At 73.3% G+C, this 230686-nt stretch carries 197 protein-coding genes, 1 tRNA gene, 3 pseudogenes and 2 riboswitches; of the genes and pseudogenes, 108 read left to right on the top strand and 93 right to left on the bottom strand.

Features of this window, described 5'->3' with window-relative positions; genetic code table 11:
- Positions 1-51 precede the first annotated feature (51 nt).
- Positions 52-588 carry a DUF4245 domain-containing protein gene (locus BLU95_RS16640; RefSeq protein WP_231978600.1) on the top strand — a complete coding sequence of 179 codons (537 nt, stop codon included), beginning with the start codon at positions 52-54 and terminating at the stop codon, positions 586-588.
- A gap of 196 nt (positions 589-784) precedes the next feature.
- Here BLU95_RS16640 and BLU95_RS16635 read toward each other — a convergent pair whose 3' ends face one another.
- The 4 genes from BLU95_RS16635 to BLU95_RS16620 form a co-directional block, all read right to left on the bottom strand.
- Entirely contained in the window at positions 785-1384 is a 600-nt protein-coding gene (locus BLU95_RS16635) for a malonic semialdehyde reductase (protein ID WP_093860714.1), read from the bottom strand.
- Between the two features lie 126 nt (positions 1385-1510).
- Positions 1511-1774, bottom strand: a complete 264-nt coding sequence (locus BLU95_RS16630; RefSeq protein WP_093860713.1) for an exodeoxyribonuclease VII small subunit — start codon at positions 1772-1774, stop codon at positions 1511-1513.
- 46 nt (positions 1775-1820) lie between these two features.
- Positions 1821-3098 (bottom strand): exodeoxyribonuclease VII large subunit, encoded by a 1278-nt coding sequence (gene xseA, locus BLU95_RS16625; RefSeq protein WP_093860712.1) that lies wholly within the window; start codon positions 3096-3098, stop codon positions 1821-1823.
- A gap of 10 nt (positions 3099-3108) precedes the next feature.
- Entirely contained in the window at positions 3109-4479 is a 1371-nt protein-coding gene (locus BLU95_RS16620) for an APC family permease (RefSeq protein ID WP_093860711.1), read from the bottom strand.
- 87 nt (positions 4480-4566) lie between these two features.
- On the opposite strand from BLU95_RS16620, the gene BLU95_RS16615 reads away from it, so the two are divergent.
- Together BLU95_RS16615 and ppgK are read left to right on the top strand one after the other, a co-directional pair.
- Positions 4567-5544 carry a 4-hydroxy-3-methylbut-2-enyl diphosphate reductase gene (locus tag BLU95_RS16615; protein WP_093860710.1) on the top strand — a complete coding sequence of 326 codons (978 nt, stop codon included), beginning with the start codon at positions 4567-4569 and terminating at the stop codon, positions 5542-5544.
- 146 nt (positions 5545-5690) lie between these two features.
- Entirely contained in the window at positions 5691-6437 is a 747-nt protein-coding gene (gene ppgK / locus BLU95_RS16610) for a polyphosphate--glucose phosphotransferase (protein ID WP_093860709.1), read from the top strand.
- 66 nt (positions 6438-6503) lie between these two features.
- Here the strand turns inward: ppgK and BLU95_RS42295 are convergent, their stop codons facing one another.
- Positions 6504-6947 carry a DUF6542 domain-containing protein gene (locus BLU95_RS42295; RefSeq protein WP_159424905.1) on the bottom strand — a complete coding sequence of 148 codons (444 nt, stop codon included), beginning with the start codon at positions 6945-6947 and terminating at the stop codon, positions 6504-6506.
- A gap of 341 nt (positions 6948-7288) precedes the next feature.
- On the opposite strand from BLU95_RS42295, the gene BLU95_RS16600 reads away from it, so the two are divergent.
- Both BLU95_RS16600 and ychF read left to right on the top strand, forming a co-directional pair.
- Entirely contained in the window at positions 7289-7681 is a 393-nt protein-coding gene (locus BLU95_RS16600) for a VOC family protein (RefSeq protein ID WP_093860707.1), read from the top strand.
- Between the two features lie 76 nt (positions 7682-7757).
- Positions 7758-8831: a redox-regulated ATPase YchF gene (ychF, locus tag BLU95_RS16595; RefSeq protein ID WP_093860706.1), complete on the top strand. Its 1074-nt coding sequence runs from the start codon at positions 7758-7760 to the stop codon at positions 8829-8831.
- 123 nt (positions 8832-8954) lie between these two features.
- On the opposite strand, the gene BLU95_RS16590 is transcribed toward ychF, so the two are convergent.
- From BLU95_RS16590 to BLU95_RS16575, 4 genes are all read right to left on the bottom strand, one after another.
- Positions 8955-9218 (bottom strand): type II toxin-antitoxin system RelE family toxin, encoded by a 264-nt coding sequence (locus BLU95_RS16590; protein WP_093860705.1) that lies wholly within the window; start codon positions 9216-9218, stop codon positions 8955-8957.
- Positions 9211-9480, bottom strand: coding sequence for a type II toxin-antitoxin system Phd/YefM family antitoxin (locus tag BLU95_RS16585; RefSeq protein ID WP_093860704.1), 270 nt, complete (start codon positions 9478-9480; stop codon positions 9211-9213). The genes BLU95_RS16590 and BLU95_RS16585 overlap by 8 nt, the downstream gene beginning before the upstream one ends.
- 383 nt (positions 9481-9863) lie before the next feature.
- Positions 9864-10124: a Txe/YoeB family addiction module toxin gene (locus BLU95_RS16580; RefSeq protein ID WP_093860703.1), complete on the bottom strand. Its 261-nt coding sequence runs from the start codon at positions 10122-10124 to the stop codon at positions 9864-9866.
- On the bottom strand, positions 10121-10378 hold the full coding sequence (locus BLU95_RS16575; RefSeq protein WP_093860702.1) for a type II toxin-antitoxin system Phd/YefM family antitoxin: 258 nt from the start codon (positions 10376-10378) through the stop codon (positions 10121-10123). Before BLU95_RS16575 ends, BLU95_RS16580 begins: the two co-directional genes overlap by 4 nt.
- Positions 10379-10549: 171 nt before the next feature.
- Between BLU95_RS16575 and BLU95_RS16570 the strand changes: the two genes are divergently transcribed.
- On the top strand, positions 10550-11893 hold the full coding sequence (locus BLU95_RS16570; protein WP_093860701.1) for a M20 metallopeptidase family protein: 1344 nt from the start codon (positions 10550-10552) through the stop codon (positions 11891-11893).
- A gap of 69 nt (positions 11894-11962) precedes the next feature.
- Here BLU95_RS16570 and BLU95_RS16565 read toward each other — a convergent pair whose 3' ends face one another.
- On the bottom strand, positions 11963-12577 hold the full coding sequence (locus BLU95_RS16565) for an HAD-IA family hydrolase (RefSeq protein WP_231978778.1): 615 nt from the start codon (positions 12575-12577) through the stop codon (positions 11963-11965).
- A 134-nt stretch (positions 12578-12711) separates the two neighbouring features.
- A pseudogene (locus BLU95_RS44110) lies at positions 12712-13934 on the bottom strand (dihydrofolate reductase family protein).
- A gap of 169 nt (positions 13935-14103) precedes the next feature.
- Between BLU95_RS44110 and BLU95_RS16550 the strand changes: the two are divergent.
- The 7 genes from BLU95_RS16550 to BLU95_RS16520 all read left to right on the top strand — a co-directional run bounded on the left by BLU95_RS16550 (position 14104) and on the right by BLU95_RS16520 (position 25114).
- Positions 14104-14919: a methyltransferase domain-containing protein gene (locus tag BLU95_RS16550; protein WP_093860697.1), complete on the top strand. Its 816-nt coding sequence runs from the start codon at positions 14104-14106 to the stop codon at positions 14917-14919.
- Positions 14920-15119: 200 nt separating this feature from the next.
- A complete protein-coding gene (locus BLU95_RS16545; protein WP_093860696.1) occupies positions 15120-16571 on the top strand; it encodes a DUF4190 domain-containing protein in 1452 nt (483 codons plus the stop codon).
- Between the two features lie 170 nt (positions 16572-16741).
- Positions 16742-16924 carry a hypothetical protein gene (locus BLU95_RS16540; protein ID WP_093860695.1) on the top strand — a complete coding sequence of 61 codons (183 nt, stop codon included), beginning with the start codon at positions 16742-16744 and terminating at the stop codon, positions 16922-16924.
- Positions 16925-16949: 25 nt separating this feature from the next.
- Positions 16950-17369, top strand: coding sequence for an NUDIX domain-containing protein (locus BLU95_RS16535; RefSeq protein ID WP_231978599.1), 420 nt, complete (start codon positions 16950-16952; stop codon positions 17367-17369).
- A gap of 261 nt (positions 17370-17630) precedes the next feature.
- The gene (locus BLU95_RS16530) at positions 17631-20387 is read left to right on the top strand and encodes a SpoIIE family protein phosphatase (RefSeq protein WP_231978598.1); all 2757 of its coding nucleotides are present in this window, start codon (positions 17631-17633) and stop codon (positions 20385-20387) included.
- A gap of 210 nt (positions 20388-20597) precedes the next feature.
- Positions 20598-23201, top strand: a complete 2604-nt coding sequence (locus tag BLU95_RS16525) for a SpoIIE family protein phosphatase (RefSeq protein WP_400745450.1) — start codon at positions 20598-20600, stop codon at positions 23199-23201.
- A 161-nt stretch (positions 23202-23362) separates the two neighbouring features.
- Entirely contained in the window at positions 23363-25114 is a 1752-nt protein-coding gene (locus BLU95_RS16520) for an ABC transporter family substrate-binding protein (protein ID WP_159424904.1), read from the top strand.
- Here BLU95_RS16520 and BLU95_RS16515 read toward each other — a convergent pair.
- Positions 25111-26247, bottom strand: a complete 1137-nt coding sequence (locus BLU95_RS16515; protein WP_093860692.1) for a hypothetical protein — start codon at positions 26245-26247, stop codon at positions 25111-25113. The two genes, BLU95_RS16520 and BLU95_RS16515, sit on opposite strands and share 4 nt — an antisense overlap.
- Before the next feature lie 254 nt (positions 26248-26501).
- On the opposite strand from BLU95_RS16515, the gene typA reads away from it, so the two are divergent.
- The 16 genes from typA (at position 26502) to BLU95_RS16435 (ending at position 46704) form a co-directional block, all read left to right on the top strand.
- Positions 26502-28370 (top strand): translational GTPase TypA, encoded by a 1869-nt coding sequence (typA, locus tag BLU95_RS16510; protein WP_093860691.1) that lies wholly within the window; start codon positions 26502-26504, stop codon positions 28368-28370.
- Positions 28371-28811: 441 nt separating this feature from the next.
- Positions 28812-30446 carry a peptide ABC transporter substrate-binding protein gene (locus BLU95_RS16505; protein WP_093860690.1) on the top strand — a complete coding sequence of 545 codons (1635 nt, stop codon included), beginning with the start codon at positions 28812-28814 and terminating at the stop codon, positions 30444-30446.
- Positions 30447-30536: 90 nt separating this feature from the next.
- A complete protein-coding gene (locus BLU95_RS16500; RefSeq protein WP_093860689.1) occupies positions 30537-31481 on the top strand; it encodes an ABC transporter permease in 945 nt (314 codons plus the stop codon).
- Positions 31474-32415 (top strand): ABC transporter permease, encoded by a 942-nt coding sequence (locus tag BLU95_RS16495; RefSeq protein WP_093860688.1) that lies wholly within the window; start codon positions 31474-31476, stop codon positions 32413-32415. The genes BLU95_RS16500 and BLU95_RS16495 overlap by 8 nt, the downstream gene beginning before the upstream one ends.
- Before the next feature lie 19 nt (positions 32416-32434).
- The gene (locus BLU95_RS16490; RefSeq protein ID WP_093860687.1) at positions 32435-33484 is read left to right on the top strand and encodes an ABC transporter ATP-binding protein; all 1050 of its coding nucleotides are present in this window, start codon (positions 32435-32437) and stop codon (positions 33482-33484) included.
- On the top strand, positions 33477-34493 hold the full coding sequence (locus BLU95_RS16485; RefSeq protein WP_093860686.1) for an ABC transporter ATP-binding protein: 1017 nt from the start codon (positions 33477-33479) through the stop codon (positions 34491-34493). Before BLU95_RS16490 ends, BLU95_RS16485 begins: the two co-directional genes overlap by 8 nt.
- Before the next feature lie 197 nt (positions 34494-34690).
- The gene (locus BLU95_RS16480; protein WP_093860685.1) at positions 34691-36313 is read left to right on the top strand and encodes a peptide ABC transporter substrate-binding protein; all 1623 of its coding nucleotides are present in this window, start codon (positions 34691-34693) and stop codon (positions 36311-36313) included.
- An 85-nt stretch (positions 36314-36398) separates the two neighbouring features.
- Positions 36399-37325, top strand: a complete 927-nt coding sequence (locus BLU95_RS16475) for an ABC transporter permease (protein ID WP_030397125.1) — start codon at positions 36399-36401, stop codon at positions 37323-37325.
- A 76-nt stretch (positions 37326-37401) separates the two neighbouring features.
- Entirely contained in the window at positions 37402-38316 is a 915-nt protein-coding gene (locus BLU95_RS16470) for an ABC transporter permease (RefSeq protein ID WP_030397126.1), read from the top strand.
- Positions 38317-38331: 15 nt separating this feature from the next.
- Entirely contained in the window at positions 38332-39384 is a 1053-nt protein-coding gene (locus BLU95_RS16465) for an ABC transporter ATP-binding protein (protein WP_093860684.1), read from the top strand.
- Positions 39374-40477, top strand: a complete 1104-nt coding sequence (locus tag BLU95_RS16460) for an ABC transporter ATP-binding protein (RefSeq protein ID WP_093860683.1) — start codon at positions 39374-39376, stop codon at positions 40475-40477. Before BLU95_RS16465 ends, BLU95_RS16460 begins: the two co-directional genes overlap by 11 nt.
- 432 nt (positions 40478-40909) lie before the next feature.
- A complete protein-coding gene (locus BLU95_RS16455) occupies positions 40910-42556 on the top strand; it encodes a peptide ABC transporter substrate-binding protein (protein WP_093860682.1) in 1647 nt (548 codons plus the stop codon).
- Positions 42557-42649: 93 nt separating this feature from the next.
- Positions 42650-43594 carry an ABC transporter permease gene (locus BLU95_RS16450; protein WP_093860681.1) on the top strand — a complete coding sequence of 315 codons (945 nt, stop codon included), beginning with the start codon at positions 42650-42652 and terminating at the stop codon, positions 43592-43594.
- Entirely contained in the window at positions 43587-44582 is a 996-nt protein-coding gene (locus tag BLU95_RS16445; RefSeq protein ID WP_093860680.1) for an ABC transporter permease, read from the top strand. Before BLU95_RS16450 ends, BLU95_RS16445 begins: the two co-directional genes overlap by 8 nt.
- Positions 44583-44597: 15 nt before the next feature.
- Positions 44598-45692 (top strand): ABC transporter ATP-binding protein, encoded by a 1095-nt coding sequence (locus BLU95_RS16440; protein WP_173862060.1) that lies wholly within the window; start codon positions 44598-44600, stop codon positions 45690-45692.
- Positions 45685-46704, top strand: a complete 1020-nt coding sequence (locus BLU95_RS16435) for an ABC transporter ATP-binding protein (RefSeq protein WP_093860678.1) — start codon at positions 45685-45687, stop codon at positions 46702-46704. The genes BLU95_RS16440 and BLU95_RS16435 overlap by 8 nt, the downstream gene beginning before the upstream one ends.
- A 72-nt stretch (positions 46705-46776) precedes the next feature.
- On the opposite strand, the gene BLU95_RS16430 is transcribed toward BLU95_RS16435, so the two are convergent.
- The 5 genes from BLU95_RS16430 to BLU95_RS16410 all read right to left on the bottom strand — a co-directional run bounded on the left by BLU95_RS16430 (position 46777) and on the right by BLU95_RS16410 (position 52829).
- The gene (locus tag BLU95_RS16430) at positions 46777-48495 is read right to left on the bottom strand and encodes an ABC transporter family substrate-binding protein (RefSeq protein ID WP_093860677.1); all 1719 of its coding nucleotides are present in this window, start codon (positions 48493-48495) and stop codon (positions 46777-46779) included.
- A 115-nt stretch (positions 48496-48610) separates the two neighbouring features.
- A complete protein-coding gene (locus BLU95_RS16425; RefSeq protein ID WP_093860676.1) occupies positions 48611-50959 on the bottom strand; it encodes a hypothetical protein in 2349 nt (782 codons plus the stop codon).
- A gap of 229 nt (positions 50960-51188) precedes the next feature.
- Positions 51189-51653 (bottom strand): DUF6113 family protein, encoded by a 465-nt coding sequence (locus tag BLU95_RS16420; RefSeq protein WP_231978597.1) that lies wholly within the window; start codon positions 51651-51653, stop codon positions 51189-51191.
- Positions 51650-52603, bottom strand: coding sequence for an N-acetyl-1-D-myo-inositol-2-amino-2-deoxy-alpha-D-glucopyranoside deacetylase (gene mshB / locus BLU95_RS16415; RefSeq protein ID WP_093860675.1), 954 nt, complete (start codon positions 52601-52603; stop codon positions 51650-51652). The genes BLU95_RS16420 and mshB overlap by 4 nt, the downstream gene beginning before the upstream one ends.
- A 31-nt stretch (positions 52604-52634) precedes the next feature.
- Positions 52635-52829 carry a DUF2304 family protein gene (locus BLU95_RS16410; RefSeq protein ID WP_030307746.1) on the bottom strand — a complete coding sequence of 65 codons (195 nt, stop codon included), beginning with the start codon at positions 52827-52829 and terminating at the stop codon, positions 52635-52637.
- Between the two features lie 301 nt (positions 52830-53130).
- Between BLU95_RS16410 and BLU95_RS16405 the strand changes: the two genes are divergently transcribed.
- The 6 genes and pseudogenes from BLU95_RS16405 to BLU95_RS16385 all read left to right on the top strand — a co-directional run bounded on the left by BLU95_RS16405 (position 53131) and on the right by BLU95_RS16385 (position 59469).
- Positions 53131-55284, top strand: a complete 2154-nt coding sequence (locus tag BLU95_RS16405; RefSeq protein WP_093860674.1) for a S9 family peptidase — start codon at positions 53131-53133, stop codon at positions 55282-55284.
- 386 nt (positions 55285-55670) lie between these two features.
- Positions 55671-56597 (top strand): annotated as a pseudogene (locus tag BLU95_RS16400) (ABC transporter ATP-binding protein); the annotation flags it as partial.
- Entirely contained in the window at positions 56594-57316 is a 723-nt protein-coding gene (locus BLU95_RS16395; RefSeq protein ID WP_231978596.1) for an ABC transporter permease, read from the top strand. The pseudogene BLU95_RS16400 and the gene BLU95_RS16395, both read left to right, overlap by 4 nt.
- Before the next feature lie 8 nt (positions 57317-57324).
- A complete protein-coding gene (locus tag BLU95_RS16390; protein ID WP_159424903.1) occupies positions 57325-58566 on the top strand; it encodes a sensor histidine kinase in 1242 nt (413 codons plus the stop codon).
- An 85-nt stretch (positions 58567-58651) separates the two neighbouring features.
- A complete protein-coding gene (locus BLU95_RS42290; RefSeq protein ID WP_159424902.1) occupies positions 58652-58792 on the top strand; it encodes a hypothetical protein in 141 nt (46 codons plus the stop codon).
- A gap of 44 nt (positions 58793-58836) precedes the next feature.
- Positions 58837-59469, top strand: a complete 633-nt coding sequence (locus BLU95_RS16385; protein WP_093860671.1) for a response regulator transcription factor — start codon at positions 58837-58839, stop codon at positions 59467-59469.
- Positions 59470-59499: 30 nt separating this feature from the next.
- Here the strand turns inward: BLU95_RS16385 and BLU95_RS16380 are convergent, their stop codons facing one another.
- A complete protein-coding gene (locus BLU95_RS16380) occupies positions 59500-60381 on the bottom strand; it encodes a transglutaminase family protein (protein WP_093860670.1) in 882 nt (293 codons plus the stop codon).
- Positions 60382-60449: 68 nt separating this feature from the next.
- Positions 60450-61436, bottom strand: a complete 987-nt coding sequence (locus tag BLU95_RS16375) for a GNAT family N-acetyltransferase (protein WP_231978595.1) — start codon at positions 61434-61436, stop codon at positions 60450-60452.
- A 172-nt stretch (positions 61437-61608) separates the two neighbouring features.
- On the opposite strand from BLU95_RS16375, the gene fdxA reads away from it, so the two are divergent.
- Together fdxA and dapC are read left to right on the top strand one after the other, a co-directional pair.
- Positions 61609-61935, top strand: a complete 327-nt coding sequence (gene fdxA / locus BLU95_RS16370; protein WP_030061559.1) for a ferredoxin — start codon at positions 61609-61611, stop codon at positions 61933-61935.
- Positions 61936-61957: 22 nt separating this feature from the next.
- Positions 61958-63109, top strand: coding sequence for a succinyldiaminopimelate transaminase (gene dapC, locus BLU95_RS16365; protein WP_093860668.1), 1152 nt, complete (start codon positions 61958-61960; stop codon positions 63107-63109).
- 124 nt (positions 63110-63233) lie between these two features.
- On the opposite strand, the gene BLU95_RS45850 is transcribed toward dapC, so the two are convergent.
- Together BLU95_RS45850 and BLU95_RS16355 are read right to left on the bottom strand one after the other, a co-directional pair.
- Entirely contained in the window at positions 63234-64019 is a 786-nt protein-coding gene (locus BLU95_RS45850; protein WP_052708937.1) for a hypothetical protein, read from the bottom strand.
- A gap of 304 nt (positions 64020-64323) precedes the next feature.
- The gene (locus BLU95_RS16355; protein WP_093860667.1) at positions 64324-65352 is read right to left on the bottom strand and encodes a VldE C-terminal domain-containing protein; all 1029 of its coding nucleotides are present in this window, start codon (positions 65350-65352) and stop codon (positions 64324-64326) included.
- 212 nt (positions 65353-65564) lie between these two features.
- On the opposite strand from BLU95_RS16355, the gene dapE reads away from it, so the two are divergent.
- Positions 65565-66638 (top strand): succinyl-diaminopimelate desuccinylase, encoded by a 1074-nt coding sequence (gene dapE, locus BLU95_RS16350; protein ID WP_093860666.1) that lies wholly within the window; start codon positions 65565-65567, stop codon positions 66636-66638.
- Between the two features lie 133 nt (positions 66639-66771).
- Complete coding sequence (locus BLU95_RS16345) at positions 66772-67581, top strand: LOG family protein (protein WP_093860665.1); 810 nt, start codon at positions 66772-66774, stop codon at positions 67579-67581.
- Between the two features lie 28 nt (positions 67582-67609).
- On the opposite strand, the gene folP is transcribed toward BLU95_RS16345, so the two are convergent.
- On the bottom strand, positions 67610-68422 hold the full coding sequence (gene folP / locus BLU95_RS16340) for a dihydropteroate synthase (RefSeq protein ID WP_093864917.1): 813 nt from the start codon (positions 68420-68422) through the stop codon (positions 67610-67612).
- A gap of 156 nt (positions 68423-68578) precedes the next feature.
- On the opposite strand from folP, the gene BLU95_RS16335 reads away from it, so the two are divergent.
- Positions 68579-69025, top strand: coding sequence for a DivIVA domain-containing protein (locus BLU95_RS16335; protein WP_093860664.1), 447 nt, complete (start codon positions 68579-68581; stop codon positions 69023-69025).
- Complete coding sequence (locus BLU95_RS16330) at positions 69022-69636, top strand: DNA-3-methyladenine glycosylase I (protein WP_093860663.1); 615 nt, start codon at positions 69022-69024, stop codon at positions 69634-69636. The genes BLU95_RS16335 and BLU95_RS16330 overlap by 4 nt, the downstream gene beginning before the upstream one ends.
- Before the next feature lie 37 nt (positions 69637-69673).
- Here BLU95_RS16330 and BLU95_RS16325 read toward each other — a convergent pair whose 3' ends face one another.
- Positions 69674-70474 carry an enoyl-CoA hydratase-related protein gene (locus BLU95_RS16325; protein ID WP_093860662.1) on the bottom strand — a complete coding sequence of 267 codons (801 nt, stop codon included), beginning with the start codon at positions 70472-70474 and terminating at the stop codon, positions 69674-69676.
- 289 nt (positions 70475-70763) lie between these two features.
- Between BLU95_RS16325 and BLU95_RS16320 the strand changes: the two genes are divergently transcribed.
- Entirely contained in the window at positions 70764-70931 is a 168-nt protein-coding gene (locus BLU95_RS16320) for a DUF3117 domain-containing protein (RefSeq protein ID WP_078880497.1), read from the top strand.
- A 127-nt stretch (positions 70932-71058) separates the two neighbouring features.
- Here the strand turns inward: BLU95_RS16320 and BLU95_RS16315 are convergent, their stop codons facing one another.
- The gene (locus BLU95_RS16315; protein ID WP_093864916.1) at positions 71059-71691 is read right to left on the bottom strand and encodes an O-methyltransferase; all 633 of its coding nucleotides are present in this window, start codon (positions 71689-71691) and stop codon (positions 71059-71061) included.
- 242 nt (positions 71692-71933) lie between these two features.
- On the opposite strand from BLU95_RS16315, the gene sigE reads away from it, so the two are divergent.
- The 4 genes from sigE (at position 71934) to BLU95_RS16295 (ending at position 75282) form a co-directional block, all read left to right on the top strand.
- Entirely contained in the window at positions 71934-72785 is an 852-nt protein-coding gene (gene sigE, locus BLU95_RS16310) for an RNA polymerase sigma factor SigE (protein WP_231978774.1), read from the top strand.
- A complete protein-coding gene (locus BLU95_RS43310) occupies positions 72782-73786 on the top strand; it encodes a zf-HC2 domain-containing protein (RefSeq protein ID WP_231978594.1) in 1005 nt (334 codons plus the stop codon). The genes sigE and BLU95_RS43310 overlap by 4 nt, the downstream gene beginning before the upstream one ends.
- 140 nt (positions 73787-73926) lie before the next feature.
- Positions 73927-74370 carry a sec-independent translocase gene (locus BLU95_RS16300; protein WP_093860661.1) on the top strand — a complete coding sequence of 148 codons (444 nt, stop codon included), beginning with the start codon at positions 73927-73929 and terminating at the stop codon, positions 74368-74370.
- 237 nt (positions 74371-74607) lie between these two features.
- The gene (locus tag BLU95_RS16295; protein ID WP_093860660.1) at positions 74608-75282 is read left to right on the top strand and encodes a hypothetical protein; all 675 of its coding nucleotides are present in this window, start codon (positions 74608-74610) and stop codon (positions 75280-75282) included.
- A gap of 97 nt (positions 75283-75379) precedes the next feature.
- Here the strand turns inward: BLU95_RS16295 and BLU95_RS16290 are convergent, their stop codons facing one another.
- The 4 genes from BLU95_RS16290 to BLU95_RS16275 all read right to left on the bottom strand — a co-directional run bounded on the left by BLU95_RS16290 (position 75380) and on the right by BLU95_RS16275 (position 79297).
- Positions 75380-76540 (bottom strand): Mrp/NBP35 family ATP-binding protein, encoded by a 1161-nt coding sequence (locus BLU95_RS16290; protein ID WP_093860659.1) that lies wholly within the window; start codon positions 76538-76540, stop codon positions 75380-75382.
- A 56-nt stretch (positions 76541-76596) separates the two neighbouring features.
- Positions 76597-77193, bottom strand: coding sequence for a DUF1003 domain-containing protein (locus BLU95_RS16285; RefSeq protein WP_400745479.1), 597 nt, complete (start codon positions 77191-77193; stop codon positions 76597-76599).
- Between the two features lie 49 nt (positions 77194-77242).
- Positions 77243-78550: a magnesium transporter MgtE N-terminal domain-containing protein gene (locus BLU95_RS16280; RefSeq protein ID WP_093860657.1), complete on the bottom strand. Its 1308-nt coding sequence runs from the start codon at positions 78548-78550 to the stop codon at positions 77243-77245.
- Between the two features lie 186 nt (positions 78551-78736).
- Positions 78737-79297, bottom strand: coding sequence for a hypothetical protein (locus tag BLU95_RS16275; RefSeq protein ID WP_093860656.1), 561 nt, complete (start codon positions 79295-79297; stop codon positions 78737-78739).
- Between the two features lie 125 nt (positions 79298-79422).
- Here BLU95_RS16275 and BLU95_RS16270 point away from each other — a divergent pair, with 125 nt between their 5' ends.
- A complete protein-coding gene (locus BLU95_RS16270) occupies positions 79423-80400 on the top strand; it encodes a DMT family transporter (RefSeq protein ID WP_093860655.1) in 978 nt (325 codons plus the stop codon).
- Between the two features lie 36 nt (positions 80401-80436).
- Here the strand turns inward: BLU95_RS16270 and corA are convergent, their stop codons facing one another.
- Complete coding sequence (gene corA, locus BLU95_RS16265) at positions 80437-81561, bottom strand: magnesium/cobalt transporter CorA (protein ID WP_093860654.1); 1125 nt, start codon at positions 81559-81561, stop codon at positions 80437-80439.
- 499 nt (positions 81562-82060) lie between these two features.
- Between corA and BLU95_RS16260 the strand changes: the two genes are divergently transcribed.
- The gene (locus BLU95_RS16260; RefSeq protein WP_093860653.1) at positions 82061-82702 is read left to right on the top strand and encodes a suppressor of fused domain protein; all 642 of its coding nucleotides are present in this window, start codon (positions 82061-82063) and stop codon (positions 82700-82702) included.
- 96 nt (positions 82703-82798) lie between these two features.
- Here BLU95_RS16260 and BLU95_RS16255 read toward each other — a convergent pair whose 3' ends face one another.
- From BLU95_RS16255 to BLU95_RS16235, 5 genes are all read right to left on the bottom strand, one after another.
- Positions 82799-83659, bottom strand: coding sequence for a PHP domain-containing protein (locus tag BLU95_RS16255; protein ID WP_093860652.1), 861 nt, complete (start codon positions 83657-83659; stop codon positions 82799-82801).
- Positions 83660-83782: 123 nt separating this feature from the next.
- Entirely contained in the window at positions 83783-84421 is a 639-nt protein-coding gene (locus BLU95_RS16250) for a DUF6758 family protein (protein WP_063764179.1), read from the bottom strand.
- Positions 84422-84807: 386 nt separating this feature from the next.
- On the bottom strand, positions 84808-84954 hold the full coding sequence (locus BLU95_RS43025; protein ID WP_093860651.1) for a DUF8834 family protein: 147 nt from the start codon (positions 84952-84954) through the stop codon (positions 84808-84810).
- A gap of 445 nt (positions 84955-85399) precedes the next feature.
- Positions 85400-86308, bottom strand: coding sequence for an alpha/beta fold hydrolase (locus BLU95_RS16240; protein ID WP_093860650.1), 909 nt, complete (start codon positions 86306-86308; stop codon positions 85400-85402).
- Positions 86309-86503: 195 nt separating this feature from the next.
- Positions 86504-88357, bottom strand: a complete 1854-nt coding sequence (locus tag BLU95_RS16235) for a DEAD/DEAH box helicase (protein ID WP_093860649.1) — start codon at positions 88355-88357, stop codon at positions 86504-86506.
- Between the two features lie 613 nt (positions 88358-88970).
- On the opposite strand from BLU95_RS16235, the gene BLU95_RS16230 reads away from it, so the two are divergent.
- Positions 88971-89702: a ferritin-like fold-containing protein gene (locus BLU95_RS16230; protein ID WP_093860648.1), complete on the top strand. Its 732-nt coding sequence runs from the start codon at positions 88971-88973 to the stop codon at positions 89700-89702.
- A gap of 45 nt (positions 89703-89747) precedes the next feature.
- Here BLU95_RS16230 and BLU95_RS16225 read toward each other — a convergent pair whose 3' ends face one another.
- From BLU95_RS16225 to BLU95_RS16215, 3 genes are all read right to left on the bottom strand, one after another.
- Positions 89748-90095 (bottom strand): hypothetical protein, encoded by a 348-nt coding sequence (locus tag BLU95_RS16225; RefSeq protein WP_093860647.1) that lies wholly within the window; start codon positions 90093-90095, stop codon positions 89748-89750.
- Positions 90096-90323: 228 nt separating this feature from the next.
- Positions 90324-90551, bottom strand: a complete 228-nt coding sequence (locus BLU95_RS16220; RefSeq protein WP_030392940.1) for a DUF3107 domain-containing protein — start codon at positions 90549-90551, stop codon at positions 90324-90326.
- A gap of 131 nt (positions 90552-90682) precedes the next feature.
- Positions 90683-91342: a TetR/AcrR family transcriptional regulator gene (locus BLU95_RS16215; protein WP_093860646.1), complete on the bottom strand. Its 660-nt coding sequence runs from the start codon at positions 91340-91342 to the stop codon at positions 90683-90685.
- Positions 91343-91575: 233 nt separating this feature from the next.
- On the opposite strand from BLU95_RS16215, the gene BLU95_RS16210 reads away from it, so the two are divergent.
- The 5 genes from BLU95_RS16210 (at position 91576) to moeZ (ending at position 98506) form a co-directional block, all read left to right on the top strand.
- Complete coding sequence (locus tag BLU95_RS16210) at positions 91576-92526, top strand: alpha/beta fold hydrolase (RefSeq protein WP_093860645.1); 951 nt, start codon at positions 91576-91578, stop codon at positions 92524-92526.
- A gap of 423 nt (positions 92527-92949) precedes the next feature.
- Complete coding sequence (locus BLU95_RS16205; RefSeq protein WP_231978593.1) at positions 92950-94800, top strand: DUF3492 domain-containing protein; 1851 nt, start codon at positions 92950-92952, stop codon at positions 94798-94800.
- Positions 94800-95933, top strand: coding sequence for a hypothetical protein (locus tag BLU95_RS16200; RefSeq protein ID WP_093860644.1), 1134 nt, complete (start codon positions 94800-94802; stop codon positions 95931-95933). The genes BLU95_RS16205 and BLU95_RS16200 overlap by 1 nt, the downstream gene beginning before the upstream one ends.
- 120 nt (positions 95934-96053) lie before the next feature.
- Positions 96054-97055 carry an NAD-dependent epimerase/dehydratase family protein gene (locus tag BLU95_RS16195; RefSeq protein WP_093860643.1) on the top strand — a complete coding sequence of 334 codons (1002 nt, stop codon included), beginning with the start codon at positions 96054-96056 and terminating at the stop codon, positions 97053-97055.
- Positions 97056-97327: 272 nt separating this feature from the next.
- Entirely contained in the window at positions 97328-98506 is a 1179-nt protein-coding gene (gene moeZ, locus BLU95_RS16190; protein ID WP_093860642.1) for an adenylyltransferase/sulfurtransferase MoeZ, read from the top strand.
- A 138-nt stretch (positions 98507-98644) separates the two neighbouring features.
- On the opposite strand, the gene BLU95_RS16185 is transcribed toward moeZ, so the two are convergent.
- A complete protein-coding gene (locus BLU95_RS16185) occupies positions 98645-101389 on the bottom strand; it encodes a lysylphosphatidylglycerol synthase transmembrane domain-containing protein (protein WP_231978592.1) in 2745 nt (914 codons plus the stop codon).
- 134 nt (positions 101390-101523) lie between these two features.
- Here BLU95_RS16185 and BLU95_RS16180 point away from each other — a divergent pair, with 134 nt between their 5' ends.
- From BLU95_RS16180 to BLU95_RS16165, 4 genes are all read left to right on the top strand, one after another.
- Positions 101524-101949 carry an MGMT family protein gene (locus BLU95_RS16180; RefSeq protein WP_093860641.1) on the top strand — a complete coding sequence of 142 codons (426 nt, stop codon included), beginning with the start codon at positions 101524-101526 and terminating at the stop codon, positions 101947-101949.
- 69 nt (positions 101950-102018) lie between these two features.
- Positions 102019-105498, top strand: a complete 3480-nt coding sequence (locus tag BLU95_RS16175) for an ATP-dependent helicase (RefSeq protein ID WP_093860640.1) — start codon at positions 102019-102021, stop codon at positions 105496-105498.
- 114 nt (positions 105499-105612) lie between these two features.
- Positions 105613-108861 carry an ATP-dependent helicase gene (locus BLU95_RS16170; RefSeq protein WP_093864912.1) on the top strand — a complete coding sequence of 1083 codons (3249 nt, stop codon included), beginning with the start codon at positions 105613-105615 and terminating at the stop codon, positions 108859-108861.
- A gap of 190 nt (positions 108862-109051) precedes the next feature.
- Entirely contained in the window at positions 109052-110332 is a 1281-nt protein-coding gene (locus BLU95_RS16165) for a PP2C family protein-serine/threonine phosphatase (protein WP_159424901.1), read from the top strand.
- 27 nt (positions 110333-110359) lie between these two features.
- On the opposite strand, the gene BLU95_RS16160 is transcribed toward BLU95_RS16165, so the two are convergent.
- The gene (locus tag BLU95_RS16160) at positions 110360-111331 is read right to left on the bottom strand and encodes an endonuclease/exonuclease/phosphatase family protein (protein ID WP_093860638.1); all 972 of its coding nucleotides are present in this window, start codon (positions 111329-111331) and stop codon (positions 110360-110362) included.
- A gap of 183 nt (positions 111332-111514) precedes the next feature.
- On the opposite strand from BLU95_RS16160, the gene BLU95_RS16155 reads away from it, so the two are divergent.
- The 6 genes from BLU95_RS16155 to BLU95_RS16130 all read left to right on the top strand — a co-directional run bounded on the left by BLU95_RS16155 (position 111515) and on the right by BLU95_RS16130 (position 119822).
- Positions 111515-112162 carry a PadR family transcriptional regulator gene (locus tag BLU95_RS16155; RefSeq protein WP_093860637.1) on the top strand — a complete coding sequence of 216 codons (648 nt, stop codon included), beginning with the start codon at positions 111515-111517 and terminating at the stop codon, positions 112160-112162.
- Between the two features lie 224 nt (positions 112163-112386).
- Positions 112387-113157, top strand: a complete 771-nt coding sequence (locus tag BLU95_RS16150; RefSeq protein WP_093860636.1) for an ABC transporter ATP-binding protein — start codon at positions 112387-112389, stop codon at positions 113155-113157.
- A 379-nt stretch (positions 113158-113536) separates the two neighbouring features.
- Positions 113537-116029, top strand: coding sequence for an FtsX-like permease family protein (locus tag BLU95_RS16145; protein ID WP_093860635.1), 2493 nt, complete (start codon positions 113537-113539; stop codon positions 116027-116029).
- A 173-nt stretch (positions 116030-116202) separates the two neighbouring features.
- A complete protein-coding gene (locus BLU95_RS16140; RefSeq protein ID WP_093860634.1) occupies positions 116203-117615 on the top strand; it encodes a dipeptidase in 1413 nt (470 codons plus the stop codon).
- Between the two features lie 90 nt (positions 117616-117705).
- Entirely contained in the window at positions 117706-118656 is a 951-nt protein-coding gene (gene nudC / locus BLU95_RS16135) for an NAD(+) diphosphatase (RefSeq protein ID WP_093860633.1), read from the top strand.
- Between the two features lie 311 nt (positions 118657-118967).
- Entirely contained in the window at positions 118968-119822 is an 855-nt protein-coding gene (locus BLU95_RS16130) for a GntR family transcriptional regulator (protein ID WP_093860632.1), read from the top strand.
- A gap of 147 nt (positions 119823-119969) precedes the next feature.
- Here BLU95_RS16130 and BLU95_RS16125 read toward each other — a convergent pair whose 3' ends face one another.
- Positions 119970-120227, bottom strand: coding sequence for a mycoredoxin (locus tag BLU95_RS16125; protein WP_030392921.1), 258 nt, complete (start codon positions 120225-120227; stop codon positions 119970-119972).
- Positions 120228-120497: 270 nt separating this feature from the next.
- Here BLU95_RS16125 and BLU95_RS16120 point away from each other — a divergent pair, with 270 nt between their 5' ends.
- The 4 genes from BLU95_RS16120 to BLU95_RS45565 all read left to right on the top strand — a co-directional run bounded on the left by BLU95_RS16120 (position 120498) and on the right by BLU95_RS45565 (position 124421).
- A complete protein-coding gene (locus BLU95_RS16120; protein WP_093860631.1) occupies positions 120498-122765 on the top strand; it encodes an ATP-dependent DNA helicase UvrD2 in 2268 nt (755 codons plus the stop codon).
- A 250-nt stretch (positions 122766-123015) separates the two neighbouring features.
- Positions 123016-123492: a hypothetical protein gene (locus BLU95_RS16115; RefSeq protein WP_093860630.1), complete on the top strand. Its 477-nt coding sequence runs from the start codon at positions 123016-123018 to the stop codon at positions 123490-123492.
- Between the two features lie 168 nt (positions 123493-123660).
- Complete coding sequence (locus tag BLU95_RS16110) at positions 123661-124026, top strand: WhiB family transcriptional regulator (protein ID WP_369826142.1); 366 nt, start codon at positions 123661-123663, stop codon at positions 124024-124026.
- Positions 124023-124421, top strand: coding sequence for a putative WhiB-interacting protein (locus BLU95_RS45565; RefSeq protein WP_353653569.1), 399 nt, complete (start codon positions 124023-124025; stop codon positions 124419-124421). Before BLU95_RS16110 ends, BLU95_RS45565 begins: the two co-directional genes overlap by 4 nt.
- A gap of 231 nt (positions 124422-124652) precedes the next feature.
- On the opposite strand, the gene BLU95_RS16100 is transcribed toward BLU95_RS45565, so the two are convergent.
- The 3 genes from BLU95_RS16100 to BLU95_RS16090 all read right to left on the bottom strand — a co-directional run bounded on the left by BLU95_RS16100 (position 124653) and on the right by BLU95_RS16090 (position 129129).
- A complete protein-coding gene (locus BLU95_RS16100; RefSeq protein ID WP_093860629.1) occupies positions 124653-126116 on the bottom strand; it encodes an ABC1 kinase family protein in 1464 nt (487 codons plus the stop codon).
- 222 nt (positions 126117-126338) lie between these two features.
- Positions 126339-127862, bottom strand: a complete 1524-nt coding sequence (locus tag BLU95_RS16095) for an FAD-binding oxidoreductase (protein ID WP_093860628.1) — start codon at positions 127860-127862, stop codon at positions 126339-126341.
- Positions 127863-128040: 178 nt separating this feature from the next.
- Positions 128041-129129 carry a ThiF family adenylyltransferase gene (locus BLU95_RS16090; RefSeq protein WP_159424900.1) on the bottom strand — a complete coding sequence of 363 codons (1089 nt, stop codon included), beginning with the start codon at positions 129127-129129 and terminating at the stop codon, positions 128041-128043.
- A gap of 255 nt (positions 129130-129384) precedes the next feature.
- Between BLU95_RS16090 and BLU95_RS16085 the strand changes: the two genes are divergently transcribed.
- The gene (locus BLU95_RS16085; protein ID WP_093864910.1) at positions 129385-130092 is read left to right on the top strand and encodes a M48 family metallopeptidase; all 708 of its coding nucleotides are present in this window, start codon (positions 129385-129387) and stop codon (positions 130090-130092) included.
- A 176-nt stretch (positions 130093-130268) separates the two neighbouring features.
- Here the strand turns inward: BLU95_RS16085 and BLU95_RS16080 are convergent, their stop codons facing one another.
- Both BLU95_RS16080 and BLU95_RS16075 read right to left on the bottom strand, forming a co-directional pair.
- A complete protein-coding gene (locus BLU95_RS16080; protein WP_093860626.1) occupies positions 130269-130883 on the bottom strand; it encodes an NUDIX hydrolase in 615 nt (204 codons plus the stop codon).
- Complete coding sequence (locus BLU95_RS16075; RefSeq protein ID WP_093864909.1) at positions 130880-132445, bottom strand: zinc-dependent metalloprotease; 1566 nt, start codon at positions 132443-132445, stop codon at positions 130880-130882. The genes BLU95_RS16080 and BLU95_RS16075 overlap by 4 nt, the downstream gene beginning before the upstream one ends.
- A 209-nt stretch (positions 132446-132654) precedes the next feature.
- Between BLU95_RS16075 and BLU95_RS16070 the strand changes: the two genes are divergently transcribed.
- The 4 genes from BLU95_RS16070 to BLU95_RS16055 all read left to right on the top strand — a co-directional run bounded on the left by BLU95_RS16070 (position 132655) and on the right by BLU95_RS16055 (position 135995).
- Positions 132655-133803: an NAD-dependent epimerase/dehydratase family protein gene (locus BLU95_RS16070; protein WP_502689848.1), complete on the top strand. Its 1149-nt coding sequence runs from the start codon at positions 132655-132657 to the stop codon at positions 133801-133803.
- 166 nt (positions 133804-133969) lie between these two features.
- Positions 133970-134410, top strand: a complete 441-nt coding sequence (locus BLU95_RS16065) for a molybdenum cofactor biosynthesis protein MoaE (RefSeq protein WP_231978589.1) — start codon at positions 133970-133972, stop codon at positions 134408-134410.
- 255 nt (positions 134411-134665) lie between these two features.
- Complete coding sequence (locus BLU95_RS16060) at positions 134666-134854, top strand: hypothetical protein (protein WP_093860624.1); 189 nt, start codon at positions 134666-134668, stop codon at positions 134852-134854.
- A gap of 64 nt (positions 134855-134918) precedes the next feature.
- The gene (locus tag BLU95_RS16055; RefSeq protein WP_093860623.1) at positions 134919-135995 is read left to right on the top strand and encodes a YlbL family protein; all 1077 of its coding nucleotides are present in this window, start codon (positions 134919-134921) and stop codon (positions 135993-135995) included.
- Positions 135996-136105: 110 nt separating this feature from the next.
- On the opposite strand, the gene BLU95_RS16050 is transcribed toward BLU95_RS16055, so the two are convergent.
- The gene (locus tag BLU95_RS16050; protein ID WP_093860622.1) at positions 136106-136669 is read right to left on the bottom strand and encodes a PPA1309 family protein; all 564 of its coding nucleotides are present in this window, start codon (positions 136667-136669) and stop codon (positions 136106-136108) included.
- 197 nt (positions 136670-136866) lie between these two features.
- On the opposite strand from BLU95_RS16050, the gene BLU95_RS16045 reads away from it, so the two are divergent.
- The 3 genes from BLU95_RS16045 to BLU95_RS16035 all read left to right on the top strand — a co-directional run bounded on the left by BLU95_RS16045 (position 136867) and on the right by BLU95_RS16035 (position 142305).
- Entirely contained in the window at positions 136867-139839 is a 2973-nt protein-coding gene (locus tag BLU95_RS16045) for a UPF0182 family membrane protein (RefSeq protein WP_093860621.1), read from the top strand.
- Between the two features lie 67 nt (positions 139840-139906).
- Positions 139907-139980: transfer RNA gene (locus tag BLU95_RS16040), tRNA-Met, on the top strand.
- Between the two features lie 357 nt (positions 139981-140337).
- Positions 140338-142305 (top strand): tetratricopeptide repeat protein, encoded by a 1968-nt coding sequence (locus BLU95_RS16035; protein WP_093860620.1) that lies wholly within the window; start codon positions 140338-140340, stop codon positions 142303-142305.
- Between the two features lie 27 nt (positions 142306-142332).
- Here BLU95_RS16035 and BLU95_RS16030 read toward each other — a convergent pair whose 3' ends face one another.
- Positions 142333-142752, bottom strand: a complete 420-nt coding sequence (locus BLU95_RS16030; RefSeq protein ID WP_093860619.1) for a Fur family transcriptional regulator — start codon at positions 142750-142752, stop codon at positions 142333-142335.
- 104 nt (positions 142753-142856) lie between these two features.
- Between BLU95_RS16030 and BLU95_RS16025 the strand changes: the two genes are divergently transcribed.
- Positions 142857-144335 carry a catalase gene (locus BLU95_RS16025; protein ID WP_093860618.1) on the top strand — a complete coding sequence of 493 codons (1479 nt, stop codon included), beginning with the start codon at positions 142857-142859 and terminating at the stop codon, positions 144333-144335.
- A 282-nt stretch (positions 144336-144617) separates the two neighbouring features.
- Here BLU95_RS16025 and hisN read toward each other — a convergent pair whose 3' ends face one another.
- From hisN to BLU95_RS16000, 5 genes are all read right to left on the bottom strand, one after another.
- A complete protein-coding gene (hisN, locus tag BLU95_RS16020; protein WP_093860617.1) occupies positions 144618-145415 on the bottom strand; it encodes a histidinol-phosphatase in 798 nt (265 codons plus the stop codon).
- Between the two features lie 60 nt (positions 145416-145475).
- Positions 145476-145799 (bottom strand): DMT family transporter, encoded by a 324-nt coding sequence (locus BLU95_RS16015; RefSeq protein WP_045939100.1) that lies wholly within the window; start codon positions 145797-145799, stop codon positions 145476-145478.
- Positions 145800-145969: 170 nt separating this feature from the next.
- Positions 145970-147025: a ribosome small subunit-dependent GTPase A gene (gene rsgA, locus BLU95_RS16010; protein WP_093860616.1), complete on the bottom strand. Its 1056-nt coding sequence runs from the start codon at positions 147023-147025 to the stop codon at positions 145970-145972.
- Positions 147026-147040: 15 nt separating this feature from the next.
- Positions 147041-148372 (bottom strand): 3-phosphoshikimate 1-carboxyvinyltransferase, encoded by a 1332-nt coding sequence (gene aroA, locus BLU95_RS16005; protein ID WP_093860615.1) that lies wholly within the window; start codon positions 148370-148372, stop codon positions 147041-147043.
- 112 nt (positions 148373-148484) lie between these two features.
- Complete coding sequence (locus BLU95_RS16000; protein ID WP_093860614.1) at positions 148485-149201, bottom strand: M50 family metallopeptidase; 717 nt, start codon at positions 149199-149201, stop codon at positions 148485-148487.
- 131 nt (positions 149202-149332) lie between these two features.
- Between BLU95_RS16000 and BLU95_RS15995 the strand changes: the two genes are divergently transcribed.
- From BLU95_RS15995 to def, 8 genes are all read left to right on the top strand, one after another.
- Positions 149333-150091, top strand: a complete 759-nt coding sequence (locus BLU95_RS15995) for an SOS response-associated peptidase (protein ID WP_093860613.1) — start codon at positions 149333-149335, stop codon at positions 150089-150091.
- Positions 150092-150190: 99 nt separating this feature from the next.
- On the top strand, positions 150191-150865 hold the full coding sequence (locus BLU95_RS15990) for an alpha/beta hydrolase family protein (protein WP_502689847.1): 675 nt from the start codon (positions 150191-150193) through the stop codon (positions 150863-150865).
- 310 nt (positions 150866-151175) lie between these two features.
- Positions 151176-151919 (top strand): sigma-70 family RNA polymerase sigma factor, encoded by a 744-nt coding sequence (locus BLU95_RS15985; protein ID WP_369826154.1) that lies wholly within the window; start codon positions 151176-151178, stop codon positions 151917-151919.
- A complete protein-coding gene (gene rsrA / locus BLU95_RS15980) occupies positions 151916-152296 on the top strand; it encodes a mycothiol system anti-sigma-R factor (RefSeq protein WP_093860611.1) in 381 nt (126 codons plus the stop codon). Before BLU95_RS15985 ends, rsrA begins: the two co-directional genes overlap by 4 nt.
- A gap of 323 nt (positions 152297-152619) precedes the next feature.
- Complete coding sequence (locus BLU95_RS15975) at positions 152620-154107, top strand: HD-GYP domain-containing protein (protein ID WP_231978588.1); 1488 nt, start codon at positions 152620-152622, stop codon at positions 154105-154107.
- A gap of 80 nt (positions 154108-154187) precedes the next feature.
- Positions 154188-155465, top strand: a complete 1278-nt coding sequence (locus BLU95_RS15970) for an HD domain-containing protein (protein WP_107452680.1) — start codon at positions 154188-154190, stop codon at positions 155463-155465.
- A 368-nt stretch (positions 155466-155833) separates the two neighbouring features.
- Complete coding sequence (locus BLU95_RS15965; RefSeq protein ID WP_093860609.1) at positions 155834-156823, top strand: tetratricopeptide repeat protein; 990 nt, start codon at positions 155834-155836, stop codon at positions 156821-156823.
- Positions 156824-156865: 42 nt separating this feature from the next.
- Entirely contained in the window at positions 156866-157504 is a 639-nt protein-coding gene (gene def / locus BLU95_RS15960) for a peptide deformylase (protein ID WP_093860608.1), read from the top strand.
- 76 nt (positions 157505-157580) lie between these two features.
- Here the strand turns inward: def and BLU95_RS15955 are convergent, their stop codons facing one another.
- Positions 157581-158636 carry a transcriptional regulator gene (locus tag BLU95_RS15955; protein ID WP_502689865.1) on the bottom strand — a complete coding sequence of 352 codons (1056 nt, stop codon included), beginning with the start codon at positions 158634-158636 and terminating at the stop codon, positions 157581-157583.
- 45 nt (positions 158637-158681) lie between these two features.
- Positions 158682-158861: pseudogene (locus tag BLU95_RS45845) on the bottom strand (helix-turn-helix domain-containing protein); the annotation flags it as partial.
- Positions 158862-159070: 209 nt separating this feature from the next.
- Here BLU95_RS45845 and BLU95_RS15950 point away from each other — a divergent pair.
- Positions 159071-159259: an eL43 family ribosomal protein gene (locus BLU95_RS15950; RefSeq protein ID WP_093860606.1), complete on the top strand. Its 189-nt coding sequence runs from the start codon at positions 159071-159073 to the stop codon at positions 159257-159259.
- Between the two features lie 330 nt (positions 159260-159589).
- On the opposite strand, the gene BLU95_RS45100 is transcribed toward BLU95_RS15950, so the two are convergent.
- The 3 genes from BLU95_RS45100 to BLU95_RS15935 form a co-directional block, all read right to left on the bottom strand.
- Positions 159590-159721, bottom strand: a complete 132-nt coding sequence (locus BLU95_RS45100; protein WP_286158634.1) for a hypothetical protein — start codon at positions 159719-159721, stop codon at positions 159590-159592.
- A gap of 94 nt (positions 159722-159815) precedes the next feature.
- On the bottom strand, positions 159816-160088 hold the full coding sequence (locus BLU95_RS15940) for a hypothetical protein (RefSeq protein ID WP_159424899.1): 273 nt from the start codon (positions 160086-160088) through the stop codon (positions 159816-159818).
- The gene (locus BLU95_RS15935) at positions 160085-160522 is read right to left on the bottom strand and encodes an ATP-binding protein (protein ID WP_093860603.1); all 438 of its coding nucleotides are present in this window, start codon (positions 160520-160522) and stop codon (positions 160085-160087) included. Before BLU95_RS15935 ends, BLU95_RS15940 begins: the two co-directional genes overlap by 4 nt.
- Before the next feature lie 276 nt (positions 160523-160798).
- On the opposite strand from BLU95_RS15935, the gene BLU95_RS15930 reads away from it, so the two are divergent.
- On the top strand, positions 160799-161611 hold the full coding sequence (locus tag BLU95_RS15930; RefSeq protein ID WP_093860602.1) for a DUF5753 domain-containing protein: 813 nt from the start codon (positions 160799-160801) through the stop codon (positions 161609-161611).
- Between the two features lie 3 nt (positions 161612-161614).
- Positions 161615-161818, top strand: a complete 204-nt coding sequence (locus BLU95_RS15925) for a DUF397 domain-containing protein (RefSeq protein WP_502689846.1) — start codon at positions 161615-161617, stop codon at positions 161816-161818.
- A 67-nt stretch (positions 161819-161885) separates the two neighbouring features.
- Here the strand turns inward: BLU95_RS15925 and BLU95_RS15920 are convergent, their stop codons facing one another.
- The 8 genes from BLU95_RS15920 to BLU95_RS42285 all read right to left on the bottom strand — a co-directional run bounded on the left by BLU95_RS15920 (position 161886) and on the right by BLU95_RS42285 (position 172725).
- The gene (locus BLU95_RS15920) at positions 161886-162902 is read right to left on the bottom strand and encodes a ribonucleotide-diphosphate reductase subunit beta (protein WP_093860600.1); all 1017 of its coding nucleotides are present in this window, start codon (positions 162900-162902) and stop codon (positions 161886-161888) included.
- Positions 162902-165331: a ribonucleoside-diphosphate reductase subunit alpha gene (locus BLU95_RS15915; protein ID WP_502689845.1), complete on the bottom strand. Its 2430-nt coding sequence runs from the start codon at positions 165329-165331 to the stop codon at positions 162902-162904. Before BLU95_RS15915 ends, BLU95_RS15920 begins: the two co-directional genes overlap by 1 nt.
- A 162-nt stretch (positions 165332-165493) precedes the next feature.
- A riboswitch (cobalamin riboswitch) is annotated at positions 165494-165655 on the bottom strand.
- 61 nt (positions 165656-165716) lie between these two features.
- The gene (locus tag BLU95_RS15910) at positions 165717-166964 is read right to left on the bottom strand and encodes a GH12 family glycosyl hydrolase domain-containing protein (protein WP_159424898.1); all 1248 of its coding nucleotides are present in this window, start codon (positions 166962-166964) and stop codon (positions 165717-165719) included.
- A gap of 140 nt (positions 166965-167104) precedes the next feature.
- Positions 167105-168535 carry a glycoside hydrolase family 26 protein gene (locus BLU95_RS43305; RefSeq protein WP_197698764.1) on the bottom strand — a complete coding sequence of 477 codons (1431 nt, stop codon included), beginning with the start codon at positions 168533-168535 and terminating at the stop codon, positions 167105-167107.
- Complete coding sequence (locus BLU95_RS45095; RefSeq protein WP_197698763.1) at positions 168535-170556, bottom strand: glycosyltransferase family 2 protein; 2022 nt, start codon at positions 170554-170556, stop codon at positions 168535-168537. Before BLU95_RS45095 ends, BLU95_RS43305 begins: the two co-directional genes overlap by 1 nt.
- 222 nt (positions 170557-170778) lie before the next feature.
- On the bottom strand, positions 170779-171798 hold the full coding sequence (locus BLU95_RS15895; protein ID WP_093860597.1) for a DUF2510 domain-containing protein: 1020 nt from the start codon (positions 171796-171798) through the stop codon (positions 170779-170781).
- Positions 171799-171895: 97 nt separating this feature from the next.
- A complete protein-coding gene (locus BLU95_RS15890) occupies positions 171896-172390 on the bottom strand; it encodes a GNAT family N-acetyltransferase (protein ID WP_093860596.1) in 495 nt (164 codons plus the stop codon).
- Positions 172333-172725, bottom strand: coding sequence for a hypothetical protein (locus tag BLU95_RS42285; protein ID WP_093860595.1), 393 nt, complete (start codon positions 172723-172725; stop codon positions 172333-172335). The genes BLU95_RS15890 and BLU95_RS42285 overlap by 58 nt, the downstream gene beginning before the upstream one ends.
- A gap of 93 nt (positions 172726-172818) precedes the next feature.
- Here BLU95_RS42285 and BLU95_RS15880 point away from each other — a divergent pair, with 93 nt between their 5' ends.
- Positions 172819-173790 (top strand): helix-turn-helix domain-containing protein, encoded by a 972-nt coding sequence (locus BLU95_RS15880; RefSeq protein WP_093860594.1) that lies wholly within the window; start codon positions 172819-172821, stop codon positions 173788-173790.
- 57 nt (positions 173791-173847) lie between these two features.
- Here the strand turns inward: BLU95_RS15880 and BLU95_RS15875 are convergent, their stop codons facing one another.
- From BLU95_RS15875 to BLU95_RS15860, 4 genes are all read right to left on the bottom strand, one after another.
- Positions 173848-174657 carry a histidine phosphatase family protein gene (locus tag BLU95_RS15875; protein ID WP_093860593.1) on the bottom strand — a complete coding sequence of 270 codons (810 nt, stop codon included), beginning with the start codon at positions 174655-174657 and terminating at the stop codon, positions 173848-173850.
- A gap of 168 nt (positions 174658-174825) precedes the next feature.
- Positions 174826-176439 carry a monocarboxylate uptake permease MctP gene (mctP, locus tag BLU95_RS15870; RefSeq protein ID WP_093860592.1) on the bottom strand — a complete coding sequence of 538 codons (1614 nt, stop codon included), beginning with the start codon at positions 176437-176439 and terminating at the stop codon, positions 174826-174828.
- On the bottom strand, positions 176436-176717 hold the full coding sequence (locus BLU95_RS15865) for a DUF3311 domain-containing protein (protein ID WP_093864904.1): 282 nt from the start codon (positions 176715-176717) through the stop codon (positions 176436-176438). The genes mctP and BLU95_RS15865 overlap by 4 nt, the downstream gene beginning before the upstream one ends.
- 314 nt (positions 176718-177031) lie before the next feature.
- Positions 177032-177829: a GntR family transcriptional regulator gene (locus tag BLU95_RS15860; RefSeq protein ID WP_231978587.1), complete on the bottom strand. Its 798-nt coding sequence runs from the start codon at positions 177827-177829 to the stop codon at positions 177032-177034.
- Positions 177830-178165: 336 nt separating this feature from the next.
- Here BLU95_RS15860 and BLU95_RS15855 point away from each other — a divergent pair, with 336 nt between their 5' ends.
- The 7 genes from BLU95_RS15855 (at position 178166) to BLU95_RS15825 (ending at position 187992) form a co-directional block, all read left to right on the top strand.
- Positions 178166-179464, top strand: coding sequence for an extracellular solute-binding protein (locus tag BLU95_RS15855; protein ID WP_093860591.1), 1299 nt, complete (start codon positions 178166-178168; stop codon positions 179462-179464).
- Between the two features lie 89 nt (positions 179465-179553).
- Positions 179554-180585: a carbohydrate ABC transporter permease gene (locus BLU95_RS15850; protein WP_093860590.1), complete on the top strand. Its 1032-nt coding sequence runs from the start codon at positions 179554-179556 to the stop codon at positions 180583-180585.
- Positions 180582-181409 (top strand): carbohydrate ABC transporter permease, encoded by an 828-nt coding sequence (locus tag BLU95_RS15845; protein ID WP_093860589.1) that lies wholly within the window; start codon positions 180582-180584, stop codon positions 181407-181409. Before BLU95_RS15850 ends, BLU95_RS15845 begins: the two co-directional genes overlap by 4 nt.
- 7 nt (positions 181410-181416) lie before the next feature.
- A complete protein-coding gene (locus BLU95_RS15840; protein ID WP_093860588.1) occupies positions 181417-182970 on the top strand; it encodes a glycoside hydrolase family 3 protein in 1554 nt (517 codons plus the stop codon).
- Between the two features lie 447 nt (positions 182971-183417).
- Positions 183418-184710 (top strand): extracellular solute-binding protein, encoded by a 1293-nt coding sequence (locus BLU95_RS15835; RefSeq protein WP_093860587.1) that lies wholly within the window; start codon positions 183418-183420, stop codon positions 184708-184710.
- A 246-nt stretch (positions 184711-184956) separates the two neighbouring features.
- The gene (locus BLU95_RS15830) at positions 184957-186009 is read left to right on the top strand and encodes an SIS domain-containing protein (RefSeq protein ID WP_093860586.1); all 1053 of its coding nucleotides are present in this window, start codon (positions 184957-184959) and stop codon (positions 186007-186009) included.
- A gap of 462 nt (positions 186010-186471) precedes the next feature.
- Positions 186472-187992 carry a sensor histidine kinase gene (locus tag BLU95_RS15825; protein ID WP_286158633.1) on the top strand — a complete coding sequence of 507 codons (1521 nt, stop codon included), beginning with the start codon at positions 186472-186474 and terminating at the stop codon, positions 187990-187992.
- A gap of 414 nt (positions 187993-188406) precedes the next feature.
- Here the strand turns inward: BLU95_RS15825 and BLU95_RS15820 are convergent, their stop codons facing one another.
- Both BLU95_RS15820 and BLU95_RS15815 read right to left on the bottom strand, forming a co-directional pair.
- A complete protein-coding gene (locus BLU95_RS15820) occupies positions 188407-188658 on the bottom strand; it encodes a WhiB family transcriptional regulator (RefSeq protein WP_014138019.1) in 252 nt (83 codons plus the stop codon).
- Between the two features lie 370 nt (positions 188659-189028).
- Complete coding sequence (locus tag BLU95_RS15815) at positions 189029-190000, bottom strand: diacylglycerol/lipid kinase family protein (protein ID WP_093860585.1); 972 nt, start codon at positions 189998-190000, stop codon at positions 189029-189031.
- A gap of 50 nt (positions 190001-190050) precedes the next feature.
- Between BLU95_RS15815 and BLU95_RS15810 the strand changes: the two genes are divergently transcribed.
- Positions 190051-190479 (top strand): hypothetical protein, encoded by a 429-nt coding sequence (locus tag BLU95_RS15810; RefSeq protein WP_093860584.1) that lies wholly within the window; start codon positions 190051-190053, stop codon positions 190477-190479.
- 79 nt (positions 190480-190558) lie between these two features.
- Here the strand turns inward: BLU95_RS15810 and BLU95_RS15805 are convergent, their stop codons facing one another.
- From BLU95_RS15805 to sodN, 7 genes are all read right to left on the bottom strand, one after another.
- Positions 190559-191626, bottom strand: coding sequence for an RNA polymerase sigma factor SigF (locus BLU95_RS15805; protein WP_231978586.1), 1068 nt, complete (start codon positions 191624-191626; stop codon positions 190559-190561).
- A 164-nt stretch (positions 191627-191790) separates the two neighbouring features.
- Entirely contained in the window at positions 191791-192201 is a 411-nt protein-coding gene (locus BLU95_RS15800) for an ATP-binding protein (RefSeq protein WP_093860582.1), read from the bottom strand.
- Positions 192202-192507: 306 nt separating this feature from the next.
- A complete protein-coding gene (locus tag BLU95_RS15795; protein WP_093860581.1) occupies positions 192508-192984 on the bottom strand; it encodes a GNAT family N-acetyltransferase in 477 nt (158 codons plus the stop codon).
- 81 nt (positions 192985-193065) lie between these two features.
- The gene (locus tag BLU95_RS15790; RefSeq protein ID WP_093860580.1) at positions 193066-194058 is read right to left on the bottom strand and encodes an ABC transporter substrate-binding protein; all 993 of its coding nucleotides are present in this window, start codon (positions 194056-194058) and stop codon (positions 193066-193068) included.
- A gap of 54 nt (positions 194059-194112) precedes the next feature.
- Positions 194113-194907 carry an ABC transporter ATP-binding protein gene (locus BLU95_RS15785; RefSeq protein ID WP_502689844.1) on the bottom strand — a complete coding sequence of 265 codons (795 nt, stop codon included), beginning with the start codon at positions 194905-194907 and terminating at the stop codon, positions 194113-194115.
- Complete coding sequence (locus BLU95_RS15780) at positions 194904-195995, bottom strand: iron ABC transporter permease (protein WP_093860579.1); 1092 nt, start codon at positions 195993-195995, stop codon at positions 194904-194906. The genes BLU95_RS15785 and BLU95_RS15780 overlap by 4 nt, the downstream gene beginning before the upstream one ends.
- A 125-nt stretch (positions 195996-196120) precedes the next feature.
- A riboswitch (cobalamin riboswitch) is annotated at positions 196121-196183 on the bottom strand.
- 177 nt (positions 196184-196360) lie between these two features.
- Positions 196361-196756, bottom strand: coding sequence for a superoxide dismutase, Ni (gene sodN, locus BLU95_RS15775; protein ID WP_093860578.1), 396 nt, complete (start codon positions 196754-196756; stop codon positions 196361-196363).
- Positions 196757-197072: 316 nt separating this feature from the next.
- On the opposite strand from sodN, the gene sodX reads away from it, so the two are divergent.
- On the top strand, positions 197073-197450 hold the full coding sequence (gene sodX / locus BLU95_RS15770) for a nickel-type superoxide dismutase maturation protease (RefSeq protein WP_093864900.1): 378 nt from the start codon (positions 197073-197075) through the stop codon (positions 197448-197450).
- Positions 197451-197517: 67 nt separating this feature from the next.
- Here the strand turns inward: sodX and BLU95_RS15765 are convergent, their stop codons facing one another.
- From BLU95_RS15765 to BLU95_RS15745, 5 genes are all read right to left on the bottom strand, one after another.
- A complete protein-coding gene (locus tag BLU95_RS15765; protein ID WP_093860577.1) occupies positions 197518-198105 on the bottom strand; it encodes a CGNR zinc finger domain-containing protein in 588 nt (195 codons plus the stop codon).
- 122 nt (positions 198106-198227) lie between these two features.
- Positions 198228-199028 carry an amino acid ABC transporter ATP-binding protein gene (locus tag BLU95_RS15760; protein WP_093860576.1) on the bottom strand — a complete coding sequence of 267 codons (801 nt, stop codon included), beginning with the start codon at positions 199026-199028 and terminating at the stop codon, positions 198228-198230.
- A complete protein-coding gene (locus tag BLU95_RS15755; RefSeq protein WP_231978585.1) occupies positions 199025-199975 on the bottom strand; it encodes an amino acid ABC transporter permease in 951 nt (316 codons plus the stop codon). Before BLU95_RS15755 ends, BLU95_RS15760 begins: the two co-directional genes overlap by 4 nt.
- 58 nt (positions 199976-200033) lie before the next feature.
- A complete protein-coding gene (locus tag BLU95_RS15750; RefSeq protein WP_093860574.1) occupies positions 200034-200969 on the bottom strand; it encodes an ABC transporter substrate-binding protein in 936 nt (311 codons plus the stop codon).
- A 429-nt stretch (positions 200970-201398) separates the two neighbouring features.
- Positions 201399-202322, bottom strand: a complete 924-nt coding sequence (locus BLU95_RS15745; RefSeq protein ID WP_093860573.1) for an ABC transporter substrate-binding protein — start codon at positions 202320-202322, stop codon at positions 201399-201401.
- Between the two features lie 622 nt (positions 202323-202944).
- Between BLU95_RS15745 and BLU95_RS15740 the strand changes: the two genes are divergently transcribed.
- Positions 202945-204141 carry an NAD(P)-dependent malic enzyme gene (locus tag BLU95_RS15740; protein WP_093860572.1) on the top strand — a complete coding sequence of 399 codons (1197 nt, stop codon included), beginning with the start codon at positions 202945-202947 and terminating at the stop codon, positions 204139-204141.
- Positions 204142-204400: 259 nt separating this feature from the next.
- Positions 204401-205363 (top strand): zinc-binding dehydrogenase, encoded by a 963-nt coding sequence (locus BLU95_RS15735; RefSeq protein WP_093860571.1) that lies wholly within the window; start codon positions 204401-204403, stop codon positions 205361-205363.
- 156 nt (positions 205364-205519) lie between these two features.
- On the opposite strand, the gene BLU95_RS15730 is transcribed toward BLU95_RS15735, so the two are convergent.
- The 7 genes from BLU95_RS15730 to BLU95_RS15700 all read right to left on the bottom strand — a co-directional run bounded on the left by BLU95_RS15730 (position 205520) and on the right by BLU95_RS15700 (position 216438).
- The gene (locus BLU95_RS15730; RefSeq protein WP_093860570.1) at positions 205520-206599 is read right to left on the bottom strand and encodes a PadR family transcriptional regulator; all 1080 of its coding nucleotides are present in this window, start codon (positions 206597-206599) and stop codon (positions 205520-205522) included.
- A gap of 1 nt (position 206600) precedes the next feature.
- A complete protein-coding gene (locus BLU95_RS15725; protein WP_093860569.1) occupies positions 206601-207530 on the bottom strand; it encodes a DUF4097 family beta strand repeat-containing protein in 930 nt (309 codons plus the stop codon).
- 197 nt (positions 207531-207727) lie between these two features.
- Positions 207728-207907 (bottom strand): DUF6104 family protein, encoded by a 180-nt coding sequence (locus BLU95_RS15720; RefSeq protein ID WP_030392846.1) that lies wholly within the window; start codon positions 207905-207907, stop codon positions 207728-207730.
- Positions 207908-207955: 48 nt separating this feature from the next.
- Positions 207956-210016 (bottom strand): serine/threonine-protein kinase, encoded by a 2061-nt coding sequence (locus BLU95_RS44095; protein ID WP_231978584.1) that lies wholly within the window; start codon positions 210014-210016, stop codon positions 207956-207958.
- A gap of 343 nt (positions 210017-210359) precedes the next feature.
- Positions 210360-214130, bottom strand: coding sequence for a multifunctional oxoglutarate decarboxylase/oxoglutarate dehydrogenase thiamine pyrophosphate-binding subunit/dihydrolipoyllysine-residue succinyltransferase subunit (locus BLU95_RS15710; RefSeq protein WP_093860568.1), 3771 nt, complete (start codon positions 214128-214130; stop codon positions 210360-210362).
- A 352-nt stretch (positions 214131-214482) separates the two neighbouring features.
- A complete protein-coding gene (locus tag BLU95_RS15705; RefSeq protein WP_093860567.1) occupies positions 214483-215613 on the bottom strand; it encodes a sensor histidine kinase in 1131 nt (376 codons plus the stop codon).
- 87 nt (positions 215614-215700) lie between these two features.
- Complete coding sequence (locus BLU95_RS15700) at positions 215701-216438, bottom strand: response regulator transcription factor (protein ID WP_093864899.1); 738 nt, start codon at positions 216436-216438, stop codon at positions 215701-215703.
- Positions 216439-216987: 549 nt separating this feature from the next.
- On the opposite strand from BLU95_RS15700, the gene BLU95_RS15695 reads away from it, so the two are divergent.
- The 4 genes from BLU95_RS15695 to BLU95_RS15680 all read left to right on the top strand — a co-directional run bounded on the left by BLU95_RS15695 (position 216988) and on the right by BLU95_RS15680 (position 222390).
- Positions 216988-217785: a rhomboid-like protein gene (locus BLU95_RS15695; protein ID WP_093860566.1), complete on the top strand. Its 798-nt coding sequence runs from the start codon at positions 216988-216990 to the stop codon at positions 217783-217785.
- A 245-nt stretch (positions 217786-218030) separates the two neighbouring features.
- A complete protein-coding gene (gene lon, locus BLU95_RS15690) occupies positions 218031-220499 on the top strand; it encodes an endopeptidase La (protein WP_093860565.1) in 2469 nt (822 codons plus the stop codon).
- 118 nt (positions 220500-220617) lie between these two features.
- Positions 220618-221151, top strand: coding sequence for a GtrA family protein (locus tag BLU95_RS15685; protein WP_093860564.1), 534 nt, complete (start codon positions 220618-220620; stop codon positions 221149-221151).
- Positions 221152-221175: 24 nt separating this feature from the next.
- Entirely contained in the window at positions 221176-222390 is a 1215-nt protein-coding gene (locus tag BLU95_RS15680; RefSeq protein WP_093860563.1) for an ROK family transcriptional regulator, read from the top strand.
- Between the two features lie 13 nt (positions 222391-222403).
- On the opposite strand, the gene BLU95_RS15675 is transcribed toward BLU95_RS15680, so the two are convergent.
- Positions 222404-223501, bottom strand: a complete 1098-nt coding sequence (locus BLU95_RS15675) for an ABC transporter permease (RefSeq protein WP_093860562.1) — start codon at positions 223499-223501, stop codon at positions 222404-222406.
- A 111-nt stretch (positions 223502-223612) separates the two neighbouring features.
- On the opposite strand from BLU95_RS15675, the gene BLU95_RS15670 reads away from it, so the two are divergent.
- Together BLU95_RS15670 and BLU95_RS15665 are read left to right on the top strand one after the other, a co-directional pair.
- Positions 223613-224086: a MarR family winged helix-turn-helix transcriptional regulator gene (locus BLU95_RS15670; RefSeq protein ID WP_231978583.1), complete on the top strand. Its 474-nt coding sequence runs from the start codon at positions 223613-223615 to the stop codon at positions 224084-224086.
- Between the two features lie 191 nt (positions 224087-224277).
- Positions 224278-225831 carry an MDR family MFS transporter gene (locus tag BLU95_RS15665; protein WP_231978582.1) on the top strand — a complete coding sequence of 518 codons (1554 nt, stop codon included), beginning with the start codon at positions 224278-224280 and terminating at the stop codon, positions 225829-225831.
- Between the two features lie 331 nt (positions 225832-226162).
- Here the strand turns inward: BLU95_RS15665 and BLU95_RS15660 are convergent, their stop codons facing one another.
- Complete coding sequence (locus BLU95_RS15660; protein WP_093860561.1) at positions 226163-226417, bottom strand: hypothetical protein; 255 nt, start codon at positions 226415-226417, stop codon at positions 226163-226165.
- Between the two features lie 29 nt (positions 226418-226446).
- Entirely contained in the window at positions 226447-227640 is a 1194-nt protein-coding gene (locus BLU95_RS15655; protein ID WP_093860560.1) for an inorganic phosphate transporter, read from the bottom strand.
- Positions 227641-227975: 335 nt separating this feature from the next.
- Between BLU95_RS15655 and BLU95_RS15650 the strand changes: the two genes are divergently transcribed.
- Both BLU95_RS15650 and BLU95_RS15645 read left to right on the top strand, forming a co-directional pair.
- Positions 227976-229721, top strand: coding sequence for a C40 family peptidase (locus BLU95_RS15650; RefSeq protein WP_231978581.1), 1746 nt, complete (start codon positions 227976-227978; stop codon positions 229719-229721).
- 86 nt (positions 229722-229807) lie between these two features.
- Positions 229808-230392 carry a hypothetical protein gene (locus BLU95_RS15645; protein ID WP_159424897.1) on the top strand — a complete coding sequence of 195 codons (585 nt, stop codon included), beginning with the start codon at positions 229808-229810 and terminating at the stop codon, positions 230390-230392.
- Positions 230393-230686 lie beyond the last annotated feature (294 nt).

Here is a 230686-nt window from a genome sequence, read left to right as displayed (position 1 = left end):
GCGGCCACCCCGGGTGCGGGCGATCGTGTCGGCATGAGTCACCATGTGGGGGTGGCTGGAGAGAGCAAGGGCATGAGGGGCCGGCAGACCGTACGGGACATGGTCCTGTCGATGCTGGCCGTCGGCGTCGTGGTCTGGGTCGGGTACCTGTTCCTGCCGCACGACGCGGACGGCGACGGGGTGCGCCCGGTCGACTACAGGGTGGCCGCGGCCAGCGCCAAGCGCGCCGCGCCGTACCCGCTGCTGGTCCCGGACGGCCTGTCGCCGAAGTGGCGGGCCACCTCGGTGACGTACAACGCGGCGGCGACCAACAACGGCAAGGGCAACGCCTGGCACCTGGGCTTCGTCACCCCCTCGGGCCAGTACGCGGCCGTGGAGCAGAGCGACATCGCGCGTGACGACGTGCTCAAGGCGACGGTGGCCGGCGGCAAGCCGGACGGCACCGAGGACATCGCCGGGCAGACCTGGGAGCGGGTGCAGGGCCCCAAGGCACGGGCGATCACGGTGCAGACCGGCGGCGCCACCACCGTACTGACCGGCACCGCCTCCTACGAGGAGCTGGCGGAGCTGGCACGGGCGCTGAAGTAGTCCGGTTCCCGCCCCCGGAGCGGAGTTCTCCGCTCCGGGGGCGGCCGGGCAGGGACGCCGAAGGGCCCCGCACGCGGTGCGTGCGGGGCCCTCGTGCCGTCCGGGCCCGGGCCGGCGGTGATCCGGGTGTGCCGGTTCGGGCGGTGCCGGCCCGGACGGCGGTGGCCCGGGCGGTGGTGGCCCGGGCGGTGCCGACTCAGACGGTGGTGACGACCTCGTCGTAGGCCAGTCGCGGCGAGCGCGGGTACCAGGCGTTCTCGCCCGGCTTGCCGATGTTCACCACGGCCAGCACCGAGTGCTCGCCGTCGGTGAAGAACTCCTTGTTGATGCCCTCGGCGTCGTAGCCGGTCATCGGGCCGGCGGCCAGGCCGGCGGCGCGCACGCCGATGATGAAGTAGCCGGCCTGCAGGGCGCCGTTCATCGCGGCCGAGGCCTCGCGGACCGGGCGCTCGGCGAAGTAGCTCTTGGCGGCCGGGAAGTGCGGGAAGACGGTCGGCAGCTCCTCGTGGAACTCGTTGTCCACGGCGAGGATCGCGGTCAGCGGGGCGGCGGCGGTCTTGGCCTTGTTGCCCTCGCCGAGGTGCTGGACCAGGCGCTCGCGGCCCTCGGCCGAGCGCACCAGGACGACGCGCAGCGGCTGCTGGTTCATCGCCGTCGGGCCGAACTTGACCAGCTCGTAGATGGCCTGGACCTGCTCGTCGGAGACCGGCTCGTCGGTGAAGGAGTTGGCCGTGCGGGCCTCGCGGAACAGCAGGTCCTGGGCGGCGGCGTCGAGAACCAGGGCGTCGGTGGTCATGTCAGTACACCTCGGGGGAGGAAGAAGCTGGGGGGTCGTCTTTGTTGCGGTGACCGGCCGCAGCCGGTCAGACGTTCCCAACATGGGTGAACATTCAACTGTTCCCCGTGCCGCACGTGACCTGCGTCACCCCTGCGGCGGAGCGCCCTCCTCGGCGGCCAGCGCGGCGTCCAGCCGGGCCCGCGCGCCGTCCAGCCAGCGCTGGCACACCTTCGCCAGCTGCTCGCCGCGCTCCCACAGGGCCAGCGACTCCTCCAGCGAGGTGCCGCCGTTCTCCAGCTGCCGGACCACCTCCAGCAGCGCGTCCCGGGCGTGCTCGTACCCCAGCGCGTCGTCCGCGGTCGGCGTCTCCACGGCCGCTGCCGCCGTGCTCTGCTCCTCGTCTGCCATGGGAGCCAGCGTAGGGGGCCGGACCGACAGCGCGCCCCGCCCGTCGCTACCGGCCCGCCGTGCCGCCGGCCGCCGCGCCGCCGTCGACCGGGCCGCCGGCCGCCGCTTCCCGTCCGCCGCCGTCCGCGGTGACGTCGAAGCCGCCGCCCGCCACCCGGGCGTGCAGCCCCTCGCCCGCCGCGACCTGCGCCGGATCGGTCACCACCGTGCCGTCCCGCCGCTGCAGCACCGCGTACCCGCGCTCCAGGGTGGCCGCCGGGGAGAGCGCGACCACCCGGGCCAGGGTGTGCCCGAGATCGCTCTGCGCGTGCTCCAGCCGGTGGTTCAGGGTGCGCCGGGAGCGCTCCAGCAGCCCGGCCACCTCCTGGCCCCGCCCGTCCAGCATCCGCTGCGGCGCGGCCAGCACCGGCCGGCTGCGCACCCCGTCCAGCCCGTGCCGCTCCCGCTCCACCCGGGCCAGCACGTACCGCCGCGCCCGGTCCCGCAGCTGCCGGACCTTCGCCAGCTCCTCCCCGACGTCCGGAACCACCCGTTTGGCGGCATCGGTGGGCGTGGAGGCGCGCAGATCGGCGACGAAGTCCAGCAGCGGCTGGTCCGGCTCGTGCCCGATCGCGCTCACCACCGGCGTCCGCGCGGCCGCGACCAGCCGGACCAGGCCCTCGTCCGAGAACGGCAGCAGGTCCTCGACGCTGCCGCCGCCCCGGGCCACCACGATCACGTCCACCTCGGGGTGCTCGTCCAGCTCCCGGACGGCCTCGCTCACCCGCTCCACCGCGCTGACGCCCTGCACCGGGACGTTGCGGATCTCGAAGCGGACGGCGGGCCAGCGCCGCCTGGCGTTCTCCAGGACGTCCCGCTCCGCCGCCGAGCCGCGCCCGGTGACCAGCCCGACGCACTGCGGCAGGAACGGCAGCGGCTTCTTGCGGTCCGCCGCGAACAGGCCCTCGCCCGCCAGCCGCCGCTTCAGCTGCTCCAGCCGGGCCAGCAGCTCGCCCAGGCCGACCAGCCGGATCTCCGAGGCCCGCAGCGAGAGCTGGCCGCGCGCCGCGTACCACTCCGGCTTCGCGTGCACGATCACCCGCGCGCCCTCCTGCACCGCGTCCGCGACCTGGTCGAAGACGGAGCGGAAGCACGTCACCGTCAGCGAGACGTCCGCCTGCGGGTCGCGCAGCGTCAGGAACACCACGCCCGCCCCCGGCCGCCGGCTGAGCTGGGTGATCTGTCCCTCCACCCAGATCGCGCCGAGCCGGTCGATCCAGCCGCCGATCAGCGCGGAGACCTTACCGACCGGGAGCGGCGCTTCGGGGGAGCTGGGGTTGGCCATGCCTACGAGACTAGCGACGCCCGCCGACAGCGGAACCGCTCCGGACGGCCACCACCAGCAGGCCGACCGCCAGCCAGACCAGCCCCACCACCTGCGCCGAACCGGCCGCCTCGGCCACCACCGCGCCGATCACCAGCACGCCCAGCACCGGCACCACCAGGTGTCGGCCCCAGTCGCGCGAGCCGTGCCGCACCACGTACCAGCCCACCACCGAGGCGTGCAGCAGGGTGAAGGCGGTGAGCGCGCCGATGTCCACCACCGAGGTCAGCCGGTCCAGCCCGTCGTCCCGGTCCGCCGCCCAGACCGCCGCCACCAGGGTGATCGCCGCCGACACCAGCAGCGCCCGGCGCGGCACCGCCGAACCGGGGTCGACCGCGCCGAGGAAGCGCGGCAGCCGCCCGTCCCGGCCCATCGCGAAGAGCAGCCGGCCGGCCGCCGCCTGCCCGGCCAGGGCGGCGAAGGCCGCGCCGACCGCCTTGCTCGCCGCGACCAGCACGTGCAGCCAGTGCCCGACCGAGTCCTCCACCGTGTCGTAGAACGCGGACCCCTGCGCCGCCGGGTCCGCCGCCAGCTGCCCCGGCGAGAGCGGTTCCAGCAGCGCCGCCAGCCAGGTCTGCGCCACGAACAGCAGACCGGACAGCACCAGGCACCACAGCACCGCCCGCGCCACCGCCGCCGAGGCGCCGACGGCCTCCTCGACGAAGGTGGCGATCGCGTCGAAGCCCAGGTAGGACAGCACCGCCACGGAGACCGCCGAGAGCACGGCGGACGCGGAGAAGCCGCCGACCGCCGTGAACGGCGTCGCCCAGCCGCGCTGCGCGCCGTCCCGCACCAGCACCACCACGGCCGCGACCACGAACACCGCCAGCACCGCGAGCTCCGCCACCAGCACCACGAGGCCCACCACCGCCGCCGTCCGCACCCCCGCCAGGTTCAGCGCCGTGGTCACCAGCACCGCGAGCGCCGTCCACACCCAGCGCGGGACGTCCGGCACCAGCGAGTGCAGCGCGATCCCGGAGAACAGGTAGGCCACCGCCGGGATCAGCAGGTAGTCCAGCAGCGCCATCCAGCCGGCCAGGAAGCCCGCCCCCTCGCCGAGCCCGGCCCGCGCGTAGGCGTACACCGAACCGGTCCGCGGCACCGCCCGCACCATCTGCGCGTACGAGAGCGCGGTGAAGCCCATCGCCGCGGTGGCCACCAGGTAGACCGCGGCGACCGCGCCGTGGCTCTTGGCGTCGAGCACCCCGAACACGCCGACCGGCGCCATCGGCGCGATGAACAGCAGCCCGTAGACCACCAGGTCGCGGACGCCGAGGCTGCGCCGCAGCTCGCCGCGGGGTCCGTCGTCGTCGGGCCCGTCCGGCCCGGCTCGCTCGCTCATAGCTTCCACATTTGAGCACCCGCGACCGGTTCCGACGGGAACGCGACTCCCGTCGGCGCGGCTCCGCTCCGCCCGTACGATGGAGCCATGTCCTCCAACACCGCGCAGCGCCGTGTCCTGCTCGCCGCCCCCCGGGGCTACTGCGCGGGCGTCGACCGCGCCGTGATCGCCGTTGAGAAGGCCCTGGAGCAGTACGGGGCGCCCATCTACGTCCGCAAGCAGATCGTCCACAACAAGTACGTGGTGCAGACCCTGGAGAAGAAGGGCGCGATCTTCGTCGACGAGACGGAGGAGGTGCCCGAGGGCTCGATCGTGGTCTTCTCGGCCCACGGCGTCGCGCCGTCGGTGCACGACGAGGCGCGGGCCGGCAAGCTCGCCACCGTCGACGCCACCTGCCCGCTGGTGACCAAGGTGCACAAGGAGGCCGTGCGCTTCGCCGACGAGGGCTACGACATCCTGCTGGTGGGCCACGAGGGCCACGAGGAGGTCATCGGGACCATGGGCGAGGCGCCGGACCGGATCCACCTGGTCGACGGCGCCGAGGACGTCGCCAAGGTGCAGGTGCGCGACGAGTCCAAGGTGGTCTGGCTCTCCCAGACCACCCTGTCGGTGGACGAGACCATGGCCACCGTCGGCGAGCTGAAGCAGCGCTTCCCGCTGCTGGTCAGCCCGCCCAGCGACGACATCTGCTACGCCACCCAGAACCGCCAGGTGGCGGTCAAGCAGATGGCCCCGGAGACGGACCTGCTGATCGTGGTCGGCTCCAAGAACTCCTCCAACTCCGTCCGCCTGGTCGAGGTCGGCCTGGAGTACGGCGCCAAGGCCGCCCACCTGGTGGACTTCGCCGACGAGATCCGCGAGGAGTGGCTGGCCGGCGTCACCACGGTCGGCCTGACCAGTGGCGCCTCGGTGCCGGAGGTCCTGGTCGACGGCGTGCTGGAGTGGCTGGCCGCCCGCGGCTACGACGAGGTCTCCACGGTCAAGACCGCCGAGGAGCACCTGACCTTCTCGCTGCCCAAGGAGCTCCGCCGCGACCTGCGCGCCGAGGCCGCGGGCAAGCTGTAACGCACCTGAGCCCGGGGGAGGGCCCGGTACCCGACGGGGTGCCGGGCCCTCCGCTGTGCGGGGCCCGGCGGGCTCTCGTAAGTTGTGGACAGTCAGGCACGGTCATGCACAGCCTGTGGACAACGTTCGGTCGGAGGGCGGTCGGGATGACGGCGGTATTCGGTGTGGACATCGGCGGATCGGGCATCAAGGGTGCCCCCGTCGACCTCGGCCGGGGTGTGCTCGCGCAGGAGCGGCACAAGGTCCTCACCCCGCAGCCCTCCGCGCCGGAGGCGGTGGTCGCCGCCGTCCGCGAGGTGGTCCGCCACTTCGACCACCGGGGGCCGGTGGGCCTGACCTTCCCCGGCGTGGTCGTCGACGGGCACACCAGGACCGCCGCCAATGTCGACAAGGGCTGGATCGGCCTGGACGCGGCAGGCCTGTTCCGGGAGGCACTCGACCTGCCCGCCGTCGTGCTCAACGACGCCGACGCGGCCGGCCTCGCCGAGACCGCCCACGGCGCCGGCCGGGGGCAGGAGGGCGTGGTGCTGGTGCTGACCTTCGGCACCGGCATCGGCAGCGCCCTGTTCGTGGACGGCACGCTGGTGCCCAACACCGAGCTGGGCCACCTGGAGCTGCGCGGCAAGGACGCCGAGCGGCGGGCCTCCTCGGCGGCCAAGGAGCGGCACGACCTGAGCTGGGGGCAGTGGGCGGGCCGGGTGGACGAGTACCTGGACCTGGTGGAGATGCTGTTCTCGCCGCAGCTGATCGTGATCGGCGGCGGGGTGAGCCGCAAGCACGAGAAGTTCCTGCCGCTGCTGCGCGAGCGCGGCGCCCGGGTGGTTCCGGCGGAGCTGCGCAACGACGCCGGCATCGTCGGCGCGGCCATGGCGGCGGCCCGGGCCGCGGGCTGAGCCCGTTCGCCGTCACACGCGCCGTCACGCGCGCCGGGGGGAGGCCACCGGGAACGGTGCCTCCCCTCAGCGCGCGCGGTGGATCCGGCGCTGGGCCACGAACCGGGCCAGCACGATCGCCGCGGCCAGCCCCGTGCCGGAGAACAGCCAGCCGGCCCGGGTGGCCAGGTTGGTCGCCAGCGCCACCACCTGGGCCGTCACCCCGGAGGAGGTGACCGGGCCGAACAGCAGCAGCGCCGCGGCGAAGGCGATCGGCCCGCTGATCGGCGCGGCCAGCAGGTCGGCGTACCGGACCCGGACCGCCAGCTGGAAGCAGATCAGCAGATAGCCGAGCCCGAACAGCAGCCCCAGCCCGCCGAAGACCAGCCGGTCCAGGCCGGCCACCGTGATCGTCGCCGCCAGCGCGGCCACCCCGGCGCCGACCGCGGTCAGCCGGGTCGGCCGTCCGCTGCGCCGCCGCCCGTACAGCCGCCCCGCCATCCGGGCCCGCAGCACGGGCGGGCCGGACACGGGGCGTAGCCGGGAACCGGGATCGGGGCCCCGGCCCGCCGACCGCCCGGAGGCCTTGCCGCCCGACTTCCCGGCGGCCTTGGCGGGCGCCTTCCCGGTGGGCCGGACGGCCGGTCCGCCGGTGCTTCCGGGGGCGCGGCCCGGCCCGGGGACGGCGGCCCCGGCCGCGCCGTTCGGCGGTCGGCGTCTGGGCCCTGGCGGCTGGGTACGGATGCTCTGCTCCACCCGCCCAACGTACGGTCCGATCATCGCCACACTGTGTAATGGGCTGTCGGGGCTTGTTCCGTGTCTTCGGACGGAGTATTGATGTGACCGACGTCCGATCACACTCGGGGGAGTGCATGACCAGCGGATTCGCCTTCGAACGGCTCCACCACGTCCAGCTCGACATCCCGGCGGGGGCCGAGGACGAGTGCCGCGCCTTCTGGCACGGGGTGCTCGGCATGACGGAGCTGGCGAAGCCCCCGGTGCTGGCCGCGCGCGGCGGCTGCTGGTTCCGCGGCGGCGGGGTGGAGGTGCACCTCGGGGTGGTGCCGGACTTCCGGCCGTCCCGCAAGGGGCACCCGGGTTTCCAGATCGGCGACCTGGACGCCCTCGCCGAGCGGCTGGCCGCCCACGGCCACGAGGTGGTCTGGGACGACAACCTGCCCGGGCACCGCAGGTTCCACTCCAGCGACCGGCTCGGCAACCGCCTGGAGTTCCTGGAGCCCTCGCCGGCGGCGGCGGACGCCTGAGCCGCTGCCCGTAGACTGGGGGATCGGTCCGGCGAGCGGGCCGGCCCAACTCCTCCAAGCCCCGGGACTGCGCTTCATGTCGCTCACGATCGGAATCGTCGGCCTGCCGAACGTCGGCAAGTCGACCCTGTTCAACGCCCTGACCAAGAACGACGTGCTGGCGGCCAACTACCCGTTCGCCACCATCGAGCCCAATGTCGGCGTCGTCGGCGTCCCGGACGCCCGGCTGAACAAGCTCGCCGAGATCTTCGGCTCGCAGCGCATCCTCCCGGCGACCGTGGACTTCGTGGACATCGCCGGCATCGTGCGCGGCGCCTCGGTCGGTGAGGGTCTGGGCAACAAGTTCCTGGCGAACATCCGTGAGTCGGACGCGATCTGCCAGGTCATCCGCGCCTTCGTCGACCCCGATGTGGTGCACGTCGACGGCAAGGTCTCGCCGAAGGACGACATCGAGACCATCAACACCGAGCTGATCCTCGCCGACCTCCAGTCGATCGAGAAGGTGCTGCCGCGGCTCCAGAAGGAGGCCCGCCTCAAGAAGGAGTCGGCCGCCACGCTGGCCGCCGCCGAGGCCGCCCAGAAGATCCTGGAGACCGGCAAGACCCTCTTCGAGGCGGGCTTCGACGCCTCCTCGGTGCGCGAGCTGCACCTGCTCACCACCAAGCCCTTCCTCTACGTGTTCAACGTCGACGAGGACGAGCTGGTCGACGAGGAGTTCAAGGAGGCCCAGCGCGCCCTGGTCGCCCCCGCCGAGGCGATCTTCCTGAACGCCAAGATCGAGTCCGAGCTGATCGGCATGGACGAGGACGAGGCGCTGGAGCTCCTCCAGTCCATGGGCCAGGAGGAGACCGGCATGGCCACTCTCGGCCGGGTCGGCTACGAGACCCTCGGCCTGCAGAGCTACCTCACCGCGGGCCCCAAGGAGACCAGGGCCTGGACCATCAAGAAGGGCGCGACCGCCCCCGAGGCCGCCGGTGTGATCCACACCGACTTCCAGAAGGGCTTCATCAAGGCGGAGATCATCTCCTTCGACGACCTGGTCGCCTGCGGCTCCATCGCCGAGGCCCGCAGCAAGGGCAAGGCCCGCATCGAGGGCAAGGAGTACGTCATGCAGGACGGCGACGTCGTGGAGTTCCGCTTCAACGTGTGAGCGGATGACACGGCGTCACGTCACTGACGTGGCGGACATGCAGTTCAGAAGGGGTTGGGCCCGACCGGGTCCGACCCCTTCGCCGTTGCTGTGCTGGATCCCCCGGCGTGCGGCCGGTGGTGATCAGGTGTCGTGGACAGTGGACCGGTGTCCCACGTGAACGACCCAGACCACCAGCTCTCCGTTGTCGATCGTGTAGACGACGCGGTAGTCGCCGACGCGCAGGCGGCGGCGCTCGGGCTGGGAGACGAGCGCGGTGGTGGTGAAGCCGAGGGGGTCGGCCTCCAGCCCGGTCAGCCTGGCCAGGATGCGCAGAGCCATGTCGCGAGGGATCTTCCGGAGTTCGGCCTGCGCCTCGGGGCGGAAGACGGTCCGGTACTCACTCACTGCGCGCCAGCGTTTCCCTCATGATGTCCTCGATCGGGACGCCGGGTGCGGGGTTGGCCATGCGCTCGTCGATGATCCGGTTGATCTCGCGCTCCTCCCATTCCTGGTACTTGCGCAGCACCTCGATGGAAACGACGGCGGCGACCTCCTTGCCTCGGCGTGTGATCACCGTGGGCACGTCGTCGCGATCCGCGCGCTCCACGACCTCGGCGAGGTGGGCACGCACGTCGCGGATGGACTCTATGGGCAGCGGTTGCATCATGCGCTCAAGAGTACCTAGTGTCCCATGTGTACACAATGCCGGGAGGGTCGGACTTCACGGGGTCCGGCCCCTCCTGCTTCCGCGTCGACTCGGTCCGGCCTCCGGGGCCTCGGTCTGCCGCCGATTCGGCCCGGGCTCCCGATCGAGCGATACGTTGTTCAGTACCACTCGTCGGTCGAAGGGGTACGTGCCGTGTCCATCACCGCGAGCGAGGCCCGCAGGGATCTCTATCCCGTTGATCAAGAAGGTCAATGAGGACCACGGCGCCATCGAGATCGTGAGGGCCGGGAGGACTTCACCGATTAAGGTTCTGGCGGCCCGGTACCGCTACTGATCGGCGGTCCCGGCCCGCTGTGCAAGCGGGCCGGGCGGCGTCGTTCGGGTCAGCTGTCGTAGTGGTAACGGCACTGGGCGACGAGGATCGCGTCCTCGGTGGCCTTGTAGATGAGCCGGTGCTCGTCGTTGATGCGGCGGGACCAGTAGCCCTGGAAGCCGTGTTTGAGCGGCTCGGGCTTCCCGATCCCCTCGTTGCCGTTGCGCGCGACATCGGCGATGAGAGTGTTGATGCGCTTGAGGATCTTGCGGTCCTGTGCCTGCCACCAGAGGTAGTCCTCCCAGGCCTGGGGGGCGAAGGTGATCTTCACTCCGGGTCCGCCAGCTCGCGCACCGTCCCGCCGCCGTTCTCCAGCTCGTCGATGGCGGCCAGCAGGCGGCGCGCATTGGCGGGGCTGCGCAGCAGGTAGGCGGTCTCCTTGAGGGACTGGTAGTCCTCCAGGGAGACGATGACGACGGGCTCGCGGCCGGCGCGGGTGATCACTATCTCCTCGCGGTCGTCGACCACCGCGTTGAGCACCTCGGCGTAGCGGGCGCGGGACTCCGAGTAGGTCATCGTCTTCATGGTTGCCTCCTCAGTCAGGTACAAGAAATTGTACGTTCGGACTTCAGGGCTGACAACGACACGTGATTCACCCGGTGGGTCCGGTGTTGTCAATGGGGCTGCCGGGTCTTGACCGGTGCATGTGGTCGGCTGATTGACTGACTGTCACATCGATCGGATCACGGGGGACTGATGGAGAACGTGACGGGTTACGGGCCGAGTCGGCGGGCGGTGCTCGGTGGGGCGGCGGCGGCCGGGGCCGGGGCCGTGGTGATGGCCTCCGGGGCGGCGGCCTCGGCGGAGCCGGTGGGGCGGCGGAACCCGGTCGACCAGGCGGCGGTGGACGCCGCGGCGGCACGGCTGGACGGTGAACTGGTCGCGCTGCGGCGGGCGCTGCACGCCAACCCGCAGACCACGGGCGCGGAGGCGTACGCCTCCGGGGAGGTCGCGCGGCGGCTGCGGGCGGCGGGGCTGGAGGTGACCACCGGCGTCGGCGGGGCCACCCTGCCGGACGGGACGGTGGCGCCCGGGTACGGCGTGGTCGCGGTGCTGCGCGGTGCGCGGCCGGGCCGGACGGTGGCCTACCGGGCGGACATGGACGCGGTGCCGGGCGACGGGATCATGCCGCCCAGGCCGGGGCGCCCGGCGGCGCACGCCTGCGGGCACGACATCCACACCGCGGTCGGGGTGGGTGTGGCGCTGACGCTGGCCCGGTTGCGGCAGCGGTTGAGCGGCACGGTGGTCTTCTTCTTCCAGCCGGGGGAGGAGGGCCTGGTGGGTGCCCGGGCGATGATCGCGCAGGGGTGGCTGGAGCGGACCGGGGTCGAGGAGATCCACGCGCTGCACACCGGCCCCTACCCGGTCGGCGGGTTCGCCGTGACGCCGGGCAGCGGGCTCCCGGGCCAGGACTGGGTGAACATCGCGCTCGGCGGGCCGGACGCGGCCGCGGCGGCGGCCCGGCTGGCGGGCGCGATCACCGCGCTCGGCACGGTGCCGCTGCCGCAGGACCCCGCGGCCCTGGAGGCCATGGTCCGGGACGTGCGGACGCCGGACGGACCGCTGGCCCGGTTCCTGGTGACCGGCGCGCGGGTGGCGCCGGCCCCGGACGCCGAGGGACGCCCGGTCGTCGAGGCGAAGTTCCGGTGCTGGCCGCCGGAGCGGGACGCCGAGGTGCGGGAGGAGATCCGCCGGCTGGCGCTGACGTACCCGGGGGCGGTGGTCACGTACCCGCGCGACCCGTTCCCGGCGCTGCTCTGCCCGGCGGACGCGGCGAACGCGCTGGCGCGGCGGCTGCGGTGCGAGTTCGGCGCCGGCGCGGTCACGGTGAACCGCACCGCGTTCCCGTTCAACGGGGAGGACTTCGCGCTGTTCCTGGAGCGGGTCCCGGGCACGTACACCTTCCTCGGGGTGCGCACCCCGGGGGCCGGGATCGAGACGAGCTACCCGCACTACGAGACCTTCGAGCCGGACGAGCGGGCGATCGGGGTCGGGGTGCGGGCGATGGCGGGCTGGCTGGCGGACCGCGCCCGCCGCTGAAGCGAGGGGCGAGGGGCGAGGGGCGGGTGGTGGGGCCGGTGCCGGGCGGCACCGGCCCCACCGCCGAGGTCAGGCGACGGTGACGGTGAGGGTGTCGTCCGGGCCCGCGGCGACGGTGACGGACTCCAGGGTGGCGGCGTGCGCCGCGGGGTGGTGGCCGACCGCGCGGGGCCCGACGCCGACGACCGGGACGCCGGCGGCCCGGGCGGCCGCGATGCCGGCCCCGGAGTCCTCGAAGGCGAGGCAGTCGCCGGGGGCGAAGCCGAGTGCGGCGGCGCCCTTGAGGAAGCCCTCGGGGTCGGGCTTGCTGGCGCCCACGGACTCGGCGGTGATCAGGACCCGCGGCAGTTCGAGGCCGGCGGCCGCCATCCGGACCCGGGCGAGCGGGGCGTCGGCGGAGGTCACCAGGGCGTGCGGCCGGCCGGCCAGGGCGGCGAGGAAGGCGGCGGCACCGGGGACCGGGACGACGCCCTCGGTGTCGGCCCGTTCGGCGGCGAGCATCCGCTCGTTGTCCGCGAGGTTGAGCTCCACCGGGCGGTCGGGCAGCAGGACGGCCATGGTGGCGTGGCCCTGGCGGCCGTGGGCGGTGCGCAGCACCTCGGCCGGGTCGAGGCCGTGCTCCCGGGCCCAGCCGCTCCAGCAGCGTTCGACCACGGCGTCCGAGTCGACCAGGGTGCCGTCCATGTCCAGCAGCAGGGCGCGGGGGGTGAAGGTCGTGGGCACGGGGCGGCTCCGTCCGGGGGTGAGGGGGCACGCGAAAACGCGAGCCGATTGTTCAACAAGGATACAAAAGATCCCCCGGAGACCGTCGCCGGGCCTCAGTCGAGCAGGTGCGCGTTGACCGCGCGGGCCTCCTCGGTCAGCTCCGGCAGCTCGACCACCTCGACGCCGGCCGTCTCCAGCAGCCCGGCGCCCCGGGTCTCGGCGACGAAGGTGGACGGCTCGCGCCAGGCCACCACCACCCGGGGGACGCCGGCCGCGATCAGCAGTTCGGCACACGGCACCGGACGGGAGGCGCGCTGCCCGCAGGGCTCCAGCGAGCTGTAGACGGTCGCGCCGCGCAGTCGGGGGTCGCCGGCCGGGAGCTTGGCGAGGGCGGCCTCCTCGGCGTGGTCGTGGCCGTCCACCTCGCGGCTGAAGCCCTCGGCCAGCACCGTGCCGTCGGCGGCGACCACCACCGCGCCGACCGAGAACGCCGTCCGCGAGGGCGGGCAGCGGCGGGAGAGCTCCACCGCCCGGCGCAGGAACGCGAGATCGGCGCCGGGCGCGGCTGCGGCGCCGGGCCCGGCGGCTGCGTCCGGCTCGGCTGCGGCGCCGGCCGCGGGGCCGGGCTCGGTGGCGTGGTGCGGCTCGGTCACGGGGCGGGCTCCTTCGGGGCGTACCTGAGCAGGACGACATCGCCCACCGTACGGGCCTCCAGCAGCCGCATCCGACGGCCGGGGCCGCCGGGGAAGTCCGCCGCCCCGACGAACCGGGGCGCGCCCGGCTGCCCGACCAGCAGCGGCGCCACCACCAGATGGAGCTCGTCCGCCAGCCCCTGGGACAGGAACTGGGTGTGCACCCCGCTGCCGCCCTCGACCATCAGCCGCCGCACCCCGCGCGCGCCGAGGTCGTCCAGCACCGCGCCCAGGTCCACGGCCGGACCGAGCGCGACCACCTCGGCCAGCCCGGCCAGCCCGGGGCGCAGCACGGCGGCGCCGGCGTCCGTGGTGTAGGCGAGCCGCTCGCCGCCGGTGTGCCAGAACCGCAGCGAACGGTCCAGCCGGCCGCTCGCGCTGAGGGTCACCTTCAGCGGGTACGCGGGCCGCCCGGCCGCCGTCCGGGCGGCCCGCCGCCCGGGGTCGTTGACCAGCAGTCGCGGGTTGTCCGCGCGCAGGGTGTTGCCGCCGACCAGGACGGCGTCGGCGGCGGCCCGCTCGGCGTCCACCCGGTCGAAGTCGGCCGCTCCGGAGAGCAGCAGCCGCTCGGGCGAGGCGTCGTCGAGGAAGCCGTCCAGGGACATGGCGGCGCTCAGCAGGACGAAGGGGCGGGGGCCGGTCATGGTGGCGAGCCCTTCACGGTGGGGCGGTTCGGGTGTGCCGTCCACGGTACGGGCCGGGGTGTCCCGGATCCGGCCACGCGACCGCTATGTGAGACGAATCTTCTCGAGATGCGGTACGAGGAGTAGCGTCGGAGACATCGAGGAACGGCAGATCCCGAGGGGGAGCACCATGACCGCACCGAAGAACGCCGTCTACACCCATGGCCACCAGGAGCCGGTGCTGCGCTCGCACCGCTCCCGGACGGTCGACAACTCCGCCGCCTACCTGCGCGGGCACCTGCGGCCCGGGCAGGTGGTGCTGGACATCGGCTGCGGACCGGGCACCATCACCGCCGACCTGGCCGAGCTGGTCGGCCCGACCGGCCGGGTGGTGGCCGCGGACGCCTCCGCCGACGTGCTGGCGGAGGCCGCCCGGTACGTGGCCGGCCGCGGTCTGTCCAACGTCGTGTTCGAGGTCGCCGACGTGCACCGGCTGTCGTACCCGGACGGGGAGTTCGACGTGGTGCACGCCCATCAGGTGCTGCAGCACGTGGCCGACCCGGTGGGGGCGCTGCGCGAGCTGCGCCGGGTCACCGCGGAGGGAGGCGTGGTCGCGGTCCGGGACGTCGACTACGCCAGCATGACCTGGTACCCGGAGGCGCCCGGGCTGGACCGCTGGCTGGAGCTGTACGAGCGGATCGCCCGGCACAACGGCGGCGAGCCGGACGCCGGGCGGCGGCTGCTGTCCTGGGCCCGGGAGGCCGGATTCACCGAGATCACCGCGACGTCGAGCACCTGGACGTACGCGACGCCCGAGCAGCGCGACTGGTGGGGCGGGATGTGGGCCGAGCGCATCACGGGCTCCGGCATCGCCCGGGCGGCGCTGGCCGAGGGCTTCGCGGACGAGGCCGAACTGGCCCGGATCGCGGCCGCCTGGCGGGAGTGGGCGGCGGCCGGGGACGGGTGGTTCGCGATGCTGCACGGGGAGGTGCTGGCCCGGCGCTGACGCCGGGTCCGCACCCGGCGCGGGCGGTGCGGTGCGGGGGTCGTTCGTGGGGCGGGAAATCGCGGGTGGGTGTTCCACCGGATCCGGTAGAGTCGCGCGCCTGTTCCCGTACCCGACGGGCCACCGGGCTTCGTCCGCGGGCACCTCGGGTCGTCCTGCCGAGTTGCCGCCCGCCGCCCGCGGGCCGGGGGAGTCCGCACGTGTCCAAGCCCGAGTCCGACGCTGCCGTCGTCCCGGCGCCCACGCCCACGCCCGAGCCGGGGCCGGTCGCCGCGCCGGAGCCGGCCTTCGCGGCCGAGCCTGTCGCCGCGCCCGCCCCCGCGGCCGAGCCCGCGCCCGAGCCCGCAGCCGAGCCCGCGCCCGAGCCCGCCCCCTGGACGGCCCCCGCCCCGGCGGCTCCGCCCGTCGCTCCCACTCCGGCCGACGCCCCCGTCCCCGCCGTCGGCCCGGTGCCGCCGTCCGCCGCCGACCCCTGGGCGGCCCCCGCCGACGTGCCGCCGCCCGTCCCCGGCCCGCCCGTCCCCGGCCCGGCCGCGCCGCAGCCGACCGGCTGGGCCGCCGTCACCCCCGCCGCCCAGAGCGGCTTCCAGCCCGGTTTCCCCTACCCGGCCGCCCCCACCCGCACCAACGGCTTCGCGATCGCCTCGCTGGTCACCGCCCTGTTCTGCCTGTGGCCGCTGGCGCTGGTCTTCGCGGTGGTCGCGCTGGTCCAGATCCCCCGGCGCAACGAGAAGGGCCGCGGCCTCGCGGTCTCCGGCCTGGTCGTCGGCGTCCTGTCGCTGATCGTCTCCCTGATCGCGTTCATCGGGCTGGCCGCGATCGGCTTCGACGAGGAGCGGTACGGCGACGCCCGGCACGGGCCGAAGGGCTCGGTGTCCGTCAACGACCTCCAGGTCGGCGACTGCTTCGACCAGCCGCCGCTGAGCGGGGACCCCGGGTCCACCGGCGTCTACTGGGTCCGGGTGGTGCCCTGCACCGCGCCGCACCACGCCGAGGTCGCGGGCACCGTCGTCCTTCCGACGGGCCGGGACGACCAGTACCCCAGCGGTGCCGAGATGGGCCGGAACGCCGAGAAGCTCTGCGGCCCGGTGCGCGACGACTACGCGTTCGACTCCTGGCTGGTCCCCGAGGGGGTGGACGGGTACTACTACTACCCGAGCGTCCGCGGCTGGATGACCGGCGACCGCCGGGTGACCTGCACCTTCCAGGACGAGCGGCAGGCGCACAGCGGCAGCGTCCGCACCGACCGGACCAAGCTCACCCAGGCCCAGCGCACCTACCTGGACGCGGTGCTCGGTTACAACAAGGCCCTGTACGCCGAGCCGGAGCAGGAGGTCGCCGAGGCGCCGGCCGACTACCACCAGTGGGTGAAGGCGATGGCCGCGGCCTGCCGCAAGGAGGTCGCCGAGCTGTCCGCCACCGGGATCGACTGGCCGGAGGGCGCCAGGAGCAAGCTGATCGAGCTGGGCGCGGTCACGCTGGACGCCGCCAACGCCTGGGACGCCGCGGCCAGGGCCGCGGACCCCGCCGAGCTGGAGCGCGAGGTGGGCAAGGCGCACGCGTTCTCCGTCAAGAGCGGCAGGCTGGCCGTGGACATCCGGCGCGCGCTGGGGCTGTCGACCGGCGAACGGGCCGCGGACATCCGGGTCTGATCCCGGGCCCGGTCGCGGCGCCGCCCCCGGCTAACCGGTTGTTAACAGCCCCCGTACCGGCCGGTAGCGAACGGGGCGTAGTGTCCCGTGCAGCCCCGCCCCGACCCGACCCCCACGCGGGCCGGGGCGGGGCCCGGCGTGCCCGCGCGGGCACGCCCTAGCCTGGGCCCATGGACACCTTTCGGGTGATGCGGCAGGACGACAACGGTCAGCGCTTCCGGGTCGTCGGGGGGATCGGGCGGGAGGCGGCCGAGAAGGTGGCGGCCGAGTTCGAGGCGCGCGGCCACAAACAGCTGTACTGGGTCGAGGCCGAGCCCGCCGGGGACTCCCGGGCACGTGGGCCGCACGACTGAACCGCACGTCGTAGGGTCGGGGCCCATGGACAAGGCCATGGACCCCGCGGGGGAGAACCGGATCGTCGTCGGCGGCGCGCTGATCCACCGGGGGCGGGTGCTCGCCGCGCGGCGCAGCAGGCCCGCCGAGGTGGCGGGGCGCTGGGAGTTCCCGGGGGGCAAGGCCGAACCCGGTGAGACCGAGACCGAGGCGCTGGAGCGCGAGCTGCTGGAGGAGCTGGGCGTCCGGGCCCGGGCGCTGACCCGGCTGCCCGGCGCGTGGCTGGTGCGGCCCGGTCTCGAGCTGCGGCTCTGGGCGGCCGAACTGCTCTCCGGCGAGCCGCTCCCGCTCCAGGAGCACGACGAGCTGCGCTGGCTCGGTGCCGCCGAGCTGGGCGAGGTCGACTGGCTGGAGCACGACCGCGAGGTCCTGCCGGAGGTCGCCCGTCTCCTCGCCACCTCCTGAGCCCCGCCGGCCGCACCGCGCCCCACCGTGCTCCGCCCCCGCCCGGCCCCGCTGTGCCCCCGCCCGGCCCCGCTGTGCCCCCGCCCGACCCGCCCCGCGACGCGACGCGTGGCGCGGTGCCCCGGTAATCGGAAAGGCCGACGCGCCGGGCGGGATAGCCTTGGTCCTGCTGGGTATGTCACTTTTCGGCACTATTCGTCACCATCGGTGAGCCGCCCCAGCCGGCGACGCCGATCCCGAGCAGAGCCGGAGGCCGCGTCGGTGTCGAAGAGCGGGAACGGCGGTGGGGGAGCACGCCGGGCGGGCGCCGGGGGGAGCGCCGCCGCCCGCGCCCGGCTGCGCCGCGGCGCGAACCGCGCGACGGAGGCCGCCCGGGCCGACACCGGGGGCGTGCTCCCGCCCGCGGCCCGGCCCGCGCAGCCCCCGGCGGCGCCCGACCCGGCGGCCCCGGCCGGCGTCCGGGGCCGCCCGGGCCGGCCGTTCCCCGGCGGGCCGAGCGCCCTCCCGGAGACCCCGGGGCGGGCCGGCCCCGGCTCCGCGCCCGGCCCCGGCGGGACGGCCGGCGGCAGCCTCTTCGACGTGGTCAAGGTGGCCATCGCGATCCTCGACACCGCGGGCCGGGTGGCGCTCTGGAGCCCGGCCGCCGAGGAACTGCTCGGCTGGCCCAACGAGCTGCTGGTCGGCCGCCGGATCGACGACCTGATCCCCGACCAGGACCAGGTGGACCGGATCCGGGCCGCGATCCGGGACACCCTGCGCCACGGCCGCTGGTCCGGCCCGGCCGAGCTGCGCGACCGGGACGGCGTCCCGGTGCTGGTGGACGCCCGGATCTCGCTCCTCGTCGACGGCGACGGCAACCCGTTCCTCCAGGTCAACCTGGCCGAGGCGGCGGCCGTCCGGGCGGTGGAGCGCGACCTCGCGGTGCGCGACGCGCTCTTCGAGCAGTCCCCGCTGGGCATCGCGATCCTCGACACCGAGCTGCGCTACACGGCCGTCAACCGGACCCTCGCCGAGATGAACGGCGCCGCCCCCGAGGACCACGTCGGCCGCACCACCGGCGAGACCCTGCCCGAGCGCGCCGCCGACGAGATCACCGCGATCCAGCGCCAGGTGCTGGCCACCGGCGAGCCGGTCATCGACGTCACGCTCGCCTCGCCGGTCACCGCCCGCTCCGGGTACCGCTCGATCTCCTACAGCCGGATGACCGACCGCTCCGGGCGGGTCCTCGGCATCTCCGGCACCGTGATGGACGTGACCGAGCGTTACCGCGCGGTGGCCAAGGTCGAGCACGCCCGCCGTCGGCTGTCACTGCTCAACGAGTTCGGCTCCCGGGTCGGTGACCTGCTGGACGCCTCCCGGATCGCGCAGGAGCTGGCCGGCGCGGTGGTGCCCAGGCTGACCGACCACGCGGCCGTGATCCTGCTCCAGGCCGTCGCGCACGGTGACGATCTGCCCCGGCACGGACACGACCGCCGCACCTCGCTGCTCCAGCTCGGCACGGCCTCCGTGCAGGACGGCCCCGAGGTCGAGGTGATGCTGCGGCGCGGTGCCCGGATCACCTTCGCCGAGGACTCCGCCTGCGGCCGGGTGCTGCGCACCGGCGTCCCCGAGCTGCTCTCGGGCGCCGACCAGCTGAGCGACATCACCTACGCCGGCGACCCGAAGATGCAGGCGGCGTACGACCTGGGCGTGCACTCGATGCTGGTGGTGCCGCTGCGGGCACGGGGCATCGTGATCGGACTGCTGCTGGTCAGCCGGGCCGGCTACCGCGAGGGCTTCGACCGGGACGACCTGGCGTTCACCGTCGAGCTGGCGGACCGGGCGGGCTCCTCGCTGGACAACGCCCGGCTCTACGCCCGGGAGCGCACCGCCGCCCTCACCCTCCAGCGCACCCTGCTGCCGCAGCAGGTGCCGCAGCCCACCGGTGTCGAGGTCGCCTACCGGTACGTGCCCGGCAGCAGCGGCACCGAGGTCGGCGGCGACTGGTTCGACGTCATCCCGCTGCCCGGCGACCGCACCGCGCTGGTGGTCGGCGACGTGATGGGGCACGGCCTGCGGGCCGCCGCGACCATGGGGCGGCTGCGCACCGCCGTCCGGGTGCTGGCCGCCCTGGACCTGCCGCCGGACGTGCTGCTGCGGCACGTCCACGAGCTGGCCGACGACCTCGCCCAGGGGCCGGACGAGGCCCTGCTCGCCACCTGCGTGTACGCGGTGTTCGACCCGGCCACCGCGACCCTGACCGTCGCCAAGGCCGGCCACATCCCGCCGGTGCTGGTGGTGCCGGGGGAGGAGTCGGACGGGCCGACCCGCACCGGCGGCCCGCTGCCCGGCGGGGCCGGCCGGATCCTGGAGCTGCCGTCGGGCGCCCCGCTCGGGGTCGGCGGGGTCCCGTTCGAGGCGGTCGAGCTGAAGATCCCCGAGGGCAGCCTGCTGGCGCTGTGCACCGACGGCCTGGTGGAGTCCCGGGACAAGGACCTGGACGTGGGCCTCGGCCGGCTGGTCACCGTGCTCCAGGAGCCGTACGCGTCGATCCAGGCGGCCTGCGAGGCGGTGCTGGGCACCATGGAGCAGGGCCGGGAGCCGGACGACGTGGCCCTGCTGCTGGCCCGGCTCGGCCACGGGCAGGCGGGCACCCCGACGGCGGGCTGGACCCTGCCCGCGGAGCCGACCGCCGTCTCCCGGGCCCGCCGGCTGGTCCGCGCGACGCTGGCCGAGTGGGGCGTCGAGCAGCTCACCGACACCGCCGAGCTGCTGGTGAGCGAGCTGGTCACGAACGCCGTCCGGTACGCGAGCGCGCCGATCGGGGTGCGGCTGACGCTCGGCGAGACGCTCCTGGTGGAGATCTCGGACCCGTTGCCGGACCCGCCCCGGGAGCGGCACGCGGCCGAGGCGGACGAGGGCGGGCGCGGGCTGGAGCTGGTCGCCCGGCTGGCCCTGCACTGGGGTGCCAGGGCCGAGGGGATGGGCAAGGTGGTCTGGTTCGAGCAGGCGCTGCCGGGCACTCCGGGCGCGGAGTAGAACTCCCTGCATATGCCACCGGAGGGCCTCGGGGGAGCGCGCGCCCCGGTAGGGGGCGCGAGCGTGGCATTGTGGTTGCGCGGGCGGTAGGACAAAAACCTTCGCCCGATCTGATGTTGTGATGTTGAGGGCGTGTGAACGTACCCCTCGATGATGAATACTCGGTCTTCTCGACATCCGGACGGTCGCGGGTTTGGAGGGGTCGGTCCGTTGAACAGCACCCCGGCGCGCAATGCGCCGAGCAGCAGCGGTCATGCCGCTGTACCCGGGCAGGCCGGCGCCCAACACGTGCCGGTCCCCGCCCACCAGTCGCCCGCCCCCGTCCGTGCCCCCCGGCCGGCCGCCGAGGGGCAGCGCTGGGGCGCCGGGGACCCGGGTTCGATCTACGACTACATCCGGGTCGCCACCTTCGCCATCGGCCCGGACGGCCGGATCAGCCAGTGGAGCGAGCGGGCGGCCGAGTTCTTCGGCGTCACCGCCGTCGAGGCGGTCGGCGCCGACCCGGTGACCACCTTCGTGCCGCGCGAGCTCTGGCGGCGCGGCCGGACCAGGCTGGAGCGCACCCTCGCGGGCGAGGAATGGGTCGGCACCGCCCCGTACCGGCACGCGGACGGCGGCGAGGGGCTCGCCGAGCTCTACCTGATGCCGGACAGCGCGCTGCCCACCGCCGGCGCCACCTGTCTCGCGGTCGACCTCGGCCGGCTCCGCCGGATCGAGACCGATCTGGCCGCATCGGAGGCGGTTTTCGGCCAGACTCCGACCGGCTTCGTCCTCTTCGACGACCGGCTCCGCCTCCAGCGGGTCAACGACGCCTTCGCCTCCGGAATGGGCCTGTCGCCCACCGACCTGGAGGGCCTCACCCCGCACGACATCTTCCCCGGCGCCGAGGCCGACCGCCTCACGGCCGCCCTGCGCAAGGTCCTCGCCAGCGGCGAGCCCGTCTTCGACCTGCGCTTCCACGCCGCCGTCCCGACCCGCGAGGGCAACCGGCTCTGGGCCGTCTCGCTCTACCGCCTCAACGGCGCGGCCGGCCAGCCGATGGGTGTCGCCGGCCAGGTCTCCGACGTCACCAGCCGGCACGTCGCCGAGCGCGAGGCCGACGGCGTCCGCCGCAACCTCGCGCTGCTCAACGAGGCCAGTGCCCACATCGGCTCCACCCTCGACCTGGAGACCACCGCCAAGGAGCTGCTGGACGTCGTCGTCCCGCCGTTCTGCGACCTCGCCACCGTCGACCTGTACACCGCGCTGCTCTCCGGCGAGACGGTGCCCAGCGCCGGCCGGCTCGGCGACACCGTGCTCACCGACGGCAGCGGCGAACTGCGCCGGGTCGCCGTCTCCAGCGTGGTCGGCGGCGCCTCCTCGGTGCTCGGCTCGGTCACCGGCCTGCCCATCGCCGAGGCCGGCGGCACCCTCTGCTACCCCCGCCGCTCCCCGCACGCCCGGGCCCTGCGCACCGGCCGCAGCGTCGTCCCCGAGCCCGGCCCCGACCCGCTGCTGCGCTCCACCCTGATCGTCCCGCTGGTCGCCCGCGACCAGGTGCTCGGCCTGGTCCAGCTCTCCCGGGCGATCGGCAGCGAGCCCTTCGACGCCCGCGACGTCGCCATCGCGGAGGAGCTCGTCGCCCGCGCCGCCGTCTGCATCGACAACGCCCGGCTCTACCGCCGCGAGCACGAACGCGCGCTGATCCTCCAGCGCAGCCTGCTGCCCCCGGGCAACCCGGCCGCCAGCGGCCTGGAGATCGCCTGCCGCTACCTTCCCAGCAACAACAACACCGAGGTCGGCGGCGACTGGTTCGACGTCATCCCGCTGCCCGGCAACCGCACCGCCCTGGTCATCGGCGACGTGATGGGCCGCGGCCTGCGCGCCGCCGTCGCCATGGGCCAGCTGCGCACCGCCGTCCGCACCCTCGCCATGCTCGACCTCGACCCGGCCGAGGTGCTCACCGCCCTGGACGAGATCGCCCGCGGCCTCGGCGACGACACCGCGCCGGCCGCCCGCTCCACCCCGTACGGACGGCTCACCTCCACCGCCGACGAGGAGGCCCGCGAGGTCTACCTGGCGACCTGCGTCTACGCGGTCTACGACGCCGTCACCCGGCGCTGCGTCTTCGCCAACGCCGGCCACCTCCCGCCGGTGCTGCTCAGCCCCGGCGAGAGCGCCCGGATGCTGGACGTGCCGCCGGGCCTGCCGCTCGGCGTCGGTGGCGAGCCCTTCGAGGAGGTCGAGCTGACCCTGCCGGACGGCGCCGTGCTCGGCCTCTACACCGACGGTCTGGTGGAGAGCCGCAAGCACCAGCTGGACGAGGGACTGAAGGCCTTCCGCACCGCGCTCTCCGCCGACGGCAAGAGCCTGGAGGACCTCTGCGACCACGTCCTCGGCGAGCTCAACCCGCACCACGGCGAGGACGACATCGCCCTGCTGATGGCCAGGGTGCACGCCTTCCCCGCGGACGCCGTCGGCCAGTGGTTCCTGCCGCCCGAGCCCACCTCGGTGGCCAAGGCCCGCGAGGCCGCCTGCAGCTGGCTGCTGGCCCGGGGCCTGGACGAGCTGGTCGACACCACCGAGCTGCTGGTCAGCGAACTGGTCACGAACGCGCTGCGGCACGGCCGGGGCGAGATCCGGCTGCGGCTGCTGCGCGACCGGACCATGGTGTGCGAGGTCTGGGACGACGGCTACGCCCAGCCCCGGCAGCGGCGCGCCCACGAGACCGACGAGGGCGGGCGCGGCCTGCAGCTGGTCAGCCTGCTCGCGGAGCGCTGGGGCAGCCGCCGCACCCCCAAGGGCAAGATCGTCTGGTTCGAGCTGGGCCTGTAGGGAACGGGGCCCCGGCCACCCCGGCCACCCCGGCCGCGCGGCCGCGCGGCCGTACGGCCGGACAGCCGGGTCACCCGGCCGTACCGCCGATCGGGTGCCGCACCCGGCCGGCCGCCGTGTCGCCGCCGCCGGGGGCCGGGCGGCGGCGTTCCATGGCCGCCATGCGCGCCCGCCTCCCCGTCGCAGCCGCCGCGCTGCTGCTCGCCCTCGGTGCCACCTCCGGCTGCCTCGGCGGCCCCGGCCCGGTCGCCCGCACCGCCCGGACCCCCGACCCCGCGCCGCCCGCGCCCGCGGTCGTCACCGGCGACGTCCGCCCGCCCGACCGGGCCGCCGTCCGCGACGGCGGCGCCCTGCGCTGGGCCGTCGACGCCGTACCGGCCACCCTGAACGTCTACCAGCCCGCCGCCACCGCCGACTCCGCGCTGCTGGCGCACGCCCTCTACCCGGCGCTGTTCCGGCCGGACGCGCACGGCGAGTGGACCCCCGACGAGGACTACCTGACCGCCGCCGAGGCCACCCCGCCCGGACAACTGCCCCAGGTGGTCACCTACCACCTCGCCCCGCGCGCGGTCTGGAGCGACGGCACCCCGCTCTCCGCCGCCGACTTCATCGCCCAGCGGGCCGCGCTGTCCGGCCTGGACCCCGCCTACGGCGCCGTCCGGCCCGCCGGGTACGCGGCCATCGACTCGATCGTCCAGGGCGCCGACCCGCACGAGGTCAAGGTCACCTTCCGGCAGCCCTACGGCGAGTGGCGCGCCCTGTTCGGCCCGCTCTACCCCGCCGCCGAGACCGGCACCGCCGCCGCCTTCGGCCGCCCGCTGCCCGGCGGCACCGCCCACCCGACGGCCGGCCCCTTCCTGGTCTCCGGCTACGACCCGGCCGGCGGACGGGCCACCCTGGTCCGCAACCCGTACTGGTGGGGCGAGCCGGCCAAGGCCGACCGGATCGACTTCCTGGCCACCCCCGCCGAGCAGCGCGGCCCCGGGCTGGCCGAGGGCCGGCTGGACCTCGCCCCGCTGACCACCGCCGTCGACCGCGCCGGAGCGGACGCCGCCGAGGCGGTCCGCCGGGCCGGGGCCCTGCCCGGCACCACCCTGCACCGGGCCGCCGGGACCGGCCTCACCCAGCTGACGCTCAACGCCGCCCGGGAGCCGCTCACCGACCCGGCGCTGCGCCGCGCCCTGGCCCGCGCCGTCGACCGGCGGCACGCCGCCGACGCCGCGCTCACCCCGCTCGGCCTGCCCGCCGCCCCCCTCGGCCACCACCTGCTGACCGGCGACCAGGCGGGCTACCGGGACAACGCCGACGCGCTGGGCACCGCCGACCCCGGGCGGATGCTGGACGCGGCCGGCTGGCGGCGGCCCGCCGAGGGCGGCACCCGGGCCAGGGACGGTCGTCCGCTGGCCCTGACCCTGCTGGTCCCGGCCGGCTCGGCAACCCTCCGGCGGGCGGCCGACGCGGTGGCGGCCGACCTCGGCACGGCCGGGGCGGCCGTCCGGGTGGCCGAGGCCCCGCAGGACGCCTTCGTCCGCGACCGCCTGGTCACCGGGGACTTCGACCTCGCCCTGTTCTCCTGGCCGGCCGGCCCCGGTCCGGCCGGGGAGCAGCGGCCCGTCTACGCCAAGCCCCGCCCCGGCCCGGACGGCACGCCGGTTCCCGGCAGCAACTACGCCCGGGCCGGCACGGAGGAGATCGACCGCCTCTTCGACCGGGCCGCCGCCGAGCCCGACCCGGACGCCCGCCGCGCCCTGATCCAGGAGACCGATGTGCGGATCTGGCAGCTCGGCCACTCGGTGCCGCTGTTCCAGCGCCCCGAACTGGTGGCCGTCCGCGAGGGCCTCACCGGCGCCGGCGTCTGGGGCTTCACCCGCCCGCGGCTGCGGGACATCGGCTGGTCGGGGCCCAGTTCCTAGCGGACCTCCACCGGGAGGGCGGCGGACCAGTCGTCCAGCTGCCGTGCGACCAAGGCGGTCCGGGCCAGCTCCGGGCATTCCCTCCGGGCCCGGGACAGCGCCTCGTGCGCCTCGTCGAGGCGGCCGACGGCGCCGAGCGCGGCGGCCAGGGCACAGCTCGACTCGGCCCGCCAGACACGGGACATGTGCAGTCCGCGCTGCTTGCGCCCGAGTGCCACCGCGTCGTCCGGTCGACCCTCCCAGCGGGCCAGGTCGATCGCGGCGGGGACGGTCACGTCCACGGAGCGCGGGTCGCCGTCGAACATGCCGACGGCGGCCATCAGCCGGGGCAGCGCGTTGGTCCGCGGCAGCTCGCCGGAGTCCCCGGCGCAGACGACCGCACTCGTGACCACCAGACCGATCTCCACCAGGAGGCCTGGCGACTGCTTCTCGGCCAGTTCCGTCCGGGCGAGCTGCTCCGCCTCCGCGTACCGGCCGGCACCGAGGGCGAGCTTGGCCCGGGTGATCCCGGGGTTGTCGGTGGGCCTCATGTGCGGGGCCGCGGCCCCCGCGTCGGAGAACCGGCCCTGGAAGAGCGCCGCCGTCGCCAGATGGCCCGACTCGGAGGCCGGCTGGACGGAGGAGGGCCGGAACGGGAGCCTCAGCAGCTGCGAGCCGAAGCAGTACGGATCGCGGAGTCCGGTGACGATCCGGCTCATGAGCGCCAGGGCGATGCCGGCGGCCGCGTGCCGTTGGCCGGAGTTCCAGAGCCACCAAGCGAGCGCGGCCGGTCCTGCCGTCAGGAGGACGGCCGAGAGCCACAGCCGCAGCCGTACCAGCCGACCGGACGCGATCGTCCAGAAGACGTGCAGCGCGGTCGGGAACGGGCGGAGCTGGACCAGCACCCCGCCGAGCACCGCTTCGGCGACCACCCGGCCGGTGCCGATGGTGACCAGCAGCTTGCGCTTGCCGCCGAGCCGTCCGGTCAGCAGGACCCAGATCTCCGCGGACACCCGGGGCACCGCGTAGCCGAGCGCGAACGCCAGCACGGGTCCGAGTATCCGGGACCGGACCGAGGCGTCGTCCTCGACGAGGAAGGCGACGAGCGCCGCGAGGAGGCCCAGCGGGCCCAGCAGGGGGAGCATCTTCTTCACAGCCGAGAACCCTGGAGTACGGCGCTGACCGGCGGAAGTAAAGTCACCGACCTGTGATCTTGCTCCCCCGGACGGCTCCCGTTTCGGCCGAGCTGGGCGGTTCCCCGTACGATAGGAGGAAGCCGTGGCATGTCGTGCCCGGCGGGTGGACCGGTAGTAGCAGGCGGAACGGGCGGCGGCGATCAACAGGGATCGCCGGTCGGCGTCACGCAGCCGGGCGCCGTAACCCACGATTCCGGGAGAATCCGCTCAGCATGCCCACGCGCAATGACATCCGCAACGTTGCCATCGTCGCCCACGTCGACCACGGCAAGACCACCCTGGTCGACGCCATGCTGAAGCAGGCCGGCGCCTTCGCCGCCCACCAGCACCTCGACGACCGGATGATGGACTCCAACGATCTGGAGCGCGAGAAGGGCATCACCATTCTCGCGAAGAACACCGCCGTCAAGTACCACCCCAAGGAGGGTGGCGCGCCGATCACGATCAACATCATCGACACCCCCGGCCACGCCGACTTCGGTGGTGAGGTCGAGCGCGGCCTGTCGATGGTCGACGCGGTCGTGCTGCTGGTCGACGCCTCCGAGGGCCCGCTGCCGCAGACCCGCTTCGTGCTCCGCAAGGCCCTGACGGCCAAGCTTCCGGTCATCCTCTGCATCAACAAGACCGACCGCCCGGACTCCCGGATCGACGAGGTCATCAACGAGACCTACGACCTCTTCCTGGACCTCGACGCCACCGAGGACCAGATCGAGTTCCCGATCGTCTACGCCTGTGCGCGTGACGGCGTCGCCTCGATGACCAAGCCGGAGAACGGCACCGTGCCGGCCGACAGCGACTCGCTGGAGCCGTTCTTCTCCACCATCCTGGAGCACGTGCCGGCCCCGACCTACGACGAGGACGCGCCGCTCCAGGCGCACGTCACCAACCTGGACGCCGACAACTTCCTCGGCCGTATCGCGCTCTGCCGGGTCGAGCAGGGCGAGCTGCGCAAGGGCCAGCAGGTCGCGTGGATGAAGCGGGACGGTTCGGTCCAGCAGGTCAAGATCACCGAGCTGCTGATGACCGAGGCGCTCACCCGCAAGCCGGCCGAGGTGGCCGGCCCCGGCGACATCTGCGCCGTCGCGGGCATCCCGGAGATCATGATCGGCGAGACCCTGGCCGACCTGGAGAACCCGGTCGCGCTGCCGCTCATCACCGTGGACGAGCCGGCCATCTCGATGGTCATCGGCACCAACACCTCGCCGCTGGTCGGCAAGGGCGGCAAGGGCCACAAGGTCACCGCCCGCATGGTGAAGGACCGCCTGGACCGCGAGCTGATCGGTAACGTCTCGCTCCGCGTGCTGCCGACCGAGCGTCCGGACGCCTGGGAGGTCCAGGGCCGCGGCGAGCTGGCGCTGGCCATCCTGGTCGAGACCATGCGCCGGGAGCTCTTCGAGCTGACCGTCGGCAAGCCGCAGGTCGTCACCAAGGTCATCAACGGCAAGACCCACGAGCCGGTCGAGCGGATGACCATCGACAGCCCCGAGGAGTACCTCGGCGCGATCACCCAGCTGATGGCGACCCGCAAGGGCCGCATGGAGACCATGACGAACCACGGCTCCGGCTGGGTCCGCATGGAGTTCATCGTCCCGTCGCGCGGCCTGATCGGCTTCCGGACCCAGTTCCTGACCGACACCCGCGGCACCGGCATCGCGCACAGCATCTTCGAGGGCCACGAGCCGTGGTTCGGCGAGCTGCGCATGCGCAACAACGGTTCGCTGGTGGCCGACCGCGCGGGCGTCGTGACGCCGTTCGCGATGATGGGCATCCAGGAGCGCGGCACGCTCTTCGTCGAGCCCACCACCGAGGTGTACGAGGGCATGATCGTCGGCGAGAACTCGCGCCAGGACGACATGGACATCAACATCACCAAGGAGAAGAAGCTCACCAACATGCGTGCGGCTTCCTCCGACACCACCGAGAACCTGGTGCCGCCGCGCAAGCTCTCGCTCGAGCAGTCGCTGGAGTTCTGCCGCGAGGACGAGTGCATCGAGGTGACCCCGGAGACCGTGCGTATCCGTAAGGTCGTCCTGGACCAGAAGGAGCGCGGGCGTACCGCTTCGCGCGCCAAGAAGGCCTGATTCCGGCCTTCTGAGCTTCTCCGGCCGTGCTTCGGCCGGAAACAGTCGCCCCCCTTTCCGATGGAGAGGGGGGCGAACTTTTTCAACTACTCGATGATGTCGGCGCAGGTATAAACCGAATAGCGCTTACCACGTCAAGGTGTCCGCTGAGCGAACGTGACAGTCCGTCATTCATGACGACTGTCCGTTTGATGCCTGTCTGAGTATGTCTCTTATGTCCGATTTTCGAAACTTACCGACCGTTCATGTGACCTAATTGAGATCGGCAGTGGTCACTTTCGTGTCCATGGGTGACACATAGTGGGTGCAGTCAGGCTCGGGTCAAGGGTTAACGCGCAGGGGTGCGCGCCGAAACCACGAGCGCGGACGGCACAGCGGAGCGGTGACAACCGACCGCGGTGCTCTCCTCGTTGGAAAGTCGAATTCAGGAGGCATCCCCCCATGCGTGGTGCAACCCAGACCAAGTGGCTCGTGGCAGCGACCGCGATCGCTCTCGCGGCGACCGCCTGCAGCACCAGCTCGAAGAGCAGCGACAAGGCTGCCTCCGGCGGCGGCACCATCGCCGTTCAGCTCGGTGAGCCGCAGCACGGCCTGATCCCGCAGAACACCGCGGAGTCCGAGGGTGCCGAGGTCCTGGGCGCGCTGTTCGCCGGCCTCATCGAGTACGACAGCAAGACCAACGAGCCGAAGCTCCGCGTCGCCGAGTCGATCGAGTCTCCCGACAGCAAGCTGTGGACGATCAAGCTGAAGGACGGCTACACCTTCCACAACGGCGAGAAGGTCACCGCGCAGTCCTTCGTGGACGCCTGGAACTGGGGCGCCAACCAGGACAACGCCGCCGAGGGCCTGCCGTTCTTCGCGAAGATCGAGGGCTCCGCGGACCTGGCCCCGGGCAAGGACAAGAAGCCGACCACCGACAAGCTCAAGGGCCTGACGGTCGTCGACGACAAGACCTTCACGGTCGCGCTGAGCGCCCCGTTCTCCCAGTTCAAGACCATGCTGGGCTACAACGCGTTCTACCCGCTGCCGAAGGCCTTCTTCCAGGACAAGAAGACCTTCGAAGAGGCCCCCATCGGCAACGGCCCGTTCCAGATGGACGGCAAGTGGGAGCACAACCAGCAGATCAAGGTCAAGCGCTACGACAACTTCCCGGCCTCCGACGGCAAGGCGAAGCTGCAGGGCGTCACCTTCAAGATCTACGACAAGCTGGAGACGGCGTACAACGACCTGCGCGCCGACAACATCCAGGCGACCGACAAGCTCCCGATCTCGGCCATGGGCACGGTCAAGGGCGAGTTCGGCGACCGCTACATCTACAAGCCGGAGTCCGGCGTCGGCTACATCGGCTTCCCGATCGCCACCAACCCGGCCACCTACGGCAAGCCCGAGGTCCGCAAGGCGATCTCGATGGCGATCGACCGCGAGGCGATCACCAAGACCATCTTCTCGGGCACCCGCGTCCCGGCCGACGACTTCGTCAACCCGCTGATCCCGGGCTACCGCAAGGGCGCCATGGGCGACGCGGCGAAGTACGACCCGGCCAAGGCCAAGGCGCTGTGGGACTCGGTCGGTGGCGTCCCGAACAACACCATCGAGCTGGGTTACAACGCCGATGGTGGCCACAAGGAGTGGATCGAGGCCGTCGCCAACCAGCTGAAGAAGAACCTGGGCGTCGAGGTCACCACCAAGCCGTTCGAGAAGTTCGGCAAGATCCTGGACGCGCTGGGCGAGAAGCAGTACTCCGGTGCCTTCCGCATGGCGTGGTCGATGGACTACCCGTCGATCGAGAACTACGAGCGTCCGATCTTCTCGAAGGTCGCGATCGAGAACGGCTCGAACTACGGCGGCTACGTCAACGAGAAGTTCGAGTCGCTGCTGGACCAGGCCGACCAGGCGAAGAGCCCGGAGGAGGGTCTGAAGCTGTACCAGCAGGCCGATGACGTCCTCATCGAGGACCTGCCGTACATCCCGGTCTACACCTACATGTCGTCCGCGGCGTACAGCAAGAAGATCAAGAACTTCGACACCGACGCCCAGGGTCGCATGAACCTGGACGAGGTCGAGCTCGCCGGCTGATCCGGTTAATCAGACGATCGGGGGCGGGCGGACCGGACTACAGTCCGAGTCCTCCCGCCTCCCTTCCTTGTCCGAAAGTGTGGAGGTCTGATGGGCCGCTATGTGATCCGCCGACTGATACAGGCGATCCCTGTTCTGATCGGCGCGACGTTCCTGATCTACTGGCTGTGCTTCAGCCTGCCCGGCGACCCGGTGCAGGCGCTGGCCGGTGAGAAGAAGGCCGACCCGATCGTGGCGGAGATGATCCGCCAGAAGTACCACCTGAACGACCCGTTCCTGCTCCAGTACTGGAACTACATCACGGGCGTCTTCCAGGGGAACCTGGGCGAGAGCCTGACGGGTCGCCAGGTGAGCGACATGATCAGCGAGGCGTTCCCGTTCACCGTCAACCTCGCCATCGTGGCTTTCGTCATCGAGGCGATCATCGGTGTGCTGGCGGGCGTCATGGCGGCCCTGCGCAAGGGCAAGTTCCTGGACCAGCTGGTCCTCATCAGCACGCTGTTCGTGATCTCGATCCCGGTCTTCGTCACCGGCTTCGTGCTCCAGCTCGTCCTCGGCGTCAAGCTGAAGAACGACTACGGCATCGAGATCTTCTCCGTCTCGTTCAACGAGGAGGACGGGCTGCGCGGCTACCTGCTGCCGGCCTTCGTCCTGGCCTCGACCTCGCTCGCGTACGTGGCCCGACTGACCCGCACCAGCCTGATGGAGACCATGCGCGCGGACTACGTCCGCACCGCGGTCGCCAAGGGTCTGAAGAAGCGCCGGGTCATCGGTCGGCACGCCCTGCGCAACGCCCTGATCCCGATCGTCACCTTCCTCGGTGCCGACCTCGGCGGTCTGATGGGCGGCGCGGTCATCACCGAGAAGATCTTCAACATCCACGGCATCGGCGGTCTGCTCGCCCAGGCCGTGTACCAGAAGCAGGGCACCATCATCGTCGGCGTCGTCACGCTGCTGGTGATGATCTACCTGGTCACCACCCTGCTCGTGGACATGCTGTACGCCGTGCTCGACCCGAGGATCCGCTATGAGTGAGACCATCACCAAGGGCGCCGAGGCCCCTTCCGGGGACAACACCCCCAAGTCCTCGCCGGAGAAGAAGCAGAAGCCGGAGCGCGTCGCCAGCCTCTGGTCGGACGCTCTGCGCGACCTGCGCCGCAACCCGGTCTTCATCATCGGCGCAGCGCTGGTGTCCTTCCTGATCATCCTGGCCGTCGTGCCGGGCTGGTTCACGGACGGGAGCCCGTTCGACAACAACGCCTGCGACCTGGCCGACTCGCTGAAGCGCCCGAGCGCCGAGCACTGGTTCGGCTTCGACGTCCAGGGCTGCGACATCTACACCCGCACGGTGTGGGGCGCCCGCAACTCGATCATCGTCGGCGTGCTGACCACCTCGATGGTCACGCTGGTCGGTGCCCTGCTCGGCCTGCTGGCCGGCTGGAAGGGCGGGATCGTCGACTCGATCCTGTCCCGCTTCACCGAGATCTTCTTCTCGATCCCGCTGCTGCTCGGCGGCATGCTGATCATGTCGATGCTCGGCAAGGGCAACGCCTGGACCGTCTCGGTCGTCATGACCGTGCTCGGCTGGCCGCAGATCTTCCGCATCATGCGCGCCTCGGTGCTGGCCAACAAGAACAACGACTACGTGATGGCCGCCCGCGCCCTCGGCGCCGGCGCCGGCCGGATCACCTTCCGGCACATCCTGCCGAACGCCATCGCGCCGGTGATCGTCGTGTCCGCGATCTCGCTGGGTGTCTACATCGGCGCCGAGGCCGCCCTGTCCTACCTGGGCATCGGCGTCCAGCCGCCGGAGATCTCCTGGGGCCTGATGATCAGTGACGCGTCGGTCCGCTTCCTCGACGCGCCGCACGTCCTGCTCTTCCCGTCGGCCGTACTGAGCGTCACCGTTCTGGCCTTCATCATGCTCGGCGACGCGGTCCGCGACGCCCTCGACCCGAAGCTCCGCTGAGAGAAGAGGTGACGACCCGATGACCACCGTGATCGAGAAGAACCAGAAGAACGGCCGCCTGGAGGTTGGCACCCCGCTGCTGGAGGTCAAGGACCTCCACGTGGAGTTCCACACTCGGGACGGCGTCGCGAAGGCCGTGAACGGAGTCAACTACTCCGTGGCCGCCGGTGAGACGCTGGCGGTGCTCGGCGAGTCCGGCTCCGGCAAGTCGGTGACCGCCCAGACCATCATGGGCATCCTCGACATGCCGCCGGGCAAGATCAGCCAGGGCCAGATCCTCTTCCGCGGGCAGGACATGCTCGCGATGAGCGAGGAGGACCGCCGGCAGATCCGCGGCCAGAAGATCGCGATGATCTTCCAGGACGCGCTGTCCTCGCTGAACCCGGTGATGACCGTCGGCGCCCAGCTCGGCGAGATGTTCCGGGTGCACCGCGGCGCCTCCAAGAAGGAGGCCCGGGAGAAGGCCATCGAGCTGATGGAGCGGGTCCGCATCCCCGCCGCCAGGCAGCGCGTCGGCGACTACCCGCACCAGTTCTCCGGCGGTATGCGCCAGCGCATCATGATCGCCATGGCGCTCTCCATGGAGCCCGACCTGATCATCGCGGACGAGCCGACCACCGCGCTGGACGTCACCGTCCAGGCCCAGGTGATGGACCTGCTCGCGGAGCTGCAGGCCGAGTACAACATGGGCCTGATCCTGATCACCCACGACCTCGGCGTGGTCGCCGACGTCGCGGACAAGATCGCCGTGATGTACGCCGGCCGGATCGTCGAGACCGCCCCCGTGCACGAGCTGTACGCCAACCCGGCGCACCCGTACACCAAGGGCCTGCTCCGCTCGATCCCGCGCCTGGACCAGAAGGGCCAGGAGCTGTACGCGATCAAGGGCCTGCCCCCGAACCTGCTCAAGGTCCCGGCCGGCTGCGCGTTCAACCCCCGCTGTGACGTCGCCACCGACGTGTGCCGCACGGACATCCCGAAGCTGCACCAGGTGACCGACAAGGACGGCAAGGAGCTCACCGGCCGCCGCAGCGCGTGCCACCTCTGGAAGGAGACCCTCCATGGCTGAGCCCATCCTGGAGGTCAAGGACCTGGTCAAGCACTACCCGCTGACCCAGGGCATCCTGTTCAAGAAGCAGGTCGGCGCCGTCAAGGCCGTCGACGGCGTCTCCTTCGACCTGGCGAGGGGCGAGACCCTCGGCATCGTCGGTGAGTCCGGCTGTGGCAAGTCCACGCTGGCCAAGGTGCTGATGAACCTGGAGCGGGCCACCTCCGGCCAGGTCCTGTTCAAGGGCGAGGACATCTCCAAGCTGTCCGGTGCCGGCCTGAAGGCCGTCCGCCGGAACATCCAGATGGTGTTCCAGGACCCGTACACCTCGCTGAACCCGCGGATGACGGTCGGCGACATCATCGGCGAGCCGTTCGAGATCCACCCCGAGGTGGCGCCGAAGGGCGACCGCCGCAAGGCGGTGCAGGACCTGCTCGACGTCGTCGGTCTGAACCCGGAGTACATCAACCGGTACCCGCACCAGTTCTCCGGCGGTCAGCGCCAGCGCATCGGCATCGCCCGCGGTCTGGCGCTCAAGCCCGAGATCATCATCTGCGACGAGCCGGTCTCGGCCCTCGACGTCTCGGTCCAGGCCCAGGTGATCAACCTGCTGGAGCAGCTGCAGAACGAGTTCGAGCTCTCCTACATGTTCATCGCCCACGACCTCTCCATCGTCCGGCACATCTCCGACCGCGTCGGCGTGATGTACCTCGGCAAGATGGTCGAGATCGGCACGGACGAGGAGATCTACGAGAACGCCACCCACCCGTACACCCAGGCGCTGCTGTCCGCGGTGCCGGTGCCGGACCCGACGGCCCGTGAGTCCCGCGACCGGATCATCCTGACCGGTGACATCCCCTCGCCGGCCAACCCGCCGTCCGGCTGCCGCTTCCGCACCCGCTGCTGGAAGGCGGAGGAGCGCTGCTCGACCGAGGTCCCGCTGCTGGCGGTGCCCGAGGTGCTGAGCGGTGCGGCCAAGCACGAGTCGGCCTGCCACTTCGCGGAGGTGCGGGAGCCGGCCGCGGCCTGATCCCGCGTCCGACCCCGCCCGGAGGGGCCCGTAGCCGTTCGCGGCACGGGCCCCTCCGGCGTTTCCCGGCCCGGTCGGGCGGGGCGTCAACCGGACGCGGCGGCCGTGCACCCGTCCGGGGGTACCCGACTCGCGCCGCCACGGTGCCGCGCTTCTCATGGGGTGTGATGCGTCACACACCTTGAGGAGGGACCTCCATGCCCGTGGCCACCCGTGCTCGATGGGTCCTCGCCGCAGCGACGTCCGTGGCCCTGGTGGCCAGCGGGTGCAGCAGCAGCAGCGACGGCAGCAGCGGCTCGTCGGACACCAGCAAGACCTTCAGTTACCAGAGCAGTGAGCCGCAGAACCCGCTGCAGCCGGCCAACGCCAACGAGACCGGCGGCGGACGCATCATCCAGAACCTCTTCAAGGGGCTGGTCGACTACGACCCCTCGAACGCGAAGATCCGGATGCAGGTCGCGGACAAGATCGACACCAGTGACTCGCAGACCTTCACCATCACGCTGAAGGACGGCTGGACCTTCCACGACGGCACCCCGGTGCACGCCAAGAACTTCGTGGACGCCTGGAACTGGGCCGCGACCACCGCGAACAACCAGATCAACAGCACCTGGTTCTCCGACATCGAGGGCTACCAGGACGTCCACCCGGCGAGCGGCCAGCCGGCCACCAACAAGATGTCCGGGCTCACCGTCGTCGACGACCTGCACTTCACGGTCAAGCTGAGCGGCAAGGTCTCGTACTTCGAGTACAAGCTCGGCTACATCGCCTTCTCCCCGCTGCCGGACGCCTTCTTCAACGACCCCGCCGGGTACGGGCAGAAGCCGGTCGGCAACGGCCCCTACCAGTTCGTCAGCTGGGACCACAACCAGCAGCTGGTCACCAAGGCGTACCCGGGCTACCAGGGCGTGGACAAGCCGAAGAACGGCGGCGTCGTCTTCAAGATGTACAGCACCGCCGAGGCCGCCTACGCCGACCTCCAGTCCAACAACCTGGACGTGATGGACCAGGTGCCGCCCTCCGCCCTGGCCACCTACAAGACCGACCTGGGGGACCGGGCGGTCGACTCGCCGCAGGGCGCCATCCAGAACATCGGCTTCACGCTCTACCAGGCGGACTGGGCCTCCCCGGACAAGGCGAAGGTCCGGCAGGGCCTGTCGATGGCGATCGACCGCGACACCATCACCAAGACGGTGCTCCAGGGCTCGCGCAAGCCGGCCACCGCCTGGGTGGCCGAGGGCGTCGAGGGCTACAAGGACGGCCAGTGCGGCCAGTTCTGCACCTTCAACGCGGCCCAGGCCAAGCAGCTGGTCACCGAGGGCGGCGGCGTCCCCGGCAACCGGCTGACCATCACCTACAACGCCGACGGCGGCCACAAGGAGTGGGTCGACGCGGTCTGCAACTCGATCCGGCAGAGCACCGGCGTGGACTGCGTGGGCGACCCCCGGCCCGACTTCAAGACCGCCCGCGCGGCGATCACCGGCCACCAGATCAACGGCGCCTTCCGCACCGGCTGGGTCCAGGACTACCCGCTGAACGCCAACTTCCTGGCCGACGTCTACCGCACCGGCGCCGCGTCCAACGACTTCGGCTACAGCAACCCGCAGTTCGACCAGCTCTCCACCCAGGCCGACCAGGCCGCCAGCGTGGCCGACTCGGTGACCGGCTACCAGCAGGCCGAGGCCGTGCTGGCCGGCGGCATGCCGGCCATCCCGCTCTGGTACTACCGCACCAACTCGGGCTACTCCACCAAGGTCCAGAACGTGAAGTTCGACTCCTTCGGCAACCCGGCCTGGACCCAGGTCGAGGTCAAGGGCTGACGAGCTCCCCCGCGCAGGCCCCGCCCTTCCCGCACGGAGGGCGGGGCCCCGGGCACTCGACCACATCCCTAGGAAGGAGGCTCGAATGGGCAGTTATGTGCTGCGGCGGGTGCTGCAGATGATCCCGGTGTTCTTCGGCACCACGCTGCTGATCTTCCTGATGGTCTACACGCTGCCGGGCGACCCGGTCTCGGCGCTGTTCGGGGACAAGGCAGCGGACCCCGCCGTGGTGGCCAGCATCAAGCACAAGTACTACCTGGACCAGCCGATCTGGAAGCAGTACCTGCACTACATGGGGAACCTCTTCCAGGGGGACTTCGGCACCAGCTTCACCGGCCGTCCGGTCAGCGACATCATGGCGGACGCCTTCCCGGTCACCATCCGGCTGGCCCTGATGGCCTTCGCCTTCGAGCTGGTCTTCGGCCTGCTGCTCGGCCTGGTCTCCGGCCTCAAGCGCGGCAGCATCCAGGACACCCTGGTGCTGGTGCTCACCCTGCTGGTGATCTCCATCCCGGTCTTCGTGCTGGCGTACATCGCCCAGACGGTCTTCGCCACCAATCTGGGCTGGGTCACCCCGACGGTGCAGAACTCCAAGGACCTCTCGCAGCTGATCCTGCCCGCCGTCGTGCTGGGCTCGCTCTCGCTCGCCTTCGTCGCCCGGCTCACCCGGACCTCGATCGGTGAGAACCTGCGGGCCGACTACATGCGCACCGCGGTCGCCAAGGGGCTGCCCCGGCGCACCATCGTCACCCGCCACCTGCTGCGCAACTCGCTGATCCCGGTGGTCACCTTCCTCGGCACCGACCTCGGCGCGCTGATGGGCGGCGCGATCGTGACCGAGGGGATCTTCAACGTGCAGGGCATCGGCAACGTCCTGTACCGGGCGATCAACCAGAAGGAGGGGCCCACCGTGGTCGGTATCGTCACCGTCCTGGTGATCGTCTACCTGGTGGCCTCCCTCGTCGTCGACCTGCTCTACGCGGTCCTGGACCCGAGGATCCGCTATGCCTGACATCCACGACGAGAGTTCCTTCGAGCGGCATCCCAAGCCGGGGGTGGACCACCTGGACTACGCCGGCGAACAGGGCATGGCGGTCGAGCAGGAGACCCTGGTCGAGCCGGACCCGGAGAAGCGGGAAGAGGCCCGCAGCCTCTGGGGCGACGCCTGGCGGGACCTCCGGCGGCGCCCGATCTTCCTGATCTCGGCGGTGCTGATCCTGCTGCTGATCGTGATGGCGATCTTCCCCGGGGCGTTCACCGACGCCGACCCGCGCAAGGCCGACCTGGTGAACGACTACCTGAAGCGGCCGGACTGGACGGACTTCTTCGGCGCGGGCTGGTTCGGCTACGACGGCCAGGGGCGCTCGATCTACGCCCGGGTCGTCTACGGCGCCCGGGCCTCGATCACGGTCGGCATCTTCGTGACCGCCATCGTCACCCTGCTCGGCGGGCTGTGCGGCATGGTGGCCGGCTACTTCGGCGGCCCGGTGGACGCGCTGCTCTCCCGGATCATCGACATCTTCTTCGGCATCCCGCTGCTGCTCGGCGCGCTGGTCCTGCTGAACGCCTTCTCCACCCGCACGGTGTGGACCGTGGTCGTCGCGCTGGGCGTGCTGGGCTGGACCCAGATCGCCCGGGTCATGCGCGGCGCGGTGCTGACCGTCAAACAGGCCGACTACGTGATGGCCGGGAGGGCGCTCGGCGCCGGCACCGGGCGGCTGATGTTCCGGCACATCCTGCCGAACGCGGTCGCGCCGGTGATCGTGGTGGCGACCATCGCGCTCGGCGGCTACATCGCCACCGAGGCGACGCTGAGCTTCCTCGGCATCGGCCTGCAGGACCCGACCATCTCCTGGGGCATCGACATCTCCTCGGCCCAGAAGGTGATCCGGACGGCGCCGTACGTGCTCTTCTTCCCGGCCGCGGCGCTCTCCATCACCGTCCTGGCCTTCATCATGCTGGGCGACGCGGTGCGCGACGCCCTCGACCCGAAGCTGCGCTGAGCGAGGGGACGCATCGTGACCACAGCAGTCGACACCGGTACCTCCCGCCGGGAGGCACCGTACGAGGGCCCGTTGCTCGACGTCCGCGACCTGCACGTCGAGTTCGTCACCCGGGACGGCGTGGCCAGGGCCGTCAACGGGGTGAGCTACTCGGTGGCGGCGGGGGAGACGCTGGCGGTGCTCGGCGAGTCCGGTTCGGGCAAGTCGGTGACCGCGCAGGCGATCATGGGCATCCTCGACATGCCGCCGGCCCGGATCCCCCGCGGCGAGATCCGCTTCCGCGGCGAGGACATGCTGGCGATGGACAAGGAGCGGCGGCGCCGGATCCGGGGCCAGAAGATCGCGATGATCTTCCAGGACGCGCTGTCCTCGCTCAACCCGGTGCTGACCGTGGGCTTCCAGCTCGGCGAGATGTTCCGCGCCCATCACAAGAGCTCGCGCAAGGAGGCCAAGGAGAAGGCCGTCGAGCTGATGGAGCGGGTGCGCATCCCCGCCGCCAAGGACCGGGTCAACGACTATCCGCACCAGTTCTCCGGGGGCATGCGCCAGCGCATCATGATCGCGATGGCGCTGGCGCTGGAGCCGGACCTGATCATCGCCGACGAGCCGACCACCGCGCTGGACGTCACCGTCCAGGCCCAGGTGATGGACCTGCTCGCGGAGCTGCAGGCCGAGTACCACATGGGGCTGATCCTGATCACGCACGACCTGGGCGTGGTCGCGGACGTCGCGGACAAGATCGCGGTGATGTACGCGGGCCGGATCGTGGAGACGGCACCCGTGCACGAGCTGTACGCCCGCCCCGCCCACCCGTACACCCGGGGCCTGCTGGACTCGATCCCGCGCCTGGACCAGAAGGGCCAGGAGCTGTACGCGATCAAGGGCCTGCCGCCGAACCTGCTGCGGATCCCGCCGGGCTGTGCCTTCAACCCGCGCTGCCCGCGGGCCCAGGACGTCTGCCGGCAGGAGGTGCCGGAGCTGTTCCCGGTCACCGCGGAGGACGGCACCGAACTGGCCGGGCGGGGCAGCGCCTGCTTCTTCTGGAAGGAGACCCTCCATGACCGATGACGGGGCCGGCGCACTCGACTCGCCGGCGGAGGCCGCCTTCGCCCAGGAGGTGGCGAGCGGCGAGCCGATCCTCGAAGTCCGTGACCTGATCAAGCACTTCCCGCTCACCAAGGGCGTGCTGTTCAAGAAGCAGATCGGTGCGGTGAAGGCGGTCGACGGGGTCTCCTTCGACCTCATGCAGGGCGAGACGCTGGGTGTCGTCGGTGAGTCCGGCTGCGGCAAGTCCACGCTGGCCAAGGTGCTGATGAACCTGGAGCCGGCCACCGGCGGCTCGGTGAAGTACAAGGGCGAGGAGATCTCCAAGCTGTCCGGCGCCGGGCTGAAGGCGGTGCGCCGGAACATCCAGATGGTGTTCCAGGACCCGTACACCTCGCTGAACCCGCGGATGACGGTCGGCGACATCATCGGCGAGCCGTTCGAGATCCACCCCGAGGTGGCGCCGAAGGGCGACCGCCGCAAGGCGGTGCAGGACCTGCTCGACGTCGTCGGTCTGAACCCGGAGTACATCAACCGGTACCCGCACCAGTTCTCCGGCGGTCAGCGCCAGCGCATCGGCATCGCCCGAGGTCTGGCGCTCAAGCCCGAGATCATCATCTGCGACGAGCCGGTCTCGGCCCTCGACGTCTCGGTCCAGGCCCAGGTGATCAACCTGCTGGAGCAGCTGCAGGGGGAGTTCAACCTCTCCTACATGTTCATCGCGCACGACCTCTCGATCGTGCGGCACATCTCCGACCGGGTCGGCGTGATGTACCTCGGCAAGATGGTCGAGGTCGGCAGCGATCTGGAGATCTACGAGCACGCCACCCACCCGTACACCCAGGCGCTGCTGTCCGCGGTGCCGGTGCCGGACCCGGCGGCGCGCGAGGTCAGGGACCGGATCGTGCTGACCGGCGACGTGCCCTCGCCGGCCAACCCGCCGTCCGGCTGCCGCTTCCGCACCCGCTGCTGGAAGGCCCAGGAGCGCTGCACCACCGAGGTGCCGCTGCTGGCGGTGCCGGGCGGACTGGCCGGGCTCGCCGCACACGAGTCGGCCTGCCACTTCGCGGCCGAGCGCGCGGGGACGACCCCGGGGGAGCCGTCGGAAAGCGGTTGACAGCGGGGCCCCGCCCCGTCGGACGAGCGCGTCCTCCTTTCGGAGGGCGCGCTCCCTTTTTGTCCACCCGCCGACCTGCGGGAATTCCGGCGGATGCCCGCGGGCGATCATCGAAATTGATCATTACGCTTCGTAAATATTCGAATACCGGTGTTATCGGTTCGCTATCCGGAAAGCGGAACCGACGACTCCGCGCGCGATATGGCGGAATTTGCCGAGTATTGTCACGGGTTGGTCCCGGCCTGTAATTGAAAAGAGATGTGACGGCGATTCCACCGAAGGGGTCGGGTGATCGATAGTTGCTCTGCGCGTATCAGTGGTCACCTCGCCGGCTGTGCGGATCGGCCCTGAGATGTCGACCCCCGCCGTGCGCGGCACACCGACTGGCGGGGCGCCGTTCGTTCCCAAGCCCCTAAATCGAGGAGCAGTTGAATGAGGCTCACCAAGACGATGCGCTGGACCGCGCTGGCCGCGTGCACCGCGCTCGCGATCTCCGCGTGCACCACCGGCAGCGGCAAGAAGTCCACGGACGGGGCGAACGCGTCGGGCAAGAAGGGCGGCTCGATCAGCATCGAGTCGGGTGAGCCGCAGCACGGTCTGATCCCGCAGAACACCGCGGAGTCCGAGGGCGCCCAGGTGCTGGCGCAGGTCTTCGCCGGCCTGGTCGAGTACGACCGGAAGACGAACGAGCCGGGGCTGCGCGTCGCCGAGTCGATCGAGACCCCCGACAGCAAGGTCTGGACGATCAAGCTGAAGGACGGCTACACCTTCCACAACGGCGAGAAGGTCACCGCGCAGTCCTTCGTCGACGCGTGGAACTGGGGCGCCAACCAGGACAACGCGGCCGAGGGCCTGCCCTTCTTCTCCAAGATCGAGGGCTCCGAGGAGCTGTCCCCGGGCAAGGACAAGAAGCCGACCACCGACAAGCTCAAGGGCCTGAAGGTCGTCGACGACAAGACCTTCACCGTCACGCTGAGCGCCCCGTTCTCGCAGTTCAAGGTCATGCTCGGTTACACCGCCTTCTACCCGCTGCCGAAGGCCTTCTTCCAGGACAAGAAGAGCTTCGAGGAGTCCCCGATCGGCAACGGCCCGTTCCAGATGGACGGGAAGTGGGAGCACAACCAGCAGATCAAGCTCAAGCGTTACGAGAACTTCCCGGAGGCGGACGGAAAGGCCAAGCTGGATTCCGTCACGTTCAAGATTTACGACAAGCTGGAAACAGCCTACAACGACCTCCGGGCCAACAACATCCAGATCACCAACAAGCTCCCGATCTCGGCGATGGCGACCGTCGCCCAGGAATTCGGTGACCGCTACATCTACAAGCCGGAGTCGGGCGTCGGCTTCATCGGCTTCCCGATCGCGACCAACCCGGCCGCGTACGGCAAGCCGGAGATCCGCAAGGCGATCTCGATGGCGATCGACCGCGAGGCGATCACCAAGACCATCTTCTCGGGCACCCGCGTCCCGGCCGACGACTTCATCAGCCCGATCATCCCGGGCTACCGCAAGGGCGCCATGGGTGACGCGGCGAAGTACGACCCGGCCAAGGCCAAGCAGGTGTGGGACGCCGCCGGCGGCGTCCCGAACAACACCATCGAGCTGGGCTACAACGCCGACGGCGGCCACAAGGAGTGGATCGAGGCGGTCGGCAACCAGCTGAAGAAGAACCTCGGCGTCGAGGTCACCTTCAAGCCGTTCGAGAAGTTCGGCAAGATCCTGGACGCGCTGGGCGCCAAGGAGTACTCCGGCGCCTTCCGGATGGCCTGGCAGATGGACTACCCGTCCATGGAGAACTACCTCCGCCCGATCTTCTCGAAGGTCGCGATCGAGAACGGCTCGAACTACGGCGGTTACGTCAACGAGCAGTTCGAGTCGCTGCTGGACCAGGCCGACCAGGCGAAGTCGGTGGAGGACGGCCAGAAGCTGTACCAGCAGGCCGACGACATCCTGATCAAGGACCTGCCGTACATCCCGGTCTACACCTACATGACCTCGGCGGCCTACACCAAGGGTGTCAAGAACGTGGTCGTGGACGCCCAGAACCGCATCGACCTGGCCAACGTCGAGCTGGCCTGACCTCCGTCCAGTCCGAACGGCACGCCGTGACGGGCGGCGCGGGCAACCTCCGCGCCGCCCGGTGCCGGCGTGCCCCGATCATGAGGAGACCGCATGGGCCGCTATGTGGTCCGCCGGATCATCCAGGCCATACCTGTGATCCTCGGCGCGACGTTCCTGATCTACGCACTGGTCTTCCTGCTGCCTGGTGACCCCATCGCCGCACTGGCCGGTGAGAAGAGGCAGGACCCCGCCGTCGTGGCCGTCCTGCGGGACCGGTACCACCTCGACGACCCGTTCTTCGTCCAGTACTGGGACTACCTGACCGGCCTGTTCAAGGGCGACTTCGGCGAGGACTACCGGGGCAACCAGGTCGTCGACGTGATGCAGCGGGCCTTCCCGTACACCATCAACCTGGCGTTCGTCGCCCTGGCCATCGAGATGGTGGTGGGTGTCACCGCCGGCGTGATCGCCGCCCTGCGGCGCGGCAAGTTCATCGACAACGTGGTGCTGATCTCGACCCTCATGGTCATCTCGATCCCGGTCTTCGTGATCGGCTTCGTGCTCCAACTGGTCATCGGGGTGAAGCTCAACACCGACTACGGCATCGACTTCTTCCCGGTCTCCTTCAACGAGGAGGCCGGTTTCCGTTCGTACCTGCTGCCGGGCTACGTCCTGGCCTCGACCTCGCTGGCGTACGTCGCCCGGCTCACCAGGACCAGCCTGATCGAGGTCATGCGGGCCGACTACGTCCGTACGGCGGTGGCCAAGGGGCTCAGCCCGCTGCGGGTGGTGGTCCGGCACGGCCTGCGCAACGCGCTGATCCCGATCGTCACCTTCCTGGGCATGGACCTCGGCGGCCTGATGGGCGGCGCGGTCATCACCGAGGGCATCTTCAACATCCCCGGCGTCGGACACCAGCTCTTCCAGTCCGTCTACCTGCGGGAACGCACCATCGTCGTGGGCATCGTGAGCGCCCTGGTGATGGTCTACCTGTTCGCCAACCTGGTGGTCGACCTGCTGTACGCCGTCCTGGACCCGAGGATCCGCTATGAGTGAGCCGACGAAGAGCGAGAACACGGGCGCGGCGATCCCGGGGCAGTCCGGCTCCGGGCCGGCCGCGGGAGGGCCGGCCGCGGCGGCGGCCCCGGCGACCGGCAGGGGTTCCGGCGCGCCGGACGCCGGCAGCGAACGGGTCGCCAGCCTCTGGACCGACGCCTGGACGGACCTGCGGCGCAGCCCGCTGTTCCTGATCGGCGGCTTCCTGGTGCTGTTCATGGTCGTCCTCGCGATCGCCCCGCAGCTGTTCACCGACGGGGACCCGCGGGCCGGCGGCTTCTGCAACCTGGCCGACTCGTTGAAGCGGCCCAGCGGTTCGCACTGGTTCGGCTTCGACGTCCAGGGCTGCGACATCTACACCCGCACCATCTGGGGCGCCCGCAACTCCATCATCGTCGGCATGGTGACCACCACGCTGGTGGTCCTGGTCGGCGGCAGCCTCGGTCTGTGGGCCGGCTGGATCGGCGGGATCGGGGACAGCGTGCTCTCCCGGGTCACCGAGATCTTCTTCGCGATCCCGCTGCTGCTCGGCGGCATGCTGATCATGTCCACCTGGGGCGAGGGCAACGCCTGGACCGTCTCCGCGGTGATGGCCGTGCTCGGCTGGCCGCAGATCTACCGGCTGATGCGCTCGGCGGTCCTGGCCAACAAGCACAACGACTACGTGGTGGCCGCCCGGGCGCTCGGGGCGGGCACCGGCCGGATCGTCGGCCGGCACATCCTGCCGAACGCCGTCGCGCCGGTGATCGTGGTCTCGACGATCAACCTGGGCGTGTACATCGGCGCCGAGGCCGCGCTGTCCTACCTGGGCATCGGCATCCAGTCCCCGGCGATCTCCTGGGGCCTGATGATCAGTGACGCCCAGGCCCGCTTCCTGAACGCCCCGCACGTGCTGCTCTTCCCGGCCGCGGTGCTGAGCGTCACCGTCCTGGCCTTCATCATGCTCGGCGACGCGGTGCGCGACGCCCTCGACCCGAAGCTGCGCTGAGGAGGGCCGCGGACCATGACTGACATGACGAAACCGGCGAGGGACGGCGCCGGGCCGGGCCCGGACGCGGTGCAGCTGCTCGGCAGGGGCCGGGAGAGCCTGGTGCCCGGAACGCCCCTGCTGGAGGTCGACGACCTGCACATCGAGTTCCACACCCGGGACGGCGTGGCCAAGGCCGTCAACGGGGTGAGCTACTCGGTGGCGGCGGGGGAGACACTGGCGGTGCTCGGCGAGTCCGGTTCGGGCAAGTCGGTGACCGCGCAGGCGATCATGGGCATCCTCGACATGCCGCCGGGGCGGATCACCAACGGCTCGATCCGGTTCCGGGGCGAGGACCTGCTCACCATGAGCCCCAAGGCGCGGCGGGCGGTGCGGGGCCGGAAGATCGCGATGATCTTCCAGGACGCGCTGTCCTCGCTCAATCCGGTGCTCAGCGTCGGCTACCAGCTCGGCGAGATGTTCCGGGTGCACCAGGGCGCAAGCCGCAAGGAGGCCAAGGAGAAGGCCGTCGAGCTGATGGAGCGGGTGCGCATCCCCGCCGCCAGGCAGCGCGTCGGCGACTATCCGCACCAGTTCTCCGGGGGCATGCGCCAGCGCATCATGATCGCGATGGCGCTGGCGCTGGAGCCGGACCTGATCATCGCGGACGAGCCGACCACCGCGCTGGACGTCACCGTCCAGGCCCAGGTGATGGACCTGCTCGCGGAGCTGCAGGCCGAGTTCAACATGGGGCTGATCCTGATCACGCACGACCTGGGCGTGGTCGCGGACGTCGCGGACAAGATCGCGGTGATGTACGCGGGCCGGATCGTGGAGACCGCCCCGGTGCACGAGCTGTACGCCCGCCCGGCGCACCCGTACACCAAGGGCCTGCTCAACTCGATCCCGCGGCTGGACCAGAAGGGCCAGAACCTCTACGCGATCCAGGGCCTGCCGCCGAGCCTGCTGCGGATCCCGTCGGGCTGCGCCTTCAACCCGCGCTGCGACCGGGCCCAGGACGTCTGCCACACCGAACTCCCGCGCCTGGTCCCGGTGCTGGACGCCGAGGGGGCCGACCTGCCGGGCCGCCGCAGCGCCTGCCACTTCTGGAAGGAGACCCTCCATGGCTGAGCCGATCCTGGAGGTCAGGGACCTGGTCAAGCACTACCCGCTGACCCAGGGCATCGTCCTCAAGAAGCAGGTCGGCGCGGTGCGGGCGGTGGACGGCGTCTCCTTCTCGCTGGTCAAGGGCGAGACGCTGGGCATCGTCGGCGAGTCCGGCTGCGGCAAGTCCACGCTGGCCAAGGTGCTGATGAACCTGGAGAAGGCGACGTCGGGCCAGGTGCTGTTCAAGGGCGAGGACATCACCCGGCTCACCGGCGCCGGGCTGAAGGCGGTGCGCCGGAACATCCAGATGGTGTTCCAGGACCCGTACACCTCGCTGAACCCGCGGATGACGGTCGGCGACATCATCGGCGAGCCGTTCGAGATCCACCCCGAGGTGGCGCCCAAGGGCGACCGCCGCCGGGCGGTGCAGGACCTGCTGGACGTGGTGGGTCTGAACCCGGAGTACATCAACCGGTACCCGCACCAGTTCTCCGGCGGTCAGCGCCAGCGCATCGGCATCGCCCGGGGCCTGGCGCTCAAGCCGGAGCTGATCATCTGCGACGAGCCGGTCTCGGCCCTCGACGTCTCGGTCCAGGCCCAGGTGATCAACCTGCTGGAGCAGCTGCAGAACGAGTTCCAGCTGTCGTACATGTTCATCGCGCACGACCTCTCGATCGTGCGGCACATCTCCGACCGGGTCGGTGTGATGTACCTCGGCAAGATGGTCGAGATCGGGACGGAGGAGGAGATCTACTCCCACCCGACCCACCCGTACACCCAGGCGCTGCTGTCCGCGGTGCCGGTGCCGGACCCGACCGGGCGCGAGCACCGCGAGCGGATCCTGCTCAGCGGTGACATCCCCTCGCCGGCCAACCCGCCGTCCGGCTGCCGCTTCCGCACCCGCTGCTGGAAGGCGGAGGAGCGCTGCTCGACCGAGATCCCGCTGCTGGCGGTGCCGTCGACGCTGCGCGGGCCGGCCGCGCACGAGTCGGCCTGCCACTTCGCGGAGGTGCGGGACGTGATCGGTTCGGGCTGACCGCGCCCGGCACCGCCCCCGGGGCCCCGGAGTCGACGCGACTCCGGGGCCCTTCCGGTGGCCGGACCGGCGTCACTTCTGGAAGCCGACGTTCTCCCAGACGATGTCGGACAGGCCCTGGGCGCCGATGTTGGCGAGGTCGGCGCGGCTCCCGTACAGCTGCGGGCGCTGGTAGAGCGGCAGCACTCCGGCCACCTTCCACAGTTCGGCGTCGGCCTGGTTGATGGCCTCGAAGGCGCCGGCCGCGTCGCCCGCGGCGGAGGCCCGGTCGAGTGCGGCGTCGACGGAGGGGCTGCCGGACTGGGAGTGGTTGGTGCCGCCGTTCTGGACGAAGTTGGCCCGGTTGCCGCTGGCCGGGAACGGCGTGCCGAGCAGCGAGTAGGCGGCGATGTCGAAGTCCCGCCGGTTGACGTACTTGTCGAAGTACTCGTTGGGGTTGGCGGTGACCGTGGTGACCTTCACCCCGACCTCCTTGAGCATGCCGGTCGCGACGGCGGCCTCGTTCTGCGCCTGGGTGACCCCGGCGGGGATGACCAGCCGCAGATTGAGCTCCTTGCCGTCCTTGCGGCGGACGTCGCCGTCGAGCTTCCAGCCGGCCGCGTCGAGCTTGCGCACGGCCTCGGCCGGGTCGTAGCGGCTGAGGCCGAGGGAGTTGTCCCGGTAGGCGTTCTGGTTGGCCACCAGCAGGTGGTTGTTGAGGGTGACGGTGGGCCAGTCGAGCCCGGCCAGGTCGGAGCGGGCGATGACGTCCCGGTTGATCGCCTGGAACACGGCCTGGCGGACGGAGGGATCGGTGAGCGCCGGGCTGCGGCCGTTCAGGGTGAACTGGCGGAAGTCGGGCCCGCCGGCCCGGCGGACGGCGGCCCCGGGGGTGCTGCGGATCAGCTGGTAGCCGGCCACGTCCGGGCCGTTGTTGAACAGGTCGATCTCGCCCTTGTTGAAGGCGGCGGCCATCGTGTTGGGCAGCATCGCGCGGAAGACGATCCGGTCCAGCAGCGGCTTGTCGCCCCACCAGGCCGGGTCGGCGACCAGGGTGACGGTCTGTGCCGCCCGGTCCATCCGCTCCACCTTGAACGGGCCCGCGGTGACCGGGATGGCCTCCAGGTAGGAGGTGTTGAAGAGCTCGGGGGTGGAGATCCGGCTCGCGGGCAGCAGCGGGGCGTTGGCGGCCCCGTTGAACATCGACTGCCACTCGGAGAACGGCCGCTCGAAGGTCATCACGGCCTGGAAGTCGTCCTTGCCGCGCTCGACCGCCGAGACCAGCTCGAAGCCGGTGCTGCTGGCCGACCGGTAGGCCGGGTCCTTGCCGTTCAGCGCCCGCCAGTTGGCCTCGATGTCGCGCCAGGTGATCGGGGCGCCGTCGGACCAGTGGGCCTTCGGGTTGAGCGTCCAGACCACCACCTGCCGGCCGTCCCGCTGCTCGCTGTGCGCGTCCTGGAGGTAGGCCGGGTTGGGGGTCTGGGTGCCGGCCGCGTCGGAGCGGAAGAAGGTCGGCAGCAGCGGCTTGGTGACGGCGATGGTGGACGACTCGCCGCCGTCGGTCTGGACCGGCGACCACTGGGTGGAGTACTGGGCCACCGCGACCCGCAGGGTGCCGCCCTGGCGCAGCTCGGCGCGTTCGTGCGGATTGATGTCGACGGCGGTGAGCTTGGGCGTCTCGAGCGAGCTGGGGAGGGCCCTGGCGTCGGCTCCGGAGCTGTTGCCGGGACCGCAGGAGCACAGCGTCAGCGAGAGCGAGACGGCGGTGAGACCGGCGAGCAGGGCCGTGCGGTGGTACAGGGGGCGGCCCATGGTGGTTCTCCCGGGACGGATGCGGCGGACGATAGGCGTCACATCTTGCTGACCGGGGACCGGAGTTGTCGAGGGGCGGGTCCGGATCCGGACCCGCCCCCGGGTAACGGTTCGATCAGACCGGGAACTTGAAGGTCCGGTCCTTGTCGCCGCTCTTCTCGAACAGCGCGGTCACCTGGTCCGCGACGTCCTGCGGGGTGATCGGGACGAGCTGGCCGTTCTTCTTCGTCTTCACCTTGTCGAAGGCGCCGGCGAGCTGGCGGTTCAGCGCGTCGAGGTCCCACTTCGGCACGAGCTTGCCGTTGGCGTCCGGCACGAGGGTGAGCGCCGCGGCGGCGGTCTTCGGGCCGAAGTCGAACTTCTTGGCGCCGGCCGTGATGTGGATCTGGCCGTTCGTCACCGACTTGCCGAGGGTGTCCGCCGCGCCCTGGAGGGCCTGCGGGGAGGTCTTCGGCTGGGCGGCCGTGACGGCGAGGGCGATGGGCTGCTCCGGCTTGCCCGCGGCGCGGTCGCGGTAGGCCGTGTCGACCAGGTCGACGGCGGCGGCGGAGTCCACGGCCTGGCCGGCCTTGCCCGGGACGACGACGGCGTCGCCGTTCTCGGCGAACTTGACGTAGCCCTCCTGGAGCCCCTGGCCGGATCCCCCGGCCAGCGCCTCCAGCGCGGACTTGAGCTTGGCCCGGTCGACCTTGACCTCCGGCGGGACGGCCTTCTCGCTGCCCTTGAGCGACTTGAGGACGTCCACCGGGTTGTAGGAGTGCTGGGTGAGCCGGTCGACGGTGGCCGTGGTGTCGAAGGCCAGCCCGGCGGCGGTCGGGTCGAGGTCCACGGTCTGCTCGCCGACCTTCAGCTTGACCGGCTGCTGGCCGGCCTTGCCGACGCTCTCGTCGAGCTGGTGGATGGCCTGGTCGCGGTTGCTGCCGCCGATGTCCGTGCCGAGCACCACGGTGCCCTTGGGGATGTCGGACTGGTTCAGCATCAGCCCGGTGCCGTAGGCGGCGGCGCCGAGGAAGGCCACGCCGACGACCGCGTAGGTGGTGAGCTTGACCAGCTTCTTGGCGGCGCTCGGCCGGGGCTTGGCGGCCGCGGCGGGCTTGGCGGCCGGCGCGGGCTTCGGGGCGGACGGGCCGTCCGCCGCCGGTGCGGCGGGCGGTGCGGAGTCCGCGCCGCCGGGGTGCGGGTGGGCCCGGGGGGCTCCGGGGTGCGGGCCGGCGGGCGCCCCCATGGCGTCGGGGACGCCGGGGAACAGGCTGCCCGGGGCGCCCTGCGGGCCGGCGGCCGGCGGGCGCTGGGCGGCGAACGGGTCGGCGCCGGCCGGGGCGGAGGCGAACAGGCCGGGCTGCGGGCCGCCGCCCGGAGCGGCCGGTCCGGCGGGGGCCCCGGGTATGGGGCCGGCCGGGGCGTTGCCGCGGACCGGGGCGAAACCGTCGACCGAGGTGTCCTCGGGGTCCGCGGTGCCGGGCCCGGCGGGGGCCTGGCGGCCCCGGCCCTGCGCGGCAGCGCCGGGCAGGCCCGGGCCGGGGTTGAACGGGTCGGCCCCGGGGTTGAACGGCTCGGGGCCGGGGCTGAACGGGTCGGCCGGGCCGCCGGTGGCGAAGGGATCGGCCGGGGCGCCCGGCGCGAACGGGTCGACCGGGCCGCCGGTGCCGAAGGGGTCGACCGGGGCACCGGGCGCGAACGGGTCGGCCGGGGCGTCCGCGTAGACGCCGGCCTCGTCGGCGGGCAGCTCGCCGCCGGCGCCGTACGGCGAGGCGGGCGCGCCGGTCGGGCGCGGACCGGGGGCCTGCGCCTGGGCCTGGGCGGGCACCGGGCGGCCGTTGGCACGGGCCGCGGCGGGGCGCTCGGTCTGCGGGCGGCCGCCCTCGGGACGGGCGCCGTTCGGCCGGGCGGTGCCGCGCTGGGCCCCGGCGGGCGCCGCGGCCGGGGCCACCGCGGCGGCGGGAGCGCCGGCCGGCACCGTGGCCGGGGCGGCACCCTCGCCGGGAGCGGCCTTCTTCTGCCGGGGGCGGAACCAGGCACCGGTGGACTCGGCCTCGGAGGTGGCCGGCGGGATCTGCCACTCCGGCGGCAGGTCCGGCGGGGTGGAGCGGCCGCCGCCGTCCATCACACCGAGCACCGGGGAGGCGGGCGCGGCGGACCGGTGGCGGGGGCCGGCCGGGTCGGCGGCGGGCGCGGGGGCCTCCTCGCCGGTGCCGTCCTCGTTCTTGACCGTGCTGCGCACCACCACCGGCGGGATCGGGCGCGAGCCGGGGATGTTGATCCGGACGCGGGTGGTGAGGGTGGTCTCGGTCTTCGGGCTCTCGTCCTCGGCCTCCGGAGCCGAGCCCTTGGCGGCGGCGCCGGCACCCGCGCGGTCGCCGCCGGGGAACCCCGGTGTGCCGTAGGGCGGGGTGCCCGACGGGTAGGCGTCCGGTCCCGTGCGCCGAGGCGTCGGGTGGGCGTTGTCAGATTCGCGGCTGCTCAATGCTGCTCTGCTCCGGGTTCGCGGGCCGGGCCGTGCGGCGCGACCGCGGTTGTCGGCGCCGGACCAGGCGGGCGGCGTCGGGTACGGCGTTCTGCGGCACCACCATACTGGGAAGAACCGGCCGGTGAACCGGTTCGGACAGATCCCGATACGTCCGGTTCCTCCGGTATGAGAGTACGACCGGACGGTATTGACTGCCCGTCGTACCGGCCACCGTACGCGGATCCACTCAGGGGCGGCGCGGCGGCCCCGGAACGCCGGGGAACCAGCCGGCGCGGGTCGGCAGGGTGGCGCAGATCACGCCGAGGATCGAGCCGACGAACAGCCAGCAGAGCGACGTGGCATTGGTCCAGAGCACGTTGTCCCCCTCCGGGCGGGGCACCATCACCAGCAGCAGGGCCAGGAACCAGCCGGCCGCCGGGACCCCCGCGCCGAGCCGGGTGCCGGTCACCCGCAGGCCGCCGTAGAAGGTGGCGGCGGTGGCGGCGAGTGCCAGCAGGACTCCCACGGGCGGCCACAAGGCCTGCACAAATGCTCCGCAGATCGACACCGCGATGCCCAGCAGGAAGAACAGGACATAAGCCGCGATCCGTGCGACGCGCGGGGGCTGGGGCTCCTTCAGCCGCTCGTCCCGGCTGCCGAGCAGCGCCGCCGGGATCGAACGGCGCGCGGGCCGGGCGTCGGTCGCGGTCATCGGGCGGGCTCCTCGGGGGTCGCGGTGGGGGTCGCGGTGGGGGCTTCGGGGCCGGGGCCGCCCGTGGTGGCGTCGGCGTCGGAACCGGCGAAGAGGTCCTCCTCCGGCAGTCGCGACCCGGCCCGGCCGCGCACCAACTGGTAGTACTCGGTGGCGAGCAGCGGCTGGCCGAGATCGTTGGAGAGCGCGAAGAAGGCGCCGTCCACGGTGATCTGGGTCGCGTGCGCGGCCATCGCGGCGGCCTTGCGGTCGGCGTACGCGGTGCCGTCCACCACGGTGGTGACCAGCTCGTCGGCCACCACGCCGGGGACGTCGGCGGCCTGCGCCACGCCCGGGAACGGCGCCTTCGCGGCGGTCTCGGCGAGGCCCCGCTCGATCACCGACCTGGGCACCCGGTTCCAGTAGACCTTGGCGATCCGCCAGGCCGGGCCGAGGTCGGGCCGGTGGGCGGGGTCGGCGGCCAGCTCGTACGCGCGCATCGCGACCCGGTGCGCCTGGATGTGGTCGGGGTGCCCGTAACCGCCGTCCTCGTCGTAGGTGACCAGTACCTGCGGGCGCACCTCCCGGACCACCGCGGCCAGCCGGTCGGCCGCCTCGTCCACGTCGGCCTGCCAGAAGCAGCCGGGCACGTCGTTGTCGGGCACGCCCATCATCCCGGAGTCGCGGTAGCGCCCCGGGCCGCCGAGGAAGCGGAAGTCGGTGACCCCGAGTTCGGCCATCGCCCGCGTCAGCTCGCCGATCCGGTGGGCGCCGAGGGCGTCCTCCCGGTCGGCCGTCAGCCGGGCCAGCTCGGGCGGGATCACCTCGCCGCCCTCGCCGAGGGTGCAGGTCACCAGGGTGACCCGGGCGCCCTCGGCGGCGTACCGCGCCATCGTGGCGCCGTTGTTGATCGACTCGTCGTCGGGGTGCGCGTGCACCAGGAGCAGGCGGCGTCCGGTAGTCGCGGTCATGGGGCGAAGCCTAACGACCGTACGGCGGGGGTCAGAGCTTCAGGCCGTTGATCATTCCGGCGAGGTTGCTGGTGACCTGGCTGATCGAGGGGGCGATGGAGCTGGACGCCAGGTAGAAGCCGAGCAGCGCGCAGACGATCGCGTGCGCGAGCTTCAGGCCGGAGCGGCGGATCAGCACCACCACGATGACCAGCATCAGCATGGCTGCGGAGATGGACAGGGCCATGGCTCACACCCCTTCCGGGTGCGCCGCTCCTCCCGGGGAGGGGCGGCGGTCGTACCGTGCGGGACTTGCGGTCGGGCGACCGGGGCCCGGGACGGAGCCTGACGATCACTCGTGGACCAGTCATACCCGATCAGTGAGGCGGGCATTACGTTGAGTGAGGCCGCGCACCCCGGGGCACAGTCGCACGCAAGGGGCGCATGGGCCGGTCGGAGGGGGTGCGACCCCCGTCCGGGCGTACTTGCGCACGATGCTCCGAACGAGTGATCACCACCGGTGCGGCGGCGTCATAGGGTCTGGTGCCATGACCACCCACACCCCAGCGGACACCTTCCCGAGGCAGTACGCGCGCACCCTGCGCTACACCGTCGGCGCTCCCCGGTCGTTCTCCGTCGCACCCGACGGCTCCCGGGTCGTCTTCCTGCGCTCGCCCTCCGGCGGCGACCGCGCCAACCTGCTCTGGACCCTCGACACCGCCACCGGCGAGGAGCGGATCGCCGCCGACCCGGCCGTCCTGCTCGGCGGTGGCGAGGAGGACCTCTCCCCGGCGGAGAAGGCCCGCCGCGAGCGCAGCCGCGAGGGCTCGGCCGGCATCGTCGGCTACGCCCTGGACGGCGCGGGCCGGCTCGCGGCCTTCGCCCTCTCCGGCCGGCTGTTCGTCGCCGACCTGGTCGCCGGCACCGCCACCGAGCTGCCCGCCGAAGGCCCGCTGGTCGACCCGCGGCTCTCCCCGGACGGCGTCCACGTCGCCTACGCCAATACGGCCGGCGAGCTGCGGCTCACCCGTACCGACGGCACCGGCGACCGCGCCCTCGCCTCGCCCGAGGGCCCGAACGTGACCTGGGGCCAGGCCGAGTTCATCGCCCAGGAGGAGATGGACCGCGACCGGGGCCACTGGTGGTCCCCCGACAGCGACCTGCTGCTGGTCGAGCGGGCCGACGACACCCCGGTGCGCCGCTGGTGGATCGCCGACCCGGCCAACCCGGACCGCGAGCCGGCCGAGGTCGCCTACCCGGCCGCCGGCACCCCGGACGCCGAGGTCGGCCTCTGGCTGCTCGGCCTGGACGGCAGCCGCACCGAGGTGGTCTGGGACCGCGCGGCCTTCCCCTACCTGGCCCGGGTGCACTGGTCCCGGGGCGGCGTGCCGCTGCTGCTGGTCCAGTCCCGCGACCAGCGGGTGCAGCGGATCCTCGGTCTGGACACCGCCACCGGCGCCACCGAGCCGCTGCACGAGGAGCGGGACGACATCTGGCTGGAGCTGTTCCCGGGCGTCCCGGCCTGGACCCCGGACGGCAAGCTGGTCCGGATCTCCGACGAGTCGGGCGCCCGCGCCCTGGTGATCGGCGGGAACACCGTCACCGGCCCCGACCTGCACCTGCGCTCGGTGCTCGCGGTCACCGCCGATGAGGTCCTCTTCACCGCTTCCGGCGGCGCCGCCGAGACCGACCCCGAGCCCGGCTGGGTCGCCGTCGGCCGGATCGGCCACGACGGCAAGCGGCTCTCCTGGGAGGCCGCCAACGGTCGCCCGTTCACCTCCGTCACCACCGCCGTGCACGCGGCGGGCATCACGGTGCGGGCCACCGCCGAGCCCGATCTGCCCGGCACCCTGGTGCGGGTCTCCCGGGACCTGCCCGAGGGCGTCGCGGTCGACGACATCGCCACCGTCGCCTCCTACGCGGAGACCCCGGTGATCACGGCCAGGCCGGTGTTCCGCTTCGCGGGCGAGCGCCGGATCCCGGCCGCGGTCTTCCTGCCCACCGGCTACGACCGGGAGCGGGACGGCCTGCTGCCCGTCCTGATGGACCCGTACGGTGGCCCGCACGGCCAGCGCGTCGTCCAGGCGCACAACCCGCACCTGAACTCCCAGTGGTTCGCCGACCAGGGCTTCGCGGTCGTCGTCGCCGATGGCCGGGGCACCCCCGGGCGCGGCCCGGCCTGGGAGAAGTCGATCGCCTTCGACTTCGCGGGGGCGACCCTGGACGACCAGGTGGACGCGCTGCGGGCGCTCGCCGCGGAGTTCCCGCTGGACCTCGACCGGGTCGCGATCCGCGGCTGGTCGTACGGCGGCTACCTGGCCGCGCTCGCCGTGCTGCGCCGCCCGGACGTGTTCCACGCGGCGGTCGCGGGCGCGCCCGTCACCGACTGGCGGCTCTACGACACCCACTACACCGAGCGCTACCTGGGCCACCCGGACGAGCGGCCCGAGGTGTACGAGGCCAATTCGCTGACCGGCCACGCGGCGGGCCTGGAGCGGCCGCTGATGATCATCCACGGCCTCGCCGACGACAACGTGGTGGCCGCGCACACCCTGCGGCTCTCCTCGGCGCTGCTCGCCGCCGGTCGCCCGCACACCGTGCTGCCGCTGTCGGGCGTCACCCACATGACGCCGCAGGAGGAGGTCGCGGAGAACCTGCTGCTGCTCCAGGTCGACTTCGTGAAGAAGTCGCTCGGCGGCTGAGTCAGGCCGCCGGTCCGGTGGGGGACGAGGGAGGGGGAGCGGAGCCGGAGCAGGGTGCCCGGGCCCGCGGACGAGCGGTGCCGGGGCGTACCCATCCCGCTCCCCCTGGGCCGCGTGTACCCGCACGGGGTCGATCTGTCCGGCCTCGACGTGGCCACACCGTAGCCCCGGCCACCGACAACCCCTCGGCCGCCGCCCGCTCCGTGCGTTCGGCATGACATCCGTCATGCCGAACGCACGACGGCGGTTACTGCCGCCGGACCCCGGTCGCGCGGGACTCTGAGGTGGTGCGAAGGACACCAGCCGCAGGGGAGAGGACCGGGACGATGGACACGGGAGAGGTCGCCGCCTTCAGGGGCGTCGGCAAGAACTACGGACGGGTACGGGCGGTGGACGGCCTGGACCTGGTGCTGCGGCCGGGCGAGACCGTCGCCCTGCTCGGCCCGAACGGCGCCGGCAAGTCCAGCAGCCTGGACCTGCTGCTCGGCCTGCGCGAGCCCGACCGGGGCAGCGTCACCCTGTTCGGCGGCACCCCGCGGGCCGCGATCGAGGCCGGCCGGGTCGGCGCGATGCTGCAGAGCGGCGGCCTGATGACCGACGTCAAGGTCCGCGAACTGGTGCGGCTCGCCTGCGAGGTCCACCCGCGCGGCCGGTCCGTCGCCGAGGTGCTCGAGGACGCGGGTGTCACCGAGCTCGCCGAGCGCCGGGTCGACAAGCTCTCCGGCGGCCAGGAGCAGCGGGTCCGGTTCGCCCTCGCCATCGCCGGGGCCAACGACCTGATCGTGCTGGACGAGCCCACCACCGGTATGGACGTCTCGGTCCGGCAGTCCTTCTGGGCGAGCATGCGGGCCCAGGCCGACGCCGGCCGCACGGTGCTGTTCGCCACCCACTACCTGGAGGAGGCCGACTCGATCGCCGACCGCGTCCTCGTCCTGCACCGGGGCCGGCTGATCGCCGACGGCAGCTCGGCCGAGATCAAGGCCCGGGCCGGTGCCCGCCGGATCACCTTCGAGCTGCACGAGGCGGACGGCCCGTTCGACGAGGCACCGCTGCGCCGGCTGCCCGGCACGCAGGGACTGGAGGTCACGGCCCGCGTCCCGGGCGTGCGGACGGTGCGGATCCGCACCGCCGACGCGGACGCGGCCGTCGCCGCCGTCTACCGGGCGGGCCTGTACCCGCGCGGTCTGGAGGTCACCGGACTGGGTCTGGAGCAGGCCTTCCTGACCATCACCGGCGAGCAGGACGCCGCCGGGGCCACCGAGTCCACCGGGACCGCCGGGTCCGCCGAGAACGTGCTGGAGCGTGCGCGATGACCACCCTGATCCGGCTGGAGATCCTGCGGACCTTCCGCAACCGGCGCTACCTGCTCTTCACGATCGCCTACCCGGCGCTGATGTACTTCTTCTTCATCCACGCCTACAGCGGGGACGAGCTGGCCGGCGGCCTCCCGGTGAAGACCTACTTCATGGTCTCGATGGCCACCTTCGGGGCGGTCGGCGCGGTACTGACCGGCAGCGCGCAGCGGATCTCGCTGGAGCGCAAGAGCGGCTGGGTGCGCCAGCTGCGGCTGACCGCGCTGCCCGGGCGGGCGTACACCGTCGGCAAGATCGCCGCCGCCGCGGTGACCACTCTGCCCGCGATCCTGGTGGTCTTCGCGGTCGGCGCGAGCCAGGGCGTCTCGCTGACGGCCGGGCAGTGGGCCGGTCTGGTGGTCGCCCTGTGGCTGGGCAGCTTCGTCTTCGCGGCACTCGGGGTGGCGCTCGGGTACGCGGCGGCGCCGGACTCGGTGCAGAGCATCGTCATGATCGCCTACATGGCGATGGCCCTGTTCGGCGGGACGTGGTTCCCGGTGAGCGGCTCGCTGGAGTCCTTCGCCCGGTTCGACCCGGTGTACCTGTACAACCGGCTGGCCGGCTTCACCCGGCCCGGACACTCCCTGGACACCGTCGCCGTCGCCGGGCTGGCGGCCTTCCTGGTGGTGTTCGTCGCCGCCGCGGCGGCCCTGTACCGACGCGACACCCGCCAGGCATGATGACCGACATGATCGAGCCGCGCCGGACCCACCGCACCGACGAACAGCCGGAGGCGGGGCCGGCGCGCTCGTCGTTCATGAACGTCCCCGGCGCCTCGGTGGAGACCGGACGGCAGCTGCTGGTGAAGGTCGCCTGGATGCTGCTGTGGATGATCTACCTCGCCTACCCGGTGGGCGACCTGCTGAACGGCGGTCACAGCGCCGGTGCCCGGGTGCTCGGCTGGATCTGCCTGGCGGTCTTCGTCGTCGGCTACGTCCTGCTGGTCGTCCTCCGCTCGATGCCCGGGATGCGGCCGCGGACCTGCCGGGTGATCGTCGCGACGATGGTGGCGCTCGCCGTGGCGTCCACCTTCGTGCTCGGCACCGCCTTCCTGTCCCTGTTCATCTACGCCTCGGTGTGCGTCGCGATCATCAGCCCGGCCCGCCACGCCCTGCGCGCGCTGCTCGCGATGGCGGTGCTCACCGCCGGGGTCGGCGTGCTGGCCCACGCCGACATGGACAACGTGTGGACCTTCACGCTCAGCGCGTTCCTCGCGGGCGCCGCGATGAGCGGCCTGCAACGTCTGGTCGGCACCATGAAGGAGCTGCGCGAGGCGAGGGCCGCCGTCGCGCACCTGGCCGCCTCCGAGGAGCGGCTGCGGCTCGCCCGCGACCTGCACGACCTGCTCGGGCACTCGCTGTCGCTGATCACCCTGAAGAGCGAGCTGGCCGGGCGGTTCATGGACGCCGGCAAGGACGAGGCGGCGCGGGCGCAGGTCGCCGACATCGAGAACGTCGCCCGGCAGTCGCTGATCGACGTCCGGGAGGCGGTCACCGGCTTCCGCCGGCCCACCCTGCCGGTCGAGCTGGCCGCCGCCCGCACCGCGCTGGCCGCCGCCCAGGTCACCCTGGAGACCGCGCCGGAACTGCTCGACGCCTGGCCGGGGCTGGCCGCCGAGGAGGCCGGCGCGCTCGCCTGGGCGCTGCGCGAGGCGGTCACCAACATCGTCCGGCACGGTGAGGGCGCCACCGTCTGCACCGTGCGGTCCGACGAGGCCTGGGAGGGGAACGGCGAGCGCTACGCCGTCCTGGAGGTCACCGACGACGGGCGCGGCCCCGGCAAGTCCCAGCCCGGCAACGGCCTCTCCGGGCTGGAGGAGCGGCTCGCCCTGGTCGGCGGCCGGCTGGAGACCGGTCCGGGCGAGCGGGGCCGGGGCTTCCGGCTGCGGGCCCTGGTGCCGCTGCGGACGACCTCCGTCGCCGCCCCGTAGCCGACTGGTCCGGGCGGCCGTACCCCGTCCCCCGGGTGCGTCGGCGCACGGGCGCCCGCCGCTGGCGGCGGGCAGCATGGCAGGCATGCCGAAGCCGGTCCTGGCGGTCCTCGTGGTCCTGTTCCTCTCCCTGCTGCTGTGCGCCGCGTTCACCGAGGCGGCCGGCCCGGCCCCGGGGGCGGCCCCCGGCGGCACCCGGACCGCGCCTCCCGGCCACCCCCGCTGACCTCCGCCCCCCGCCGGGGCGGGGACGCCGTAGGGTCGGGCGGCATGAGTGACAATCAGGGCGACCGGCCCACCGTGCGGGTGCTGTTGGCGGAGGACCAGGGGATGGTCCGGGAGGCGCTGGCCGCGCTGCTCGGGCTGGAGGGGGACATCGACGTCGTCGCCCAGGTCGGGCGCGGGGACGAGGTGGTGGACGCCGCGGTCGCGCACGACGTGCAGGTGGCGGTGCTGGACATCGAGATGCCGGGAATGACCGGGATCGAGGCCGCGGCACTGCTGCGGCAGCGGCGGCCGCAGACCAGGGTGGTGATCGCGACGACCTTCGGCCGCCCCGGCTACCTGCGGCGGGCGATGGAGTCCGGCGCGGACGCCTTCCTGGTGAAGGACGCGCCCGCCGCCGAGCTGGCCGAGGCCATCCGCCGGGTGCTGCGCGGCGAGCGGGTGATCGACCCGGTCCTGGCCGCGGCGGCGCTCGCGGAGGGGGCGAACCCGCTGACCGCCCGGGAGCGGGACGTGCTGGCGGCCGCGGCGGACGGCGCGGTGAACGCGGACATCGCCCGGCGGCTGCACCTGTCCGAGGGCACGGTGCGCAACTACCTGTCGATGGCGATCCAGAAGACCGAGGCCCGCAACCGCGCCGAGGCGGTCCGGATCGCCCGCGAGAAGGGCTGGCTCTGAGCCGACCGGCCGGCCGCCCCCGGCTCCGGCTCAGTTGAGCCGGTGCCGGGCGGCGCGGGCCTCCTGGCGGACCTTGGCGGCGGAGTCGGGGTCGAAGGCGTCCAGGATCGCGGCGTACTCGTCCATCTCCCCGGCCCCGCCCAGGAAGTCGCCGGTGCGCACCAGCAGTTCGGCGCGTTCGAGCCGCAGCTGGGCGGGGTGGCGGGGCAGCAGCAGCGCGAGTTCGGTGGCCCAGAGCTGGGTGCGGGCGTGCTCGGGCCGGTCGGCGGCCCAGCCGCGGATGTTGCCGAGCACCCGCAGCACGGTGTCCAGCGGCTGTGCGGGGGTGAGCAGTTCGGGCGTGAACTCGTGCCCGGCGGCGCGCACCAGCTCGGCCACCCCGTCGAGGTCGAGCAGCCGGCCGCCGTGGAAGGGGTCGGCAAGCACGTAGTCCTCGCCGCCCGCGGGCCCGCCGACCGCGACCACAAAGTGGCCGGGCAGGGCGATCCCGTGCACCGTGATCCCGGCCCGGCGGGCGACCGCCCACCAGACCAGCGACAGCATGATCGGCAGTCCGCGGCGGCGCCGCAGCACCTCCGGCAGCAGCGAGGACTCCAGCCGCCGGTAGTCGGACTTCCGCCCGTGGAAGCGCTCTCGGCCGCCGAGCACGGCGGCCAGCAGGGCCGCGGTCTCCTCCGGTCCGGCCGGGGCGCGTTCGGCGACGGCGCGCCGCACCGCGGCCGCGTGCCGTTCCAGCGCCGCCTCGCAGGCGGCGAGCAGGGCGTCGAGCGCGGGCGGTCCGTCGAGGCCGTCCGGGTCGGAGGGGTCGGGGGCGGGGGTGTGTTCGGCGGCCGCGAGCAGACAGAGCAGCACCGGATCGGGGTGCTCGGCCCTGGCCTCGGTCCGGAAGCGTGCTCTGCTCTGCTCGGTCACGGCGGTGGCGGCGGCTTTCGTACGGACGGGCGGGGAGGACGGGACGCGCGGGGGAGCGGCCGGGACTCCTACCCCTGCGGCAGGAGTGCGTACTGGTAAGTGTGACTGGTCGTGAAGCCCAGCTCGTCATAGAGCGCGATCGCCCCGGAGTTCTCCGCCCCGACCTGCAGGTACCCGCCGGTCGCGCTCTCCTCGGCGGCCCGGGCCGCGAGCACCGCCATGACCGCGGTGGCCAGTCCGGCCCGGCGCGCGTGCGGGGCGACCTCGACCGCGCCGAAGCCGGCCCACGGCCCGTCGACGACGCAGCGTCCGACGGCCTGCGGCGTCCGGTCGGGACCGGTGCCCGGCACGTCGGCGAACCAGACCGACGGCCCGCCGTTGACCACCCGCAGGGCGGCCTCCTCCTCCGCCGGGCCGCCGCCCGCCCGCCGGTACAGCGACAGCCGGGCCGCGTCGGCGGTCCGGGAGAGCCGCACCCGGTCGAGGGCGGCGGGCGCGCCGCCGCGGGCGAGTCCGGCCAGCGGCGCGACCCGGACCAGGGTGCGCGTCGTCCAGGTGGCGCCCCGGCGCTCCAGCTCCTCCCGCAGGCCCTCCGGCGAGCCCGGGGCGCTGACCTCCAGCAGGGCCGGCAGCCCGCGCGCCGCGTACCAGGTGCGGACGGCCGCCAGTGCCCGGTCGAGCGGCAGGCCGGGATCGCCGAGTGCCAGGGCGGAGTTGGCCCGCCGGGTGAAGCCGGCCGAGGCCCGCAGGGTCCATTCGCCCAGCTGCTCCTGCTCGACGGCCGGCCAGCCGCGGGCGGCGGTCCGCCGGAGCCCGACCGGGTCGACCGGCGGCAGCGGCGCGCGCCGGGCGGGGAAGAGCGGCACCGTCTTGCCCGCGACCAGCAGCCGCTCGTCGAAGGAGACCGGTCCGCCGGTCCGCGGCACCACCGTCAGGCCCTCGTCGTCCCAGGAGACCAGCACGCCGATCACGTCGCGGAAGACTGGCCGGTTGTTGTCGGCGAAGCCGGTCAGCCGTCGTACGGAGACCCTCCGGCCCACGTCGGAACGATCCATCCGGACCTCCGGACGGTCCTGAACCGGCCCTTCGACGGCCATCTGGGCACCTCCTGTGCATTTGCGGTCTCCGACCCGCGATACTAGGGGCGGGCATCGACGACACCGCGCTCACCCGCGCACGCGAGAAAACAGAATGGGCCTCCGAGCCCTTCCGAGGAGGAACGACAGCGTGACCTACGTCATCGCGCAGCCTTGTGTCGACGTCAAGGACAAGGCCTGCATCGAAGAGTGCCCGGTTGACTGCATCTACGAGGGCGAGCGATCGCTCTACATCCACCCGGATGAGTGTGTCGACTGTGGCGCTTGCGAGCCGGTCTGCCCGGTCGAGGCGATCTTCTACGAGGACGACACTCCGGAGGAGTGGAAGGACTACTACAAGGCGAACGTCGAGTTCTTCGACGACCTCGGTTCGCCCGGCGGTGCCTCGAAGCTCGGCCTGATCGAGCGCGACCACCCGTTCATCGCCGCTCTGCCGCCGCAGAACGCCGACCACTGACCGGATCGGTGGCAATTCAGCTGTGACTACCAAGAACAGCACGCTCGCGCCGTTCCCGGGCCACCCGGGGGCGGCGCGCCGCGTTTCCGACCTCCTGCCGGTGTTCCCCTGGGACAAGCTGGAGCCCTACAAGGCCACCGCGCTCGCCCACCCGGGCGGGCTCTGCGACTTCTCCGTGGGCACCCCGGTGGACCCGGTCCCCGAAGTGATCCAGAAGGCGCTCGCCGCCGCCACGGACACCCCCGGCTATCCGACCGTGTGGGGCCCGGCGGAGCTGCGCGGGGCCGTCGCCGGCTGGCTGCGGCGCCGGCTCGGCGCGGAGATCGGACCGGAGGCCGTCCTGCCGACCGTCGGCTCCAAGGAGCTGGTGGCCTGGCTGCCGACCCAGCTCGGCCTCGGCCCCGGCGACCAGGTCGCCTACCCGCGGCTGGCCTACCCGACGTACGAGGTGGGCGCCCGGCTGTGCGGTGCCGAGCCGGTCGAGTACGACTCGGTGGACGAGCTGGACGGCTCCCGGGTGCGCCTGCTGTGGGTCAACTCGCCGTCCAACCCGACCGGGCGGGTGCTCGGTGCCGAGGAGCTGCGCCGCACGGTGGCGTGGGCGCGCGAGCACCGGGCGCTGCTGGTCAGCGACGAGTGCTACTTCGAACTCGGCTGGGAGGCGGAGCCGGTCTCGGTGCTGCGCCCGGACGTCTGCGGGGAGGGCCACGAGGGCCTGCTCGCGGTGCACTCGCTGTCCAAGCGCTCCAACCTGGCCGGCTACCGCGCCTCCTTCGTGGCGGGCGACCCGGTGGTGGTCAGGGAGCTGCTGGAGGTGCGCAAGCACGGCGGCATGATCGTGCCGGCCCCGGTGCAGGCCGCGACGGTGGCCGCGCTCGGCGACGACGCGCACGTGGCCGAGCAGCGGGAGCGCTACGCGGCCCGGCGGGCGGCGCTGCGGGCGGCGCTGGAGGCGTACGGCTTCCGGATCGAGCACTCGGAGGCGAGCCTCTACCTCTGGGCGACCCAGGACCGGCCGTGCTGGGAGACCGTCGCCGAGCTCGCCGCACTGGGCGTCCTGGTGGCGCCCGGCGACTTCTACGGTCCGGCCGGGGACCGGTTCGTCCGGGTGGCGTTCACCGCGACCGACGAGCGGGTCGCGGCGGCGGTGGAGCGGCTGAACGCGGCGCGCTGACCGGCGGGAAGGCCGAAGGGGCCGGTGTTCCGAGGAGGAACACCGGCCCCTTCGCCGTCGTCGTACCGGGGTGCCGCCGACCCCGGGGGCACGCGAGCGGCGGGGGGAACGCGCCGGGGCCGGACTAGAGACCGAGGCCGCCGCCGTTGACGCCGCCCAGCAGGCCGCCGATCGGGCCGAGCGCGCCGGTGAGGCCGCCGAGGCCGTTCAGCGGGCTGTTCGGGCCGAGGTCGGCGCCGCCCAGGCGGTTGGCCGAACCGTGCTCGGCCAGGCCGAGCACGTCGGCGCCGGGCAGACCGGAGGTCAGGCCGCCGGGGACGGCGCGGCCTACGGCGCCGAGCGGCAGCGCGTCGGTGACGGCGTTGGTGCTGGGGACGGCCTGGGTCAGCCCGCCCGCGCCCGGGACGGCGTTGGCGACCGCACCGGCCTGGGAGAGCCCGCCGACCGGGTTCGCGCCGCTCTGCGCGCTGCGCTGCGGGCCGGCGGCGTGGCCGGTGACGGCCTCGCCGAGCTTGCCGGCCAGGGTCTTGGCGACCTTCGGGGTGACACCCGACAGCTGGCCGGTGGTGGCGGCGGTCTGGTCCACCGGGGCGGTCAGCGAGCTGGCCTTCTCGTTCGCCTCCGGGAGCTGCTGGGCGACGATGTTGCCGGTGGCGTCCGCGGTGGCGGGCACACCCGCGGCGACGGTCGCGGCGCCGGTGGTCCCGGCGGCCTGGCCCAGCTCGTGGGTGGTGTGCTGCAGGGTGGAACCCGTGTCGGTGTTGGTCAGCTGGCCCAGTGGGGCGGCCAGGTCGCTCTTCGGCAGCAGGGCGTCCGCGGCGGACGCGGAGCCGGCCGCGACCAGCGGGGTCGCGCCGGCCGCCACGAGCAGTGCGGCCTGGGCGATCCGGCGCGTGAGGGGGTGAGACATGGGGCTCCTCGAAAGGGGTCTGGGTCCGTTCCGTCCGCCGGGCGGACGACGGTGTTACCGCTTGAGAAGCCAGAAGGTTTCGGCCGGTGCAAGGAAAACGTCGTACCGACCATCCGACGGTATGACCGCGCGAGGAGCCGCTCCCGGGGCCGGGCCGGAGCCGCGGGCGCACGGCGGGCCAAGGGGAGTGACGGTTCTGCACCCCGTCCGGCCCGGCGGACCGTCCGTCCACCTGCGTTGACGCGAATCACTCGTACGGCGGCAACCCGGACACCAGTGCGTCAGCGGCCCGCAAGCCCCGGTCTCAGCCCTTCGCGGGAGCCGCCAGCGAGACCAGCACCAGCTTGGTCGACGTCCCGGTCGACTGCGGCTTCCAGCCGTCCTCGGACTTCGCCTTCCGCCAGATCCGGCCGTCGTAGGCGACCGTCTCGATGCCCAGCCGCTGCGCCTGCGTGACCGCCCAGTGCGCCACCGCCCAGCCGTTCTGCCGTTCGGCCTCCGGCCCGGAGTCGGTGGACGCGGTCGGGTCCGGGGTCAGCGAGACGGCGTTCTCGGCGCCCTTCACCGTGGAGGTGTAGCCGGCCGCCGGGGTCACCGTCCGGCCGAACTCGCGGCGCACCCGGTCGCTCAGCACCTGCGCCCGGTCCGGGCGGGCGGCCGCCGTCGCGTCGGAGGTCGGCGCGGCCCCGGCCGGGGCCGGCGGGAACTGCTCCTCGTCGGTGTCCGCGGCGGCGAAGTCGTGCACCACGCAGTTCAGCGAGGCCGCCTCCCGGCCGGTCAGGGCCGAGGCCAGCAGGGTGGCCTTGGTCTCGTGCTTGGCGTAGGCCTGCGGGTACCCGCTCTTCTGCACCTGCTGGGCCGCGTCGGTCAGCGGCAGCCGGGTGTAGCCGGGCACCTTCACCAGGCCGTCCAGGAACTTGTTGGTCGCGTAGACCGGGTCCATGATCTGCTGGACGGTGCCCCAGCCCTGCGAGGGCCGCTGCTGGAACAGGCCCACCGAGTCCCGGTCGCCGCCGGCCAGATTGCGGATCTTGGACTCCTGCATGGCGGTGGCCAGCGAGATGGTCACCGCCCGGTCCGGCAGGCCGCGGGCGTGCGCGACGGCGGCGATGGTGGCGGCGTTGGCGGCCTGCGGGACCTCCAGCGTCCCCTCGCCGGCCGGGGTCTTCACCGAGCAGCCCTCGGGGGTCAGCAGCTTCTGGTCGCGCAGCCAGTAGAGGCCCACCGCGACCACGGTCAGCACCAGCAGGACGATCAGCACCGCGCGCACCGGCCTCCGGCGCCGCGGCGGCGCCGCGTCCCCGTCCTCGCCGCCGCTCTTCCGCCTGGCCACCGCCGCCCCTCTCCACCGAGCACTCCGAACCGACACCGTACCCACTCGGACGGGTGTGCGGCGGCGGACGGTTGCCCCCGGACCGCACCGAAGGCGTCACGGCCCGGCCACGGCCCGGACCCGTCCGGGAGCGGGCGGGGCGCCGGTCAGGAGCGGGCCGGGAGCGGTGCGGGATCCGTCCGCGCCCCCGGACGGGACTACGCTGGACGACCATGAGCAGCTCGAAGACGCCCCTTGACCTCACCCTCGACGGCGGCGCGCTGACCGCCCAGCTGGTCGACTTCCCCTCCGTCAGCGGCGACGAGCAGGCGCTCGCCGACGCCGTGGAGGAGGCCCTGCGGGCCCTCCCGCACCTGACCGTCGACCGCTACGGCAACAACGTCGTCGCCCGGACGGACCTCGGCCGCGCCGAACGCGTCCTGCTCGCCGGCCACATCGACACCGTGCCGATCGCCGACAACCTGCCGTCCTGGGTCGAGGGCGACCTGCTCCACGGCTGCGGCACCTCGGACATGAAGTCCGGCGTCGCCGTCCAGCTCCGGCTCGCGGCCACCCTGCCCGAGCCCAACCGGGACCTCACCTTCGTGTTCTACGACTGCGAGGAGGTGGAGGCCCACCGCAACGGCCTCGGCCACCTCGCCCAGGCCCACCCGGACTGGCTGGCCGCCGACTTCGCGGTGCTCATGGAGCCCAGCGGGGCGGTCGTCGAGGGCGGCTGCCAGGGCACCCTGCGCGCCCAGGTCCGGCTCACCGGCGTCCGGGCCCACTCGGCCCGCAGCTGGCTCGGCGACAACGCCATCCACCACGCCGGCGAGGTGCTGCGCCGGCTCTCCGAGTACCGGGCGCGCAAGGTCGACATCGACGGCCTGGAGTACCACGAGGGCCTCAACGCGGTGCGGATCGACGGCGGAGTGGCCGGCAACGTGATCCCCGACGAGTGCGTGGTGACGGTCAACTTCCGTTTCGCGCCGGACCGCGACGAGGCCGAGGCCGAGAAGCACGTGCGCGAGGTCTTCGACGGCTTCGAGGTCACCGTCACCGACTTCGCCCCGGGCGCGCTGCCCGGCCTCAACCAGCCGGCCGCCAAGGCCTTCCTCGCCGCCACCGGCGGCACCGCCCGGGCCAAGTTCGGCTGGACCGACGTGGCCCGGTTCAGCGCGCTCGGCGTCCCGGCGGTCAACTACGGCCCGGGCGACCCGAACATGGCGCACAAGCGCGACGAGCACTGCTCGCTGAGCGCGATCGCCGAGACCGAGGAGCGGCTGCGCGCCTGGCTGACGGCCTGAACCCGGCGGACGGCCGGACCGGTCCCGCGGCCGGTCCGACCGTCCGACCATCGGCCGAACGCCATCTTCCGGTTGCCCAACCGACCTTCCACCGTTGCCTGAAAAAGGGGAGGCCGGGGCGTAGGGTTTCGTCATGACAGGCACTGGAGACGAAAAGCACTACGGCCACGGTCCTGAGCAGGTGGGCGAGCCGCGCCCGAAGAAGGCGTGGCCCGAGAAGCAGAAGGGCCCGGTGCTGGTGCGCCGGGACCAGGTCGGCGAGAGCACCACGGACCAGCGGCTGCTGGACACCACCGGCCCGACCGACTGGCTGCACACCGACCCCTGGCGGGTCCTGCGGATCACCTCGGAATTCGTCGAGGGCTTCGGCGCGCTCGCCGAACTCCCGCCCGCGATCAGTGTCTTCGGTTCCGCGCGGACCCCGGTCGACTCGCCCGAGTACGCCGCGGGCGTGGCGATCGGCCGGGCCCTGGTGGAGGCCGGCTTCGCGGTGATCACCGGTGGCGGCCCGGGCGCGATGGAGGCGGCCAACCGGGGCGCCTCGGACGCCGGCGGGCTCAGCGTCGGGCTCGGCATCGAGCTGCCCTTCGAGCAGGGGCTCAACGAGTTCGTCGACCTCGGGCTGAACTTCCGTTACTTCTTCGTCCGGAAGACGATGTTCGTGAAGTACTCGCAGGGCTTCGTCGTCCTGCCCGGCGGCCTCGGCACCCTGGACGAGCTGTTCGAGGCACTCACCCTGGTGCAGACGAAGAAGGTCACCCGCTTCCCGGTGATCCTCTTCGGCAGCGCGTACTGGGGCGGACTGGTCGACTGGCTGCGGAACACCCTGGTCGCCCAGGGCAAGGCGGCCCCGCACGACCTGGAGCTCTTCCACGTGACCGACGAGATCGACGAGGTCATGAAGATCCTCGCCGACGCCCGCCGGCCCGTGAACGAGATCTAGAGGCCGGAAGGGCGCCCCGGGAGGGCGCCTACGCCAGCCCCCGGCGGGCCACGGCCGGCGGACGGGTGCCGCGGATCGACGCGACCATGTCGAGCACCTGCCGGGTCTCCGCCACCTGGTGCACCCGGTACACCTGGGCGCCCAGCCAGGCGGAGACCGCCGTGGTCGCCAGGGTGCCGAGCAGCCGCTCGTCCACCGGCCGGTCCAGCGTCTCGCCGACGAAGTCCTTGTTGGACAGCGACACCAGCACCGGGAAGCCGGTCGCGGTCATCTCCGGCAGCCGCCGGGTCGCCTCCAGCGAGTGCCGGGTGTTCTTGCCGAAGTCGTGCCCCGGGTCGATCAGCACCGCGTCCCGCCGGACCCCCAGCCCCACCGCGCGCTCGGCCAGTCCGACGGTGACCCGCAGGATGTCCGCCATCACGTCCTGGTAGCCGGCCCGGTGCGGCCGGGTGCGCGGCTCCGCGCCGCCGGCGTGCGTGCAGACCAGCCCGACGTCGTGGCGGGCGGCCACCTCGGCCAGCCCCGGGTCCACCCCGCCCCAGGCGTCGTTCAGCAGGTCGGCGCCGACCTCGCAGACCGCCTCGCCGACCTCGTGCCGCCAGGTGTCCACACTGATCACGGCCCCGGGGTGGCGCTTGCGCAGCTCCGCCACGAACGGCACCGTGCGCCGCAGCTCCTCCTCGACGGTCACCTCGTCACCCGGCCCGGCCTTCACCCCGCCGATGTCGAGGATCGCCGCACCCTCCGCCATCGCGCGGTCGGCGGCCTCGAACGCGGCCTCGTCGGCGAAGGTCGATCCCTTGTCGAAGAACGAGTCCGGTGTGCGGTTGACGATCGCCATGATCACAAGCTCGTCGTCGCCGAATTCCCGTGGTCCCAGGCGCAGTGCCACCGATGTCTCCTCCACAGCTGCTGCGGGTGCGATGATGGCCCCCGGCCCATCGGGACCATGATCCCACTCCTGTCGGGGCCGGCCGGAGAATCGGGAGGACCGCTCGTGTTCTGGGTGATCGTGGTGGCCATGGCCGTAGTGGTCGGCGGCGCCGCGCTGGTGGCGCTGGGCGGCGGCGGTTCGCTGCCGGAGGCCGTGCAGGACCGGATCTCCGCCCGGCTGCCGCAGGACCGCCCGCTGGGCCGGGCCGACGTCGACGCGCTGCGCCTGCCGATGGCCCTGCGCGGCTACCGGATGGACGAGGTGGACGACGTCCTCGACCGGCTGGGCGCCGAACTCGCGCACCGGGACGACCGGATCGCCGAACTGGAGGCGCTGGCCGCCGTGCACGGCACCGTCGGGGCGACCGACCGCCCCGAGCCCGGCGCCGAGCCGCTGCCCGGCCTGGAGGAGTTCGCGCTGGTCGTCGAACCCGCCGTCGCCCTCACCAAGTCCGCCGCGGCCCCCGCGCCCGGCGGCCCCGAGGACGCCGTGCCGGACGGGGAGCGGTGAGCGCCGGCACCGGCGCCGTCCTGGGTGCGGACGGGCTGCGCCGCTGCGCCTGGGGCGATTCGGCGGACGACTACCGGGTCTACCACGACACCGAGTGGGGCCGCCCGGTCCGCGGCGACGACGCCCTGTTCGAGCGGGTCTGCCTGGAGGCCTTCCAGTCCGGCCTGTCCTGGATCACCATCCTGCGCCGCCGCGAGGGCTTCCGGGCCGCGTTCGCCGGCTTCTCGATCGCCGAGGTCGCCGGGTTCGGCCCCGCCGACGTCGAGCGGCTGCTCGCGGACACCGGCATCATCCGCAACCGGGCCAAGATCGAGGCCTCGATCGCCAACGCCCGGGTCGCCCGCGACCTCGACGGCGGACTGGACGCGCTGATCTGGGGGTTCGCCGGGGACCCGGACCGGCCGGCGCCCCGCACCCCGGACGAGGTGCCGGCCGTCACGCCCGAGTCGACGGCGCTCGCCAAGGCGCTGAAGAAGGCCGGCTTCCGGTTCGTCGGCCCGACCACCGCGTACGCGCTGATGCAGGCCTGCGGGCTGGTGGACGACCACCTCGCCGACTGCCACGTCCGTACCGCGCTCCGCACCGCGCCCACGGGCCCGGGCCGGGCCTGAACCGCTCCCGACCCCGGCCCTGGGCCCCGGGCCGGGGCTACCGGCCCAGGTAGGCCGGCTTCTCCTTGGCGATGAAGGCGCGGACCGCGATCCGGTGGTCCTCGCTCTCGCCGGCCAGCGTCTGCAGCTCGTCCTCCTTGTCGAGCAGCTCGCTCAGCGAGTGCGAGGCGCCGTACGCCAGCGACTCCTTGATCGCGCCGTAGGCCACCGTCGGGCCCTCGGCCAGCTCCTTGGCGAACACCCGGGCGGTGGCGGCCAGTTCGGCGGCCGGCACGACCTTGGTGGCCAGGCCCAGCTCCATCGCCTCGGCCGCCTTCACGGTGCGCGGCAGCATCAGCAGCTCGGTCGCCCGCGCGTGGCCGACCAGCCGCGGCAGGGTCCACGAGGCCCCGGAGTCGGCGGTCAGCGCGATGCCGGCGAACGCGGTGTTGAAGCCCGCGGTGTCCGCCACGATCCGGAAGTCGCAGGCGAAGGCCAGCGAGGCGCCCGCCCCGGCCGCCACCCCGCCGACCGCGGCCACCGTCGGCTTGCGCATCCCGGCCAGCGCCCGCAGCAGCGGGTTGTAGTGCTCGGCCACCGTCCGCAGCGCGCCCTCGCCGGTCTCCTCGGCCCGCTTCAGCAGACCCAGGTGCTCCTTGAGGTCCTGTCCGACGCAGAACGCCCGGTCGCCCGCACCGGTCAGCAGCACCGCGCGCACGGCCGGGTCCTCGGCGGCGGCCGTCACGGTGTCACGCAGCGCCACCTTGGTCGGGACGTCCAGCGCGTTCATCGCCCCGGGGCGGTTGATCGTGATGACGGCCAGGCCGCCGTCCAGCTCGTACAGCACCGAATCGGACATGGACGAGAGCTCCCTTGCTCGTGGTCGTGGGCTGCCAGGATGCCGGAGCGCCGGGCCGCCTGGGGAGTGTGAGGTATCGCACCTTCCGGTGGCGTACGGACGGGCGCCGCGCCGGGGCTTATGCCGGTTATTGGGATGGATTGCGGCGGTCCGGACGAGGTTGCACCGAGAGTGATGTTGGTCATCAGGCCGTGGCATGCGGGATAATGGCTTCCGATCAATGCGTTCGATACCGGCGGTGGACGGACTGCCGGTGCGTAGCTGAGCGGTTGCAGGAAGGGGAACGAGCATGGCGGCCATGAAGCCGCGGACGGGTGACGGCCCGCTCGAAGTCACCAAAGAGGGGCGGGGCATCATCATGCGCGTTCCGCTCGAAGGCGGCGGACGCCTCGTGGTGGAGCTCACGCCCGACGAGGCCCACGCCCTCGGCGAGGCCCTGAAGAAGGCCTGCGGCTGACCGCAGCAGGTGCTCGCCATCTCCTGGAGATGTGCCGCCGGGCCCGGGTACGACCATCGCGTCGTCCCGGGCCCGGTACGTTCCGCCGCCGGTCAGGGCCCCGTGTTCCCGCGGCCCCGTGCCGCCGCTACCGCTTCACGGCGCAGAGCAGCCCGTCCGACACCGGCAGCAGCGCGGGCAGCAGGGCGTCGCTCTCCCGGACGTCCCGGACGAGGTCGCGCACCGACCTGGTCCGCGGGTCCTGGAGCTCCGGTTCGGCCAGTCGGCCCTCCTGGAACACACCCTCGAAGCAGACCATCCCGCCCGGCCGCAGCAGCCGCAGCGACTCCTCCAGATAGGCGCCGGACTCCGCCGGGTCCCCGTCGCAGAACACCAGGTCGTACTGGCCGTCGGCGAGCCTCGGCAGCACCTCGAGGGCCCGGCCCGGTATGAACCGGGACCGGTTGGCCGCGAACCCGGCGGCCTGGTAGGCCTCCTTCGCCAACTGCTGGCGCACCGGCTCCGAGTCGACGGTGGTGAGCACGCCGTCCGACCGCATCCCGCGCAGCAGGTACACCCCGGAGACGCCCGTCCCGGTGCCGATCTCGGCCACCGCCTTGGCCCCCAGCGCGGCGGCCAGCAGCCGCAGACAGGCGCCGCCGCTCGGGCCGATCGCCCTGATCCCGGTGCGCGCGGACTGCGCCCGGGCGTAGGTCAGCACCGCGTCCTCGCCGACGAAGGTGTCGGCGAGCGCCGCACGCGCGGGCCCGAACTCGCTGATGGCTGCCTCTTTCGGAGCCCCGGGTGGCGGCCCGGCGCCGAGCGGATGTCGATATTTCCTGCCACAGATTACTGGCCGGGCGGGAACCGCGTACGGCGGCGGGCCGTTGAGGGAGCAGGGACCGGGTGAACAGGCCGTCCCGGGCACCTTCCGGGAGCCGCTTCGGCGGGCCGGACGGTGCCGCGGACGCCGGAGGCGGTCCCGGACACACTTCTTATCCGGGCTTGACGGGCGAGGTGGATATGGTGGTGGCCCTGCTGGGCAGAAGAGCCGACCGAGGAGGTGTGGCCGAGGGCGACGTCCCCGTGCGGCGGCACCCCCGCGGCACCGCGTCGGCCCGTACGCCGAAGCCCGTGATGAACCAGCCTGCGCACTCCACCCTGGACCAGCCGGCCGCCGCGCCCGAGGCGCCCGCCGGCACTGCCGAGGCCCCCGCCCTCGCGACCTTCGCCGAGGGCCCCGACGCGCAGACCTGGACTCCGCCCAGCTGGGAGGAGATCGTCGAGGCCCACAGTGCGCGCGTCTACCGCCTCGCCTACCGGCTGACCGGTAACCAGCACGACGCCGAGGACCTCACCCAGGAGGTCTTCGTCCGGGTCTTCCGTTCGCTGTCCACCTACACCCCCGGCACGTTCGAGGGCTGGCTGCACCGGATCACCACCAACCTCTTCCTGGACATGGTCCGCCGCCGTCAGCGCATCCGTTTCGACGCGCTCGGCGACGACGCGGCGGAGCGGCTCGCCTCCCGCGAGCCCAGCCCGGCCCAGCACTTCAGCGACACCCACTTCGACGCCGACGTCCAGCACGCCCTGGACACCCTGGCGCCCGAGTTCCGTGCCGCCGTGGTGCTCTGCGACATCGAGGGCCTCTCCTACGAGGAGATCGCGGCCACGCTCGGCGTCAAGCTCGGCACCGTCCGCAGCCGCATCCACCGCGGCCGCTCGCACCTGCGCGCCGCGCTCAAGCACCGCGCCCCCGGCTCGGCCCCCGGCCGTGAGCGCCGGGGCGGCGGCGAGGAGCAGCCGGTCCCGGTCGGCGCCGTCGCCGGCGAGGCCCCGGCCGCGCCGGGCGGGCGTGGCCGGAGGCGATCGTGAGCGGAACCGGTCGGTCCGGGCCGGGCCACTCGGACACCCCCGGCCGTACGGCCGCCCGCCGGGCCGGCTGGCCCGCGCTGGGCCGCCGGGGCCAGGACGGGCCGGGAGCGGCGGACGGGCCCGCGCTGCCGGCCGAGCCGGCCCTGCGCGCCGTCGCCGTCCGGTCGGCGGACCCCGCGGAGGAGCACCATCTCGGGGAGCGGCTGTCCGCCTTCGTCGACGGTGAGCTCGGCCACGACTCGCGCGAGCGCGTCCAGGCCCATCTGGCGACGTGTCCGCAGTGCCTCGCCGAGGCCGACGAGGGCCGCGCGGTCAAGCACCTGCTGACCCGGACCGGCACGCCCGGTCCGTCCTCCGGGCTGATGGCCCGGCTGATGGCCGTCGGGGCGCTCCCGGAGGACGAGCCGCAGCCGCGTGCCGACCGGCCGCGCCGGGACGACGACGACTTTCCCGGCGGCGGCGTGGCCGGCACCGGGACCCTCGGCGGCAGCCGGCTGAACGGCGGCTCCTTCGGCCGTGGCGCCGGCGCCTCCTTCGGCGGCGGCGCGCTCGGCGCCGACACCCCGGTGCCCGGGGTCGACCCGCGAGCCTTCGGCCGCGGCGGCGCGGTGCTGCGCCCGCTGATGGGACGCCGCACCGTCCGTCCGGAAGCCCCGGTCCAGCCGCTGGCCGCGGCCGCGGCCGCGATCACCCCGGTGGTCCGGCCCGTCCCGGCGCGCGGCCGGCGCTTCGTCTTCGCCGCCGCCGGTGCCTTCTCGGTGGCCGCGGTGACGCTCGGCGGGGTCGGCGGCGTGGCCGGTCCGGGCGACGACCAGCACGGCACCGTGATCAGCCCGGCCGGCGGCGGCCGGGGCGGAATGGTCCCGATGAACGCCCAGGTGCCGGCGGCGGACCTGCCGGTCCGCCCGGTGGCGGTCACCCGGGGCGCGATGCCGCCGCGCGACCTCCCCGAGCGCACTCCGAGCTCCGGTGTGGCCGGGCTGCACCACGAGAACAGATAGGCCTCACCGGGCCCTTCGGGTCCGCGGTCATCGGCGGGTCTTCACCACGGCTTCATCACACCGGGGGTCATGGACCCGCCGATGGCCATTACGCTGTGGGGAGCGTTTGTCCGATCCGACCGCGACCGTAGGGAGCTTTGGTGTTCAGTGACGTGGGCACACTGGAGGTCCTGACCCTGGCCATCATGGCCATCGTGATCTTCGGTCCGGACAAGCTGCCGAAGCTGATCCAGGACACCATGGGGTTCATCCGGAAGATCCGGTCCTTCGCGGACACCGCGAAGGAGGACATCCGCAGCGAGCTCGGTCCCGAGTTCAAGGACTTCGAGTTCGAGGACCTCAACCCGAAGACCTTCGTCCGCAAGCAGCTGATGGGCGGCGAGGAGGACCCGCTGGGCCTCAAGGACATGCGGGACTCCCTGGACATCCGCTCGGTGCTGGACGACAAGCCGGCCGCCCCGGTGAACGGGCACGGCCGCAGCGGCAGCGTCTCCTTCGACAAGTCCGCCGCCGCCCCGGCCGCCGCGGCGGCCGCCCCCCTCGCCCCGGGCGAGCGGCCCCCGTTCGACCCCGACGCGACCTGATCCGCCCGCCCGCTCGTCTCCTGGTCCCCGGCCTCCGGCTCCCGGGTCCTTCGCGCCCCGCCGAACCGCACGGCTGAGCGGGCCCCGGCGTGTGCGCCGCTATTGTGCTGATTGTTCCCGCTGTGCCGTCCGTCACTTCCGGGCCCGTCCGGGCCCGAGTCGGTCGGCGGGAGCGCCGGGGTGCGCCACGATGGGAGCGCACCACGGCAGGCAAACGTCGTTGAGGAGGCCCCGGGGATGGACGCGACGAGTCAGGCGGTGGGAACGGCCACGGCCGGCGGACCCATGGTCGGCGGACAGGCCGGCCCGGCGGACCCGCTGGTGCCGTACCTTTCCGCGGACTTCCCCTGGTACGGACTGGACGACGGCTGGTCCGGCCGCCGCTTCCTGCTGCCGAGCGGCTTCGGCGGCCCGCGTTCCGGCGCGCACGGCACCGTCGACTACGGCAGCCTGGGCCACGGCGAGGAGCCGGCCCGCCAGTACGAGCCGCGCGACATGCGCAAGTTCGCGGTGGTCGTCACCGTCGCCCGCCGGGACAGCCGGCGCAGCGCCGACAACACCGGCACCCTGGAGGCCACCTCCGCCGCCTCCGCGGCCTGGCTGGCCGGCTCCGGCCTGCTGGCCGCGACCTGGCCGGGCCAGCTGGACCGCGCGCTGCGCCAGGACTGGCTGGACCAGCAGTCCGCGCTCGCCTGGGATCTCGCCGACGACCTGGACGGCCCCGGCTGGTCCACCCTGAGCCTCCCGGTGAACGGTCTGCCGCAGCCCTTCCGCTACCGCGAGTCCGAGTACGGCTGGGTCCTGGCCGGCGAGGCTCCCGGCGTCCTGCTGGGCGCCTACGGCCGCGGCGTCAGCGCCTACGGCGCCGGTTTCGCCACCGTCCCCGACCTCACGGCCTACACCCGCCCGTAGGGCCGGGACGCACGACAGGGGCCCGCCGGTCCGGACCGGCGGGCCCCTGTCGTGCTCGCGCGCTGCTGCCGCGTCAGTTGTCGCGTCAGTTGTCGCGTCAGAACTTGTTCTTCGGGGTGAGGCCCAGGGAGAGGCCGGAGAGGCCGCGCTGGCGGCCGCCGAGCTTGCCGGCGACGGCGCGCAGGGCGGTGCCGGCCGGGGAGTCGGGGGCGGCCAGGACGACCGGGCGGCCGTCGTCGCCGCCCTCGCGCAGGCGGACGTCGATCGGGATCGAGCCGAGCACGGGGACGGTGGCGCCGACGGTGCGGGTCAGCGCGTCGGCGACGGTCTGGCCGCCGCCGGTGCCGAAGACGTCGATCATCTCGTCGCAGTGCGGACAGGGCATGCCGGACATGTTCTCGATCACGCCGACGATCTTCTGGTGGGTCTGCACCGCGATGGTGCCGGCCCGCTCGGCGACCTCCGCCGCGGCCATCTGCGGGGTGGTGACGATCAGGATCTCCGCGTTGGGGACCAGCTGGGCGACCGAGATGGCGATGTCACCGGTGCCGGGCGGCAGGTCCAGCAGCAGGACGTCGAGGTCGCCCCAGTAGACGTCGGCCAGGAACTGCTGCAGCGCGCGGTGCAGCATCGGGCCGCGCCAGACCACCGGCGCGTTGCCCGGGGTGAACATGCCGATCGAGATGACCTTCACGCCGTTCGCCTGCGGCGGCATGATCATGTCCTGGACCTGGGTGGGCCGGCCCTCGACGCCCAGCATGCGGGGCACGCTGTGGCCGTAGATGTCGGCGTCCACGACGGCGACCTTCAGGCCGTCGGCGGCCATCGCGGCCGCGAGGTTGACGGTCACCGAGGACTTGCCGACGCCGCCCTTGCCGGAGGCGACGGCGTAGACACGGGTGAGGGTGCCGGGCTTGGCGAACGGGATCTCGCGCTCGGGGGCGCCGCCGCGCAGCAGCTGGGAGAGCTCCTTGCGCTGCTCGTCGCTCATCACGTCGAGCTCGACCTCGACCCCGGTCACGCCGGGGACGCGGCCGACGGCCTCGCGGACCCGGGCGGTGATGGTGTCGCGCATCGGACAGCCGGAGACGGTCAGGTAGACCGCGACCCGTACGGCGCCGTCCTCGCCGATCCCGACCGATTTCACCATGCCGATCTCGGTGATCGGGCGGTTGATCTCCGGGTCGTTGACGGTCGACAGCGCCTGGCGTACGGACTCTTCCGTGACGCCGGCCGCGACCTCTGTCTCGTTGGCCATGACTTGATGGTACGGCGCCGCGCGGGGGCCTCGTCCGGTCGGTGGCGTGCCGCCGGTCACAGCGTCCTGGGGGCCTCCTGCCGCTCGTCGATCTCCTTGAGCAGCGACTGGATCTCGGAGCGGACGCTGCCCAGCTCGGAGGCGATGAAGGCCCGGGTGGCGACCTCGCCGAGGCCCTGGCGCAGGGCGGCGACCTCGCGGGTGAGGTACTCGGTGTCGGCGATGTTGCGGTCGCTGCGGGCCCGGTCCTGCTCCATGTTGACGCGGTCCCGGTTGTCCTGGCGGTTCTGCGCGAGCAGGATCAGCGGCGCCGCGTAGGAGGCCTGGAGCGAGAGCATCAGGGTGAGGAAGATGAAGGGGTAGTCGTCGAACCGGACCACGTCGGGCAGCAGGGTGTTCCAGGCGACCCAGAGGATGATCACCACGGTCATCCAGACGATGAACCGTCCGGTGCCGAGGAAGCGGGCGATCCGTTCGGAGAGCTTGCCGAAGGCCTCCGGGTCGTAGGCCGGCAGGTTGATCAGACCGGTGCGGGCGGTGCGCGGCTGGTCCAGCCGGCTGCGGGCGGACGACCCCGAGGGGGCGGGCTCGGTCCGGCGGTCCCTGGCGCCCTCGCGGGCGCGCAGTTCGCGCAGCTGGCGCAGTTCCCGCAGCTCGCCCTGGAGCCGCTGGCGCGGGGTCTCCTCGCGCCGGCCCTTGCGGTCAGCGTCCACCGGTCACCTCCCTCTCGTCCCGTCCGTCGGCGCCGTCCTCGGCCGGACCGCCGTGCAGCGCGGCCTCCCGCCAGTCCTCCGGCAGCAGGTGGTCGAGCACGTCGTCCACGGTGACGGCGCCGACCAGGTGGTCCGCCTCGTCGACGACCGGCGCGGCGACCATGTTGTACGTGGCCAGGTAGCTGGTGATCAGCGACAGCGGGGTGTCCGGCGGCAGCGGGTCGAGGTCGTCGTCGACCAGCGAGCCGACCAGGGTGTACGGGGGCTCGCGCAGCAGCCGCTGGAAGTGCACGGTGCCCAGGTACTTGCCGGTCGGGGTCTCGTTCGGCGGGCGGCAGACGAAGACCTGCGCGGCCAGCGCCGGCTTGTGGTCGGAGACCCGGACCCGGGCCAGCGCCTCGGCCACGGTGGCGTCCGGCTCCAGCACGATCGGCTCGGTGGTCATCAGGCCGCCGGCGGTGTTCTCCTCGTAGCTCAGCAGACGGCGGACCGGCTCGGCCTCGTCCGGCTCCATCAGCTGGAGCAGCCGCTCGGCCTCGTCGCCGGGCAGTTCGGAGAGCAGGTCGGCGGCGTCGTCCGGGTCCATCGCCTCCAGGACGTCGGCGGCCCGTTCGTCCTTCAGCTTGCCGATGATCTCGACCTGGTCGTCCTCGGGCAGCTCCTCCAGGACGTCGGCGAGCCGTTCGTCGTCGAGCGCGGCGGCGACCTCGGCGCGGCGCTTGGCGGAGAGGTGGTGCATCACGCTGGCGAGGTCGGCGGCGCGCAGCTGGTCGAAGGTGGCGAGCAGGTTGGCGGCGCCCTGGTCCTCCTCGGGCAGGGTGAAGCCGGTGACGTCCTGCCAGTCCAGGGTGACGGTCTCGCCGCGGGCCTTGCGCAGCCGGCCGACCCGGCCGACCTGGACGAAGACCTTGCCGATCTCCCACTCGCGGAGCCGGGTCTGGGTCATCGCGACGTCCAGGACGGTGACCTCCTGGCCGGTCTTGGTCCAGGTGACGGTGCGGTCGAGCAGTTCGGCGAGCACGAGGGTCTCGGCGGGGCGCTGCTCGAAGCGGCGCATGTTGATCACGCCGGTGGTGATGACCTGGCCGGACTCCAGGCTGGTCACCCGGGTCATCGGGAGGAAGATCCGGCGCCGGGCGACCACCTCGACGAGCAGGCCGAGCACCCGGGGCTGGCGGCCGCCGGTCCGCAGGGCGACCACGACGTCCCGGACCCGGCCGACCTGGTCGCCGTTCGGGTCGAAGACGGCGATGCCGGACAGGTGCGAGATGAAGACGCGGCTGCCTGGTCCTGCCATGGACTCCGGTCTCCCTCGCCTCGCTCGACGCGCCTCGTTCGACGCCCGGCCGGGCGCGGCCACGCCCCGCGGCCAAGGCTACTCGGGCATCTCCGCCCGGGCTCGGTGAAAACGGGCGAACCGGGCGACCGGGGGAGGCGGTCCCGGGGCGGGCCGCGGTGCGGGCTGAGCCGCGGTGAGGGCGCGTCAGCCCCTGCGGCGCTTCAGCAGCAGCTTCGGGAGTCCGGCGGGGACGGGCCGGCGGGTGGTGGCCGGGGTGGGCATCGGCGCCGCCGCGTGCGGCTCCTCCGGCATCGCCCCGGGCCGTTCGGTGAGCTCGGCGCCCGCCGTCCCGGCCGGCTCCAGCCGCAGCACCCGGCACTCGCGGGCCCAGCGGTCGGTGATGGCGTCGGTGTCCGGCGCGTTCAGCCGCTTGCCCTTCAGCTCCTCGACGGCGCCCTGCCAGGCCTCGCTCCGCGGGGCCAGTTCGACCACCCGGGCCGGCCATCCGGTCAGCCGGCCGCCCTTGTCCTTGCTGCGGACGGTGACGGTCGCGCCCGCCCCGCCGGTGAGCCCGTGCAGCGGCTGCTCGGCGCCGTCGCCGACCACCACCACGGCGCCGTCGTGCCAGGCGTGCCAGAGGGCCCGCCCGTGCTCCTGGCCGTCCGCCCGGACCCAGAGCAGGCCGGACTTCTTCGCCGCCTCCTCCAGCAGAGCCCGGTCGAGGAAGTCGTCGGCGGTCGCGGCTGCGGCAGGCGTACGGTCCATGGCGCACAGCGTACGGCCTGCGTCACAGGGGCGATGTCTCGCGGTTCGGGCGACAGTTCCATGAGTGCCGCACGGGCCTTACGGTAGGAGCCGCCCGTACCGCCGACCGGATCCAGAGGAGCGCCGTGCCCGCCGCCCGGCCCGAGAGCGACGCCGCCGCCGTCCCTGTCGCCACCGTCCCCGTCCCCGCTGCCGCTGCCGCCGGCGCTGCCGTCCCCGACACCGCCGCGACCGCGCGCCCGCTCCCCAGGACCGACCTGCTGCTGCTGGCCGTCTCGGTCGGCGCGATCTCGCTCTCCGCCCCGCTGATCAGTGCCACCGCCGCACCCGCCCTGGCCATCGCCTTCTGGCGCAACCTCATGTCGGTCGGCGTGCTCGGCCCCTACGCGCTGCTGCGCCACCGGGCCGAACTGCGTGCCGTCCCCAGGCGCGCGCTGCTGCTGGCCGCGGCGGCCGGGGTGCTGCTCGCCGTCCACTTCGCGCTGTGGATGCCCAGCCTTCGGATGACCTCGGTGGCCTCCGCGACCGCGCTGGTCACCACCACCCCGCTGTGGACGATCGTGCTGATGCGGCTGCTCGGGGTGCGGGCGCCCCGGATGGTGTGGCTCGGCACGGTGACCGCCTTCGCCGGTGTCCTGGTGCTCACCGGCGTGGACCTGTCGCTCTCGCCGCGGGCCCTGGCCGGTGACGCCCTGGCGCTCGGCGCGGGTCTCGCCGCGGCCGGCTACATGCTGCTCGGGGCCGAGGTCCGGCGGACCGTCAGCACCACCGCGTACACCCTGGTCTGCTACGCCACCACGGCGGCCGTACTGCTCGTGGTCTGCCTGGTCGCCGGGACGCCGCTGTCCGGCTGGTCCGCCGGCGCGTGGTGGCAGATCGTGCTGCTGATGGCCACCGCCCAGCTGCTCGGCCACTCGCTCAGCAACCGGGTGCTGCGCACCCTGGGCCCCTCGGTGACCTCCACCGCGATCCTGCTGGAGACCCCGGGGGCCGCGCTGATCGCCGCGTTCTGGCTGGGCCAGTGGCCGCCGGCCGCCGCCTACCCGGCGGTGGTGCTGATCCTGCTCGGTCTGGTCGTGGTCGCCCGGGCCGACCGGAAGTAGTCCGGGGCGGCCGGGCAGCCGGGGGGACGCCCCCGGCTACAGCCAGCCGTTGCGGCGGAAGCCCCGGTACATGCCGATGCAGATCAGCACCACGCTGCCGAGCACCATCGGGTAGCCGTAGCGGTGGTGCAGCTCGGGCATGTAGTCGAAGTTCATCCCGTACACGCCGGTGATCATGGTGGGCACCGCGAAGATCGCCGCCCAGGCGGTGATCTTGCGCATGTCCTCGTTCTGCGCCACCGAGACCTGCGCCAGATTGGCCTGGAGCAGCGAGTTCAGCAGCTCGTCGAAGCCGTGCACCTGCTCGGTGACCCGGGCCAGGTGGTCCGCGACGTCCCGGAAGTACTTCTGGATCTCCGGGTCGACCAGTCGCTGCAGCGGCTCGGACAGCTGCTGCATCGGCCGCAGCAGCGGTGCCACCGCCCGCTTGAACTCCAGCACCTCGCGCTTGAGCTGGTAGACCCGCCCGACGTCCGCGCCCCGGCCGCCCCGGTTGGAGAACACCTCGAACTCGATCTCGTCCACGTCGGTCTGCAACTGGTCCGCGACCAGCATGTAGTTGTCCACCACGTGGTCGGCGATCGCGTGCAGCACCGCCGACGGGCCCTTGGCCAGCAGTCCGGTGCCGTCCGCGTCGGCCTCCAGCCGGTGCCGCAGCTCCTTGAGCGAGCTGTGCCCGCCGTGCCGCACGGTGATCACGAAGTCCCGCCCGGCGAACACCATCAGCTCACCGGTCTCGACCACCTCGCTGGTCGGGGTCAGCTGGTCGTGGTCGACGTACCGGATCGTCTTGAACACCGCGAACAGCACGTCGTCGTACCGCTCGACCTTCGGCCGCTGGTGCGCGTGCACCGCGTCCTCCACCGCCAGCGGGTGCAGCCCGAAGCGCTGGGCGATGCCCTCGAACTCCGCCTCGGTCGGCTCGTGCAGCCCGATCCAGCTGAACGAGCCCTCGCCCTCCGGCAGTTGCTTCGAGGCCTTGACCAGCCGGGCGGCATCGCGCGGGCTGCAGGTCTCGCCGTGCCGGCGGCCGTGCTGGTAGACCGCGCAGTCCACCACCGCCGACGGGGTCTCACCCGGGTGGATGGAGTCGAACAGGCCGGCCGCGGAGCGGCGGCGGTTGGTGCGGACGGCTGCGCGCAGGCTGTTGATCATCGACATGGCAGGCTCCCTGGGGCAGGAACCGCCGCACGACGGCGTGGTGACGAACGGCCGCGGTGCGACGGCGGAGGAACACCGATGGAATCCGGCGCCTGCGGTCGCTCCCGGGCCTTGCTGGGGCACACGGAACGGAGCGACCGGACGTCGGTGGGGTGCTCTCCCGGCCGGAGCGGAGGACCGCCGTGCCGTCCGCACGGGACGGACGGAACCAGGGTGCCGGTGGGGAGGCCGGTCGGCTGTCGCCGAGGCTCCCGGGGGTCCGCTGTTTCAGTCCGCGTGGCGAGGGGTACGGGGAAGGCGTCCGGGCCGGGTAGAGCTGCCGGTACTGCATGGTCGGCTGGTATCCACCGCAACCACCTCCTTCGCGCCGCTGCCCCGGAGGAGGGGAAACTCCCCGGTGGCCAGTCGCTCACACTAACATCCGATCGGCCTCCGTCGCGCCCGCGTTCACGTAAAGGCCGTGCCAACGGCCCGGGGAGCGCGGGTTACGCTCACCGGCATGGCCCACGACTTCCCGCTCTTCGGCGACCTTTCCGGCGGCAGCGCGCACGGCCCCTCCCGGACGGCGGTCCTGGCCGCCGTCGAGGCCCGGCTGCTCACCACCTTCGGCGAGCCGGGCGGCCGCGCCGCCGTGACCTTCCTCGGTGCCGACCGGATCGAGGTGCTGCGCTTCGGCCCCGACGCCGAGGGACTGGTCCGGTACGCCACGCTCGGCATGTCCGCCGCGCCGATGGCCGACCCGGGCGCCGCGGTCGCCGACCAGGTCCGCGGCCCGCGGGCGGAACTCGTGCTGACGATCCGGGGCGGGCGCGACGGCGTGCTCCGCCCGCTGGCCACCTTCGCGGCGACGCCGCAGGTGGAGGGACTGGTGGTGGCCCCCGGCGGCTCGCTGGACCTCGGGGCTCCGCTGTGGGACGGCGCGCCCTTCACCTCCGTCCTGGCGGCCGAGCCCGGCGGGCTGGTGGAGGACCTGGAGCTGGACGAGCCGGCCGACCCGGTCCACTTCCTGCCGCTGCTGCCGATGACCCCCAACGAGGCGGGCTGGAAGCGGGTGCACGGGGCGGCGGCGCTCCAGGAGCGCTGGCTCCAGCACGGGACCGATCTGCGCGACCCGGAGCGGCGGGGCGTCGCCCTGGACTGACGCCCGGGCACGGGCGGGCGGGCACGCGACGGGCGGACGGGGCCGCGAGGAACGGGACCGCCCGCCCGGACCGCCCGCCCGGGGCGCCCGCCGGGATCAGCCGCCGATCGGCTTGGCCCCGGTCGCCTGGTCCACGAGCGCCTCGTACACCTGGGGGTCGGTGGTGTGCTCGCCCAGCCGGACCGTCTTGCGGCCGCCGTGGTAGTCGCTGGACCCGGTGGTGAGCAGCCCCAACTCGGCGGCGAGGCCGCGCAGGTGGGCCCGGGTCGGCTCGTCGTGGTCGATGTGGTCGACCTCCAGTGCGGCCAGCCCGGCCGCCGCGAGGTCGGCGATCACCTGGTCGGAGACGGTCTGCCCGCGCTTCACCGCCCCCGGGTGGGCGAAGACCGGCACCCCGCCGGCCGCCCGGACCAGCCGGACCGCCGTGACCGGGTCGGTCTCGTGCTTGCGGACGTCCGCCCGCCCGCCGTTGGCCAGCCAGTCGGCGGTGAACGCGTCCGACACCGAGGCCACCACGCCCGCCTCGACCAGCGCGCTGGCGATGTGCGGACGGCCCACCGAACCTTCTCCGGCGATCCGCTCCACCTGCTCCCAGCTGATGTCCGCGCCCAGCTCGCGGCAGCGCTCGACGATCGCCCGGCCCCGGCGGAACCGGTCGGTGCGCACCAGCTCGCGCTCCGCCGCGAAGGCGGGCTCGGCCGGGTCGAAGAGGTAGGCCAGCAGGTGCATCGAGATGTCACCGGCCACGCAGGAGAGCTCCGCGCCCGGGACGAGCGTCAGCCGGGTGCCGGCGGGCAGGGCGTGCACCGCGTCCGCCGCCTCGGTGTGCCCGGCCACCGTGTCGTGGTCGGTCAGCGCCACCACGTCCAGCCCGGCCCCGACGGCCGCCGCGACCAGTTCGGCCGGGGTGTCCGTGCCGTCGGAGGCGTTGCTGTGGGCGTGGAGGTCGATGCGCACGGACGGTGCTCCTCGGAGTCGGCGCGGCGCGGGCCGGCGCTCGGGGCCGGCGCGGCGGGCCGGCGGGGTGCCGCCCAGGATAGTGCGGCCGCGGTGGTCGGCCCGCCCGGCGCGGACGGCGCGTCAGCCGAGCAGGTGCGGGGAGAGGGCGCCGCAGGGCAGCAGGTCCAGCTCCGCGCCGGCCTCCCGCAGGTCCGTCAGGACCAGTTCGTCGTACATCACCAGCGCGGACTGCTCGGGCCAGGCGACGGCCCAGAGCCAGAGTCCGCGGGCCTCGCCGACGAACACCGCGCGGTCCGCCGGGGCGTCCGGCACGTGGAACATCGGGGTCGGCCGGCCGGCCGCCATCAGCTTGGCGTCGGCGGGCTTGTAGAGGGCCACCGACTCGCCCGGGTCGGGGCCGGACAGCCCGGCGTACCGGGCACCCAGGCCGACGCCCAGTTCCTCGGCCACCAGCACGAGTTCGCCGAAGCCGCCCAGCGGCGCCGGTCCCGAACAGGCGACGGCGGTGGCCCGGGCGCCGGAGATGTCGTCGCCGACGTGCGCGATGCCGGTGTAGAGCCAGCCCACCGGGAGCGGCCAGGGCAGCCAGACGGGGACCTGGGAGCGGGCGACGGCGACGCCGAGTGCCTCGATGCTCGGGGGCAGTACCGGCTGCATCGGGTGCACGGCTCCGTGCCGGTCGCACTGCCAGGTGTCTGAGAACAGACCGGGAGCGCGGACCCGACCGGCGCACCTCGGGCAGCTTGGCTCGCCCCTCATAGCCGACAACGCTCCTCCCTCCGGGCCGCCGCGTCAAGGACGATCACCCGTACGGAGGGCGGCTCGGCGGCACCTGTCGGTGGCGGCTGCCCGTCCGGCGCGGGTGGGCGTGGTGCCGGCGGCTCCCGTTGGGAAATGTCCAGCGGGGGGCGGCGGCAAACGTCGGGGGTGTGCGCCGGGGTGCGCCCCGGCCGAGTTCGAGTCGTGTTCGATCCGCGGCCGCGTCGAGGGGCGGGAGCGGGGGCGGGGCCGAGGGGCCGGAACGCGCTGACGCCCCGTGCTCGCTGCGGCGATGACGGGGCGTCAGTCGGGTATCGGGACGTCCGGATCGGACGGGTCGGGCTCGGCGGCGGGGGAGTCCGGGGACTCCGCGGCGGCCGGCCCGGTCAGACGGCCGGGCACGGGCGGATGAGCAGGCGTTCGCCGGTGCGGGCGGCGGCCTGGACGAGCTCGCGGACGGTTTCGGCGTCGGCGATCAGGCGGTCGGTGGCGGTGCCGTGGGCGTCGTCCAGTCGGAGGATCTCGAAGCGCATGGGCGTCTCCTTTCCTGGCCCCGCGGTGCGGGGCGGTCGTGGCTGAGTGGGTATCAGCCCTTTCGGGGTCTGTCGGGTCGAGTCGTCGACCGGCTGCTGTCGCGGCAAAGAGGGCTCCCCCCTGATTGCCAAGGGCGCCGATGGCCCTCGTGAACCACACTGCGGTGGCGCTGCTACCGGGCCGTTGCCCGTCCGTAACGTCCTGGTTTCGGATGGATCGTGTCGACCGCGTGCCGACGTCGATGTCGACGATGTTTCCAGGACCGAATCAAATATTACCGCAACTAACGAATTTTGTCGCCCCCTTGTACCAGGGGGCCGCGGGAGCCGGTGGATCGGGGTCCCGCTCCGGGCCGGTCCGGGGTGCTGCCGGGCGGGCGGGCGGGAGCCGGGTGCCGGGCGGTACGGAGCGGTGGGGGAGGCGGCGGTGGCCGGGGCGGGCGTGTCAGCCCCAGTGCGCCAGCAGTGCCTCGGCGGTGGCGGCCGGCTGCTCGGCGTTGGGGGAGTGCCCGGCGTCCGCGACGACCACCCGGCGGGCCCCCAGCCGCTCGGCCATCGCGGTCTGCTCCGGGACGGGCCAGGCGTAGTCCTGGACGCCGGAGAGCACCAGGGAGGGCAGTCCGGCGGTGACCGCGGCGGCCAGCTCGGCCACCCGGTCCGGCGCGGCGACCAGGTGGCCGCCGGTGGTGATCAGCGCCTGCGGCACGTTCGCCAGCCAGCGGCGGTGCAGGAACGCGGCCACCTCGGGGGACGGCAGGCGGCGCGCCCGCGTCCCGTCGGCCTCCTCCATCTGCTGCATCACCTGCCAGATCTCCTCCAGGCCCATCGTGGGCAGGACCTCGACCAGCAGCCGGGTCCGCTCCGCCTCGGCCGGATCGATCGGGCCGGGGCCGGTGGACATCAGCGTCAGCGAGGCCCACGGCAGCGGAGCGCCGCCGGGGGCCGCCGCCCCGGTCGCCGCGGCCAGGACGGCCTCGCGCACCACCTGGCCGCCGAAGGAGTGGCCCAGCAGGTGCAGCGGGCCGGTGCCGCCCTCGGCCGCCAGGGCCCCGGTCAGGGCCCGGACGTCCGCACCCAGGGCGGCCACCGTGTAGGCGGCCGGGTCGTCGTGCGGCCCGCCGGTCTCGTACTGGCCGCGCTGGTCGACCGCGGTCACCCGGTAGCCGGCCGCCGCGAGCGGCTCCAGCAGCGCGATGAAGTCCTCCTTGCTGCCGGTGAAGCCGGGCACCAGCAGGGCCGAGCCCCGCACCGCCCCGGCGGGCTCGGCCCGCAGCGCCGCGAACCGCCCGCGTGCCGTCGCCACCCGCAGGGCACGGGCCGAGGGCGGCAGGGTGAGGAACGGCGGCGTGCTCATGGACGGACCTCCGGCGACCGGTGCGAACTCGTGGGTGACCCGAGCATAGGGGCGTCCGGCCGGTCGTTCCGGGGCCCGGCGTGCCGCCGCCCGGCGTGCCGGGACGTCGCGCGGCCGCCGGGCGTTCCCCCGGGCGCGCGCGGGACGCCGAAGGGGCGGTCCGGAGGTCCGGACCGCCCCTTCGGGGAGCGCGGGTCAGCTCTCCGGGGTCGCCTCGGCGGCGGCCGGACGGCGGGCCCGGGTGCGGCGGCGCGGGGCCGGGGCCTCGACGTCGGCGGCACCTTCGGCCGGAGCCGGTGCGGTGCCCGCCTCGGCGGCGGCCTCGGCCGGAGCCGCGGCCTTGGCCCGCGAGCGGGTGCGGGTGCGCTTCGGCTTCTCCTCGGCGGCCGGGGCCTCGGCGACGGCCGGAGCGGCGGTGGCCGGCTCGACCGCGGCGGCCTCGGCGACGACGGCGGCGGCCTCGGTGGCCGTGCCCTCGCCGGACGCCGGACCGCGCGAGCGGCGGCGACGGCGGCGCGGGGCGGCGCCGTCCTCGGTGCCCTCGACGGCCGGGGCCTGCGGTGCCGCGGGCGCCGCGGTGGCGTCCGCGGCCTCGTCGACGAGGCCGCCCTCGACCGAGCTGCCCCGGCGGGTCCGCCGGCGCTCACGGGTCTTGCGGGAGGCCTTCTCCTCGGCCGCGGCCGGCTCGGCGGCCTCGGGCCGGGCGGAGCCGCCCCGCCCGGCGGGGCGGGCGCCCCGTCCGCCGGAACGCGAACCGCGCCCGCCGGTCTCGCCGAGGTCCTCGACCTCCTCCGCGCCGAGCCCGGCCCGGGTCCGCTCCGAGCGGGGCAGGATGCCCTTGGTGCCCGGCGCGATCTTCAGCAGCTCGTAGAGGTGCGGCGAGGTGGAGTAGGTCTCCTCCGGCTCGTTGAAGGACAGCTCCAGCGCCTTGTTGATCAGCTGCCAGCGCGGGATGTCGTCCCAGTCGACCAGGGTGACCGCGGTGCCCGAGGCGCCGGCCCGGCCGGTGCGGCCGATCCGGTGCAGGTAGGTCTTCTCGTCCTCGGGGCACTGGTAGTTGATCACGTGCGTGACGCCCTCGACGTCGATGCCGCGGGCCGCGACGTCGGTGCAGACCAGCACGTCGACCTTGCCGTTGCGGAACGCCCGCAGCGCCTGCTCGCGGGCGCCCTGCCCGAGGTCGCCGTGCACCGCGCCGGCCGCGAAGCCGCGCTGGGTGAGCTGGTCGGCGACATCGGCGGCGGTCCGCTTGGTCCGGCAGAAGATCATCGCCAGCCCGCGGCCGTCGGCCTGCAGGATGCGCGCGACCATCTCCACCTTGTCCAGCGAGTGCGCACGGAAGATGTGCTGCTCGGTGTTGGCGACGGTGGTGCCGGTGTCGTCCGGCGCGGCGGCCCGGATGTGGGTCGGCTGGCTCATGTAGCGGCGGGCGAGGCTGATGACCTGGCCCGGCATGGTCGCCGAGAACAGCAGGGTCTGCCGCTTCGCCGGCAGCATGGTGATGATCTTCTCGACGTCCGGCAGGAAGCCGAGGTCGAGCATCTCGTCGGCCTCGTCCAGCACCAGCGAGCGGACCTTGGAGAGGTCCAGCTTCTTCTGGCCGGCCAGGTCGAGCAGACGGCCCGGGGTGCCGACGACGATGTCGACGCCCTTGCGCAGCGCCTCGACCTGCGGCTCGTAGGCACGGCCGCCGTAGACGGCCAGGACGCGGACGTCACGGACCTTGCCGGCGGTCTGCAGGTCGTTGGTGACCTGGGTGCACAGCTCGCGGGTCGGGACCACGATGAGCGCCTGCGGCGACTCGGTGAGCTGCTCCTCGGTGGCGCGGCCGGCGTCGACGTCGGCGCGCACGACGACCCGCTCGATCAGCGGCAGGCCGAAGCCGAGCGTCTTGCCGGTGCCGGTCTTGGCCTGGCCGATGACGTCGTGGCCGGTCAGCGCGACCGGGAGGGTCATCTCCTGGATGGGGAAGGGGTGGACGATGCCGACGGACTCGAGGGCCTCGGCGGTCTCCGGGAGGATCCCCAGGTCCCGGAACGTCGTCTTCATGGGTTCAGCGGTGGTGGACAGGGTGCTGCCTCTTCCGTGTGGAGGGGCCGAGAGCGAGCGACGGGCGGGCAGTCCGCGCGACTGTGTACGGGCCTGGACGGCCTCGAATACAGCTGCGCGGACGCACAACCGCGCCGGTCCCTGCGGCCGGCCGGTGCGCGCGGCCCGGTGAAGGGGCGCGTCGCCGGCGGCGTCGGGGAGGATTCCCGTGAGGGACCTGCGCGGGACCTGCGCCGACCGGCGCGGTCTCGGCGGCCCTCGCTCGGCCACTGATGCGGTGCCAAGGCTTGAAGTCCAAGCCCTGGTCGGAGCCGATCGGCTCTCCGACCGGGCATCCGCGTACGTTGAGGTCCCGGCTTCCGTACGACGCGTCCGGAGGGACGGCGGCGTTCCGGAGCGGGCTCGCCCGGCACACCGAGACGGCGGTGACACCGTGCGAGCACGACGGGCCTCCGTACCACCATACAGTCACCCGACGACTCGAACACGTGACGCGGGCGACATCGCAGGTCGGAGAGGTGGGTGAGGTGCCCGGGGACGGACCGGGAGCGGGAGCCGCCCCCGGTGCGGTCGCCTGGCCCCACCGTGGAGACAGCGCCTAAGGTGGCGGGTCATGGAGAACCGTGGTGAGACGCAGGACGACGTGGCGGCCGGCTCGATCGGCGACTGGGCGACCTGCTCGGCCGAACCCGGCTACCGGGCCGCCGTACTGGACCTGCTCGGTGCCCTCGCGTACGGCGAGCTGAGCGCCTTCGAGCGGCTGGCCGAGGACGCCAAGCTCGCGCCCGGCCTCGCGGACAAGGCGGAGCTGGCCCGGATGGCCTCCGCCGAGTTCCAGCACTACCAGCGGCTGCACGACCGGCTCGCCGAGATCGGGGCCGAGCCGGAGGAGGCGATGCGCCCGTTCGTCGAGCCGCTGGAGCTGTTCCACCGGATGACCGCGCCCTCGGACTGGCTGGAGGGCCTGGTCAAGGCCTACGTCGGCGACGCGATCGCGACCGACTTCTACCGCGAGGTGGCCGTCCGGCTGGACGACGACACCCGTGAGCTCGTCCTCGGTGTGATGTCCGACACCGGCCACGCCCAGTTCGCGGTCGACAAGGTCCGGCAGGCCATCGAGGCCGATCCGCGCTCCGGCGGCCGGCTCGCCCTGTGGGGCCGGCGGCTGATGGGCGAGGCGCTCAGCCAGGCCCAGCGGGTGGTCGCCGAGCGGGACGCGCTGTCCAACCTGCTGGTCGGCGGCGTCCAGGTGCAGGGCTTCGACCTGGTCGAGGTCGGCAAGATGTTCAACCGGATCACCGAGGCGCACACCCGGCGGATGGCCGCCCTGGGCCTGGCCTCCTGATCCGCCGACCGCACCGGGGCGGCCCGTCCGCCCGGGCCGGGACGCTCAGGCGGGCCGGTGGCGCCGGTGCGCACCCGTGCGGTGCCCGCCGGCCCGGTGCCCGCCCGTCCGGTGCTGGCGGTGCCGGTGCGCCGGTGCCCGCCCGGCCGCGAGGTCGGGCCGGGCCAGTACCGAGGTGAGCAGGGCCGAGGCCACCGCCGAGACCGCGATGCTCGCCGCCGGGTACCGGCCGTCCATGGTGAAGTGCGCGATCACGCCGGTCAGCAGCGCCGACCCGAGGGCGGTGCCCAGGGTCAGTGCCCGGGGGGCCGGGAAGTACGCGGGCAGCGACAGCAGGGCGGCGGCGCCGACGATCAGGCCGACGAGGGCGAAGGCGACGGTCTCGACCAGCAAGGATGCCTCCCCGGGGTACCGGTGCGCGGCCTGCGGTCGGCCGCACTGTCGCCGTACCCCGGGTGTCCCGCCGCTACACCCCGTGCGCACCGCCCGCCCCGGGAACGCGCTCCGGGAACGCGCTCCGGGTACGCGCTCCAGGTACGGGCCCCGGGAACGGGCCCCGGGAACGACGGTGCCCCGCCCCCTCGACCGAGGGGACGGGGCACCGGGCGAGGCCCGTCGGGCTCAGAGCGTGCCGAAGCCGACCTTGCGCACGGCCGGCTCGCCGATCTCCACGTACGCCAGGCGGTCCGCCGGGACGATGACGCGACGCCCGTGCTCGTCGGCCAGGGTGAAGAGCTTCTCGGTGCCCTCCAGCGCCTTGGCGATCGCGTTCTGGATCTCCTCGGCAGTCTGCGAGCTCTCGATCACGATCTCGCGCGGCGCGTTCTGCACGCCGATCTTGACCTCCACGGCTTCCGTCCCTCCGGGGTTGCAGCCATCCACGCGCGGCACCGGACCGCCTGGGACAAGCGTTCACGTCTACCGCGCCGTACGGCTTCACCATAGAGCACCGGATCGGTGCCCAGACGAAGGTCAGTGGATCACCGGTCGGAGGACCCGTCCGCGGACTCCGCGTGGGGGTGCATCGGGAAGCCCTTGAGTCCGCGCCAGGCCAGGCTGGCGACCAGCCGGACCGCCTCGTCGCGCGGGATCTCCAGACCCTGCGACAGCCAGTACCGGGCGGTGATCTGGGCCAGGCCGCAGACACCTGCGGCGAGCAGCTTGGACTCCGCCTCCGGGAGGTCGGTGTCCTCCTGGATCACCGTGCTGACCAGCGTCGCACTGGCCTCGGCGGCCCGCTCGACGCGCTCGCGCACGGCCGGTTCGTTGGTCAGGTCCGACTCGAAGACCAGCCGGAACGCACCGGACTCGCTGGAGACGTAGTTGAAGTACGCCTCCATCGTCGCCGCCACCCGGAGCTTGTTGTCGGTGGTGGTCTCCAGCGCCTCGCGGGTCGAGTCGACCAGCGCGTCGCAGTGCTTGTCCAGCAGCGCCAGGTAGAGCTCCAGCTTCCCGGGGAAGTGCTGGTAGAGGACCGGCTTGCTCACCCCGGCACGATCGGCGATGTCGTCCATGGCGGCCGCGTGGTAACCCTGCGCGACGAACACCTCCTGGGCGGCACCGAGCAGTTGTTCACGGCGGGCGCTTCGCGGCAGGCGGGCACCGCGCGGGCGCTCCTGCGCCTCCTGGATGGCCGTCACGGCGCTCCTCACTTCACGGGTCGTACGGGGTCGGCGGGATGGCCGATTCTACTTTCGGGTAACCGCGTCCGCGCTTGCCAGGCGCGAGAAAAGCGGCCGTCCCCCTTGTCAGGAGCCCACAATACGGCGCGCACCACGGCCGTCGGCAGTGCTGCGGACCGCTGAATGGGACACCTTCCGGCCCCGGGCGGTCGAGGGGCCGCGACCGCACCGGCTCACTACCATCGTCCACCATGAGCGGTGCTGAGCAGCAGATACTTCCGGAACCGGTCTCCCCGGCGCCCTTCCGGGCCGTCGAAGTGCCCGGAGCGGTCCTGGCCGTGCACCGGCCCGCGACCGGCTCCGGCGCCGTTCCGGCCGCTCCCGCCCCGGCCGGCGGACGGGCTCCGGCCCTGTTCGTGCACGGGCTCGGGGGCTCCGCCGCGAACTGGAACGCGCTGATGGCCCGGCTCGGCGGGGAGCTCGACGGCGAGGCCGTGGACCTCCCCGGCTTCGGCGAATCCGCCCCGCCCGCCGACGGCGACCTCGGCCTCTCCGGCCACGTCCGGGCCGTCGTCGGCTACCTGGAGGCCGCCGGCCGGGGGCCTGTCCACCTCTTCGGCAACTCGCTCGGCGGAGCGGTCTCCGTCCGGCTCGCGGCGCTCCGCCCGGACCTGGTCCGCAGCCTGACCCTGGTCTCGCCGGCCCTGCCCGAACTGCCCCCGCAGCGCTCCGCCTGGCCGACCGCGCTGCTCGCCGTCCCCGGCGTCCCCGGGCTGCTGCGCCGGCTGCCGAGCGGTGCGCGCGAGCCCGAGCGGGCCGCCGACAGGCTGCTCCGGCTCGTCTACGGGGACCCGGACAGCCTGAGCCCGGCCGCCCGGGCCGAGGCGGTGGCCCAGTACCGCCGGCGGACCGAGCTGCCCTGGGCGGCGGGGGCCCTGGTGGGCTCGGCGCGCGGGATCGTCTCCGCGTACACCGAGCGCGGCGAGCAGGCGCTGTGGCGGCAGGCGGCCCGGGTGACCGCGCCCGTCCTGCTGGTGTACGGGCTGCGGGACAAACTCGTCTCCTACCGCTCCGCCCGCCGGGCCTGCGCGGCCTTCGTGGACTCCCGGCTGCTGGTGCTGCCGGACTCGGGGCACGTCGCGATGATGGAGCACCCCGACGCCGTCGCCAGGGCGGTCAAGGAGCTGCTGGGCCGGGTCTGACGCCCGCCCCCGTCATGGTGGGGGCGGGGGATACCCCGTGCGGGGCCGCCGTTAACGCCATGATCGGGAAGAGGTCACTCCGGTTCACTCGTTCAGGTGGCAACCAGGCATGTGACCGATGGATTGCCCCGGGCCGGTCCTACCTTTCTGCTGTCGGACCGAACAGGTGTGGGGGAGCCGCGGCCGCCGGAGAACCCGGAGGGCGGTCGCGCGAGGGACGCCGACGGCCGGTGGCGGCCTGCGGCGGCCACCGGTCCGGGCCGCCGTGTCTGCGGCGGAACGCCTCCTCCGCCCCGGGCCGCCACCACGTCGCACGCGCCGCACGCGTCGCCGTGGGGCGGCCGGGCGCCGACCGGCCCGCTCGGCCGGCACCGCCCGCTCGGCCCGGCCATCCGTCGATCCGTTCTGTCCTGGAGGTCTCCCGTGCGCGTAGCACTGCTCACCGAGGGTGTGCGCCCGCGCTCCCCGCGTGGCGCCGGCGGCTGGTGCGACCGGTTGGTGGACGGCCTGCGCGAGCACGACTTCGCGTGGTACGTCCTCGCCGGGACGGCGGGGTCCGCGGGGCCCGCGCGGCCGACGGGGCCCGGCGGATCGTCCCGGCCGGCCGGGGGAGCGGGCGCGGCCGACGCGGAGGGCACGGCCGGGCCCGCGATCCACGAGCTCGCCCTCTGGGGACGCCGCCCGGCCGGCCGCGCGCCCGGTGCCCTGCGCGGCCGGCAGTACGCCGCCGCCTACGACCGGCTGGTCCGGTCCCTGCTGCGCCCCGGCGAGCGGTCCGGCTTCGGTCCCGGCCTCTACCGGCTCGCCGAACTCGCCCGGGCCGACGGCGCGCTGCCCGCCTTCCTGGTCTCCGACCGGGCCCGGCGGGTGCTGGAGCGGGTCTGGCGCTCGCCCGGCGCCGACACCTCCGCCGGGCAGCCGCTGGTCTGCGACGTCCTGGTCGCCGCCGACCTGCTCGAACAGTGCCTGCGGCCGCTCTCCGCCCCCTGGTACGGCACCGCGCCCGGCGGCCTCGGCTCCGCCGACCTCTGCCACGTCGTGGGCGGCGGCCCGGCCGCGCTGCCCGCGCTGGTCGCCAAACAGCTGCACGGTGTGCCGTTCGTGGTCACCGAGCACGGACTGCACCTGCGCGAGCAGTACCTCGGCTACCGCGAGGCCCCCTACCGCTGGCCGGTCCGGGCCCTGCTGCTCGCCTTCTTCCGGGCGCTCACCGAGGAGACCTACCGGCAGGCCGCGATACTCACCCCGGGCAGCGCCCACGACCAGCAGTGGCAGCGCCGCTGCGGGGCCGACCCGGCGCGGACCCGGGTCGTGTACGAGGGCACCCCGGCCGTGGAGCGGCCCGCGGCCGGCCCCGAACCGGCGGCCCCCACCCTGGTCTGGGCCGGCGCGCTGGAGCCGGGCCGCGACCCCGAACTCGCGCTGCACGCCTTCGCCCGGGTCCGCGCCGAACTGCCCGCCGCGCGCCTCGTCCTGCACGGGGAGGAGGCCGTCCCCGGCTACCGCGCGCACTGCGCGGCCGTCGCCGAACGGCTCGGGGTGGCGGACGCGGTCGAGTTCGCCGGGCGGCCCCGCTCGGCCGCCGATGCCTGGGCGGACGGCACCGTCGTGGTCTTCTCCGCCCTCTCCCAGCGCCGCCCCCGCCTGCTGGCCGACGCGATGCTGAGCGGCCGGGCGGTGGTCAGCACCGATGTCGGGGTGGCTCGCGAGGTGGTCGGCCCGACCGGGCTGCTGGTGCCGCCGCGGGACCCGCAGGCCCTGGCCGGCGCCTGTCTCGCCCTGCTGCGCGACGGCGAGCGCCGGGCCCGGCTCGGGCTGGCCGGCCGCCTGCGGGCGCAGGAACGCTTCGCCGTCGAGCCGGTGACCGGTGCCTTCCGGGAGATCTACCTGGAGCTGGTCTCCCAGTGGCCGGCCTTCCCGGCCGCCGCGCCCGACGCCGGTGCCGGCCCGCGGCCCCGCCCGTTCGCCCGGCCCGCCGAGTACTGGATCACCGACCGCCGTCGCACCGGGCCGGGGGAGTCCGCCGCGGAGTCCGCCGCCCCGGGGACGGCGGACCGGGCGACGGCGGAGCCGGCGGCGGCCGAGGGCGAGGACACCGGCGGCACCGACACCGGCGGCACCGGCACCGGAGGCGGCTCGCCCGCCGGCACCGGCACTGCCGGCAGCGCGGACCCGGGTGACGGGGCCGGCGCCGTGCTGGCGCTGGCGCGGGGGCGGCTGCCGGTGACGGGCGAGGCGCCGGACCGGGCCGGGTCGTTCGCGGAGGCGGTCTGATGGCGGGCGGCGGGCGAGCGGCGGCCGTGGGGCTCGCGGACGGGTCCGGTGATCCGGTCCGGGAGGTGATGGCCGAGCACCGGGTGCTGTGCGAACGGGCCGTGGACCCGCTGGAGATCGCCGCCGGGCTGGCGGAGGCCGGGCTCGGACCGGACGCCGCCGCCCGGTGCCGGCACGCCGACCTGTTCTCGCTCGCCGAGGAGCTGTACGCCCGGGTGCCGCGCCGGCCGCCCTCGGCGGAGCCGGCCGAGCCCGCCCGGAGCCGTCGGCGGCGGCGCGGGGCGGCGGTGCGGACGGCGGGGCTGGCCGTGCTCCCGTGCGCGGCGGCGGCCGCGCTCGGCGCCGGCCGGCCCGTCCTGCTGGCGGCGGCCGTTCCGCTGGCCCTGGTCCCGGCCGCCGCCGGGACCGCCGGCGCGGGCGGTCCGGCGGCCGCGCCCTGGGTCGGCCCGGGCCCCGGGGAGGGGCCGGAGGCGGAGCTGGGCCCGCCCGGACCGGAGCGGCGGCCGCCGGGCCCGCCCGCCGGGGCCCGCCGCTGGTGGGACCCGGCCGCGCGGGGGGCCGGGCTGGCCGCCCTGCTGCTGGTGCCGCTGGCCGTCGCGGCCGACGGGCCGGAGCAGCGGCGGGTGACGGCCGCGCTGGTGCTGGCGGCGGCGATCTCCACCGGGTCCGCGGAGTGGGCGGCCCGGTGGTACCGGCATGTCGGCCGGGGGCACCTGGGGGCGGCGGCGACGCTGGCCGAGTTCAGGTCCCGGATGCGGCCGGTGCTCCCGGTGGCGCTGGCGCTGCACCTGGCGGTGCTGGCCGTGCTGAGTTTCGCGGCGCTGGCCGTGCTGACCGCGCTCGCCCCGCGCCCCGGCCCGGCACCCGGCGGTGGGCTGCTGCACCTGGCGGCCGAGCGCGCCGGGCCCGAGCAGTGGGCGGCGCAGGGCGTGCTCGGCCTGCTGCTGGTGCTGCCCGTGCTGCTGGCGCGCTGCGGCCGTCCCGCGCCGGCCGCGCTGGGCGCGCTGGCCGGAGCGGCGGCCACGGCGGCGCCGCCCGCACCGTACGCCGGGCCGCTCGCCGGCGGCGCGGTGGCGCTGGCCCTGCTGCTGTACGCCTGGCCGGTGCTGGGCCGCCCCGATGCGCACCGCTGACCGCCGTCCGGGCCGGACGGCGCCCAGGGGCCGTCCGGCCCCTCGAACTCCCGCTTTCCCGTTGTTCACTCGGACCCGCCAGACCGTGCCCGGTCTGGCTTCGTGGAAGGACGCCCCCCGATGAGGGTGCTGCTGCTGGGCGCCGACGGCTTCATCGGCCGTCGGGTCACCGATCGCCTGCTCGTGGATCCGGAACTGCAGGTGACGGTACTCGGCCGGCGTGACTCCGCCGACATCCGTTTCGACCTGACCACGGGCAGCCCCGGGGCGCTGGCCCGGTTCCTGGACGCGGTCGCGCCGCAGGTGGTGATCAACTGCGCGGGTGCCACCTACGGCAGTTCGCGCACGCTGATCCGGGCCAACACGCTCGCCGTGGCGACCGTCTGCGAGGGGATCCGGCGCAGCCGGGAACCGGCCCGGCTGGTGCACGTCGGTTCGGCGGCCGAGTACGGGCCGGTCCCGGGCGGGGTGCCGGTGTCGGAGAGCGCCGAGCCCCGGCCGGTGGGCCCGTACGGGGTGTCGAAGCTGGCCGGGACGGAGCTGGTGCTGGCCTCCGGGCTGGACGCCGCGGTGCTGCGGGTGTTCGACGTGGTCGGGCCGGGGGCGCCGACGGCCTCGCTGTTCGGGCGGTTGGCGGAGGGGCTGCGGCGGGCGCTGGAGCGCGAGGAGTCCCAGGTGCGGATGCCGGACCTGTCCGGATACCGGGATTTCGTGGATGTCAGGGACGTCGCGCGGGCGATCCAGGCGGCCGCGGTCTCGGCCGCCACCGGGGTGATCAACGTCGGCAGCGGGCATGCCGTCCGGGCCCGGGAGGCGGCCCAGCTGCTGGTCCGGGCGTCCGGCTTCGAGGGGTCGGTGGTCGAGGAGAACCGGCAGGTCGTCCTGCCCGCGCAGGCCGGCGGGCCGGTCGAGCACGTGCCGGGGCACGTGCCCGCGCACCACCTGCCCGGCCACCGTCCGGCGGAGCCGCGCCCGGGCGAGGGGCGGGCGTCGGCGGGGGAGCCGGTGCCGTGGCGGCAGGCCGACGTGCGGACCGCCCGGGACCGTCTCGGCTGGCGGACACAGGTGCCGCTGGAGGAGTCACTGGGGGACGTCTGGCTGGAGACGGCCTGCCGGGTCTGAGCCGGCGCCGCCGCCGCGGTCCGGACCGGTCCGGACCGCGGCGGCGGCGGGAACCCGCTGTTTCCGGGCCCCGGGACGGCCCGCGGCGACCGTTCCGGGGCCCGGTGCGTGGTCCCACCATCCGGCGCGGCCCGTCTCGTCCTTCGGACGGGCTGTCTCGGAATACCGGGGCGGCGTGACACTGTTGGCCTAGCAGAGCCACCGCGGTGGCGGAGCAACAAGCCCCAAGAGGTTGGCCCCGGCCACCCGAACCGACGAGCAACGGAGAACCCGTGTCGCTGCCACCCCTGGTCGAGCCGGCCGACGAGCTCACCGTCGACGAGGTCCGCAGGTACTCCCGCCACCTGATCATCCCCGACGTGGGCATGGCCGGGCAGAAGCGGCTGAAGAACGCCAAGGTGCTGTGCGTCGGCGCCGGCGGTCTGGGCTCGCCCGCGCTGATGTACCTGGCCGCGGCCGGCGTCGGGACGCTGGGGATCGTCGAGTTCGACGTCGTCGACGAGTCGAACCTGCAGCGGCAGATCATCCACGGCCAGTCGGACATCGGCCGCTCGAAGGGCGAGTCGGCGCGGGACTCGGTCAAGGAGATCAACCCCTACGTCGAGGTGATCCTGCACGACGAGCGCCTCGACAACTCCAATGTCATGGAGATCTTCTCCGGCTACGACCTGATCGTGGACGGCACCGACAACTTCGCCACCCGTTACCTGGTGAACGACGCCGCGGTGCTGCTCGGCAAGCCGTACGTGTGGGGCTCGATCTACCGCTTCGACGGCCAGGCGAGCGTGTTCTGGGCCGAGCACGGCCCCTGCTACCGCTGCCTCTACCCGGAGGCGCCGCCGCCGGGCATGGTCCCGTCCTGCGCCGAGGGCGGCGTGCTGGGCGTGCTGTGCGCGTCGATCGGCTCGATCCAGGTCACCGAGGCGATCAAGCTGCTGGCCGGGGTCGGCGACCCGCTGGTCGGCCGGCTGATGATCTACGACGCCCTGGAGATGAACTACCGCCAGGTGAAGGTCCGCAAGGACCCGAACTGCGCGCTCTGCGGCGAGAACCCGACCGTCACCGAGCTCATCGACTACGAGGCCTTCTGCGGCGTCGTGTCGGAGGAGGCGCAGGCCGCGGCCGCCGGTTCGACGATCACCTCGAAGCAGCTCAAGCAGTGGCAGGACGAGGAGGAGGACATCTTCCTGATCGACGTCCGCGAGCCCGGCGAGTACGAGATCGTCAGCATCCCCGGCGCGGTGCTGATCCCGAAGAACGAGTTCCTGATGGGCAACGCGCTGGAGCAGCTGCCCCAGGACCGGAAGATCGTGCTGCACTGCAAGTCGGGCGTCCGCTCGGCCGAGGTGCTGGCCGTGGTCAAGTCGGCGGGCTTCTCCAACGCCGTCCACCTGGGCGGCGGCGTGCTCGGCTGGGTGAACCAGATCGAGCCGCACAAGCCGGTGTACTGACCGCACCGCGCGGTACCGACCACCGTGAAGGGCCCGCTCCGGCGGGCCCTTTCCGCGTTCCGGGCTGCCGCGTTCCGGCTGCCGCGTTCCCGGCTCCTTCGTTCCGGGCTTCCTCCCGAAGGGGACCGGAACGAGGGGCTAGAGCGCGCCCTTGCGCTGGAGCACGTTGTAGGAGATCCAGCCGGGCACCACCGGCAGCCAGAAGGTGAGCGCCCGGTAGAGGAAGACCGCCGGGGTGGCGACGGCGGCCGGCACGTCGGCGACGGTGAGCGCGCCGATCAGGGCGACCTCGACCGGGCCGATGCCGCCCGGGGTGGGGATGGCGGAGCCGGCCGCGTTGGCGGTCAGGAAGACCACGGCGACCGCCGAGAAGGAGATCGAGCCGCCGAACGCCTGCACCGAGGCGTCCAGGCAGGCGGTGAACGACAGGGTCAGCAGCAGGATGCCGCCGAAGCCGGTGACGAGCTTGCTGGGCGTCTGCATGAGGTCGAGCATCCGCGGCACCACGCCGAAGAACAGCGAGCGCAGCCGGTTCAGCACGAACCGCCGCAGCGGGGCGACCGCCGCCACCACCAGCGCCAGCACGGCCGCGCTCAGCACGCCGATGATCACCGCGCGGGAGGCGGAGAGGTCGCCGTTGGTCTGGCTGCCGGTGATCAGACCGAAGCTGAACAGCAGCAGCAGGTGCCCGGTCAGGCCGGCCAGCTGGGAGGCGCCGACCGAGGCGACCGCCTGGCCGGAGCGGATGCCCGCCTTCTGCAGGTAGCGGGTGTTCAGCGCGATGCCGCCGATCGCGGCCGGGGCGACCAGCTTCACGAACGAGCCGGCGATCTGGGCGGCCACGGTCCGGCGGAACGGCAGTTTCTCCGGGACGAAGCCGGTCAGGCTCATCGCCGCGGCCACGTAGGAGAAGCAGGCCGCGGCGAGCGCCACCGCTGCCCAGGCCCAGTCCATCTGGGAGAGCTTGAGCTGGGCCGGCTTGACGGTGGTCAGCGTCAGATAGGCCGCGAAGGTCAGCGCGATCACCATGATCAGCGTCTTCGGCTTGAGCCGCTCCAGCCTGGCCGGCTCCATCGGCGCCTCGGGCGCGATCTGCAGGATCTGGCCGCGGATCCGGCTGAGCAGGTCCTCACCGGCGACCGCGATGTCCTCCTCGGCCTGTTCCTGGGTGCGCTCGCCCGCGGCGACCTGCTCCAGCGCCTTGGCCTGGGCGGCGGCCTTTCGCTCCTTGCCGAGCTTCTTCAGGTCGACCCGGGTCGAGCGGCTCATCCCGACCGGCTGGAGCAGCGGCAGCGCCTGGGCGACCCGCTCGGCGCCGAGCACCGCGTTGGCGGTGGCGACCGTGCGCTCCGGGCCGATCCGCAGCGCGAAGGTGGTGAGCAGCTGGGCGACGTCGATGCGCAGCGTGAGGTCGGTGGCCGCGATGTCGCCGCCGGAGAGGTTGACCAGGCAGGCCGTCTTCCCGTCGACGACCAGCAGCGACTCGCCGGTGAGCCGGCGGTGCGCGATCCGGCGCTCGTGCAGGGCGGCGACCGACTCCCACAGCGAGGCCATCACCCGGTCGGTCACCTCCTCGTCGGCGAGGTCGTCCAGGGTGCGGCCCTCGACGTTCTCGTAGACCAGGATCGCGGCGTCCGGGCCCAGCTCGGAGGTGGCGACCAGTTGCGGGGCGCGGGCGCCGGAGGCGGCGGCCGCGTACGCGATCAGCGCCTCCTGCTCCAGGGCCTGGCGCAGTGACTGCGGGCTGCGCCGCACGGCCACCGAACGCAGCCGCAGCCGGCGCCAGGCCCGGTAGAAGAAGCCGGAGGCCTGCTGCTCGCGGTCGACGATGTGGACGTCCAGCGGCGGGCCGCTCTGCTGGGCGACCAGGTAGCGGCGGGTGCCGCCGGGGGCGTCGGGGGCGCGGTGGGCGCTGGCCGGGGTGAAGCCGACCTTGCGCAGGCCGATCATCAGGTGCTGCCCGGTGGGCCGGATGTTCGGCGAGCCGATCGCGTAGAGGGTGCCGTAGGCGACGGACCAGCCGATCAGCACGGTGAGCAGCAGGGACAGCGGGGTGGTGTAGCCGCCGAGCAGTTCGGTGATGCCGCTGAAGACCACCACCACCCACAGCGCGACCCGCCAGCGCGGTCTGCTCGACATCCCGACCGCCGTCATGTAGGCGATCACCGGGGCGAGGTAGCCGTGCACCGGGTCGGTCAGGGTGCCGACGGAGTCCAGCGGGAAGCGGGTCAGCGCGTCCCGGATGTGGTCGGAGGCGCCCTCGGCCACCCACCAGTCGATGCCGAGCGAGACGCCGTAGGCGAGGACCGAGGCGAGGACGCCGTCGGCGACCCGCAGCCCGTCGCGCTTGATCAGCCGCTCGACCGCGAAGGCGAGCGGCACGGCCAGCACCGCGACGTTGGAGACCAGGCCGGTGATGGTGGACAGCACCGGGGAGAAGCGCGGCGCGTTCTCGGCGATGTCGATCTCGATGCCGGTGGTGGTCGAGGTCGCCACGCCGGCGAGCACGAACACCGCGACGATGCCGAAGACGCCGGCCAGGAAGCGGATGAGGTCCGAGGGGCGGTGCGCGCGGGCGGCGAGCAGCGGTTCGTCGACATCCAGGTGCGGGGCGTCGTCCAGGGGGTCGTGCGCGAGCTGCGGGGCCGGGGCCCCGTCGGTCACGGTGCCCGGTCCGGGGTCGGCCGCGGTCGGTTGGCCGGGTACGGCGGCGGGCGCCCCGGTCGCGGGGCCGGTCGGCTGGGGGCTCTTGATCGTCCGGTCCTTGATCAGGGAGACTTCCGGTGACGGCGCGGCGGCGGGCTGTCCGCCGCGACCTGCGGGCATGCTGTCGGAGGACTCGTCGGAGCCCTCGTCCACGCCCACGTCAGCCGTCCCGGTCATCTGGTCTTGTCCTCGTATCACCACTCACCGCCCCGAAGATGGTGGCATGCCTCGGCGCCCCGCGCTGGACAGGGGCCGGATCGGGCGCGGCGGATCGTTCGCACGGGCCCCGTCGTCCGGCCGGATGCGGAAGAATGCCGCAGGTGACGGACGCCCCCGAGGAGGCAGGCCGCGGCGAGCTGCCTCCCTTCGCCGAACTCGTGCTCGACCTGACCGAGCGGATTCCACCCGGCCGGGTGATGACCTACGGGGACATCGCCGAGTACCTCGGGCAGGGCGGGCCCCGGCAGGTCGGCCGGGTGATGGCCCTCTACGGCGGCGCCGTCCCGTGGTGGCGGGTGGTCCGCGCCGACGGCCGCCTGCTGCCCGGCCACGAGCACCGCGCCCTGGGTCACTACGGCGACGAGGGCACCCCGCTGCGGGAGCTCGCCGACCCGCCCCGGGTCGACCTGCGGCGCGCCCGCTGGGACGGCGGAGCCGACGGGGAGCAGCGCGGGGCGCCGGGGCCCGGATCGGGCGGAATCACGTGCGCGGACGGGAATGACGGGGCAGGATCGTAGGCTCGATGTACGGCGGGCCCCTCGGCGGGGCCCGCCCGCAGTTGCCCGAGCACGACCCCCAGGACGTCCGTGAGCTCCCCCTACCGTCTGGTGCGCAGCCCCCTCGTACCGCCCGTACCGCCCGAACTCGACGCCTACCAGCGCGCCGTGGTCGAGCACACGGGCGGTCCGCTGCTGGTGCTCGCCGGTCCGGGCACGGGCAAGACCACGACGCTGGTCGAGGCCGTCGCCCGGCGGATCGAGAACGGCACCGACCCCGAGCGGATCCTCGTCCTCACCTTCAGCCGCAAGGCCGCGGTGGAACTGCGGGACCGGATGGCCGGCCGGCTCTCCGCCACCCCCGCCGGCGCCCGCGCCGCCGCCCCGCAGGCCACCACCTTCCACTCCTTCTGCTACGCCCTGCTCCGCGCCCACCAGGACCCGGCCGACTACGCCGAGCCGCTGCGGCTGCTCTCCGGGCCCGAGCAGGACGTCATGGTCCGCGAGCTGCTCGCCGGCGGCGCCGAGGACGCCCGGCGCGGCCGTTCCCGGATCGCCTGGCCGCTCGACCTGCGCGCCTGCCTGACCACCCGCGGCTTCGCCGACGAGGTCCGGGCCGTCCTCGCCCGCAGCCGGGAGCTCGGGCTGGGCGAGGCCGAGCTGGCCCGCTTCGCCGAGGGCGTGCGGCGCCCGGACTGGGCCGCCGCCGCGCACTTCCTCGCCGACTACCTCGACGTGCTCGACCTGCGCGGCGTCCTCGACTACGCCGAGCTGGTGCACCGCGCCGTGCTGCTCGCCGAGCGCCCCGAGGTCGAGCGGAGCCTGCGCGAGCGCTACGACGCGGTCTTCGTCGACGAGTACCAGGACACCGACCCGGCCCAGGTCCGGCTGCTCCGGCGGCTGGCCGGCGGCGGGCGCGAGCTGGTCGCCGTCGGGGACCCGGACCAGTCCATCTACGCGTTCCGCGGTGCCGACATCAACGGCATCCTGGAGTTCCCGCAGACCTTCCGGCACGCCGACGGCCGTCCCGCCGAGGTCAAGGTGCTGCGGGTGTCCCGCCGCTCGGGCGCCGTGCTGCTCGCCGCCGCCCGCGAACTCACCCGGCGGATGCCGATGGGCCGGCTGCCCAGCGACAAGCTCGCCCAGCACCGCGCCCCGCTGCCCGCCCGGGAGGGCGGCCGGGTCGAGGTCCGCACCTACCCGACCCCGGGCGCCGAGCTGGACTCGGTCGCCGACCTGCTGCGCCGGGCCCATCTGGAGGACGGCGTGCCGTGGGGCGAGATGGCGGTGCTGGTCCGGGCCGGCGCCCGGTCCATCCCCGGGGTGCGGCGGGCGCTCGGCGCGGCCGGGGTGCCGCTGGAGATCGACGGCGACGACCTGCCGCTGCGCGAGGAGCCGGCCGTCGCCCAGCTGCTGCTGGCGCTGCGGGTCTGTGCCGAGCAGGCCGTCCGCGACCGCCGGGACGACGCCGAGGACGGCGGCCCCGGCCCCGGCGGGCCCGACCCGCTCACCACCGAGCTCGCGCACGCCCTGCTCACCGGTCCGCTCGGCGGCCTGGACGGCGCCGACCTGCGCCGCCTCGGCCGGACCCTGCGCGAGGAGGAACGCGCCGCGCTGCGCGCCGAGGCCGCGGACCGGGCCCGTGCGGCCGGGCGGGCCCGCACCGCCGCCGGGACGGACGCCGAGCCGGACGGCGACGAGCACGGCGACGAGCGCGGCGACGAGGACGGCGAGGGGAACGGCGGGGCCGCCCCGGTGGCCACCGTCCCCCGCCCGGCCGGCGAACTGGTGCGCGAGGCCCTCGCCGAACCCGAGCGCCTCGCCGTCCTGGACACCCCCTACGCCCGCCGCGCGCACGCCCTCGGCAGCCTGCTGCGCAAGGTCCGCGAGGCCCTCGCCGGCGGCTGCACCGCCGAGGACGCCCTCTGGCAGCTGTGGGAGGGCTCCCGCCGCTGGCGCGAACGCCTGGAACGCGCCGCCCTGCGCGGCGGCGCCGCCGGCCGCAACGCCGACCGGGACCTCGACGCCGTCTGCGCCCTCTTCGAGACCGCGGCCCGCGCCGAGGAGCAGGTCACCGGCCACCGCGGCGCCCTCGACCTGCTCGCCGAGCTGGAGGCCCAGGACATCGCGGCCGACACCCTCACCGTGCGGGCCGTGCGCCCCGAGGCGGTCCGGCTGATGACCGCCCACCGCGCCAAGGGCCTGGAGTGGCGGCTCGTCGTCGTCGCCGGTGTCCAGGACGGCCTCTGGCCCGACCTGCGCCGCCGCGGCTCCCTGCTGGAGGCCGACCGGATCGGCCGCGACGGCCTCGCCGAACCCCTCACCCCCGCCGCGCTGCTCGCCGAGGAACGCCGCCTCTTCTACGTCGCCGCCACCCGGGCCAAGGACCGGCTGGTCGTCACCGCCGTCAAGGCCCCCGCCGACGACGGCGACCAGCCGTCCCGCTTCCTGCGCGAGCTCTACCGCGAGGACGTCGATCCCAGGACCGGCCGGGTGCTGAGCCGCACCCCGGCCGTCACCGTCGAGGACGTCACCCACCGCCCGCGCCGCCCGCTCGCCGTGCCCGCGCTGGTCGCCGAGCTGCGCGCGGTCACCGTCGACCCCACCCGCTCGCCCGAGCTGCGCCGCGCCGCCGCCGAACGGCTCGCCACGCTCGCCCTCGCCACCGACGACGAGGACCGCCCGCTCGTCCCCGCCGCCCGCCCCGAGGCCTGGTGGGGCCTGGACGACCCCACCGCCGCCCCCGCCCCGCTGCGCGACGCCGCGCTGCCGGTGCGGCTGTCCGGCAGCGGCCTGGAACAGCTGGAGAGCTGCTCGCTCCAGTGGTTCCTGGACAAGGAGGTCAAGGCCCGCGGCACCTCCTCCGCCGCGCAGGGCTTCGGGAACGTCGTGCACGCCCTCGCCGACGAGGTCGGCTCCGGCCGCACCCCCGCCGACCTCGCCGTCCTGATGGAACGCCTGGACACCGTGTGGGACGCGCTCGCCTTCGACGCGCCCTGGAAGTCCCAGCAGGAGAAGTCCGAGGCCCGCGACGCCCTGGAGCGCTTCCTCACCTGGCACGTCATGGCCCGCGGCCGCGACGTCGTCGCCACCGAGCACGGCTTCGACGTCACCCTCGACGCCGGCGGCGTCCAGGTGCGGATCCGCGGTTCGATGGACCGGGTCGAGCAGGACGAGGCCGGCCGCGCCTACGTGGTCGACTTCAAGACCGGCAAGCAGGCGCCCACCGACAAGTCCCTGCCCGACCACAAGCAGCTCGCCGTGTACCAGCTCGCCGTCCGCTCCGGCGCGCTCAACGGGCTGCCCGGCTTCGACGCGGCCACCGCCGCCGAGTCCGGCGGCGCCGAACTCGTCCAGCTCCGCAAGCCCGACAAGGCCGTGCCCGAGGCGCCCAAGGTGCAGCGGCAGGACCCGCCCGACGGCGAGCCGTGGATCGAGAACCTGCTCGCCGACGCCGCCGGGCGGATCCTCGCCGAACGCTTCGTCCCGCAGACCGGCGGCGGCTGCGACCGCTGCACCTTCCGGCGCAGCTGCTCCGCCCAGCGCGAGGGCGTCCAGGTGGTCGAGTAGCCCGCCCCTCCACCTCCGTGACCCGGGCGGCGGCAGCGCGGCGTGGCCCTCGCAACACGTGGCCGTCGCCACAGCGGCGCCCGGGCTGTCGGCGGGCCCCGTTACCGTTGCGTGGTGACCGCCGTGCTCAGCCATCCCGATCAGCTCAAGGAGCTGCTGGGCATCCCCTTCAACCGGGAGCAGATCGCGGCGATCGGCGCCCCGTTGCGGCCCGCCGTCATCGTCGCCGGCGCCGGCTCCGGCAAGACCACCGTGATGGCCGCCCGGGTGGTCTGGCTGGTCGGCTCCGGCGCCGTCCGCCCCGAGCAGGTCCTCGGCCTCACCTTCACCAACAAGGCCGCCGGCGAACTCGCCGAGCGCGTCCGCGCGGCCCTGCGCCAGGCCGGGGTCGGGCAGCCCCCGGCGGACGACGACCGGTACGCCGCCCCCGCCGACGAGGCCCTCGGCGAACCCGAGATCTCCACCTACCACGCCTTCGCCGGTCGCCTCCTCAAGGAGCACGGCCTGCGCATCGGCATCGAGCCGGACGTCCGGCTGCTCGCCGACGCCACCCGCTTCCAGCTCGCCGCCAAGGTGCTGCGCTCCGCCCGGGGCCCCTTCCCCGCCCTCACCGGCACCTTCACCGGCCTGGTCGCCGACCTCACCGCCCTCGACGGCGAACTCGCCGAGCACCTCGTCACGCCCGAGCGGCTGCGCGCCCACGACGAGGAGCTGCTCGACACCCTGGCCGGCGTCCGGCTGAGCAACGAGGACCTGCGGGCGGTGCCCGCCGGCGCCCGGGCCCGGCTGGAGCTGCTGCGCCTGGTCGAGGACTACCGGCGCCGCAAGAGCGCGGCCGGTCTGATGGACTTCGGCGACCAGATCGCCGCCGCCGCCCGGCTCGCCCAGCAGCGGCCGGAGGTCGGCGCCCTGCTGCGGGACCAGTACCGGGTGGTGCTGCTCGACGAGTACCAGGACACCTCCGTCGCCCAGCGCCTGATGCTGGCCGGTCTGTTCGGCGCCGGCCCGGACGGCCCCGCCCCCGGCCACCCGGTCACCGCCGTCGGCGACCCCTGCCAGGCCATCTACGGCTGGCGCGGCGCCTCCGTCGCCAACCTCGACGACTTCCCGCACCATTTCCCCGCCGCCGACGGCACCCCCGCCGACCGGTACGCGCTCAGCGAGAACCGGCGCAGCGGCGGCCGGCTGCTCGCCCTCGCCAACGGGCTCGCCGCGCCGCTGCGCGCCATGCACGAGGGCGTCGAGGCGCTGCGCCCCGCCCCCGGCGCCGAACTCGACGGCCGGGTGCTGGCCGCGCTGCTGCCCACCCACGCCGAGGAGATCGACTGGCTCGCCGACCGGATCGCCCACCTGGTGCGCACCGGCACCGCCCCCGGCCGGATCGCCGTGCTGTGCCGGGGCGGCGCGGCCTTCCCCGACGTGCACGCCGCGCTGGTCGCCCGCGAGGTACCGGTCGAGGTGGTCGGCCTCGGCGGGCTGCTCCACCTGCCCGAGGTCGCCGACCTGGTGGCGGTGTGCGAGGTGCTCCAGGACCCGACCGCCAACGCCGCGCTGGTCCGGCTGCTGATCGGCCCGCGCTGGCGGATCGGCCCGCGCGACCTCGCGCTGCTCGGCCGGCGCGCCGCCGAACTGGTCCGCACCGCGCGCCCCGAGGGCGTGGAGCCGCTCGCCGCCGCCGTCGCCGAGACCGACCCGACCGAGGTGGTCTCGCTCGCCGACGCCCTGGAGAGCTTCCTGGACGGCGAGGAGCCCGAGGAGCCGGACGCCCCGCAGTTCTCCGCCGAGGCCCGGATCCGCTTCGCCCGGCTCGCCCGCGAACTGCGGGAGCTGCGCCGCTCGCTCGCCGAACCGCTGATGGACGTGCTGCACCGGGTGCTCGCCGTCACCGGCCTGGAGGTCGAACTCGCCGCCTCCCCGCACGCGCTCGCAGCCCGCCGCCGGGAGACCCTGCACGCCTTCCTCGACGTCGCCGCCTCCTTCTCCGACCTCGACGGCGACCCGGGCCTCGCCGCCTTCCTCGGCTTCCTGCGGGCCGCCCAGGAGCACGACCGGGGCCTGGACGCCGGTCTGCCCGGCGGCGAGGACACCGTCAAGGTCCTCACCGCGCACAAGTCCAAGGGCCTGGAGTGGGACGTCGTGGCGGTGCCCGGTCTGGTCCGGGGCGCCTTCCCGTCCTCGACCCCGCGCGAGCGGTGGACCAGCGCCAAGCGGGTCCTGCCGCACGCCCTGCGCGGCGACGCGGCCACCCTGCCCGATGTGCGGGGCGGCTGGAACGCGAAGGCCATGAAGGAGTTCAAGGCCGCCCTGGCCGAGCACTCCGCCACCGAGGAACTGCGCCTCGGCTACGTCGCCTTCACCCGCCCCCGGTCCCTGCTGCTCGCCTCCGGCCACTGGTGGGGGCCCAGCCAGAAGACCCCGCGCGGCCCCTCGGCCTTCCTGGAGCAGCTGCGCGAGCACGCCGAGCTGCCGGGCAACGGCGAGGTCGACCACTGGGCCGAGCCGCCCGCGGAGGACGCCGAGAACCCGGCGCTCGCCGCACCCGTCGAACGCCCCTGGCCGCTGCCGCTGGACCCGGCCGCCCAGCACGCCCGCCGCCGGGTCGCCGAGGTCGTGCACCGGCGCCTGGCCGGGCAGCCCGCCCCCGAGCCCGGGCCGATGGCGCCCGAGGACCGCCGGCTGGTCGAGTCCTGGGACCGCGACCTGACCGCGCTGATCGGCGAGTTGGAGCGCTCCCGCGGCCGGGTGCGGGAGGTGCCGCTGCCGGCCTCGCTCTCCGCCACCCAGCTGCTGCGGCTGGCCGCCGACCCGGACGGCTTCGCGCACGACCTCGCCCGCCCGATGCCCCGCCCGCCGCAGCCCGCGGCCCGGCGCGGCACCCGCTTCCACGCCTGGGTGCAGTCGCGGATCGAACCGCTGATGCTGATCGGCCCGGGCGCGCTGCCCGGTGCCGACGACGACGGAATCGAGGACGAGCAGGACCTGGAGCGCCTCAAGGAGGCGTTCCTGCGCACCCCGTACGCGGACCGGGCCCCGCTGCGGGTCGAGGCACCGTTCCAGCTGGTGCTGGCGGGCCGGGTGGTGCGCGGCCGGATCGACGCGGTCTACCGTGACGGTGACGGCGGGTCAGAAATCGGCGGCGCGTCACGCTACGAAGTGGTGGACTGGAAGACGCACCGCGAGGAGACCGCCGACCCGCTCCAACTCGCCGTGTACCGACTGGCGTGGGCCGAACAGGCCGGCGTTCCGCCGGAGCAGGTCACGGCCTCGTTCCTGTACGTCCGGAGCGGCCGGATCGAACAACCCGCAGGACTTCCCGACCGAAAAGAGTTGGAACGGCTCCTGATCGGGAACAGTGAAGAATGAGTCACAGAGAGCATTCAAGTCATCACGGCATCGGGCGAAACCTGTGCGTAGTGCACGTTTCGCGCCTATTGTGGGGTCGGTAACCGGTCAACCCCCGTGCTCCGGCCGCCAGCGAGGCCCGTATTCCCTAACCCTCAGTCATCACCGCAGGTGCCCCCGGGCATCCGCGTCTTCTGCTGGAGAACCGAAGTTGAGCGCGACCGGATGGATCAGAGAACGGTTCGCCGGGCCGACCCCGGGAACCGCACCCGGCGCGACCGGCACCTGGCCGAGGACGGCGTTGTCGCTGCCGTTCATCGGTATGGCGCTGGTTGTCGTCCTCGACTACTTCACCGACGCCGCGGTGACCGTCGAACCGGCGCTCACCGCCGTCCCCGCGCTGGCCGCCGTGGTCAGCCGCCGCACCTGGTACCCCCTCGCCATCGGCGCCTGCACCGAGCTCGCGGCCTTCGCCATGGCCGTGCGCAACGACGTGCTCGCCGAGTCCGTGCACAGCGCCACCGTCTTCGCCATCGTCCTCGTCGCCGTGATCAGCTGGGTCAGTGCCACCCTGAGGCTGCGCCAGGAGCGCCTCCTCGCCGACGCCCAGCTGGTCGCCTCCATCGCCCGGCGCGTCCTGCTGCGCCCCGTCCCCGACCGGGTCGGGACCGTCCGCGCCGCCGTCCACTACGCGGCCGCCGCCGCCCACGCCCGCATCGGCGGCGACCTCTACGAAGTCGTCAACACCCGGCACGGTGTGCGTGCCGTCGTCGGCGACGTGCGCGGCAAGGGTCTCGGCGCGGTCGAGACCGCCGCCGCCGTGCTCGGCGCCTTCCGCGAGGCGGCCCACCAGGAGGCCGCCCTCGACAAGGTCGCCGGCTGGCTCGCCGACAGCCTCGACCGCGCCCTGCACGAGAACGACCACCCCGGCGTCGAGGAGGAGTTCGTCACCCTCGTCCTGATCGGCGTCGGCCCCGACGGCACCGCCGAGATCGTCAACTGCGGCCACCCCGCCCCGCTGCTGCTGCGCGGCGGCGAGGCCGTCCGTCCGCTCGAACTCGCCGAGACGGTGCCCCCGCTCGGCGTCCTCGACCCCCTCGACGTCCGGCCCCCGGTCCACCGGGTCCCGCTCCGCCCCGGAGACCGGGTCCTGCTCTTCACCGACGGCGTCATCGAGGCCCGCGACCGGGCCGGCGTCTTCTACCCGCTCGCCGAACGCTTCCCCCGGCACGCCGACGGCGGACCGGTGGAGGTGCTGCGCCGCCTGCACGAGGACGTCGTGCGCCACGTCGGACGCCAGCTCGGCGACGACGCGGCCATGCTGCTGCTCCAGTACGACCCGCCGCCGGTCACCGACCGGCCCGTCACCGCCACCGCCGTCGCGGCCGCGCCGGCCCCGGCCGATCCCGGCGGGCAGCCCGCCCCGCCGGCCCCGCGCGCGCCGTCCGTCCCGCACGTCCCGCAGCAGAACGCGCACCTGACCCGGCAGTAGCGCGCCCTCTCCCGGCGGCGGGATCCGCTACAGCGAGACCCGGACCACCAGCGGGCGGTGGTCCGACACCGCCGTGCGCGGCGCCGTCGCCGGGCCCACCGCCGTCCGCGGCACCCCCACCGCCAGCACGTGGTCGAACTGCACCGCCGGCCGGTGCGAGGGGTAGGTGGGCGTGCGCGCCAGGTCGTACCAGCCCTGGAGCCGCGCCCGCGGCTCCCGAACCCGCCGCCGGCGCGGCTCCACCAGCGCGGGCCGGGCCCGCCGGGCCGCCCGCAGCTCCCGCACCCGCGCCCGGGGGGCCGAGCGCTCCAGCGCGCTCGCCCCGCCCAGCACCGTGCGCGGCACCGCGCCCACCAGGTTGAAGTCCCCCAGCACCAGGTACGGCTGCGGCAGGTCGGCGATCCACCGGCGGATCGCCGCCAGCTGCGCCATGTTCCAGCCCGGCACGAAGGACAGGTGCGCCGCGACCACCGTGAACGGCCCCTGCCCGCCCTCCAGCACCGCCGCGAGTGCCGCGCGCGGCTCGTCCGGAACGGGCGTCAGCCCGCGCCGGCCGGCCACCCGCAGCGGGAGTCCGAACGGCGCCGGCGCGAACCGGCGGGCCCGCCAGTGCAGCACCGGCAGCCGGGTCAGCAGCGCGGTGCCGTAGGCGGGCGGTGCCTGCCCGTCGAGGTCGGCCGGTCCGTACACCTGGATCCCGGGCGGCGCCGAGGGCTCCGGCAGCCAGCCGGCCACCGGCGCGGGGCGGCCGTGCAGGGCCGCGGCGAAGCGCCAGTCGGTGGCGCCCATCGCGGCGGCGGCGACGGCCGCCTGGTCGGTTCCGCCCGAGCGGGCCTGGTGCCGGTCCACCTCCTGGAGGGCCAGTACGTCGGCGTCCAGCGCGGCCACCGCCTCCGCGAGCGGTGCCGCGGGGTCGGGCGGGAAGGGCCGCGGGGCGCCGTCGGGGGCCAGCGGTCGGCCGTGCAGCAGGTTGAAGGTGGCGATGCGCAACTGGCTCACGCGGTACGACGTTACCGGTCGCCGTCGGCCCGCCCGCGTCGGCTCCCGCTCCGGGGGTCCGGGCGGAGGTCTCCGCTGGGTCCCGGCAGGTCCTCGGCGGGGCGTCCCGGCAGGGCTTCTCGGCACGGCGCCCCTCGGGGTCCCGGCTTGACCCGTCGAGCATACCGGGTATACATACTCGGTATGTCCATTCGCCACGGCCTGCTCGCCCTGCTCGACCAGGGGCCGCGCTACGGCTACCAGCTGAGAACCGAGTTCGAGGCGCGCACCGGCGCCACCTGGCCGCTCAACGTCGGCCAGGTCTACACCACCCTGGCCAGACTGGAGCGCGACGGACTGGTCGTCCCCGCCGGCGAGGACGAGGAGGGCCACCAGTTCTACGAGGCCACCGAGGCCGGCCGGGCCGAACTGCGGACCTGGTTCGACACCCCGGTGCCGCGCACCAACCCGCCCCGGGACGAACTCGCCATCAAGCTCGCCATGGCCGTCACCGTCCCGGGCGTCGACGTCCCCGCCGTGGTCCAGGGCCAGCGCCGGCACAGCATCAAGGCGCTCCAGGACTACACCCGGCTCAAGGCCCGCGCCCTGGCCGGGGAGAGCCGGCCCGGCGGGCCCGGGCAGCCCGGCGCCGACCTCGCCTGGCTGCTCGTGCTCGAACAGCTGATCTTCCAGACCGAGGCCGAGGTCCGCTGGCTCGACCACTGCGAGTCCCGGCTCGCCCAGCACGCGGAGACGGAGCAGGCCCGCGCGGCCGAGCAGCGCGCCGCGGGGGCGGGTGACGGCGCTGCGGCCGCGCCCGCCCGCTTCGGCCGCCGCCGCAGCAAGGCCTGACACCCGGCCCGCCGCGTCACCGGCGGGCCGGACCCGAACCGGCCCGAACGACCGGCCGGCCCGAACCGAAGCACCGGCCGAACCGGCCCGAACGCGAACCACCGGTCCGAACGACCGGCCGGCCCGAACCCGAACCACCGGCCCGAACGACCGGCCGGCCCGAACCGAAGCACCGGCCCGACCGCCGCCACCGCGCGACGGGCCCCACCACAGCAGGGGGAACCGTGTCCCACACCGATCCGACCAGCAGCGGCGCCGCCGTCCTGCACCTGGACAACGTCACCCGTGTCCACGGCCAGGGCGCCGCCGAGGTCCAGGCACTGCGGGGTGTCGACCTCAAGGTCCGCCCCGGCGAGTTCGTCGCCGTCATGGGCCCGTCCGGCTCCGGCAAGTCCACCCTGCTCACCCTCGCCGGCGGCCTCGACACCCCCAGTACCGGCCAGGTCCTGGTCGAGGGCGTCGCGCTCGGCGGCCTCAACCGCAAGAAGCTCGCCGAGGTCCGCCGCCGCTCCGTCGGCTACGTCTTCCAGGACTACAACCTGATACCGGCCCTCACCGCCGCCGAGAACATCTCGCTGCCGCGCGAACTCGACGGCGTGTCCGCCCGCGCCGCCCGCCGGGAGGCCCTCGTCGCCCTGGAGGAGCTCGGCATCCCCGAACTCGCCGACCGCTTCCCCGACGACATGTCCGGCGGCCAGCAGCAGCGCGTCGCCATCGCCCGCGCCCTCATCGGCGACCGCCGTCTCGTCCTCGCCGACGAGCCCACCGGTGCCCTCGACTCCACCACCGGCGAGTCCGTGCTCGCCGTGCTGCGCGCCCGCTGCGACGCCGGCGCCGCCGCCATGATGGTCACCCACGAGGCCCGGCACGCCGCCTGGGCCGACCGCGTGGTCTTCCTCCGCGACGGCCGCATGGTCGACGAGAGCGCCAGCCAGGACGCCGGCAGCCTGCTCGTCGCCGCCGCCACCAACGCGAAGGGCCCGGTGGCGGAGTGAAGCTCAGCTCCTGGCGGGTCGCCCTGCGCATCGCCCGCCGCGACGCCCTGCGCGCCAAGGGCCGCAGCGCCCTCGTCGTCGCCATGGTCGCCCTGCCCGTGCTCGGCGTCGCCGGCGCCGACGTCGTCTTCCGCAGCGCCGAACTCGACCCGGTCGAGAAGGTCGTCCGCACCATGGGCCAGTCCTCCGCCGACCTGCGGATCCTCGACCGCGGCGCCGTCGTGCTCCAGGCCCCCGACCCCGAGGAGGACTTCCGGGTCACCGACGCCGGGGAGACCAAGAAGGAGAACGGGCAGCCCGCCTACACCCCGAACAGCGGATCAGCCTCGACACCGAGCCCGCCGACCTCGCCCGTCGGCTGCTGCCCGGCGCCACCCTGGTGCCGTACCGCGAGGGTCCCTTCACCGCCACCAGCACCGCCGAGGGCCTCACCAACGTCCGGATCACCGAGGCCGACCTCGCCGACCCCGTCTGGCGCGGCCGCTACAACATCGTCAAGGGCCGTGCCCCCAGCGCCGACCACGAGGTGGCCGTCAGCCAGGAGTTCCTGAACACCTCCGGGCTGAGGATCGGCGACCGCACCGCGCCCCGCGGCCTCCAGGCCACCCCGTACACCATCACCGGCGTCGCCGAGTACCCCGGCGAGCTGCGCTCCGCCGTGCTGTTCGCCCGCCCGGGCGCCCTGATCGACAAGCTCGAGAACCCGTCCGGCGCGCCCCGCGGCACCACCTCGGTGAGCGAGGGGGTCAGCCATTGGCTGGTCAAGCTCCCGGCCGGGGCCGGTCTCGACTGGTCCAAGGTGATGGAGCTCAACAAGTACGGCTTCATCGCCTCCTCGCGCGCCGTGCTGCTCGACCCGCCGGCCCGCTCCGAGGTGCCCTTCTACGCCTACCTGGACAGCCGCGGCAGCGGCAGTCCCACCCCCTTCTTCGACCGGACCGCGGTCGTCATTCTCGGCACCGTGGTCGGCATGGCCCTGCTGGAGATCGTCCTGCTGGCCGGTCCCGCCTTCGCCGTCGGCGCCCGCCGCTCCCGCCGCCAGCTCGGTCTGCTCGCCGCCGGCGGCGGTGACCGTGCCCAGGTGCGGGCCGTCGTCCTCGGCGGCGGTGTCGTGCTCGGCCTCACCGGCGCCGTCGTCGGCCTGGTCGGCGGCATCGGCCTCGTCGCGCTGTTCCGCACCCGCGCCGAGGCGGCCGCCGGCGAGCGCTTCGGCCACTTCGACCTGCAGCCGCTCGACCTGCTCGGCATCCTGCTGATCGGTCTCGTCACCGGTCTGCTCGCCGCCGTCGTGCCCGCCGTCCAGGCCTCCCGGCAGGACGTCGTCGCCGCCCTCACCGGGCGCGACACGCTCAAGCCGCCCAGCCGCAAGCTCGCCCTGCTCGGCCTGCTGATGCTCGGCGGCGGCTCCGCCCTCGCCCTGCTCGGCTCCACCGGCGGCTTCGGCGGCCGCTCCCTCTCCGTGCTCGGCGGCTCCGTGGTCGCCGAACTCGGCATGGTCGCCCTCACCCCCTACCTGGTCGGCCTGTTCGGCCGGATCGGCCGCTGGCTGCCGCTCGGCCCCCGCCTCGCCCTGCGCGACTCCGTCCGCCACCGCGGCCGCACCGCCCCCGCCGTCGCCGCCGTCATGGCCGCCGTCGCCGGCAGCGTCGCCGTCGGTGTCTACGTCGCCAGCAGCGACGAGCAGCACCGCCGCGAGTACGTGGCCGCCGGACCGGCCAACGCCGTCATCCTGGCCAGCGGCTGGGGCGCCTCCGCCGACGGTTCGATGCTGGCCCAGCAGCGCGGCGCCGTGCAGAACTCCGTCCCCGGCCTCGGCGCCCGCGCCGACGTCCAGCGGGTCACCTACCTCGGCGACTGCCGGGCCGGCGGCAACAGCTGCGGCAGCGTCTCGGTGGCCCTGCCCGAGGAGCGGCAGTGCCCGATCTGGGGCAAGAACCGGCGCAGCCTCACCGCGGAGGACATCGACCGGCTCGGCCGTGAGGACCCGCGCTGCAAGGAGGACCGGATCAGCCGGGGCAACAGCTTCGGCTCCGTCCAGGTCGGCGACGCGAACCTGCTGCGCAACCTCTACGGCATCGCCGACCCGGCCTTCGGGCAGGCGGTCGCCGCCGGCAAGGCCGTCGTCTTCGACGAGCGGTACCTCAAGGACGGCAAGGTCTCCATCGACCTCACCGAGCCCTACCCGGCCGGGCCGATGGACGCGAACTTCGAGCCCGCCGTGCGCACCGTCACCGTCGACGCCGTGCTCGCGGCCGGAGACGCCGCCCTCGGCGGAACCGCCGTGGTCGGCGCCGACACCGTCCGCCGCCTCGGCCTCACCAGCACCGACGCCGGCTCCGTCTGGCTGCCCGACACCGCGCCCACCGACGGCAGCGAGCAGCGGGCCCGCGCGGCCCTGGCCAAGCTGTCCGACGGCATCGACTTCGAGGTCGAGCGCGGCTACCGGTCCCCGGGCGACCTGATCAGCCTCGGGCTCACCGCGTTCGCCGGCCTCGTGGCCCTCGGCGCCGCCGGGATCGCCACCGGCCTCGCGGCCGCCGACTCCCAGCGCGACCTCACCACCCTCGCCGCCGTCGGGGCCGCGCCCCGGATCCGGCGCACCCTCTCCGGGTTCCAGTGCGGGGTCATCGCCGCCATGGGCGCCCTGCTCGGAGCGGTCGCGGGCGTGGTGCCCGCGGTCGCCCTGCGCAAGGTCGAGGCGGCCTCGGCGGCCTACCCCGGGATGAGCCTCCAGGAGGAGGCGGCCAAGGGCGCCCTGGTGTTCCCCTGGTTCACCATCGCCGGCACCGTGATCCTGCTGCCGCTGCTCGCGGTCGGGCTGGCCGCGCTGCTCACCCGCTCGCGGATCTCGCTGCTGCGCCGCTCCGGCTGATCCGGAAGGTCCGTCCCGTCGTCCCGTCGTCCCGTCGACCTCTCCGTCGACCCGTCGCCCCCGGCGCCGCTCCCCGCGCGCGTCCGGGGGTGACGGACGTTACAGGCCCCGCGACGGCCACCGGGTGGGACCGGGGCCGCTGCGGGGTGCCCGGGCGAACTAAAGTCGTCGGTATGACGAGAACCCCGGACAGCGTCGTCCGCTCCTTCATCGACCAGCACCAGACCGCCTTCCTCGCGGACCTCGCCGACTGGCTGCGCATCCCCTCGGTGTCCGCCGACCCCGGCCGGGCCGGGGACGTGCGGCGCTCCGCCGAGTGGCTGGCCGCCAAGCTGCGCGACACCGGCTTCCCGGTGGCCGAGGTGTGGGAGACGGACGGCCTGCCGGCGGTCTTCGCCGAGTGGCCGTCCGGGGACGCGTCCGCGCCGACCGTGCTCGTCTACGGGCACCACGACGTGCAGCCCGCCGCCCGTGAGGACGGCTGGGCGACCGACCCGTTCGAGCCGACCGTGGTCGGCAACCGGCTGTACGCCCGGGGCGCCGCCGACGACAAGGGCCAGGTCTTCTTCCACACCCTCGGGGTGCGGGCCCACCTGGCCGCCACCGGCCGCACCGCGCCGGCCGTCAACCTCAAGCTGCTGGTCGAGGGCGAGGAGGAGTCCGGCTCGCCGCACTTCGCCGAGCTGGTCCGCCGCGAGGCCGAGCGGCTGGCCGCCGATGTCGTCATCATCTCGGACACCGGCATGTGGTCCGAGACCACGCCGACCGTCTGCACCGGCATGCGCGGTCTCGCGGACGCCCAGATCGACCTGTTCGGCCCGGACACCGACATCCACTCCGGCTCCTTCGGCGGCGCCGTGCCCAACCCGGCCGCCGTCGCCGCCGAGCTGGCCGCCGGCCTGCACGACGCCGACCACCGGGTCGCCGTGCCCGGTTTCTACGACGGCGTGGTCGAGCTGACCGACCGCGAGCGCGAGCTCTTCGCCGAGCTGCCCTTCGACGAGGCCGCCTGGCTGAAGGTCGCCAAGTCGTACGGCACCCGCGGCGAGGCCGGCTACTCCACCCTGGAGCGGATCTGGGCCCGCCCGACCGCCGAGGTCAACGGCATCTGGGGCGGCTACACCGGCCCCGGCGGCAAGACCATCGTGCCCGCCTCGGCCCATCTGAAGCTGTCCTTCCGGCTGGTCGCCGGGCAGGAGGTGGAGAAGGTCCGCGAGGCCGTCCGCTCCTGGGTGGCCGACCGGGTGCCCGAGGGCATCAGGTACGAGCTGGTCTTCCCGGGCGCCACCAGGCCCTGCCTGACCCCGCTGGACCACCCGGCCCTGCAGTCCACCGTCCGGGCGATGGGACGGGCCTTCGAGCAGCGGATCCTGTTCACCCGTGAGGGCGGTTCCGGCCCCGCCGCCGACCTGCAGGACGTGCTCGGCGCGCCGGTGCTGTTCCTCGGCATCTCGGTGCCCTCGGACGGCTGGCACTCGGTGGACGAGAAGGTCGAGCTGGACCTGCTGGCCAAGGGCGTCGAGACTGCCGCCTACCTGTGGGCCGACCTCGCCGAGAACTGGCGGCCCGGCGGCGGGCAAGAGTGAATCGGCAGCGCGCGGCCGGGGCGCCGGGGGACGCCCGTCGCCCCGCCCGCGCGGCGCACCCGACCCGTCCGGAAGACTCATCACGTGGGGATGGAACAGTTGAGCACCGTGCCTGAGACCGAACACCCGCTGCACCTGGCGCTGGCCCGGGCCGGGGTGGACCGGGCGGCCCAGCACCGGTTCGACGAGCCCTGGCTGGCGGCCGCGTGGAGCCACCCGTCCACCAAGGTGCTGCCGATCGCCGGCGGCGAGGCGTTCGTGGTGGACAGCGGGCAGGGGACCGAACTGGTCCTGCTGCCCTCCTTCGAGGCACCGCAGACCGGCGACCGGTACTTCCTCGGGACCGACGAGGACGGCGTCTCCTACTTCGCGCTGGCGGGCGAGAGCCTGCCGGGCCGGCTGGACGGCGACGCCCGTCCGGCCGGGCTGCGCGAGGTCGGGGCGCTGCTCTCCGACCGGGACGCCGGGCTGCTGGTGCACGCCGTCGCCCTGGAGCACTGGCACCGGCTGCACAGCTTCTGCTCGCGCTGCGGCCACCCGACCGAGAAGGCCGGTGCCGGGCACGTGCGGCGCTGCACCTCCTGCGCGGCCGAGCACTACCCGCGCACCGACCCGGCCGTGATCATGATGATCACCGACGAGCAGGACCGCTGCCTGCTCGGCCGCCAGGCGCTCTGGCCCGAGGGCCGCTGGTCGACGCTGGCCGGTTTCGTCGAGCCGGGGGAGTCGATCGAGCAGGCGGTCGTGCGCGAGGTGTTCGAGGAGGCCGGGGTGAAGGTCGCCGAGGTCTCCTACGTGGCCAGCCAGCCGTGGCCGTTCCCGTCCAGCCTGATGCTGGGCTTCCTGGGCAAGGCGCACCCGGACGGCACCGCGATCACCGTGGACGGGGAGGAGCTGGCCGAGGCGCGCTGGTTCTCCCGGGAGGAGCTGCGGGCGGGCATGGCGGCGGGGGAGATCCTGCCGCCGTCCGGGATCTCGATCGCCCGGCACCTGGTCGAGCTCTGGTACGGCGAGCCGCTGCCGTCGGCGGCCCGCTGGTAGTTCCGGCGGCGGTCCAGCGGGGCCGGTCCGGATCCGGGGTTCCGGGTCCGGATGTTCGGAACTGTTCGGGGCCGGGGCCCGGATCCGGGGTTCCGGTCCGGGGTTTCGGAGCGTTCCAGGGATTGGGGGCGCGCAGAGTTGATTCGCGCGCCCCCAATTTCCATTCCGAACCCGTCTCCCCAGGATGTTCGTAACCGGAGCGGCCCTGCCCGGAAGGGGCGGGGGGCGCCGACCGGACACCGTCACCGATCCCGGGCGACTTTGCGGCAAACGCCTGAAAGCCGCTCACCCGTCTCGCTACATTCACTCGGGTGACAATCCCCCGGGGCACCGCCCAATCCCCCAAATACCAGCGCCTCGCCGCGGACCTGCGCCGCCGGATCGCGGAGGGCGAGTTCACCACCGCCGCCGCCCTCCCGGTCGAGAGCGAGCTGGAGCGCCAGTACGGCGTCGCCCGCAACACCGTCCGCCTCGCCGTCGACGTCCTCGTCAACGAGGGCCGGCTCGTCCGGCTCCAGGGCAAGGGCACCTATCTGCGCGAGCACCCGGTGCTCGATCACCGCGCCTACGGGCCCGCCCCCCGCCTCGAACCGCAGGGCCCCGCCGCGCTGGACTGCCTGGCCACCCCCAGCGAGGTCTACCGGGGCGAGGCCGACGACAGTGGCCGCGAGCTCACCGTCGACTTCGAGATGATGATCGTCCGGGCCCGCGTCGACATCGCCGAGCGGCTCGGACTGCGTCCCGGCGAGGCGATCGTGGTCCGCCGCCAGCTGCGGCTGCTCGACCGCGAGCCGTACTCCATCGAGGAGAGCCACTACCGGGCCGGTCTCGCGGCCGGCACCCCGCTGATGGAACCCGACCAGATCGACGGCGGCGACGAGGCCGTGCTCGCCGCCCTCGGGCGCACCGAGGTCGGCGCCGTCGACCACCTGGTGGCCAGGATGCCCGGCCCCGAGGAGGCCCAGTGGTTCCAGGGCGGCCCCGGGGTGCCGCTGGTGGTCCAGACCCGGGTCACCTACGACCGGCGCGGGCCGGTCCGGGTGATCGAGACCCGCTACTCGGCCGACCGCAGCCGGCTGGTCTACGGGGTCGGCGACCTCGCCGCCCGGACCACGCTGCCCGCGCCGGCCGCCCCCGTCGACCCGGCCCGGGCCGACGCGCAGTGACCCGCGGTGCGGGCGCGCGCCGGCCGGGACCGCCCGGGGCCGGGCCGCCGGGGCCCTGCCGTCGGGGCCCTGCCGTCGGGCGTCGGGGCCGTACCGCCGGGTGTCGGGCCGCCGGGGCCGTACCGCCGGGTGTCGGACCGTCCGGCGTCAGGACGCCAGGGCCTTCTTCACCTGGAGCAGGCTCGGGTTGGTCATCACGACCCGCTCGCCACCGGCGGTCGGCGTCACCAGCACGGTCGGCACGGTCTGGTTGCCGTTGTTCACCGACTCCACGAAGGACGCCGACGCCGGGTCCTCCTCGATGTTGATCTCGGTGTAGCCGATGCCCTCGCGCTCCAGCTGGCTCTTGAGCCGGTTGCAGTAGCCGCACCAGGTCGTGCTGTACATCGTCACGCTGCCGGACATCGAGGGGACTCCTTCGGATAGCGAATCGGGTGGAGAGGGCGTGCGGACGCCAACGCGCGCGCGTACCGGTACCGCGTGCGTTCCACGGCTCCGGGGGGAGAACGTCCACCGCCCGGCGGTCATTCCACGGCGTCGGCCCCGCCGTACCGGCGCATGCCCGGGGGCACGCGCCCCGAGTGTGCCACCACCCGCCGTCCGCGCCGCGATCATCCGGCGATCGCACCGGGCTTGTGGACAACCCCGCCCGGGATGTCCGCCCGGGCTGAGAGGATGGAACGCATGCAGGAAGACCTCTTGAGCGGCAGCCCGTTCGACGGACACCAGGACGCCCACCGGACCGGTCACCCCGCCGCCGGCGGCCCCGACGCCGTCCTCGCCGGACTCGACCCCGAGCAGCGGGCCGTCGCCACCGCCCTGCACGGTCCCGTCTGCGTCCTCGCCGGCGCCGGCACCGGCAAGACCCGGGCCATCACCCACCGCATCGCCTACGGCGTGCGCAGCGGTGTCTACCAGCCCCAGCAGGTGCTCGCCGTCACCTTCACCGCCCGCGCCGCCGGCGAGATGCGCGGCCGCCTGCGCCAGCTCGGCGCCGAGGGCGTCCAGGCCCGCACCTTCCACGCCGCCGCGCTGCGCCAGCTCCACTACTTCTGGCCCCGCGCCATCGGCGGCCCCGTCCCGCAGCTGCTCGAGCGCAAGGTCCAGCTGGTCGCCGAGTCCGCCGGCCGCTGCGGCCTGCGCGTCCAGCGCACCGAGCTCCGCGACCTCACCGCCGAGATCGAATGGGCCAAGGTCACCCAGACCGGCCCGGACGACTACCCCGCCGCCGTCGCCAAGTCCGGCCGCGACGCCCCCCGCGACCCCGCCGAGACCGCCCAGGTCTACCGCGTCTACGAGGAGACCAAGAGCCGCCGCGGCAACATCGACTTCGAGGACGTGCTGCTGCTCACCGCCGCCATCCTGGAGGACCGGCCGGACATCGCCGACCAGGTCCGCGCCCAGTACCGGCACTTCACCGTCGACGAGTACCAGGACGTCTCCCCGCTCCAGCAGCGCCTCCTGGACCAGTGGACCGGCCCCGGCGGCGGCACCAGCCTCTGCGTCGTCGGCGACGCCAGCCAGACCATCTACTCCTTCACCGGCGCCACCCCGGACTACCTGCTCGGCTTCCGCGCCCGCCACCCCGAGGCCACCGTCGTCAAGCTGGTCCGCGACTACCGCTCCACCCCCCAGGTGGTCCACCTCGCCAACGGGCTGCTCGCCCAGGCCCGGGGCGAGGCCGCCCGTCACCGCCTCGAACTCGTCTCCCAGCGCGAGGCCGGCCCCGAGCCCCTCTACACCGAGTACGAGGACGAGCCCACCGAGGCCGAGACGACCGCCCGGCGGATCAAGGACCTCATCGCCGCCGGGGTGCGCGCCAGCGAGATCGCCGTCCTGTTCCGCACCAACGGCCAGTCCGAGGTCTACGAGCAGGCCCTCTCCGACCTCGCCGTCCCCTACCAGCTCAAGGGCGCCGAGCGGTTCTTCGAACGCCCCGAGGTCCGGGACGCCGGCGTCCTGCTCCGCGGCGCGGCCCGGGCCGGTTCCGACCCCGTCACCGACGGCGCCCCCGACCTCGCGGGGCAGGTCCGAGCCGTCCTCGCCGCCCGCGGCTTCACCCCCGAACCCCCCGCCGGTTCCGGCGCGGTCCGGGACCGCTGGGAGTCCCTCGCCGCCCTGGTCCGGCTGGCCGAGGAGTTCGAGCGGGGCCGCGCGGCCGAGGGCCTGACCACCGACCTCGCCGCCTACGTCGCCGAACTCGACGCCCGCGCCGCCGCCCAGCACGCCCCCGCGGTCGAGGGCGTCACCCTGGCCTCCCTGCACGCCGCCAAGGGCCTCGAGTGGGACGCCGTCTTCCTCGTCGGCCTCACCGAGGGCACCATGCCGATCATCTACGCCAAGACGGACGAGCAGGTCGAGGAGGAGCGCCGCCTCCTCTACGTCGGCGTCACCCGTGCCCGCAAGCACCTCACCCTCTCCTGGGCGCTCTCCCGCTCCCCGGGCGGCCGGGCCTCCCGCAAGCCCACCCGCTTCCTGGACGGGCTGCGGCCCGGCTCCAGCGCCCCCGGCAGTCGCCCCGCGAGCCGCGGCGGACGCGGCGGGGCCGAGGGCGGCGAGCGCTCCGCCGGGCGCCGGGTCCGCGGCCCGGTCACCTGCCGGGTCTGCGAGCGCGTCCTCACCGAGGCCGTCGAGCGCAAGCTCCGCCGCTGCGAGACCTGCCCCTCGACCATGGACGAGGCGCTCTACGAGCGGCTGCGCGAGTGGCGTGCCGCCCAGGCCAGGGAACAGGGCGCGCCCGCCTACGTCGTCTTCACCGACGCCACCCTGATGGCCATCGCCGAGGACGTCCCCGCCAACCGCCAGGAGCTGGCCTCGATCTCCGGGGTCGGGGCCATGAAGCTGGACAAATACGGGGCGGCCGTGCTCTCGTTGTGTGCGGGGGAGGAGCCCGAGGGGGATCCGGCGGACGTCATGGACGGTCGGTCGGACGAACCGGCCTGAGCCGGTCCGGGGCGATCACAGCCGGCGCCGGGGAGCGCCGAGGAGACCGTCGGGAAACTCGCCGGAAAAATAGTTTGCGCGCCGTACCGGGAGCGCAATAGCCTGCCGGAGCGGTCAAGGGGACGCGGTCGCACGGGGTGAAACCTGTCGCTGTGCCCCCCTGCCCCACCAGCTTCACCGAGACAGACATCCGAACAGTTCGGAGCCCGGGAGACCAGGCTCCGCGAGACGCCGAGAGGAGGCGAAGACAGTGGACATCATGAACACCAAAGTGACTGGCCAGACCGTCGACGCTGCCTCCCTGCGTGCCGCCAGCCTGCGGATCACCGCCGAGCTGTGCGGAACCGGTCTGGGTCTCGACGCCACCCGTGTCGCAGTCGCTCCCGTCTTCGCCGCCTCCGTTGTCAGTGGTCTTGGACACACTGGCCTCGGCAGCAATGGCAATGAGGGCGGCAGCTTCGACGGCACCCGTGTCGAGACTGGTCTGTCCCGTGACTGGGCCTCGGTCGATGCGTCGCGCTCCCCGCGTGACGAGCGACCGACCCAGGCACCGAAGGCGGCCGTAGCCGCCGCCATGCATGGCGGCTATGCGCAGGTCATCGGTGCCGGAAACGCCCAGAAGCAGAACGAGCAGCAGATCAAGCAGGCCATGGCCGTCTTTACGGACGCCACGGCCGTCCGGATGCGGGCCTTCCGCGGGCCTGAACCCTGGAGAGAACGAACCTGAGCAACCTCAGGTCGGCGCCTCCAGGGCCGCGGAACCCCGTCACACCGGGATCCGCGGCCCTTCTGTTTTGTCCGGTACGCAAGACCACCCAGGCCCTCCGGGGCCTCCGGCCCAGCCCCACCAGTCAGCTGAGCCGGACCCACTGAGAAGACGAGGAAGACGCACACAGTGTCCACGGTCATCACACCGCCCACCCCGTCCGTACCGCCGACAAGCCAGATCAAGGCCGACCAGGCCGACCCCCCGGAGGTTCTCCCCATGCAGTTCACCTCGATCGACCAGGCCGAGCAGCTCGGTCTCCCCATCCCGTGCCGCGCCTTCGACCCCGAGGTCTTCTTCGCCGAGACGCCCGCCGACGTCGAGTACGCGAAGTCCCTCTGCGGCACCTGCCCGGTCAAGGACGCGTGTCTCACCGGTGCGGTCGAGCGCCGCGAGCCGTGGGGCGTCTGGGGTGGCGAGCTCTTCGTCCAGGGTGTCGTCGTGGCCCGCAAGCGGCCCCGCGGCCGCCCGCGCAAGACCGAGGTCGCGGCGTGAACCCCGCGTCCGGGGCCGAGGCCGTCCGCCGGGGAGAGCAGCCCCTGCCGGACAACTCCCTCCGGCGCTCCGTACGCCTCGCGGCCGCCAAGGCCGACGCCGCCCGCATCCACCCCTTCCCGACGACGCACCCCGAGCAGGACCACCACATGACCGCCGCCGCCATCGATCCGACCGTCCGCGCTGAGCAGACCACCGAACTTCAGATCCAGAACAGGACCCTCGAAATGCAACTTCTCCACGAATCCCTGGCCCGGGCCCATATGCAAGAGCGCCTCCAGGAGGCCGAGCACCAACGGCTCGTCGGCCGGGTCGCCCGGGCCCACCGGCTCAAGCAGAAGGCCGAGCGCGCCTCGCTGCGTGCCCGCAAGGCCATCGCCGTCGCCCTGATGTGACATCGCCCCGAGGTCGGACCGCCGAAAGGTGGGGACGACCCGAGGCGATGTCGCCATGCCCGGGCAGTGCCGCCGGGTGACCGGGACGCCGGCACCCGCCCGGCCCCGCCGGACCCCCGTCGCGCCGCAGGCCGCCCCCCGACATCGGGGGGCGGCCTGCGGCCGTTGCCGCCGCGCCGCGCGGCGGGGCGAACGGTGGGGCGAGTGGTGGGGCGGCGGACGACGGCGCGGTCAGCCCTCGGCCGAAGGGCCCCGGCGCCGCGGGGCCGTCGACCGCTTCGCCGCCGCGGCCTTCCGGGTCGGGGCCTTCGGGGCCGTGCCCTTCGGGGCCGCCGCCTTCGCGGTCGGTCGGCCGGCCGCCGAGCCCGGCGCCGCGAACTCCGGCAGCCACTCCAGCATCTCGACCCGGAACGGCGCCTTCGCACCCAACTGGCACAGCACCCCGATGGTGCTCAGCGTCACCCGATGGATCAACAGGTACGACGGCGGCAGGTTCAACTGCTTGCCCAGGTTGTACGCGGGGGAGCGCGGATCCGCGATCCGCGCCGCCTGGGCCCGCATCCACGCCCGCGTGAAGTGGAACGACTCCACCGCCGCCGGCTCGATGATCGGCACCAGGTAGTCCAGTACCGCGTCCGGGTCCAGCTCGATCGAGGGCTTCACGAAGCCCTCCTCGCGCAGCATCGCCAGCACCCCCGCCGCGTCGCCGGCCAGTGCCATCCGCAGGGACGCCCCGATCGGCGCCGGCAGCCCGCCCGGCAGCCGGTCGACCGTGCCGAAGTCCAGCACCCCCAGCCGCCAGCCCTCCACCGGGCCGTCGTCCTTCAGCAGCCGGAAGTTGCCCGGATGCGGATCCGCGTGCAGCAGCCCCGTCCGCGACGGACCGGCGAACAGGAACCGCGCCAGCAGCTTTCCCGCCCGGTCCCGCTCCTCCTGCGTCCCCGAGGCGATCACCTCGGCCAGGGGCGTGCCGTCCATCCACTCCGACACCAGGACCTGGTCGGCCTGGGCGACCACCCCGGGCACCGCGATCTCCGGATCGTCCGCGAACTCCTCGGCATGACGGCGCTGGGCCTGGGCCTCCAGCTCGTAGTCGAGCTCCTCGGCGACCCGCTCCCGCAGCTCGGTGATCAGCGGCTTGATGTCCAGGCCCGGAATCAGCGGTCCCAGCAGCCATGCCACCCGGCTCAGCTGCGACAGGTCCGCCAGCAGCGCGTCGCCGGCTCCCGGGTACTGGACCTTGACCGCGACGGTGCGGCCGTCGTGCCACACCGCCCGGTGCACCTGGCCGATCGACGCGGCCGCCGACGGGCGGTCCTCGAACTCCAGGAACAGGCTCCGCCAGTCCGCGCCCAGCCGCTCCGCCAGCGCCGCGTGCACCTTCGCGGCCGGCATCGGCGGCGCGGCGTCCTGCAGCTTGGTCAGCGCCGCCCGGTACGGTCCGGCCACCTCCTCGGGCAGCGCGGCCTCGAAGACGGACAGCACCTGTCCGAACTTCATCGCCCCGCCCTTGAGCTCGCCCAGGACCTTGAACAGCTGGTCGGCGGTCGCCTGTTGCAGTTCGGCGGTCACCACCTCGGCCGACCGGCCGCCGATCCGCTTCCCCAGCCCCAGGGTGGCCCGGCCGGCTATCCCCAGCGGCAGGGCGGCGAGTCTTGCCGTGCGGGTCATTGCCTTGCGCGGAAGATCGCTCACCCGGGCCTCCAAGTCGACATGCCCCAGGCCCCCGCGGCGGGGGCCGACCGTCATACGCCATTGTGCCCGCTCGACGGTGCGGCCCCGGCCGGAATCGGCCGCCCCGCCGGGGCGGTGCCGGTCGCGGTCGGGCCCGGACCTCGAGCCCGAACCTCGGGCCCGAAGATCCGAGTCCGGAGATCCGGTCCGGCCGTGGGGCGCGGGCCCCACGGCCGGGCCGGATCAGGCGCCGACGGCCTGGGCGAAGGAGAACAGCCGGTGCGGGTCGTACCGGCGCTTCACCGCGACCAGTCGGGGATAGTTCTCCCCGTAGTAGGCGTGCCGCCAGTCCGGCAGCCCGGGATCGACGAAGTTCTGGTAGGTCTCGCCGGAGGAGTGCGGGTCGAGCACTGCGAAACCGGCGTCCGCCCAGCTCCGGGCCGCCGCGATCGCCGTCGCGTCCACCGGCCCGGAGGCGATCACCGCGCCGAGGCTCGCGTTGAACAGCGCGTTCCGGTGGACGTAGGCGGTGGCCGTGCGCGCCGGATCGTTGGCGGCGCCGCCGAGCGCGTTCAGCTGCACCATTCGCTGCTGCCCGGCCAGCCGGTCCCGGTCCAGCAGGCCGACCGCGGCCTCCCAGACCGAGCGCGGCGGCGGGGCGTCGAACAGCCGGCCCCGGTCCACGGCCGCGGTCGGCCGGGGCAGCACGGCGGCCGGCCCGGTACCCGTCCGGTGGCACTGGTCCTGGGTGTAGGAGCCGCAGCCGTAGAAGCCCATCATGACGGACAGGTAGGGGGCGGTGTAGCCGCTCCGGGAGGCCGGCACCGCGCCCACCAGGTCGACCAGTCGGCCTGTCTGGGTGTTGAGTTCGGCCTCGGTGCCGATCGAGCCGACCAGTACCGAGACGAACGGGGTGGCGCCGGGCGCGGCGTCCCGAAGGCCGACCACCGCCCCGCCGCCCAGGGTCCGCGGGGCGTCGGGGAGCCAGTGCGTCCAGGCGTCCAGCACATCCACCGCGCGGTCGAAGGACCAGCTGAGGCTGGCCATGGTCAGGGTGGTCACCGGCACCGGGGTCACCGTGTAGGAGGTGACGACACCGAAGTTGCCGCCGCCACCGCCGCGCAGCGCCCAGTACAGGTCGTCGTGCTCCTCGGCCGAGGCGGTGACGGTCCGGCCGTTCGCCAGCACCACCCGGGCCGAGGTCACCTTGTCGCTGGAGATGCCGGCATGGCGGGTCAGCAGGCCGATTCCGCCGCCCTGGAGGAAGCCGCCGAGGGACACGGTGGGGCAGAAGCCGCCGGAGACGGCCAGGCCGTGCGGGGCGACCGCGTTGGTCACGTCGACGAGCTGGGTGCCGCCGCCGAAGGTCGCGGACCCGGGCGTCACCGCGGCGCTGTTCAGCCGGGAGACGTCGACCACCAGGCCGGTGCCGGTGGACCAGCCGCCACCGCTGTGCCCGCCGGCGCGGACGGCGATCGGCAGGTCGTGGTCCTGGGCGTAGCGGAGGCAGAGCGAGACGTCGGCCTCGTCGGCGCAGTAGGCGACGGCGGCCGGTTCGACCGAGTCGAAGCGGGCCTGGCCGATCTGCTTGGCGACGCCGTAGGTCGGGTCACCGGGGAGGACCAGCGTGCCGTGCAGACGGTCGGACAGCCTGGACCATCGTCGCCGCCGGGCCTCGGCCGCGGTGGCGACGGCGGGCAGGGCCGGGACGGCGGCCAGCGGGACGGCCAGGGCCCCGGCGCCGATGAGCGATCTGCGAGTGATCATGTCGATACCTCTCGGTGAGGTCGTGCACGAGCGTTGCGATCGTTGCGCGGGCCACTCTCGGCGTCCGCCGGGCGGCCGACGCCACAGTAGTAGCTCCGGGGCCTCGCGGTGCCCTCTTTCCCCGTGCGACTGACGAATGATCAAGACTCCACCCCTGTCACCCGGTTGGCGCTCCGTCCTAGTGCGGCGCGGTCGGTTGCCAGAGGCATCCGCACTCCGGGTGGCCCTTGAGCCGCAGGCGGCGGGACGTCCCGTCGACGGCCGAGATCTCGCACCAGCCGTCCAGGCTGGGCGGGCGCCCGCCGTCCAGGAACACCTGGGCGTGCAGCGCGGCCAGCCCGGCGACCGAGGTGGCGAGCGCGATGTCGCAGGCCGGCGTCGGGGCCCGCCCCGGGCCGCCGTCGGCGAGTTGGGCGAGGATCCTCGGCCAGGCGGCGTCCTGGTCCTCCCGGGTCAGGACCAGGCAGTGACCGCAGGCCGACACTCCCGGCGCGACCAGGGGGCCGACCACCCCGTACTCCTCGACCACACCGACGTAGAGGTGCGGGACGCCGGCCCGCAGCAGCTCCCGGGCCAGTGGTGTGCCGCCGGCGAAGGCCGCGCTGCCGTCGCGGGGCGTGAGCACCACCAGGTCGGGCGGCCCGGGCCTCGGGCGCCGCTTGCGCCGGGCCGGGCTCCGGGCCGCCGCCCGGTCGACGGCCTCGCGGGCGGCGGTGGCACGGACCCGGCCGACGTCGGCCGGCGGGAGCCCGGCGGGGGAGCAGTCGCCCGGTGCGACCCGGCCGGAGTCGACCACGGTGACCGTGCCGACGCCGCCCGCGGCGAGCACGGCGCCGACGGCCGCCCCGATCCGGCCGGCGCCGCGGACCTCGACGGCCTGCTCGGGCCGCCGGGCCAGGACGGCGGGTGCGGCACCGGGTCCGGGGTGGATCAGCGACAGCGAGGCGAGGTCCGGGCCGAGCAGCTCGCGGTGGGGCTGCGGGAAGAGGGCGAGGGCGCCGGCCGCGGCCTCGGCGTCGTCGAGCACTCCGGCCTCCTCCAGGAGGTCGAGGAGGGAGTCGGCCGGGTCGCGCCCGAAACCGATCCGCTCGCTCTCGGCCAGGAGGGCGGGCCGGTCGCGAGTGCCGTCGACGAGGTCGAGGAACTCGCGCAGCATCGTGCCGGAGGCGCGGGCGAGTACGCCCGCGTGCTGCGGGACGGTGCCGAACTGCAGGGTGTCCGAGTCCCGCCAGCTGCGGGAGAGGGCGGGCTTGAGGGCGAGGCGCACGGTGGTCTTCCTCCCGATCGTTTCCGGACGGCCGACGGCAGCATGCCCGATCGGGGAGCCGCGGTGCGGCGGGTTGTCCACAGGTGCGGGGCTATGACCGGATGATCTGTTCGCATGCCCTGTGGATAACTTTCCGTCCGGACCGATGTCCGATTCCGGACACCTTCCGTCGGCCTTTCGTTCCCGATCGCTCCACGAAAGATTTCGGCCACGGCAGCGGACTTCTGTCAGGGGTAACGGGTAACGTCGTGTGCCATGGCAGCCGAACGGGACTCCCATCCCTCGGCGTCGCCTCGGCGTGCCCGTGCAGCGTCCGGGTCGCAAGTGGCGGCGCCGAGCACGCGTGGGCGTCCGGAACAGCAGTGTCCGGAGCAGCAGCCGTCGCCCGCACGGGAGCCCTTCGACCGCTCCCGGGTGGAGGTGCGGCGCAGTGCCCGCCGCAGCCGGACGGTGTCCGCGTACCGCGAGGGCGATCGCACGATCGTGCTGATCCCGGCCCGGATGTCGCACGCGGAGGAGCAGCGCTGGGTCGCGCAGATGCTGGAGAAGCTGGCGGCCCAGGAGAGCCGCCGGGTGCTCGGCGACGATGCGCTGGTGGCCCGGGCGCGGGAGCTCTCGGTGGCCTATCTGGGCGGTCGGGCCCAGCCCGCCCAGGTCCGCTGGGTGACCAACCAGAACTCGCGCTGGGGTTCGTGCACCCCCAGTGAGCGGACGATCCGGCTCTCGCACCGCCTGCAGGGGATGCCGGAGTACGTGGTCGACTACGTGCTGCTGCACGAGCTGGCGCACCTGCTGGTGCCGGACCACGGCCCGGACTTCTGGGCGCTGCTGGAGGCGTACCCGCGGACGGAGCGGGCGCGGGGCTATCTGGAGGGTGTGGTGTCGGCGGCCAGGTTGCCGCACATCCCGGGGGCCCGGCACGAGGATCCGGCGGAGCCCGGTCCGGCGGAGTCCTGCGGCTGAGTCCTTCGGCCGGGTGTCCTGAGGCCGGGTGCCTCCCGGGGCCCGGCGGGAGGCGGACGGGAGACGGCCCGGGGACGGCCCGGGGACGGCCCGGGAGACCGAGGAGCGCGACGGCAGGAGGGGCGCGGGCCACAGTGGCCCGCGCCCCTCCTGCCGTGCTCGCGCTCCTGAACGCCTCAGCCGGTGAGGTCGCGCGCGCGGGCGACGAGGTCGCGCACCGACTGGTCCGTGAGCTCCGGCAGCCGGTCGTAGTCGAACCAGCGCAGGTCGAGCGACTCCTCGCTGATCAGCGCCTGGGCGCCGGGCGGCGCCACCGCGATGTACTGGACGTCGAGGTGGGTGTTCTCCGGCCGGTCCTTGCCGGTGCAGCGGACCTGGTGGCGGTCGAGCTTGACCGGGACCGGCGCGCCGTCGCGGGTGAGCAGCGCGAGGTCCGGGATGCCGGACTCCTCGGTGGCCTCGCGCAGGGCGGCCGCGGCGAGGTCGGGATCGCCGGGTTCGCAGTGGCCGCCCATCTGCAGCCAGCGGCCGACCTTGGGATGCAGCGTGAGCAGCACCCGCCCGGCGGCCGGGTCGACGACGGCGGCGCTGGCGGTGATGTGGGCGGGCAGGCAGGAGCGGTACATGCCCCCGGGCTGCTCGGCGAGGTGGCGCAGGTAGTCGAGGCGGAGCCGGTCCTGCTCGGGCTCGGCGGGCCGCCAGTCGGTCAGCGCGCGGACCGCGTCGGCGTGCAGCCCGCCCGGGGCGTCCGGTCGGAGGGTGTCGGCGCGGTCCGTGTCGGTGGTCGTCACGCGGTGGGCTCGCCCTTCCCCTGGTTGCCGTTGCCGTCGTCGTCGCCGTCGGCGTCGTTCTTCGTCAGGTCGGGCCGGGCGGTGCCGGTGGCCCCGCCCGCGGCGGCTTCGCCGAGCAGCTTGTCGAGGGCGTCGAAGTCGATGCCGCCCTCCAGGTCGTCGGCGCTGCCGCGGTGCACGAAGGCGTCCGGGTCGTCGAGGTCGGCGGCGGTGGGGAGCATGTCGGGGTGCTGCCAGAGGTCGTCCCGGCCCTCGGTGCCGCGGGCGTCGGCGAGCAGCGCCCAGAGGCGGGCGGCGTCGCGCAGGCGGCGGGGGCGCAGTTCGAGGCCGACCAGGGTGGCGAAGGTCTGCTCGGCGGGCCCGCCGGCGGCGCGGCGGCGCCGGACGGTCTCGCGCAGGGCGCCGGCCTGCGGCAGGTGGGGCTCGGCGGCGGCGTGCACGACGGCGTCGACCCAGCCCTCGACGAGCGCGAGGGCGGTCTCCAGGCGGGCCAGGGCGGCCTTCTGGGCGGGGGTGTCCTCGGGCTGGAGCAGACCGCCGGCGAGGGCTTCCTGGAGGGCCTCGGGGTTGCCCGGGTCGAGCTGGCCGACCAGCTCCTCCATCCGGGAGGTGTCGACCTTGATGCCCCGGGCGTACGCCTCGACGGCGCCGAGGAGGTGGGCGCGCAGCCACGGCACATGCGCGAACAGCCGCTGGTGGGCGGCTTCGCGCAGGGCGAGGTAGAGGCGGACCTCGTCGGCCGGCACGCTGAGGCCCTCGCCGAACTCGGCGACGTTCTGGGGCAGCAGCGCGGCCTTGCCGGCGGGGGCGAGCGGCAGTCCGACGTCGGTGGAGCCGACCACCTCGCCGGCGAGGGCGCCGAGGGCCTGGCCGATCTGGGTGCCGAACATGGCGCCGCCCATGGACCGCATCATGCCCATCAGCGGGCCGGCCATGGCCTGCATCTCCTCGGGGAGGACGCCGCCCATGGCGTTGCCGACGCGTTCGGCGACGGGGTCGACGAGGTCCTTCCAGACCGGGAGGGTGGCCTCGATCCACTCGGCGCGGCTCCAGGCCACGGCGGCGGCGGCGCCGGAGGGGAAGGTGGTGACACCGTCGAGCCACAGGTCGGCGAGGCGGACGGCCTCGACGACGGCGGAACGTTCGGCGTCGCCGACGGAGCGGTCCTTGCTCTTGCCCTCGGCGGGCTCGGCGACCACGGTCTGCCGGGCGATGTCCTTGGCGAGGTCCCAGTTCACCGGGCCGCCCTCGAACGAGAGCATCTGGCCGAGCTGCTGGAAGGCGGCGCCGAGGTCGTTGGGGTTGAGGCCGCCGAACATCGCCGCGAAGGGGTTGTCGCCCGCGCCGGGAGCGCCGGGGCCACCCGCGCCGGGGCCGCCGGGCATGCCGGGCAGGCCCATGCCGAACAGGGCGCCCAGCGGGTTGTTCCCGCTGAAGCCGAAGGGCTGCGGACCGGCGGGCTCGTCGCCCTGGTCCTTCTTCTTCCGGTCGTCGTCGGGCTTGGCCTTGCCGTCCTCGGGCTCCTCGGGCGGAACGCCGAATCCGAAGGGAAGGTCGCTCACGGGGTCCTCGATCCGGTCGGCCGTCATACGGGTGGTGGCGGTGTTTCCTGCTGCCCGGGGCGGTCGGCGGAGCTGGGGGACTCCCCGCCGGCGGGCGGCTCCCGGACGGCTGGCCCGCGCCGGGTGCACCGCCGGGCCTCAGCCTCGGGCAGGATGGACGTACGTGACACACGTACGTACGCACATAAGCTAACCGTGGAGGATGGCCGGTGAGTTCCCCGCCTTCGGACGTTCGCTCTGGGCTGACCGGAGGAGAGGACGCCCCGGACACCACGGCGTCGCCGCCTCCAGCCTATGCCGGAAGACCCCTCACCGTGGCGGTCACAGGTGCCGCCGGGGTGTTCGGCGAACGGGTCGCGGCCCGGCTGGTGGCCTCGCCGGGGGTCCGGAAGGTGCTGGCCGTCGACGACCGGCGCGGTGAGGTGCCCGGTGTGCAGTGGCGGGTGCTGGACGTCCGCGACCCGGCCGTGGCCGAGCGCCTGGCCGGGGTCGACGTGGTGGTCCACCTCGCGATGGACCTGGGCATGGAGTCCGACCCGAGGGCGCGCAGCGCCTACAACGTGCGGGGCGCGCAGACGGTGCTGACGGCGGCCGCGGCGGCCGGGGTGCACCGGGTGGTGCTGTGCACGTCGGCGATGGTCTACGGCGCGCTGCCGGACAACGAGGTGCCGCTGGCGGAGGACTCGGAGCTGCGGGCGACCGAGGAGGCCTCGCTGGTCGGCGACCTGCTGGAGATCGAGCGGCTGGCGCGCCGCGCGCCGAGGGCGCACCCGGGGCTGCAGGTGACGGTGCTGCGGCCGGCCGTGGTGGTGGGCCCCGGGGTGGACACCGTGCTGACCCGGCACTTCGAGGCGCCGAGGCTGCTGGTGGTGGCCGGGTCCCGGCCGTGCTGGCAGTTCTGCCACGTCGACGACCTGGCGGCGGCACTGGAGTACGCGGCGCTCGGCCTGGTCGAGGGCGAGGTGACGGTCGGCTGCGACGGCTGGCTGGAGCAGGAGGACGTGGAGCGGCTGTCGGGGATCCGGCGGATGGAGCTGCCGGCCTCGCTGGCGCTGGGGACGGCGGCGCGGCTGCACCGGCTGGGGCTGACCCCGGCGCCGGCGGGGGACCTGGCGTACACGATGTACCCGTGGGTGGTGTCGGGGAGCCGGCTGCACGAGGCGGGCTGGCGTCCGACGCACACCAACGAGGAGGTGCTGGCGGAGCTGCTGGCGCAGGTGTCGGGCAAGCACGCGGTGGCGGGTCGGCGGCTGGGCGGCAAGGAGGCGGCGACGAGTCTGGGCGCGGCCGGCGCGACGGTGGCGCTGGTGGGCACGGCGGCGCTGGTGCGGCGGGCGCGCAAGCGGCGCCGGTTCTGAGCGGCCCGGTCCCGGGCTCCGCGGCCCGGGCCCGGCTCCGGTCCCGGTCCGGGGGCCGCGGCCGGACCCGCGCTCTTGAGCTCGTCGTTCTCACGATGCGAAATTTCGCAATCGTGATGCGGAAGGTACTTGCCCCGGCCCGCCCGGCATGGGCAATCATGGGGGCATGTCCGAGAACCACGACCCGATCCGCCTGCTCGCGATCCGCGACACCCCGCTCTCCCTCGACGAGGTGTACGAGGCGGTGGGTGACGACGCGGCCGGCGGGACGACCGTCTTCGTCGGGACGGTCCGCGACCACGACGGCGGCAAGCACGTCACGGCGCTGGAGTACAGCTGCCACCCGACGGCGGAGCGGGAGATGCGCCGGGTGGCCGAGAAGGTCGTCGCCGACTTCCCGGTCCGCGCGCTGGCCGCGGTGCACCGGGTGGGCCGGCTGGGGATCACCGACAAGGCCGTGATCGTCGCCGTCTCCTGCGCCCACCGGGGCGAGGCGTTCGCCGCCGCCCGGCGGCTGATCGACGACCTCAAGCACGAGGTGCCGATCTGGAAGCACCAGGTCTTCGCCGACGGCGAGGAGGAGTGGGTGGGCGCGGGGAGCTGCTGAGCAGCCGTCCGCACAGTCGTCCGCACAGCCGTTCGTACGATCATCCGCACGGTCGCCCGCGAGTCCACCTGTGCACCGCTCGCGCCCCGCGACGCGCAGGCGCGCCGGTCGCTCACTCGAACGGGTGCGGGCCGCTGCGCCGGATACTCCCTGGCAGTGAGCCGATCGGCCGTGCCGTAACCCGGACGGCGCCCGCAGCGTTGTCCGTCGGGATGGTTAATCTGCTCATAGACACGACGAGCTGGGAGTACTGAGATGGCTGTGCTCGCCTGGTTGATCATTCCCTGCGTCGCCGCGGTGCTGGCCACCGTGTGGGCGGGTTGGGCCCAGCGGTCCCCGAGAGCGACGGGGGACCCGGCCTCGCTGGCGGAGCACCAGCGGTTCATGGCCGCGATGCAACGCACCACCGCCGGCGGCGGCTCCGAGGAGCGCTCCGGCCGCTGACCCCGCCCGGCGGTCCCGACGACCCGCCGGGCGCACGGTCACCCGCGTCCCGTACTGTCGAGGCATGCCACGCCGCTCTGCGACGATGCTCGCCGCCACCCTGCTGCTCATAGCGCTGCTCTGTGCCTCGGTGCTGATGAAGGTGCCGTACACCGAGATGAGCCCGGGCCCGACGTACAACACGCTCGGGGTGCAGGAGAAGACGGGCACACCGGTGATCACCATCACCGGCCACGAGTCGTACCCGGCGAGCGGTCACCTCAACATGACCACCGTCCAGGTCACCGGCGCCAAGTACGAGCCGAGCCTGGTCAACGCGGTGGTGGGCTGGCTGCGCGACGACGTGCTGGTGGTGCCGCACGACAACGTCTACCCGAAGGGCCAGTCCGACGCCGACGCCAAGCGGCAGAACGCCGAGGAGTTCGCGCTCTCCGAGGACCACGCCCGCACCGCCGCGCTGACCCAGCTCGGGATCCCGATGGGCAGCGAGCTGATCGTCCAGGCCGTCACCGCCGGTGCCCCGGCGGAGGGCCGGCTGCACGCCGGGGACCAGATCGTCGCGGTCGACGGCACCCCGGTGGCCGACGCGGACGCGGTCGCCAAGGCGGTCACCAAGCACCAGCCCGGCGAGCCGGCGGTCTTCACCGTGGTGCCCCGGGTCAAGGAGGGCTCGGCCGAGCCCGGGACCCGCACCGACGTCAGCGTGCCGACCGTGAAGTCCCCGGACACCGGCGCCGCGATGGTCGGCATCCGTCCGGGCCTGCGGCACACCTACCCGTTCCGGATCGACATCGGGCTCCAGGACGTCGGCGGGCCCAGCGCGGGCCTGATGTTCTCGCTCGGCATCATCGACAAGCTGACCCCCGGCGACCTGACCGCCGGACGGTTCGTGGCCGGCACGGGCACCATCGAGGACACGGGCCAGGTCGGGCCGATCGGCGGCATCTCGATGAAGCTGATCGCGGCCCGGGAGGCCGGCGCCGAGTTCTTCCTCACGCCGGCGGCGAACTGCGCCGAGGCCGCCAAGAACACCCCGTCCGGGCTGCGGCTGGTCAAGGTGGAGACGCTGGACGGCGCGCTCAAGGCGCTGGAGCAGGTCCGGGACGGGCAGAACTCCGCCCTGCCGTCCTGCGCCTCCTAGTACCTGCTCACGCCCACCTGCTCACGCCCACCTGCTCACGCCCACCGGCTTCCGCAGACCGGCTTCCGCCCACCGGGTCCGGCCGTGACCGGACCCGGCCGGGAAGTACATCAGGAGAAGGTCGCCAGCAGCGCCTCGGTGAGGCCCGGCACCAGGTCGGGGCCGGTGAGCACCTCGCGCGCGACGTCCTTGGAGCGCAGCCGCAGCGCGATCTCCCGGCTGCCGTCGCGCAGCACGGCGGCGGTGATCCGCACCTCCTCGCGCTTGGGGTGGTTGGCCACCCACTCGGCGAGCTGGGCGTCGTTCGCGTTGCGCGGGCGGGACTGCTCGGCGCCCGGCGGCAGCATCAGGCGCTCGACGACCAGCGCGCAGCCGACCACCGCGGCGGGCCAGGCGATGGTGCCGAGGAACTTGTCCAGCTCCATGCCGGCGGGCAGCTCGTCCTGCTCGACCGGGGTGAGGCCGGGCTGGTCGCCGTCGGCGAGGCCGAGCTGATCGGCGATGCGGGGGTCGGCCTTGCGCAGCGCGGCGCTGTCGACCAGGGCGAAGAGGCGGGCCGGGAGGTCCCAGCCGAGGGTGGCGGCGTACTCGTCGATCTCCAGCGCGGCCCGGGTCAGCGGGCTGCCGGCCGGGAGGGTGGAGACGTCGTCGGGGAGGTTGGATCCATCGGACATGTCTCAATCCTCACACGCCGGACGGTGCGCGCGGCGCGGCGCCGGGCCGCGGCCGGGGCCCCGGGGGAGGGCCCGTGCCGGGCGGGGTTGTCGTAACCGTCTGCTAACGGTGGGAACTCGACCAAAGACTGGTTAAGTTGCACTGAGGACCGACCGACTCCAGACGACACAACTGAGGTGCCACCGTGGTATTCCAGATGCCGGAACGCTCAGGGCCGGGGTTCCGGCGCAGGGTAGGCCCGCCCTCCCGGCGGGCGCGGGTGCTCCTGCTGACCCTGGGCGTACTCGCGGTGCTCTTCCTGCTGTTCGTCATGTTCGCGGGGTTCTGGACGGACTGGCTCTGGTTCAGGTCCGTCCACTACTCCTCGGTGTTCACCACCCAGCTGTGGACGAAGATCGGCCTGTTCGCGGTCTTCGGCCTGCTGATGGCGGTGATCGTCGGCTTCAACGTGTGGCTGGCGCACCGGCTGCGGCCGCCGCTGTCGGCGATGTCGGTCGAGCAGCAGAGCCTGGACCGGTACCGCTCGGGGCTGGCGCCGTTCAAGCGCTGGGCGCTGCTCGGGGTGTCGCTGGTGATCGGGCTGGTGGCCGGTGCCGCGGCCTCGGGCCAGTGGCGGACCTGGCTGCTGTGGACGAACGGGACCTCCTTCGGCGAGAAGGACGCGCAGTTCGGCAAGGACGTCTCGTTCTACGCCTTCGACCTTCCGTTCTACGAGTTCCTGCTGGGCTTCGCGTTCAGCGCGGTGATCGTCTCGCTGCTGACCTCGGCGCTGGTGCACTACCTCTACGGCGGACTGCGGCTGCAGGGCCCCGGCCGGCGGGCGAGCACGGGCGCGCAGGGGCACCTGGCGGTGCTGCTGGGTGTCTTCGTGCTGCTGAAGGCGGTCGCGTACTGGCTGGACCGGTACGCGCTGGCGGTGAAGACCGGCGCCTACCGCGAGGTCTCCGGCTGGACCGGCCTGCGGTACGTGGACGCCAACGCGTTCCTCCCGGCGAAGACGATCCTGTTCTTCGTCGCGGTCATCTGCGCGGTGCTGTTCTTCCTGACCCCGGTGCGGCGCACCTGGGCGCCGGCCCTGATCGGGCTGGGCCTGATGGTGCTGTCGGCGGTGCTGATCGGCGGGGTGTACCCGGCGATCGTGCAGCAGTTCCAGGTCAAGCCGAACGAGCAGGCCAAGGAGACGCCCTACATCCAGAAGAACATCGACGCGACGCGCCGGGCCTACGGGATCGCGGACAGCCAGACGACTCCGTACACCCCGAAGGGCAGCACCGACGCCGAGTCGCTGAAGCCGGACGCGCAGACCATCGCGGACATCAGGCTGATCGACCCCAACGTCGTCTCGCCGACCTTCCAGTCGATCGAGCAGCAGCGGTCGTACTACGCGTTCCCGCAGACCCTGGACGTGGACCGGTACGGCAAGGGCGAGGGCGCCCAGGACACCGTGATCGGCCTGCGCGAGCTGGACCTCAACGGTGTGCAGCGGAACTGGATCAACGACCACTTCAAGTACACCCACGGTTACGGCGCGGTCGTGGCCAAGGGCAACCAGGTCAACGACAAGGGCCAGCCGGTCTTCACCGAGTCCGGCCTGCCGGCGACGGGTTCGCTGGGCGACTACCAGCAGCGGATCTACTACGGCGAGAAGACCTCGACGTACTCGATCGTGGGCGGCTCCAACCAGGAGATCGACTACACCACCGACTCCGGTGAGAACAAGCAGTACAAGTACACCGGCGGCAGCGGCGTCTCGCTGGACAACCCGCTGACCCGGGCCGCGTACGCGGTGAAGTTCGCCGAGCCGCAGATCCTGTACGCGGGGGCGATCACCGACGGCGCCAAGGTGATCTACGACCGGACGCCCAAGGAGCGGGTGGAGAAGGTCGCGCCGTGGCTGTCGATCGACGCCGACCCGTACCCGGTGGTGGAGAACGGCCGGGTGGTCTGGGTGCTGGACGGCTACACCACCTCGGACGGCTACCCCTTCTCGTCCAAGACGACGCTGGGCACGGCCACCAAGGACTCGCTGACCAACCAGCGCGGTGAGCTGCTGACCGTCGCCAACCAGGTCAACTACATCCGCAACTCGGTCAAGGCCACCGTGGACGCGTACACCGGCGAGGTGACGCTGTACCAGTGGGACGAGAACGACCCGGTGCTGAAGACCTGGATGAAGGCGTTCCCGGACACCGTGAAGGCCAAGGCGGAGATCCCGGGCACGCTGCTGTCGCACCTGCGGTACCCGCAGGACATGTTCAAGGTGCAGCGCGACCTGCTGGGCCAGTACCACGTGACGGACGCCGACTCGTTCTTCAACGGCAGCGACATCTGGCAGGTCCCGGTGGACCCGACCAGTGACACCAAGCAGTTCCAGCCGCCGTACTACCTGACGGTCCGGATGCCGGACCCGGCGGTCACGTCGGCGAGCTTCTCGCTGACCACCACCTTCGTGCCGCGCGGCCGGGACAACCTGGCGGCGTTCATGGCCGTCAGCGCGGACCCGGGGCCGGACTACGGCAAGATCCGGATCCTCAAGGTGCCGGGGGACTCCAAGACGCTCGGCCCCAACCTGGTGCAGTCGCAGTTCAACTCGCGGCAGGAGGTCGCGCAGCAGATCACCCTGCTGAAGAGCGGCGGCGACTCGGAACTGGAGTACGGCAACCTGCTGACGCTTCCCGTCGGCGGCGGGCTGCTGAACGTGGAGCCCGTGTACGTCCGCGGGCGGGGTGCCAAGTACCCGACGCTGCAGAAGGTGCTGGCGGTCTACGGCAACGACAACGTGGCGTTCGAGAACACGCTGGAGGAGGCGCTGCGGAAGGTGTTCGCGGGCGCGGCTCCGGCGACCACGCCGACCGCGCCCACCGCGCCGGGGACGCCGACGACGCCGACCACGCCGACCACCCCGACGCCGGGGGTCACCCTGACGCCGGAGCTGCAGAAGGCGATCACGGACGTGCTGAAGGCGCAGACCGACGCGGACGCCGCCGCCAAGGCCGGCGACTGGGTGGCCCTGGGTCAGGCGCAGAAGGCGCAGAGCGAGGCCGCCAAGGAGCTGGCGGCGGCCCAGCAGAAGGCCGGGATCACCCCGGCCCCGACGCCGTCGGGCACGGCACCGGCCACCCCGCCGGCCACCCCGCCGGCCTCGCCCGCACCGACCGGCGGCCCCTGAGCTGCGCTGATCCCGCGGTAACCGATTTCGGCCCCACCTCGCGCCCGTGCTATGGTTCAACTACCGACGCGGGGTGGAGCAGCTCGGTAGCTCGCTGGGCTCATAACCCAGAGGTCGCAGGTTCAAATCCTGTCCCCGCTACTCAGTAGCAACGAAGGCCCGGAGGACTCGTCCTCCGGGCCTTCGTCGTTCGTCCGCACGGGTGGCCGGGAACGCTCCGGTACCATCGAGCGTCGCCAAGGACGACGGCAACGGGGTTTGTGAGGGGCGAGTGTCGGGAAATCGACAAAGCGCCGAAGCAATCTCGTCGGCTCAGGTCCGCCTCGCCGAATTCGGCCGGGGCAGGTGTACGCGGGTTGCGGGTGATGCGACGATGGGACACATGGGGGACGTTGCACGGCCGCTGACCGGCCGTCGGGTCGATGCGGCCCCCGTGGAGCTCCCCCGGCCCAGAGCCGGAGGACGACGCCGCGACACTCAGGGGGAGCGGGAGTCGGCATGAGGCTGATCGGCAGGAACGGGACGGGAGCGGGGCCGGCGGCGACCACCGAGGCGGACACCGAGACCTGGGCGGAGAGCCCCGAACGGCGGCCCGGCGCCCTGCCCGCGCAGCGCACCAGCGGTCTGGCCGAGCGCCGGCCCGCGGGCGGCTACGGCCCGGACTCCCTGGTGCACGTCCCGGCCGGCGGCCTCGCCGCCGCGCTCGGCGCCCACGGCGCGTCCGACGGCCCGGCCGGCCCGGACGTGGAGGGCGACCCCGGCTTCGACTCGGCCAGCTTCGAGACCGCGCTCGCCGCCCGCGAGCAGGCCGCCCTGGAGGCCCGGCACCGGCGCGCCGCCGACGACGGCGACCCGGACGCGGCCGCCCGGCTCGGCACCCTGCTGCTGCGCCGCGGGGACCTGGCGGACGCCGAGCCCTATCTGCGGGCCGCCGCCGCGGCGGGCCTGCGCGCGGCCGCCAACAACCTGGGCGTGCTGCTGCACCAGCGCGGCCACCGGGCCGAGGCGGCCCAGTGGTGGCGCCAGGCTGCGGTGGCCGGCAGCGCGCCGGCCGCGCACGCGCTCGGCCTGCAGCTGCGCGACCAGGGCGAGGAGGAGGCGGCCGAGTACTGGCTGCACTTCGCCGCCGACCACGGCCACCCGCTGGGCGCCTACGCGCTGGGCGACCTCATGGAGCACCGCCGGGACGTCCGCGCCGAGCGCTGGTTCAAGGTGTCCGCGGACGCCGGGCACCGGGAGGGCGCCTACCGGCTGGCCCGGATGCGTGAGGCGGCGGGGGACAAGGAGACCGCCGAGGCCTGGTACCGGATCGCCGCCGCCCGCAGCCACGCCCGGGCCGCGCTGCGGCTGGGCGTGCTGCTGGAGGACCGGTCCGGCGGGGAGGCGCCGCTGCTGGACGAGGCCGCCCGGTGGTACCGGCAGTCGGCGCAGAACGGCGAGCCCCGGGCCGCGTGCGCGCTGGGCTACCTGCTCCGCGACTCCGGGGACCTCGGCGCGGCCGCCGAGTGGTGGCAGGAGGCCGCCGAGGCGGGTGACGGCAATGCCGCGAACGCGCTGGGCGCCCTGCACGCCTCGCGCGGAGCGGCCGCCGAGGCGGAGCGCTGGTACCGCAGCGCGCTGGAGGCCGGGGACCACAACGGGGCGTTCAACCTGGGGCTGCTGTGCGCCGGGGCGGGCCGTGACCAGCAGGCCGAGCAGTGGTACCGCCGGGCCGCGTACGCCGGGCACCGGGAGGCCTGCAACGCGCTGGCCGTGGTGCTGCTGCAGCGCGGCGACGAGTCGGGTGCCGAGCCGTGGTTCTCCAAGGCCGCCGAGGCGGGCAGTGTGGACGGCGCGTTCAACCTGGGCGTGCTGCACGCCGGGCGCGGTGAGCAGCGGCAGGCGCAGGAGTGGTACGCGCGGGCCGCGGCGGAGGGGCACGGCGAGGCCGCGCTGCAACTGGCGGTCGTGCAGGAGCAGCGGGGCAACGCGGCGGGCGCGCTGGAGCGCTACCGGCAGGCGGCGGCGGGCGGTTCGGCGGAGGGAGCGTTCCGGCTGGCCTCGGTGCTGGACCGGCGCGGGGACGCGGACGCGGAGGCCGAGCACTGGTACGCGTCGGCGGCGGACGCGGGGCACCGGCGGGCGCAGGTCCGGATGGGGGTGCGGGCGGCCGAGCGGGGGGCGCTGGAGATCGCGGAGAGCTGGTACCGGCGGGCGGCGGAGGCGGGCAGCCGCAGCGCGGCCTTCAACCTGGGACTGCTGCTGGCGCGGCAGGACAGCGAGGCCGAGGCGATGCTCTGGTACACCCGGGCGGCGGACGCCGGGCACGGGCGGGCGGCGCTGCGGCTGGCCCTGCTGGCGCTGCGCCGGGGGGAGCCGGTGCAGGCGGAGGGCTGGTGCCGGCGGGCCGCGGACTACGGTCCGGCGGAGGTCGCCGAGCGGGCGGGCCGACTGCTCGGCGCGCTGCACGCGGAACTCAGCGCGTAGCAGTTCCCCGTCGGAGGTCCGCGCGGCTCAGGGTCTGTTCGCACACTGCGGACACAGCCCGCGGTAGGTGATCTCGGCGCCGGAGACGGTGAAGCCGAACCGCTCGGCCTCGGGCAGCGCGGCCAGCGGGTCCCCGAGCGGGTGGACGTCGCGGATGGCGCCGCAGCCCGAGCAGATCAGGTGCTGGTGCGCGTGGTGCGCGTTGGGGTCGTAGCGCTTGGCGCGGCCGTCGGTGGCCACCTCCAGCACCTCGCCGATGCAGACGAGTTCGCCGAGCGTGTTGTAGACGGTGGCGCGGCTGATCTCGGGCAGCCGTTCCACCGCGCGGGCGTGCACCTCGTCGGCGGTCAGGTGCACGTGCTCGCCGTCGAGCACCTCGGCCACGACCCGGCGCTGCGCGGTCAGCCGCCATCCACGTCCACGAAGTCGTTCCAGCAGGTCACTCATGGACCAAGGGTAAGTGAGACTCCGAGTTTGGTTCCAGTGTTGACTTGGACAAAGTCCAAGTTAGGATCGGTTCGTCACGACCGGATCACGCGGAGGCCCCTCACATGACTACCCAGGACGAGCTGCGCCCCACCCTCACGACGGAGGCGGGTGCCCCCGTCGCCGACAACCAGAACACCGAGACCGCCGGTGTCGGCGGTCCGGCGCTGATCCAGGACCAGCTGCTGTTCGAGAAGCTCGCGCACTTCAACCGCGAGCGCATCCCGGAGCGCGTGGTGCACGCCCGCGGCGCCGCCGCCTACGGCACCTTCACGCTGACGGCCGACGTCTCGCGCTGGACCCGGGCGGCCTTCCTGTCCGAGGTCGGCAAGCAGACCGAGACCTTCCTGCGGTTCTCCACCGTGGCGGGCAACCTCGGCTCGGCGGACGCGGTGCGCGACCCGCGCGGATTCGCGCTGAAGTTCTACACCGAGGAGGGCAACTACGACCTCGTCGGCAACAACACCCCGGTGTTCTTCATCAAGGACGCCATCAAGTTCCCGGACTTCATCCACACCCAGAAGCGGGACCCGTACACCGGCTCGCAGGAGGCGGACAACGTCTGGGACTTCTGGGGCCTGTCGCCCGAGTCCACCCACCAGGTGACCTGGCTGTTCGGCGACCGCGGCATCCCCGCGTCCTACCGCCACCTGAACGGCTACGGCTCGCACACCTACCAGTGGCAGAACGAGGCCGGCGAGTACTTCTGGGTGAAGTACCACTTCAAGACCGACCAGGGCATCAAGAACCTCACCGCGGACGAGGCCAACCGGCTCGCCGGCGAGGACCCGGACAGCCACCAGCGCGACCTGCGCGAGGCCATCGAGCGCGGCGAGTTCCCGACCTGGACGGTGCAGGTCCAGATCATGCCGGCCGAGGACGCGGCGAACTACCGCTTCAACCCGTTCGACCTGACCAAGGTCTGGCCGCACGAGGACTACCCGCCGATCGAGATCGGCAAGCTGGAGCTCAACCGCAACCCCGACAACGTCTTCGCCGAGGTCGAGCAGTCGATCTTCTCCCCGGGGCACTTCGTGCCCGGCATCGGTCCGTCCCCGGACAAGATGCTCCAGGGCCGGCTGTTCGCCTACGCGGACGCCCACCGCTACCGCGTCGGCATCAACGCCGACCACCTGCCGGTGAACCGCCCGCACGCCACCGAGGCGCTCACCAACAGCCGGGACGGCCACCTCTACGACGGCCGCCACGGCCGCCGCAAGAACTACGAGCCGAACAGCTTCGGCGGCCCGGTGCAGACCGGCCGCCCGCTGTGGGCCCCGACCCCGGTCACCGGGGCCACCGGCAACCACGAGGCGCCCTCGCACGCCGAGGACGACGACTTCGTGCAGGCGGGCAACCTCTACCGGCTGTTCTCCGAGGAGGAGAAGCAGCGGCTGGTCGCCAACCTGGCCGGCTTCATCGCCAAGGTCTCGGCCGACCGCGACGACATCGTCGAGCGGGCGGTCGAGAACTTCCGCAAGGCCGACGCCGACTACGGTCGGCGTCTCGAGACCGCGGTGCGGGAACTGCGCAAGCAGGGCTGACGCACCGCGAGGCGGGGCCCGGTGAGGGGCTCCGCCGAGCAGCGGGCCCCGGATGCCGAGGAGAACCGGCATCCGGGGCTGTGTTGTCGCCCGCTCGCCTCCGGGGCGCTCTGCGCCGGTGCCGACGGTCGCGCTCCGAGGCCCCTTCGTTCCTCAGGGGCCTCCTCGCTGCTCCCTTTCGGCACCGGCGCGCCCCTTCGGCTCGGGGCGGGAGTCGCCCGCTCGCCTCCGGGGCGGGATCTTCGCCCGCTCGGCTCCGGGGCGCTTCGGTCCGGGAGGTTGTCAGACGCTCAGCCGGTCCAGGGCCTCCTGGTGGAGCAGGCCGTTGGAGGCGACGGCGTCGGCGCCGCCCGGGCCCGGGACGCCGTCCAGGCCGGTGAAGCGGCCGCCGGCCTCCTCGACGATGACGCTGTTCGCGGCCATGTCCCACAGCGACAGCTCCGGCTCGGCGGCGATGTCCACCGCGCCCTCGGCGACCATCATGTAGGACCAGAAGTCCCCGTAGGCGCGGGTGCGCCAGCAGGCCCGGGTGAGGTCCAGGAACGGCTCCAGCCGTCCGCGCTCCTCCCAGCCGGACAGCGAGGAGTAGGAGAACGAGGCGTCCTCGATCCGGGAGACCCCGGACACGTGGATCCGGGACGCCTTGGCGAGGCTGCGGCCCGCGTACGCGCCGAGGCCCTTGGCGGCCCACCAGCGGCGCTGCAGCGCGGGCGCGGAGACGATGCCGACGACGGGGCGCTCCACGCCGTCCGGGCCGTCCTCCAGCAGCGCGATCAGGGTGGCCCAGACCGGGACACCGCGGATGTAGTTCTTGGTGCCGTCGATCGGGTCGATCACCCACCGGCGCGGGCCGGAGCCCTGCAGCCCGAACTCCTCGCCGAGCACCGCGTCGCGCGGGCGGGCCCGCTGCAGGATGCTGCGCACCAGCTCCTCGGCGGCCTTGTCGGCGTCGCTGACGGGCGTCAGGTCGGGCTTGGTCTCGATCCGCAGGTCGAGTGCGCGGAAACGCTCCAGGGTGACCGAGTCGGCCGAGTCGGCGAGGACATGGGCGAGTCGGAGATCGTCGTGGTAGTCGGCCATGCCGGAAACCCTAGCGCGGACCCGCCCCCGGACCCGGGCTCCGGCCCCGTCGGGTGTCCGTCAGTGGGCCGAGCCGCTGAGCTGGAGACCGATCACCCCGGCGATGACCAGGGAGATCGAGACCAGCTTGAGCACCGAGGTGGTCTCCTCCAGGAAGAGCATGCCGTAGATCGCCGTGCCGGCGGCCCCGATCCCGGTCCACACCGCGTAGGCGGGGCCCACCGGGAGGGTCTTCAGCGAGATGGTCAGCAGGCCGAAGCTGCCCAGGGCGAAGACGCAGAAGCTGACGGTGGGCCAGAGCTTGGTGAAGCCGTCGCTGAGCTTGAGGTTGATCGCGAAGCCGGTCTCCAGCAGTCCGGCCAGGATCACCAGGGCCCATGCCATCGCGTGCTCTCCCTGTCGGTCGGGGATCGGTCGTGATCGGTGGGAACGGTCGGGACCGGTGGGCGGGCCCGGGTGCCGGGCGGACCGTGATCCGGCCCGACTTTCCTATGATCACCACGAGCGGGCCGTCCGACACCTCGAACACCGGAACCGGTCCGCCGCACCGGCCGTCAGTCGCCCTCCCGGGCCTCCTTGCTGGCGAGCAGCCGGCGCAGCGAGTAGAGCCGGGCCTGCTCGGCGTGGCCGTCGGCGACCCAGGCGTCCAGCGCGCAGTCCGGCTCGTCGTGGCTGCACGCGCGCGGGCACTCGACGGTGCCGGGCTCCAGGTCGGGGAAGGCCAGGATGACCCGGGACGGGTCGATGTGGGAGAGCCCGAAGGAGCGGAAGCCGGGGGTGTCGATCACCCAGCCGGTGTCCAGCGCCTTCTTCGAACCGGGCTTGGCACCGGGCGGCGGCGGCAGCCGCAGCGCGAGCGCCGACACCGTGGTGTGCCGGCCCCGGCCGGTGACGGCGTTGACGTGGCCGGTGACCCGCTGCCGCTCCGGGACGAGCGCGTTGACCAGGGTGGTCTTGCCGACGCCGGAGTGGCCGATGAACACCGTACGCAGCCCGCGCAGGTGCTCCCGGACGGCCTCGGCGCCGGCGCCCTCCAGCTCGTCCCGGCGGGTGACCACGTACTCGATGCCGAGCGGGGCGTAGGCCTCCAGCAGCGGTTCGGCCGGGGCCAGGTCGGCCTTGGTCAGGACGAGCAGCGGCTCCATCCCGGCGTCGTAGGCGGCGACCAGGCAGCGGTCGATCAGCCGGGGCCGGGGCTCCGGGTCGGCCAGCGCGGTGACGATGGCGAGCTGCTCGGCGTTGGCGACGACGATCCGCTCGTAGGGGTCGTCGTCGTCCGCGGTGCGCCGCAGCACCGAGGTGCGCTCCTCGACCCGGACGATCCGGGCCAGGGTGTCGGCGTCCCCGGAGAGATCGCCGACCAGGGAGACGATGTCGCCCACGACCACGCCCTTGCGGCCCAGCTCACGGGCCTTCATGGCGGTGACCTGGCGCTCCTGCTTGGTGCCCGGGTCCACCAGGCAGGTCACCCGGCCGCGGTCGACCGTGAGCACCATCGCCTCGTCGGCGTCCTCGTGCTTGGGCCGGATCCGGGTCCGCGGCCGGGAACCCCGGCGGGCGGGGCGGTTGCGGATGTCGTCCTCGTCGGCGTCCTTGCCGTAGCGGCGCATGTGCCCAGTCCCCGCTCAGCCGCCCGCCACCGGTCCGGTGAGCAGCTCGTCCCACATGGCGGTGAAGTCCGGCAGGGTCTTGGCGGTGGTGGCCACGTTCTCGACCTGGACGCCGGGCACGGCGAGGCCGAGCACGGCGGCGGCGGTCGCCAGCCGGTGGTCCTCGTAGGTGTGGAAGACACCGCCGGTCAGCTTGCGCGGGCGGATCCGCAGGCCGTCCTCGGTCTCGCTGACGTCGCCGCCGAGGCCGTTGATCTCCTTGGCGAGCGCCGCCAGCCGGTCGGTCTCGTGCAGTCGCAGGTGGGCGATGCCGTAGAGGTGGGACTCGGAGTCGGCGAGGGCGGCGACGGCGGCGATCACCGGGGTGAGCTCGCCGACGTCGTGCAGGTCGGCCTCGATGCCGTGGATCCGGTCGCCGCCGGTGAAGCGCAGGCCCTCGTCGGTGAACTCGCAGCTGCCGCCCATCCGGGTGTACAGCTCGCGCAGCTGGTCGCCCGGCTGGGTGGTGTGCCGGGGCCAGTCGCGGACGGTGACCCGGCCGCCGGTGACCAGGGCGGCGGCGAAGAACGGCGCGGCGTTGGAGAGGTCGGGCTCGACCACCAGGTCGCGGCCGAGCAGGGCGCCGGGGGTGACCCGCCAGACGTCCTTCTCGCCGCCGTCCTCGGGGGCGTCGACCTGGACGCCGGCCAGCCGCAGCATGTCGACGGTCATCCGGATGTGCGGCAGCGACGGGACGGGGCCGCCGACGTGCCGGACCTCGACACCGTTGTTGTAGCGGGCGCCGGAGAGCAGCAGGGCGGAGACGAACTGGGAGGAGGCGGAGGCGTCGAGCTGGACGGTGCCGCCGTCCAGGGCGCCGGTGCCGTGCACGGTCAGCGGGAAGCTGCCGCGGCCGCCGTCCTCGATCCGGGCGCCGAGCGCGCGCAGGGCGTCGATCACGCCGTGCTGCGGGCGCTCGTGGCTGCGCGGGTCGCCGTCGAAGTGGACCGGGCCGTCGGCGAGGACGGCCAGCGGGGGCAGGAAGCGCATGACCGTGCCGGCGTTGCCGACGTCGACCGAGGCGGGGCCGCGCAGCACGGGGGCGGGGATGACCCGCCAGGCCTCGCCGCCGCCGGTGCCGCCGGTGTCGTTGTTGACCTGCTCCTCGATGGTGACGCCGAGGGCGCGCAGGCCGTCGGCCATCAGCTGGGAGTCGCGGCTGCGCAGCGGGCGGCGCACCCAGCCCGGCCCGTCGGCGAGCGCGGCCAGCACCAGGGCCCGGTTGGTGACCGACTTGGAGCCGGGGATGGTGACGGTGGCGTCCACGGGGGTGGTCGCGACGGGGGCGGGCCACAGGGTCTCGGTCATGCGGCCAGTCTAGGGGCCGTGGTGGGGCTCGCCCGTTCGCCTCCGATGCGCGGACCGGGGCGGGCGGCGCCGGCCGGTGCGCGGGCGCCGGGGCGGGGGCCCGGAGCGGGGATCAGAGCGGGCGCAGCAGCCAGTCGGCGCCGAGGGCGAGGGCGGCGAGGGCGGTGACGAGGAAGAGCGCGACCCAGGCGAGGCCGGGGACGCCGGTGAGCCGGGCGAGCTGGTCGGCGTCGGAGTCGTCGGCCCGGCCCTGCCCGCGCTGCCGCTGGAGTTCGAGCACCGGCCGGACGGCGCCGAACAGCAGGAACCAGGTGCCGAGGTAGGCGAAGCCGGCCTGGACCTCGGCCGAGCCGAACCAGCTGACCAGGAAGAACGCGCCGCCGGTGAGCAGCACGCTGAGGAAGCCGAAGGCGTTGCGGATCCGCACCAGCAGGGCCAGCAGCAGGGCGATGGCCAGCCACAGCAGCAGGGTGATCCGGTCGGCGGCGAGCAGGGCGGCGCAGCCGAGGCCGAGCAGGGCGGGAGTGAGGTAGCCGGCCGCGGCGGTCAGGACCATGCCGGGGCCGGTGGGGCGTCCGTAGGACAGGGTGAGGCCGGAGGTGTCCGAGTGCAGCCGGATGCCGGCCAGCTTGCGGTTGGTGGTGAGGGCGGCGAGGCCGTGGCCGCCCTCGTGGGCGATGGTGACGGCGTTGCGGGCGATCCGCCACAGCGGGCGGGCGAGCACGGTGAGCAGCGCGACACCGCCGGCGGCGAGGACGAGCCAGCCGGGCGGGTCGGGCTGGGTGCCGGTGACGGCGGTCCACAGCTCGTCGAGGGTCCTGGCGTCCATGGGTCTCCTCCGCCTCGGTTCGGCCGCTCCTTCGGTACGGCAGCCTGTCATGGAGGGGACGGCGGTCCCGGGGCGGGTGGTTCTGGGCGGGTGGTTCCGGGGGTCGGCCGGGACCGTGGCAAGCTGACGGCATGTGTGGTCGCTTCGCCGCGAGTAACAGGCCCGAGGACATCGTCGAGCTGTTCGGCGTGCAGCAGTGGGACCCGGCCGAGACGCTGGACCCGAGCTGGAACGTCGCCCCCACCCAGAGCGCCCTGGTGGTGCTGGAGCGGCTGCCGAAGGGGGCGGCGCGGCCGGTGCGGCAGCTGCGGGCGCTGCGCTGGGGGCTGGTGCCGCAGTGGGCGAAGTCGCCGGAGACGGCGGTGAAGATGATCAACGCCCGCTCGGACACGGTGCACGAGAAGCCCTCCTACCGGCAGGCGTTCGCGTCCCGCCGGTGCATCCTGCCGGTGGACGGCTACTACGAGTGGCAGACGGTGCCGGCGGAGCGGGGCCGGCCGAAGAAGAAGCCGTTCTTCGTGTCCCGAGCGGACGGTGCGCCGCTGGCGCTGGCGGGGCTGTACGAGTTCTGGCGCAACCGGACGGTGCCCTCGGACCACCCGGAGGGCTGGCTGGTGACGTTCACCGTGGTGACGACGGAGGCGGAGGAGCTGTTGGCGCCGATCCACGAGCGGATGCCGCTGTTTCTGGACCCGGGGTCGTTCGACGACTGGCTGGACCCGGGGCTGGCCGACGGGGAGGCGCCGGAGCTGCGGCGGCTGCTGATACCCCCGCCGCCGGGCGCGCTGCGGGCGACGCCGGTGTCGCCGGACGTCGGCAGCATCCGCAACAACCACGCCGGGCTGACCGAGCCCTGGGTCGAGGTCGAGTACGAGACCACGCTGTTCTGAGGCCCGACGCTGTTCCGAGCCCCGCCCGCACCCATCCTGTGCACCCCTTCGTGCGCGCTCCTTGCTGCGCGCCGCCGAGCCGAGAGGACCGCGACCGCCGTGACCGCCGACCCCGACCCCGTCACCGACCCCGTCACCGTCACCCGGGAGCTCGTGCCCACCCCCGCCGGGGACGCCCGGATCACCCTGCACCCGGCGGCCGGGCCGCGGGCGGTGCTGGCGCTGGGCCACGGCGCCGGGGGCGGCATCGAGGCGCGGGACCTGGCGGTGCTGGCCGCCGCGCTGCCGCCCCGGGGGGTGTCGGTGGCGCTGGTCGAGCAGCCGTGGCGGGTGGCGGGGAAGAAGGTGGCGCCCGCGCCGCGCACCCTGGACACCGGGTGGACACCGGTCGCCGAGCGGCTGGCGGAGGCCGGTCCGCCGCTGGTGGTGGGCGGCCGCAGCGCGGGCGCGCGGGTGGCCTGCCGGACCGGGCTGGCGACCGGGGCGGCGGGGGTGCTGGCACTGGCGTTCCCGCTGCACCCGCCGGGGAGGCCGGAGCGCAGCCGGGCGGAGGAGCTGCTCGGCACGGGGCTGCCGACGCTGGTGGTGCAGGGGGCGGCGGACCCGTTCGGCGGTCCGGCCGAGTTCCCGGAGCTGCCGACCTCGCACGAGCTGCTCGCGCTGGAGTACGGCAACCACGGCTTCGAGGTGCCGAAGCGCGCACCGGTGGAGCGGGAGGAGCTGCTGGAGCTGATCGCGGCCGCGGTGGGGGACTGGGTGCTGCGGCTGGTGTGAGGCGGCCCCCGGCGGACCCGGCGGACCCGGCGGACCCGGCGGACCCGCGCGCAGGGGGCGCGGATCCGCCCGTGGGGGCCGGGAATGCGCGCGGGGCCGACGTGGTTGACGCCCTTGTCAGCATGAGTCCCGGTGGAAGGCAGGGCAGATGGGTTCGATCGCGTGCCCCGAGCGGCTTGAGGAGCGCGAGGCCGAGTCGGCGTTCGTCCCCTCCTGGTCCGACTGGATCGCCGCGGGCGAGAAGCCCGTCGGCCCGATATCCTCGCTTTCGGGGCGGCCCGCCGTGGGCCGTGTCCGTCATGCCGAGGAGGTGGGTCCGGTCGTCGGGACCGAGCACGAGGCCGAGCCGGGCCGGGGCCCGGACGAGAGCCTGCCCGCGGGCGAGGCGCTCACCGGTGAGGAGCTGGCCGAGGCGATCGGTGAGGACACCTTCCGGGTGTCGGCCGAGGAGACCGAGGAGGCCCGGCGGGAGCGCTTCGAGCGCGACGCCCTGGGCTACCTGGACCCGATGTACTCGGCGGCGCTGCGGATGACCCGCAACCCGGCCGATGCGGAGGACCTCCTCCAGGAGGCGTTCGCGAAGGCGTACGCGTCCTTCCACCAGTTCCGCGAGGGCACCAACCTCAAGGCCTGGCTGTACCGCATCCTCACCAACACGTTCATCAACTCGTACCGCAAGAAGCAGCGGGAGCCCCAGCGCACCGCCGCCGAGGAGATCGAGGACTGGCAGCTGGCCCGGGCCGAGTCGCACATGTCGACCGGTCTGCGCTCGGCCGAGACCCAGGCCCTGGACCACCTTCCGGACAGCGATGTGAAGGACGCCCTCCAGGCCATTCCGGAGGAGTTCCGCATCGCGGTCTATCTCGCGGACGTCGAGGGCTTTGCGTACAAGGAGATCGCGGACATCATGGGTACTCCCATCGGTACGGTGATGTCCCGACTGCACCGCGGCCGCCGTCAGTTGCGCGGCATGCTGGAGGACTACGCCCGTGAGCGCGGGCTGGTCCCGGCCGGCAGCGGGGCAGGGCAGGAAGCGAAGGGCTCGGGTTCATGAGCTGCGGCGATCCGCACGACACCGAGTGTGGCGAGGTCCTCGACCACCTCTACGAATTCCTCGACAACGAGATGGCCGAGGGCGACTGCGACAAGCTGCGCGTGCACTTCGAGGAGTGCTCGCCCTGCCTGAAGCAGTACGGGCTGGAGCAGGCGATCAAGGCGCTGATCAAGCGTTCCTGCGGCTGCGACGACACCCCGGCCGATCTGCGCGGCAAGGTGCTGGCCAGGATCGATTCGATCCGGGCCGGGCAACGGACGGGCGAGGCGCTGGTGGTCTCGGTCGAGACGACCATCGAGGTGCACGCCGAACCGGTCCCGGAACCGGCGGCGGACCCGGACCGCGCCGCACAGGCGGCGGCCGGCACCCAGCGGTAGGCCCTCGGCGGTAGGCCCTGCCGCGCCCGCCGTGCCCGTCGTGCGGCGAACGGCTCACACCGGACGGCCCCGGGAGCACCCGCTCCCGGGGCCGCTCCGTGTCCGCGCCCCTTCCACTCGGATGCGCCGTCACTCGTTCGAGTGAGTTGGTGGTGTGCCAGCAGCGGCATTGCGCGATCATGCGTCCCCGTGCCGGAGCGGCGCCCTATCCTCCTGACGGACGCTCACCGTCACCCGACCGCCGCCTCTCCGGCGTGCGACCGGCCGACGGGCCAGGACGGCGCGGGCCAGGACGCGGGGAGGTCGAGATCGCTACCGACAGCGTGGACGCGGACCTGCCGCGGGGCGCCGCGGGCTACCTCGTGGCGGTGCCGGTCGCGGCGCTCTGCTGTCTGCTGCCGCTGCTGCCGTTCCCCGCGCCGCCGGCCGGGCCGCACTGGCTGGGTGCCCCGGTGGACTGGCCGAAGGTCGGACTGCTGGCCTTCCTGCACGGCTGCTGGGAGTCGCTGGCCCAGGGGCTGCCCAGCCCCTGCCTGCGTCTGGTCCGGCTGCTGCTGCGCCGTCCGCAGCCGGCCGGCCGCCCGCCGGCCCGGCCCGACGTCAACGCCTTCTTCCCGGTGCTGTTCGCCGGGGTGCTGATGCTGCCGCCGGCCGCCGCCGCACTGGTCGCGGCCCCGGCCGCCCTGCTCGGCGCCGCCGAGCCGACCTGCCGCCGCCGGCAGGTGTGGAACGGCTCGCAGCTCGCGCTGTCGGCCTTCGCGGCCTCGGTGGTGTTCCACCTGCTGGCCGGTCCGCAGCTGCTGCTCGGTTCCCGGTTCCCCGCCGCGCTGCTGCCCGGGTGTGCCGCGCTCGCCGCGTTCTGCCTGGTCAACGGGGTTCTGGTGGGCGTCATGCGGCTGCTGGCCGAGGGCCCCCGGCGGCCCTCGGCGCACCGCCCCCCGGCCCACCGCCGGGCGGCCGCCGTCCCCGGTCTGCCGGTGCTGGTGCACGCGGCCGGCGGGCTGATGGTGGCGGTGCTCTGGCAGGGGCCGTACGGTGCGTTCGCGGCGTTGCTGGCCCTGCTGCCGCTGTCCATCTCGGCCTGGGTGTTCGCCCAGGGGCACCGGGAGCGCGACGCCCACCAGGCCACCGTCCAGGCCCTGGTCCAGGCGGTGGAGATCAAGGACGCCTACACCCGGGGCCACAGCGAACGGGTCGGCCGGGCCTCGGTGCTGATCGCCGGTCAGCTCGGCATGGAGGCCGAGCGGCTGCGGACGCTGCGGTACGCGGGCGTCCTGCACGACGTCGGCAAGCTCGGCGTCGCCACCGAACTGCTGCGCAGAAACGGTCCCCTCACCGAGGCCGAGCGGCGGGCGGTCGAGGTGCACCCGGTGCACGGCTACGAGCTGGTGCGCGGGATCGCCTTCCTCGGCGAGGCGCACGCGGGGATCCTGCACCACCACGAGCGGATGGACGGCCGCGGCTACCCGAGCGGGCTGGCGGGGGAGCAGATCCCGGAGTTCGCCCGGATCATCTCGGTCGCCGACGCCTTCGACTCGATGACCTCCACCCGCTCCTACCGGCGCGGTCGGCCGGTCACCGAGGCGGTCGCCGAGCTGGAGCGCTGCTCGGGCAGCCAGTTCGACCCGGTGATGGTGCGCGCGCTGGTCGACGCGCTGGCCGTGCACGACTGGCAGCCGGTGCTGCCGCCGCCCGACACGATCGGGGCGGTGCCGGACATCCCGCTGGGCGTTCCCGAGCCGGCCCGGGCCGCGCCGCGCGGAGTGCCCGCCCAGGGCGGCGGCTCCGTGCCGACGGCCGGACCGTCGTGAGCGCGCGACGGGGCGCGGAGCCGACGGCGGTCGCCGGGCGCGGCGGGGACTCCGAGGGATGCGCCGGGGTGGTGTGCGCGGTGCACGGCGCGGCGCTCGCGCTGCTGGCCGCGTCCCTCGGCGCGGTCGCGGTGCGGGGGCTGTCCGCGCCGGGGGTGGCGCTGGCGTTCCTGACGCTGATCACGCTCGGCGAGTGCGTCCGGATCACCCTTCCGGGCGATCGTGAACAGGCGCCGATCGGGGCTGCGGGGGCGCTGGCCTACGCGCTGCTCGGTCCGCTGCGCGGGCTGCCGACCGGGCACGGGGTGCTCCAGGTGGTGGCGGTGACCGGCGCGGGCCTGCTGCTGGCGCTGCTGCCCGGGGCGCTGGCGCCGCTGCTGGGGCCCAGGCACGGGGTCCGCCGACGGGTGCGGGCGCCGTGGCGGGAGCGGGCCCGCCGGGACGGCGCGGCGCGGCGGCTGCTCGGGGCGGCGTTCGCGGCCGCCGTGTTCCAGCCGCTCTACAACAGCGGGGTGGTGGACCGGTTCTCCGCCGACGGCCCGGCCTACGGGGCCTTCCTGACCGCCGTGGCCGCGCTCGCCGCACTGTGCGACGCGGTGCTGGCGGCGGTGCTGCGGCGGGCCCGCAGCGGGCTGCGGTTCCCGGCCGGGCTGGAGGACGAGATGCGCTCGCTGTTCGGGATCGGCTCGGCGATCGCCGCCACCGGGATGCTGGTCAGCCTGGCCGCCGGGGAGGTGGGCCTGTGGGCGCTGCCGCTGTTCTGCGCGCCGCTGCTGCTGGCACAGGTGTCGTTCCGGCGGGCAGCGGCGGTCCGGGCCACCACCGGGCAGACCATCGCCAGCCTGGCCAAGGCCACCGAGGTGGCGGGCTACACCCCGCCGGGGCACGCCCGCCGGGTGGCCGACACGGCCTGCGCGGTCGGCCGCGAGCTGGGCCTGGGCACCCGGGAGCTGGCCCTGCTGGAGTACGCGGCGCTGATGCACGACGTGGGGCAGCTGTCGCTGGTGGAGCCGGTGCCCGGCGGGGCGACGGCGCTGCTGCCGGACGCGGAGCAGCAGCGGATCGCCCGGCTGGGCAGTGAGGTGATCCGGCGCACCGGGGTGCCCCGGCAGGTGGCCGAACAGGTCGCCCGGCTGGCCGATCCGCACCCCGGGCCGGAGGGCGGCGGGCGGGCGGTGCCGCTGGCGGCGCGGATCATCCGGGTGGCGAACGCGCACGACGACCTGCTGACGGCGGCGCGGGGGCGCGGGCTGGGGGAGGCCGTGGGCCGGCTGGAGGTGCTGGAGGCGCTGCGGCTGGGGCGGGGGCGGCTGTACGACGCCCGGGTGGTGGACGCGCTGGTCCGGGTGCGCGGCTGAGGACCCGGCGGCCGGTGGCGGGCGTCGCGGGGGCGCTCGTGGGCGTCCGCGCGCGCCCGTCCGGCGTCGTCACGGCGGGCTCGCGGTGTGCGTGGGGAGGGCGCGGGGCGTGCACAGGGAGGGCGCGGGGCGGGCCGGAGCCCGGGCCCGACCGGTGCGGCCCGGGGTTGAGGAGCCGGGGCGCGGCGGGCAGGCTGGGGTGGGGGTCGGTTACGGGCAACCTCGGCGGTGGGGAGCGCGGGCAGTGGCCGTCGTGGTTGGATGCGGTCGTAGCGTGGAAAACCGACCCGGGACACCGGGCCCGTGGCGCGGGAGCGGACACGGGAACGGACACCGGACTTGAGCGGACGACGACGGCAGGGACGAACGTGAGGATCTTCCACCGGGCACGGCACCGGCCGTCCGCCACCTGGCGGCAGACGACCGACCGGGCATTCACGCTGATCGGCGACGGGCGCTACGAGGACGCCGGCGCGCTGCTGGTCATGGCGGCCGACCTGGAACCGTGGCTCTCCGACTCGTGGTTCAACCTGGCGCTGCTGCACAAGTTCCGCCGCGACTGGGAGCAGGCCCGGGCGGCCGGCCTCCGGGCGGTGGCGCTGCTCGACCGCGAACAGGGCGCACCCGACTGGTGGAACCTCGGCATCACCGCGACCGCGCTCCAGGACTGGCCGCTGGCCCGCCGGTCCTGGCAGGCGTACGGGCTGAAGCTGCCGGGCGGCCAGGGCACCCACGGCGACGGCCCGGTCAGCCTGGACCTGGGCACCACCCCGGTGCGGCTCTCCCCGGAGGGCGAGTCCGAGGTGGTGTGGGGCCGGCGGCTGGACCCGGCCCGGATCGAGGTGCTGTCGATCCCGCTGCCCTCCTCCGGCAGACGCTGGGGCGAGGTCGTGCTGCACGACGGCGCCCCGCACGGGGAGCGGGTCACCGACGGGGTGGCGTACCCGGTGTTCGACGAGATCGAGCTGTGGGCGCCGTCGCCGGTGCCGACCTACGTGGTGCTGCTCCAGGCGGCGACCGAGGCGGACCGGGACGCGCTGGAGCGGCTGGTCGCGGACGCCGGCTACGCGGCCGAGGACTGGACGTCCTCGGTGCGGCTGCTCTGCCGGGCCTGTTCGGAGAGCCGGATGGCCACCGACGACGGGCACACCGCCCACCACGACCCGCACGACGACGGCGACGCCGCGCACCCGGGCCACCTCAGCCACCTGACCCCGGGCGCGGGCGGGATGTCCTGGCTGGCCGAACGCGAGTGCGGGATCGCAGCGCCGGCGCACCTGGTGCGCACCCTGCTGGACCGCTGGGCGGCGGCCGCCCCCGGGACCCGGGCTTACCGGGATCTCGAAGAGGTGTGCTGAGTACCCTGGTGAGGTACGCGTAGACCTATGGAAGCGGAAGACATGGCCGAGCAGCACGACCACGAGCACGAGCACGACGTGGAGGGGGCGGCGCCCGAGGCGCCCGCGAAGGTGGTCGGAGCGGAGCCGGACCTGACCAAGGGCACCGCGCGCCCGATCACGGTCTTCGGCAACCCGGTGCTGCACCGCGAGGTCAAGGACGTGACGGCGTTCGACGCCGAGCTGTCCGCGCTGATCGACGACATGTTCCAGTCGATGTACGCGGCGGAGGGCGTGGGCCTGGCCGCCAACCAGATCGGTGTGGACCTCAAGGTCTTCGTCTACGACTGCCCGGACGACGAGGGCGTGCGCCACATCGGGCACGTGATCAACCCGGTGCTGGAGGAGTTCCCCAAGGACCGCCAGCGGGTCCTGGACGACGGCAACGAGGGCTGCCTGTCGGTGCCGACCGCCTACGCCGAGCTGCCGCGCCCCGAGTACGCCGCGGTGACGGGCCAGGACAAGGACGGCAACCCGATCCGCGTCGAGGGCACCGGCTTCTTCGCCCGCTGCCTCCAGCACGAGACCGACCACCTGTACGGCTTCCTCTACATCGACAAGCTGTCGAAGCGCGACCGCAAGGACGCGCTCAAGCAGATGGGCGAGGGCACGCCGCGCTACGCGACCGTCCCGAACAACTAGGGGCCCGAAGGTTGTTGGACGGAGGCCGGTGCGGGAGCGATCCCGCACCGGCCTCCGTGTTGTCCGGGGCGCCTCGCTACTGCGGCGGCGCCCCAGTGCGCTCGGCGAACTCCCGTACGCCGGCCACCGTCACGGGCGCGTAGAGGAGTTCGGCCGTCAGCGCTCGCAGCGCCGGTCGGCGAAGCTCCTCCGGTGCCACCTGCTCGGTGAACCGCAGCGCTTCCAAGGTGCGTCGATGGTCGCCGAGACGCTGCCACATACGGGCACAGTCCGTTCCGTACCTGGCTCGGCGTTCGACGGTCGGTAGTTGGCCCGGGACGATCCGCGCCGCGTACGGGACGGCCTCGTCGGGAGTGCCCAAGGCCGTGTGTACCCCGATCCAGTACAGATCTGCCTGTGCCGCAGTGGCATCGACTGTGAACAGTCGTTCTCGGGGCTGCGTGCTGGTTCCCGAGAGACGGGCCACGGCGTCCGCCGCACCAGTCATGAGGTCAAGGGCATCGCTGCGTCGCCGACCGCACGCGGCGGTGTATGCGGCTGTCATCAGGAGCGTCGCCCCTACGGCCCGGGACACGGTGTCCCTATTCTGCGCCAGCGAGCCGGCGGTGCGGCGCAGGAGATCGACTCCGGCGGCTGGTCTCCCTGCGCGCCGCATGGTGATTGCCAGCACCCGTGCTGCCTCACCCTCCACAACCGGGTCGCCGCTCGCCTGGGCCGCCGCCAGGGCGCGGTCTGCCGCAGGCCAGGCGACATCCGAATGCTGCTTGAGCGCCAACTCTGTCGCCAGGATCCACGCTCTGGCCACCTGTGCCTGGGCTTCCTCCCGGGACCGGCCGGACATGGCATCGCGCGTTGCCTGGGCCGTTCCCAGCAACCCGGGCAGGGCCTCGCCGAGGTCCTGGTACTGGGCTGCGGTGAACTGCGAATGGGCCTCGGCGAGGAACTGCCGGAGCTGTCGAAGCGAGATGGAAGCGCTGCTCTCGGGCTCGTACAGAGCCCGGACGATCTGGGTCGAGGAGTCTGGGCGGGTGGCAGCGAAAGCGGATGATGGAATCATCGATGCTCCGGTCGCCGCCATGCCTGCCAGGAGCAGCTGCCTGCGCCGCATCGCATCCTCCTGATCCAGAGTCATATCTGGCGCCAGGGTAGCGGGTCGGCTGGCTCTGATCGCGTCGACGGGGATTCCGAGGGTGCGGGTCATCAGTAGGAGTGACTGCTCTGAGAGGCGAAGTGTTCCACCTTCGACCCGGCTGATCGCGGATGCCGAGTAACCGCAGGTTCGGCCGAGTTGGGCCTGGGTCATTCGTTGGGCGCATCGGGCCGCCCTGATGATCGCCCCGATGTCGCGTGGGTTCATTGACACAGTGCTGCCCTTCGACTGCACGGAGTAGCCACGGTATCGGTCGAGTCGCCGGTGACAGCAGGGGCGTGCATGGCGTGTGCGGGGCACGCACAGGGCGTGCGGGAGCGCCGCGAAGCTCTCCACGGCCAGGGCCGTGCGGGGTTTCCTGGCACTGCCCCGGCCGGGCGCATCCCAGTGTTGATCCTCACTCGGAGGAGTGCGTCATGAGCGAGACCCTGCTCGATCGGCCTGCTATCTCGATCCCGCCTCACCCCGGCCGGTTGCCCGGTAGCCTGCTGGAGCGCGACTCGGAGGCGGGGGCCCGCGTTTGCCCGGTCTGCGGGTCGAGCGCCACCTACCAGACTTTGGAGGGCCGTTGGGGCTGCACGTCGTGCGGCTCCACCTGGTCCTGAGACGGCGAGGAGGGCCGGCGGTATGCCGATCTGCGCGGAGTGCCGGACAGCTGAAGCGGTCATCGAGGACCTGGATGTGGACCCGCCCCGACCGTGGTGCGGTGAATGTGCGACCGCCCTGGTGACGGCGGGCGATCCCGTGCTCAACTACCGCGCTCTGGGTAGCGAAGCGCTTGCATACTCGCGCGCCCTGGCCGGGCGCAGCACGGCGGTCCTTCCGTTTGGGTGATTGAACCGATGTGCCCCGCCCGGCGGTCCGGGCGGGGCACATCAGGCTGACTGTGTAATCGGGCAGCGCGACGACGGCAACGTCTCAGATGATTCGGTAGCTCACTCGCGCTCCAGGCCCAGGATGGAGCGGACATCCTCGTGCGGCACCTCGATCGCAATTCCGGCAGCCTGGCGGGACCGATGGCGGGCGAGCGCGACTTCGTCCTCCAGCTCGGGCAGTTCCTCACTCATGACGGAAGTGTGCACTTCACGGTGGTTCGGGGGGCGTGGTGACGCTGAACGTGCTGGCCGCTCCGCCCGGCGGGGCGCCGGGCGGAGCGGCGGTTCAGGGCTGGTGGGTGGTGATGGTGATCGGGTGGGCGGTCCAGGTGGCCATCTCGCCGATGTAGAGGGTGGTGCGCCAGAGGCCGCCCCGGGCCAGGCAGCGGGCGACGCCCTCGCCGCCGCCCGGGCCGATGCAGATCCTGATGAAGTCCCGGTGGGCCTCGCGGACCGGGAGTTCCCGGACGCGCTCCCAGAGAACGGGCAGCGCGTGGTCGAGGCTCGGGAAGTCGGCGGGCAGCATGACGCCCGAGATCCCGGCCCGGACGGGACTCACGCGGCGGCCGCGTCGGGGGAGAGGTGGCACCAGACGAACTTCCCGATGCCGCCGACGCGGGGGCAGCAGCCCCACTGGGTCGCCAACTCCTGGATGAGGAGCAGTCCTCGGCCGCTCTCGTCGGCGCTGGTGGCGGGGCGGAGCGAGGGCTTCTCGCTGTCGGCGTCGTGGACCTCGATCCGGAGGGTGTCGTCCAGGCTGAGGAGGAAGCGGACGAAGATCAGGCGCCCGCGCGGGGCACGGGCGTGCTGGACGGCGTTGGTGACCAGCTCGCTGACGAGCAACTCGCCGACGGGGAGGAGGGGTTCGCCGGCGGGGTGGGGGAGGAGGAACTCGCGGAGCTCCCGGCGGGCGGCCCGGGGGGACTTGTGGTGCCGGGGCAGCCAGCAGGTCTGCTCGCTGGGAGTGGGGGAGGGGGAGTGGGTTTCAGGCATGGCGGAGCCACCTCCGGAGGGTGCGGGGTGAAGACGGCTGAAGAAGGCATGGGGATGCCCGGGTGGCGAGCCGCAATGATCACGGTGTGTCGAGCATCGGGCTACGTTAAGTAGCATGCTCCTGTGAACTTGCAAAGTGCAAGTCCCTACTTTGGAAGCGGGCAAAGATTGTTGTCAGTGCGGTGGGGAGGCAGACTGACAGCTCACAGAAGTGGGGAGGTCGCGACGGTGCCCGTGAACAGGAACCCGACGGTTCGGCAGCGGAGGCTGTCCCGAATGCTCAAGGAGTTGCGGGTAGATGCCAATCTGACGCTTGCCCAGTCAGCTCGGCATCTGGCGTGCGCCGAGAGCAAGATCAGTCGAATCGAGGCTGCCCAGTCGGGGATTCGATTGGTGGATCTTCGGCTCTTGCTCGACCTGTACGGGGTGACGGACCCGGACTCCAGAGGTCGGATGGAGACCCTGTCGCGTGAAGGCCGTCTGCGCGGATGGTGGGACCGCTACTCGGAGGCGTTGTCGCCTCTCTATGCCGACTACATCGCGCTGGAGTCCGACGCGTCGGACATGTACAGCATCCAAACCCTTCTGGTGCCGGGGATTTTGCAGACCGAGGACTACACCAGGGCTGTTGTGAGGGCGCAGATAGAGGACGCGACGCCGGATCAGATCGAGATCTTGACGAAGGTCCGCCAGGAGCGCCGGTCGGTTCTGGCCAGAGAAGCACCGATGAGGGTCTGGGCCGTGCTCTCGGAATCAGCACTCAGACATCATGTCGGTGGTCGATCGGTGATGCGAGAGCAGCTTCGTTCTCTCGCCGAGTCTGCCGGGAGTCCGAACATCAACGTACAGATTTTGCCGGAGGCGTCGGAGATCCACGCCGCTCTGTTCGGACCGGTCACCATCCTCAGCTTTCCCGAGGAGGCCGAGACGGACGTTGTGTATGTCGACAGTCTCCTCAGCACTCTGTACATCGAGGAGCCGGACGAGGTGTTCAAGTACGCCAACCTGTTCCGCCGCGCACTGGCGGAGTCGCTGCCCCGCAATGAATCGATCGCGCTCATCGAGCGCATCGCGAGTGAGAAGGTCTAGATCGTGAGCGAGTTCTCAGGAGTCGAGTGGCGCAAGTCTTCGTATTCGGGTGCGCAGAGTGAGTGCGTTGAGGTGGCGGTCGGCTCGGCAGGGGGTGTGCCGGTCCGTGACTCGAAGGACCCAGAGGGGCCGGCGCTGGTGTTCGGAGCCGCTGCCTGGTCCTCGTTCCTCTCCGGGGTCAAGGGTGGGGAGTTTCCGACCGGCTGACACAACAGGGGTGCCCCGCCCGGCTTCGCGCCGGGCGGGGCACCCCTGTCTGTTCCTGCCGTCTCTTCTAGAAGTCGTCGTCGAAGGCGACCGAGCCCTCGACCGCGACCTGGTACGCCGACACCCGGCGCTCGAAGAAGTTGGTCAGCTCCTGGACGTTCTGCAGCTCCATGAAGCCGAACGGGTTCGTCGATCCGTAGCGGATCGGCATCCCCAGCCGCGCCAGACGCTGGTCGGCCACCGCCTGCAGGTACTCCCGCATCGACGCGGTGTTCATGCCGGGCAGACCGTCGCCGCACAGGTCCTGGGCGAACTGGAGCTCGGCCTCGACGGCCTCCTCCAGCATCTCCGTGACCTGCTGCGCCATCTTCTCGTCGAAGAGGTCCGGCTCCTCCTCGCGCACGGTGTCGACCACCGACATCGCGAAGTCCATGTGCATGGACTCGTCGCGGAACACCCAGTTGGTCCCGGTCGCGAGACCGTGCAGCAGGCCCCGGCTCCGGAACCAGTACACGTACGCGAACGCGCCGTAGAAGAACAGACCCTCCACGCACGCCGCGAAGCAGATCAGGTTCAGCAGGAACGCCCGCCGGTCGTCCTTGGTCTGCAGCGAGTCGATGTGGTCGACCGCGTTCATGTACTTGAAGCAGAACTGCGCCTTCTGGTGGATGGAGGGGATGTTCTCCACCGCGGCGAAGGCCGCATTGCGGTCCTCCGGGTCCGGAAGGTAGGTGTCCAGCAGCGTCAGGTAGAACTGGACGTGCACGGCCTCCTCGAACAGCTGACGGCTCAGGTAGAGCCGCGCCTCCGGGGAGTTGATGTGCTTGTACAGGCTCAGCACCACGTTGTTCGACACGATCGAGTCACCGGTCGCGAAGAACGCCACCAGCCGGCCGATCATGTGCCGCTCGCCCTCACTCAGCTTCGCCAGGTCGGCGACGTCCGAGTGCAGGTCCACCTCCTCCACCGTCCAGGTGTTCTTGATGGCGTCGCGGTACCGGTCGTAGAACGACGGGTAGCGCATCGGGCGCAGGGTCAGCTCGAACCCGGGGTCGAGCAGCATCTTCTCGCGGTCGTCGGACATTACTGGCAGGCCTCGCAGGACTCGGGGTTCTCCAGGGAGCAGGCCAGTGCGGCCTCCTCCTCCGGGGTCATGGTCGGGGTGTTCACCGGCACCGGCGCGGCGGCGCGGGCGGCGCCCGACGCGGCCTGGGCGATCCGGGTGGCCGGACGCGAGCGCAGGTAGTAGGTGGTCTTCAGACCGACCTTCCACGCGTAGGCGTACATCGAGCTGAGCTTGCCGATGGTCGGCGCGGCCATGAACAGGTTCAGCGACTGGCTCTGGTCGATGTACGGCATCCGGGCGGCCGCCAGGTCGATCAGCGCGCGCTGCGGCAGCTCCCAGGCGGTGCGGTACAGCGAACGCACCTCGGCGGGCAGCCAGCCGAGCTCCTGCACGGAGCCGTTGGCGTCGCGCAGCGAGTCCCGGGTCTGCTGGTCCCAGACGCCGAGCTCCTTGAGGTCGCGCACCAGGTACGGGTTGACCTGGAGGAACTCGCCGCTCAGGGTCTCGCGCTTGAACAGGTTGGACACCTGCGGCTCGATGCACTCGTAGACGCCGACGATGGACGCGATGGTCGCGGTCGGCGCGATCGCGAGCAGCAGCGAGTTGCGCAGGCCGGTGGTGGCGATGCGGGCGCGCAGCGCGTCCCAGCGGTCGGCCCACTCCGGCGCGGCGGTCGGGAAGTGGTCGATGTGCAGCTCGCCGCGGGCGGCGCGGGTCTCGTCGTACGCCTCGTGCCGGCCCAGCTGCTCGGCCAGGTCGGCGGAGCGCTCGTAGGCGGTGAGCATGATGCGCTCGGAGATGAGGGTCGACAGGGTCTTCGCCTCGGCGGAGTCGAAGTCGATCCGCAGCTGGAAGAAGACGTCCTGCAGGCCCATCACGCCGAGGCCGACCGGGCGCCAGCGGTTGTTGGAGGCGCCGGCCTCGGGGGTCGGGTAGAAGTTGATGTCCACCACGCGGTCGAGGAAGGTGACGGCGGTGCGGACGGTCGCGTCCAGCCGGTCCCAGTCCATCGCGTTCAGCAGGTCGGCGGCCGTGGCACCGGCGGCGACGTGGGCGCCGAGGTTGACCGAGCCGAGGTTGCAGACCGCGGTCTCGGAGTCGTCGGTGACCTCGAGGATCTCGGTGCAGAGGTTGGAGCTGTGCACCGTGCGGCCCGGCAGCGCGGTCTGGTTGGCGGCGCGGTTGGAGGCGTCCTTGAAGGTCATCCAGCCGTTGCCGGTCTGCGCCAGGGTGCGCATCATCCGGGCGTAGAGGGTCTGCGCGGGGATGGTGCGGACGGCCTTGCCGGCCAGCTCGGCCTTCAGGTACGCCTCGTCGAACTCGGCGCCCCACAGGTCGACCAGCTCGGGCACGTCGGCGGGGGAGAACAGCGACCAGTCGGCGTTGGCGTTCACCCGGCGCATGAACTCGTCCGGGATCCAGTGCGCCAGGTTCAGGTTGTGGGTGCGGCGCGCCTCCTCACCGGTGTTGTCGCGCAGCTCGAGGAACTCCTCGATGTCCGCGTGCCAGGTCTCCAGGTAGACGCAGGCCGCGCCCTTGCGGCGGCCGCCCTGGTTGACGGCGGCGACCGAGGAGTCGAGGGTGCGCAGGAACGGCACGATGCCGTTGGACTTGCCGTTGGTGCCGCGGATCAGCGAGCCGCGGGAGCGGATCCGGGAGTAGGACAGGCCGATGCCGCCGGCGTGCTTGGACAGCCGGGCGATCTGCGCGTAGCGGGAGTAGATCGAGTCCAGGTTGTCCAGCGGCGAGTCCAGCAGGTAGCAGCTGGACATCTGCGGGTGCCGGGTGCCGGAGTTGAAGAGGGTCGGCGAGGAGGTCAGGTACTCCAGCCGGCTCATCAGGCGGTACAGCTCGGCGACCTCGCGCACGGACTGCTCGGTGTCGCCGACCGCCAGGCCACAGGCGACACGGAGCAGGAAGTACTGGGGGGTCTCGACGACCTTGCGGGTGATCGGGTGGCGCAGCAGGTAGCGGCTCTGGACGGTGCGCAGGCCGAAGTACTCGAACCGGTCGTCGCCCTTGGTGTCGACCAGCGCGTCCAGGGTGGCGGTGTGCTTGGCGACGAAGGCGGCGGTGGTGTCACCGATCAGGCCCTCGGCGTGGCCGACGGCGATCGAGGTGGAGAAGGAGACCACGCCCTGGGTCGCCGCCTCGTCGACGATCTCCAGCGCGAGCAGCCGGGCCGCGAGCTTCGAGTACTGCGGGTCCTCGGCGATCATCGACGCGGCGGCGTCGACGGCGAGGCCGCGCAGCTCGGCGAAGTCGGAGCCGGCGTGGCGGCCGCGGAGCGCGGCGGCGGCGACGTGACCGGGGTCCACCTGGGGGAGGTCGGCGCTGCGGTCGGTGAGAAGCCGCAGGAGCGAACCGCCGGGGTCGGCGACCGTCGGGTCGGCGGGGACGGAGCTGGAACCCTGGGCGGGCAGGACGACTGAGGCAGCGGTGGTCAAGGCGCTTCTCTCCTGGCGGCGGTCGACGGAGGTGGATCGGGGACCGGACCGTTCGGGGCAGGGGAGTACGCCGCGCGAGCCCGTGGGCGCCGCGCGCGATTCGTCCCCGGCCCGCCCGCGAGGCCCGGAAATTGGTGCTGGTGCGCATGGCCTCTGCGGGGAGGCGCCGGCACGCTGTCGGCAGGTACTCGGACTCGCGGGCTCCCGGGGGAGGCGGCCGCACACCGCTGCGGGGCAGTCCCGGATTCACACCGGGTTCCCCTGCTTCGACAGCAGGAGTGAGCATACATCTAGTGGCGCTCGTCCGACGAAGCACCACATGTAGTGTCGCGGCGCTGCGTGTCGCGGGTCGGGTGCGATAGGCTGCGGGGGCTTTCGGCGCCCCTCAGAGCGGCCTGTGCCACTCCTGGGCGGGCTTGGCGGCGCACAGCCTCATCCGCACCTGGGGGCCGTTCCCGGTGCCCGTGGGGCCCGTCGCGGGGTTCTCCAGGCACTTCCCGGAGTCCTCGTTGAGCAGCTGCCCGGCGTCGTTGGCCCGCCACCGCTGGTCGGGTCTGCGGGTGCAGCCGGTGAGGACCGGGAACCCGATGTCGGGGTCCTCCAGACAGCGTCCGGCCTGGCTCACCGAGCCGTCCTCGCCCATGGTCCAGCTCTGCGCCGGGGAGCCGTCGCAGGTGGCGGCGCCGACCGCGGCCGGATCGCCCGCCACCCGGCTGTCCAGGCAGTAGCCGGGCACCGCGGAGGTGATCGCGCCGCTGGGACGGCCCGCGGCGACCTCGAACGAGAACGTGTCGGTGCCGAGGCCCGCGCCGCCCTCCCAGATCTCGAAGCCGGCCTGGACGGCGCACAGGTACGAGCCGGCCGGGACGTAGCCGCGCTGGACCGCGTCGCGGGTGAAGGCACGCAGGTCGAGGTCGGTGACGACGTTGGTGGCGGAGGCCGCCTCGTAGGTGATCAGGGTGTGGCTGCTCTTCTTCGGCGCCTCGTACACCCGGTAGGCCTGGCCGCCGCTGCGCAGCTCGCCGGACTGCTTGCCGAACGGCGAGGTGCCGTTGCCGCGCAGCCAGATCATCACCTCGGCGCTCTCGGTGAACGAGCAGCTGCCCCGGGTGGTGCTGTACCAGAGGTCGTAGGAGGCGTTCCAGACGCCGCCGTCCACCTGGGTGGTGCGCCAGGTGCTGGTGGCGTACCGCAGGTCGTCGACGGCGATGGGCAGCGGGCTGACGCCGTCGCCGCCGAGCGGGGTGCTGATGTGGGGGTAGGCGCCGGGGCCGCGGGCCGGGTCGGTGAGGTTGCCGCGGGCTACGGCGCTGCGGGTGACCGTGAAGGCGGCGCTGTCGCTGCCGCCGTGCACGCACAGGCCGCCGGTGGCGTTCCACTCGTTGGGGTTGATGACGTAGCGCCCAGAGTCGACCGGCTGCGAGGGGTAGCGGTTCTGCGCGGTGGAGCACAGCTCGCCCGGCTCGGCCGAGCTCAGCGGGGGCGGCGGCGGGGCGACGGCGGCGGTCGAGGGGGCGCTCTCGCGCGGGATCAGCACGGCGCACAGGCAGAGCACCAGGAGGGCGGTGGGCGCGAGCCACCACCAGGCGCGCGGCCGGGGACGCCCGGGGCCGGGCAGGAACGGGCGGAGCATGCTCTTCGCCTCCCAACGGGGACTGGTGTTCCGGTACCGGTGTTCCAGGTACTGGTGTTCGGTGTACGGGCCGGCCGGTGCCCGGCGGCCTCCTGCGGTCGGCCGGGCCCGCGGTGGGTCGGGCCCGCGGTCGGCCGGGGCTATCCGGCGTCGGCCGCCGGGGAGCTCCGGGGCTTGGTGGCGGTCGGCTTCCGGGTCGGGACGGGCGCCCCGGAGGGCTTGGTGCCGGTACCGCCGGTCGGCTTGGCGCTCGGCGAGGGCGCCGCCGGGGCCGACGGCGAGGGGGTGACGGCGGGCGGAGCGGCGGGCGGCGGGGGCGGCGGCACGGTGAGCAGCGGCTGCGAGCGGACGCTCCACTGCCCGGCGTACCGGGGTGCGGCGACGCCGGCCGCGTACGCAGCACTGGCCGCGCCGGACGCGGTGACCCGCCAGTCGACCTCCTTGACCGCCTCGTACCAGATCAGGCCGATGATGTCCGGGTGCCGGGGGAGCTGCTCGAACATCTCGGTGATCCAGCGGGCCTTCTGGCCGGAGCTGTCGGTGGCGGCGGTCTCGGTGATCACCACGGGCTTCTGGCTGAAGGTCCGCAGCTTCTTCAGCGTCGGCTCGAAGATCTGCTCGAAGGAGGCGTACTTCTCCAGGCCGACGGTGCCGTAGTAGCCGGACAGCCCGATCCAGTCGACGTAGTCGTCACCGGGGTAGAGCGAGTCCAGCGGGGTGGCGTTCTCGTAGTCGATGTTCGGGCTCCACACCCAGACCACCTTGTCCGCGCCGGCCTGCCGGAAGAGGTCGTGGACGTGCTTCCAGGCCTGCACGTACTGGCCCCGGCGGTTGCCGTTGGCCTGCTCGGCCCACGGGTACCAGTAGCCGTTCATCTCGTGGGCGAAGCGCAGGGCGATCGGGTAGCCGAGGCTCTTGACGCCCTCCGCCCACTGCTTGATGTAGGAGTCGAACTCGCCGCCGACGATGCGGCTCAGCGCGTAGTCCGGCTGTTCGCCCCGGAGCTTGTCGACCTTGGACTCCTTGTGGAAGTCCCAGGGCTCCCAGGCGACCATCGGCATGATGCCGCGCTCGGCCACGGTGTCGAAGACCCGGCGGTCGAACCGCTTGTCCCACCAGCCGACGGAGAACTCCAGCACGTTCGGCTGGTGCTTCACCGCGGTCGCGAACTCCTCGACCGGGGCGAGGTCGTAGGGGCCGGCCTTGGTCATGAGGCCCATGAAGGCGCCGCCGGGGGCAGGGAACGGGGCCGGGGCCGGGGCCGCCGGGGACGGTTCGGCGGGCGCCGGGGCGGGGCTGCCCGCGGTCTCGCCGCCCGTCGGGGCGGGCGTGGGCGCGGGGGTCGCGACGGGGCTGCCGGTGGGTGCCGCGGCGCCGGTGGTGGCGGTCGGGGCCGGCTCGGCCAGTGCGGCGACCAGCCAGTCCGGCATCGCGGTCGGCGCCTTGCCGGAGAAGGCGTAGGGCTCGGGCGCGTGGCGGGCGTTGTACTTCGGCGCCAGCACGAAGGCGTAGCTGACCAGCAGCGTGAGTGCGAGCAGGCCGACGATCCGGGGCACGGTGATCCGCAGCATCAGCGACCGCCCTTCCGGCCGCCGCCGGCCGGGGCCGGCTCCAGCAGCCCCGCGAGTTCCCGCTCGGGGTCCGTCCCGGGGCCTCTCGCGGCTGTTCCGTGCCTGTCGGGTCCGACCGGTTCGGCCTCGTCGTTCGTCTCGTCCGCGGCACGGTCGTCGGCGCCGTCGGCCTCGGCGGCCTCGGCGGCGCGGCGCGGGGCGGGCAGCCCGGCGGCGGCCCGGCGCTCGGCCCGGGCGATCCGGCGCGCGCTGACGACGGAGATGACCGGCGGCGCGATGCCGGTGAACATGCTGAGGCCGGCCCAGAACCGCAGCAGCCAGATGCCGTGGTGCAGGGTGAAGCTCGCGGCGAGCAGTCCGGCCGCGACCGCGGCCCACAGCAGGTGCAGCCGGAAGGTCGACAGCCGCTCGGCACTGCGCAGGTCGCCCTTGGCGGTCACCGCGTAGGCCAGCGGGCGGCGCAGCAGCGCGGCGATCGCGGCCGCGAGGTACACCGGTCCGGCGAACAGGGCCAGGCCCATGCCGGCCATGCCGATCTCGCGCCGCTCGTGGGCGGCCAGGTTGAAGCGCCGCAGCCAGAGCCAGAGCAGGAACCAGCTGCCCATGCTGGCACCCCAGAGCGAGGCCCAGAGCACGGTGTCGAGCTGGATCGAGGTGATCCCGCAGGCCAGGTAGACACCGGTGGCGAGGCTGCCCAGGACGGTGGTCACGGCCACGCTGGGGTAGTAGAACTGGACCAGCCCGTACAGCACCCGCTGGCGCGTCCGCAGCCGGATGCCCTTGCGCAGCCGGGTCTTCAGCAGGATCTCCCAGATGCCGAACGCCCAGCGCTTCTGCTGGTTGAAGTAGTCGGTCCAGGAGGTCGGGCCCTCGCCCACGGCCAGCACGTCGGGGGTGTAGACGCCCTTCCAGCGGCGTCCGGTGGCCGGGTTCTCGGTGGCCTGCACCCGCATGCTGGTCAGGTGGTCCTCGATGATCGAGTCCTGGTAGCCGCCGATCTGCTGCCAGGCGGCGGGCCGGTAGAGGTGGTTGGTGCCGATCAGCAGCGGGGCGTCCATGCCGTTGCCGCCGCGCTCGACCAGGCCGGAGAAGAGGTACTGCTGCACGGAGGCGCCGTGCGCGACCCAGTTGTCGTACATGTTGCCGTACACCTGGGGGGCGACCACGAAGGCGGTGTCGGGGTCGCGGAAGTAGCCGAGGGTGCGTTCCAGGAAGCACGCCAGGGGGACGTGGTCCGGGTCCATCTGGGCCACCACGTCGTACTTGTGCTCGTGCTCGGCCCGCCAGGAGTTGTGGTTGCCGGACTTGGTCTTCGCCCGGAACTCGCCCTCGGCCCGGTTGTACTCGGGCCGGCCCTTGCGGCTGAAGTGGTGCACGCCGAGCCGGGCGGCCATCGCCTTCACCCGGTCGTCGTCGCCCTCGTCGAGGATCCAGACGTCGACCTCGCCGTCGTACTCGATCTCCAGCATGGCCGCGAGGGTCTGCTCGACGATCTCGATCGGCTCCTTGGACGGCACGATGGTGGTGAGCACCGCGACCTTGAGGCCGGGCGGGGCCGTGACGGGTATCGGGTCCTTGGCGCGGAAGGCGAACACCCAGACCGCGAGGTTCTGGACGAGCCGCACCAGTTCGACGGTGACCACGGCGCAGAAGCAGAGCCGGGCGACGTTGATCCGCCAGTCCGGGGACCAGCCGACGCCCGGCCCGGGTATGTGCGAGGGCAGCAGCAGCCAGCCGACGAACACCAGGCCGGCCACCGCGTTCAGGGCGACCAGCAGGGTCAGCACGACCTTGACGCCGGGGGAGGAGACGGTGCGGTAGCGGACCGTGTCGACGCCCTCGCCGTCCCGCAGCGGGCCGGTGGCCTCGGCGCAGGCCAGGTAGTTGCGCCGGGCCGAGGCGTTGCGGGACTGGCTGCGGGTCGCCCGCCGCTCGTGCGGGGCCTCGGGGAGGAGTCTGCTGTGGCGTCCTCGTCCGCGCCGGCCGCCGGTGTGCGTCGTCCGTTCGTCGGTGGAGTCCACCAGCCCAATCCCCCGTTGTGGGCCGCCCCGTGATCGGGCGGCTGCGGTCGTTCTCGTCCGGCCGGTGCGTCCGCGGTGCCCGCGGTGCGGGCCGCGTCCGTGGTGCCCGCCGTGTGGGCGGCGGGCCCGGTGGCCGCTAGTGAGCATAAGGGCACCCCCCGGTGACGGGTCACCGGGGGGCGGGGAGAGCCTCCGGACCCCGTTCGTCCGGATGTTTCCGGATCAGGGGGTGATCTTCACCGAGTTGGCGATCTGGTCCATCAGCGTCAGGGCCGGTGCCTCGGGGGCCTGGTCGAGGCAGATCTGCAGCACCGGCACGGTGGTGGCACCGGCCGCCGGGGTCACCTCGAGGACGCCGCAGTAGGCGTCGGGCGTCGAGGAGCCGCTGGACATCGGCACGTGCCAGAGCGCCAGGTAGCCGTCCATGCCCTGGATCTTGACGGCGGACTGCTTCAGCGGCTCGGGCGGCGCGGGCGCGTCGGAGCCGAAGCGGGTGTTGTAGAGCAGCTGGCCCATGCCGAGGACCATGGACTTCGGGTCGGCCCAGCCGCCGTTGAACACCCGGAGGTTCTGGACCACCAGGCCGCGGGTGCAGGCGCCGCTGCCGTGGCCGACGCAGGCGTACGGGGAGACCGCGTAACGCACGTCGGTGGGGTTCTTGGCGTCGCTCTGGACCTGCCAGTCGGCCGGCAGCAGGAAGTTCATCTTCGACTCCTGGCCGGTCACCTGCTTCCCGCCGGGGAACTGCTGACCTCCGGTCAGGGTGGCGCCCATGAAGCCGTTGGGGCTCTTGGGGTCGGCGGTGCTGGTGGGGCTCGCGCTGCCGCCGGCCTGCGGGGAGTCGGTGCCCTTGTCGGCGCTCCGGTGGCCGACGACGTAGCCGGCGCCCGCCATGACCACGGAGAGCAGGACGGCGCCGACACCGAGCAGCAGCTTGCGGCGGCCGGTGTTGGGCTCGACGGTCTCGAACACGACGGAGGTCGGCGTGAACGGCTGCGGCGCGGCCGGCGCGGCGGCGGGTGTGACCACCGTGGGCGTCGCGGCGACCGAGGGGGCGGGGCCGAACGCGCCCGGCACGCCCTGGCCCGGGGCGCCGCCGGTCCCGGAGCCCACCGTCGCGGCGTCGGCCGCGGACTTGGGCCGGGTGCGGCCGCTCCACGCGGAACCGTCCCACCAGCGTTCCGTATTGGGCTGGCCGGAAGGATCGTCGTACCAGCCAGCCGGCGTGTTCCCCGTCGTCATGCGGCGGATCCTAGCAGCGCCTAAATCCGATCGTCATACCCGATGGTGGATCGCAACCCTGGCCTCGGACGTCGTCCGGCCGGTGCCCGACAGCCGCTCAGAACACCATGCTGTAGACCATCAGATCGACGCCCGGCACCGGAGACCAGTCCCGCCCGGGGGCGCGGACGAAGCCGACCCGCTGGTAGATCCGGTGGGCGGTGGTCATCGCCGGCTGGGTGGAGAACGCCATCCCGGCCAGACCGAGTTCGCGGCTGCGGGCGAGCGCGGCGCGGACCAGTGCCTCGCCGACGCCGCGCCCGCGGGCGGCCGCCGCGGTGGCCAGCATCCGGATCTCGCCCTCCTCCGGGGTGGCGATGTCCGCCCAGGTGGTGCCGCCGACCGCGAAGGTGACGCAGCCGAGGACGGTGCCGGTGGCCGGGTCGACCGCGACCAGGAGTTCGGCCTCCGCGGCCCGGCGGGCCGCGTCGCGCAGCCGGTGGACGTAGTCGCCGTCGGGTGCGGTGTGGCCGTCGCCGACGAAGGCCTCGACGGTTATGCGGCCGGCTTCCTCGAACTCCTCGGGCCGGGCCGGGCGGATGACGATGTCCATCCGGCCAGTCTGCCGGAGCCACCGGGGAGGACGGAGAGCGGGGGTCCGGCATCGGCGCCGCCGGCGGGAGCGGCGGGAGGGGCGGAAGTGGTGGAAGTGACGGGAGCGGCTGAGGCGGCGGGGTCGGCGGACGGGCGGAGCGAGGCGGCGGGCATGGTGCCGTGCAGCCGGTCGGGCAGGGCGGGGTCGACGGGGTAACCGCCCTGGCGGTGCCAGTTGTCGCGTCCGGTGGCCTTCTGCGCGGCCACCTCGCGTCCGATCAGGGCACCGAGCAGACCGAAACCGCCGACTGTCCCGAGCAGGGCCAGTGCGCTGGCGAGCGTGTCGGAATCCATGTCTCCACTCTCCCGTCGGCGCCGACGCCGGACGAGTGGCAGGAATGACCGAATGCATCGAAAAACTGCCAACGCCGGGGCTACCCTGTCGGCATGCTCAAGAACGTGGTCGCGGTCGTGATGGAAGAGGTCCACCCCTTCGAGCTCGGGGTGGCCTGCGAGGTGTTCGGCCTGGACCGGACCGAGGACGGACTGCCCGGCTACGACTTCGCGATCGCCGGCGCCCGCCCCGGCCCGCACCGCACCCATGCCGGCTTCACCATCGACGTCCCGCACGGCCCCGAGCGGATCGCCGCCGCCGACCTGGTGGTGGTCACGGCCACCACCATCAGCCGGGAGTACCCGGAACCGCTGCTGGAGGCACTGCGGGCGGCCCACGCCCGCGGCGCCCGGGTGCTGTCCATCTGCAGCGGCGCGTTCGTGGTCGGCGCCGCCGGACTGCTGGACGGCCGCCGCTCCACCACGCACTGGCGGTACAGCGCCGAACTCGCCGCCCGCTACCCGCGGACCACCGTCGAGCCGGACGTCCTGTACGTGGACGACGACCCGGTGATCACCTCCGCCGGTACCGCGGCCGGCATCGACGCCTGTCTGCACCTGGTCCGCCGGGTGCAGGGCGCCGAGGTGGCCCGGGGCATCGCCCGCCGGATGGTGGTGGCCCCGCACCGGGAGGGCGGGCAGGCCCAGTTCGTCTACCGGCCGCTGCCGGAGGGGGACGGCGATTCACTGGCCCCGCTGCTCGACTGGATGCGCCACCACCTGGACGAGGAGTCGACCGTCGAGCAGCTGGCCGGACGGGTCCACATGTCGCCGCGCACCTTCGCCCGGCGCTTCCACCAGGAGACCGGCACCACCCCGCACCGCTGGCTGATCGGCCAGCGGCTGCTGCTCGCCCAGCGGCTGCTGGAGTCGACCAGCGAGCCGGTGGACACGATCGCCGCCCGCTGCGGCTTCGGAAACGCGGCCACCCTGCGGCACCACTTCGGCCGCCGGCTGGGCACCACGCCGCTGGCCTACCGGCGCTGCTTCGCCGAGCCCGCCGCCCGGGTCGCCGTCCGGGCCTGAGGGCCGCCGCCCGGGTCGCCGTCCCGGGGCCGCCGTCCGGCGGTCCGCGGGCTCCGTTCAGTCCGTGGGCTCCAGGTGCCCGGTGGTGTTCCAGTGCTCCGGCCGCAGCCGGCCGGCCTCGGCGCGCCAGAGGCTGGTGGAGCAGTTGCGCACCGGCTCCAGCGCGGTCAGCTGCTCCTCGGAGAGCCGGTCCAGCGCGTAGCGGAGCATGAGCACGGTGCAGTCGTGCGCGACCAGCAGGACCGGCCGCCCGGCGTCCTCGGCGCAGATGTCGCGCAGCACGCTGCGCACCCGCAGCGCCACGTCGGCCCAGGACTCGCCGCCGGGCGGGCGGTAGTACAGCTCGCCCATCTTCCGCCGCCGGGCCGCCTCCCCGGGGTGGTCGGCCTCGATGGCGGCCCTGGTGAGCATCTCCAGGACGCCGAGCTCGCGGTCGCGCAGCCGCTCGTCGTAGCGGACGGCGAGCGAGACCGGGACGGCGCCGAGGCCGGCGGCCTGGGCGAGCGCGATCCGGGCGGTCTCGGCGGTGCGCACGTACGGCGAGCACCAGACGCTGCGCGGCCGGTCGGCGCTCGGCAGCCCGGCCCACCAGCGGCCGAGGGCCTGCGCCTGCTGCTGGCCGTGCATCGAGAGCGGGATGTCCGCGTCCCGGCAGCTGATCGGGACGCTGAGCGCGCCGGCCGCCTCGGCGTGCTGGAACTCGACGTTGGCGGTGGACTCGCCGTGGCGGGTGGCGATCAGGACGGAGGGGACGGAGGACAGGCCGGGAGCCGCGGTGGGACCGGCGGGCCGGTGCGGGGCGGCCGTCCGGTGCCGTCCGTCGGTGTGGTGGTGCTGGCCGTTGAGGGTGGTGCCGAGTTCTGCCATTGCCGCCGCTCCCCGTGGGTCGATCAGTTGCCGGCCGGCTGTCGGTCCGGTCTGGTTGGTGCCCTGGTGTGGTGCCCAAATCACGCGGCCGTTCATACATATGATCGCGCCGTCCCCTCCAGTGTTGACGGAGGGGACGGCGCGAACACAGGGCGCGCACAGCACGTATCAGCGCGCTGCCACGGGCTCCGGCGCGTTCTTCGGCTCCACGTCGCCGCTCTCGGCGCTGTAGTCGCCCGGCCGGGTCTCGTCCGTCCCGGGGGGCGCGTCGACGGCGCGCAGGACCAGCGTCAGCACCACCGCGACCAGCAGGTTGAGCACGAAGGCGGTGAGCCCGATGTAGCCGATCTCGCCGATGCCGGGGATCTCGGCCGCGTTCCCGCCGAAGTGCTTGGTCTTGGGGCTGGCGATCCCGTAGGCCTTCCAGGTGCCGTAGACCATGCCGGCCGCCCAGCCGGCCAGCAGCGCCCAGTGGTGGAACCAGCGGGTGAACAGGCCGCCGACGATGGAGACGAAGGTCTGCAGGATCCACAGACCGCCGAGCAGCTGGAGGTTGATCGCCGCCTGCTTGTCCATGCCGAGCACGAAGACCAGCGCGCCGACCTTGACGAGCAGCGAGACCAGCTTGGCGACCCGGGTCTCGTCGGCCGGGGTGGCGGCCGGCTTCAGGAACTCCTTGTAGACGTTGCGGGTGAACAGGTTCGCCGCCGCGATGGACATGATCGCGGCCGGGACCAGCGCGCCGATCCCGATCGCGGCGAAGGCGACGCCGGTGAACCAGTCGGGGAACATGTTCTCGAACAGCTGCGGCACCGAGAGCTGGGTGTTGAAGCCCTTGTCGCCCTGGCCGACACCGGCCGCGATCGCCATGAAGCCGAGCAGCGCCAGCAGGCCGAGCATCAGCGAGTAGGCGGGCATGATCGCCATGTTCCGGCGCACGGTGTTGCGGGACTTGCTGGCCAGCACGCCGGTGACCGAGTGCGGGTACATGAACAGGGCCATCGCCGAGCCGAGCGCCAGCGTCGCGTACGTCCACTGCTTGTTCTCCGGCACGGTGAGCGAGCCACCGGACTTGGGCGCGGCGAACTTCTCGCCGACCGCGTCGAAGATGTGGCCGTAGCCGCCGAGCCGGATCGGGATGTAGATCACCGCGACGATGATCACCACGTAGACGAGGGCGTCCTTGACGAAGGCGATCAGTGCCGGCGCGCGCAGCCCGGAGGAGTAGGTGTACGCGGCGAGCACCCCGAAGGCGATGAACAGCGGCAGGTCCTTGACGAACCAGTTGGCGTTCTCGCCGCCGCCGACGCCCAGCACGTCCAGCACCGCCTGGATGCCGACCAGCTGGAGCGCGATGTACGGCATGGTGGCGAGGATGCCGGTCAGCGCGACCATCAGCGACAGCGGCCGGGAGCCGTACCGCCCGCGCACGAAGTCGGCGGGCGTGACGTAGCCGTGCACCCGGGAGACCGACCAGAGCCGGGGGAGGAAGAGGAAGACCAGCGGGTAGGCGATGATCGTGTAGGGGACGGCGAAGAAGCCCGCCGCACCGGTCGCGTAGACCGCGGCGGGCACGGCCACGAAGGTGTAGGCGGTGTAGAGGTCGCCGCCCAGCAGGAACCAGGTGACCCAGGTCCCGAAGCTGCGTCCGCCCAGGCCCCATTCGTCCAGGTGGTGGGCGTTGTCGGCGCGCCGCCACCGGGAGGCCAGGAAGCCCATCACGGTGACCAGCAGGAAGAAGAGGACGAAGACCGTCAGCGCGGGCACGTTGACCCCGTTCACCGGACCTCACCCGCCTTCCCGGCGCGGGCGGCCCGGCGGGCCTTCTCGTCGCGGTTGATCAGCAGGTAGGCCGCGACCGTGAAGACGGCCGAGGCCGGCACCCAGAGCAGCTGGTACCAGTAGAAGAAGGGGACGCCGCCCACCTCGGGGCCGAGCTTGTCGTACGAGCCCACCCAGAGCATCGCGACGATCGGCACCAGCAGGGCGAGCACGGCCAGCACCCGCTCGGGGGTGACCGCCGGCAGGCGGTGACCCGGTGGCTCTTCTGGCTCGGGCATGACAGGCAGGTCGGTGTCGAGATCTGACGACATGGTTCGGCTCCGCTCCGGAGGGTCTCACCTCGCCGGCGCCGCAGCCCCGGGGAACCGCACACCCCCGTGGCCCGCCGAGCAGCACCACTGGTGATCGGCAGTCAGTATGGATGCGGAATCTAGAGCATCGCGTGATCCATGTCACCGGATCGGTGCAGATTCCCGCCATCCGGACCTGTCGTGCGCCCCGGACGCACCGCGGGCCCCGGCGCGTACGCCGGGGCCCGGAAGCGGTGGGGGGTGGTGCGGAAAGCAGCTGGGGCGGTGCGGGAGGCCGTACGCTACGCCGGCTCGGGCCGCTGGAGGCGGGTGATGAACTTGTAGCGGTCGCCCCGGTAGATCGAGCGGACCCACTCGACCGGGTCGCCCTCGGCGTCGAAGGAGTGCCGGGACAGCTGGAGCATCGGCAGGCCGAGGTCGGAGCCGAGCAGCCCGGCCTCGCGCGGGTCGGCCAGGGTGGTCTCGATGGTCTCCTCGGCCTCGGCCACGGTCACCCCGTAGACCTCGCGCAGCGCCGTGTAGAGGGAGTTGTGCTTGGCCAGGTTGCGGCGCAGGGCCGGGAAGCGCTTGGCGGACAGATGGGCCACCTCGATCGCCATCGGGTCGCCGTTGGCCAGCCGCAGGCGCTCGATCCGCAGCACCCGGCCGCCGGGCTTGATGTCCAGCAGCGGGGCCAGCCGGTCGTCGGCGGTGATGTAGCCGATCTCGATCAGCCGGGAGGTGGGCTCCAGCCCCTGGGCGCGCATGTCCTCGGTGTAGGAGGTCAGCTGGAGGGCCTGGGCCACCTTGGGCTTGGCGACGAAGGTGCCCTTGCCCTGGATGCGCTCGAGCCGCCCCTCGACGACGAGCTCCTGCAGGGCCTGCCGGACGGTGGTGCGCGAGGTGTCGAACTGCGCCGCCAGTGCCCGTTCGGGCGGTACCGGGGTACCGGCGGGCTGGGTCTCGGTGAGCTGCAGCAGGTGGCGCTTGAGGCCGTAGTACTTCGGCACCCTGGCGGTCGGGTCCGAGCCGCCCTGGGCGGCGAGGCTCTTCGCCTGGGGGTCGTTGACCTGGGCCGTGCTGCCCCCGTCGCTGCTCATCGGACGTGTCTCCCGCTTCTCGCGGGGCCCCCGGGGGGCCTCGCCACTTCATTAACGGCTCACATCGTTGCATGTATGGCTACGGAACGAATACCTCATCACGCGATGAACGATGTGCGGTGTCGGCTTGATAACGGGTGGTCCTGATCGGTCGAACAGCCGTTGACAGGCCCATTGGTCTAGGCCAAGCTCCAGGCATCTGGTCTACACCACTAGGCCGGTCACTATGAATCCCCCCACCCGTTCGATGGAGTCCGCGGCACCATTCCTCCCACCTCGTGTGGGTATGCCGCTGCCACCCGACGGGGGTAACCAGGCATCCCTCAGGAGGATGGCGTGAAGCGTCAGCTCATCGCGGCGGTCGGCGTCGCGGCCATGGTTGTTGGTCTCGCGGCCTGTGGCTCGGACGCCAAGAAGGACGACAGCGGCAGCAACTCCGCGTCCGGCAGCTCGACCGCCGCGGCCGGCAAGAAGGACTACAACGGCAAGACGCTCAAGGTGTGGCTGATGACCGGCTCGGCCCCCAAGGGCTGGGAGGACTCGGTCAAGACCGAGTTCGAGTCGACCTACCCGGGCTCCAAGGTCGAGTTCCAGACCCAGGAGTGGACCGGCATCGGTCCCAAGGTCACCGCCGCGCTCTCCGAGGGTTCCGTCGACGTCCTCGAGGTCGGCAACACCCAGACGGCGGGCTACGCCGCCACCGGTGGTCTGCTCGACATCACCAAGGACAAGGCCGCCATCGGCGGTGCCGACTGGGCCGCCAACCAGAGCGAGTCCGCGATCCTGGACGGCAAGCAGTACGCCGCCCCGTGGTACGTCACCAACCGCGTCGTCTCCTACAACAAGGACCTCTGGACCAAGGCCGGTCTGAGCATCCCGAAGACGCTGGACGAGTTCTACACCTCGCTGGAGAAGCTCAAGACCACCGAGGGCGTCGCCGACCCGATCTACATGCCGGGCCAGGAGTGGTACGTCTACTTCGGTCTCCTCACCAGCGAGGGCGGCAAGCTGGCGAAGAAGGACGGCGACAAGTGGACCGGCGGTCTGTCGACCCCCGAGGCGCAGAAGGCGTTCGACGTCTACAAGAAGCTCCAGGGCTACTCGACCACGGGTGCCAAGGACAAGGACGAGGCCAAGCCGCAGCAGAAGGACGTCTTCGGCAAGGGTGACGTCGGCGCGATGATCGGCCTCGGCTGGGAGCTCCCGGACGAGAAGGCCATGGCCAAGGACAAGATCGGCTTCTTCCCGCTCCCGGGCAAGACCGCCGACAAGCCCTCCGGCGCCTTCCTCGGCGGCTCGAACCTGGCCGTCGCCTCGGCCAGCAAGAACACCGACATGGCCAAGGACTTCCTGAAGGTCGCCCTCAACGACAAGAACGAGGGCATCGTCGCCGCCTCGGGTCTCATCCCGAACAAGACGGCGCTGAACGACAAGGTCGTCGGTGACTTCGCGTCCGCCGCGAAGCTGGCCGCGGTCGTCGGTGGCATCACCCCGACCACCCCGAACTGGGCGAGCGTCGAGAACGACCCGAACCCGATCAAGGAGTTCCTGACCGCTGCCCTGACCGGCGACTACGCCGCCGCCGCCAAGAAGGCGGACGACGAGATCGCCAAGCGTCTCAACGCCAAGCAGTAGCAGTCGAGCGGCGTCGCTCACCGGCTCCCGGCGGGGGGCCGGTGGGCGGCGCCTGTCCGTCGTGGTCGGGTTGTCAGGAAGAGAGAACGATGGCTGTGCATTCGGAGCGGGTGCAGACACAGTCCCCGGAGTCAGGGAAGGCTGCTGTGGCCACTATTGAGACGAGCGCCGCCCGCAGCGGCGGCGCCGGCACCGCGAAGAAGAAGAGCGCCAGACCGGCGGACGGGCGGAGCATCGGCTCCCGGTTCGCGCCGTACCTGCTGCTCCTGCCGGCCACTCTGGCCACCCTGGCCCTGTTGGGCTGGCCCCTGCTGAAGACCGTCCTGGTCTCGTTCCAGAACCTGAACGCGCGCCAGCTCGTCCAGCACCTGACCGAGTGGAACGGCTTCGAGAACTACACCGAGCAGCTCAAGGACGAGCAGTTCTGGGCCGTCACCGGCCGCTCGGTCGCCTTCACGGTGCTGAACGTCTTCCTGATCATGGTCGGCGGCGCGCTGGTCGGCCTGCTGCTCAACCGGCTCGGCAAGAAGATGCGGCTGCTGCTGTCGATCGGCCTGCTGCTCGCCTGGGCGATGCCGGTGGTCGCCTCGACCACCGTGTACACCTGGCTGTTCGAGACCCGGTTCGGTGTCGTCAACTGGCTGCTCGACGCCCTGGGCTGGCACTCGATGGCCGCCTACAACTGGACCGGCAGCCAGTACTCGACCTTCTTCGTGATCCTCCTGCTGCTGGTCTGGGGCTCGATCCCGTTCGTGGCGTTCAACATGTACGCGGCGCTGACCACCATCCCCAAGGAGCTCTACGAGGCGGCCCGGATGGACGGCGCGGGGCCGGTGAAGATCTTCACCGCGGTGATGTTCCCCAACCTCAAGCCGTTCTTCCTCGCCACGACCTTCCTCGAGGTCATCTGGATCTTCAAGGCCTTCACCCAGATCTACGCGATCAAGGCCGGCGGTCCCGACGGGCTCACCCGCACCCTGCCGATCCACGCCTTCCTGGAGGGCTCGGGCCGCCAGCACTACGGCACCGGTGCCGCGATCGCGGTGCTCACCATCCTGATCCTGGGCGTCCTGATGGCGTACTACTTCCGGATCATTCTGAAGCAGGAGGACGAGCTGTGAGGCGCTCGCTCATCGGACGCACCTGGCCCAACGTCGTCGCGGTCGTCCTCTTCGTCTTCTTCGCGTTCCCCGTCTACTGGATGATCAGCACGGCCTTCAAGCCGTCCAAGGACATCATCAGCAAGACGCCGGTGTTCGTGCCGCTCGACGCGACCCTGGAGCACTTCAAGACCGCGGTCAACGTGCCGAAGTTCTGGACGTACACCGCCAACAGCTTCATCGTCACCGTGCTCGCGGTGGTCATCTCGCTGGTGATCGCCACCCTGGCCGCCTTCGCCGTCGCCCGGATGCGCTTCCGCGGCCGCAAGGCCTTCGTGCTGGTCATCATGGCCGCGCAGATGGCGCCCTGGGAGGTCATGACCATCGCGGTCTACCTGATCTCCCGCGACAACGAGATGCTGAACAGCCTCGTCCCGCTCACCGCCTTCTACATGATGATGGTGCTGCCCTTCACCATCTGGACCCTGCGCGGATTCATCGCGGCGGTCCCGAAGGAGCTGGAGGAGTCGGCCATGGTGGACGGCTGCACCCGCACCCAGGCCTTCGTGAAGGTGATCTTCCCGCTGCTGGCGCCGGGCCTGATGTCCACCTCGCTGTTCGGCTTCATCACCGCCTGGAACGAGTTCCCGCTCGTCCTCATCATCAACAAGACCGACGGCCAGACCCTGCCGCTGTGGCTGTCCTCGTTCCAGACCGCCTTCGGCAACGACTGGGGCGCCACCATGGCGGCGTCGACGCTGTTCGCCCTCCCGGTGCTGATCCTGTTCGTCTTCCTGCAGCGCAAGGCGGTCGGTGGCCTCACCGACGGCGCCGTGAAGGGCTGATCCCATCGTGAGCATCCTCGTTCCCACCCTCCCGGCCTCCGACCAGCTGCACCGCGACGCGCTGACCGTCCTCCAGCCCGGCTTCGTCGGCACCGAGCCGCCGGAGTGGCTGCGCCGCCACCTCGCGGCCGGCCTCGGCTCGGTCGCGCTGTTCGACCGCAACGTGGCCGACCTCGGCCAGCTGGCCGCCCTCACCGCCGCGCTGCGGGCCGAGAACCCCGACCTGCTGATCGCCATCGACGAGGAGTCCGGCGACGTCACCCGGCTGGAGGCGGGCTCCGGCTCGTCCTGGCCGGGCAACCTCGCCCTCGGCGCGATCGACGACCCGGCGCTGACCCGCGACGTGGCCCGTGAGCTGGGCCGGGCCCTGGCCGCCGCCGGCGTGAACTACAACTGGGCGCCCACCGCCGACGTCAACTCCAACCCGCGCAACCCGGTGATCGGCGTCCGCTCCTTCGGCGCCGACCCGGAGCTGTGCGCCCGGCACACCGCCGCCTGGGTCGAGGGCCTGCAGTCGGCCGGCGTCGCGGCCTGCTCCAAGCACTTCCCGGGCCACGGCGACACCGCCGTCGACTCGCACCACGGGCTCCCGGTCATCGACGTCGACCTGGACGTGCTGCGCGCCCGCGACCTGGTGCCGTTCCAGGCCGCCATCGCCGCCGGGACCAAGGCCGTGATGACGGCCCACATCATGATCCCGGCGCTCGACCCGAAGCTGCCCGCCACGCTCAGCCCCACCGTGCTGCGCGACCTGCTGCGCGCGGCCCCGCAGGACGGCGGCCTGGGCTACCAGGGCCTGATCGTCAGCGACGCGATCGAGATGGGCGCCATCGCCGACACCTTCGGCATGGGCGAGGGCACCGTGCTGGCCCTGGCGGCCGGCGCGGACGCGATCTGCGTGGGCGGCGGGCTGGCCGACGAGGCCACCGTGCTGATGCTGCGGGACGCCATCGTGGCGGGCGTGCAGTCCGGCCGGCTCCCGGAGGAGCGGCTCGCCGACGCGGCCGCCCGGGTGCGCGCGCTGGGCAGCTGGGGCCGGATCGCGGCCCAGGGCGAGCGGCCGGAGGCGGACCTCGCGGTCGGCCTGCGGGCGGCCCGCCGGGCGCTGCGGGTGGTCCGCGCGCCGGGCCGGGAGGTCCTGCCGGTGACCGAGCGCCCGTTCGTGGCCTCGTTCTCCGCCGAGCCCAACATCGCCGTCGGCGACGTGACCCCGTGGGGCGTGGCCGGCATGCTGGCCGACCGCTTCCCGGGCACCCGGACCCGTGAGGTCGGCCCGGAGGCCGCCGAGCCGCAGGTGCTGGACGCGACGGTGGCCGAGGTGCTGGCCGAGGCCGCGGACCGCCGCCTGGTGCTGGTGGTCCGGGACGTCCACCGGCACGAGTGGATGTCGGCCGCGCTGGCCCGCCTGGTGGCGGCCCGGCCGGACGCCGCGGTGGTCGAGATGGGCCTGCCGCAGTCCGAGCCGGTCGGCGCGCTGCACATCGCCACCCACGGCGCGGCCCGGGTCTGCGGCCTGGCCGCGGTCGAGGTGCTCACCGGGCAGCCGGGGGCGATCGGCTGACTCCCCGCCGGACCGTGACACCGGGGGCCGCGAGGCACCCCGCCGACGGGCCCGTCATGCGCATGCCGCATGGCGGGCCCGTCGGCGTCCCCGGACCTCCGCGGGCCGGTTGACCTGCCGATTCGAACAACCTGACGGTGTTCCCTCAAATCCTCCTTAAGGCACCCTTAAGTTCTACTTAGGGTGACCGCCGCGCAACTGATCGCCCACGGGGTACAACAGGTCTGCAACGGCCGTTCCTGCCAGGTCATTTGGCGTTGACACCAGCAGTGGTCTAGGCCAGGCTCCAGTCCATCCGGTTCGAATTTCAATTTCCCCGGATGTGGTATCGGCCCACCCCGAAGCTCTTCGCCGCCCTCCCCGGACACCGTCCCGTCGGGCAGCCAGCACGCTGCCGGCGGGCACAGCTCAAACACCTCGGAGGATGGCGTGGGAAAGCCTCGGTTCATGGCGTCGGTCGGCATCATGGCGCTGGCCGCGGGTCTGACGGCCTGTTCGTCGGGCGGTCCGGCCTCCGGCGGCAAGTCGGCCTCGGCGGACCCGCAGTCCGCCACCGGCACCGTCACGGTCTGGCTGATGGACGACGCCCAGAAGAGCTGGCCCGACCTCGTCCAGCGGGTCAACGACGAGTTCGCGGCCAAGTACCCCAAGGTCACCCTGCGGCTCGCCTACCAGGGCTGGGCCGACAAGGTCGCCAAGCTCGACAAGGCGATCGCCGACGGCACCGCCCCGGACGTGGTCGAACTCGGCAACACCGAGACCATGAAGTACGTGCTCTCCGGCCAGCTGGCGCCGGTCGAACGGACCACCTTCGACAACGCCGACAGCTGGATCAAGGCACTCGCCAACACCTGCACCTACCAGGACAAGCTCTGGTGCGTGCCCTACTACGCGGGCGCCCGGGTCGCGATCTACAACGCGGCGGCCCTCCAGCAGGCGACGGGCAGCGCCGACTTCCCGAAGACCGAGGACGAGCTGCGCACGGCGCTGGACCGGATCGCCGACAAGAACAAGGCCGACAAGACCTACTCCCCGCTCTACCTGCCCGGCCCGTACTGGTACGCCGCGATGAGCTACGTCTCCGCGTACGGCGGCGCCATCGCGCGCTTCGACAGCGGCGGCAACTGGCACGGCACCCTGAGCGACCCCAAGTCGCAGCAGGGCATCAACCACTTCGTCGACCTGGTGCGCAAGTACAACAAGGGCGATCTGACGCTCAACGAGCAGAACCAGTACGAGGCGATGGCCCGCGGCCACGCGGCGACCTTCTACGGCAACGGCTACGAGGCCGCCAGCGTCGCCGCCCCGGTCACCGGCGACCCGAGCCTCAAGGACGCCGTCAAGGTGGCCACGATGCCCGGGCCGGGCGGCAAGCCGCTGCCGACCTTCATCGGCGGCTCGGCGCTCGCCGTCACCGCGAAGTCGCCCGCCGCGGCCCTGGCCACCGACTGGGTCCGGATGTTCACCAGCACCAAGTCCGAGCAGGCACTGGCGGACAAGGACATCCTGCCGAACAACCTCACCCAGCTGAACCCGCTGAAGAGCAAGCCCGCCACCGCCGCCGCGGCCAACGCGGTGCCGGACGCCTGGTTCACCCCGCTGGCCCCCGGCTGGGGCCTGGTGGAGAAGCAGAAGATCCTGCCGGACATGCTGACCGCGATCCTCAAGGGCAAGCCGGTGGACCAGGCCACCAAGGAGGCGGACGCCGCCATCGACCAGCTGATCAACAAGGCCGGCTGAGCAGTCGCCGCCCCGGAACCGGAGCCCCTCCCCGCACCGCCGGGAGGGGCTCCGCACTCCCGGGGGCACCCCCGGCGGCCGCCGGACCGGGCGTGACCACGTCCTCGGATGTGCCGCACCCGGGCGGCCCCCGTAGGATTGCCGCAGCAATCACCGGAGCGAGTGTGCGGACTCGCCGCCGTAGAGGTCCCCGCCGGGCATTCCCGCCCGGGCGGGGTGGAACCATCTCATCGGAGGCACCCCACGATGTCCGACACGCAGACCGTCCCTGGCCGGATCATGGCGGCGGAGATGGCCGAGCAGCCGGCCGTCCTGCAGCGCATCCTCGACGAGGGCGCCCCCAAGATCTTCGAGATCGCCGGGCAGATCGCCGCCCGCAAGCCGCGCTTCGTCCTGCTGACCGCGCGCGGCACCTCGGACAACGCGGCGCTGTACGCCAAGTACCTGATCGAGATCCTGCTCGGCAAGCCGGCCGGTCTCACCTCGATGTCCACCACCACCGCGTACGGGGCCAAGCCGGACCTGACCGACGTGCTGGTGATCACCGTCAGCCAGTCGGGCGGTTCGCCCGACCTGGTCGCCTCCACCAAGGCGGCCCGCGAGGCCGGGGCCATCACCCTCGCCGTCACCAACAACGCGGGCTCGCCGCTGGCCGAGGTCTCCGAGTTCCACATCGACGTGCTGGCGGGCCCGGAGAAGGCCCTCCCGGCCACCAAGACCTACACCGCCGAGCTGCTCGCCCTCTACCTGCTGATCGAGGGCCTGCGCGGCGGCGACGGCGCGGCCGCCAAGGACCTGCCGGAGCTGGCCGCCGGGATCCTGGCCCGCCAGGACGAGGTCAAGGCCCTGGCCGACCGCTACCGCTTCGCCCAGCGCCTGGTCATCACCTCGCGCGGCTACGGCTACCCGACCGCCCGCGAGGCGGCGCTGAAGCTCATGGAGACCACCTACATCCCGGCCTCCCCGTTCTCCGGCGCCGACCTGCTGCACGGTCCGCTGGCCATGGTCGACAACGTCTCCCCGGTCATCGCGATCGTCCCGGACGGCAAGGGCGGCGAGGCCCTGCAGCCGGTGCTGGACCGCCTGCGCGGCCGCGGCGCGGACCTGGTCGTGGTGGGCCAGCAGGCGCAGGTGGAGTCCGCCTCGGCGGGCTTCGCGCTGCCGGCCGGCGTGCCGGAGGAGGTGCAGCCGATCCTGGAGATCCTGCCGCTGCAGCTGCTGGCCTACGAGGTCACCATCGCCCGGGGCCAGGACCCGGACGCCCCCCGCGCCCTCGCCAAGGTCACCGAGACCCACTGACGCCACTGACGCGCAGAACGCCGGGACCCCCGTCCACAGCCTGTGGACGGGGGTCCCGGCGTTCCGGCCTGCGCCTGCGGGGCGGAACGGGCCCGGACAGCACGACGGGCCGCGACGTGACGTCGCGGCCCGGGGCCTGGAAAGCACTACGGGCCACGGCGCCGACACGGGACCCTCAACCCATGCGGCACCGCAGCCCGGAGCTGTCGTCGGGCGCCGTGTATGACCGAGAACTGTGCGGGGTCCTCGCTCGGCGGCGTCCGACCGAGGAGGGGCCTCGCGCGGTCAGGGCAGTTGCGCGGTGGGCCTCTCCTTGGTGCCCTTTCATTGTGGACTAGACCAATCTGGCTTGTCCAGGCCGGCCCGCAAATTGGTCTGGACAACTTGGCGGAGCGGCCGCGGCACCCGTCGGCCGGGGGTGGGCCCGGGCCGTTCCCGCGCCCCTGGAGCTACGCTCAGCCTGTGCCCTCGCTGAACGAACTCGTCCGCCGCCACACCACCCTGACCGGTGCCGATGTGGAGTGGCTGCACATGCTGGTCTCGGAGTGGCAGCTGCTCTCCGACCTGTCCTTCGCCGACCTGGTCCTGTGGATCCCCACCTGGGACGGCATCCGGTACGTCTCGGTCGCCCAGATGCGGCCCAACACCGGCCCGACCTCCTACCAGGACGACATGGTCGGCCACCTCGTCCCGCGCGGCCGCCGCCCCCTGCTGGACGCCGCCTACGACGAGGGCCGGATCGTGCGCGAGGGCGACCCGGAGTGGCGCGAGGAGGTGCCGGTCCGGGTCGAGTCGATCCCGGTGCGGCGCGAGGGCAAGGTGCTCGGGGTGATCGCCCGCAACACCAACCTGCTGACCGTCCGCACCCCCAGCCGGCTGGAGCTCACCTATCTGCAGAGCGCCTCCGACCTGGCCCAGATGATCGCCGCCGGCACCTTCCCCTACCCGGGGGTCGAACAGACCGACATGGACGCCGCGCCCCGGGTCGGCGACGGCCTGATCCGGCTCGACGCGGACGGCGTGGTCACCTACGCCAGCCCCAACGCGCTCTCCGCCTACCACCGGCTCGGCCTCACCGCCGATCTGGTCGGCAGCCACCTGGGCCGGGCGACCGCCGAACTGGTGCCGCCCTCCCGGGCGGCCGTGCACGAGGCGCTGGTCAAGCTGGCGAGCGGCTGGGCGCCCCGGCAGACCGAGGTGGAGGTCCAGGGCGGGGTGGTGACCCTGCGGGCCATCCCGCTCAAGCCCAAGGGCACGCTGACGGGCTCGCTGGTGCTCTGCCGCGACGTCACCGAACTGCGCCGCCGCGACCGCGAACTGATGACCAAGGACGCCACCATCCGGGAGATCCACCACCGGGTGAAGAACAACCTGCAGACGGTCGCCGCGCTGCTGCGCCTGCAGTCCCGCCGGATGGACTCGGAGGCCGGCCGGGCCGCCCTGGACGAGGCGGTCCGCCGGGTCGGCTCGATTGCGATCGTGCACGAGACGCTGTCCCAGGCGCTGGACGAGAAGGTGGCCTTCGACGAGATCGCCGACCGGGTGCTGGCCATGGTGGTGGAGCTGTCCCAGGACGGCCGGGTGGCGACCCGGCGCAGCGGCAGTTTCGGCATCCTCTCGGCCGAGGTGGCCACCCCGCTGGCGATGGTGCTCACGGAGCTGCTGCAGAACGCGCTGGAGCACGCGTTCGGGCCGAGCGCCTCCGGCAGCCTGGAGGTCAGCGCGCTGCGCGGCCGGGCGCCGGCCACCGGGATGGGCTGGTCGGACAGCTGGAACGGCGGGGCGCGGCCGGAGGAGTACCTGCTGATCACCGTGCAGGACGACGGCAAGGGCATGCCGGAGGGCTTCGACCCGCAGCAGGCGGGCAACCTCGGGCTGCAGATCGTCCGGACGCTGGCCACCGGGGAGCTGGGCGGCACCTTCGACATGGTGGCGGGCCCGAACGGCGGCACCAAGGTGGTGCTGGAGATCCCGGTGCGCTGAGACGTACCGGGGTGTGGGGGAGCGTGCGACTGGCGTGAGCGCCGGTGGCCCGCTCCTTCACCACCGTCCGCGGTGTGAAGTCGGCGAAGGAAAAAACGAGGCCCTGTCGACCGGGGGGGGTGGGTCGACAGGGCCTCTCAACCCGTTCCGGCCGTCGGGGGGAGTCGGCCGGAACGGGGGCTCAAGTGGTGCGCCACTCGCCGGTGCGTTGCACACGGTGAGCGCCACAGCTCCACAATATTGCTCTAAGTGAACAGTATCAAGTGGCTGGGCGGGCAAGTGTCGCAGGACCTTTTCGGGCAAGGTCCTTTGTACGGAAGGCTTCACCAGGAAGTGCAGGCGAAGCCTTTGATCATGTGTTGATCGGTGCGGTGGTTACTGCTGGTACTACGGCGTGTGATCAGGCGGTGCGGGTCAGGCCGTACGGGCGCGGTTGCGGGCGGCGCGACGCTTCATCGCACGACGCTCGTCCTCGCTCATGCCGCCCCAGACGCCGGCGTCCTGGCCGGTCTCGAGGGCCCACTGGAGGCACTGCTCCATGACCGGACAGCGGCGGCACACGGCCTTGGCTTCCTCGATCTGCAGCAGAGCAGGACCGGTGTTCCCGATCGGGAAGAACAGCTCCGGGTCCTCTTCGCGGCAGACAGCGCGGTGGCGCCAGTCCATGGTCGTCCAACTCCTCCTGCCGACGGGGGTCACCCGCACGGCACATCGATGGTCCTTGTGAATGTGAACGCTTTCACGAATCCCGCAACAGCAAAAGAGACCAAAGGCCCATCGGGCCCGGGAGGTCTGTGCTGGGGAGGGATTCGGCGATTCGAGGGACACTCCGCGGTCGGCACCCAACAGGTTCTGAGGTTGCCGTCGCTGCGATGTGTCCCGATCGCCATGTAGAGGTTCGCAAACCTCGAGCCCGGATACAACCCCCTTCAGGGAGGAATTTTTGATTCTTCGGTGTCGCCTAGCTCACAGCCAGTACTTCTATGGAGTGAAGGGGGCTTGTGCGTTCGAGAAGAAGGGGGAAGGGCCCTTCTAGTCACACAATCACACGCAGTGCCCGCCGTACGCCTGTGAAACTGACGCGACTCCTGGACCCAAGGTGGTCCCCGTCGACCTGGAACGGGGCCGGTTCCTCCGAAACCAAGGTGAAGTGACGGACGTCGTGATAGGAGACGACATGCTTCCCGGAAGGGCCCGGTGATGCGGCGCCGTCGCTCGAAGGCCCGTGCGACCGCAGGATCTGACGGACCGTTCGAGCGGTGCCGAACGCCGTCATCCGGGTGATGCCGAAGACGTCGAGGTCCGCGTCGAAGGAGGCGAGCGGCGAGGGATAGACCGGGCGGTTGCCCAGGAACGTCCAGGGCGAGGTGTTGCTGACTATGGCCAGCGCCAGGCCGGGCACCGGCCCGTGGCCCGCCAGCTCCAGGGAAACCGGGCCTGATCTGCGCTGCTCACGCTGGGTGACGAAGTGGCGGAGCGCCTGCGTGACATAGAGCGCGTGCGTGGACTTGCGCCCCGCCCGGCGCTGCTCCTCGACCCGGCCCACCACTCCGGCGTCGAAGCCGAGCCCCGCGGTGAAGGTGAACCAGCGGTCCGGCAGCCCCTCGGTCATCGCCTTGCCCAGCCCGATCGGGCGTTCCCGCCGGTTCTCCAGGGCGTTCAGCAGCGCGCCGGTCGCCTCCACCGGGTCGTTCGGCAGTCCCAGCGCACGGGCGAACACATTGGTCGAACCGCCCGGGACCACGGCCAGCCGGGGGACCCTCTCGCCCGGGCCGTGCGAGAGCAGGCCGTTGACCGCCTCGTTGACGGTGCCGTCGCCGCCCAGGGCCACCACCAGGTCGACCGTGCCGTCCTCGACCGCCTGGCGGGCCAGGTCGCGCGCGTGGCCCCGGTACTGGGTCTGCGCCACCTCCAGCTTGAGGTCGCTGCGCAGGGCGTGGATCAGGACGTCCCTGGTGCGACCGCTGGTGGTGGTCGCTTTCGGGTTGACGACCAGGAGAGCGCGCATGTGCTCAGCCTACGGGTCGGTACGGACCTCCCGGCGGCTACCCTGCTGGAGTGACCGCAGAATCCTCCGCACCCGTACCCGCGCCCGGTGCCGGCCGTCCGACCGCCCTCACCGTGGGCGCCGCCATCACGGCCGTCGCGGGCGCCGCGCTGGCCGTCGTGGGCGTCTGGGACATGGTCGCCGCCCTGTCCGGCCAGTCCAAGCAGCTCGCCCTGAACGAGTTCGGCGGCCTGGTGATCGTGCTGCTCGGCGTGCTGCCGCTGCTCGCCGCCCGGGCGCTGCTCCAGGGCCGCCGCTGGGGCCGCAGCCCGGCCGTGCTGACCAACTCGATCTGCCTGCCGGTGGCCTACTACATGTGGCAGAGCGGCGGCGCGATGGCCGCCGTCGGCGCGGGCGTCGGCCTGCTCGGCCTGGTCGGCATCGGCGCCCTGCTCAGCCCGAAGTCGACGGCGGCCCTCTACGCTCCGCACGAGGGCTGAGCGCGGAGGGCCGCCGCCTTCCGGTACCGCGTCCTGCCGACGGCCGCCGCCCGGCGGCCGTCGGTCCTGTTCTCCGGCCCTACTCCTCCACCAGCAGCTTCTCCCGCAGCTGCGCGAGCGTCCGGGCGAGCAGTCGGGAGACGTGCATCTGGGAGATGCCCACCTCGGCCGCGATCTGCGACTGCGTCATGTTGCGGAAGAACCGCAGCACCAGGATCTTCTGCTCCCGGGGCGGCAGTTGGGCGAGCAGCGGCTTGAGCGACTCGCGGTACTCGACGCCCTCGAGGGCCTCGTCGGTGGCGCCCAGGGTGTCCGCGACGGCCGGCGACTCGTCGTCGTTGTCCGGCACGTCCAGTGACAGCGTGGAGTACGCGTTGGCGGACTCCAGCCCCTCCAGCACGTCCTCCTCGGAGATCCCGAGGTGCTCGGCCAGCTCGTGCACCGTGGGGGAGCGGCCGTGCCGCTGGGAGAGCTCGCTGGTCGCCGTGGTGAGCGACAGCCGAAGCTCCTGGAGCCGGCGCGGCACCCGGACCGCCCAGCCCTTGTCGCGGAAGTGCCGCTTGATCTCGCCGACGATGGTCGGCGTCGCGTAGGTGGAGAACTCGACCCCGCGCTCGTGGTCGAAGCGGTCCACCGACTTGATCAGCCCGATGGTGGCGACCTGGGTGAGGTCGTCCAGCGGCTCGCCCCGGTTGCGGAACCGCCGGGCCAGGTGCTCGACCAGCGGGATGTGCATCCGCACCAGCTGGTTGCGCAGCTCGACGCGCTCCGGGGAGCCCTCGGGCAGCGCGGACAGCCGGACGAACAGCGCCCGGGCCGCCTCGCGGTCCGGGGCACCGCTGCGCTGCGGACCCTGGGCGGGCACCGCGGCACGCAGCGCCCGCGCCGCCTCGTCGGCGGCGCCGTCCTCCGGGCCGTCGCTGTCCGGACCCCCGTCCGGGCGGTCGGCCGGCGGGAGGTCCGCGGCCGACGGCACGGGCGGGGGCGACTGATCGGGCGACGACTCGGGCGTCGGCTCGGTCGGCTGGCTCATCCGGTGGGCGTCCTTCGGGTGCGCTTCGTCGTTAGCGGCGAGGCCGGGGACGCTCGCCTGGGTCGGTACGGCAGGGCCCGCCGTCGCGAGGCCGGTACGGTCCAGATCACTCACGGCCATTCCCCCGTTCCGTTCCGGGAGCACCGGGACCGCCGGTCCCGGTTCGTCTCGATGGTCGTACCGCCGGGTGGGGGCGGTACCGGGAGCCGTCCGTCCGGCCCGGTGGTGCCGGGCGGACGGCCCTTGTTCGGTGCTGCTGCCGCGCTGCCGCGGCCGGCCTAGTGCGCGGCGGAGCCGCCGCGCTTCTTGTGCAGGCTGATCGACACGGTGTTGTCCTCGGCGACCGAGGACTCCACCTCGCCGGCCAGCGCGGAGAGCACGGTCCAGGCGAAGGTGTCGCGTTCGGGCGCCCGGCCGTCGGTGGTGGGCGCCGAGACGATCACCTTCAGGGAGTCGCCGACCAGGCGGAACTCGCAGGAGAGGACCGAGCCGGGAACGGCCTGCTGGAGCAGGATGGCGCAGGCCTCGTCGACCGCGATCCGCAGGTCCTCGATCTCGTCCAGGGTGAAGTCCAGCCGGGCCGCGAGGCCCGCCGTGGCTGTACGCAGGACCGAGAGATAGGCCCCGGCCGCGGGCAGTCGGACCTCTACGAAGTCCTGGACCCCGGGCTCGCCGTCGATCTGGGACACCCTCACCTCCTGGGTGACGCGCTGTGCTTCCGGGCCGGTGGCCGCGGCACTGTCTGTTGCTTGGCTCAACTGCTTCGCCCCAACTGTCCAGAGGGGTGGTGCGGTACGTACCGGTCATACCCCTCGGGGGTCGCCCGGACGCCGCCGTCCGCCCGAGACGTTACCGCGTTAGTGCCCCGGAGCGGGAGTCACTCATGGTAAGGCATCGCGACTCAGGGTGGCAGGGGTCCGACGAGGACCGTGCGCGCCCTCCGCGTACGCCCTCCGCGCGCCCGGACCGGGAGCGTCCGGGAGGGCGGGCCGGGGTCAGCGGGTGCCGGCGGCGACGAGGGCCTCGTCGGTGAGACGGTAGACGGTCCACCCGTTCATCGGCACTGCGCCGAGCGCCTCGTAGAAGTCGATCGAGGGCCGGTTCCAGTCCAGTACGGACCACTCGACCCGGGCGTAGCCGCGCTCGACGGCGATCCGGGCGAGTTCCAGCAGCAGCGCCTTGCCGTGGCCGCCGCCGCGGGCGGTCGGACTGACGTAGAGGTCCTCCAGGTAGATCCCGTGGCTGCCGCGCCAGGTCGAGAAGTTGAGGAACCAGAGCGCGAAGCCGACCGGCTCGCCGGTGGTGTCGTCCTCGGCGATCAGGCCGAACACGGCCGGCTGCTCGCCGAAGAGGGCGGCCCGCAGCTGCTCCTCGGTGGCGACCGCCTCGTGCGGGGCCTTCTCGTACTCCGCGAGCTCGTGGATCATGCGGTGGACGACGGGGACGTCGGCGGGGACTGCGGTGCGGATCATGCCTCCGAGCCTACTGGGGCCGTCCCCGGACCGTCCCGGGCCGCCCCGGGCCGTCGGGTCGAGGCCGGGACGGCCGGTGCCTCAGCGGGCCGGGACGGTCCGCAGATAGGCCGCCAGCGCGGTGATCGCGGCCGGGTTGCGGGGGCTCTCGACCAGGTCGACGTAGTCCAGGACGAGGATCCGGTCGTTGCGGACGGCCGAGACGCCGGCCAGCGGCGGGAAGGACTTCAGGAACCGCCGCTTCGCCTCGGCGTCCGGGGTGCCGTAGTTGTTGATCACGATCACCTCGGGGTCGCGCTCGACCACGGTCTCCCAGCCCACGGTGGCCCAGGAGTCGGCGAGGTCGCCGGTCACGTTCCGCCCGCCGGCCTTGGTGATGATCTCCTCCGGGGCGGCGAACCGGCCGGAGGTGAAGGGCTTGTCCTCGCCGCTGTCGTACAGGAAGACGCCCGGGCGGTAGGCCGGCTCGGGGACGGCGGCGATCTCCGCCTTGAACCCGGCGACCAGCCGGTCCGCCCGGTCCCGGACGTCGAAGATCTCGCCCAGGTTGGTGAGGTCCGTGTACAGCGCGTGCAGCGGGGACATCACCCCGCGCTCGGTGCCCTTGCCGCTGCGGCAGGACTCGGTGAGCACGTAGGAGCCGATGCCGAGGCCGGCCAGCGCCTGCGGGGTGACGCCGCTGCTCTCGTCGAAGCCGTAGTGCCAGCCGGCGAACACCAGGTCGGCCTTCGCCTCCAGCGCGATCTCCTTGGTGATCTGCTTCTTGGAGAGCCACGGGGCGCGCTGGTAGGCGTCCTTCCAGGCCACCTTGTCGACCTGGCCCTTGTCGTCCGGCATCACGTAGCCGGCCATCCGGTCCTCCAGCCCGAGCGCGAACATCAGCTCGGTGATGCCGACGTCGTTCGTCACCACCCGGGCGGGCTTCTGCGCGAAGGTCACCGGGGCACCGCAGTTCTCGACGGTCACCGGGTAGTGGGCGGAGGCGGCGGCGTCGCCGCCCGGGGCTATCTCGGCGCCGCAGCCGGTCAGGACGAGGGCGAGCAGAGCGGCGGTGGCAACGGCCTTGGTGCGCATGGTGGATCCTCGGGGCGGTGGACGGTCGGTGGTACGGGGAGCGGGCGGGGCCGGTCAGGACAGGCGGTCGAACAGCAGCTGGACGGCGCCGGTGACCGGGTGCCGGACCGGCGTCGCGCGGACCTTGAACACCTCCGCCAGCAGCGCCGGTTCGAGCACCTCGGCGGGCGTTCCGGAGGCGACGATCCGCCCCTCGGCGAGCACGTACAGCAGATCGCAGTGACCGGCGGCCAGATTGAGGTCGTGCAGGGCGGTGAGCACCGTCGTCCCGGTCTCCCGGACCAGCGCCAGCACCTCCAGCTGATGGGTGATGTCCAGGTGGTTGGTGGGTTCGTCGAGCACCAGCACCCGGGGTTCCTGGACCAGCGCGCGGGCGATCAGCACCCGCTGCTTCTCGCCCCCGGAGAGGCTCAGGAAGCCCCGGCCGGCCAGGTGCCCGGCGCCGACCCGGCCGAGCGCGGCGGCGCAGTGCTCCTCGTCGGCCGCGGACGGGCCGCCCAGGGCGCCGCGCCGGTGCGGCAGCCGGCCCATGCCGACCACCTCGGCGACGGTGAAGTCGAACTCGGCGGAGTGCTCCTGCGGCAGCGCCGCCACCCGCCGGGCGGCCTCGCGCGGGGCGAGCCGGTGGATCTCCTCGCCGCCGAGCAGGACGGCCCCGGCGGCGGGCCGCAGCGCCCGGTAGACGCAGCGCAGCAGGGTGGACTTGCCGCTGCCGTTCGGGCCGACCAGGCCGACCACCTGGCCGGCGGCGGCGGTCAGGGTGACCTCGTGGACCAGTCTGACGCCGGCCAGGTCGACCGAGACCCGGTCGACGGCGAGGTCCAGGGCGCCGGTGCCGGCGGCGCTCACCGGCCGCCCCCGAAGGCGTAGCCGCGACGGCGCATCAGCAGCAGGAAGCAGGGCACCCCGACGGCCGCGGTGACCACGCCGACGGGCAGTTCGGCGGGGGCCAGCAGGGTGCGCGAGACGATGTCCACCCAGACCAGCAGCAGGGCCCCGGCGAGCGGCGCGACCAGCAGCAGCCGGCGGTGGCCGGCGCCGACCAGCATCCGGGCCAGGTGCGGGACCATCAGTCCGACGAAGCCGATCGCCCCGCTGACCGCGACCACGGTGCCGGTGACGGCCGCGGTCACCACGAACAGCGCGCGCCGCAACCGGTCCGGGTCCACACCGAGCGAGGCGGCCGTCTCGTCGCCCATCGCCAGCGCGTCCAGCCGCCCGGCGGCCCGGGCCAGGTACGCCAGGCCGGCCAGGACGGTGACGGCGGCGATCGGCACCGAGCCCCAGGTGGCCCCGCCCAGGCTGCCGAGCAGCCACATCATGGCCGAGCGGGCGGCCTCGCCGCGGGCGGCGGCGAAGACCATCAGCGCGGTCACGGCGGAGAAGCCGTAGGACATCGCGGTGCCGGTGAGCACCAGCCGCAGCGGCGTGAGCCCGTGGGCGGTACGGGCCGTCAGGTAGACCAGCACCATGGCCAGCAGGGCCGACACGAAGGCGGAGGCGGAGAGCGCCCAGACGCCGAGCGAGGCGAAGGCGCCGAACATCAGCACGGCGTTGGCGCCGACCGAGGCCCCGGAGGAGATGCCGAGCACGAAGGGGTCGGCGAGCGCGTTGCGGACCATCGCCTGGACGGCGACCCCGGTGGCGGCGAGTCCGGCGCCGACCACGGCGGCCAGGACGGCGCGCGGCAGCCGGATCTCCCAGACGATGGCGTACGCGGCCGCCTCGTCGGCCTCCAGCCGCCCGCCTGTCAGGCCCGCGCCCAGGAGTCGCAGGACCTGTCCCCAGCCGAGGCCGGCGGAGCCCACTGCGACGGCGCAGACCAGCGAGCCGAGCAGGGCCGCGGCGAGCGCGACGGCCAGTGGGAGGGCGGGTGTCCGGCGGTGGCCCGGTGGGGCCGCGGCGGTGGCCGGTGCGACCGTGGTGGTGCTGCTCACTGGTGGCACGCCTTGCCTCGGGCCGGGTGCGGCGAGGGGCGGCGCGGCCGGTCGCGGGTGTGCCGGGGCGCCATCCCCTCGCAGTCCGCGGCGAGTTGTCGGGAGGTCGGCGCCCCCGGGCGATCGGGCTCACGGCCGCGGGGGCCGCTTACCGTTGCGGGTCAGCGCCGGATTCGCACCGGCTTCCCCCGCGGGACGCCCTGGCAGCATAACAAGCGCTCCCGTGCTGAGACCCTTACCGCCCGAACGCTCGTACCCGTCCGGCCCGTCCGGCCCGTCCGGCCCGAACGCGCGACCGGCCCCGGACGCACGGCCGCCCCCGCCCGGATCCGGACGGGGGCGGCCGAAAGGCGACCGGGCGGGGATCAGCCCTGCTTGGTCTCCCAGAAGATCTTGTCCACCTCGGCGATGAGGTCGAGCAGCGCCTGGCCGGTGGCCGGGTCGGTGGACGCCTTGGCGGCCGAGGCGGCCTTCAGGGTGTCGTTGATGAGCTGGTGCAGCTGCGGGTACTTCTCGAAGTGCGGGGCCTTGAAGTAGTCGCTCCACAGCACCGAGATGTGGTGCTTGACGGCCTCGGCGCGCTGCTCCTTGATGATGACCGCGCGGGCGCGGAAGTGCGCGTCCTCGTTGGCCTGGTACTTCTCCTGGGTGGCCTTGACCGACTCGGCCTCGATCCGGGCCTGGGCCGGGTCGTAGACACCGCAGGGCAGGTCGCAGTGGGCGTGGGCGGTGGCGCGGGGTGCAAACAGACGAGAGATCATGGGAGTCCTTCCTTGGATCGTCTTCCCGCGCCCGAGATTACCTGTCGGACCGTCCGGGCTCCCGGCCGGGCGGCCCGCCCGGGGCAAATGACGGAGCCGGAACCGGATCAATCCGGACATCGGCGGGCGTCGGCCGGTGCGGCAGACTGGTGCCCGACAGTGCGACGGCCCGACAGGGCGACGACACGACAGCAGGACGCGGGACACGGCGGGACGCGAGCCGGGAGGAGGAGCCGTGGCACGGAGCGCGGAACCGGAGGACGGGCCGCCGGGCGGCGGCGCGCCGTTCGGGCTGATCGACGTGGCGGGGGACTCGATGGTGCCGACGCTGCGCGACGGGGACCAGCTGCTGGTCCGTTACGGCGGGCGGATCCGGCCCGGTGCGGTGGTGGTGTTCCGTCACCCGTTCCAGCAGAACCTGCTGGTGGTCAAGCGGGCCGACGGTCGTCGCCCCAAGGGCTGGTGGCTGCTCTCCGACAACCGGCCGGTGGACAGCGACAGCCGCAGCTACGGAGCGGTGCCGGACGAGCTGGTGCTCGGCCGGGTGCTGCTGCGGCTGCGCCCGCGCCCGGCCTGGCTGGCGCCCGGACGGCGGCTGGAGCGGCTGTTGCTGGCCGCCCCGCTGGCACGGGTGCCCGGGCTCGCCCGCCGCCTCGGCGTCTGGATCCGGCCGGAGGAACTCCCGGTCCGCTAGGCCGCGCGGCCTCGTCCCCGTGCCGACGGGACTCCCGGTCCGCAGCCGGTACCGCCCGGCGGCTCCGTCAGCGCCCGGCCGCCGCGGCCTCCTGGGCCTCCAGGCGCTTGCGGGCCCGGTAGGCGGCGACATTGGCGCGGGTGGCGCAGCGGTCCGAGCAGTACCGGCGGGACCGGTTGGTCGAGGTGTCCAGATAGGCGTTGCGGCAGGGCGCGGCCTGGCAGATGCCGAGCCGGTCGGCACCCAGTTCGGTCAGGTGGACGGCCAGGCCCATGCAGGCGACGGCGCTGAAGTGCGCCGTGGCGGTCGGCGAGTTGTCGGCGAGGTGCAGGTGCCAGCGGGGCCGGCCGGCCGCGTCGAGGTAGTCGTGCCCGGAGACCAGCGGGCTGACCGGGAACTCCATCAGCAGGCTGTTCAGCAGGTCGACGCTGCGCACCTCCTCGCCCTCGGCGGCGGCCTCGAAGACCCCGCGCAGCCGGGTGCGGACGGCCCGCAGCCGGGGCAGGTCCGATTCGTCGGCGAGGCTACGGGCACGGGAGGAGTCCGAGAACAGCGCCCGCACCCCGTCCACCGAGGTCAGCGAGTCGGTGCCGCGCTCGGGCTCCTCGGTGTTCACCAGCCGGACGGCCAGATCGGCGTACGAGGCGAGCTCCACGGTGGTCCTTCCAGAGATCGGTAACGGGCTGATTGCCTTAAGCCTATTACCCGCGGGGCGAAAGCGGGAAAAGCGCGGCGCCCGGCAGGATCGGCCTGCCGGGCGCCGTCGAAAGGGTGGGCTCAGAGCACCTTGGAGAGGAAGGCGCGGGTGCGCTCGTGCTGCGGGTTGCTGAGGACCTCGCGGGGGGTGCCGGACTCGACCACCACACCGCCGTCCATGAACACCAGCGCGTCGCCGACCTCGCGGGCGAAGCCCATCTCGTGGGTGACCACGATCATGGTCATGCCCTCCTCGGCGAGCCCGCGCATGACGTCGAGCACCTCGCCGACCAGCTCGGGGTCGAGCGCCGAGGTCGGCTCGTCGAAGAGCATCAGCTTGGGCTTCATCGCGAGCGCCCGGGCGATCGCCACCCGCTGCTGCTGGCCGCCGGAGAGCTGGGAGGGGTAGTTCCCGCTCTTGTCGGCCAGGCCGACCCGCTCCAGCAGGGCCATCGAGCGTTCCCTGGCCTCGGCCCTGGACTCGCGCTTGACCTGGACCGGCGCCTCCATCACGTTCTCCACCGCGGTCATGTGCGGGAAGAGGTTGAAGCGCTGGAACACCATGCCGATGTCCCGCCGCTTGAGCGCGACCTCGCGGTCCTTGAGCTCGTAGAGCTTGTCGCCGCGCTGCCGGTAGCCGACCATCTCGCCGTCCACCCAGAGGCGGCCGCCGTTGATCTTCTCCAGGTGGTTGATGCAGCGCAGGAAGGTGGACTTGCCGGAGCCGGACGGGCCGACCAGGCAGAACACCTCACTCTGCTCGACCTGCAGGTCGATGCCCTTGAGCACCTCCACCAGGCCGTAGGACTTGTGCACGCCCTCGGCCTTCACCATCGGGCCGCCGTTGCCGGCCTCGGCCGGGGTCTTGGTCAGGTCGGTCATACGTGGCCGCCTCCCTCGAGTCCGGGGACCACGTCGTTCTTGGCCTTCGGGGTGGGCCTGCCGCGGAACAGCAGCCGCAGCCGCTGGATCGGTGTGGGCGGCAGGGTCCGGTTCGCACCTCGAGCGTAGTGCCGCTCGATGTAGTACTGCCCCACGGTGAGGATCGAGGTCATGAGCAGGTAGTAGATGCTGACGGCGACCAGGACCGGGATGGTCTGGAAGGTCCGCGAGTAGATGTCGTGGCCGGCCGTGAACAGCTCGGCCAGCGAGATGACCTGGACCAGCGAGGTGGTCTTGAGCATCGAGATGGTCTCGTTGCCGGTCGGCGGGATGATCACCCGCATCGCCTGCGGGAGCACGATCCGGCGCAGCGTGGCCGCGCGGCTCATGCCCAGCGCGTGGGCGGCCTCGGTCTGGCCCTCGTCGACGGACTGGATGCCGCCGCGGACGATCTCCGCCATGTACGCCGCCTCGTTGAGGCCGAGGCCCAGCAGGGCGGCGGTGAAGGTCGGGATCAGGGTGTTGGTCGACTCGGACCAGAACTCGGGCCCGAACGGGATGCCGATCGACAGGTTCGGCCACAGGGCGCCCAGGAAGTTCCAGAACACCAGCTGCACCAGCACGGGGGTGCCGCGGAAGATCCAGATGTAGAACCAGGCCGTCCCCGACAGCAGGGGGTTCGGCGAGAGCCGCATGATCGCGAGGAGCACGCCGCCGACCACGCCCATCAGCATGGACAGGGCGGTCAGCTCGAGCGTCACCCAGATTCCGTGGATGATCTGCTCGTTGGTGAGCGTGTCTCTGACGACGTCCCACTGGAACGCGGGGTTGAAGATCAGGGCGTGGAGCAGCATCGCCGCCAGGACGACGATGACTACTGCTCCGGCCCAGCGTCCGGGGTGGCGCACCGGGACGGCCTTGATGGTCTCAGGCCGTCCCGATTTCACCGCCCCCTGCTCGGAAGATTTCACCTTGGGGCCTCAGGGGGTGTGGTGGTGCGGAGGATCAGCTCTTGGCGGCGTTGATCTCGGACTTGTCGATCGCGCCGGCCTCGACGCCCCACTTCGCCAGGATCTGCTTGTAGGTGCCGTCGGCGATCAGCGACTGGACGGCGCCCTGGACGGCGGGGGAGAGCGGGGACCCCTTGTCGACGACGACGCCGTAGGGCGCGCTGTCGTAGGTCTCGCCGAGCTTCTCCAGCTGGCCGTTGGTCTGCTTGATCGCGTAGTCGACGACCGGGGAGTCGGCCATCATCACCTGGTCGCGGCCGGAGACCAGCGCGGTGGTGACGTCGGTCTGGAGGGTGAACTTGTCACCGTCGTTGGGGATGGTCGGCTTGCCGGCCTTGGTGCACTCCGGGTTGCGGACGTCGGTGATCTCCTGGGCCTGGGTGGTGCCGGTCTGGACGGCCACCTTCTTGCCGCAGAGGTCCTTGGGGTCGATCTTGTCCGGGTTGCCCTTCTTGACCGCGACGGCGCTGCCCGCGGTGAAGTAGGTGACCATGTCGACGGTCTGCTCGCGCTCCTTGGTGTCGGTGAAGGAGCTCATGCCGAGCTGGTACTTCTTCGCCGTGATGCCCGGGATGATCGAGGTGAAGTCGGCGTTCTGCACGTCGGCGGTGAGACCGAGCTTCTTGGCGATCGCGTTGGCCAGGTCGACGTCGAGGCCGACGATGTTGCCCTTGTCGTCCTTGAACTCGTTGGGCGCGTAGGAGGCGTCGGCGGCGACGATCAGCTTGCCGGAGGACTTGACGTCGGCGGGGACGAGCCCGGCGAGCGCGGGGTCGGCGGACACGGCGGCGACGCTGACGCTGGGGTTGGCCGCACTGCTGCCGCCGCTGGAGGAGGACTTGCTGCTGCCGCAGGCGGTCAGCACGAGCGACGCGGACGCGAGCACCGCCGCGGAGGCGAGGAGGCGGGTGCGCTGGGTACGGGCGATCATGGGGGATCTCCTCCTGAGGGAGAGGTCGGACGGGCGTGCCACGGGGGAGCGGCGCGCCGGAGCAGCAGAGCCGTACGGCGCTGTACGGCCGGGCAGGGAGAACACGCAAGGTGGTACCGGGTACTGCTCTCCGCCACCGTCCGCCGAGGTGGGCGTTGACCGAACCGCCTCGACCAGTGGCCGGCTCGATCCGAGATGGGGGGAATCCTGCCATCTGATGACGCTCGGGTGGCCCTCATTCAGATCAAAATCGGATAACGGGGGGCCGCGCTGTCCGCTATTCGGACGAATACCGTGTCCCTGTCACCCTGCGTATAAGTATGCAGATCTCCCTGCGGTCCGCCCGGAGGCCCGGCCGCGCACTCGCCCGATCGTGCGCCCGCTCCGCGGCGGCCCGGACCCCCGCCCGACCCCCTGCCCGGACCTGGCTCAGATGCCTCCGTTGACCACCGCGTTCTGGGCCGCGCCGGCGGTGACGTTCCACTTGGCGAGGATCTTGTCGTACTCGCCGCTGCGGATCAGCTGGTCGATCGCCTTGGCCAGGACGTCGCGCAGCTCGGTGTCCTCCTTGCGCAGCGCTATCCCGTACGGGTTGGACCGGGACTGCGCGCCGGTCACCTCGAAGCGGTTGCCGCCGTCGGTGTTCTTCGCCGCGTAGGCGGCCACCGGGAAGTCGTTCAGGCCCGCCTGCGCCGCGCCGGAGGCGACCTCGGCCAGGGCCTTGGCGTCGTTGTCGAACTTGTGGACGGTGAGCGGCTTGTTGGCCCGGGTGCAGGCGGTGACCTGGCGGGCGACGATCTCGTCCTGGGTGGTGCCGCTCTGCACCGCGACGGTCCGGCCGCAGAGGTCGTCCAGGCCGCGGATGCCCTTGGGGTTGCCCTTGGGCACCACGATCGAGGTGCCGGCGATGAAGTAGTCCACGAAGTCCACCGCGAGGCCGGTCGACTTGCCGGCCTCGTCCACGCCGTCCCGGCGCTGGCGGATGTCGCTGAGCGCGGACATCGCCACGTCGTACTGCTTGTGGTGGAGATTCGGTACGAGCTTGTCGAAGGGAGTGTCGACGTACTCGATCCGCAGGTCGAGGATCCGGCCGAGCGCCGCGGCGATGTCCGGGTCCAGGCCGTCGGGCTTGCCGTCGGAGCCGCGGAACTCCACCGGCGGGTAGTTGACGTCCATCCCGATCCGCAGCACCTTGCCTGCCTGCTGGGCGCTCGGGACCTTCGCCCGGAGCTGCTGGAGCGGGTCCTCGGCGACCTTCTCGTCCCCGCCGCAGCCGGTCAGCAGCAGGGTTCCGGCGGTGGCGACGGCGAGCGCGGCGGGGGCCCGGCGGTGGGACTGGGCACGGTGGTGCATCGGTTGCTCCTGAGGGAGGGAGGGGGAGGCGCCGCGGCGTCGCGGAGATGGACGCGAGATGGCGGAACAACGGATCCTCCCATCCCGACCTGCCGCGTCCGTGGGCGGGTGTGTCAGAATTCGGTACCGGGTGACCCCCGACGCTCGAACCGGACCGCCGGGCCGCAATCAGGCCCGGGGTGCACAGGAACGGAAGTCCAGAACGTCGACTCCGTATCCGTCGGCACCGGCCTCCCACCGTGTCCGTGTTCACTCCCGCGGGTGTGCGTACGTGTGCGCCATTGCCGCGGCCGGGGTCCGGTTCTCATGGTTCCTGGTGCCCACAGGTGGCCGTGAGGCGTACGACAACCATGTGACTTGGACGAAAAGGCATGGGTGCGATGCCCTCGTCCGACCTACGCTCGGCCCGGAAGCACAGCGCGGACCACACGCGGACAACTCCATAAACCCTCATTTCGAGGCGCCCGTCCGACGGCGGCGCCCCGACCCAGCCTTCCCCCGGGGGTGCTTCGGCGTTCCCGGGTTCCGCTGACCGGCCGCCGGTCACCGGATGCCGGGACCGGCCGGGTCGTCCGCACCGTCGGCCGGGTGTCCTCGCTCGATCAATGACGAAGAGGTCATCGTGGCAGCGGAGATCATCCACAGCAGTACCCAGGACACCGACGATCCGGTCGACGCCGTGTTCGCGCTCCACCGCGGCGGCAAGATGGAGGTCCGGGCGACCGTCCCGGTGCGCGACGCGGACGACCTGTCCCTCGCCTACACCCCCGGTGTCGCCCGCGTCTGCACGGCCATCGCCGAGCAGCCCGAGCTCGTGAACGACTACACCTGGAAGGCCAACACGGTGGCCGTGGTCACCGACGGCACCGCCGTGCTGGGCCTCGGCGACATCGGCCCCGAGGCCTCGCTCCCCGTCATGGAGGGCAAGGCGATCCTGTTCAAGCAGTTCGGCGGCGTGGACGCCGTGCCGATCGCGCTCGCCTGCACCGACGTGGACGAGATCGTCGAGACCGTGGTCCGGCTCGCCCCGTCCTTCGGCGGCGTCAACCTGGAGGACATCTCGGCCCCGCGCTGCTTCGAGATCGAGCGCCGGCTCCAGGAGGCCCTGGACATCCCGGTCTTCCACGACGACCAGCACGGCACCGCGATCGTCACCACCGCCGCGCTCTGGAACGCGGCCGAGGTGACCGGCCGCGAGATCGGCTCGCTGCGCGCCGTCATCTCCGGCGCCGGCGCGGCCGGCATCGCCATCGCCAAGATGCTGCTGGCGGCCGGCATCGGCGACGTGGCCGTGTGCGACCGCAAGGGCGTGGTGCACGAGGGCCGCGGGGACCTGACCGACGTCAAGGCGGAGATCGCCGGGCTGACCAACCGGACCGGCCTCAAGGGCACCCTGGCCGACGCGATGGCCGGCGCCGACGTCTTCATCGGCGTCTCCGGCGGCACCGTGCCGGAGGAGGTCGTCGCGACCATGGCCCCGGGCGCGTTCGTCTTCGCCATGGCCAACCCGAACCCGGAGATCCACCCCGAGGTCGCGCACAAGTACGCCGCCGTGGTGGCCACCGGGCGCAGCGACTTCCCGAACCAGATCAACAACGTGCTGGCGTTCCCGGGCATCTTCGCCGGCGCGCTGCAGGTCCGGGCCACCCGGATCACCGAGGGCATGAAGCTGGCCGCCGCCAAGGCGCTGGCCGGCGTGGTGGCCGACGAGCTGACGCCGCAGAAGGTCATCCCCTCGCCGTTCGACGAGCGGGTCGCCCCGGCCGTCAGCAAGGCCGTCGCCGAGGCCGCCCGGGCCGAGGGCGTCGCCCGCCGCTAGGGGTTGTCTGACAATTCCCGCCGCGCGCGCGACGCCGGGCATCCCGCCTGGACGCACCGCCGAATCGTCCAAGTACGTCCAGTACGAGGACGCTTCGGCGGCACGCCCAGCCGGGCGCCCAACGCCGCGCGCTGATGCGACGCGAATTGTCAGACAACCCCTAGCCGGTCCGAGCACCGGAACCCCGCCCGGGCCCGGGACACGCGTCACACTCACGCGTTGTTCCGGGCCCGGGGGCGTTCTGGCTATCGTCCGGTGCATGTTTGCTGCCTATGCCGCACGAATCGACGCCGCCGACCCGCTGAGCGGGCTGGAGCTGGGCGAACGCCCCGAACCCGTGGCCCGGCCGGGCTGGAGCGTGGTCACGGTCCGGGCCGCCAGCCTGAACCACCACGACCTCTGGTCGCTGCGCGGGGTCGGGCTGCCCGCCGAGAAGCTTCCGATGATCCTCGGCTGCGACGCCGCCGGCATCGACGAGCACGGCAACGAGGTGGTCCTGCACTCCGTCATCGGCCAGAGCGGGCACGGGGTCGGCCCGGACGAGCCGCGCTCGATCCTGACCGAGCGCTATCAGGGCACCTTCGCCCAGCAGGTGGCCGTCCCCACCTGGAACCTGCTGCCGAAGCCCGCCGGACTCTCCTTCGAGGAGGCGGCCTGCCTGCCCACGGCCTGGCTGACGGCCTACCGGATGCTGTTCACCAACGCCGGGGTGAAGCCCGGTGACACCGTGCTGGTGCAGGGCGCCGGCGGCGGGGTGTCGACCGCGCTGGTGGTGCTCGGCAAGGCGGCCGGCCTGCGGGTCTGGGTCACCGGCCGGGACGCGGCCAAGCGGGACCGGGCGCTGGAGCTCGGCGCCGACGCGGTGTTCCCGGGCGGGGCCAGGCTGCCCGAGCGGGTGGACGCGGTGATGGAGACGGTCGGCGCCGCGACCTGGTCGCACTCGGTGAAGTCGCTGCGGCCGGGCGGCACGATCGTCATCTCCGGGGCCACCTCGGGACCCAGCCCGGCGGCCGCCGAACTCAACCGGATCTTCTTCCTGGAGCTGCGGGTGGTCGGCTCGACCATGGGGACCAAGGAGGAGCTGGCCGGGCTGCTGTCGTTCTGCGCCACCACCGGGGTCCGGCCGGTGATCGACTCGGTGCTGCCGCTGGACGGGGCGCCGGAGGCGCTCGCCCGGCTGGCCAAGGGCGAGGTGTTCGGCAAGCTCGTGCTGACGCCGTGAGCCGCTGACGGCGGGACCCCGTGAGCCACTGACGCCGTGAGCCGCTGACGCCTTGGGCCGCCGACGGCCGGGCGGCGCGGGCCCGGCACGCCGTGGGCCCGTGACGCGCCGGTGCCCGGCTCCCTGTGCGGGGAGCCGGGCACCGGGCGGGCCGGATCAGGAACGGTCGAGCAGACGCCTCAGCCGCTCGCCGGCGGTGCCGAGCACGGCGCGCGCCTCGGCCAGCCGGGCGGGGGTCACCCCGCCGTCCCTGGCCGCGTCGCGCACCTGGTCCCGGAAGCGGTCGAGCAGCCGCTCCAGTTCCCGGGCCGGGTCGCCGGCCGGGTCGACGGCGGTCCACCCGGGCAGATCGGCCGGGACCGCGTCGGGCGGCCCGTCCAGGTCGGTCTTGTCCAGGTCGATCCGGGTGACCGTGACCCGCTCGGCGGCGGGGTCCTCCTTGGACTCCCCGGGCTGTCCCCAGCGGGCCGCGTCGGCCAGCCCGGCCAGGCCCTTGGTCAGCTCCGAGAGCCCCTCGGCCAGCCCGGTCGGCCAGTCGCCGCGGGCCGCGTGCTCGCGGACCTGCTGTTCCACCCGCCGCTTGATCCGCAACGCCTCCTGCTGGGCCGCGGTCCGGGCCGCCCGGGACTGCTCGCGCAGCCGGCGGGCCTCCTCCTCGGCGGCCTTCGCCTTGGCCTTGGCGGCATTCTCCTGCTCCTTGGCGCGCTTCGCCTGCTCCTTGGCCTGCCGCTTGAAGGTGGCGAACTCCTCCTTGGCGCGCTGCCAGGCGGCCTGGTCGCCCCACGGCCCGGCCCACGGGTTCCCGCCGTTCTCCCGGCCCGTCCCCCCGGCGTCCGGGGTGCCGTGCCCGGCCTGCTCGGCCGCCGCGCCCCAGAGCTGCTCGCGCAGGTCCTGGGCGCTGTCCCGGACGTCCTCGCGGATCGCCCCGGCGAGCTGGGTCACCGAGTCGTGGATCTCCAGCTCCAGCTCGTCCAGCTCGCCCTGCCGGGTGGCGAGTTCGGCGCGCCCGGCGTCGGTGAGCCGGTAGACCTTGCGACCGCCCTCGGTGCTGTGGGCGACCAGCCCCTCCTGCTCCAGCTTGGCGAGCCGCGGGTAGACGGTGCCGGCGGAGGGCGCGTACAGGCCCTGGAAGCGCTCCTCCAGCAGGCGGATGACCTCGTAGCCGTGGCGCGGGGACTCGTCGAGCAGCTTGAGCAGGTAGAGCCGGAGCCGGCCGTGGCCGAAGACGGGGGTCATGTCAGGCCTCCTTGGTGAGGTCGGGGCCGGTGCCGGGGGTGTCGGACTCGGTGAGGTCGGGGGCGGACAGTTCCCGGGGGGCGCGGGTGTCCTCCTCGGCCTCCGGCCGCTGGAGCACGGTGACCGCGCCGGAGACGGTGGTGACCGAGAGGCTGCCGCTGCCGTCGCCCAGCTGGCCGGAGAGCCGCTTGGTGCCCCAGTTGCCGGCGACGGTGAGCTCCTCGAAGCCGGAGGAGAGGTCGCCGCTGGTGGTGCCGGCCTCGACCTTGGTGCCGGTCAGGGCGGGCAGCCGGACGCCGACCGCGCCGCTGACCGTGTTGACCTTGATCCGGGCGGGGGTGGCGGCCGCGAGGTCCAGGGTGACCGCGCCGGTGACGGCGTTGGCGCTGACCTGCTCGGCGGTGCCGGCGAGCACGGTGAGCCGGCCGGAGACGGTGTTCAGCCGCAGCTGCCCGGCCACCGACTGGGCGTCCACGTCACCGGTGACGGTGTTGGCGTCGGTCCGCCCGGTCAGGCCGACCAGGGTGATGTCGGCGTTGGCGGTCTGGGTCGAGACGTGCTCGGTGAAGCCGGAGACCGTCGTCGCGGCCGAGACGGTGCCGACCTTGACCTCGGTGCCGGCCGGGACGGTCACGGTGACGGCGGCGGTCCGCTTGCGCTTGAAGGAGGAGAAGAAGCCCTTCACCGACTCGACCGACTTGAGCACGTCGCCGAACTCGTTCCAGCTGCTGAGGTCCTTGTAGGTGACGGTGAGGACGCCGTCGACCAGGGTGACGTGCAGCGGCTCGCCCTTGAGTTCGGCGACCTCCAGCCGGGCGGGGCCCTCGGCGGCGACCACGTTGACCGTGCCGTCGATGGTCCGCACCTGGAGCGTGCGGACCGTCTCCTCGATGGTGATCCTGTCGGGTCCTTCGACCGTCCACTGGCTCATCTCTGCCGCCTCCCGTTGACTGGACTCGCGATGTATCGCGTCCTCTTCCAAAGACGATATATCGCGTGACGGCGAAGTCAAGGGAGTCCGACCCCGAGGCCGACCCGGAGCGAACCCCGAGACGTGCCCCTACGGGAGCATGCGAGAGGGCCCGGAGGCGGTTGCCTCCGGGCCCTCGGGACCAGCGTTTCACCAGGTCACTCGTCGTCCTCGTCGTCGAGCCTGGCCAGCCAGGTGGCCAGCCGCTCCACCGGGACCTCGAAGTCCGGGTTGAGGTCGACGAACTCGCGCAGGCGCTCGGCCAGCCACTCGAAGGTGACCTCCTCGTCGCCGCGCCGGCTCGCCAGCTCCTCGATGCCTCGGTCGGTGAAATACACGGTTCGCTCCGGTCCGGTGGGGATTCGACCTGGTCAGGATAGACCGGGTCAGCTGGCGCGCCAGGTGCTCACGGTGAGCTTCACCGCGCCGGTGGTGACGTCGGCGACCTCGATCACCGCGACGGCGATGTTGCGGGTGACCCGGTCCCGGATGCACAGCAGGCGGCCCGGCGAGACCCGGTTGAAGGACAGGTCGGTGTCGGGCCGGGAGTCGATCGCGACGGCGCACTGGTCGGGCGTCACGGTGGACTCGGTGATCACCGCGAAGTCCGACTTGTTGTCGCCCGCGGTGACGAAGGAGTTGGCCTTGCTGCTGCTGCCGGTGGCGTTCAGGCCCAGGCCCCACTTGAGGTCGGTGCCGCGCGGCACCACCGTCCCGGCGTCCAGGTCGATCCGGTAGGAGTCGTAGTAGGCGTCGGTGCCGGGGATCGACAGCGGCTTCTGCGCCAGCAGCGGGGAGTAGCCGGTCGGCCGGGCCGGCGCGGTCACACCGGGGCCGCCCGCGGCCGACGGGGCCGAGGTCACCGCTCCGGAGGAGGAGTCGGAGGACTTGGTCGCGGACGGAGTGGGGGTGGTCGCGGGCGTGGTCGCGGGGGTGGTCGCGGCCGCGGTGGCGGCGCCGGCCGGCGGCGCGGCCGGCTGGGAGCCTCCCGAGCCCGAGCCCGACTGGTGGGCGGAGTTGGTCTTGTCGTCGTCCTTGCTGAACTTGGCCATCAGCGCGACACCGCCGGCCGTACCGCCGACCGCCATCACCAGGGCGACGGTCAGCAGCACCTTCCAGGAGACACCGCCCTTGCTGCGGGCCTGCGCGGGCGGGGGCGCCGGGCTGTCGGTGACCACCGGTCCGGGTGGTGGGGTGTCGTAGGAGGGCGGCTCCTGCCGCAGCTGGAGGGTGGGCGGAGTGCCGAGCAGCGGGCCGGTGGGGGCCTCGGTGGGCGGCTGGGCGGCGCCGTACGCGCCGAGCGGCGGCGGGACGAAGCCGGGCGGCGGGGTGTCCGGCCGCACCGGGCCGAAGCCGGGCGGCGGCGGGCCGAAGGACGGCGTGGTGGCCGCGTGGGTGGCGGGTGCCGAGGCGGGCGGCGGCGGGGTCAGCGGGGTCAGCGGGGACGACCCGGACGGCGGTCCCGACGGCGGCGGGGGCGCGGCCGGCAGCGGGGTGGGCGGGGTCTTCGGCAGGTCGGAGCGGCGGGTGATCTCGGTGTTGACCTGGCGGGGCAGCCAGTCGTCGGCGAAGCGCAGCTGGCCGCCGACGCTCGGGTGGTTGCGGGCGACGTCGATGATCTCGGCCGGCCGGGGCCGGTCCTCCGGGGACTTCGCCAGGCAGCGCAGGACCAGCTCGCGCAGGTCGGCCGGCACGGCGTCCAGGTCGGGCTGCTCGTGCACCACCCGGTAGAGCACGGCGGTGTCCGGGCCGTCGCCGAACGGCGCGCTGCCGCCGGCCACGTACGCGGCCAGCGCGCCGAGCGCGAACACGTCGGTCGCCGGGGTGACCGGGCGGCCCTGGGCCTGCTCCGGCGACATGAAGGCGGGCGAGCCGATCCGGTAGCCGGTGCCGGTCAGGGCGGTGGCGTCGGCGGCCCGGGCGATGCCGAAGTCGATCACCCGCGGGCCGTCGCCGGCCACCAGCACATTGGCCGGCTTGAGGTCGCGGTGGACCACCTCGACGCTGTGGATGGCCTGCAGCGCCTCGGCGATGCCGCCCATCAGCAGCAGCACGGTGCGCACCGGCAGCGCGCCGTTCTCGCGGACCACCTGCTGCAGCGAGGGTCCGGGGACGTAGGCGGTGACCAGCCACGGCGCGTCCGAGTCCAGACCGCCGGAGTCGATCACCTGGGCGGTGTAGAGGCCGTGGATGCGCTGGGCGTTGGAGACCTCCTGGGCGAACCGGCGGCGGAACTCGCCGTCCTCGGCGAACTCCGGGCGGACCACCTTCAGCGCCACCGGCCGGCCGCCGGGCGTGTAGGAGAGGTAGACGCGGCCCATGCCGCCGGCCCCGAGCCGGGCGAACAGCCGGTAGCCGCCCACCTCCCTGGGGTCGTCGGGAAGCAGCGGCTGGAAGACCGGCGGGAGGGGTGGGGCGGCGGCGTCCCGTGGCGTGTCGGCGGTCATGCGGTTCTGATCCCCCTGGGAGAGCGGTGAGGTCCACCGGACGCCGCCGGTGGGCGCGACGACGGGCACCCGGCCGACGGTCCGGCGAGGCATAACCTATCGACCCGTCAGCCGGCCGCGCAGGCCGGTGCCGCTTTGGTTGCAGAGCTGGGACCTTCGCACACGGCGCGGGCACGGCCCGTCCGGGCCGGTCGCCGCCGTCCGGGCCCACGGTTCGTCCGGGCCCGCCGGTTCGCCCGGGCCGGTCGCCGCCCGGGAACGACGGCGGCCCCCCGCCTTCCTGGGATCCAGGGAGACGGGGGGCCGTTGCCGTGTCGGCGGACGTCCGGTGGGAACCGGTGCGTCAGATCGTGAAGATCTCCTCCAGCAGCGCCTGCTGCTCGGCGCCGTGGCGCTTGGCCGAGCCGACCGCGGGGGCCGAGGAGGCGGTGCGGGCGACGCGGCGCAGTCGCGGGCCGTCGGCGCTGCGGCCGATGACGACCTGCAGGTGGTCGACCAGGTTCATCGCGATGAACGGCCAGGCACCCTGGTTGGCCGGCTCCTCCTGCGCCCAGACGAACTGGACGTCGTCGCCGTACTTGGCCAGCTCCTCCTGGAGCTCGGCCACCGGCAGCGGGTAGAGCCGCTCGACCCGGACGATCGCGGTGTCGGTGATGCCGCGCTCGGTGCGGGCCGCCTCCACGTCGTAGTAGAACTTGCCGGCCGTGATGACGACCTTGCGGACGTTCGCCGGGTCGACGGTGGTGTCGCCGATGACCGGGCGGAACGAGCCGGACAGGAACTCCTCGGTCGCACTCGCCGCCGCCTTCAGACGCAGCATCGACTTCGGGGTGAAGACGACCAGCGGCTTGTGGTGCGGGTTGTGCGCCTGCCAGCGCAGCAGGTGGAAGTAGTTCGACGGCAGGGTCGGCATGGCGACCGTCATGTTGTCCTGCGCGCACATCTGCAGGAAGCGCTCCGGGCGCGCGGACGAGTGGTCCGGTCCCTGGCCCTCGTAGCCGTGCGGCAGCAGCAGGGTGACGCCCGAGTGCTGGCCCCACTTCTGCTCGGCGGAGGCGATGTACTCGTCCACCATGGTCTGCGCGCCGTTGACGAAGTCGCCGAACTGCGCCTCCCACATGACCAGCGCGTTCGGGCGGGTCAGCGAGTAGCCGTACTCGAAGCCCATCGCCGCGTACTCGGACAGCAGGCTGTCGTACACGGTGTAGCGGGCCTGGTCCTCGGTGAGGTACTGCAGCGGGGTGTAGTCCTCGCCGGTGGTCCGGTCGATCAGGACGGCGTGCCGCTGGCCGAAGGTGCCGCGGCGGCTGTCCTGGCCGGCCAGGCGGACCGGGTGGCCCTCCATGAGCAGCGAGCCGATGGCGAGGGTCTCGCCCATCGCCCAGTCGATGGTGTTGTCCTCGACCGAGGCGGCGCGGCGCTGCAGCTGCGGCAGCAGTCGCGGGTGGACGGTCAGCCAGTCCGGCAGGTTGACCTGCGAGGCGGCGATCCGCTTGACCATCTCCTGGGAGATGCCGGTCCGGATGGTGACCGGGAAGTCGGCGACCGGCTTGCCGTTGGTGGCGGCGGCCGGGGCCTGGGCGGCGTCGCGGACCTCGGCGAACACCTTCTCCAGCTGGCCCTGGAAGTCCTGGAGCGCCTGCTCCGCCTCTTCCATGGTGATGTCGCCGCGACCGATCAGGCCCTCGGTGTAGAGCTTGCGCACCGAGCGCTTCTTGTCGATCAGGTCGTACATCAGCGGCTGGGTGAACGACGGGTTGTCGGCCTCGTTGTGACCGCGGCGGCGGTAGCAGATGAGGTCGATCACGACGTCCTTGTGGAACTCCTGACGGAACTCGAAGGCGAGCCGCGCGACGCGGACCACGGCCTCCGGGTCGTCGCCGTTCACGTGGAAGATCGGCGCCTCGATCATGCGGGCCACGTCGGTGCAGTACATCGAGGAGCGGCTGGAGGCCGGGGCGGCGGTGAAGCCGACCTGGTTGTTCACCACGACGTGCACGGTGCCGCCGGTGCGGTAGCCGCGCAGCTGCGACATGTTCAGGGTCTCCGCGACGACGCCCTGGCCGGCGAAGGCCGCGTCGCCGTGGATCTGGATCGGCAGCACCGGGAAGGTCGTGCCGCCCTGGTCCAGGATGTCCTGCTTGGCGCGGGCGATGCCCTCGACGACCGGGTCCACGGCCTCCAGGTGGGAGGGGTTCGCGGCCAGCGAGACCTTGATGGTCTCGCCGTCCAGGCCGGTGAAGGTGCCCTCGGAGCCGAGGTGGTACTTCACGTCGCCGGAGCCGTGCATCGACTTCGGGTCGAGGTTGCCCTCGAACTCGCCGAAGATCTTGCCGTACGGCTTGCCGACGATGTTGGCCAGCACGTTCAGGCGGCCGCGGTGGGCCATGCCGATGACGGCCTCGTCCAGGCGGTGCTCGGCCGCCGAGTCGATGGTGGCGTCCAGCAGCGGGATGAGGGACTCGCCGCCCTCCAGCGAGAAACGCTTCTGCCCGACGTACTTGGTCTGCAGGAAGGTCTCGAAGGCCTCGGCCGAGTTCAGCCGGCGCAGGATGCGCAGCTGCTCCTCGCGCTCCGGCTTGGTGTACGGCTTCTCCAGGCGCTCCTGCAGCCACTTGCGCTGCTTCGGGTCCTGGATGTGCATGTACTCGATGCCGACCGTGCGGCAGTACGTGTTGCGCAGCAGGCCGAGGATGTCGCGGAGCTTCATCATCCGCTGACCGCCGAAGCCGCCGACCGCGAACTCGCGCTCCAGGTCCCACAGGGTGAGGCCGTGGGTGGTGACGTCCAGGTCGGGGTGCTTGCGCTGCTTGTACTCCAGCGGGTCGGTGTCGGCCATGAGGTGGCCGCGGACCCGGTAGGAGTGGATCAGCTCGATGACGCGGGCGGTCTTGTTGACCTCGTCGTCGTGCGTGGTGGCGACGTCGGTGGCCCAGCGGACGGGCTCGTACGGGATCCGGAGGGACTCGAAGATCTCGTCGTAGAAGCCGTTCTGCCCCAGCAGCAGCTGGTGGATCGTGCGCAGGAACTCGCCCGACGCCGCGCCCTGGATGACGCGGTGGTCGTAGGTCGAGGTCAGCGTCATGATCTTGGAGACGCCGAGGCGGGCCAGGGTCTCCGGGGCGGAGCCCTGGAACTCGGCCGGGTACTCCATGGCGCCGACACCGACGATGGTGCCCTGGTTCTGCATCAGGCGCGGCACGGAGTGCACGGTGCCGATGCCGCCGGGGTTGGTCAGCGAGACCGTGACGCCGGTGAAGTCGTCCATGGTCAGCTTGTTGGCGCGGGCCCGGCGGACGATGTCCTCGTAGGCCTGCCAGAAGCCGAAGAAGTCGAGGGTCTCGGCCTTCTTGATGGCCGCGACGACGAGCTGGCGGTCGCCGTTCGGCTTGACCAGGTCGATGGCCAGGCCGAGGTTCACGTGCTCGGGCTTGACCAGGTAGGACTTGCCGTCCTCCACCTTGTAGCTGTGGTTCATGCCCGGGGAGGCCTTGACGGCCTGGACCAGGGCGTAACCGATCAGGTGGGTGAAGGAGACCTTGCCACCGCGGGCGCGCTGCAGGTGGTTGTTGATGACAATGCGGTTGTCGATCAGCAGCTTGGCCGGGACGGCGCGGACCGAGGTGGCGGTCGGCACCTCCAGCGAGGCGTCCATGTTGGTGGCGACGGCCTTGGCCGGGCCGCGGAGCTGAACCAGCTCGGGGCCCGCGCTCACGGGGGCCGGCGCGGGCGCCGGGACGGCGGCCTTGGGCGCCGGGGGCGCGGCCGGGGCGGCGGCGAGCGGCGCGGGCGCCACCGGGGCCGCGGGAGCCGTCGGGGCCTGCTGCGCCGGCGCGGGGGCGGCCGGGGCGGCGGGGGCCTGGACGGCCGGAGCGGCGGTGGGCGCGGGGGCGGCGGCGGGGGTCGGCGTCACGCCGACCTGGGTCGCGGCCTGGGTCACTGGGGTCACCTCGGTACCGGGCTTGTAGTCGGCGAAAAAGTCCCACCAGGCTCGGTCGACCGAGTTCGGGTCCTGGAGGTACTGCTGGTAGATCTCGTCGACGAGCCACTCATTGGGGCCGAAGCCAGTGGAGCTAGCCGAGCTGTTGGGGTGTTCAGGGGACTGTGGCGACACGGCGGCAACCGCCCTCTTCCGCTTCCTTTTGGGATGTTTGGACAGCGGGGATTAAGGCTACGCCTCCGACCAGTGATCGCGCAGTCCCCGGGGGGCAGGCGTCGCCCAGATCACAGTCCTGACCTGCTGTTTGGCTGGAAATGTGCGTTAGAAAGCCACATCGGCGGGGAACCGACCGCTTCCGATCGCCATCCAAAGGATGCCAAATACGGACAAATCGGGGCGCAGGTCCTGTTTGTGCACTGTGTCGGATCTGTGACATCCGTCCCGGTGCCGAGGGTCCGCCCGCGTCCCGGTGCCGACGTCCGTCCGCGTCGTCGGTCCGGGGTCGGACCGACGACGCGGACGGACGTCAGCGCGGGCCGGGCAGCCGGACCTCGATCCGGCAGCCGCGCTCGGCCTCGGCCACCTCGATCCGCCCGCCGTGCAGGTCCACCGCCCAGCGGGCGATGGCCAGGCCGAGGCCGGTCCCGCCGTCGGCGCCGGGGCCGGCCGCGGTCGCGGTGCCGCTGCGGCCGAACCGCTCGAAGACCCTGGCCCGGTCCGCCGCCGGGATGCCGGGACCCTGGTCCTCGACCTCCAGCAGCAGGGCCCCGGGGCCCTCGTCGGGCCTGGCCCGCACCGTCACGGTGCCGCCGGGCGGGGAGTGCTTGCAGGCGTTGTCGACCAGGTTGGCCACCACCTGGTGGAGCCGTTCGGTGTCGGCGACGCCGGTCAGCCCGGCCGGGCTGACCTCCAGGGCGAGCCGGACGTCGCCGCGCCGGGAGAAGGCCCCGCCGGCCGTCGCGCCGTCCACGGTGACCCCGCGCAGCACGCCGTCCAGGAACTCGCGCACCTCGAACGGGCGCGCGTCCAGGTCGACCACACCGTCGTCGATCTTGGAGAGGTCGAGCAGGTGGGTGACCAGCCGGCCGAGCCGCTCGGTCTGCTCCAGCGCGGCACCCAGGGTCGCCGGGTTGGGCTGGACGACGCCGTCGACCACGTTCTCCAGCACGGCCCGCAGTGCGGCGATCGGCGTGCGCAGCTCGTGCGAGACGTTGGCGACCAGCTCGCGCCGGTGCCGGTCGGCGGCCTCCAGGTCGGAGGCCATCTGGTTGAAGGTCGCGGCGAGCTCGCCGATCTCGTCCCGCGAGTTCACCTCGACCCGGCGGCTGTAGTCGCCGGAGGCCATCGCGCGGGCGGCGGCGGTCATGTCGCGCAGCGGGGCGGTCAGCCCGTGCGCGAGGAACTGCATGAAGAGCAGCGAGGCGATCATCGAGAAGATCATGATGATCCGGATCTGGGTCTCGGACCGGATCGCCACGACCACCATGCCGGTGGCCAGGAAGACCGAGACGATCACCAGGAGGGCGAGTTTGCCCTTGATGGAGCGGACCGGGTCGAGCGGCCGGATGTCGGCCCAGACCCGTTTCGCGGCGCGGGCGGCCAGGGTGGGCGGCCGACCGCCGTCGATGTCCCCGTTGCGTTGCTGTGGAAAGGTCATTGGTCCTGTGGTCCCCCGCATGGGTCCGCCGCACGGCGGTTCGGGACAGCGGGCCCCCCGGCGGCCCGGTGTCCGAGGGTGGTGCCGCTACGAGAGCGGGGCCTCCAGCGCGTACCCGACACCGTGCACGGTGCGGATCCAGCTGGCGCCGATCTTGCGGCGCAGTGCCTTGACGTGGCTGTCGACGGTGCGGGTGCCGGACGCGTCCGTCCAGTCCCAGACCTCGGCCAGCAGCTGCTCACGGGTGAGCACGGCGCGCGGCTGGGCGGCCAGGCAGGCGAGCAGGTCGAACTCGGTCGGCGTCAGGTGGACGTCGCCCGAGGCCAGCCGGACCCGGCGCTGCACGTGGTCGATCTCCAGCTCGCCGAAGCGCAGGCTGCCCAGCGCGGGCGTCCGGGCGGCCTGCTGGGCGCGCTCGACGCGGCGCAGCAGCACGTTGACCCGGGCGGCCAGTTCGCGCATGGAGAAGGGCTTGGTCATGTAGTCGTCGGCGCCGACGCCGAGGCCGACCAGCAGGTCCGTCTCGTCGTCCCGCGCGGTGAGCATCAGGACCGGCACCGGGCGCTGGGCCTGGATCCGGCGGCACACCTCGAGGCCGTCGAAGCCGGGCAGCATGATGTCGAGGACGACGAGGTCCGGCTGCCAGGTGTGGAAGCCGTCGACGGCGCCGGGGCCGTCGTGGGCCACCGCCACCTTGAAGCCCTCCGCGCCCAACCGGGCCGCGATCGACTCGGCGATCGTGGGTTCGTCCTCCACCACCAGCACTCTGCGCTGGCTGCTCACCGTGCCGCCGGTGTTCTGGTTGTCCTGCTGAATTTCTGTCACGGTCACGCCACCGCCCCCAGGGCTGCGGGCCGGCCACCTGTGGGGATGGCGAAGGCTCCGCTTCGTAGTCTTGTTCCGTCGTGGACTGTGCCGGGTCCGCCGTCCCGTCGCGTGCGCGGGCGACGGCGAGGGCGTGGGCCGCTCTCCGTCTCCCGTACACCTCGCAGCGTACGGACCGCAGGTGATTCCCGGCAGGTGGACCGGACATTTCCGGCCCGCGGGCCGGACTGTCGGACCGGCTTTCGGGCCCACCGGGAAGTGGGCACGGGCCGATACCTTACCCGGCGTTTTTTCACTCCGTAACGGTACGTATGCACATGAGTTGACGCCAAGCCGCCGGTCAGGGCGGAAAGCGGTCCCGAAAGGGAGGGAAGGTCTGGACCAATGCGGACCTCTGCGGACCCCGGATCCTCACGGCGTTCTCCCAGCGGACTCCCAGGCACCGGACGTACCGTGGCCACGACAAATTCGTGGGGGTGGGATTTCCGGTACGCGCCGGTACGTTGGACACGCGCGGGTGACGGCTGCGGGCGTTGGAGCGGAGGCGGCATGACGGAGCGGCAGGTGCCCGCCGGGCGCGGCGGGCCGCCCTACGGGATGCTCCGGGCCGGTCTGCGGACCGGTGCGGTCGACTGGATCCTGGCCCGGGTGCCGACCCTGCGCCGCAATCCCTTCGCCCTCGGCTACCTCGCCGTGGTCGGCGCCACCACCACCTTCGCCGGGCTGGCCGACCCGGAGCTCGTGCTCCGGCTCCAGGAGGCGTCCAGCTCGGACGGGCACAACCTGCTGCAGCACCCGCTGCGTGCGCTGCTGTTCAGCGGCTTCTGGGTGGCCGGGCCGGTCTGGATGCCCTACCTCTGGGCCTTCGCCCTCACCGTCGCACCGCTGGAGCGCCGGGTCGGCCCCGGCCGGGCGGCCGTCGTGTTCGCGGCCGGGCACATCACCGCCACCCTGCTCTCCCAGGGCGTGGTCGTCGTCGCGGTGGCGAGCGGGCGGCTGGAGCCGGCCGCCATGGACTACCTCGACATCGGTGTCAGCTACGGCGTGCTCGCCAGCCTCGGCGGGCTGGCCGGGCTGCTCCGGCCGGCGGGGCGCGCGGTCGCGCTCGCGCTGGCGGTGGCGATGATCGCCGACCAGATCGCCGCCGACCGGGACCTCGTCACCGGGGTCGGGCATCCGGTGGCGCTGCTGGTCGGGGTGGCGCTGTGGCGGTGGCTGCGCCGCTGGGAGGGGCACCGGCCGCGCCGCGCCCCGTTCGGCCTGCCCGCCGAGCTGTCCTCCCGGCCGGCGCCCGCGTCCCCGGCCCGCCGGGCCGCGCCCGGGCCCGTGTGGCCGGGCCGCTCCTGAGTCCGCGCGCCGGAGTCGCTCCCGCTCGCCGGGAGGGACCGCTCGCCGGTCCGCGCGGCGGCGGGTGCTCCCCGGACCGTCCGGTGGGACCGCTTCCCGGTCCGCCCACCGGGTCTTTTTGACGGCCCCGCGACGGGCCGCGCCGACGCCGTTCTGTTCGCTCACGGCGAACACGCGGAGGGGAACATCCGGCGGCCGCCAAGCCTTAGTCAGGTCGACTCAAGTTCACTGACTGGGGAGAGATCATGGCATCGACGTCCACACCGCTCACCCTGCCCGTGCTGCCGCTCGACGACGAGGTCGTCCTGCCGGGCATGGTCGTCCCGCTGGACCTCAAGGACGCCGAGGTCCGCGCCGCCGTCGAGGCCGCGCGCGCCGCCGCCACCGGCACCGCCGGGAAGCCCCAGGTGCTGCTGGTCCCGAGGGTGGACGGCTCCTACGCGGCGGCGGGCACCCTCGCCACCGTCGAACAGGTCGGCCGACTGGCCGACGGCCCGAACGGGATCGGGCAGCCGGCCGCGCTGGTCCGCGCGGTGCGCCGGGTGCGGATCGGCGTCGGCACCACCGGCCCGGGCGCCGCGCTCTGGGTGGAGACCACGCCGTTCCGCGAGTCCTCCGTCGGCACCCCGGTGGCCGGCCGGGCCGCCGAGCTGGTCAAGGAGTACAAGAGCCTCTCCACCCAGTGGCTGCGCCGCCGCGGCGCCTGGCAGATCGTCGACCGGGTGGCCGCGATCGAGGGCGTCGGCGAACTCGCCGACAACATCGGCTACGCGCCCTTCGTCACCGCCGAGCAGAAGCTCAAGGTGTTGCTGGAGGCCGACCAGGTCGCGCGACTGGAGTACGCGCTCGGCCTGCTCCGCGACCACCTCGCCGAGGAGGAGGTCAACGACACCATCCGCAAGGACGTCGAGGAGGGCGTCGCCAAGCAGCAGAAGGAGTTCCTGCTCCGCCGCCAGCTGGAGGCCGTCCGCAAGGAGCTGGCCGAGCTGAACGGCGACCCGGCCGACGAGGAGGACGACTACCGCACCCGGGTCGAGGCCGCCGACCTCCCGGAGAAGGTCCGCGAGGCCGCCCTCAAGGAGGTCGACAAGCTGGAGCGGGCCAGCGACCAGTCGCCCGAGGGCTCCTGGATCCGCACCTGGCTGGACACCGTGCTGGAGCTGCCCTGGAACGAGCGCACCGAGGACAGCTACGACATCGCCGGCGCCCGCGCGGTGCTGGACGCCGACCACGCCGGCCTGGCCGACGTGAAGGACCGCATCGTCGAGTACCTGGCCGTCCGCAAGCGCCGGGCCGAGCAGGCGGCCGCGGGGCGGGCGGCCGCGGGCGAGCAGGACGGCCGGGTCGGGACGGTCGCCCCGAAGAGCGGCGGGCGGCGGGCGGGCGGCGCGGTGCTCGCGCTGGTCGGCCCGCCCGGGGTCGGCAAGACCTCGCTCGGAGAGTCGGTGGCCCGTGCCATGGGCCGCAGCTTCGTCCGGGTCTCGCTCGGCGGCGTCCGGGACGAGGCGGAGATCCGCGGTCACCGGCGCACCTACGTCGGCGCGCTGCCCGGCCGGCTGGTCCGGGCCCTCAAGGAGGCCGGCTCGATGAACCCGGTCGTGCTGCTCGACGAGATCGACAAGGTCGGCTCGGACTACCGGGGCGACCCGGCCGCCGCCCTGCTGGAGGTGCTCGACCCGGCGCAGAACCACACCTTCCGGGACCACTACCTGGAGGTCGAGCTGGACCTCTCCGACGTGGTCTTCCTCGCCACCGCCAACGTGCTGGAGTCCATCCCCGAGCCGCTGCTCGACCGGATGGAGCTGGTCCGCCTGGACGGCTACACCGAGGACGAGAAGGTCGTCATCGCCCGCGACCACCTGCTCCCGCGCCAGCTGGAGCGGGCCGGGCTCAAGGACGAGGAGGTCGCGGTCGACGAGCCGGCGCTGCGGAAGCTGGCGGGCGAGTACACCCGCGAGGCCGGCGTCCGGAACCTCGAACGGGCGATCGCCCGGGTGCTGCGCAAGGTCGCCGCGCAGACCGAGCTGGGGGAGCGGGAGCTGCCCGCCGCGATCGGCGCCCAGGAGCTGCGGGCCCTGATCGGCCGGCCGCACCACGTGCCGGAGGCGGCCCAGGAGCCCGCCGAGCGCCGCACCGCGGTGCCCGGGGTGGCGACCGGCCTGGCGGTCACCGGGGCCGGCGGCGACGTCCTCTACATCGAGGCCTCGCTCGCCGACGCCGAGACCGGCGGCACCGGCCTGACCCTGACCGGCCAGCTGGGCGACGTCATGAAGGAGTCCGCGCACATCGCGCTCTCCTACCTGCGTTCGCGCGGGGCCGAGCTGGAACTGCCGGTCACCTCGCTGCGCGACCGCGGCGTGCACCTGCACGTCCCGGCCGGGGCCGTCCCCAAGGACGGGCCGAGCGCCGGCATCACCATGACCACCGCGCTGGCCTCGCTGCTCTCCGGGCGCAAGGTGCGCACCGACGTGGCGATGACCGGTGAGGTGTCGCTGACCGGGCGGGTGCTGCCGATCGGCGGGGTGAAGCAGAAGCTGCTCGCCGCCGACCGGGCCGGGGTCACCACGGTGATCATCCCCAGGCGGAACGAGGCCGATCTGGACGACGTCCCGGCGGAGGTGCTGGCGCGGCTCACCGTGCACCCGGTGGCCGACGTCCGGGAGGTGCTGCGGCTGGCCCTGGAGCCCGCCGAGGTGCTGGCCGCCGTCGCCTGACCCGCTCCGCCGGGGCCGGGGCCCCTTCCCCGGCCCCGGTCCCGGCCCCCCGCACGGAGCCCGTCCCGCCCGGTCCGCCGGACGGGACGGGCTCCGTGCGCCGTGCCAGACTGCGAAGATGCCGTCCCTCACCCAGCGCGCCCTGGCCCGGGTACCGGGCCGGGTCCGTCCGGCCCTGGTCCGGCACCGGCGGCTGGTGAAGTTCCTCCTGGTCGGCAGCGGCTGCTTCGCCCTGACGGTGCTGATCAACTACGCGCTGCGGTTCACCGTCATGCCGAGGAAGCCGGTGCTGGCGCTCACCGTGGCGACCGTGGTCGGCACCGTCGTCTCCTACCTGCTCAACCGGCGGTGGTCCTTCCGCTCCTCCTGGCGCCGGCGCGAGCCTCTGCTGTTCGTCCTGGTGAGCGCCGTGGCCGTGGCGGTGAACGACCTGCCGCTGATCGCCTCGCGCTACCTGCTGGACCTGCGCGAGCCCTGGGTCAGCCCGTTCACCCAGGAGCTGGCCGACTTCCTGAGCGGGATGGTGCTGGGCACCTTCGTGGCGATGCTGTTCCGCTTCTGGGCCATGCAGCGCTGGGTCTTCACCCGGGTGGAGGAGGCCGGGGCGGGAAGCCCCGCGGGCGTCGGGGCCCTAGGCTCGGAGGGGCAGTAGCCGCGGCGGGAGCGGGTGAGGGTGATGCGTGAGACGGACGGCGCCCCGACCGGGCCCGCGAGCCAGCAGGGGATGCGCCGGGCCAATCTGGCGCTGGTGCTCGGTGTGATCGCGCACGCCCCGCGCTCGCGCGCCGAGGTGGCCGCCGGAACCGGGCTGACCAGGGCCGCGGTCTCCTCGCTCGCCGAGGAGCTGATCGGAGCCGGACTGGTGGTCGAGGAGGGCCCGGCCGCACCCAGCGGCAAGGTCGGCCGCCCCGGCACCGCGCTCGGACTCAACCCGGACGGCCCCGGCGGCCTCGGCGCCGAGATCGGGGTGGAGCACCTGGGCGCCTGCGTGGTCGACCTGCGCGGCGAGGTCCGCGCCTGGCACCGCCAGGAGGTCCGCAACCGGGGCCGGCGCCCCGCCGCCGTCATGGCCGACCTCGCCGAACTCGTCTGCCGCGCCGCCGCCGAGGCCGGACCGCGCCCGGCCGGGCTGGCCCTGGCGGTGCCCGGACTGGTCGGGATCGATGGCGCACTGCTCCGGCGGGCCGCCAACCTGGGCTGGGAGGAGGTGCCGCTCGCCGCCGAGCTGCGGCTCGCGCTGCGCGCCGCCGGCGCCGGGGAGCTGGCCGAGCTGCCGCTGCGGGCCGACAACGAGGCCAACCTGGGCGGGCTCGCCGAACGCTGGCTCGGTGGCGGACCGTCCGACTTCCTGCACGTCTGCGCCGAGGCCGGGATCGGCGCGGCGGTCGTGGTCGAGGGGCGGCTGCTGCGCGGCGCGCGCGGCTTCGCGGGCGAGCTGGGGCACGTCCCGGTGCATCCGGACGGTCCGCGCTGCGCCTGCGGGGCGCACGGCTGTCTGGAGCAGTACGCGGGGGAGGCGGCGGTGCTGCGCGCGGCCGGTCTCGAGGGCGTCCGGGGCGACTGGGTGGCGCTGCTCGCCGAGCGGGCCGGGGCCGGGGACGAGGAGGTGCGGCGGGCGCTCGCCGGGGCCGGGGCCGCGCTGGGGATCGCCGTGGCGGGAGCGGTCAATCTGCTGGACCCGGCGGAGGTGGTGCTGGGCGGCGGCTACGCGCAGCTGGCGCCCTGGCTGCTGCCCGCGATGCGGGCCGAGCTGGCCGCCCGGGTGACCGTCCGTCCCTGGGCGGACGAGCGGCTGACGGTCTCCCGGCTGGGCCGCCGCGGCCCCCTGCTGGGGGCCGCGGCGGGCGTGGTCCGGTCGGTGCTCGCCGATCCGGGCCGGCCGGGGGCCTGAGGGCCGGCGGCGGTCAGCTCTCGACGAGTTCGCGGCTGCGGTGCGAGGGCCGGCGCAGGACGGCGGCGAAGGTCACCGCGATCCCGGCCAGGGCCCAGGCGAGCAGGACGAGCAGCGGCCGGGTCAGCGCGCTGCCGTCGAAGTAGGTGACGGAGCGGGTGGCGTCGGTGCCCGCGCCGTTCGGGAACCAGGCCCCGATCGCCCGCCAGAACGGCGGCATCAGCGGCGGCGGGAAGACTCCGCCCGCGCTGGGGTTGCCGAGCACCACGAAGAGCAGCACCGCGACGCCGATGCCGATGATGTCGAACAGGCACTGCAGCGCCATGGTGAACGCGCCCACCGCGAAGACCACCAGCGCGCCGACGGCGGACATCGACCAGAACGGTCCCGGCAGCGCGTCCAGCACCGACTTGACGATGATCGTGCCGCCGATGCCGGCCGCGACCGAGTAGAGCGCCAGCGTGCCGAGCCGGATCACCGCCCGGTTGCTGTTGGCGGGCTTCGCCCCGGCGCTGACGCCGAGGATGGACGCGACCAGGTAGCCGCCGACGCACCAGCCGATCACCAGGTAGAAGGAGGAGAGGCCGTTGGCGTCGCCCTTGGCGAGCGGCACCACGTCCTCGACCTTCACGGTGCGGCCCTGGGTCTTCTCCAGGCCGGTGACGATGCTCTCGGCGGCCCGGGCGGCGGACGGGCCGCGCGCGTTGGCGACCAGCAGCACGTCTTCGGTGGAGGCGGGGTCCACCACCAGCGCGGCGTAGACCTTCTGGTCCTTGATCTGCTCGGTGGCGGTCTCCGCGTCCGGCGCGGTGACGGCCTTCACGGCCTGGTCCGGGACGGACTCCAGGCCCTGGACGAACTTGGGGGCGACCTGCGGCGGGGCGACCACCGCGATCGACAGCTCGTGCGGGGTGGGGTGGTGCAGGGCGCCCACGTACGAGGTGACGAAGCCGAGCTGGAGCAGCAGCACGCCGATGACCAGCATCGCCGCGCGCGGGGTGACCGCGCCCTTCAGCTCGGCGGCGAAGCCCTTCCGCGGCTCCGGGGCCGATGCCCGCGCCGGCTCCGGTGTGGGTTCCTGCCCTGCCTGTTGCCCGGGGGCGGAGGTCATGCACATCTCCTTGTGTATCGGGGGAAACCGGATACTTAATAGCATGAACTAGTTTCCTCCGTGTTTCTCCCGCGCCGCAGTGCCCCGGGCGGGCTGCGGGATACTGGCGCGGTGAAGGTGCCGAACGAGGAGCGCGACGAGCAGCCCCTGCTGGCCGTGGAGCGCGAGGTCGGGGTGTTGTTCCGGCGGGGCCGGGCCCGGGTGGCGGAGCTGTCCCGGCGGGTCCATCCGCAGCTGGAGGGCATGGCGTACAGCCTGCTGGCCCATGTCGAGCAGGCCGGGCCGGTGCGGGTGACCGATGTCGGGGTGCACTTCGCCGTCGGCAAGGCGACCGTCAGCCGGCAGATCCGGGCGCTGGAGGAGCTGGGCCTGCTGGCCCGGGAAGTGGACCCGCTGGACCGCCGTTCGGCGCTGGTGTCGCTCACCGAGGACGGTCGGCGGCGGTTCCTGGCGGCCCGGGACGCCCGGATGGGCCGGGTGCGGGAGCTGATGGCCGACTGGTCGCAGGAGGACGTGGTCCGCTTCGCCGAACTGCTGCACCGCTTCAACGACGTGGTGGGCGAGGCGGCCGTGCCGAGCGCCTGAGCGCCTGAGCGCCCCGGTGCGCGGGTGTGCGGACGTGCGGTGTGCGGGTGCGTGGGTGCGTGGAAGTCCGAGCGGTCTGCCGGGAGCCCGGGCCGAGGGTCGGTCCGGGCTTTACTTGTTCTTGAAGAATGTTGCCCTAGTCAACCATCTACGCCTATGGTTGTGTCAGGCAACTATCCCGAAGGACCTCGATGACCGCCACCGCCACCCCGACCGCCACGACCGGAGCCGCCGCCGACACCGACCAACCGATGACGCACCGGCAGGTGATGGAGGCGCTCTCCGGCCTGCTGCTCGGCCTCTTCGTCGCCGTGCTCTCGTCGACCGTCGTCTCCAACGCGCTGCCCCGGATCCTCACCGACCTGCACGGCGGGCAGTCCGCCTACACCTGGGTGATCACCGCGACCCTGCTCACCCTCACCGCCTCCACCCCGATCTGGGGCAAGCTCTCCGACCTCGCCAGCAAGAAGCTGCTGCTGCAGATCGCGCTGGTGATCTACATCGCCTCCTCCGCGCTGGCCGGCTTCTCCCAGAACACCGGCCAGCTGATCGCCTGCCGCGCGCTCCAGGGCATCGGCGCCGGCGGTGTCACCGCGCTCGCCCAGATCTGCCTGGCCGCGATGGTCCCGCCGCGCGAGCGCGGCCGGTACAGCGGCTACTTCGGCGCCGTCTTCGCCCTCGCCACCATCGGCGGCCCGCTGATCGGCGGCGTCATCGTGGACACCTCCTGGCTCGGCTGGCGCTGGTGCTTCTACGTCGGCATCCCGTTCGCGCTGGCCGCCATCCTGGTGCTGCAGCGGACCCTGAAGCTGCCCGTGGTCCGACGCAAGGTCCGGATCGACTACCTGGGCGCCCTGGTGATCACCGGCGCGGTCAGCCTGCTGATGATCTGGATCACCCTGGCCGGCAAGAACTACGCCTGGCTCTCCTGGCAGACCGCGGCCATGGTCGGCGGCGGACTGCTGCTCGGCGCCCTCGCCGTGGTGGTCGAGCGCCGCGCCGCCGAGCCGATCATCCCGCCGCACCTGTTCCGGCACCGGACGGTCACCCTGTCCGCGCTGGCCAGCGTCCTGGTCGGGATCGGGATGTACGGCGCCACCACGTTCCTCAGCCAGTACTTCCAGCTCGCCCGGGACAAGTCCCCGACGGTGGCCGGCCTGATGACCCTGCCGATGATCCTCGGCCTGGCCGTCTCCTCCACCGTGGCGGGCCGGCTGATCACCAAGTACGGCCGCTGGAAGGCCTACCTGGTCGCCGGCACCCTGCTGCTCGCCGTCGGGTTCGCCCTGCTCGGCACCGCCCGGGCCGACACGGCCTACGGCCTGCTCTCGGTCTACATGGCGGTCACCGGCATCGGTCTCGGCCTCACCATGCAGAACCTCGTGCTCGCCGTGCAGAACACCGTGCCGCGCGCCGAGCTCGGCGCGGCCAGCTCGGTGGTCACCTTCTTCCGCACCATGGGCGGCGCGATGGGCGTCTCCGCGCTCGGCGCGCTGATGAACAACCGGGTCGGCCACTACCTCGCCGAGAACCTGGCCGCCGCACACGTCCCGGTCCCCGGCGGCGCGCTCGGCGGCGGCATCCCGGACCTGCACAAGCTGCCCGCGCCGCTGGTGCCGCTGGTCACCGACGCCTTCGGGCACGGGGTCGGGGTGGTGTTCCTGGTCGCGGCGCCGTTCGCGCTGCTGGCCTTCGTCACGGTGCTGTTCGTGCGGGAGACGGTGCTGCGCACCGCTCAGGACTGATCCCGGGACGGGCGCCGGTTCCGTACGGATGCCCGTCCGGTCGTGCGGACGCCTGCCCGATCGCCGGGCGGGCGTCCGCTGCGTCGTACGGGTGCGCGGCCGCGGTCCTGGCACGTGTCCGCCCGGCACCCGGGGTCGTCCCCGTGCCCGTCGTCCTCGTGCCGGTCGTCCCCGCGACGGCCCTCCCCCCGCCGGTTGTCCGCCCGACGCCCGGGCGGGTGTCCGGCACGCCGTCGGGGCGTCGGACGCCGGTACCGAAACGGCCGGAGGGCCGGGAGTGGATCACCACTCCCGGCCCTCCGGCCGTTTCGTGCGGGGCCGCGCGGTCCGGCTACTTGCCCGCGATCAGCGACAGCCCGTAGAGGACGGCCGCGCCGCAGACGGCGAAGCAGGCGTAGGCGCCGGCCAGGGCCAGTCGGCCGCCGTTCGCCGGGGCGCCCGGTCCGGCCGCCTCGCGCTGCGCGGTGAGCGAGGCCTCGCGGCGGGAGAGGGCCAGGATGCCGAGTGCGAAGACGGCGACGACGGCGACGGTGACGCCGAAGCTGACACCTGCGGTCTGGGCCAGGGCGTTCCACTTGATGTGCATGGTGTTTCGAGCTCCTCAGCCGGCGGCGGTCAGGCCGCGACCGTGGTCGAGGCGGGGGTCGGGGTGGCGGGCGCGGCCGGGCCGACCTCGACCGGGGTGACGTCGGCGACCTCGGTGACGTCGTCGGAGGTGACGTTGTCCGCCCCGACCGGCTGGCGGCGGGAGATGACCCACATCGCGCCCGAGCCGGCCACCAGGGCGACGCCGACCAGCGCCACGCCCCAGTTGCCCTGCTCGGCGAGGAAGGCCGCGAGTCCGCCCACGGTGGCGGCGGCGGGCAGCGTCAGGCCCCAGGTGTAGACCATGCGGCGGACCATGCCCCAGCGCAGCTCGGCCTTCGGGCCGCCGAGGCCGGCGCCCATGATGCCGCCGGAGCAGACCTGGGTGGTGGAGAGGCCGAAGCCCATGTGCGAGGAGGTCAGGATGACCGTCGCGGCGGCCGATTCGGAGGCGAAGCCCTGGCGCGGGGTGATGTCCGCGAGGCCCTTGCCCATCGAGCGGATGATCCGCCAGCCGCCCATGTAGGTGCCGATCGCGATCGCGGCGCCGGCCGAGACGATGACCCAGGTGGGGGGCAGCGCGCCCTTCGGCAGGGCGCCGACCGAGACCAGGGTCAGGGTGATGATGCCCATCGTCTTCTGGGCGTCGTTGGTGCCGTGCGCCAGCGAGATCAGCGAGGAGGAGAAGATCTGGCCGGTGCGGAAGCCCTTGCCGACGGCCTCGTCCTTGCTCTTGCGGGTGATCGCGAAGGCGAGCTTGGTGGCGCCCCAGGCGGCCAGGCCGGCCACCAGCGGGGAGGCGACGGCCGGGATGAGGATCTTGCTGACGACGGTGTCGAAGTTGACGCCGTTGACGCCGACACCGACCACGGTGGCGCCGATCAGGCCGCCGTAGAGCGCGTGCGACGAGCTGGACGGCAGACCGCGCAGCCAGGTCAGCAGGTTCCAGAGGATCGCGCCGGCGAGTGCGGCGAAGATGATCTCCGGATGGATGCCCGCCTTCTCGTTGACGATGCCGCCGGAGATGGTGGTGGCGACCTTCACGGAGAGGAACGCACCCGCGAAGTTGAGGACGGCCGCGATGGTGACCGCGACCTTCGGCCTGAGGGCTCCCGTGGCGATGGAGGTGGCCATCGCGTTGGCGGTGTCGTGGAACCCGTTGGTGAAGTCGAAGGCGAGCGCCGTGATGATCACAACGGCCACCAGGAACGAGATGTGTTCCATACCCAAACAATCGTCGTAGTTGTCGCACAGACGTTGGCGTCGTTCGCGACCGTAGGGATGCTGGATGAACGGAAGGTGAACAGGCGTCGGAATCGTGGTTCCGATGGTGACCTGGGGGTGGCCGAGACCTTTCCGCAGGGTGTCCACGACCGCGCTGAGCTGGACATTAGTGGAGATCCGCCCGGTTCGCCCGTTTTGCTGAGAGCTGTCTCACAGCCGGGGCGAAAAATTCATCGAGCCGTACGGGTGCGGTCTGTTTCCGGCGAGTAACCCATGGCAGGATCTGCGGAGGTCCGGGGACCCCGGAGCAGGGACGGGCGGGGAGGGCGGGACCCATGGGCGGCGGCGTACGACGGGCGGAACCGACGGACGGACGACGGGCGGGCAGCCGCGGCGGCGGACAGCCGGCCTGGGTACGGGCCGCACTGCGCTGCGGCGCGGTCCTCGCGGCCGCCGCGCTCGCGCTGCCGCTGGCCGCGGGTGCGGCCTGGGCCGACCCCGCACAGCCGGTCCCCGGCACCACCGCGCCCGGCGCGCCGGTGACCGACCCCGGCGGCGACCCGCTGGCGGCCGCCAAGGCCACCCTCGGCCCGCTGCTGGACCAGCTGCACTCGCTCTACCAGGGCGCCGAGGCCGCCACCGAGCAGTACAACGCGGCCGTCACCAAGGTCACCGAGCAGCAGGCCTCGCTCGCCGAGCTCAAGTCCAAGCTGGAGCGCCAGGAGAAGCAGGTCGACGCCGGCACCGACATCGCGTCCCAGCTCGCCGCCGCCCAGTACCGCAACGGCGCCGCGTCCGCCTACGCCGAGCTGCTGCTCTCCAAGGACCCGTACGAGGCCGTCACCATCGCCGAGCTGCTCGCCACCGCCAGCCGCTCGCAGAACGAGTTCCTCGCGAAGCTGACCTCCGACCGGGACGCCCTGGGCGTGCTGAAGAAGCAGAACGAGGAGGCGCTCGGCACCTCGCAGACCCTGGTCAGCCAGCAGGACGCGGCCAAGGCGAAGGTCGCCGCCGACCTCGCCGCCGTCGAGCAGCTGGTCTCCTCGCTCACCGGGGCGCAGCGCGCCGAACTGGAGCAGGTCGAGAAGGCCAAGGCCGACGAGGCCCAGCTCGCCTTCCTCGCCTCCGGTGTGCTCGGCCAGGGCGAGCGCACCCCCTCGCTGGCCGGGCGGGCCGCCGTCGCCTTCGCGCTCGCCCAGCTGGGCAAGCCGTACGTGTGGGGCGGGGCCGGGCCGGACGTGTTCGACTGCTCCGGGCTCACCTCGCAGGCGTGGCTGCACGCCGGCAAGCCGATCCCGCGCACCAGCCAGGAGCAGTGGGCGCAGCTCCAGCACATCCCGCTGAACCAGATGCGGCCCGGGGACCTCGTCATCTACTTCGAGGGCGCCACGCACGTCGCGATGTACATCGGCGGCGGGCTGGTCGTGCACGCGCCGCGGCCCGGGTCGTACGTCAAGGTCGGGCCGATCGGGGCGAACCCGATCCTCGGCGCCGTCCGGCCGGACCCGAGCGGCGCCGCCGACGAGGCGGGCGGCACCTGGAAGGTGCCGGACCTGCCGGCCGGCTGGGACGCGGTCACGCCGATCGCGTCCAGCCCGCTGAACCAGCCGCCGGTTCCCGAGGGCACCGTGGTCCCGCCGGTCGTTCCGGCCCTGCCGGGCACGCCGACCGCTCCGGGCACGCCCGTGCCGGGTACGCCGACGCCGGGCACGCCCGACCCGTCCAACCCGGGCACCCCGACCGGCACCCCCACGGGGACGCCGACCGGGACGCCGACCGACCCGGGGACGGGCACGCCGACCACCACACCGACCGGGACTCCGACGGGTACGCCCACCGGCACGCCCACGGGTACGCCGACCGGGACACCGACGGGTACGCCCACCGGGACGCCGACCGGCACCCCCACGGGTACCCCGACCGGCACGCCCACCGAGACCCCGACGGGCACTCCGACCTCGACCCCGACCGGCACCGGCTCGCCCACCGCTTCGGGCTCCGCCGCGGCCACGGCCTCCGGTACCGCGTCGGCGACGGCCTCCGGCACCAGCACGGGCACCCTCCCGCCGAACCAGCACTGACCTCTCGGCAGGGCCGGGCTCCCGGAGGTCTCCGGGAGCCCGGCCCTGCCGCCTTTGCCGGTGCGGTCGCGTGGGAGGCTCGCCCCATGACAGGCGTGGAGACGTTCGGGGCGCATCTGTTGCGGGCGAGCACGGGCATCCTGGAGCGCCTGCCCGAGCCGGTGAGGGGCGAGGTCTACGTCCTCGCGCTCAACATCTGGCGGGTGGACGCCGACGACCGGCGCCCGTACGTCGACATCGGCCACAACACCGAGAGCCAGTACCAGGTGGCGGCGGAGACCGACCGGGACGAGGCCCGGTGGTTCTACGCCCACTGGATCCTCGACGGCTTCGACCGGCTCGGCAACGTGCCCGAGGACCAGGCCGGCGGCGCGCTGTGGAAGGCGGAGGCGGGGCGCCTCGGCCTCTGGTACGACGGCCCGTTCGACCTGGACCGACGCCTGGACGACCCTGCGGTGGCCGCCAGGGCGAACGGGCTGCGGCGGCATTTCCACGCGAGCGTGATCGACCTCGCCCGCCGGCTCAACGAGAGCGGCGAGGTGGAGCGGATCTTCGGCCGCCCGCTGCCGGTGGTGGTGTTCGACATGGACTCCCCGGGCTGGGAGGAGGAGGCCACCACGGCCGCCAACCCACCCGAGCTGATCACCGGCTTCCTGAGGCTCTACACCTGATCGCCGTCCCCCGAGCCAGTGCGGCGCGGGAAGTCGGTGCCGTCGACTTCCCGCACCACGAGCCATCTCCAGCTCGGGCTGCCCCTCGCTCGGGCGAGCGAGCAGCAGCCTCCGCCGGTCGGCTCGAAGTGGAAAGTCGGTCGGGTCGACTTCCTGTGCGGTCTTTGTCCGGTGCCCCTTGCTGGTGGCAAGGGGCACCGGATCTACTCCCCGCGCTGACTCCGACCACCGCTCCGGTCGTTCCCGCGAGCCGAGCGCGCACCGCTGGCCAACGACCTCCGCAGCGGGCCGGGA

It is taken from the genome of Streptomyces sp. TLI_053 (assembly GCF_900105395.1).
GTDB lineage: Bacteria > Actinomycetota > Actinomycetes > Streptomycetales > Streptomycetaceae > Kitasatospora.
Note: the sequence above shows the minus strand (reverse complement) of the source record. Positions and strands in the feature narration are given on the sequence as shown.

What these genes read in the sequence shown, in the direction of transcription:
- BLU95_RS16000 (WP_093860614.1), bottom strand. Translation starts at nt 149,201, where the DNA reads ATGGACGCCAGGACCCTCGACGAGCTGTGGACCGCCGTCACCGGCACC.
- BLU95_RS15875 (WP_093860593.1), bottom strand. Translation starts at nt 174,657, where the DNA reads ATGGCAGAACTCGGCACCACCCTCAACGGCCAGCACCACCACACCGAC.
- dapE (WP_093860666.1), top strand. Translation starts at nt 65,565, where the DNA reads ATGAGCAGCTCGAAGACGCCCCTTGACCTCACCCTCGACGGCGGCGCG.
- BLU95_RS16045 (WP_093860621.1), top strand. Translation starts at nt 136,867, where the DNA reads ATGCCGGAACGCTCAGGGCCGGGGTTCCGGCGCAGGGTAGGCCCGCCC.
- BLU95_RS15830 (WP_093860586.1), top strand. Translation starts at nt 184,957, where the DNA reads ATGTCCGACACGCAGACCGTCCCTGGCCGGATCATGGCGGCGGAGATG.
- BLU95_RS16295 (WP_093860660.1), top strand. Translation starts at nt 74,608, where the DNA reads ATGGACGCGACGAGTCAGGCGGTGGGAACGGCCACGGCCGGCGGACCC.
- BLU95_RS16430 (WP_093860677.1), bottom strand. Translation starts at nt 48,495, where the DNA reads ATGGGCCGCCCCCTGTACCACCGCACGGCCCTGCTCGCCGGTCTCACC.
- BLU95_RS16440 (WP_173862060.1), top strand. Translation starts at nt 44,598, where the DNA reads ATGACTGACATGACGAAACCGGCGAGGGACGGCGCCGGGCCGGGCCCG.
- BLU95_RS15645 (WP_159424897.1), top strand. Translation starts at nt 229,808, where the DNA reads ATGACAGGCGTGGAGACGTTCGGGGCGCATCTGTTGCGGGCGAGCACG.
- BLU95_RS16055 (WP_093860623.1), top strand. Translation starts at nt 134,919, where the DNA reads ATGCCACGCCGCTCTGCGACGATGCTCGCCGCCACCCTGCTGCTCATA.
- aroA (WP_093860615.1), bottom strand. Translation starts at nt 148,372, where the DNA reads ATGACCGAGACCCTGTGGCCCGCCCCCGTCGCGACCACCCCCGTGGAC.
- BLU95_RS16240 (WP_093860650.1), bottom strand. Translation starts at nt 86,308, where the DNA reads ATGAGCACGCCGCCGTTCCTCACCCTGCCGCCCTCGGCCCGTGCCCTG.
- sodN (WP_093860578.1), bottom strand. Translation starts at nt 196,756, where the DNA reads ATGATCTCTCGTCTGTTTGCACCCCGCGCCACCGCCCACGCCCACTGC.
- rsrA (WP_093860611.1), top strand. Translation starts at nt 151,916, where the DNA reads ATGAGCTGCGGCGATCCGCACGACACCGAGTGTGGCGAGGTCCTCGAC.
- ppgK (WP_093860709.1), top strand. Translation starts at nt 5,691, where the DNA reads ATGACGGCGGTATTCGGTGTGGACATCGGCGGATCGGGCATCAAGGGT.
- BLU95_RS16085 (WP_093864910.1), top strand. Translation starts at nt 129,385, where the DNA reads ATGGCAGCCGAACGGGACTCCCATCCCTCGGCGTCGCCTCGGCGTGCC.
- BLU95_RS16615 (WP_093860710.1), top strand. Translation starts at nt 4,567, where the DNA reads ATGTCCTCCAACACCGCGCAGCGCCGTGTCCTGCTCGCCGCCCCCCGG.
- BLU95_RS16445 (WP_093860680.1), top strand. Translation starts at nt 43,587, where the DNA reads ATGAGTGAGCCGACGAAGAGCGAGAACACGGGCGCGGCGATCCCGGGG.
- BLU95_RS16585 (WP_093860704.1), bottom strand. Translation starts at nt 9,480, where the DNA reads ATGATGCAACCGCTGCCCATAGAGTCCATCCGCGACGTGCGTGCCCAC.
- BLU95_RS16235 (WP_093860649.1), bottom strand. Translation starts at nt 88,357, where the DNA reads ATGAAGACGACGTTCCGGGACCTGGGGATCCTCCCGGAGACCGCCGAG.
- nudC (WP_093860633.1), top strand. Translation starts at nt 117,706, where the DNA reads ATGGAACAGTTGAGCACCGTGCCTGAGACCGAACACCCGCTGCACCTG.
- BLU95_RS15930 (WP_093860602.1), top strand. Translation starts at nt 160,799, where the DNA reads ATGCTCAAGGAGTTGCGGGTAGATGCCAATCTGACGCTTGCCCAGTCA.
- BLU95_RS15955 (WP_502689865.1), bottom strand. Translation starts at nt 158,636, where the DNA reads ATGACTCTGGATCAGGAGGATGCGATGCGGCGCAGGCAGCTGCTCCTG.
- lon (WP_093860565.1), top strand. Translation starts at nt 218,031, where the DNA reads ATGGCATCGACGTCCACACCGCTCACCCTGCCCGTGCTGCCGCTCGAC.
- typA (WP_093860691.1), top strand. Translation starts at nt 26,502, where the DNA reads ATGCCCACGCGCAATGACATCCGCAACGTTGCCATCGTCGCCCACGTC.
- sodX (WP_093864900.1), top strand. Translation starts at nt 197,073, where the DNA reads ATGGTGCCGACGCTGCGCGACGGGGACCAGCTGCTGGTCCGTTACGGC.
- BLU95_RS15735 (WP_093860571.1), top strand. Translation starts at nt 204,401, where the DNA reads ATGTTTGCTGCCTATGCCGCACGAATCGACGCCGCCGACCCGCTGAGC.
- BLU95_RS45850 (WP_052708937.1), bottom strand. Translation starts at nt 64,019, where the DNA reads ATGTCTCACCCCCTCACGCGCCGGATCGCCCAGGCCGCACTGCTCGTG.
- BLU95_RS15675 (WP_093860562.1), bottom strand. Translation starts at nt 223,501, where the DNA reads ATGACCTCCGCCCCCGGGCAACAGGCAGGGCAGGAACCCACACCGGAG.
- BLU95_RS15935 (WP_093860603.1), bottom strand. Translation starts at nt 160,522, where the DNA reads ATGCCTGAAACCCACTCCCCCTCCCCCACTCCCAGCGAGCAGACCTGC.
- BLU95_RS15725 (WP_093860569.1), bottom strand. Translation starts at nt 207,530, where the DNA reads ATGAGCCAGTGGACGGTCGAAGGACCCGACAGGATCACCATCGAGGAG.
- BLU95_RS16060 (WP_093860624.1), top strand. Translation starts at nt 134,666, where the DNA reads ATGGCTGTGCTCGCCTGGTTGATCATTCCCTGCGTCGCCGCGGTGCTG.
- BLU95_RS16275 (WP_093860656.1), bottom strand. Translation starts at nt 79,297, where the DNA reads ATGGACCGTACGCCTGCCGCAGCCGCGACCGCCGACGACTTCCTCGAC.
- BLU95_RS16405 (WP_093860674.1), top strand. Translation starts at nt 53,131, where the DNA reads ATGACCACCCACACCCCAGCGGACACCTTCCCGAGGCAGTACGCGCGC.
- BLU95_RS15910 (WP_159424898.1), bottom strand. Translation starts at nt 166,964, where the DNA reads ATGCTCCGCCCGTTCCTGCCCGGCCCCGGGCGTCCCCGGCCGCGCGCC.
- BLU95_RS15890 (WP_093860596.1), bottom strand. Translation starts at nt 172,390, where the DNA reads ATGGACATCGTCATCCGCCCGGCCCGGCCCGAGGAGTTCGAGGAAGCC.
- BLU95_RS15650 (WP_231978581.1), top strand. Translation starts at nt 227,976, where the DNA reads ATGGGCGGCGGCGTACGACGGGCGGAACCGACGGACGGACGACGGGCG.
- BLU95_RS16485 (WP_093860686.1), top strand. Translation starts at nt 33,477, where the DNA reads ATGGCTGAGCCCATCCTGGAGGTCAAGGACCTGGTCAAGCACTACCCG.
- BLU95_RS16155 (WP_093860637.1), top strand. Translation starts at nt 111,515, where the DNA reads ATGTCCATTCGCCACGGCCTGCTCGCCCTGCTCGACCAGGGGCCGCGC.
- BLU95_RS16600 (WP_093860707.1), top strand. Translation starts at nt 7,289, where the DNA reads ATGACCAGCGGATTCGCCTTCGAACGGCTCCACCACGTCCAGCTCGAC.
- BLU95_RS15795 (WP_093860581.1), bottom strand. Translation starts at nt 192,984, where the DNA reads ATGATCCGCACCGCAGTCCCCGCCGACGTCCCCGTCGTCCACCGCATG.
- BLU95_RS15665 (WP_231978582.1), top strand. Translation starts at nt 224,278, where the DNA reads ATGACCGCCACCGCCACCCCGACCGCCACGACCGGAGCCGCCGCCGAC.
- BLU95_RS43025 (WP_093860651.1), bottom strand. Translation starts at nt 84,954, where the DNA reads ATGCGCTTCGAGATCCTCCGACTGGACGACGCCCACGGCACCGCCACC.
- BLU95_RS16200 (WP_093860644.1), top strand. Translation starts at nt 94,800, where the DNA reads ATGGCGGGCGGCGGGCGAGCGGCGGCCGTGGGGCTCGCGGACGGGTCC.
- BLU95_RS15790 (WP_093860580.1), bottom strand. Translation starts at nt 194,058, where the DNA reads ATGCGCACCAAGGCCGTTGCCACCGCCGCTCTGCTCGCCCTCGTCCTG.
- BLU95_RS15850 (WP_093860590.1), top strand. Translation starts at nt 179,554, where the DNA reads ATGGCTGTGCATTCGGAGCGGGTGCAGACACAGTCCCCGGAGTCAGGG.
- BLU95_RS16480 (WP_093860685.1), top strand. Translation starts at nt 34,691, where the DNA reads ATGCCCGTGGCCACCCGTGCTCGATGGGTCCTCGCCGCAGCGACGTCC.
- BLU95_RS16575 (WP_093860702.1), bottom strand. Translation starts at nt 10,378, where the DNA reads ATGAAGACGATGACCTACTCGGAGTCCCGCGCCCGCTACGCCGAGGTG.
- rsgA (WP_093860616.1), bottom strand. Translation starts at nt 147,025, where the DNA reads ATGCGCCGCTACGGCAAGGACGCCGACGAGGACGACATCCGCAACCGC.
- sigE (WP_231978774.1), top strand. Translation starts at nt 71,934, where the DNA reads ATGGTGGTGGCCCTGCTGGGCAGAAGAGCCGACCGAGGAGGTGTGGCC.
- BLU95_RS15685 (WP_093860564.1), top strand. Translation starts at nt 220,618, where the DNA reads ATGCCGTCCCTCACCCAGCGCGCCCTGGCCCGGGTACCGGGCCGGGTC.
- BLU95_RS16185 (WP_231978592.1), bottom strand. Translation starts at nt 101,389, where the DNA reads ATGACCGGGACGGCTGACGTGGGCGTGGACGAGGGCTCCGACGAGTCC.
- BLU95_RS15655 (WP_093860560.1), bottom strand. Translation starts at nt 227,640, where the DNA reads ATGGAACACATCTCGTTCCTGGTGGCCGTTGTGATCATCACGGCGCTC.
- BLU95_RS16540 (WP_093860695.1), top strand. Translation starts at nt 16,742, where the DNA reads ATGGACACCTTTCGGGTGATGCGGCAGGACGACAACGGTCAGCGCTTC.
- BLU95_RS15860 (WP_231978587.1), bottom strand. Translation starts at nt 177,829, where the DNA reads ATGAGCAGCGACGGGGGCAGCACGGCCCAGGTCAACGACCCCCAGGCG.
- BLU95_RS15695 (WP_093860566.1), top strand. Translation starts at nt 216,988, where the DNA reads ATGACGGAGCGGCAGGTGCCCGCCGGGCGCGGCGGGCCGCCCTACGGG.
- BLU95_RS15835 (WP_093860587.1), top strand. Translation starts at nt 183,418, where the DNA reads ATGGCGTCGGTCGGCATCATGGCGCTGGCCGCGGGTCTGACGGCCTGT.
- BLU95_RS16410 (WP_030307746.1), bottom strand. Translation starts at nt 52,829, where the DNA reads ATGGCCCTGTCCATCTCCGCAGCCATGCTGATGCTGGTCATCGTGGTG.
- BLU95_RS16490 (WP_093860687.1), top strand. Translation starts at nt 32,435, where the DNA reads ATGACCACCGTGATCGAGAAGAACCAGAAGAACGGCCGCCTGGAGGTT.
- BLU95_RS16475 (WP_030397125.1), top strand. Translation starts at nt 36,399, where the DNA reads ATGGGCAGTTATGTGCTGCGGCGGGTGCTGCAGATGATCCCGGTGTTC.
- hisN (WP_093860617.1), bottom strand. Translation starts at nt 145,415, where the DNA reads ATGGCCGACTACCACGACGATCTCCGACTCGCCCATGTCCTCGCCGAC.
- BLU95_RS45100 (WP_286158634.1), bottom strand. Translation starts at nt 159,721, where the DNA reads ATGAGTGAGGAACTGCCCGAGCTGGAGGACGAAGTCGCGCTCGCCCGC.
- BLU95_RS16250 (WP_063764179.1), bottom strand. Translation starts at nt 84,421, where the DNA reads ATGAGGGGCGAGCCAAGCTGCCCGAGGTGCGCCGGTCGGGTCCGCGCT.
- BLU95_RS15660 (WP_093860561.1), bottom strand. Translation starts at nt 226,417, where the DNA reads ATGCACATCAAGTGGAACGCCCTGGCCCAGACCGCAGGTGTCAGCTTC.
- BLU95_RS16385 (WP_093860671.1), top strand. Translation starts at nt 58,837, where the DNA reads ATGAGTGACAATCAGGGCGACCGGCCCACCGTGCGGGTGCTGTTGGCG.
- BLU95_RS15865 (WP_093864904.1), bottom strand. Translation starts at nt 176,717, where the DNA reads ATGCCCGAGCCAGAAGAGCCACCGGGTCACCGCCTGCCGGCGGTCACC.
- BLU95_RS16470 (WP_030397126.1), top strand. Translation starts at nt 37,402, where the DNA reads ATGGCGGTCGAGCAGGAGACCCTGGTCGAGCCGGACCCGGAGAAGCGG.
- BLU95_RS16460 (WP_093860683.1), top strand. Translation starts at nt 39,374, where the DNA reads ATGACCGATGACGGGGCCGGCGCACTCGACTCGCCGGCGGAGGCCGCC.
- BLU95_RS16450 (WP_093860681.1), top strand. Translation starts at nt 42,650, where the DNA reads ATGGGCCGCTATGTGGTCCGCCGGATCATCCAGGCCATACCTGTGATC.
- BLU95_RS15820 (WP_014138019.1), bottom strand. Translation starts at nt 188,658, where the DNA reads ATGGACTGGCGCCACCGCGCTGTCTGCCGCGAAGAGGACCCGGAGCTG.
- BLU95_RS16520 (WP_159424904.1), top strand. Translation starts at nt 23,363, where the DNA reads ATGCGCGCCCGCCTCCCCGTCGCAGCCGCCGCGCTGCTGCTCGCCCTC.
- BLU95_RS16390 (WP_159424903.1), top strand. Translation starts at nt 57,325, where the DNA reads ATGATCGAGCCGCGCCGGACCCACCGCACCGACGAACAGCCGGAGGCG.
- folP (WP_093864917.1), bottom strand. Translation starts at nt 68,422, where the DNA reads ATGGCGATCGTCAACCGCACACCGGACTCGTTCTTCGACAAGGGATCG.
- BLU95_RS15705 (WP_093860567.1), bottom strand. Translation starts at nt 215,613, where the DNA reads ATGACCTTTCCACAGCAACGCAACGGGGACATCGACGGCGGTCGGCCG.
- BLU95_RS15680 (WP_093860563.1), top strand. Translation starts at nt 221,176, where the DNA reads ATGCGTGAGACGGACGGCGCCCCGACCGGGCCCGCGAGCCAGCAGGGG.
- BLU95_RS16125 (WP_030392921.1), bottom strand. Translation starts at nt 120,227, where the DNA reads ATGTCCGGCAGCGTGACGATGTACAGCACGACCTGGTGCGGCTACTGC.
- BLU95_RS44095 (WP_231978584.1), bottom strand. Translation starts at nt 210,016, where the DNA reads ATGACCGCCGACACGCCACGGGACGCCGCCGCCCCACCCCTCCCGCCG.
- BLU95_RS15745 (WP_093860573.1), bottom strand. Translation starts at nt 202,322, where the DNA reads ATGCACCACCGTGCCCAGTCCCACCGCCGGGCCCCCGCCGCGCTCGCC.
- BLU95_RS16180 (WP_093860641.1), top strand. Translation starts at nt 101,524, where the DNA reads ATGCCGCAGGTGACGGACGCCCCCGAGGAGGCAGGCCGCGGCGAGCTG.
- BLU95_RS43305 (WP_197698764.1), bottom strand. Translation starts at nt 168,535, where the DNA reads ATGCTGCGGATCACCGTGCCCCGGATCGTCGGCCTGCTCGCACTCACG.
- BLU95_RS16565 (WP_231978778.1), bottom strand. Translation starts at nt 12,577, where the DNA reads ATGGACGGCACCCTGGTCGACTCGGACGCCGTGGTCGAACGCTGCTGG.
- BLU95_RS16375 (WP_231978595.1), bottom strand. Translation starts at nt 61,436, where the DNA reads ATGGATCGTTCCGACGTGGGCCGGAGGGTCTCCGTACGACGGCTGACC.
- BLU95_RS16535 (WP_231978599.1), top strand. Translation starts at nt 16,950, where the DNA reads ATGGACAAGGCCATGGACCCCGCGGGGGAGAACCGGATCGTCGTCGGC.
- BLU95_RS15750 (WP_093860574.1), bottom strand. Translation starts at nt 200,969, where the DNA reads ATGATCGCCCGTACCCAGCGCACCCGCCTCCTCGCCTCCGCGGCGGTG.
- BLU95_RS16025 (WP_093860618.1), top strand. Translation starts at nt 142,857, where the DNA reads ATGACTACCCAGGACGAGCTGCGCCCCACCCTCACGACGGAGGCGGGT.
- BLU95_RS16120 (WP_093860631.1), top strand. Translation starts at nt 120,498, where the DNA reads ATGGAACGCATGCAGGAAGACCTCTTGAGCGGCAGCCCGTTCGACGGA.
- xseA (WP_093860712.1), bottom strand. Translation starts at nt 3,098, where the DNA reads ATGGCCAACCCCAGCTCCCCCGAAGCGCCGCTCCCGGTCGGTAAGGTC.
- BLU95_RS16420 (WP_231978597.1), bottom strand. Translation starts at nt 51,653, where the DNA reads ATGACCGCGACCGACGCCCGGCCCGCGCGCCGTTCGATCCCGGCGGCG.
- BLU95_RS16635 (WP_093860714.1), bottom strand. Translation starts at nt 1,384, where the DNA reads ATGACCACCGACGCCCTGGTTCTCGACGCCGCCGCCCAGGACCTGCTG.
- BLU95_RS16210 (WP_093860645.1), top strand. Translation starts at nt 91,576, where the DNA reads ATGAGCGGTGCTGAGCAGCAGATACTTCCGGAACCGGTCTCCCCGGCG.
- BLU95_RS15730 (WP_093860570.1), bottom strand. Translation starts at nt 206,599, where the DNA reads ATGACCCCCGTCTTCGGCCACGGCCGGCTCCGGCTCTACCTGCTCAAG.
- BLU95_RS15920 (WP_093860600.1), bottom strand. Translation starts at nt 162,902, where the DNA reads ATGTCCGACGACCGCGAGAAGATGCTGCTCGACCCCGGGTTCGAGCTG.
- BLU95_RS16395 (WP_231978596.1), top strand. Translation starts at nt 56,594, where the DNA reads ATGACCACCCTGATCCGGCTGGAGATCCTGCGGACCTTCCGCAACCGG.
- def (WP_093860608.1), top strand. Translation starts at nt 156,866, where the DNA reads ATGGCCGAGCAGCACGACCACGAGCACGAGCACGACGTGGAGGGGGCG.
- BLU95_RS15995 (WP_093860613.1), top strand. Translation starts at nt 149,333, where the DNA reads ATGTGTGGTCGCTTCGCCGCGAGTAACAGGCCCGAGGACATCGTCGAG.
- BLU95_RS42285 (WP_093860595.1), bottom strand. Translation starts at nt 172,725, where the DNA reads ATGGATTCCGACACGCTCGCCAGCGCACTGGCCCTGCTCGGGACAGTC.
- ychF (WP_093860706.1), top strand. Translation starts at nt 7,758, where the DNA reads ATGTCGCTCACGATCGGAATCGTCGGCCTGCCGAACGTCGGCAAGTCG.
- BLU95_RS16455 (WP_093860682.1), top strand. Translation starts at nt 40,910, where the DNA reads ATGAGGCTCACCAAGACGATGCGCTGGACCGCGCTGGCCGCGTGCACC.
- BLU95_RS15815 (WP_093860585.1), bottom strand. Translation starts at nt 190,000, where the DNA reads ATGCGCGCTCTCCTGGTCGTCAACCCGAAAGCGACCACCACCAGCGGT.
- BLU95_RS16260 (WP_093860653.1), top strand. Translation starts at nt 82,061, where the DNA reads ATGGCCCACGACTTCCCGCTCTTCGGCGACCTTTCCGGCGGCAGCGCG.
- BLU95_RS15760 (WP_093860576.1), bottom strand. Translation starts at nt 199,028, where the DNA reads ATGACCGACCTGACCAAGACCCCGGCCGAGGCCGGCAACGGCGGCCCG.
- BLU95_RS15880 (WP_093860594.1), top strand. Translation starts at nt 172,819, where the DNA reads ATGCTCAAGAACGTGGTCGCGGTCGTGATGGAAGAGGTCCACCCCTTC.
- BLU95_RS15895 (WP_093860597.1), bottom strand. Translation starts at nt 171,798, where the DNA reads ATGACGACGGGGAACACGCCGGCTGGCTGGTACGACGATCCTTCCGGC.
- BLU95_RS16505 (WP_093860690.1), top strand. Translation starts at nt 28,812, where the DNA reads ATGCGTGGTGCAACCCAGACCAAGTGGCTCGTGGCAGCGACCGCGATC.
- BLU95_RS16280 (WP_093860657.1), bottom strand. Translation starts at nt 78,550, where the DNA reads ATGGCAGGACCAGGCAGCCGCGTCTTCATCTCGCACCTGTCCGGCATC.
- BLU95_RS16500 (WP_093860689.1), top strand. Translation starts at nt 30,537, where the DNA reads ATGGGCCGCTATGTGATCCGCCGACTGATACAGGCGATCCCTGTTCTG.
- BLU95_RS16325 (WP_093860662.1), bottom strand. Translation starts at nt 70,474, where the DNA reads ATGTCCGATTCGGTGCTGTACGAGCTGGACGGCGGCCTGGCCGTCATC.
- BLU95_RS16630 (WP_093860713.1), bottom strand. Translation starts at nt 1,774, where the DNA reads ATGGCAGACGAGGAGCAGAGCACGGCGGCAGCGGCCGTGGAGACGCCG.
- BLU95_RS16290 (WP_093860659.1), bottom strand. Translation starts at nt 76,540, where the DNA reads ATGGCCAACGAGACAGAGGTCGCGGCCGGCGTCACGGAAGAGTCCGTA.
- BLU95_RS16140 (WP_093860634.1), top strand. Translation starts at nt 116,203, where the DNA reads ATGACGAGAACCCCGGACAGCGTCGTCCGCTCCTTCATCGACCAGCAC.
- corA (WP_093860654.1), bottom strand. Translation starts at nt 81,561, where the DNA reads ATGTCGATGATCAACAGCCTGCGCGCAGCCGTCCGCACCAACCGCCGC.
- BLU95_RS16195 (WP_093860643.1), top strand. Translation starts at nt 96,054, where the DNA reads ATGAGGGTGCTGCTGCTGGGCGCCGACGGCTTCATCGGCCGTCGGGTC.
- BLU95_RS16570 (WP_093860701.1), top strand. Translation starts at nt 10,550, where the DNA reads ATGGAGAACGTGACGGGTTACGGGCCGAGTCGGCGGGCGGTGCTCGGT.
- BLU95_RS16495 (WP_093860688.1), top strand. Translation starts at nt 31,474, where the DNA reads ATGAGTGAGACCATCACCAAGGGCGCCGAGGCCCCTTCCGGGGACAAC.
- mshB (WP_093860675.1), bottom strand. Translation starts at nt 52,603, where the DNA reads ATGACCGCGACTACCGGACGCCGCCTGCTCCTGGTGCACGCGCACCCC.
- BLU95_RS16320 (WP_078880497.1), top strand. Translation starts at nt 70,764, where the DNA reads ATGGCGGCCATGAAGCCGCGGACGGGTGACGGCCCGCTCGAAGTCACC.
- BLU95_RS16435 (WP_093860678.1), top strand. Translation starts at nt 45,685, where the DNA reads ATGGCTGAGCCGATCCTGGAGGTCAGGGACCTGGTCAAGCACTACCCG.
- BLU95_RS16345 (WP_093860665.1), top strand. Translation starts at nt 66,772, where the DNA reads ATGACAGGCACTGGAGACGAAAAGCACTACGGCCACGGTCCTGAGCAG.
- BLU95_RS15950 (WP_093860606.1), top strand. Translation starts at nt 159,071, where the DNA reads ATGAGCGAGACCCTGCTCGATCGGCCTGCTATCTCGATCCCGCCTCAC.
- BLU95_RS16035 (WP_093860620.1), top strand. Translation starts at nt 140,338, where the DNA reads ATGAGGCTGATCGGCAGGAACGGGACGGGAGCGGGGCCGGCGGCGACC.
- BLU95_RS16095 (WP_093860628.1), bottom strand. Translation starts at nt 127,862, where the DNA reads ATGATCACTCGCAGATCGCTCATCGGCGCCGGGGCCCTGGCCGTCCCG.
- BLU95_RS42290 (WP_159424902.1), top strand. Translation starts at nt 58,652, where the DNA reads ATGCCGAAGCCGGTCCTGGCGGTCCTCGTGGTCCTGTTCCTCTCCCTG.
- BLU95_RS16550 (WP_093860697.1), top strand. Translation starts at nt 14,104, where the DNA reads ATGACCGCACCGAAGAACGCCGTCTACACCCATGGCCACCAGGAGCCG.
- BLU95_RS16050 (WP_093860622.1), bottom strand. Translation starts at nt 136,669, where the DNA reads ATGTCCGATGGATCCAACCTCCCCGACGACGTCTCCACCCTCCCGGCC.
- BLU95_RS16065 (WP_231978589.1), top strand. Translation starts at nt 133,970, where the DNA reads ATGTCCGAGAACCACGACCCGATCCGCCTGCTCGCGATCCGCGACACC.
- BLU95_RS16030 (WP_093860619.1), bottom strand. Translation starts at nt 142,752, where the DNA reads ATGAGTGACCTGCTGGAACGACTTCGTGGACGTGGATGGCGGCTGACC.
- BLU95_RS16015 (WP_045939100.1), bottom strand. Translation starts at nt 145,799, where the DNA reads ATGGCATGGGCCCTGGTGATCCTGGCCGGACTGCTGGAGACCGGCTTC.
- BLU95_RS16230 (WP_093860648.1), top strand. Translation starts at nt 88,971, where the DNA reads ATGGAGAACCGTGGTGAGACGCAGGACGACGTGGCGGCCGGCTCGATC.
- BLU95_RS16620 (WP_093860711.1), bottom strand. Translation starts at nt 4,479, where the DNA reads ATGAGCGAGCGAGCCGGGCCGGACGGGCCCGACGACGACGGACCCCGC.